A 226,892-nucleotide genomic window follows, 5' to 3' on the forward strand; every position below is an offset into this window, starting at 1 on the left:
AACGGGTGCCTCATGCCCGGCATGCCCGCACTGCCGAACAGCAGCGCGTACACCGACCAGCCGAACGCGGCGAGCGTGCCCATCGAAATGAGCGTGTCCATCGTGGCGGCGCCGTGGCGGAGGTTGGCGAACGCGGCCCGGTGGAACGGCCACGCGCCCCACACCAGCACCGGCGCGGCCAGGGTGAGCGAAATCCACTGCCAGTAGGTGAACTGCCAGGCCGGCACCATCGCCAGGGCGATCACCGGGACCGAGAGCACCGCCGAACCGAGCAGGCGCTGCCGCAGCGTCCGGCCGGGGTCCTCTTCCCGGGGCTCGTCCGGTTCCGCCCGGGGCAGCGCCGCGCCGTAGCCCGCCGCCTCGACCTGCGCGACGAGGTCCTGCGGGGCGATCTCGCCGCCGTAGACGACCTTCGCCTTCTCCGTCGCGTAGTTCACGGTCGCCCTGACGCCGTCCAGCTTGTTGAGCTTGCGTTCGATCCGCATGGCGCAGGACGCGCAGGTCATGCCGGTGATGCCCAGCTCGATCTCCGCGGGCTTCTTCTCCAGGTGCAGCGTCATCGCCGGTCCCCTTCCCCGGTGGTCACGGTGAATTCGGCGGTGCGGACCGCGCCGTCGTGGCGGAAGTCCAGGAACAGCCGGTAGGTCCCGGCCGAGGGCACCTCGGCGAAGAACGGCACGGCCGGGCCGGCGCTCGTGCGGCCGTCGCCGGGTTCGCCGTCCGGGTGGACGTGCAGGTACCCCAGGTCGCCGCCGCGCAACGCGACGAGGTGGCCGTACGCGCCCAGGTAGGGCTGCAGATCGGTGACGTCGCGGCCGTCCTTCGTGACCGTCGCGGTCAGCCGGGACGAGCGGCTGGGCACCAGGTCGCCGTCGAGCCGGACGCGGTAGCCGCCGATGTCGGCGACGCGCGACTCCGCGTGCTCGACGGGCTGGAAGAGACCCGGGGCGACGAGGTCGACGCCGAGCGTCTGCGCCGGTCCCCCGGCGGGTGTGAAGTCGGCGAAGGCGCGGTAGCTGCCCGCGTCGGCGACGGTGATCGGGACGCTCCACGTGCCGTCGGCGCCGAGGTCCGGGTGCAGGTGCCGGTAGCCGCTGGTGTCCCGGCGGACGACGATGAAGTGCATCCGCTTCTCGTGCTCGACGTCGTAGGCGGTCACGGGAGCGCCGTCCGGGCCGGTGATCCGGAAGGTGAACTTCGTCGTGGCGCCCGGCGTGAGCGTCGTGCCGGCGGGCGTGAGGGTGTAGCCGCCGGCGGCCGACGCCAGCCCGCCGGGCTGGTGGTTCGCGGCCTCCGCGACGGTGCCGCCGTGGACGTCCCCGTGCGCGGCGTCCTCGCCGCCGTGCACCCCGGCTTCGGCGGGGAAGGGACCGACGGCGGTGCCGGCGACCCAGGCGCCGACGGCGACCAGGGCGAGCGCCGCACCGTAGGCGGAGAGCTTCGCTGCCGTGTTCATGTCAGCTCGTACCCCGCCTCTTCGACGGCGCCCCGCACGTCGGCGACGGAAAGGGCTTCGGTGCTGCTGACGGTCACCGCACCGGTGGCCAGTTCGACGGTGACGCCGGTGACGCCGCCGAGTCCGCGGATCTCCTCTTCGACCGAGCGGGCGCAGTGGGCGCACGTCATGCCGGTGACGGTGTAGGTCGTGTCTGCCATGTCTCATAGATACCCTAGGGGGGTAGGGTAATCAAGCCCGATCTGGCATGTAATCCCGGTCACAGCAAATTCGGTTACCACTGGTCCGGGCGTGTTTCTCGCCGTCACGGAGAGTTCTCAAAGGGGCCCCCTAGACGGTGCCGTGCTCCTTTCGTAACCTGTTCGAGATCTCGCGGCCCCCGGTCGTCGATGAGACGGCGACGCGAGATCGCCGCCGATACCCCCTGCTGGGTACCGGACCCACCGCGTTGCTCTTCCTGTTGCGGTCGAGCACGCGCCGGACACGGCGAGGCCCCCGACTCGCCCCGGTACCCGACGGCGGCCGATCAGCAAAGGAGACCCGCGCGAGAATGCGTTCGCATCCCGTCAAGCGCGTGGTGTCAGGTGCCCTCGCCGCTGCCTCGGTGATCACTGTCGTCACCATGTCCCAGGCGCCGGCCACCGCCGCCCCCGTCCCCGTCCTCCAGGCCCCGCCCACCGGGTCCGACGCCCTGGCCAAGTACCGCGACCTCTCGGCCCAGGCCGAGAAGCTCAACGAGGACCTGCTCAAGGCCCAGGACGACCTGACCGCCAAGCAGGGCCAGCTCGACAAGGCCAACGCCGACGTCACCGCCGCCAAGGACGCCGGTGCGCAGGCCATCGAGGCGAAGCAGAAGTACCAGACGCAGGTCGACAAGTTCGCCGGCGCGTCGTTCACCAGCGGCGTCCAGCTGAACAAGCTGTCGGCGCTGCTGGCCGGCACGTCGACGCAGGACTTCCTGGACCGCTCGGCAGCCCTCGAGGTCATCGCGACCGACAAGAACGCCGCGATGGGCAACCTCAGCGGCGCGGCCGAGAAGGCCGCCGCGGCCGAGAAGGCGGCGACGGACGCGGCGAAGCGGGCGACGGACGCCCGGGACGCCGCGGCGAAGCTGGCCTCGGACATCGAAGGCAAGAAGAAGAACCTCCAGGCCCAGATCGACCAGATCGAGGCCCAGAGCAAGACCCTCAGCACCGCCGACAAGACCGCCCAGAAGGACACCGGCGGCAAGGCCCCGACCGTCAAGGCGGCCTCCTCGGCCGCGCAGAAGGCGGTCGACGCGGCACTGAGCAAGCTCGGCAGCGCCTACGTCTACGGCGCCACCGGGCCGAGCACGTTCGACTGCTCGGGCCTGATGCAGTGGGCCTACAAGCAGGCCGGGATCACGCTGCCCCGGACGTCGTCGGCGCAGGCGGGCTTCGGCACGCCGGTGCCGCGCGACCAGCTGCAGCCGGGCGACCTGGTCGCCTACTACTCCCCCGTGTCCCACATCGGGATGTACATCGGCGACGGCAAGATGGTGCACGCGCCGACGAGCGGCGACGTCGTCAAGATCTCGCCGCTGCTGAGCCAGTACGCGGGAGCGACGCGGCCGACGGCCTGATCCTTCGGGCGGATGCCCCGTTCCGGGAGGTGTAGAAATCCCGGGACGGGGCATCTTCCGCGCATGGTCGACAACTACGACGCCGCCACGGTCTCGGCGGTCGGCAAGGTCACCGAAGCGCTCGAGACGATCGAGCGGGCGCGCGGGCACCTCTATTCGTTCCACCAGCTGACCGGGAGCGCGGATCTGGCCCTCGGCGAAGCCGTCGAGAAGCTCGAGAAGGCCGGCCACGCGGACTGGGCGCGGCGGATCTCCGAGGAGCTGATCGGGCTCAACGTGCTGCCCGGCCGGTGGACGTTCCAGATCGTCGAGGAATACGACGACGGCTACCACAAGGCGTGCCGCGACCTCGAGCGCGCGCTCTTGGAGTCCTTGACCGGCGGGCGCCGCCACCTGCACGAACAGCAGATGAAGGACGACCGGCGGACGCACGGGCGACCGGGCCACGAGGCGGGGGCGCCGAGCACCCCGCCGGCCGGCCCGTGACCGGCGATTGTCGGACCCCTGCGCCAGAGCCGAGTTCGAGCGAACATATGTTCGATTGGAGGATGCCGTGACCGACCAGGTGGAACCGAACCCGGAGAAGGACCCGAGCGACTGGATGACCGGCGACGAGCCGATGACCGGGCCACAGAAGTCCTACCTGCAGACGCTGGCCCAGGAGGCCGGTGAAGAGGTGCCTGACGGCTTGACCAAGGCCGAGGCTTCGACGCGGATCGACGAGCTCCAGCGCGAGACCGGCCGAGGTACCTGAGGGCCCGGCGCGGCGCGGGCTCCGCTGTGCCCGGCGCCACGGCTTGCCGCCCTCCCGCACGGGTAACCGGTACCCAGATGACCGACTCCCCCGAAGGAGGACATCCCGTGTACCTGACCGTGCTGCTCGTGGCTTCGGCCGGATTGTTCGTGCTCGGTGCGACAGCCCTCCGCGAACTGCCCAAGCCCTATCCCCTCACCGCGAAGCGCACCCTCGTCGTGGCGTGGGTCGCCGCCGCCGGCGGCGTCGGGTGGTGGGCCGCTTCGCCGGGGGCCGCGCCGCTCGTCGGCACCGTTGCCGGGCTCGGTTTTCTCGTCGCTGCCCTGAATCGCGGGCCCGAACGGCCGTCCTACCCGCAAGCCACGCCCTACCAGCCGCCTCGGTGACGCGGTTGGCCGCGGGAAAGGCCGGGTACCACTCGGAAATGTCCGAAACGAACGAGCAACCCGAAATCGCCCGGCCCGGAACCGCGGACCCCGGCCGGGCGGACGACAACCTTTACGAGGCCGGGGAAGGCGTCCCGCCGGACAACGCCGAAGAAGCGCACGGCGTCGGGCAGAAGGTGATCGGAGAACTCCGGGAGCGGCGCGAAAGCTGAGTCAGGCCGCAGCGGGCATGGCGGCGGCCGCGGCGCCCGTCACGCGGAGCAGGAACTCGGCGTTGGACCCCGTCTTGCGGAGCTGGTCGAGCAGCTGCTCGATCGCGTGCGGGCCCTGCAGGGCCCGGCGAACCTCGCGCATCGCGACGAGTTCACCCGGTGTGACCAGGAGTTCTTCGCGCCGGGTGCCGGACGCGGCCACGTCGACCGCCGGGAAGGTGCGGCGCTCGGCCGTCTTGCGGTCGAGTTTCAGCTCGGCGTTGCCGGTGCTCTTCAGCTCCTCGAAGAACACCGTGTCGGCCAGCGAACCGGTTTCCACGAGCGCCGAAGCGACGATCGTGAGCGACCCGCCGCCTTCGAGGTTGCGGGCCGCGCCGAGGATGCGCTTCATCGGCTGCAGCGCGGCCGCGTCGACGCCGCCGGACAGGGTGCGGCCGGACGGGCGGGCCGAAAGGTTGTACGCGCGGCCGAGGCGGGTCAGCGAATCGAGCAGCAGCACGACGTCTTCGCCGCGCTCCACCAGGCGTTTCGCGCGTTCGACGGCGAGTTCCGCCACCGCGATGTGTTCGGCGGGCGGACGGTCGAAAGTGGACGCGATCACCTCACCGCGCACGGTCCGGCGCAGATCGGTGACCTCCTCCGGACGCTCGTCGGCGAGCAGCACCATCAGCCGGCATTCCGGGTGGTTGACCGAGATCCCGTGGCCGATCTCACGCAGCGTCGTGGTTTTCCCCGCTTTGGGCGGGGAGACGATCAGTGCGCGCTGCCCCTTGCCGAGCGGGGTGACGAGGTCGAGGACGCGCGGCAGCAGGCGCGTCGGCGTGGTTTCGAGCAGCAGGCGCTGGTCCGGGTGCACCGGGACCAGGTCGGCGAAGTCCGGCCGCGGCTCCGCCGGGTCGGCACCGTTGACGCTGGTGATTTCCTCGGTGGTTCCGGTGATTTCGTCGCCGGGACGCAGCTTGTGCTTGCGGACGACGGAAAGCGGGAGTGCGATGTCGTCCGGGCACGGCCGGTAGCCGGTGCGGACGAAGGCGGTTTTTCCTGACAGGTCAAGGATTCCGTGAAAGGGCATGAGTGTTCTCCTGATGAGCGGCGGCCCACGCGGACGGCGAGGCCAGAGATGAGGAAGAAGGCCGATCGGCCTGGATCCGGGAGGCTTCCTCCGGGCGGCCGAGGGGCCGACATCCGCGAGGAGCACCTTCACGGTAGCGCGACGTCACGGAAAGCACAACGGGTAAGACCCCATCGCGGTGGGTAGCTCTTCAGAGAAGCCCGAAGCACGGGGGAACCGCGGCTGACGATGGGAGCGGATCGTGTACCGACATACCCGGGAGCCTGGCATCGACATGGGTGAGAGCACCGACGGCGACCAAACCGGGACCACGCCTCCGGCGCGCACCGGTACCGGCGCCGTGGTCACCTCGAAGTTCGAAGAACTGGCGCCCGCGCTGCCGAACGAGATGGCGGGCCTGCGCCGCAAGCTGACCCAGTGGCTCGGCGAGTTCCCGCTCGACCCGGAGAGCACGCACGACATCACGCTGGCCACGTACGAAGCGCTGGCGAACGTGGTGGCCCACGCCTACCCGGACGGCCGCGGCTGGACCCGCCTCCAGGCGGCCCGCACCGGCGACACGGTGACGGTCACGGTGACGGACACGGGCTGCGGAATCCCGGCGACGAGCCCGCGCCGGGCCGGCCTGCGCACCTCGGGCGGGCGCGGCCTGGTGTTGATCGAGAAGGTGACGGACCAGTCCGACATCGAAACGGGTTGCGACGGCACGACGGTCCGCATGACCTGGCGCCCGGCGGCGCTGAGGGACCAGAACCCGGCCTGACCGGGCGGCGCCGCGCGCGGCCGGCGCCGGTTCGCCACTCCGGCGGGCCAGCACGCCGCCCCGCCGCCCCGCCTCCCCCGGTGTCCTACCTCACAACCCTCAGGCCGCCCCGGCCAGCCGGACCAGCCGGTTCCGCGGGTAGGAAACCAGCTCCCTCTCCTCGTCCGTGGTGAAGATCTCGACGGAGTCCTCCAGCAACTCCGCCGAGGTCACCTGCAGCTGCCACGCGGGCAGGCCCGGCGCCGGCTCGTGCCAGAACCACTGGCCCTTGGTCAGCTGGTCCGCCGGGACCGTCGCGTCGTCCGTGTTCATGCCATGAGGCTAGCCGTCACCACCGACAGTTTTCGCACTGCCTCAGCCGTGCGCCGCGTTGATCGTGATCGTCAGCACCTGCGGGTCGCCCGCGAAGACCGCGCCGCTGAAGTCCGGGCCCGGGCTCACGTCGTCGTACGGGAACGCGTACCCGCGGTTGTCCGGCAATTTCGAGTGGACGATCCGCGCGTAGTGGTTGGTCACGTCGCCCTGGTAGAACTTCGCCGGGTCCTCCGCCGTGGGCTGGTTCGGGTTGTCCAGCAACGTCGTCCGGTTCAACGCCGCCGCCAGGCGGGGGACGATCGCCTTGCGCGCGTCGCTCGCTCCGGCCGCCAGTGCGAACGGGCCGCTGTCGCAGCTCCACACGTCCGCCGTCGCCGGCTTGGCGAACGACTCGGAGCCGAACACCAGCTGGTCGCCCGAGACGCGGCCGGTGAACGTGCCCAGGCCCGGGTTCTGCGAGTCGACGACCAGGTCCGTGCCCGCGTACTTCTGCCACACCTGGTCGATGTACCCGTCGAGGTAGCCGCCGAACTGGGACGCGTGGTGGTGCGGCGACAGCACGCGCAGGTTCCCGCCCCCGCCGGTCTGCACCAGGCCCGCCCACTCGCCGCCCAGCTGCGTCAGCGAAGACGCGATCTGGTCGAGCGCGCCCGCGGGAAGCCCGTTGACCGTCGACGTACCGGAGCCGGACGTGGTCAGCGAAAGTCCCATCGGGATGCCCACGAAGTCGACGTAGCTGATGTTGGCGAACAGCTGCGTGTCGTTGAACGTGAACTCGCTGAACGACCAGTTCTTCCCGTAGTTCGCGTCGCCGGAGTTGAGGAAGCTCGGGTGCACCAGGTTCGGTCCCGGGTCGAGGAAGAAGTCCAGCTTCGCGTCGGTGACGACGTAGATGCGCGCGCCGCCCATCTTGGGCACCGAAACCTGGGCCCCCGAAGCGATCGGGATGGCGCAGTCCTCCGGCAGCGGGGTCGTCGGCGCGGACGGCGAGTCCGGGTAGTACGGCGTGCCGTCGGCGCGCAGCAGCACCAGGCGCCCGTCCGGCGTCGTGCCGGTGACGTAGGCGTACACGGCGCCGGAGCCCGAATTGTTCACCAGCTTGAGGCCGAACGTGTCCGGCGTCGCGGCGTAGGCGGACCGCGCGAGGGGCAGCGCGGTGGCCGTGGCGAGCGTCGCCGCCGTGAGACCGAGGAACGAGCGACGGGAGATCATGGCGTCCTCCACGTTGAGGAGACGGATTGCAGAGTCCTTAAAGGACTTCCGAGGGCGGTTCGCAGGATTCGTTGTGGACGTCAACAAACTATGACTCCACTTTCGTTACCTGGCAACCCTTCGAAAGAAGGTCCAGACCACCATCTCACCCGGCCCGCGCGTTGCCCCGGCGAGCCGAATTCCAAACGCGACTCCCCCGGGACTGCCCACGGGTACCGGGTGCGGGGTACTTCCGGGCACATCCCTTGACGCGGGCACGGACCGGCGGTGACAGTGGGCGGCCTCGCAGGTCGTGGACGGCCCCATTCCCCTCAGGAAGCGAGACCTCCATGCGCACCGTCAAGCGGCTCACCGCCGTGCTGGCCACGTTGTCCTTCGCCCTGACCGCCGCCCCGGCGCACGCCGAAGCCGGGTGGACCACCGTGTTCCAGGACGACTTCGACGGCGCCGCCGGCACCGGCCTGAGCACCCAGAACTGGCTCTACGACACGGGAACCGGCTACCCCGGCGGCGCGGCGAACTGGGGCACCGGGGAGATCGAGACGGCGACGAACTCGACCGACAACGTCTACCACGACGGCGCCGGCCACCTGGCGATCAAGCCGCTGCGCGACGCCGCCGGCCACTGGACGTCCGGCCGGATCGAAACGCAGCGCACCGACTTCGCCGCCCCCGAAGGCGGCCGGCTCGAGATCAGCGCGACGCTCAAGCAGCCCTCCCCCGCGAGCGGCCTCGGCTACTGGCCGGCGTTCTGGGCGATGGGTGCCGACGCCCGCCCGGTCGGCGCGACGAACTGGCCGAGCATCGGCGAGCTCGACATCATGGAAGACGTCAACGCGCTGAGCAAGCACTCCACCACCTTCCACTGTGGACAGTGGCAGGGCGAGTGCCACGACCCGGACGGCATCACCAGCGACCTCCAGGACTGCGCCGGCTGCCAGGACGGCTACCACACCTACTCCGTCGTCGTGGACCGCCGCAACGCCGCGGCCGAGGAGCTGCGCTTCTTCCTCGACGGCACCCAGACCTTCGCGGTGCAGCAGAACCAGGTGTCCGACGCGACCTGGAAGGCCGCCGTCGACCACGGGTTCTTCGTCATCTTCGACGTCGCGATCGGCGGCTCCTACCCGAACAAGGTGTGCGGCTGCACCTCCCCGAGTGCGGACATCACACCCGGCGCGGAGATGAGCATCGACTCGCTCTCGGTGAAGACGAGCCAGGGCTGACTTGTAGGCTGACGCCATGAGCGTGCGCCACACCGTCGTCGAGTCCCCGGTCGGTCCCCTGACCCTGGTCGGCGACGGCACCGCGCTCATCGGGCTCTACTTCGACGGCCACCTGCGCACACCCCGCGTCACCGACCCGGGGCCGCGCGTGGACGACGGCTTCGAGACGGCGAAGCAGCAGCTCGGCGAGTACTTCGCGGGCACGCGGCGCGAGTTCGACCTCGAGCTCGCGCCGCGCGGCTCGGCGTTCGAGAAGCAGGTCTGGGCGCTGCTGACGAAGATCCCGTACGGCGAAACCCGCACGTACGGGCAGCTGGCCGCCGAACTCGGCGACCCCGCCGCCGCGCAGGCGGTCGGCAACGCCAACGGCTGGAACCCGATCAGCGTCATCGTGCCCTGCCACCGCGTGGTCGGCACCAGCGGCGGCCTGACCGGGTACGCCGGCGGCCTCACCCGCAAGCGGTTCCTCCTCAGCCTGGAGGAACCGCCCGCGGACGAGGTCGGCCGGTTGTTCTAACCCACCGAACAGGTCACGGCCGGGTCCGTCAGGTTCCCGCCGTGCTCGACGGTGAAGCCGATGACGTTGCCGCTCCCGTTGGGCCGCGCGGTCAGCACGTACCCGGTGCTGTCCCAGGTCCCGGTGTAGTTCCAGCTGCCGATGACCTTCTGGGGTGCGTGGAAGGTGATGGTGAGCACCCAGCTGCTCGACCCGGTCACCGTCACCTGGCCGTTGAAGCCGACGTTCCACTGCGCCGTCTTGGCGTAGGTCCCGGTGCACCCGCCCGGCGGCGGGGTCGTGGATGTGGTCAGCGTGGTCGGCGTGGTGGTCGGCGGCGGGGTGGTGCCGCCGCTGTTCAGGCCCAGGAACGCGATCGCGTACGCGACCATCCCGCTCTGCGGCAGCGCGTGCCCGGCGCCCTGGACGCTGATCCCCTCGACCGGCGCCTGCGTGCCGGTGCCGCCGTAGCGGGTGCGCGTCCAGCCGGACTGCGGCGAGTCGGTCGACGACGGCGTCTGGCTCACCCCGCGCAGGTTGGTCCACTGCTTGATCTCTTCGCCGAAGTTCGGGTAGCGGAGGGTGTCGTCGGCGGTGCCGTGCCACAGCTGCATCCGCGGGTACGGGCCACTGCGGCCGCCGCTCATCTGCCGGGCCTGGTCGCCCCACTGTTGCGCCGTCTTGATGATCTGCCCGTTGGCGCACTGACTGTTCCAGCTCGAGCCGTCGGTGGTGGCGAAGCAGCCGGCCGGCACGCCCATGAACGCCGAGCCGGCGGCGAACACGTCCGGGTACTCCGCGGCGAGGACGTTCGTCATCATCGCGCCGGAGGAGAACCCGGTGACGAACACCCGGGCGGGATCGACGTTGTAGTGCTGCTTGGCGTAGTCGACCATCGACAGGATGCCGACCGGGTCGCTGCCGCCGCCGCGGGTGAGGGCCTGCGGCGAGGAGACGTCGAAGCACTGCCCGCTGCGCGTGGCCTCCGGGAACACGATGACGTACCCGTACTGGTCGGCCGCGGTGACGTAGTCGTGGGCGTAGCCGGTGAACACCGCCGAGGCCGAGCCGGTGCAGTAGTGGATCGCGACCAGCAGCGCCGGGCGGGCCGCGACCCGGTCCGGGACGTAGGCGTACATGTTGAGGTTGCTGGGGTTGGTGCCGAAGCCGGTCACCCTGGTGAGCGTGGCCGCCGACGCGGGCTGCGCCGTGACCACCAGCACGATGGCGGCGGCGACCGACAACACGGCGGCGAGGAGGGCGGTGAAGAGTCTTCGCACTCGAGTCAATCCTTTCCGGGAGCAGGGCGCAGCTGCGACGATCGTTCGTTCGCGACCTGGGACCGGTCAACGATTTTCGGAATGTTTCGGGACCTTTCGAACTGCCGACCGGCCGTTCTGCTGAAAGGATCCGGGGATGACCGAGCTCCTCCTGGGACCGCTGCTCCGGCACGTCGACGCCACCTCCGCGACGATCTGGGTCGAGACCGGCGGCCCGTGCGAAGTCCTTGTCGGGGAAGCGAAAGCGCGGACGTTCGAGGTCTCCGGGCACCACTACGCGCTGGTCGTGCTCACCGGGCTGGAGCCCGGCCGCAGCAGGCCCTACGAGGTCCGGCTCGACGGCGAGCTCGTCTGGCCCGAGCCGGACAGTGACCTGCCGCCCAGCCGGATCCGGACGCTGACCCCCGGTGACCCGCGGTTCCGGCTGGTGTTCGGGTCGTGCCGCAAGCCGCGGGAGCAGGACGCGCTCGGCCCGGACGCGCTCGCCGCCTACGCCCACCGGATGGCCCGGCTCGACGAGGCCGAGTGGCCCGAGTCGCTGTTGCTGCTCGGCGACCAGGTCTACGCCGACGAAACCACCGACGCCACGCAGGACTGGCTCGCCTCCCGGCGCGACACGAGCCAGCCGCCCGGCACCGAGGTCGCCGACTTCGAGGAGTACTGCCACCTGTACTTCGAGGCCTGGTGCGAACCGGCGGTGCGCTGGCTGCTGTCCACCGTGCCGACGTCGATGATCTTCGACGACCACGACGTCCGCGACGACTGGAACACCTCGCAGGCCTGGCGCGAGCAAATGACGCAGACGCCGTGGTGGCCGGAGCGGATCCGCGGCGCGCTCGTGTCGTACTGGGTCTACCAGCACCTGGGCAACCTCGGGCCGCGCGAGCTGGCCGAAGACGACGTCTACCAGCGGGTGAGCACATCGGGGACGGACAACGCGGAGCTGCTGCGCGAGTTCGCCGACCAGGCCGACCGCGAGGCCGACGGCGCCAAGGGGACCCGCTGGTCCTACCGGCGCGACTTCGGCCCGGTCCGGTTGCTGGTCATCGACTCGCGGGCCGGGCGGATCCTCGGCGGCGGCGAGCGCTCGATGGTCGGCGAGGCCGAGTTCCGCTGGATCGAGGAGCAGGCCACCGGCGAGTTCGACCACCTGCTGATCGGGACGTCGCTGCCGTGGCTGATGCCCACCGCGCTGGCGGCCGCGCAGTCGGTCAACGAGCGCCTCTGCACGCGGCCGGGGCTCGTCGGGCGCGTCTCGGAGTGGTTCCGGCAGTTCGCCGACCTCGAGCACTGGCCGGCCTTCCGCGAGTCGTTCGACCGGCTGACCCGGCTGATCGCCCGGGTTGCGGACGCGGGCCCGGCGTCGGTGAACGTGCTCTCGGGCGACGTCCACCACGCCTACGCCGCACGGGCCGACCTCCCGGGCGCGCCGGTCCACCAGCTCACCTGCTCGCCGGTGCACAACACCGTGCCCTGGTACATGAACCGCCTGTTCCGCGCCGGCTGGGCGCGGGGGCTGACCCGGTTGAGCGAAGGGCTGGCCCGTCGCGTCGGGGTCCCGCCCGCGCCGCTGACCTGGAGCTGCGTCTCCGGTCCGCACTTCGGGAACGCCGTGATGACCTTCGACGTCGACGGGCGCACGGCCACGGCGACCCTGCTGCAGCCCGAGCGGGACGGGGCGCCGATCCCGCTCACCTGAGCGTGAGGGTGGGTGCGGCGCGGCCACCCTTCTCGGCCTGACCGGAGTTAGCCTCGGATCATGGCCACGGAAAATCCTCTCGGGGAGTTCCTCCGGGCCCGCCGGGAACAGGTGGGGCCGGAGGAGCTGGGCCTGCCCGCGGGCGGGGCGCGCCGGGTCGCCGGGCTGCGCCGTGAGGAGGTCGCGGTGCTGGCCGGCGTCAGCACCGACTACTACGTCCGGCTCGAACAGGGCCGGGAGCGGAATCCCTCGCCGCAGGTCCTCGACGCGCTGGCGCACGGGCTGGCCCTCGACGAGGACGCCACCGCCCACCTGCACCGGCTGGCCCAGCCGGCCCGGAGACGCCGTCGCGCGCGGCGGCGGGAACAGGTCAGCCCGAACCTCCTGCGGCTGATGGACGGCTGGCCGGACACGCCCGCGCTCGTGCTCGGCCGCTGCCTCGAGGTGCTCGCGCACAACGCGCTGGGCGAGGCGCTGTTCGGCGGCCACACCCACAGCGGTGACCTGGTCCGGCTGGTGTTCCTCGACCCGGACGCGCGCGAGTTCTACCCGGACTGGGAGCGCGTCGCGGTCAACACCGTCGGCGGCCTGCGGGTGGCCGCGGGCCTCGACCCGGACGACCCGCAGCTGGTCGAGACGGTCGGGGAGCTGTCGGTCAAGAGCGTGGACTTCCGCCGGCTGTGGGCCCGCCACGACATCCGGCAGAAGACGCACGAGACCAAGCGGTTCCACCACCGGCTGGTCGGTGAGCTCGTGCTGAGCTACGAGGCGCTGACCGTGAACAGCGCGCCCGGCCAGCAGCTGGTGGTCTACCAGGCCGAGCCCGGCAGTCCGTCGGAAGCCGGGCTCGCCCTCCTCGGCAGTCTCGCCGCCGGCTGAAACCCCGTTTCCTTTCCTTCCACAATGGACGGAGTACTTCGGCATGCCCGAAAACGCTGTCTGGTTCATCACCGGCTGCTCCACCGGCCTCGGCCGCGCCCTGGCCGAAGCCGTGCTCGACCGCGGCCTGCGGGCCGTCGTCACGGCCCGCGACCCGGCGCGGGTCGCCGACCTCGTCGCGGCGCACGGCGACCGTGCACTTGCCTTGCCGCTCGACGTCACCGACCACGCACAGGTCGCCGACGCGGTGAAGCGGGCCGAAACCGCGTTCGGCCGGATCGACGTCCTGGTCAACAACGCCGGCTACGGCTACCTCGCCGCGATCGAAGAAGGTGAGGACGACGAGGTCCGGAAACTCTTCGACGCCAACGTGTTCGGCCTCGCCGACGTCACCCGGGCGGTGCTGCCGGGCATGCGGGCCCGGCGGAGCGGGCACGTCGTGAACGTGTCGTCGCTCGGCGGGCTCGCCGCCTTCGGGGCGACCGGCTACTACCACGCGACGAAGTTCGCCGTGGAGGGGCTTTCCGAGTCACTGGCCGCCGAGGTCGCGCCGCTGGGCGTCAAGGTGACGATCGTCGAGCCCGCCGCGTTCCGCACCAACTGGTCCGGGCCCTCGATGCGCCAGTCGGCGACGCACATCGACGACTACGCCGAGACGGCCGGTGCGCGCCGGGCCGCGACCACCGCGACCTACGGCCACCAGGCCGGCGACCCGGTCCGCGCGGCCGAGGCGATCCTCACCGCCGTCGACGCCGACGAGCCGCCGCTGCGGCTGCTGCTCGGCAAGGCCGCCTACGACATCGCCACGGCCCGGCTCGACACGCTGCGGTCCACCTTCGACACCTGGCGCGAGACCACCCTCGGCGCCGACTTCCCCGGAAAGGAAACCTCGTGAAGATCGTCCTCATCACCGGTGCCAGCAGCGGCATCGGGCACGCCACCGCGCTGCGGCTGGCCCGCGAAGGCCACCACGTCGTGCTCGGCGCCCGCCGGGAGGACCGGCTGGCCGCGCTGGCGAAGGAGATCCACGACGCCGGGGGCACCGCCGACGTGCACCGCCTCGACGTCACCGACCGCGCGGAGGTCGCCGCCTTCGCCGACGCCGCGGTGGCGGCGCACGGCCGGCTCGACGTGTTCGTCGCCAACGCCGGCGTGATGCCGTTGTCGCGCCTGGACTCCCTGCACGTCGACGAGTGGGACCGGATGCTCGACGTCAACGTCCGCGGCCTGCTCCACGGGATCGCGGCCGCGCTGCCGCACTTCCGCCGCGCCCGCGCGGGGCACTTCGTGACGATCGCCTCCACCGGCGCGTACGAGGTGGTGCCGACGGCCGCGGTCTACTGCGCCACGAAGTACGCCGCCCGCGCGATCACCGAAGGCCTGCGACTGGAGGCCGACCCCGGTATCCGCGTCACCACCGTGTCGCCGGGCGTCGTCGAGTCCGAACTGGCCGACACCATCACCGAACCCGGTGCGCGCGAGGCGATGCGCACCTACCGCGCGGTGACGCTCCCGCCGGACACCATCGCCCGGGCGATCTCCTACGCGATCGGGCAGCCGGACGGCGTCGACGTCAACGAGCTCGTCGTCCGGCCCACCGCCCAGCGGTAGCCGCTCAGCGTTCCAGCTCGGCGATCACCCGGGGGATCTCGGCCACCAGCTCGCGCGCGAGCAGGCCGGTGCTCCCGGTGTCCGGGATCAGCCGCTGCCCCGCCACGGCGTGGACGTGCGTCGCCCAGCAGGCCGCCTGGTCGAGGTCCGCGCCGCGGGCCAGGAAGCCGCCGGTCAGGCCGGCCAGGACGTCGCCGCTGCCGGACGTCGCCAGCCCGACGTGGCCGCTGCCGTCCCGCCAGGTGCGCCCGCCCGGCTCGGCGACCACGCCCATGAGCAGCACGACACCGTCGTAGCGCTCGGCGATCCGGACCGCCGTCGTCAGGTCGTCGACGTCCTCCTCGGAGCAGTCGTCGAGGAACGCGGCTTCGGTCCGGTTCGGCGTCAGCACGAGCCGGCCCGAGAGCGGTTTCGCCAGTTCGGGTGCCCGGCTCAGCGCGCCGAGCGCGAACGCGTCGAGCACCACGCGGGCGTCCGGGGCGATGGCGGGAATCAAGCGCCGCAACAGTTCTTCGGTTTCTTCGGCGCCGGTGAGGCCGGGCCCGACCACGACGGTGCCGGCACCGGGCAGCACGCCGGCCAGCCGGTCGACGGCGTCGGCGGCGATCGCACCGGATTCGGTTTCCGGCAGCCCGAACACCGAGGACTCGGGCACCGACACGCCGAGCGCGACCGCGTGCCGTTCGCTGACCGCGAGCTGGAGCGTGCCGGCCCCGGCGCGCAGGGCGGCCGTCCCGGACAGCCCCGGCGCGCCCGGCACCGTCCGGGCGCCGCCGAGCACGAGCACGGTGCCGCGGTCGCCGGTGCCGATCCGCCTGTCCCGCAACAGGGCCGGGCTGATCGGCGCCGGGTCAGGAGAGCTGCTCGGCGGCATCGTCGTCCGCCGTAGGCGGGGTGTCGGTGGCGTGCAGGTGGCCGATCTCCTGGGCCAGCACCATGGTGAAGGCGCCGTCGCGGTCGCGGTCCCAGGCCGTCACGGAACCGTTGGGGACGTCGGTGCCGCCGGCGGCGCGCAGCAGGTCGGGTTCCGGCAGCCCTTCGAGGAGGTAGCGCAGGGCGAAGACCGTCATCTCGTGCGCGGACAGCAGAACCCGCGCGCCGGGGTGGTCCGCGCTCAGCTCGCGCAGCAGGGACCGCAGCCGCAGCACGACGTCCGCCCAGGACTCCCCGCCCGGCGGCCGGTAGTAGAACTTGCCCAGCCGGCGTTTGCGCCGCAGCTCGTCGGGCCACCGCTCGCGGACGCCGTGGGAGGTCAGCAGGTCCAGCACGCCGAGCTCGCGGTCGCGCAGCCGTTCGTCCGGGACGATCGGCACGCCGTCGGGTGCGGCCAGGCGCGCGGTGTCCCAGGCCCGGCGGTAGGTCGAGGTGACCACGAGGTCCGGCGGGCGGCGGGCGAGGAACTCCCCCGCGGCCTTCGCCTGTTCGCGGCCCAGGTCGGTCAGCGGGACGTCGGCGTCGCGCTCGGCGATGTCGATCACATCCGCCCCGGCCGACTCCGCCTCTTCCCGGGCCACGTTCCCCGTGCTCTGGCCGTGCCGCAGCACGGCCACCCATTCCAAGTCGACGCTCACGCCGGGCTGGTTACCCCCGCGGACCCGCCGGTGAAACCCGGGATGGTTAGGCGCGCAAAGCACTTCCGGCTAGGGTCTTTCCATGTCGCGAAGTCTCGACGCCGAGGATCGTCTGAAGCTGCTGGAGACGATCATCGGCGCACCCGCCGAGCACCTCGGCCTGGCCGAGCTGCTCGCCGAGACCTTGCAGCGCCTGCGCGAGGCCATGGGCGTCGACACCGCGACCGTGCTGCGGTACCAGGCCAGCGGCCGGCAGCTGGTGGCCTTTGCGGCCGCGGGCATCGAAGAAGAGGTCCACCAGGGCGTGCGGGTGCCGGTCGGCAGCGGCTTCGCCGGCCGGGTGGCGCTCGAACGAGCTCCCGTCGTCCTCGACCACGTCGACGAAACCACCGTCGTCAACTCCCTGCTCTGGGAGCGGGGACTGCACTCGATGCTCGGCGTGCCGATGGTCGCCGGGGCCGAGCTCGTCGGGGTGCTGCACGTCGGCTCCGTCACGCCCCGGCAGTTCACCGACGCCGAAGTCGCCACCATGCAGCTGCTGGCGGACCGCCTCGCCATGGCGATCCAGGTCGAAGCGCTCGAAGAGAACCGCACCGCCACCATGGCGCTGCAGCGCAGCCTCCTGCCGAACAGCCTCCCCGACCTGCCCGGCCTCGCCTTCGGCGCCCGGTACGTGCCGGGCGCGGAAACCGGCCTCGGCGGCGACTGGTACGACCTGTTCTCGCTGCCCGGCGACCGCGTCGGCGTCGTGATGGGCGACGTCTCCGGCCACGGGCTCGAGGCCGCCGTGATCATGGGACGGCTGCGCAGCGCGCTGCGCGCCTACGCCCTCGACTGCGAGAACCCGGCCGACGTCCTCGCCAAGCTCGACCGCAAGGCGAACCACTTCGAGCACGGGGCGATGGCCACCGTCGCCTACGGGATCATCGAGCCGGGCCGGGAGACCCTGGCCCTGTCCCTCGCCGGCCACCTGCCGCCCGTGCAGGCCGGACCGGGCGGAACGGGGCGGCTGCTGGACGTGCCGCCGGATCCCCCGATCGGGTTGACCATCGGGCAGCCCCAGCGGCGCACGACCGTGGTCGAGCTGACGCCGGGTGGTGTGCTCGCCTTCTACACCGACGGCCTGGTCGAGCGCCGGGACCGGCCGGTGGACGTGGGGATGGCGCAGCTGGCGCGAGCCCTGCGCGCCGGCGACCCCGACCGGGTCTGCGCGCAGGTGATGGCGGCGATGATCGGCAACCGGGCGGCGCAGGACGACGTCGCCCTGCTGGCCATCCAGCGCCGGACCGTCCCGGCCGGCGGCTGAGCCGGCCGGGACGACGCGGTCAGGACGCGGTCAGCGCCGCTTCCCGGGTCGGGAACAGCGAAAGGCTGTCCTCGAGCCCGGTCAGCTGGATCGGCCGCAGGGTCGCCCGGCCGGACGCCACGATCCGCACCGCGGTGCCGGACCCGGCGTTGCGGTGGATGGTCAGCAACGCCGTCAGGCCCGGCGACGCAAGGAACTCCACCCGGGTCAGGTCGACCACCAGCAGCGGCGGCGCCGAGGCCAGCACCTCTTCCGCTGCCTGCACGAGAGCCGGCGCGGTGGTCGTGTCGACGTCGCCGGCGACCTCGACGACGACCGCCCCGTCCTGCTCCGTTCGGGCGATCCTGAACTCGCCGAATGGCACAGCGGTGGCTGAGCCCTCACTGTGGATGTGCTCCGTCATCGTGTTCTTCTCCTCGCCCTCGCACCGCCACCGGGGTTCCGGCGGGCACGCGTCATCACGAAGGCTGTCTGCTCAACCGGGATCAATCATGCCCGCCCCCGTCGCTCACCGCCGTCTCAGCACCCGTTCCGCTTTGCGCGCCGTCCGTGAACAGGCAGGATGGTCGGCATGGCCGAAACGGACGTGACCGGGAACTCCCTCGGTGACGCCGCGAGCTCAGCGGGCAGGGTGGCGCTGGAAACCGGGACGGCACCGCCGTGCTCCGGGTCGACGGCGCACTCGACCTCGCGCTGGCACCGAAGCTGCGGCAGCTGGCCGAGCGCGCCGCGCGCCTGGAGCCCACGGCCCTGGTCATCGACTTGACCGGCGTCACGTTCCTGACTTCGGCCGGCATGGCCGAGCTCGTGCGGGCGCACCGCGGGCGGACGGTGTCCGCGCCGCTGCGGGTGGTGGCCGCCGGCCGGATCACGATGCGGCCGCTGGAACTGACCCGGCTGACCGACGAGCTCGCCATCTACCCGTCGCTGTCCGAGGCACTGGCCACCGGATGACCACCCCGGGGTTCGACGAACTGCTCGGCGCCGTGCTGCGGTCGTTCGTCGACAGCTCCGGAGCTGCCGTCGCCACCGGCGTCCGTCCCCTGGAACCCGCCGAAGCGCGCGCGGTGCTCGGCGACCACGTCGCGGTCGCGGTGACCGACCGGGCGCTGCTGGCGGGCCTGGTGCCGGACCGGGAGATCACCGGTGCGGTCGCCGTCGCCGGCGACGGGCGCGGTGTCCTGGTCTACACCACCGAGGAGGTCGGCGGGACGCCGTCGGCCGTCGCCGGCGCCGTCGAAGCCGCGACTTCCCACCTGGCGGGCACCGTGCGACGGCTGCGGGGCGAAGCCGTGGTGCTCGACGCGCTGCACTCCACCGGCCGCGAACTGACCGCCCAGCTCGACATCGACCGGATCGTGCAGGAAGCCACCGACGCGGCCACGAAGGCGACCGGAGCCGAGTTCGGCGCGTTCTTCTACAACCTGGTCGACGAGCTCGGCGAGTCCTACACGCTGTACACGATTTCGGGCGTGCCGCGCGAGGCGTTCGAGCGGTTTCCCATGCCCCGCAACACCGAGGTGTTCGCGCCGACCTTCGACGGCGCCGGCACCGTCCGCAGCCCCGACATCACCCGGGACCCGCGGTTCGGGAAGAACGCGCCCCACCACGGGATGCCGGCGGGGCACCTGCCCGTGTGCAGCTACCTGGCCGTGTCGGCGATCAGCCCGACCAGCGGCGAAGTGCTGGGCGGGTTCTTCTTCGGCCACTCGGAGCCGGACCGGTTCACCGCGCGGCACGAGTACCTCGCCGAGGGCATCGCCGCCTATTCGGCCATCGCGCTGGACAACGCCCGCCTGTACGAGCGCGAGCGCACCCTCGCCTCCGAGCTGTCGCGCAGCATGCTGCCGGTCGCGCCCGCCGTCGAGGGCCTCGACGTGCTCACCCGGTACCTGCCCGCGGCGACCGGGAGCAAGGTCGGCGGCGACTGGTTCGACGTCATCGCGCTGCCGTCCGGCGCGACCGCGTTCGTCATCGGCGACGTCGTCGGCCACGGCGTCACTGCCGCGACCGTGATGGGCCAGGTCCGCACCACCATCCGCTGCTACGCGCTGCTCGGGCTGCCGCCGTCGGACGTGCTGCGCAACGTCTCCGCGCTGACCGGCGGGCTGTTCGGCGAGAGCTTCGTCACGTGCTTCTACGCGGTCCACCAGCCGGCCGACGGGACGCTGACCTTCGCGAACGCCGGCCACCTGCCTGCCATCCTCGTCCGCCCGGGCGCCGCGCTCGAGGAAATCGGCGAGGCACTGGCCGAGGTCGTCATAGCGTCGGCACCGAGTTCCCCCAGCGCAGCACCGCGTTCCCGCCCGGAGCGGACCTGGTGCTCTACACCGACGGGCTGGTCGAAAGCCGCACCCGCGACCTCACCCTGGGTGTGGAATGGCTCTTGGCGGGCATCCCGGAACTGCTGGCCGCGGCCGACCTCGGCGCGGCGTGGGACAAGCTCATCGACGAGCTGACCCACGGCCGGCACGACGACGACATCGCGCTGATCCACGTGCGCCACCGCGGAGAGGACGGAGCATGACGGACCCCCTCCCCCGGGCGCGCCCCCGGCGACGTTCCACCGGCGCACGGCCGCCGTGGCGGACCGGCTGCCGGAGCTGCGCGGAGCACTGGCGGACTGGCTGGGCACGCTCGGCCTGAGCGAAGAACGCCAGGAGGACGTCGTCCTCGCGGGCTACGAAGCGATGGCCAACTCCGCCGAACACGCCTACCGCGACGGAGAAGCGGGCGCAGTCGACGTCCGGGCCGAAGCGCTCAACGGGCGCTTGACGGTGACGGTCACCGACTACGGCGAATGGCGCACCCCGGCCGCCACGAACGGGCTGCGGGGACGCGGCCTGCGCCTCATCGACAGCCTCGCCGACCACAGCGCGCAGGTGCACCGCGAAGACGGCACGACGGTCACGATGACCTGGCTCTCCGGTGGCTGAGCACGCACTCGCGGGCCCGGCGGAGTCCGTGCCGGGCAGGTAGGCTCACGCGGGGCCGGGTGAACCAGGAGTGTGATGAGCGTCGGCGAGGAATCCGCCCAGCGCGCCGTTTTTCCCGGAGCCAGCCGCATGGCGGCCCGGATGCGGGAGTTCGACTGGGCGTCCTCCCCGCTGGGGGAACCGGCGGACTGGCCGCCGAGCCTGACCACGGCCGTGCGGATCTGCCTCACCTCCCGCTTCCCCATGATCGTCTGGTGGGGACCGGACCTGCGGTTCCTCTACAACGACGCCTACCTGCCGCTGCTCGGGACCAAGCACCCGGCGCTGGCGAAGCCGGGCGCGGAGGTCTGGGACGACATCTGGCACATCGTCGGCCCGATGCTCGACAGCGTGATGGCCACCGGTGAGGCGACCTGGTCGGAGGACCTGCTGCTGCCGATGAACCGGCACGGCTACTGGGAAGAGACCTACTGGACCTACTCCTACAGCCCGGTCCACGACGACGAAGGCGCCGTGCGGGCCGTGTTCACCGCGGTCACCGACACGACCGAGCGCGTGATCGGCGAGCGCCGGCTGGCCATCCTGCGCGAGCTCGGCGCCCAGGCCGGCATCGCCCGCACCGTCGGCGAGGCCTGTGAGCTGGTCGCCGCCGTGCTCGGGCGGGCCGGCGCCGACGTTCCCCACGCCGCGATCCACGTCCGCGACGGCGCCGGCGAGCTCGTCCTCGCCGCCGCCACCCCCGGCTCCGCCGGGCACGCGGACGGCTGGCCGCTCGAAGACGTCCTGGCCGACGGCACCCCGCGCACCGTGTCCGACCTGACGGCGACCTTCGGCGAGCTGCCCTCCGGCGGCTGGTCCACGCCGCCCGTCGAAGCGATGGTGCTGCCGCTGCCCGGCGACGCCGACGGCGCCACCACCGGCGCGATCGTGCTCGCGGCGAGCGCCGGGCACGCGCTCGACGAGTCCTACCGGACGTTCCTCGGACTGGTCGCCCAGCAGACGGCGGCGCTGGTCAACAGCGCGCTCGCCTACCAGGCCCAGCAGCAGCGCGCCGAAGAGCTGGCCGCGCTGGACGCGGCGAAGACCACCTTCTTCGCCAACATCAGCCACGAGTTCCGGACCCCGCTGACCTTGATCCTCGGCCCGGTCACCGAGCTGGACAGGACGCTCGGCGACGCGGACGAACGCGTCCGCGAGGAGGTCGCCGTCATCCACCGCAACGCGCTGCGGCTGGGCCGGCTGGTGAACAACCTGCTCGACTTCTCCCGGCTCGAGGCGGGCCGGATGCAGGCCCGCTTCGAACCGGTGGACCTCGCCGCGTTCACCGCGGAGCTGGCGAGCGTGTTCCGCGCGGCCGTCGAACGGGCCGGCCTGCGGTTCGAGGTCGACTGCCCGCCGCTGGCCGAGCCCGTGCACGTCGACCGCGGGCTGTGGGAGAAGGTCGTCCTCAACCTGCTGTCCAACGCGGTCAAGTACACCTTCGACGGCGAAATCCGGGTGCGCACCACCCTGGACGGCGAGCACGCCGTGGTCACCGTGTCCGACACCGGGATCGGGATCGACGCCGCCGAGCTGCCCCGGCTGTTCGAGCGGTTCCACCGGATCCCGTCGGCGCGGGCGCGGTCGAACGAGGGCAGCGGGATCGGCCTGGCCCTGGTGCGCGAGCTCGTCGGCATGCACGGTGGCACCATCGCCGTCGACAGCACGCCCGGCGCGGGCACGACGTTCCGGATCCGGCTGCCGCTGGGCACCCGGCACCTGGCGCCCGAGCACCTCGCCCCGGAGCCTTCGGCGGGCGGGCTCGCCGCGGAGACCGTCGAACCGTACGTGCAGGAGGCCCTGCGCTGGCTGCCCGACGGCGACCCGGCCCCCGGCGTCGCCCCCTCCTCGGTCACCGGCGCCCGCGTGCTGGTCGCCGACGACAACGCCGACATGCGCGACTACCTCGCCCGGCTGCTGCGCGAGGACTACGCGGTGACCGCGGTGCGCGACGGCGTCGAGGCGTTCGCCGCCGCGTCCGCGCAGCCGCCCGACCTGATCATCAGCGACGTGATGATGCCGCGGCTGGACGGCCTGGGCCTGCTCGCCGAGCTGCGGCGCGACCCGCGCACCGCCGCCGTGCCCGTGCTGCTGCTGTCCGCCCGCGCCGGGCAGGAGGCCGCCGTCGACGGGCTGGCCGCCGGGGCCGACGACTACCTCGTGAAGCCGTTCTCGACGCAGGAGCTGCTCGCCCGCGTCCGCACGTCCATCCGGCTGGCCCGGCTGCGGACGCAGCACTCCCGCTGGCGCGCGGCGATGATCGAGTCCCTGCAGGAGGGCTTCTTCGTCTGCGACGCCGCCGGGCGGGTCGTGGAGATGAACGCCGCGTGCGCCGAGCTGCTCGGCTTCGGCCCCGAGGGCCTGCCCTACGCGCCGCCGTACCCCTGGGCGCCGCGACCGGACGACGATCCGATCGCCTTCCGCCAGGTCGCCGACGCGTTGGGCCGGTCGCGGACCGAGCCGGCGGGCAGCTTCGTGCTGCCGCTGCGGCACCGCGACGGGCACCGGGTGTGGGCCGCGATCACCTACAACGAGCTGCACGACGACGAGGGCCGCCGCCGGCTCGTCGGCACGATCCGCGACGTCACCGCCGAGCGCTACGGCGTGCAGCGGGAAAGCGCCCTCGCCGCGATGAACCAGCGGCTCGCCGGGGTCAGCGGGGTGCCGGACGTGCTCCGCAGCGCGCTGGAGCTGCTGCGCGAGCTGTGGCACGCCGAGCGCGTGCTCGCGGTGACCTGGCCGGGCGACGGCGAGCCGGAGCTCACGTCCACCGACCCCGGCGACCGGCGGTGGCGGGACCTCGCCGCGCCGCTGCGCGCGAAGCTCGGCGAGGTGCGCTCGCTCCCGGCGTTGCACGCGACGCCGGCCGAGGGCGGGGCCGGGGCGACCCTGGACCACCCCGGCGGCCGGCTGACGCTCTGGGTGGAGCCGGCCGCGCGCCGTCCGTTCGGCACCGAGGACCGGACGCTGCTGGCGCTGCTGGCCGGGACGCTGGCGCACGCGCTGCGCCGCGCCCACCGCGACGACCGGCAGCGCGAGGTCGCCATCGCGCTGCAGCGCTCGATCCTCGGCCCGGCCCTGCTGCCCGACGGCTTCGCGGTGCGCTACGAACCGGCGAACCCGCCACTGGAGGTCGGCGGCGACTGGTACGACGTCGTCCCGCTGGCCGGCGACCGGATCGGCATCGTCGTCGGCGACTGCGTCGGCCGGGGACTCGCCGCGGCCGCGGTGATGGGCCAGCTGCGCAGTGCCTGCCGCGCGCTGCTGCTGGAAGCCAACGGCCCGGCGCACACCCTGACCACGCTCGACCGCTTCGCCGACCGGCTGCCGGGTGCCCTGTGCACCACCGTCTTCTGCGGGATCCTCGACCCCGCCACCGGCGCGCTCACCTACAGCAGCGCCGGGCACCCGCCGGCCACCCTGGTGCACAGCGACGGCTCGTCGGAGTTCCTCGACGCGGGCGGCAGCGTGCCGCTCGCGGTCCGCATCCCGGCCGCGCGCCCGGAGGCCACCGCGGTCGTCCCGATCGGCTCGTTGCTGATGCTCTACACCGACGGTCTCGTCGAGCGCCGCCGCGAGTCGCTCGACGACGGCATCGACCGGGCCACCTCGGTCGCCCACGGCGCGCGCGACGCCGGCCTCGCGGACGTGGCGGCCACGCTGATGGGCCGGCTCCGGCCGGCGGAGGGGTACGAGGACGACGTCGCGCTGCTGCTCTACCGCCGGTCCGTGCCGCCGCTGGAGCTGGACTTCGCGGCGCACCCGGACAGCCTCGCCTCGACGCGCCAGTGGCTGCGCGCGTGGCTGAGCAACGCTTCGCTCGGCGAGGACCTCGCGCAGGACGTGCTCGTCGCCGCGGGCGAGGCCTGCGCGAACGCCGTCGAGCACGCCTACCACGAAAGTGCCGGGGACGCGCACCTGTCGGGCCGGCTCACCGGCGCGCACCTGGTCGTCACGGTGACGGACCGCGGCCGCTGGAAGCGGCCGCCCCCGGACAACCACGTGCTGCGCGGCCGCGGGATGCCGATGATGGAGGCACTCGCCGACGCGGTCACCGTCCGGCACGACGCGGCCGGCACCACCGTCACGCTGGAATGGAGAATCGGTTCGTGACGACGGCACTCACGCTGGTCGCCTCCGCGGGCGACGACGGGGACCGGATCCTGACCGTGACCGGTGAGATCGACATGAGCAACGCGGCCGGGTTCGGCGCGGCCATGGACCGCGAGCTGGCGGCCGGCACGGCCCTGACCGTCGACCTGACCGGGGTGACCTACCTCGACAGCGCCGGCGTCGCCGCCCTGTTCGACCGGGCCACCGCCCGCGACCTGCGCCTGACCGCGCCCCGCCTGCTCGAGCGCGTCCTGCGCGTCTCGGGCCTGGCGCAGGTGACGAAAGTGATGATCCGCTGAGGGGTTGGCCGTCCCGGCACCGGGTAAGCGCATCGCAGCGACGGTCGCCGGGTGGGTTGTGCTGCGGGCCGTCGCCAGGTGGCCCCGGCACCCAACCCACGACGTTCAGCAGCGAGCGACGGGCCGGAGTCACCGCTCTCCTGGGTCACCGGGGGTGTGCCGTCCGCGGGTACTGTGCGCGCAGGAGCCGACGGAGGTGAGCGCAGTGACCGGTGACCCGATCCCGTCCGAACACCTCGACGAGCTGACCGCGGCGATGGCGGACCTCACGAGTTCGCTGGAGACCGAGCCCTCCGAGGCGGAGATCCTCGACGCCGTCTGCGCCGAAGCCGTCCGTGCCGTGCCCGGGGCCGACATGGCCAGCATCACCGCGATCCGCGACGGCGAGCCGGAAACCGCCGCCTCGACCGACGAGCGCGCCGTCGAGATCGACCGCGTCCAGTACGCGGCGGGCGAAGGCCCGTGCCTGCGGGCGGCCCAGACCGGCGAGATCGTGCGGCTGCCGCTCGCCGCCGCCGGCGCGCTGTGGCCCGAGTTCACCGAGCACGCCCTCGGTCTCGGTGTGGGCAGCTACCTCGCCGCGCCGCTGCGGGTGGACGGCAGCCTCGCCGGCGCGCTCAACCTCTTCGGCTACGGCGGCCACGGCTTCGCCGAGACCGACTCGCGGCTGCTGCGGCTGTACACCACGATCGTCTCGTTCGGGCTGCGCACCACGCGCCGCTACCACCGGGCCCGGCAGCGCGCCGCCGATCTCGAGACGGCGATGAGCTCGCGGGCGGTGATCGAGCAGGCGAAGGGCATCCTCATGGCCGTGCACGGCATCACCGCCGACGACGCCATGAAACGCCTGATCGCGGAGTCGCAGCACACCAACGTGAAGCTCCGGGACGTCGCGGCCCGCTTCGTCGAAAGCCTGTCGGCAGGCTGACGCTCAGGCGGTGCGGCGGGCCGGGAACGGCCAGGTCAGCGTGATCACCGTGCCGTCGTCGGTCGAGCGGAGGTCCAGACCGTCGACCAGGGCCTGGATCAGCCGCAGGCCGCGGCCGCCGTCGGACCGCTCGGCGATCGTCGTCCAGCGCCCCTGGTCGGCGACGGTGACGATCAGCACGTCCTCGTCGATCCGCGCCCGGATGTCGATCAGCCCGGGCCGGCCGCGGTAGGCGTGGTCCAGCACGTTCGCCATCGCTTCCCAACAGGCCAGGACGACGTCGTCGGCCTGCCGGCCGACATCGTCACCCGCGCGTCTGCGCAGCCACGACACGAGGTGCCGCCGCAGACTCGGCAGCGTCCGTGGCGAAATCGTGCCGCGGTACCGCCACCCGTCCGATCCGTGCTCTTCCACGTTCACCTCCCCGGGGGACTGTGGGTTTGCTACCCACCGGTCGGGTTTCTCAATCACGGGTAACGATTTTCCTGCTGCGTTCGGCTCTGGTGCGCCGCGGGACGGCGTGATCGGATGTGCGGATGACCCGGTCGACGTCGTCCGTGATGCTGTGCGCGGTGCTCGCCGCGGCCACCCTCCTGCCCGCGCCGGCGGCCGCCGCGGCCGCCCCGGCTCCCGGACCGGGGGCCGTCTCGCACTTCGGCCTGGCCCGCAAGGACTGCCTGGGCACCGCCCGGAACACGACCAGCAAGGCGTGGTTCACGGTGGCGGGCGGGGTGCTGTCCGACGTGTACGCGCCGGTGATCGACAACACGAACGTCGAAACGCTGCAGTTCGCCGTCACCGACGGCCGCACGTTCACCGACCTGCAGGCGCGGGACATGACCTACACCGTCCGCACCAGCGCGGGCGGGATGGCCTGCGAGGTGACCTCGACCCCGCACAGCGGCAAGTACCGGCTGGTCACCGACTACCTGGCCGACCCGGCCCGGACCGGCGTGCTCATCCGGACGCGCCTGGAGCCGCTGCAGGGGTCCGGCCGCGACCTCAAGGTCTACGTGCGGTTCGACGCGAGCATCAACGGCAACGGCGGGGGTGGCCCGGCGAACGGCGGCGGCGACACCGCGACCGTCGACGCGGCGACGAGCGCGCTGGTCAGCGCCGACCCGAACACGGTGTCGAGCGCGCCGAACCGCGACTACGCCACCCCGCTGGCCGCCGCGCTGCGCGCCGACCGCCGGTTCCTCGGCACCTCCAGCGGCTTCGCCGGCACCGCCGGCGACGGGCTCGCCCAGCTCGACCGCGACCACCGGCTCACCGATCCGGCACCGTCGGCGGTGAACGGCAACGTCGTGCAGACCGCGCAGCTGGACCTGGAACCGCGCCGGCCGGCCGTGCTGGCGCTGGGCTTCGGCTCGGACGCGCGCGCCGCCGTGCAGACCGCCGGGGCGAGCCTGCGGACGCCGTTCGAGCAGAGCTACCGCGATTACGCGCGCGGCTGGCGCGACTACGACAACGGGCTGATCCCGGTGCGCGGCAAGGACTCCGACGCTTACTACCAGTCGGCCAACGTGCTGAAGGCCAGCGAGGACAAGACGTTCCCCGGCGCCGTGGTCGCCTCGCTCGGCAGCCCGTGGGGGCAGGCGGTCTCCGCCGGCGACGCGCCCGGCGGCAAGCCCGTCTACTTCGGCTCGTACCGCGAGATCTTCGCCCGCGACCTGTACGAAAGCTTCTCGGGCCTGTTCGCCGCGGGGGACCGCGAGACGGCGCGGGCCAGCGTGCGGTGGTTGTTCGCCCGCCAGCAGCAGCCCGACGGCCGGTTCCCGCGCAACTCCATGCTCAACGGGAAGAAAGCGCCCGACTCCGGCGGTGACCAGCTCGACGAGAGCGCGTACCCGATCCTGATGGCGTTGCAGGCCGGGCTCGACCGCGACCACACGCTCTACACCGACCACATCCGCGCGGCCGCGGACTTCGTCGTCGCGCACGGCCCGGCGTTCGGCTCCGAGCGCTGGGAGGAGCAGGGCGGTTACTCCCCCTCGACGATCGCCGCGGAGATCGCCGGGCTCGTCGCCGCCGGGGTGATCGCCGACCGCAACGGCGACCCCGCACGCGCCCGCGTCTACCGGGCGACCGCCGACCACTTCCAGCGCAGCATCAAGGGCTGGACGGTGACGTCCACCGGCCCGTACGGCGGCCGGTACTTCCTGCGGCTGACCAAGAACGGCGACCCGAACTCCGAATGGATCTACAACCTCGGCAACGGCTCGGTCGACGCCGACCAGCGCGCGGTCGTCGACGCCGGGTTCCTCGAGCTGACACGCCTCGGCGTGCTGGCGGCGAACGACCCCGACGTCACGGCGTCGCTCGGGGTCGTGGACCGCGTGATCAAGCGGGACACCCCGGCCGGGCCGGGCTGGTACCGCTACGGGACTTCCGCCGCGGGCAGCGAGGACGGCTACGGCGACTGCTACGAACCGGATCCGACGAACTGCGCGCCGACCGGGGCGCCGTGGCCGTCCACGAACACCGGCTCCGGGCACCTCTGGCCGGTGCTGGCCGGTGAACGCGGCGAGCAGGCCGTGCAGACCGGCGACCGGGCCGGCGCGGCGGCGCTGCTGCGCGCCATGCGCGCGCAGACCGGCGGCACCGGGCTGATTCCCGAGCAGACGTGGGAAAACCCGGCGGTGCCGGCGTCGCCCTACGGTTCGGACCCGCGTACGGCGTCGATCGGTTTCGCCCCCGGGCAGCCCGCCGGTTCGGTCGCGCCGCTGAGCTGGGCGCAGTCGCAGTCGGTGCGCCTGGCCCGCGCTCTGGACGACGGCCGCCTGCCCGAGCAGCCCGCCGACGTCCGCGCCCGGTACGTCACGCAGGCCCCGCCCGCGGCGCTGGCGGTCACCCTCGACGCTCCGGCATCGGTGTCGACCGCGACCGCGGCGGTCACCGGCACCGCACCCGCCGGCAGCCGGGTCGACCTCGCCGTCTCGGCCACCGACGCGGGGACGACTTCCGTGCTCTCGACCCGGGCAACGGCCACGGGTACGTTCAGCGCGACGGTGCCCACGCCGCTGGGCGCGAACGTCGTCACCGCGGCCGCCACCACCGCCACCGGCACCGGCTACGCGCAGAAGACGATCAGCTCGGACTTCGTCACCGGGACCGTCCTGCTCGACAAGACCGACCCGGACGGCGACGACAACGGCCCGGGCACGTACACCTACCCCACGGCCGGCGACTTCCACGCGGGCGCGTTCGACCTGCAGCGCTTCCAGGTCATCGACTCGGGCACGAACCTGGTGTTCCGCGCACAGGTCCGCGACCTGTCCCCGACGTTCGGCTCGCCGCTGGGCGCGCAGCTGCTGACGATCTACGCGCACGACCCGGCCGCCACGGCGACGTCGACCGCGGCGCCGTTCCCGAGCCGGGCGTACTCGATCGCCGCGCAGGACGCGTGGAGCCGGCGCATCGAGGTCCAGGGCTTCGCCGACCCGGCGCTCGTCGACACTTCGGGCGCCTCGCTGGCGACGCCGTCTGTGCAGGCTTCGCAGGCGACGCGGTACATCACGGTGAGCGTGGCCAAGTCGGCGTTCGGGACCCCGGCCGCCGGCTGGACGTTCGCGGTCGTGCTGACCGGCCAGGACGGCAACTCCCCCGACCAGGCGCGGCCGTTCACGCCGACGGCGGGGCAGTACACGTTCGGCCTGTGCGCGGCGGGCGGCACGGCACCGCTCTGCACGGCGGACCCGGCGACGGCCCCGAAGGCGTTCGACGTGCTGACGCCGTCCGGAGTGGACCAGGCGGCCGAGCTGGACCCGACCCGCGGGCCGGTCGAAGTGCGTGGCGTGCCCGTGGGCTGATCTGGCACGCTCGAAAGCGTGATCGACGACTTCGCAAAACGGTATCTGCACGACGATCTGCGGGAAATCCGCGAGGTGCTGGTCGGGAAACTCGAGGGCGTGGGCGAGTACGACGTCCGCCGTCCCCTGACCGCGACCGGCACCAACCTGCTCGGCCTGGTCAAGCACCTGACGCTGACCGAAGCGCGGTACTTCGGCGAGGTCTTCGGCCGGCCGTTCCCCGAGCCGCTGCCGCGGTGGGACGACGCCGGCGCGCGCGGCAAGGACATGTGGGCGACCGAGCACGAGACGCGGGAGGAGATCGTCGGCCGCTACCGCCGCGCCTGGGAGCACTCGGACGCGACGATCAGCGCTCTCGCCGTCGACGCGCCCGGCCACGTGCCGTGGTGGCCGCGCCCGGACGTGCTGCTGTTCAACGTCCTGGTGCACGTGCTCACCGAGACCAGCCGCCACGCCGGGCACGCCGACATCCTGCGGGAACAGCTGGACGGGGTGACCAGCGCGGCGAGCCGTGACGCGGAGTTCTGGGCGGCCCGGCACGCGGAGATCGAGCGGGCGGCCGCGGCCGCCCGTTAGGGTCCCGCGCGGCGACGTCAGCGATCCCGCGATCACGCTGCCGTGGAACCAGGGCCCGCTCGACGACTCCGCCGAGGCGCACGGGCTGACCGTCGGCGCCGTGACCGCGGGCCCCGCGCAGCCCTGACCTCGCGAAGTGCACCGGGGACCAGGTCGAGCTGGTGTCGTGGAGCCCGGCCCCGGGCTACCAGCCCGACGACGTCTCCCGCGGCCCGGCCACGGGGAACCTGCGCCAGGAGAACCCGGCCCGTGCAGCCCCGGCCGCGATGCAGTGAATGACCCATTCACCTCGTCCGACGACATGAATGACTCATTCATGTCGCCGGACCAGCCACCGCGACCCTCGGCAGATCCAGGGCCGGGCCGCTGTCAACGAACCTCCGACGCGGCTAGCGCGGCAGCCCGGCGTTGAGCCGCGCCAGGATGCCGTGCGGGAACGGCAGTTCCGGCGCGCTGGCCGCCGTCAGCCGGTCGAGCTGGGCGTCGGTCAGGACGAGTTCGAGCGCGCCGAGGGTTTCGGCGAGCTGCTCCGGCGACCGGGCGCCGATCAGCGGCGCGGGCATCGCCGCCTGGCGCGTCACCCAGTGCAGCGCCACCTGGGCCGGCGTCGCCCCCACTTCGGCCGCGACCTCGCGGACGGTGTCCAGCACGGCCCAGCGCGTCTCGGGCAGGGACCGGTAGGGCGCACCGTCGGCGAGCCGTCCGGTGCCGCCGCCGTCGCGGGTGTACTTGCCGGACAGGAAGCCGCCGCCGAGCGCGCCCCACGGCTGGACCGCGATGCCGAACTCCCGCGCCAGGGGCACGTACTCGGCCTCGATCGCCCGCTCGACCAGGGAGTACTCCAGCTGCAGCGCGGTCACCGGCGGGCCGCCGAGCATGGCCGCCTTCGTCGCGTACCAGGCCGGGACGTCGCTGAGCCCCACGGCGCGGATCTTCCCGGCGCGCACGAGGTCGCCGAAGGCCGCCATGACCTCCTCGGCCGGGGTGAAGCCGTCCCAGATGTGCAGCCAGTACAGGTCGACGTGGTCGACGCGCAGCCGCCGCAGGGACGCCTCGAGCGACGCGACCATGTTCTTGCGGCCGTTGCTGCGGCGGCGGGGGTCCGACCGCGGTTCGCCGTCGCTGAAGCCGGGCCCGGAGTACTTGGTCGCGAGCACGACGTCGTCGCGGTCGACCTCGCGCAGGAACTCGCCGACCAGCTCCTCGCTGCGGCCGGCGCTGTAGTTGTCGGCGGTGTCGACGAAGTTGCCGCCGCCCTCGACGTACGCGCGGAAGATCTTGCGCGCGGTGTCGTCACCGGCGCAGAAGGAGCCGGTGCCGAAGGTCATCGCGCCCAGCGCCAGCGGGGAGACCCGCAGCCCGGAGCGGCCCAGCGGCCGGTAGTCGCCCAGTCGTGTCATGTCCCCGATCGTGCAACCCGGAGCGTGGTCCGGGTCAAACCCGATCGAGGGCATTCCCGGGCAACATCGGGGAGAAAACCAGGCATCCGCCCGCGTACCGCCGGATGAACGTCCGGGGTGCGATAACCTGGCCCGATCATGGGGCCCGGGCCCCGCACCCCGGCGTGGCGAGGAGTCGAATTCGTGCAACCCAACCTGGGGCCAGGTGAAGACTTCGAGCTCCTGCTCGAACGTCAGGTCCGGGACATGCAGGCGAAGGCGGCGGCGCTGAACGAAGCGCTTTCCGCCGCCGGTGCCACGGTCCGCTCGCGCGACGGGGCGGTCACCGTGACGCTCGCGCCGAACGGCGCGCTCACGAACCTCGAGCTCGGGCACCGGGCGTGCGAACTGGGGCCCGCGCGGCTGACCGCGGCGATCATGGGGACGGTGCGCGAAGCCCAGCGCCAGACCGCCCGCAGCGTCGCGGACTCCTTCGCGACCATCAACGGCGACGGCGAGTCGACCGACATGGTCCGGTCGTTCCTGCCGCCGGACCCGCCACCCGACGGCGACTTCGCCGCGCCGGAGAGCGCCGAGCCCGAGCGCACCCCGCCGCCGGCCGTTCCCCCGGCGCGTCCGCCCGCGCCGCCGGCCCCGCCGTCCGCCGGGCCTGCCCCGCGTCGCCGTCCCCCGGCCGACGACCACCCCGACGACGAATCGAACCCCTGGTGAGCGGCGGCGGCTTCAGGGTCAATTCGGAACCCCTGGCCGACTTCGGCAAGCACCTCGACGAGCTCCAGAGCAACCTGCAGGGCACGGCCGACCTGGTCGGCGGCATGACGTGCGACCCCGGCATGTTCGGCATCAACCCGGCGTGCCAGCTGATGGCGGCGGGCGCGAGCACGTGGACCGACAAGGCGCACCACCAGTTCGGCAACTACGCCAAGACCATCGGCGAGTTCGCCGACAAGGTCGCCGAGGCCGCGAAGCGCTACCAGGCGGGCGAAGCCGACGCCGTCGACTCGATCGTGAGGTTCGAATAGTGGGCGACGACTACCAGAGCAAGGACGTCAGCCTCCACGGCTCCGAACTCTTCAACAGCGACAACGCCTCGGCCGGCGCCGGGTTCTTCGAGGCCGCGGTAGGCCTGGACAAGGCCCGCAAGGACAACGACAAGGTCGCGATCGGCATCGGCTCGGCGGGCATGGCACTGGAGACCATCGGTCTCGTGCTGGACCCGATCGGCAGCCTGCTGACCGCCGGGATCGGCTGGCTCATCGAGCACATCACGATCCTGCGGTGGCCGCTGGACATCCTGATGGGCGACCCCATCGGCATCAACGCGGCGAGCGAAGCGCTCACGGCCGAGAAGAAGAAGCTGGAACAGTGGTCGACGGACCACCAGTCGGCGATCGACAAGCTCATGAAGGACTGGTCGGGCAACGCCGCGGACCAGTTCAAGAAGGACATGGACGCGGTCACCGACCAGCTCAACTCCCTCGGCGGCTACCTCGACCAGGCCGGCAAGAACATGAAGATCGCCGGCGGCATCGTCGGCGCCTTCCGCGGCATCTTCCGCGACCTGATCGCGATGCTCCTGGCGACGATCATCAAGGGCGCCCTGATCGCGGCGGCACTGGCCCCGGTGACGTTCGGCGCGTCGATCGCGATCTTCATCGGCACGACGATCGGCACGGTGGCCACGGCCCTGGGCAAAATCGGCACGAAGCTGATGCAGCTGGGCAAGAAGCTGGCCGAGCTGGTGAAGGCGCTGGCGAAGATGGGCAAGGCGGGCGACGAGGCGACGTCGGTGAAGCCCCCGACGAACAGCCTGACCCCGACCCCGACCCCCAAGCCGGACGCGACACCGCTGCCGAAGCCGGATGCGACGCCCGAGCCCAAGCCGTCGTCGGCGACGCCGGACCCGAAGCCCGAGCCGAAACCGGAACCCAAACCGGACCCGAAACCCGAGCCCAAGCCCGACACCACGCCGTCCTCGGCCGCGCCGGAGCCCAAGCCCGACACGACGCCCGAGCCGAAGCCGGACACCACGCCGGAGCCGAAGCCGGATACCACTCCCTCCTCGGCGACCCCGGAACCGAAACCCGAGCCCAAGCCGGACACCACCCCCGAGCCCAAGCCCGAACCGAAACCGGAACCCGCGCCGTCGTCGTCCTCGGCAACCCCGGAACCCAAGCCCGAACCGAAGCCCGACACCACCCCGGAACCGAAACCGGAACCCAAGCCGGAACCCGCGCCGTCCTCGGCCGCGCCGGAGCCCAAACCCGAGCCCAAGCCGGACACCACCCCCGAGCCCAAGCCCGAACCGAAACCGGAACCCGCGCCGTCGTCGTCCTCGGCCACGCCGGAGCCCAAGCCCGACACCACTCCCGACCCCAAGCCGGACACGACGCCCGAGCCCAAGCCGGAACCCGCACCGTCCTCGTCTTCGACCACCCTGGAACCGAAGCCGGACGCCACGCCGGAGCCCAAGCCCGACACCACGCCGGAACCGAAACCGGACTCCACTCCGTCGTCGGCCACCCCGGATCCCCAGCCGCACAAGCCGTTCACCGACCAGATGACCGACGTCATCAAGAACAAGCTGTCCAAGATGGACGGTGTGACGCCGGAGATCATGCAGAAGTTCGACAAGATCAGCAACTTCTCGGTGCACGAACTCGGCAAGGTGTTCGGCAAGGAAGGCGCCGAGAAGTTCGAGTCGGCCATCAAGATCATGACCGACCCGTGGTTCGGGAAGTCGGGCCTGGCCGGCAAGACCGTCGTCGACATGATCAAGGGCGTGCCCGCCAGCATCGGCAACGTCACCGGCGGCGGGGACGACAACTAGTCACTCGTCCGAGAGGATCACCGCCCGGGACGCGAGGTGCAGCGCCAGCCTCTCGTCCGGGCGGGACAGGTCCACCCCCAGCAGCTGCTCGATCCGCGCGATCCGGGCCGCCACGGTGTTGCGGTGCACGCCCAGCACCGTGGCGGTCTCGGCGATCGACGACTCGGCGTCGAGGTAGGCCGAGAGGGTCCGGACCAGGTCGCCCGGCACCGAGCGCAACGGCGCGACCAGCGCCCGCGCCGCCGGCTCGAACGTGTCCGTGCGGGTCCACTCCAGCAGCAGCTGGGCCATGCCGAGCTGATCGACGTGCAGGAAGTGGCCGGTTTCGGGCCGGGTCGCGGCCAGCCGGGCCGCGTCGAGGGCTTCCGCGACGGTCGCCGCGAGCCCTTCCGGCCGCGGGTGCGGCCGCCCGACCCCCATGTGCGCGCCCAGGCGCAGCGTCCGGTGCGCCGCCTGGAGCCGGGTCGCGAGGGAGCGCACCCGTTCCGCCGTGGGTTCGTGGTCGAAGGTGACCCAGCCGGTCCAGCCGTCGCCGTGCTCGACGACGACCGCGTCGACGTCCAGCGCCCGCATGACCTCCTGCGTGCGCGCCACCGTGTCGACCGCCGCCGGGACGCCGATGTGCAGCCCGACGTGCCAGCCGCCGAGCCGCCAGCCGGCGTCGGCCACGCGACGGCGCAGGTCCGCGCCCGGTTCGGTGTCGAGGCGCAGCAGGTCGCCGAGCAGCGCCGTGCGCGAGCGCGCGTCCCGTTCCAGCTCCAGCCGGTTGGCGAGAAGCCACCGCTGCAGCGCCCCGGCCGCGACGGCGAGCGCGGGCGGGACGACGTCGGCCCGCGCGGCCTCGGTTCCCCGCAGCTCGGCCGCCAGCCACATCGCCGGCCGCTGCAGCAGCACGGGATGAGCCAGGAGGACGCCGCCGTCCACCTCGGTCCGCTGTGGCACCGCCTCGTCCAGGCGGACGCGCCCGGTCACTTCGCCGGCCAGCGGCGCCCCGCGGTCGTCGAGCACCGCGACCGGCGACCGCAGCAGCCGCCGCACCACGGCGACGACCTCCTCGGGCGGGCGCAGCCGGTCGCCGAGCGCGCGGTGGGTGGCCAGCAGCAGATTCGCCCGGTCGATCTCGGGCGCGGCGAGCAGCAGCCGGGCCTCGACGAGCAGGTCCAAGGGCGGCGCGCCGGTGGTCAGCAGCGGCACGGCCAGCCGGTCGGCGAGCAGGCGCGACGCGGTGAGCGGTTCGGTCCCGGGCAGCAGCACCCCGGTGGCGCCGGCATCGGCGCAGCGCCGCACCAGGGCATCGATCTGCCAGTCGGTCCCGGCGACCGGCCGGGCGACGACGGTCAGCTCCCCGGGAGCGGGCCGGTGCGAAGCGTCCAAAGTGGCCTGAACCGTCGCGAGTGGACGATCGAGCCCGGCCGCACCGGCGAGCAGCCGGACGTGCTCCGCCCAGCTGGGAAGGGCGAGCACCCGCCGCAGGCTCATCGGTGGCCCACCGGCCCTCGGCCTGACCCCAGCGCCCCAATGTGGCGTTCGGTGCGTGGCACGCACCGAACGCCACATTGGGTGCGTCTGACGCACCCAACGCCACATTGGGGCGCTCGGGGCCCGCTCATCCGATCCCCACCGGGTCGCAGTCGATGCCGTACGCCCGCGGCCGCACCACCGGCAGCCACCGGGGGTCGGTCCAGAACGGGGCCGCCGCCAGCCGCACCACGTCGACCTCCACGCCCGTGCGGATCGCGTCGCACGAGACCGGGACGCCCGTCCGGTGGTCCAGCACCGACAGCACGTCCGGCGTCGAGGCCACCGGCGTGCCGTCGCGCAGTGCCAGCAGGTACTCGTTCTCCATCTCCAGCCGCAGCAGCCCGCCATCGCGGTGGTCGGCCAGCGTGACGCTGCCGCGGCCGAACCCCGGGCTGCCGTGCTGCCCGGGCCCGAGGTGCCGCGCCACCTCCAGGACCCGCCCACGGGCCAGCACCGACCCCGCCAACGCCGTTTCCAGCGCGTCTCGCGGCGGGCTCTCCCCCACCGCCAGCACCCGGCGGCCCAGCTCCAAAGCGCCGCTCGTCGTTCCCGGCACCGTGCACCCCGCCAGCTCCCCGGCCGGGATCGGGGCCAGCGCGAACGCCGCCCACCCGCCGGAGCCGGCCAGGAACGCCCGGGTGCCCCGCTCGATCACCGCGTCGGACCCGGCCGCCAGCACCACGACCTGCCCGCCGGGCTCGGCCAGCGCCGCGGGCGCGACCCCGCGGCCGGTCGCCGCCACCGAGAACTGGTCGAGCCGGGGCAGGCCGCGGCCGGACAGGTCGGCGTCGACGTACCCCAGCCCGAGCTGATCGGCCACGACCAGCGGCAGCAGCCCGTTGAGGCCGCCGATCTCGATCGACATCAGCGCGTCGGCACGCTCGCCCGTCCAGCGTTCGACGGCGGCCACCGCGGCCGCGAACTCACCACCGCCCGGCAGCTTCTCGGTGAACGCCGCCGTCGCGCCGACCACGCCGATGGGCACCACTCGTGCCGAAGGCGCCAGCTCGGCCGTCGATGACACCACCAGCGCACGGCCGTCCGAGAGCAACTGGCGCAGCAGCACGGCGGCGGTCACGGTGTCCCCGCCGCCGCCGGACCCGAGCAGGGCCACCCCGCGCTCGAGGGCGGCCACGTCACCAGCGGTGATGCGCATGACTGACCACAGTAGACGAGCTCAGCGCAGGGCGTAGCCACCGTCGGGGTAGAGCGTCGACCCGGTCGTGTAGGTGCTGCCGAACAGGTACAGCACGGCATCGGCCACTTCGGACTCCTTCCCGACGCGGTGCAGCAGCGTGTCCGCGCGGTACTGCGCGAAACTCGCCTCCCGCACGTCCGCGGGCCGCCCGGCCCACAGGGACCCGTCGATCGTGCCCGGCGCGACGACGTTCACCCGGACCGGCGCCAGCTCGACCGCGAGCCCGCGGCCGAGGCCTTCGACCGCCGCGTTGCAGGCGACGTACGCAGGCGCCGCACCCGGCGGCCGGACGCTCGCCGCGCCGGACATCAGCACGATCGACGCGTCCGGGGCCAACCGGGGCACCGCGTGCTTGACGGCGTGGTACTGGCCCCAGAACTTCGTCACGAACGGGCTCGCCGCGTCCTCGTCGCTCAGCTCCCGCAGCGGCCCTACGGTGTAGGACGCACCGGGCGTGAAGAGGTGATCGATGCGGTCCACGGCGCCGAAGAACGCAGCCAGCGATTCCTGGTCGGTGCTGTCGACGACCTGCCAGGTGCCGCCCACCTCCTTCCCCGCCGTCGACAGCTTCTCCGCCGTGCGCCCGCCGAGGTGCACCTTCGCCCCGGCCGCGACCGACCGCCGGGCCACTTCGAGGCCGATGCCGGACCCGCCGCCGAGGATGACGACGGTCCGGCCTGCCAGCGCACTCACGCGATCTCCTCGACGGGGACGAAGGGGTGCGGCAGCCCGAACGCGGCCGGGCCGAAGGTGTCCAGGGCCTCCGGGGTGCGCATCAGCGATGGCGTCGAAATGCCGACGACGGTGACGCGCTGGCCGTACCGCAGCGTCTCGGTGGTGATCGGCTCGGCGGTGGCCGCCTCCAGCACGCAGATCAGGTCGGGCACCACGCACCGCACGGAACCGTCCACGGTGGCCAGCAGGTTCTCGTTCTGGAACAGGATCTCCAGCTTGCTCGCACCGTCGAACGACACCGCCGCCGCGCGCCCGCGGGCGAAACCGGCCTCGGTCCGGCGCTCCACATCGGACACCTTGCCGCGGAACAGCACCCGGAGGTGCTGGTACGGCGTCGAGCGCAACGCCGACGCCAGCCGCTCGACCGGGTCCTCGTTGCGTTCCCGGGCGAACCGGATCGTCCGGCCCACGGTCAGCGCCAGCGAAAGCGTTTGCGGCACGGCGGTCCGCTTCACGTCGGCGCCGCTCATCGCGTACTCGGCGATGTGCGCGACGCCGCCGAGCCGGATGGTGACGCCGCGGGCCAGCCACTCCATCCGCCGGTTGTCCGCGCCGGTGTCGATCACCGTCGTCTCGCCGCGTTCACCGCCGATCGCCATCGGGGAGCCGGGAACGCCGTAGACGCCGAAGGTCTCCATCTGCAGTTCCGGGAACGCCCGGCCCATGCCGTCGGCGTCGACCACCGGCAGCCCGAGCCGCGCGCCGACCAACAGCGGGATCATCGAGTTGATGCCCCCGCACTCGATCGGCATGGTCGCGTCCGCGGGCCGGCCGAGGTGCTTCTCCAGCGTCCGCAGGGCCAGCACGGGCTCGGCGCCGTTGGGCAGCTTCTCGTGCACCACGGTCGGCGCGCCCATCTGCGCGGTCGGGATCACCAGCGCGTCGTCGTCCACTTCGGACGGGTCGAGGATCGTGATCGGCCCGTGCTCGCGGATGGCCTCGCGCACCAGCAGCCGGCCGACGTACGGGTCGCCACCGCCGCCGGTGCCGAGCACGGCGGCACCGCGGGCGAGGTCGGGCAGGTCGTCCTCGGTCAGGGTCCAGCTCACCCGGCAACTCCGATCGGGTCGATGTCGTAGCCGAAGTACCGCGGCCCGGCCAGCGCGATGCCCTCCGGCGTGTGCCAGCGCGGGTCGGCGGGCGCAGCGATGACCGTGACGCGCTGGCCGAACCGCAGGCCTTCGGTCGTGACGGCTTCCCCGGTCTCGCGCTCCACCGTGCAGATCAGGTCGGGCACCGACGCCTCGACGACGCCGTCGCGCTCGGCCACCAGGTGCTCGTTCTGGAACCGCAGCACCAGCTCGGCGCCGGTGTCGCCGTCCATTCCGGACAGCCGTGCTTCGCCGCGGGCGAAGCCGGTGACCGTCCGGCGGGCGACGTCGACGACCTTGCCGCTGAACAGCCGCCGTCCGCCGAGCCGCTCGACGACCCGGGCTACGGGGTCGGCGTGTTCCGAACGGGCCGCACGCACCAGCGCGCCCAGCTCGGCGCACAGGCTGAGCGTGCCCGGCACCAGCGACTCCCGGGCCTGGGGCCCGGACATCGCGTAGTTGCTGATCATCGCCGAGCAGCCCATGTCGATGGTCGCCGACCGGGCCAGCCGCTCGGCCCAGCGGTTGTCCACTGTGTCCAGTACCCCGCGGTTGCCCTTCTCGTCCGCGATGGACATCGGGGTCGCGCGGATGCCGTACAAAGTCGGCAAAACCATTTGCAGCTCCGGGAACGCGCGGCCCATGCCGTCCGCGTCGACCAGTGGCAAGCCGAGCTGCGCCGCCGCGACGACCGGGATGAGCGAGTTGACCCCGCCCGCCTCGGCGCACGCGATGTGCGTCAGCTCCTTGCCGAGGTAGCCGGCGAGCGTGCGAGCTGCGAGGCCCACCTGCTCGGCCGACGGCAGCTTCTCGACCATCACCGTCGGCGCGCCCATCATCGCGACCGGCAGCACGACGGCGTCGTCCGGCACCTCCGTCAGGGGGACCAGCGGCACCGGGCCGTGCTCACGGACCGCCGAGAGCGCCAGCAGCCGGCCGATGTACGGGTCTCCCCCGCCGCCGGTGCCGAGGATCGCCGCGCCGCGCGCGATGTCGTGCAGGTCGTCCGCCGTGATCTCGCGCATCACGCCCCCAGCTGCAGGTCGCCGACGGCCTTGGCGCGGATGCGCGTGGCGTTGCCGGGCAGGTACGGGATGGGCACCTCGTCGAAGTCGACGATGCCGACCGACGCCGGCGACGCACCGGCCGCCACCGCACGGTCGATCGCTTCCTGCTTCGCCTCCTCGACGACGGCTTCGCGACGGCCGGGCTCGATCACGTAGACGCGGTCGACCTCGCCGCCGATCTGCGCGATGGCCGCGCCGATCGCGTTGGCCACGGCGTAGTTCTCCGGCCGGTGCACTTCGCCGCACCCGGCCAGCTCGTCCGGCAGCAGCACCGAACCGCCGCCGACCGCCACCACCGGCAGCGGCTCCGCGGACGTCCGCATCCGTTCGACCACATCGGACACGTCGGCGGCGATCTTCTCCAGCGCCGCCCGGACCAGCCCGCGGTCCAGGTGGGCGACCAGCGAGGCGTCGCCGATGTCGGCCCGGCCCGCCGCGACCGCGATGTCGGTCGCGGTGAGCGTGTCGCCGCCGAAGACCAGCGCCTTCGACGTCAGTTCGTAGCCGACCGAATCCGGGCCGACGGTGACGTTCCCGGCGTCGCCGCGCACCCGGCTGCCGCCGCCGATGCCGATCGAGAGCACGTCCGGCATCCGGAAGTTCGTGCGGATCCCGGCGACGCTGACGTCCGTGGTCGCCTCGCGCGGGAACCCTTGCCGCAACACACCGACGTCCGAAGTCGTGCCGCCGACGTCGACCACCGCGCAGGTGTCCAACCCGGACAGCACGGCCGCGCCGCGCATCGAGTTCGTCGGACCCGAAGCGAAGGTCGCGACCGGGTAGCGGCGGGCGAAGTCGACGTCCATCAGCGTGCCGTCGTTCTGGCTCAAGTACAGCGGCGCGGTGATGCCCGCGCCGGTGACCGAGGCCGACAGCCCGTCGACGATGTGGGCGGCGAGCTCCCGCAGCGCCGCGTTGATCACCGTCGCGTTTTCCCGCTCCAGCAAGCCGATCCGGCCGATCTCGTGGGACAGCGAGATCGCGACGTCCGGCAGCTGCGCGCCGATGATCTCGGCCGCGCGGGTCTCGAACTCGGCGTTGACCGGGGAGAAGACCGAGGTGATCGCGACGCTGCGCACCCCGGCCTCCCCCATGTCGTCGGCGGCCTTGCGCAGCTCGCTCTCGTCGAGCTCCGCGATGTGGCGGCCGTCGAACTCGTGGCCACCGTGGACCAGGTAGCTGCGTCCCGACACCGCGTCGACGAGCCGCTGCGGCCAGTCGACCATCGGCGGCAGCGACGCCCCGGCCGGCAGGCTCAGCCGCACGGCCGCGGTCGGCGCGAGCCGGTGGGCCTCGACGAGGGCGTTGATGAAGTGCGTGGTGCCGATCATCACCGCCCGCACCGCCGCCGGGTCGAACGCGCGTTGCCGCTGCAGGCCGTCGATCGCGGCGACGATGCCCGAGGTGACGTCCGCGGTCGTGCTGGTCTTGACCGAGGCGAGCACCTGACGGCCGTCGAGCAGGACAGCGTCGGTGTTGGTGCCGCCGACGTCGATGCCGATGCGCACGAAGATTCTCCTTAAGCAGACTGGACGGCGGGCTCGGCGTCGGCGGTCCGGCTGCTGCCGATCCCCCGCACCAGGCCGAGCTTCCCGGCGACGACGTACAGGACGAAGGCCACGACGAGCGAGTTGATGCTCGGCAGGCCCCACTCGACGAACTCGCCGAACAACGCGGCGGCGATCCAGACGACGAGCGTGGCGGGCACCCACACCGGGGCGTCCTCCGGCACGGTGCCGCGGGCGCGGGCGGATTCCAGGTCCCCGCGCCACTTCTTCACGACGAAGTACTCGGCGACCATGATCCCGGCGATCGGCGGGAACGCGACGCCCAGCACGGTCAGGAAGTCGGTGAACTTCGCGAGGATCCCGACCGCGGCGAGCAGGCTGCCCGCGACGCCGAGCACGGCCGTGACGAGCCCGCGATGGGCCTTGCGGCCGGACACCGTGCCGATGAAGTTCACGACACCCAGACCGGAGGAGTACAGGTTCCAGTCGTTGATCTTCATCGTGCCGGCGATGACGATGAGCAGCCCGATCCAGCCGACCGACGACGTCACGATGGTCGTGATGCCGGCGCTGCCGACGGCGTGCGCGAGCAGGACGCCGGACAGGCCGATGACGTACTCGCCGAGGGTGATCCCGACGAGCGTCTGCTTGACGACGTCCGAAGTGGACCGGTTGAAGCGGGTCATGTCCGGGGTGATGACGGCGCCGACGATGAAGCCGCCGGCGACCAGCGTGGTGCCCTGCAACAGGCTCAGCGACGGCCCGGGCGGGGCCGACGAGACGAGCGCGCCGAGGTCGTGGCGGGTCAGCTCCGAAATGACCGACCAGCCGACGAGGATCAGGAACGCCGGGACGGTCAGGTACGCCGTCCAGGCCATGGAGTGGAAGCCGCGCACCACGATCGCGGTGACGAGCAGGCCGAACACGAGCGCCCAGCCCCACTCCGGCAGGCCGCCGATGAGTGACACGAGCCCCTGCGCGGAGACCGCGGACTGGATGCCGAACCAGCCGATGAGGCTGATCCCGATGGCGAGCCCGATGAGCGCCGAGCCGCCGCGGCCGAAGCCGGTCCAGCGGGCGATCATGGACGTGGACAGACCTTCGCGGACGCCGATGACGCCGACGAGGATCGTGATGAGCTCCAGGATGACCGAGCCGAGGGTGAAGGCCAGGACCGCGGGCCAGAAGCTCATCCCGAAGCCGACGGTGGCTCCGAGCAGGAACTGGGACAGGGCGGACACCTGGCCGAACCGCTGGACGGCGACCGACCACCACGAGTACCGGGCGTGGTCCGGCACTCTGGTGAGGGCATAGTCATCGACACCGACTGATGAGGCCACGCCGACCTCCTACTGTGTTGTTGGTTGCCAATCCGACTGCAGCCACGGCCGATGACTTTCGCAGCAACGACTACGTGCCGCTCGACGGTCGGCCTGCTTCCGGTCGGATTGGCAACCGGGGGAAGGGGAACGGTTCCCCGCACCGTAAGCAGCGGTCCCGGCGGCGTCACCGTGCGATGTGCACAGTGCCGGCCTCAGCACTGTGCATTCGGCCCAGTGGGTCCACCCCGGTCAGCGTGACACTTTCCGCCCACAGGCGCCTGGCGGCGGCGTCGTCGGTCAGGTTCGCCCAGCGCTCTTCGAGGCGGGGACGGCCGCGCAGCCCGAACACGCGCGGACCCCACAGCTGGCCGCCGGTGACGTCCGGGCCGCGCGCCGGCGTCCTTGCCCTGCAGCAGAATCCGGGCCGGCCGCCCGCGGAGCCACTGGCCGGCGGTGCGGACGTGCACCGGCGGGCGTGACGGGGTCAGCGAGTCGAGCGCGCCGCCGGGGTGGGCCACCACGCTCAGCCGCTTCGAACCGGACTCGCGCAGCCGCCGGTCGAGTTCGAAGGCGAAGAGCATCTGGGCCGGCTTGGAGCGTTCGTAGGTGCGTTTCGGCTGGTAGCCGCGCTCGCTCTGGAGGTCGGCGAAGTCGAGGCTCGCGGACTTCGCCGCGAAGCTGCCGGTGGTGACGATGCGCGCGTCCGGCGCCAGCCGCGGCATCAGCCGCGCGACCAGCGCGAAGTGGCCGAGGTGGTTGGTGCCGAACATCAGCTCGTGCCCGGCGGGTGTCTCGCGGCGGGGCGGGTGGTCCAGCATCACCCCGGCGTTGCAGACGACGGCGTCGAGCTCGCCGGGGTCGACCGCTTCGAGCGAGGCCGGCTGCTCGGCGGCGAAGTAGCCGATCCCGGCGTTGCCCCCGGTCACCAGCACCCGCGTGAACGTTCCCTCCCCGTGCCAAGCTGTCTCGCGTGGACAACGCTACCGGGGAACGGGCCGGCTACCGGCGCTCGGCGGGGTCGCCCCGCGGCGAGGCGCGCCGGCTCGAGCTGCTGGCGAAGATCACCGACGACGTCGCCGAGAACGGCCTCGTCGACTTCTCGCTGCGGCGCGCCGCGCGGGCGGCCGGGACGACGCACAAGGTGCTGCTCTACCACTTCGAAGGCGCCGAGGACCTGCTCCGGCAGGTGGTCTTTTCGTTGCGGGAACGACGGATCGGCAACGCGCTGACGGCGGTCGCCGATGCGCCGGCCACTTTGACCGACCGCGTCCGCGCCGCCTGGGAGAGCCTCCGCGACGAGGAGTCGGAGCTGCGGCGCGTGCTCGACCAGGCGATGGGCCTGGCGATGTACGACCCGGGCCGGTACGCCGCGCTCGGCCGCGGCGCGTCCCGGCAGTACCTGCCGACGCTGCTGTCGTTCTGCCCATCGCACTGGCCGGAGCAGCGGAAGTTCGAAGTCGCGTCGATGATTCTCGCGACCCTGCGCGGCTTCCTCGTCGACCTGCTGACCAGCGACGACGGTTCCGGCGCCGAGGCCGGGTTCGAGGCGCTGCTGCGCGCGGTCGAACGGGAGGAAGCCGCTCCCTGATCCTCGACAGTTTGCGAACCACGTGGTTCACTTCTGCTTCAGGGGGACTTCACTGGGAGGCCGGGATGCAGGTCGAGCTGTCCGCGGGAACCGTCGAGTACGCCGACACGGGCGGGCCGGGTCCGGTCCTCGTCTTCGTTCACGGCCTGCTGATGGACGGCTCGCTGTGGGACGGCCCGGTCGCCGAGCTGGCCGGGCACCGCTGCGTCGTCCCGACCCTGCCACTGGGCGCGCACCAGCACCCGATGCGGGCGGACGCAGACCTGTCACTGCCCGGTATCGCCGCATTGCTGACGGAGTTCCTGGAGCGCCTCGACCTGCGGGACGTCACGCTGATCGGCGTCGACACCGGGGGCGCGCTGGTGCAGCTGCTGATGGCGGACGGCGAGGCCCGGGTGAGCCGTGTGGTGCTGGCCTCGTGCGACGCGTTCGACAACTTCCCGCCCGGGCTCACCGGCAAGACGCTGTTCCTGACCGGGAAGCTGTCGCCGGGGTTGTTCGGCGTGTTCATGCAGCAGATGCGGGTGAAAGCGGTGCGGCGGCTGCCGATCGCGTTCGGGTGGCTGACGAAACGCGGCGATGCGGTGTCCGCCCGCTGGCTCCGGCCGTTGCTGAGCGATGCCGGAGTCCGGCGTGACACCGTACGCGTCCTGCGTGCGGCGGCCGCGTCGCCGGGGATCCTGCTGGAGGTGGCCGAGCGGCTCCCGGCGTTCGACCGGCCGGTGCTGGTGGTCTGGGCCCGCGAGGACCGCGTGATGCCCCCGGAGCACGGTGAACGGCTGGCCGCGTTGCTGCCGAAGGGAAAGCTCGTCGAGGTGGCCGACAGCTACACGTTGCTCCCGCTGGATCAGCCGGCGGAGTTCGCGCGGCTGGTCCGGGAGTTCACAGCCGGCTGAGGCCGTGGAGGATGCGCTCCATCAGCTCGAGGCTCGGCCGGTTCCCCGACCCCTTCCGGGCGGTGTGCACGGCGACGATCCCCCGGTCCGCCAGATCGGACAGCAGGACCCGCGCCACCCCCAGCGGGATCCGCCGCCGCGCGGCGACCTCGGCCACCGACTGCGAAGTCCGCAGCAGCGCACAGATCTCCGTCTCCTCCTGCGTGCTCCCCCGCACCACGGCCCGCCCGCGCTGGGTGATCGACACGAGCGTCTCGATCGGGAGGTCCCGCGTCGGGCGTGTCCTGCCATGGGTACGGAAGTACGGGCGGACCATCCCCGCCCCGCCTTCTTCGAGCACGGACCCCCAGTGCACAGCCAGCTCCTCACGGCGATTAATCCTTGTCGGCGATTATTTGACCTAAAGATCGAGTAGGCCGCAATCGACCGAACAGAGCAACGCCGGAGAAAACGCAGGTCAGCGCGGCGATCGCGGAGCGGTACTGCCCCGAAGGACTAGTCGGGTCCCAAGAATCGCCGGAGATGTCGCGATTTTTCCGCCCGACAATCTCGCCAGGAGGAGCCGTCCGGCGCGCTCGCCGAGCTCGGCCACGGGCTGGGCGACCGTGCTCAGCTCGAGCAGGTCGGCGAGGTCGTGATTGTCGAACCCGAGCACCGAGACGTCCTCCGGTACCCGCAGCCCGGCCCGGCGCAGCGTCCGCAGCGCCCCGAACGCCATCTCGTCCGACGCGGCGAACACCGCGGTCGGCCGGCGGGGCAGGCCGAGGAGGCCGCTCATCGCCCGTTCCCCGCCCGCGACGGTGAACCCGCCCGCGGTTTCGAACGCGGCTTCGGGCTCGCGGCCGTCCTCCCGGCACACCTGGTGGTAGACCTCGCGATACGCCGCCAGCCGCCGCAACGGCGTGGTGAACCCGAGCGGGATCGGGTCGCGCTCGCCGATGAACGCGATTTCGCGGTGGCCCAGCTGGACGAGGTGGCGCATCGCGGTGGCCGCGGCGCCGTGGTCGTCGATCCCGACGGAGTCCGCGCCGAGTTCCTCGGTGCCGATCGTGACGAGCGGCGCGTCCAAGCCCAGCAGCAGCTCGCGTTCGACCTCGGTCAGGGGCAGGGAGAGCACGAGCACGGCGTCGACCCGGCGGCGCAGCGGCAGGCCGGCGAAGAACCGCGCGCGGCCCGGGTTGTCGCCGAGGTTGTAGAGCAGCAGGCTGATCCCGGCGTCGCGCAGCACCCGCTCGACCCCGGAGATGATCCGCGAGAAGTACCAGCGGTCGACGTAGGGCACGATCACGCCGACCGTCCCGGTCCGGCCCGTGGCCAGGCTCGACGCGGCGGGCGAGATGGCGTAGCCGAGCTCCGCGGCGGCCGCGAGCACCCGGCTCCGCGTGCGGTCGGCGACCCCGGGCACCCCGCGCAGGGCCCGCGACACGGTGGCCGCCGAGACCCCCGCGAGCCGGGCGACGTCGTCGAGCTTCTCCGGCATCCCTGCCCCGTTCGTTGCAAGCGCTTGCAACCGTCTACGTCTTCTGCATTGACAGTGCCCTTGATCAAGGCTAATCATCGATGCAAGCGCTTGCAATGCCTGTCCGGCAAGGAGGCCGACATGCGCCAGTTCCTCCCCGTCACCGGCGCGGTCCTGCTGGCCGCCGGCGCGCTCACCGCGTGCTCCTCGGCCGCCGGCCTGACGATCAACCTGTACATCTCGCCCGAGGACCACCTCCAGACGGTGGTCGACCGGTGCACGCAGGAGGCCGCGGGCCGCTACAAGATCGTCTACAACAAGCTGCCGCGCGGCGCGGACGGCCAGCGCGAGCAGATGGTCCGCCGGCTCGCCGCGGGCGACTCCTCGCTCGACGTGCTCGGCCTCGACGTCACGTGGGTGCCGGAGTTCGCCGAAGCGGGCTGGGCCGAGGAATGGACCGGCGCGAACGCGGCGGCGGCCACGCAAGACGTGCTGCCGGGCCCGCTGGCCACCGCCAAGTGGAACGGAAAGCTCTACGGCGCGACGAAGAACACGAACGTCCAGCTGCTCTGGTACGACGACCGGATCACCCCGACGCCGCCGAAGACGTTCGACGAGCTCATGACGCAGGCGCAGCAGCTGAAGGCCGCCGGCAAGCCGTACCAGGTCGTCTTCACCGGCGCCCAGTACGAAGGCCTGGTCGTCTTCTACAACACGCTGGTCGCCTCCGCGGGCGGGCACATCCTGTCCGACGACGGCAAGTCGGTGGTGATGGACGACGGCGCGGTGCAGGCGCTTTCGCTGTTGAAGACGCTCACGACGGCGGGGATCACGGACCCGTCGCTGACGAACCAGAAGGAGGACGACATCCGCCAGGCGTTCCAGCGCGGCCAGGCCGCGACCGAGCTGAACTGGCCGTTCGTGTACGCCTCCTACGCCAAGGAAAAGCCGCAGGATCTGGCGCACCTGAAGTGGACGCGGTACCCGTCGGTGCGGCCGGGCCAGGCCAGCCGCGTCACGATCGGCGGGTTCAACCTGGCGATCTCCACGTATTCGCGGCACAAGCCAGAGGCATTCGAAGCGGCGCTGTGCCTGCGAAACGCGTCTTCGCAGAAGTACCAGGCCTTGGTGGACGGCATCCCGCCGAGCATCGCGTCGATCTACCGCGACAACGCACCGTTGGATCCGACGAAGCCGGCGGACCCGAAGGAAAACCCGACGATGGCCGACCAGTACCCGATGAAGGGCGACATCCAGGCAGCCCTGACGGACGCGGCGGTCCGCCCCCTGACCCCGGCGTACCAGAACCTGTCGACGGTGATCTCGAAGGTACTGTCACCCCCGGCGGACATCGACGTCCAGGCCACGGCCGACGAGCTGCGCGAGCGCTTGACGGACGCACTGAACTCGCGGGGGATCATCCCGTAGGCATTCCCGCCGGGGCGGGGTCGTGGGCGGGGAACGGCGGGACTTGGCCCCGTTCCCCACTCACCACTCAAAGCCGGATGGGTTTCTTGTTCATGAACTCTTCGATCCCCAGCGGCCCCAGCTCGCGCCCGATACCCGACCGCTTGATCCCCCCGAACGGCAGATCCGCCTCGGACCCGCCCGACTTGTTGAGATAGACCATCCCCGCTTCGATGCGCCGAGCCACCCGCACCGCCCGTTCCCGATCAGTCCCGAACACGCTCGCCCCCAACCCGAACGGCGTGTCGTTCGCCAGGGCGATCGCCTCCTCCTCCGTCTCCGCCCGGAACACGAGCACCACCGGGCCGAAGATCTCCTCGTGGTACGCCGCCATCTCCGGCGTCACGTCGGTGAGCACCGTCGCCTCCAGGTACGCGCCCGGTCCCGGCACCCGCCGCCCTCCCGCGCGCAGGGTCGCGCCCTCGCGGATCGCCGTCTCGACCTGGGCCGCCACCTCGTCCGCCGCCGCGATCGAGGCCAGGGGTGGCAGCGTCGTCGCCGGGTCGGCCGGGTCACCCGGCACGTAGTACTCCGCCACGCGCTTGGCCAGCCTGTCCACGAACTCGTCGTAGAGCTCGCCCAGCACGATCATCCGCTTGGGTGCGTTGCACGACTGGCCGCAGTTGCGCATGCGGGCGGTCGCGGTGACCTTGACCGTTTCGCCGAGGTCGTCGGTGTCCAGCACGATCAGCGGGTCGGACCCGCCCAGCTCCAGGACGCACTTCTTGAGGTTCCGCCCGGCTTCGGCCGCGACGGAGATCCCGGCCTGCTCGCTGCCGGTCAGCGAGACGCCCACCAGGCGCGGGTCGGCGAGCATCCACGGGACCTGCCGGCTCGACGCGAACACGTTCACGTACGCGTCCTCGGGCACGCCGGCGTCCCGCAGCACGCTCTCGATGGCCGCCGCCGAGCGCGGGCAGATCGACGCGTGCTTGAGCAGGATCGTGTTGCCCAGCACCAGGTTGGGCGCGACGAACCGGGCGACCTGGTAGGCCGGGAAGTTCCACGGCATGACGCCGAGCAGCGCCCCGATCGGCTCCTTGGTGAGCACGGCTTCACCGCCGCGGATCGGCATCGGCTCGTCGGCCAGCAGGTCCGGGCCGCGGTCGCCGTAGTACCGGAAGATGTCGACGACGACGCCGACCTCCCCACGGCCTTCGTTGATCCGCTTGCCCATTTCGAGGGTCATGATCGCGGCCAGCTCGTCGGCGCGTTCGGCGAACAGCTCCGCCGCCCGCAGCACGATCGCCGCCCGCTCGGCGACCGGCCGGGCGCGCCAGGCCGCGAACCCGCCGTGGACGCGGTCGATCGCGGCGCGGACCTCCTCGTCGGTCGCGTTCGGGATCTCCTCCACGAGTTCACCGGTGGCGGGGTTGGTGACGGAATACATGGCGGTCTCCTCTGCCCAGGCACCCTACTGAGCCTACTGCATACTGTATACACCATGGGATCGTCGATCGACACCCGCGCGGCGGTACCGCTCGCCGCGTGATCGACTATCGTTCCCCCATGACGCTGGAGATCACCGGCGGAACCCTTTTCTCCGCCCTGGCAACGAAAAGCTGGACCCGTCACTACGCGGGTGGCGCGGTCACGTTCGGCTGCCGCGAGCGCACGTACGAACGTGCCCCGCGGGTCTGGGGAGGCCGCGGTCTCGGGCTGCCCGAAGACGAGCTGCCGGCCTTCGCCGCGCAGCTCAAGCGCGTCATGAAGCACGAGGCGTACTGGCTGGCGCGGGCCGAGTGCCCGGACCGCCGGGCGGGCGACGCCGCGCGCTGGTCACCGGGCCGGTACGACGACGAAGACGGCTTCGTGTACTTCGCCGGACCGTGCACCCACGGCGATCCGTGGCCGGGCTACCGGCCGGCGCGCAGCTTCACCGTCGCGCTGCCCCAGGTCCGCGGCCTGCGCATCCGCGTCGCCGCCTACCTGGCCGCCGGCTGACCCGGGACAAACGACAGGAATGAGTCATTCATGTCGTCTGACGAGGTGAATGAGTCATTCACGGCATCGGCCCGCCGTGCCGCGCGAGCCGGAGCCGTCGCCGCGGTCGTGAGCGGGATCCCGTCCACCGCCCACGCCCTCCTCACCGGCCGTGACCTGCTCGCCGCGACCCGCGCCGCCGGCACCCTGCTGCCCGGCCGGCGCGACCGGCCCGGCGTCGCCGCCGGGCTGATCGCGCACGTCCTCGTCTCGGCCGCCTGGACCGGGGTGCTGGCCGCGACCGCCCTGCGCCACCGCCTCGGGTTCGTCCGGGGCGCGGCGGCCGGGCTCGTGATCGCGGCGCTGGACCTCGGCATCGCCGGCCGGATCTACCCGGCTGTGCGGGCGCTTCCCCGCGCCCCACAGGTCCTGGACCACCTGGTCTTCGGCGCCGTCACCGGCGCGCTCCTGGACCGTCCACAAGGGACGGATCAGGGCACGACCTGGACGACGTCACCCGGGTGCAGCGAGTCGTAGAACGTCACCGCGGCCGCGTGCGAAAGGTGCACGCACCCGTGCGACTTCACCTTCAGGCTGCCCTGGTGGAACGCCACGCCGGTGGTCGTGAAGAACACCGAGTACGGCATCGGCCCGTTGAACTGCCTGCTGTAGTGGTCGATGTCCTTGTACTGCACGTGGAACGTCCCGAGCGGGGTCGGGTACTTCGCCAGCCCGACGGTGATCGGGACCCCGCCGTAGGTGACGTGGCCGGCGCCGTCCGTCAGCCACGCGGTATTCGAACTGCGCTGGACGCAGGCCTTCGCTTCGGCGCTGCACGGCGTCGACGCCGCTTCGGCCGTTCCCGCGAACGCCACGGTCCCCGCCATCGCGGCGACCCCGCCCAGTAGTGCGATCATCCTCCGGTTCATCGTGCGCCTCCCGTTGTCGTTCGGCTACAGGAGGTAGAATGCCCAGTTTTCGGATCTTCGAACCGAGGATCACTCCCGCGGTTGCGACAGCTGGAGGAACTCGTTCTGCTCGCGGTCGTAGCGCTGGGTCAGGCCGTTGCCGTAGCGGTCCCACCAGTTCGCCGTGTGGCCGCCCTGACGGGTCGTCGTGTCCCCGTAGACCTGGCGGTCGTACTCGATGCGCGCGTCGTGGAACTCCTGCTGGAACTGCTCGGGCGTGAGGCCCTGTGCGTGCTGGATCGCGGCGTCGGACAGGGTGCGCGAGCTCCGGACGATGTCGTCGCCCGCCATGTGGTTGAGGATCGCGCGCACGCCGCCGGCGCCGCGCATGTGCGCGCCGGACATGACCGCGGCCTGGGTGCCGGGATCGGTGAAGTTGAGCGCGCCCGCGGTGCGCGCGTTCGCCGTCATCAGGTCGGAGACGACGGCGCGTTCTTCCGCGCTGCCGATGCCGTACTGCTCGCGCGCGGCGATGATCCGGTCGTAGCCGTTGTGCATGTTCTGCCGGAAGCCGTACGCCTCGGGCACGCCGCCCTGCTCCCCCGTCGCGCCCTCGGAGCGCATGATCGAGTCGACGACCCGCGGGTCGAGCTGCTGCGGCGCCGCCGCGGCCGCCGCTCCCCCGCCGCCCTGGGCGGCGTTCTGGCCACCGCCGTAGGCCTGCGCGACGTCGGAGTCGGCCGCGTTGTAGGCGTTCGCGGCCGTCTGGACGTTCTGGTTGACGTTCGTGATCAGGCTCAGGAACTTCTGGAGCGCGCTGCCCAGCGAAGAGTGCAACGCCGAGTTCGCGGCGGCGACCCCGCTGCCGATGCCGGCGAACGACATCGCGTCCAGCACCAGGCCTTCCAGGTCGCGGGTGGTCGACAGGAAGGACGACCCGACTTCTTCGACCGCCTTGGCGACCGTCCCCATTTCGGTGGTTTCGGCGCGGTAGGCCCCGGCACTCATGGTCTGCTCCCTCCGGACACCGGCTTTGCGCGTCGAGAATTCCCCACCGGGCCGCGCCGCCCCACGGCCGAATTACCCACTGATCGACCCTCGCCTGTCGTTCATCTTCAGTTCACGCGGGATTCTTCTCGCGCGGTACTAGACCTCCATGACGACCCAGACGCTCGACACGATCGCGTCCGAACAACTCGACCTGCAGCTCGACATCGTCGAAGACCGGCTGCGCCAGGACTACGCGGACCTGGACCGCCCGTCCGCCCACGCCCTCGTCGAACGGGAACGGACCCGGTTCGCCGCCGCACGGATCCACGCGTTCGTCCCGATCCTCGTCGAACGGGCCGTCCGGGAATCCCTCGAGGAACCGCCGGGGCGCCACCGGCGCTAAAGTCGGGAGATGGACAAGCCCCAGGACGACCCGGACGTCGTGGACGCCGAGATCGTGGACGAGACGCCGACCGCCGCACCGGCGATCCCCTCGCCGCCGCTGCCGGACCCGGACTACAGCGAGGGCGGCGTGCCCAGCTTCGACTTCGTCCGCGACAAGATCGAAAACCGCTACACGACGTCGCTGGGCGCCACCGACCTGGCCGGGCTGGGCACGGAGAACACGGCCGAAGCCCTGGACAAGAAGATCGCCGACCGCGACCAGGCCGCCAAGGACCGGCTGGCCGAGATCCGCCGCTCGATGCGCGGCGAGTAGGTCAGCCGAAGATCGCGCCGGGATCGCCGGTGTACCAAGCGTTTTCGATCCGCACCCGGCGCATCACCCAGCGGGCGCCGTCGCGGACCAGCGTGACGTCGTAGCGGTTCTTCAGCAGCGCGTGCTTGCCGTGGTCGTCGCTCAGCAGGTGCTGGGCCTCGACCATGGCCGTCAGCCGCGCGGTGTCGCCGTCCACCGTGACGCGCGGGTTGGTCACCTGGTGCGTCGTGTCGACGCGCCCCTCGAACAGCGCGAGGATCGTGTCGACGATCGCGTCCCGGCCCGTCATCACCGGCGGCTCCGCGCCCCAGCGCGCGGCCGCCGGCCGGAAGTCCAGCTCCGCGTCGGCGGCGAACGACGACGCGAACAGCTCCCGGTCCTTGAGGTCCTGGCCGAGGCCGAAGCGGTACAGCGCGTCGACGATCTCGGCGCGGTCGTGCAGATCCGTGGTCATGCCCCCAGCCTCGCCGCGCCCGCGAAGCCGATCAACGCGCTTCTGTGCCACGATCGTGAAGCAGGAGTTGACGATGGAGGGGCGGCGTGGCGGAGAGGCGCGAGGTCGAGGCGTTCCTGGCGCTGGCCGGGGAACTGCACTTCGGCCGCACGGCCGAGCGGCTGCGCGTGTCGACCGCCCAGGTCAGCCAGACGATCCGGAAGCTGGAACGGCGGATCGGCGCGCCCCTGTTCACCCGGACCAGCCGCCGCGTCGAGCTGACGCCGGTGGGGCGGCAGCTCCTCGCCGACCTCGGGCCGGCGTGGTCGGCGGTCGAAGCGGCCCTGGACCGGGCGGTCGAGGCCGGCCGCGGGGTCACCGGCACGCTGCGCGTCGCGTTCGGCGACGCCGCGGGCGGGCAGCTGCTGGCCGGGGTGGCCGAGCTGTTCCGGCGGCGGGCGCCCGGCTGCGAGGTCGAGTTCCGCGAGGTGCGGCCGGCCGAGGTCCTGCCGTGGCTGCGCGAGGGCGAGGTGGACGTCGTGCTCGCCGGGCTCCCGCTCGGCGGGCCCGGCCTGGTCACCGGCCCGGTGCTGGTGCGGGAGACGCGCTTCCTCGCCGTCGCGGCCGGCCACCCGTTCGCCCGGCGGGACGCCGTGGGAGTCGCGGACCTGGCGCGGGTCACGGTGCTGCGTTGCGCGCTGCCGGACCCGTGGCTGGACGAGCACGCGCCCGGGGCGGTGGTGCGGCCGCGCGCCGGCCTGCAGGAGCTGCTCACGCTGGCCGGTGCCGGAGACGGCGTGCTCCCGGTCGGCGCTCACATCCGGCGCTACTACCCGCGGCCCGACATCGCCTACGTCCCGCTCGAGGGCGCACCCCGGCTCGAGTGGGGCCTCGTCTGGTGCGACGGGTCCGAAACGGCCCGGGTGCGCGCCTTCGCCGAAGCCGCGGCCGACCTGGTGCGCGAACCGGCCTGACGCTTTCCCGGGCGCACCGGACCGGAGCCGGTCAGGCCGGCAGCCAGCGCACCTCCTCCGGCTGACAGGCGGCGATCGCCGTCAGCCGGTTCGGGAACACCCGGACCCGGTCGGCCAGACCCGTCAGCCGCACCACCCGGTCGGCCACGCTCCCGGGCGTGACGATCAGGCACCCGGCTATCCCGCGGTCCCGGCAGCACTTCATCGCCTCCAGCAGGCCCCCGGCCCCGTGCGCCGACAGGAACTCGAGCGACGCGAGGTCGAGCACCAGCAGGTGGGGTTCCGGCAGTTCGCAGATCGCGGCTTCGATCAGCGTCGTCCACCGCAGCACGGTGGCGATGTCCAGCTCGCCGCGGACCTCGACGACCAGCACACCGCTGGTCCGCTCCGCGACGGCCTCTTCCCGCTCCCGCATCGCGCCCTCCCCGGAGCCGGATCGGGGCCGGCCCCGGCCCATCGTCCCACTCCCGCCCGGCCGCGGCCGCGCAACCAGCGAGAGCGAACGCAGACGGCCCAACCGGCACGCCCGTCCGGCTCAGCGTCCACTGTGGAGGCTCAGCCGCGCCAGCCACTCCCGCAGCAGTGTCATTTCGGCCGCCGTCAGGTCTCCCGGCGCCGCCTCCGGCAGCTGGGCGGCGAGCGTCGTCGCCGTCGCCGCGACGTCGTCAGGCCCCGGCCGCGCCTCGGCGAGCACGCCGGCCAGCACGCTTTCCCGCACCCGGACGGAAAACCCGGGATCGGCGTAGAGCTCCGGCCGGGTGATCATCGACAGCGCGACGCCGGCGTTGGCCGCCATGACCATCTGCGCGGCGAGCGGCGGCGGCAGCTTCAACCGACCGGCGGCCGCACACCGCTCCAGGACCGCGAGCAGCAGGCCGTGCGCCTCGGCGGCCGCCCCGGGCGGGGTCGACAGGCCCGAGTACATCAGGCGGTAGTGGTGGGGGTTGCCGAGCGCGAACGCGACGTGGTTGTCCCAGCCGTCGCGCAGGTCGCGCACCGGGTCGCCGGACGGCTTCGCGGCCCGCTTGCCGGCGAGGTACTTCTCGAAACCGCGGTCGACGACGGCGGCGAGCAGGCCATCCTTGTCGCCGAACTGCCGGTACAGCGCCGGCGCGCCGACGCCGGCGGCCTCGCAGACCGCCCGCGTGGAGAACTCGCCCGAGTGCGCCAGCAGGTCGGCCGCTGCCTCCAGAATTCGCGTCCTCACATCCACGACGCCGACGCTACCAGCGGATATCATCGATATCAACGATAGGGTAGCGTCGGTTCGAGACCTGTGTTAGCGTCGCTTACACAAACCGGAATCCACTGATACCGAAGGATGCTCACCATGCCGTTCGCCAACTTCAAGGTCCCCGCCGGCACCCTCACCCCGGAGCAGAAGGAGCAGCTCGTCACCCGCACCACCGACCTCTACGCCGAGTTCTATGGCGACCGCGCCCGCGCGAACACGATGGTGCTGGTCGAGGAGGTCGCCGACGGCGGCTGGGGCATCGGCGGCGACGTGCTCACCCTGGCGAAGCTCCAGGCCGGGTGACGTCAGGCTTCCGTAATCCTCTCGTGGAATCATCGGTACGCCGCCGAAGTTGTACCAGCGGAAGCACCGCACGAGAGAAGGAGTGACGCCGTGACCACGTCAACCGAAAGGGCCGTCCTGGCCGGCGGCTGCTTCTGGGGCATGCAGGAGCTGTTCCGCCGCCAGCCCGGGGTGATCTCGACCCGGGTCGGTTACAGCGGCGGCGACGTCCCGAACGCGACCTACCGCAACCACGGCACCCACGCCGAGGCCATCGAGGTGGTCTACGACCCCGCGCAGACGACGTTCCGCGACCTGCTCGAGTTCTTCTTCCAGGTGCACGACCCGACGACGAAGAACCGGCAGGGCAACGACATCGGCCTGAGCTACCGCTCGGCGATCTTCTTCGAAAACGACGAGCAGAAGCGCGTCGCAGAAGACACGATCGCCGACGTCGACGCGTCCGGGCTGTGGCCGGGCAAGGTCGTCACCGAAGTCAGCCCGGTGGGCGACTTCTGGGAGGCCGAGCCGGAGCACCAGGACTACCTGCAGCGCATTCCGAACGGGTACACCTGCCACTTCGTGCGCCCGGGCTGGAAGCTCCCGAAGCGCGAGAAGACCGCCTGACACACTCGTATCACCAAGGCCCCTTCGCCGATCCCCGGCGAAGGGGCCTTCGTCGTTTCGGACGCGGAAAAGATCACCCGAACGGCGGTGATCCGCCTCGCGTCCTGAGTGGACGGTCAGCCGATCGAATCCCAATAGCGATGATTGTCCTTTTTGGGACGTATTGCGTCCGGTAGATAAGACCGTACGTTAGTCGCTTGTTCACGAGCCTCCGGCACCGGATTCTGATTTCCGTTACATGGCAGTACCTCTCGTCCCCCTGATCCGGCCCGGTCTCGAACCCGGGCCTGGTTCACCCTGCCCGGAGGAGATCCCTCGATGGAACTGAGACGTCCAGTCGTCTTGGCAGCAACCGGCGTGCTCGTCGGCGCTCTCTGCATCACCGGTACCGCACAGGCGCAACCCACCCCGAACGCCACCCCGGACGCCGTCCCGAGCGCCGTGGCCCAGGCCACGACCGCGGCCGCCGGCCTCGTGGCGAGCAGGCCCGCCGCGCTGCACGCCAGTGCGGACGACGTTTTCCTGGCCCAGAAAGCGATTTCCTCCACCAACGGACTCCAGTACATCCCTTACGAGCGCAGCTACAAGGGCCTGCCCGTGGTCGGCGGCGACTTCGTCGTCGCGACCAACTCGACGGGCCAGGTGCTCGGCACCTCCGTCGCACAGGACCAGACCATCAACCTCGCCACGACCACCGCGAAGGTGACCGGGGCCGCGGCCGAGGCGACCGCGCGGCAGCAGCTGTCCGCCGTGGACAGCGTGAGCCCCGCCCAGCAGGTCGTCTACGCGCTCGGCTCGCCGACGCTGGCCTGGAAGAGCACCGTCGTCGGCCGGGACGCCGAGGGCCCGAGCCGGCTCGACGTCATCGTCGACGCCGCCACCGGCAAGGTGCTCAAGACGCAGGAGCACGTCCTCAACGGTGACGGCACCAGCGCGTGGAACGGCCCGAACCCGGTGCACCTCGACACCACGCACTCGGGCAGCACGTACTCGCTGAAGGACCCGGCCATCACCAACACGTCCTGCCAGGACGCGGCCAACAACACCACCTTCAGCGGCACGGACGACCTCTGGGGCAACGGCACCGCCAGCAACCGCGAAACCGGCTGCGTCGACGCGCTGTTCGCCGCCCAGACCGAGAACAAGATGCTCTCGCAGTGGCTGGGCCGCAACGGCTTCGACGGCAGTGGCGGCGGCTGGCCGATCCGCGTCGGCCTGAACGACCAGAACGCCTACTACGACGGCACGCAGGTCCAGATCGGCAAGAACACCGCCGGTGGCTGGATCGGCTCGATCGACGTCGTCGCGCACGAGCACGGCCACGGCATCGACGACCACACCCCGGGTGGTATCTCCGGTGCGGGCACGCAGGAGTTCGTCGCGGACGTCTTCGGCGCCTCGACCGAGTGGTTCGCGAACGAGCCGGCTCCCTACGACCAGCCGGACTTCCTCGTCGGCGAGCAGGTGAACCTGGTCGGCTCCGGCCCGATCCGCAACATGTACAACCCGTCGGCGCTGGGCGACAAGAACTGCTACGACAGCTCCGTCCCCAACGGTGAGGTGCACGCGGCCGCCGGCCCCGGCAACCACTGGTTCTACCTGCTGGCCGAAGGCACCAACCCGACCAACGGGCAGCCGACCAGCACCACGTGCAACAGCTCCACGATCACCGGCCTCGGTGTCCAGAACGCGGTGAAGATCTTCTACAACGCGATGCTGCTCAAGACCTCCAGCAGCTCGTACCTGAAGTACCGCACCTGGACGCTGACCGCGGCGAAGAACCTCTTCCCGGGCAGCTGCACCGAGTTCAACACCGTCAAGGCGGCGTGGGACGCGATCTCGGTCCCGGCGCAGTCGGCCGACCCGACCTGCTCGGCGACCGGCACCGTGACCGTCTCCAACCCGGGCAACCAGTCGACGACGACCGGCGGCTCGGTCAACCTGCCGCTGTCGGCCTCCGGCGGCACCGCGCCGTACTCGTGGACCGCCACCGGCCTCCCGGCCGGCCTGTCGATCAACGCCTCCACCGGCACGATCTCGGGCACCGCGACCACCGCGGGCACCTCGAACGTCACGGTGACGGCGACGGACGCGGCCAACAAGACCGGCACGGCGTCGTTCACCTGGACCGTCGGCACCACCGGCGGCTGCTCCGGCCAGAAGATCGTCAACGGCGGCTTCGAATCGGGCAGCGGCAGCTGGACCGGCACCACCGGCTCGATCGGCCAGTGGGGTTCGCAGGGTGAGGCCGCGCACGGCGGCACCTACTCGTCCTGGCTCGACGGGTACGGCTCGACGCACACCGAGTCGGTCGCGCAGTCGGTGAGCATCCCGGCGGGCTGCCACGCCAGCCTGACGTTCTACCTGCACATCGACACCGCCGAGACGACCACCACGACCGCCTACGACAAGCTGACCGTCACCAACGGCAGTGCGACGCTGGGCAGCTACTCCAACCTGAACAAGGCGTCCGGGTACGCGCTCAAGACGATCGACGTTTCGTCGGCCGCCGGCGGCACCCTCGCGCTGAACTTCACGGGCACCGAAGACAGCTCGCTGCAGACCTCGTTCGTCATCGACGACGTGGCCGTCACCCTGAGCTGACGCTGAACCGCTGAGACGGGGAGACCGGGCGACCGGTCTCCCCGTTTCTTCGTTTTCCGGAGCAGAATCGGCGCATGGACACCGAAGAGCTGCGCGCGACCCAGGCCCCGCTGAAGGAGCAGTACCGCGAGCGGCCGGAAAGCGCGCTCGTCACGCTGCACGCCGACGCCGAGCTCGACGGCCTCGGCGTCTCCTGCAAGGTGGAGACCGGCCGCGCGGTCGTCGAAGCCGGCCTGCACCCGGCGACCGGCGGCGACGGCACCCTCGCCTGCTCCGGCGACATGCTGCTGGAAGCCCTCGCCGCGTGCGCCGGGGTGACGCTGCGGGCGGTGGCGACGTCACTGGGCCTCGAGGTGCGCGGCGGCCGCGTCCGCGCCGAAGGCGACCTCGACTTCCGCGGTACCCTCGCCGTCGCGAAGGACGCGCCGGTCGGCTTCCGCGCGATCCGGTTGTCGTTCGTCCTGGACACCGACGCTTCCGAAGACGAACTGGCGACGCTCAAGAAGCTGACCGAGCGCTACTGCGTCGTGTTCCAGACGTTGCGGACGCCGCCGGAGTTCGCCGTCACGCTTTCGGCGAACTGAACGCACCTCCGGGAGAAACCCGGAGGACAAAGCGGACAGCGTGGCCTAGTTTGGCGGGGTCACCGAGAGGGGGACCGCCATGCCGGAACCGGACATCGCCGTCCAGGTGCGAGGGCTCGTCAAGACCTACCGTGCGACCCGCGCGCTCGACGGCGTCGACCTCGACATCCCGGCCGGGCGCGTGCTCGGCCTGCTCGGCCCGAACGGCGCCGGGAAGACCACCGCGGTCCGCATCCTGACGACGCTGCTGCGGCCGGACTCGGGGTCGGCGCGCGTGGCCGGGTTCGACGTCCTGACCCAGCCCGACGAGGTGCGGCAGCGGATCGGGCTCTCCGGCCAGTACGCGGCCGTCGACGAGAACCTCACCGGGTTCGAGAACCTCTACATGGTCGGGCGGCTCTACGGCAGGCGGAAGTCCGCCGCCCGGTCCCGCGCCCGGGAGCTGCTGTCGCGGTTCGCGCTCGAGGAAGCCGCGGACCGGCCCGCGAAGGGCTATTCGGGCGGCATGCGCCGGCGTCTCGACCTGGCCGGCGCGCTGGTCGCCGAGCCGACCGTCGTCGTCCTCGACGAGCCGACCACCGGTCTCGACCCGGGCGGGCGCCTCGACACGTGGGGCGTCATCAAGGAACTGGTCGCGGACGGCACGACCGTGCTGCTGACCACGCAGTACCTCGAAGAGGCCGACCAGCTCGCCGACTCGATCGTCGTGATCGACCACGGCCGGGTGATCGCGCGCGGCACGGCCGACGAACTCAAGGCCCAGATCGGCGGCGAACGGCTGGAGCTGGTCGTCGCCTCGGCCGCGGACCTGCCGGCCACCCTGGAGGTGCTGCGCGCGGTGGGGACCGGCGAGCCGTCCGGCGACGATCACACGCGGCGGGCGGAGATCCTCGTCGACACCGGGCCGAAAGCACTCATCGAGGCCCTGCGCCGGCTCGACGGGCAGGGCATCGCCGTCCAGGACGTCGGCCTGCACCGGCCAACGCTCGACGACGTGTTCCTGTCCCTGACCGGCCACGGCGCCGAGGAGGCCGCGAAGTGAACGCGATCGCGAAGGGCCTCTCGGACGGCGGCATCATCACGTGGCGCAACCTGATGAACGTCCGCCGCAACCCCGACTGGCTGATGGCCGCGACGCTCCAGCCGATCATGTTCGTGCTGCTGTTCGCCTACGTCTTCGGCAACGCGATCGGCGGCGAGTCCGGCGGCGCGGCCTACCGCGAATTCCTCATCGCCGGGATCTTCGCCCAGACGGTGGCGTTCAACTCGGCGTTCACCGTCATCGGCTTCGCCAACGACCTGCAGAAGGGCATCATCGACCGGTTCCGCTCGCTGCCGATGTCCCGCATCGCGGTCATCCTCGGCCGGACGACGTCGGACCTGGTGGTCAGCGTGGTGGCGCTGGTCGTGATGTCGGCGTGCGGCCTGATCGTCGGCTGGCGGATCCGCGGCAGCTTCTGGGACGCGCTGCTGGGCTACCTGGTGATGCTGATGTTCGCGTGGGCCCTGTCGTGGGTGGGCGCGCTGATCGGCCTGGCGGCGCGCAGCGTCGAGGTGGCGCAGAGCCTCGGGCTGGTCTGGATGTTCCCGCTGAGCTTCATCTCCTCGGCGTTCGTGCCGACGCAGACGCTGCCGGCGTTCCTCAAGGCGATCGCGGACTGGAACCCGTTCACGGCGGTGATCAACGCGACGAGGGACCTGTTCGGCAACCGGTTCGGGGCGCCGCCGTCGGGCTGGCCGGCCGAGCACGCGGCGCTGTACGCGATCCTGTGCTGCGTGGCGATCATCGCGGTGTTCGCTCCCTTGGCCACGGCGAAGTACCGGCGGGTGGCGAGCAAGTAGCACCGTCCGAAGAGGACTGACCGCTCGATGTCAGTCCTCTTCGGACAGCTCCACGATCGGGATCACCCGCTTCGCTTCCCTCGCCTTCACCCGGTGGTCGGCCAGGAACGGGTAGTGCTTCTCCAGTTCCGTCCACGTCCGCACGTAGTCCGCCCCCAGCAGGGGCAGCGCCTCCGCCGTGAACGTCCGGCCGTCGACCTCCACCGTCACCCTCGGGTCTTCCGCGAGGTTCAGGTACCAGTCCGGGGTGCGCGGCGCCCCGATGTTCGACGCCACCACCAGCAGCCGCTCGCCGTCGCGGTGGTACATCATCGGGACCGTGCGCGGCTCGCCCGTGCGACGGCCCGTCGTGGTGAGCAGCACCAGCCGTTCGCGGTGCATGCCCTCGACCTCGCCGCCCGCCCGGAACTGCTCGATGACGCGGCGGTTCGTGTCCTGGACGTCGACGGTGTCCATGGTCACCGGTCGTAGTAGCGGGTCGGCGGGGGCTCCTGGCGTGTCGGCGGCCCGGGTTGCTGCTGGCTGCGGCGCCGGTGCAGCGTGCGGGCGCTGGCCGCCATGCTGTTGACCACCGCGGCGATCACGAGCCCGATGACGAGGTTGATCGCGGCGGTCGCGATCTTCGCGCTCGGCGCGACGGTCAGCGTCAGCGGCAGCACCACCGCGATCAGCGTCACCAGCACCATGATCCAGCCGAAGAACTGCGACGGCGCGGGCGTGGCGACGCTGAGCAGGTGCATCAGCCCGGTGGCGAGCAGGGCCACCGCGGCGGCGACCAGCGCGTACGTCGTGGTGCTCGCGTTGCCCCAGACGCCTTCGCCTTTTGGGGCCAGCACTTCGACCTCGAAGACCCCGCGCGCGATCAGCAGCCCGACCACCGCGAGGAGGGCCGCGATCACCGCCGTCGCCACGCCGCCCGCCCACAGCCTGCGCGCGTCGATCCCCGGGCGGACGTCCTGGGGCTGGTTCCCGTAGTAGTCGGACATCAGAGCCTTCCTGGGTCGGCTGTGCCTCTCACCCCCGATTGTCCCCCGTTTCGGCCCCGTCCGCGATTTGCGCTGGAGTGCGCTCCAGCTCGTACCGTCGGGGCATGATCACCGAACAGCACAAGATCGGATCGGGCTTCGGCGCCACGACCACGGCCGCCGAAGCCGTCGCGGGCGTCGACCTCACCGGCAAGCTCGCCGTCGTCACCGGCGGCTACTCCGGGATCGGCCTCGAAACCACCCGCGCGCTCACCGGCGCCGGCGCGCACGTCGTCGTCCCGGCCCGCCGCCGCGCCACCGCCGAAGAGGCCCTCTCCGGGGTCGAAAACGTCGAGGTCGACGAGCTGGACCTGGGCGACCTCGACAGCGTCCGCGCCTTCGCCGGGCGCTTCCTGGCCACCGGACGGCGGATCGACCTCCTCATCGCCAACGCGGGCGTGATGGCCTGCCCCGAGACGCGCGTCGGCCCGGGCTGGGAAGCCCAGTTCGCCACCAACCACCTCGGTCACTTCGCGCTGGTCAACCGGCTGTGGCCGGCCGTCGCCGACGGCGCCCGCGTCGTCTCCCTGTCCTCCCGCGGTCACCACAACTCCCCGATCCGCTGGGACGACGTCCAGTTCACCCGGGGCTACGACAAGTGGGCGGCCTACGGGCAGGCCAAGACGGCCAACGTGCTCTTCGCCGTCCGGCTCGACGAGCTGGGCGCGGAGAAGGGCGTGCACGCGTTCGCGCTGCACCCCGGCGGCATCATGACGCCCCTGCAGCGGCACCTGCCGAAGGAGGAGATGATCGAGCGCGGCTGGATCGACGAAGCCGGGAACTTCCTGGTGCGGTTCAAGACCCCGGAGCAGGGCGCGGCGACCACGGTCTGGGCCGCGACGTCGCCGCAGCTGGCCGGGCTCGGCGGGCTGTACCTCGAGGACTGCGACGTCGCCGAGCTGTCCCCGCCGGACGCCGAGGGCATGACCGAGTCGGGCGTGCGCCGGTACGCCGTGGACCGCGAGGAGGCCCGTCGCCTGTGGACGCTGTCCGCGGAACTCACCGGCGTGGACGCTTTCGCGTGATCTTCTGACGTTTGCCCGTCACGGGATCGGGGTACATCGCGGCCGTGGCCGACGACGCCGGCAGAACGGGGAACGCGCCGATGAGCGACGCGGACGACGTCACGTGTGCTCGGTTCGCCCTCGGCGAGTTCGCCGTCCGGCCGCGCTCCCTCCACGACGGACATCCGCCGGAGCTGCTGGCCGGGCGCTACGAGGTCGGCCGGCTGGTCGGCAGCGGCGGCACGGCCCGCGTGTACCGGGCCTACGACGTGCGGCTCGCGCGGGAGGTCGCGGTCAAGATCTACGACCGGGACGCGGTCGCGCTGGACCAGCGCCGCCGCCTGCGCGAGATGAGCATCCAGGGCAGCATCACCCACCCGGGCGTGGTGGCGCTGCTCGACAGCGGCACCGAGCACGGCCGGACGTACCTGGTGATGCAGCTGGTCGAGGGCGAGAACCTGGCGGAGCGGCTGCTGGGCGGCCCGATGCCGGTGGCCGAGGTGACGGCGCTGGCCGACGGGCTCGCCGAGGCGCTGGCCCACGTGCACGCGCGCCGCGTCGTCCACCGGGACCTCAAGCCCGCCAACGTGTTCCTGTCCGTGGACGGCCCGCTGATCGGCGACTTCGGCATCGCCCACGCCCTCGACACGACGCACATCACGGGCACGGGCGTGGTCCCGGGCACGGCGGCGTACCTGGCGCCCGAGCAGGTCGGCGGCGAACGAGCGGGGCCACCCGCGGACGTGTACGCGCTCGGGCTGATCCTGCTGGAGTGCGTGACGGGCCGCCGCGAGTACCCGGGCACGATGGTCGAAGCGGCGATGGCGCGGCTGACGAGGCCGCCGCGGATCCCGGAGGGGCTGCCGCCGTCGCTCGCGCACACGTTGCGCCGGATGACGCAACGGGAACCCGCTGACCGCCCGACGGCGGCGGAGGTGCGGCAGCTGCTGCACGCACCGGCGCCGACGCTGCCGCGGGCCACCGAGCGCCGGGGCCTCGCCGCGGCGGCGGTGCTGCGGCGATGGCACCGCGCGGCACCGGACCGCGGACTGCGTGGCACGGCGGGACGCCGACGGACCGTGGCCGACGACGGCGGGAAACTCGGCCACCACGGCCCCCACGCCCCGGCGGCCGCCGGTCCTGGCCGGCCCGGCGGGCTCGACCCGGCGGCGGACGGCGCCGGTGAATCCGGCCACCGGTACCCGATCGACTCCCCGGCAGGCCACCGCGGCCCGCTCGCCCCGACCGTGCGCGACACCGGCGTCGCGCACCGGCCCGGACCCGCGGGCCCCCGCAGGATCCTCGCCGCCGTGGGCCTGTCGGCGGACGGCGATCCGGCCCGGCGCCGCCGGTTCACCGCGGCCGCCGGACTGACCGCCGCGGCCGTCGCCGCCGCTTCCGCCCTGTTCCTCGCCGCGCAGGAACCCGGGACCAGCACTCCGGCCCAGCCGCCGGCGCCCAGCTCTCCCGCGTCCAGCCGGCCGTCGCCGGCACCGCTCGCCGGCACCGGGACCCCGGACGCGGGCCCCGGCGCGGCCGAGTCCGCGGATCTCGAACCCGCCGCCGTCACCCGTGAAAGCCAGGCCACGCCGAAGGCCACGAAGCCCGTCAAGCCGCCGAAGCCCGAGCCCCACGGCAAGGGCAAAGGCAAGGGCCCCGGCCACGACTAGGACCTCCGGCCGGGCCCGATCCGGGCCCAACGGCCCTGGTGCCGCAAACCCATTCGGAATAGACCGGAAGCCGTCTCGAATTGTTCCCCCGAATTCGGACTCGAAGCAATAACGGCCGGTAACCGGAACCGGCTCCGCCCCGACACACCTTACGTGTCCGGCCGGCCGAGTTCCGGCCCGGCACCACCGCCGGGAATCCCCGTTCCGGCCGGCTCGACGACTTTCCGGAGGTCTTGATGAGTGTCCACGCTGCCCTCGCGCGGCCGGTTTTCGGAACACCGCGCGGGCGGCACGCCAAGCCCCGCTCCGCGTGGCCGCGCATCGCTGTCAGGACCCTCTTCCTCCTGTGCGCGATGATCTCCGCCGCTGCCGTCCTCGGCGGCGGCTGGCCGCCGGTGCTGCTCGTCGTCCCCGCCGCCGCGCTCGTACTGCTCGTCGCGGGCATCGTGAAACTGCGGACCGCGGCCCGGCAGATCGACACCATCTTCGCCGAAGAACTGACGCGGGAAGCGCCTGCCGAAACCGGCGTTGATATCGAGATCTCCTGACCTTCAGATCATTTCCGGCGCCACAGAACTGTTCTTCGGCAACGGGCTGACACCGCTGGTGACCTCGCCCGGCCGGCGCATCCCGGCACCACCTGGGACGAAGGGCGCCTTCAGCCCGCGTCCTGCCAGGGTTCGAAGCTGCGCAGCAGCAGCCTGACCTGCGCCGGGTCCCGGATCTCCGCCTCGACGCCGCCTGGCATCGCGATGATCAGGTGGGTGTCACGCGCCGCGCAGCCCGCTGCAGTCGCGGCCAGGACCGCCGCCCCGCCGCCGTCGACCGCGGTGGCCATCGTCAGGTCCACCACCAGGCGGCGGACCTCGGCGGCGTAGGCGTCTTCGACTGCCTGGTGGTACGCGGGCGCCAGACCGCCGTCGAAGAGCCCCTCCACGGACAGGATGATCTCGTCGTCCAGGAGAACGCTGTGCAGTGCCATCCCGACCTCCTGCCGACCGGGTTTTTCCCACCGGTCCGGGTTCTTCGGAAAAGGTTACGTCAGGCCCCCGGGCGGGTGCAGGCTGAGAGCGTCACGGCTCGGCGTCGAGGAGGACGGACCCATGGGCGAGCAGCTCCCCCGGTTTTCTCTTTTGATCAACGGAAAAGCCGCCGGAGCCCGCTCCGGGCGGACGTTCGGGGCGCAGAACCCGTACACCGGGCAGCACTGGGCGGTCGTGCCGGACGGCGGCCCCGAGGACGTCGACGACGCGGTCGCGGCGGCCCGCGCGGCGCTCGAGGGCGAGTGGGGCACGACCACCGGCTTCGCGCGCGCCGCCCTGCTGCGCCGGCTCGGCGACCTCATCGGCGAGCACGCCGAACGGCTCGCCCGGCTCGAGGTCAACGACTCCGGCAAGCTCTACCGCGAAATGATCGGGCAGCTCACCGGGCTCGGTGGCTGGTACCACTACTTCGCGGGCCTCGCCGACAAGATCGAGGGCCGCCAGATCCCGGCGCCGAACCCGGACTACCTCGTCTACACCCGCCGCGAGCCGGTCGGCGTCGTCGCGGCCATCACGCCGTGGAACTCGCCGCTGCTGCTGCTCACCTGGAAGCTCGCGCCCGCGCTGGCCGCCGGGTGCACGGTCGTGGTGAAGCCGTCCGAGCACTCCCCCGTCTCGACGCTCGGGCTGGCCGAGCTGATCACCGAAGCGGGGTTCCCGCCCGGCGTCGTCAACGTCGTCACCGGGCTCTCCCGCGAGACGGGCGCGGCGCTGGCCGGGCACCCGGGCGTGGACAAGGTCGCGTTCACCGGGTCGACCGCCACCGGCCGCGCGGTCGCCGTGGCCGCCGCGCAGAACCTGAACAAGGTGACGCTGGAGCTGGGCGGCAAGTCGCCGCAGGTGGTGTTCCCCGACGCCGACCTCGCCGCGGCGGCCAACGGCGTCGTCGCGGGCGTGTTCGCCGCGACCGGCCAGACGTGCATGGCCGGGTCGCGGCTGATCGTGCACACCGACGTCCACGACGAGCTGGTCCGCCTGGTCGCCGAGCGCGCCGCGGCGATCCGGCTCGGCGACCCGAACGAGCCGGACACCGAGATGGGGCCGGTCGCGAACGCGCCGCAGTACGAGAAGGTGCTGCACTACCTGGAAACCGCGAAGGCGGAAGGCGCGACGGTCGTCTGCGGCGGCGAGGCGGAACCGGCACTGGGCGGGCTGTTCGTGCGGCCGACGGTGCTGACCGGGGTGACGCCGGAGTCGACGGTCGTGCGCGAGGAGGTCTTCGGGCCGGTGCTGGCCGCGCTGAAGTTCACCGACGAGGCCGAAGCGATCCGCCTGGCCAACGACACGCCGTACGGCCTCGCCGGTGCTGTGTGGACGAAGGACGTGCACCGCGCCCACCGCGTCGCGGCGAAGCTCAAGGCCGGGACGGTGTGGATCAACGCCTATCGGGTGGTGGCGCCGTCGGTGCCGTTCGGCGGGGTGAAGAACTCGGGTCTGGGACGGGAGAACGGCGTCCACGCGATGGACGAGTACCTGGTGGACAAGGCGGTCTGGGTCGAACTGACCGGCGGCACGCGGGATCCGTTCACCTTGGGCTGAAGACGCGCCGGACCGGCGAAGGTATTCCCTCTCCCCACTCAAAGATATAGCCGACCCCGGGGCTTGTGGCAAGACCCCGGTGCGGGTCCACAATCCGGGCTCATCTTTTTCTGCGGAGGGGATTCCTTCATGCGTGTGCTGCTGTCCACGATCGGCTCGCGGGGCGAGGTGCAGCCGGTGCTGGCGCTGGCCTCGGAGCTGAGAGCGCTCGGGCAGGACGTCCGCCTGTGCGTGCCGCCGGACTTCCGGGACTGGCTCGACGAGCTGGGCTTCGACGTCGTGCCGATCGGTCCCGAGCTGCGCGGGACCGCCTCGGCGCACCACGGCAAGCCGACGCCCGAACAGATCCGGAAGTCCACCGAGGACACCGTCACGACCCAGTTCGAGACGATCGCCGTGGCCGCCGAGGGGTGTGACGTCCTGATCGCCGGGGGCGCCCTGCAGTTCGCCGCCCGCTCGATCGCCGAACGATCGGGCGCCGCCTACGTCTACGCGAGTTTCTGCCCCATCACACTGCCCTCCGATCTGCACGCCCCGCCGCCGATGCCGTGGCGGACGCCCGGAAAGGCGGGAAACCGTGCCCTTTGGGCCGAAGACGCGCAGCGCTGGAACACCTTTTTCGGCGTGAAGGTCAACGAATACCGGGCGGCGGCCGGACAGGCCCCGGTCGACGACCTGCCGGGCCACGTCTTCTCCGCACGGCCGTGGCTCGCGGCCGACGCCGCGCTGGCGCCGTGGCCCGAGCCGGGCGACCCGCGGATCGTCCAGACGGGGGCGTGGATCTGGCCGGACGAGCGGCCGCTGCCGGACGAGCTGCGGGAGTTCCTCGACGCGGGCGAGCCGCCGGTGTACTTCGGGTTCGGCAGCATGCGCGCGCCGGGCGAGGTCGCCGAGGCCGCGCTCGCGGCGGCGCGGGCACACGGCCGCCGGGCGGTCGTGGCCCGCGGGTGGGCGAACCTCGTCGCCGCCGACGCCCCGGACTGCCTCGGCATCGGGGAGGTCAACCAGCAGGCGCTGTTCAAGCGGGTCGCGGCCGCCGTCCACCACGGCGGCGCGGGCACCACGACGACGGCGGCCCGCGCGGGCGCCCCGCAGGTGGTCGTGCCGCAGATGTACGACCAGCACTACTTCGCGGGCCGGGTCCGCGACCTGGGCCTCGGCGCGGCGACCGAGCCGTGCCTGCCGACGGCCGAGGCGCTGACCTCGGCGCTCGACGTCGCGCTAGGGCCCGAAGTGGCGACGCGGGCGCGGGAGTTCTCCGGCAAGGTGCGGGCGGACGGCGCGAGCGTCGCGGCGCGGCACCTGCTGGCGACGGTGCCGCTCGCCTCCGCCTGAGGTGCCGGGTTCCCGGGTGCCGTTCGCCGGTCCGGCGAACGGCACCCGGGGGCAAGCACGTCGCCGGCCGGACCGCGCCGGTTCGCGGGTCTGCCGCGGCTCGTCGTGAGTGAGAAACCGGGTTCTGACCCTGTTTCTCACTCACGACCCCGCACCGCCGCGCAGAGCTGCGGGACCACCGTCTCGATGTCGTCCCGCAGCACGAACGCGGCGTACTCGTCGTACGGCGTCGGCTGGTGGTTGACGATCACCAGCGTCGCGCCGCACTCCGCGGCGATCGTGCACAGCGACGCGGCCGGTTCCACCTGCAGCGAGCTGCCGATGGCCAGGAAGACCTCGCTCGCCGCGGCCACGTTGCGGGCGCGGCTGAGGGTTTCCCCGTCCAGTGCCTGTCCGAAGAGGACGACGTCGGGCTTGAGGATCCCACCGCATCCGGGACAGTGCGGGTCTTCTTCGCCGCGAGCCAGCACTTCGGTGGTCGGGAGCCGCACCGGGCAGCGGATGCACCGCGTGGTGTGCATGGAGCCGTGCAGCTCGAGGACCTTGCGCGCGGCGAGGCCGGCTTTCTGGTGCAGGCCGTCGACGTTCTGGGTGAGCACGCGCACGGCGGCCCCCGAACCGTCCAGGTCCGCGAGGGCGCGGTGGGCCGCGTTCGGCTCGGCGGTCCAGACCGCGTGGCCGGTGTAGCTGCGCCAGAACTCCCGGCGCACTTCGGCGTCGGCCAGGAAGTTCTCGAGCGTGAAGGCGTTGACCGCATTCGGCGAACGCGTCCAGACGCCGTCGGGACCGCGGTAGTCGGGGATGCCGGACGCGGTGGAGATGCCCGCACCGGTCAGCACACCGATCAGCCGGGCACCGCGGATCCGGTCGAAAGGCTCCATACCCGGAGGTTAACCACCCGCCGGCGCTTCCGACGACCGGATTTGCCGCCGGCGGCCGGGGGACGGCTCAGTCCTTCCGCAGCCGCAACGCCAGCGCCGGGCACGCGGCCACCGCACGCCGGGCCTCCGCCACCAGCCCGGGCGGCACCGGGCCCGAGGCCACCACGGGATAGCCCCACTCGTCCAGCCGCACCGCCTCCGGCAGCAGGTCCGCGCACAGCCCGTGCGCCCGGCACCCGATCGGATCCACCGTCACTTTCACGCCACACGCTCCAGAATCCGGCACCGGCCACCGGCCGAGTGCGCTGCCAGGTCGGCACCGAACACCTGCAACGCACTCGCCGCGAGGCGCGCCGCGCCGTCCGGGTGCGCGCACGCCCCGCGGCCGGTGAGCGGGGGAAGACGGCGGGCCAGCCGGGCCGTCGACGGGCCGCCGCGGAGCAGTTCGGCGAAGTCCGCCGCGATCGCCGGGAGGCCGAACATGCACGGCCCGCACTGCCGGGCCGACTCCGCCGCCAGGAACGCCAGCACCTTCGCCGTGTACTCGAGCCCGCACGCCCGGGCCGGGAGCGCGTACACCGCCGGAATCCCCGAGACGCCGAACCGGAAGTCCGACGTCCAGGTCCCGCCGTAGCCGCCGACCAGCACCGCCTGCACCGGCTCGGTCTCGCCGCCCGCGGCGGCCAGCACCGCCGTCAACGGCGCTCCGGGCGCCACCTCCACGACCCCGGGCCGCCGGACCACGCCGGTCACCGTGACCAGGTCCCGGCGGGCGGAAAGGTAGTGCTGCGGGCCGAGGAGGATCACCAGCGCCAGCTGCGCCAGCGTTTCGACGTTGTCCACCAGTGTCGGCCGGCCGCGCACCCCGCGTTCGTCGGGCCGCGGCGACTTGCCGAGCGGCCGCGCGTCCCCCGACGTCAGGTAGTGGACGAGCGCCGTCTCCTCGCTGGCGACGTACCGCCGCGGGATCTCCTCGACGCGCACCGGCACGGGGTCGTCGCGTTCGGCGAGCGCGGCGAAGACGCTCGGCAGCACCGGGCTGCCCGCGTGCACGCAGAGGACGGCTTCCCCGGCGCCGACGGCGTGCGCGGCGAGCTGCAGGCCGTCGAGCACCAGGTGCGGGGACAGCGTCAGCAGCGCGGCGTCCTTGTGGCTGAGCGGGTCGCCTTCGCAGCCGTTCGCGACGACGACCGAGCGCGGTGCCCGGGCCGAGCGCAGCTTGACCGCGGTCGGGAAGCCCGCGCCGCCGCGGCCGCGCAGGTCCGCCGCGGCGACGGCTTCGATCAGCCGGTCGCGGCCGTCTTCGCCGTGGTAGGCGACCCAGGGCACGACGCCGTTGCGGCGCCGGTGGCCGGCCAGGTCGAGGTGGTGGGGCGGCAGGATGGTCATCGGGTGCCTCCGAGCGGCGAGAGCTTGCGGGTCGCGGTGTCGGCGTCCTGGCGCGTGGCCCGGAAGGCGACGGCGCCGAGCACGGCCAGCACGCAGGACACGTCGAGGGCGACGATCCAGCCGTACGCGGCGTCGTTCTCGGCCATGCCGAAGCCGTGCACCAGCGCGACCGGCCAGCAGAGGTAGGCCAGCCAGTGCACGGCCCGCCAGGCCCGCGGCGGGATGCGCGTGCGCAGCAGGCTGGTGACGACGATCGCGAGCAGCAGATCGATCGCGGCGGCGCCGAAGCCGACCCAGAGCGGCTGGTACTCCGAGCCGAACGGGACGATGACGTCGAGCCAGCTCAGCGAGACGTAGCCGTCGAGGATCGCCGACATGATGTGCGCGGTGAGGAACGCGAGGCTGGTCAGGGCGAGGTTCCGGTGCAGGGCGGCGAGGGTGAACCGCGGCCACTCCCGCGTCGCGAACCGGCCGGCGCCGAGCGCGCCGAGGACGACGACACCGGTGAAGAGCACGAGCGACACGAGGCCGGTCGCGCGGCTGAAGTACCAGACGGCGGAGCTCATGCGGCTGTCCTACCTTCTTTGTTGGGTCTGAACTGGTCATTCGTAGGATCGGTGGGCCCTGGGGCTCAGGTATGGCTTTCATGCTCACGCCGGTGTTAAGGCTGAAAGGACTTGGCCGCCTGGGCTCCCGTGACGGCACGACCGCTGATTGGGATATGCGATGGGATCGCTGTGTAGGACAGCGTCGGCGTGGTCGTCTGTGGGTGAACTGCGGAGCTCAAGTGATGGAGGTGGTCGTGCCCCGGATCTGGGCCGGCGTGGACATCGGCAAGGAACACCACCACTGCGTGGTGATCGACGACAGCGGTGTGCGGCTGCTGTCGCGGCGGGTCCGCAATGACGAAACCGACCTGCTGGCCTTGATCGCTGACGTTCTCGCGATCGACGCCGATGCGCTGTGGGCGATCGATCTGAACTGCGGCGGTGCGGCGCTGCTGATCGGGTTGCTGGTCAACCACGACCAGCCGCTGGTCTACATCACCGGGCTGAAAGTCCACCGCGCCGCCGGAACCTACCGGGGCGAAGGCAAAACCGACGCCAAGGATGCGTTCGTCATTGCCGACCAGGCCCGGATCCGCCGCGATCTCGGGCCACTGCGGGCCGGGGACGAGATCGCCGTCGACTTGCGGACCCTGACCAACCGGCGCACCGACCTGATCTGCGACCGCACCCGCCAGATCAACCGGATCCGGCACCAGTTGCTGGAATACTTCCCCGCGCTGGAACGCAGCCTTGACCTGTCCCGCAAAGGACATCTGCTGCTGCTCACCGGCTACCAGACCCCCGACGCGATCCGCAGGCTGGGCGAGCAGCGCTTGGCCCACTGGCTGCGCCACCGCAAGGCCCGCAACGCCGACATCGTCGCGCATCTGGCGATCGAGGCCGCCGCCGCGCAGCAGACCACGTTGCCCGGACAGAAACTGGCCGCGGCGATGGTCGAACGGCTGGCCAAGGGGGTGATCGCGCTCAACACCGAAATCGCCGAGATCGACGCGATGATCGAAGAGCGGTTTCGCCGGCACCGCCACGCCGAGGTGATGCTCACCCTGCCCGGCTTCGGGCCGACTCTTGCTGCGGAGTTCCTCGCCGCCACCGGCGGCGACATGAGCGCGTTCGGCTCGGTCGACCGTCTCGCCGGCTACGCCGGTCTCGCGCCCGTGCCCCGCGACTCCGGCCGCATCCGCGGCAACCTGCGACGGCCTCGCCGCTACCACCGCGGCCTGCTGCGATCCTGTTACCTTGCCGCCATGGCCAGCCTGCCGGCCTGTCCCGCCTCGAAGGCCTACTACCAGCGCAAACGAGCTGAGGGCAAACGACACGAGCAGGCGCTGCTCTGCCTCGCCCGCCGACGCCTCAACGTCTTGTGGGCCATGCTCCGCGACGACTGCCGCTACCACGCTTCACCTCCGATCCCGGCGGCTGCGTGACTTGACAATCCCCATTGGGAAGTCCTTTCGGCGGGCCAGCCCGGTGTCGTGACGACGTCGCCGGCGTCGGAGGTGAGCCGCGCGGGCAGCCGTCGCTGCTCGAGCCAGCGCGGTGCGTCCGCCCCGAGGACGATGGCCGCGGTGCTCGCGGTGTTGGCGTCCACAGTGGACTTGGCGGCGACGGTGACGGTGCGCCAGCGTGATTCCGCGACGTCGCCGGTGCGCGGGTCGACGATGTGGTGCACGGTGCGCCCGGCGTGGCGCCAGCGCCGCCGGGTGGTCCCGGAGGTGGCGAGGGCGCCGTCGCGGTGCAGGGCGACTCTCGCGTCCGGCCGGGCGACGGCTTCGGCGTGGTCGTCACCGAGTGCGACCTGCCAGCCGCCGGCGGGTTCCGGACCGGCGACGCGGAGGTCACCGCCGAGGTTCACCAGGGTGCCGCACCCGAGCGCGGCGTGGATCCGGCGCGCGGCCCGGTCGGCGGCAAGGGCTTTCGCGGTGGCACCGAGGTCGAGCTGGACGCCGCGCGGGAGGACGACCAGGCGCAGGGCCGGGTCGAAGAGCACCCGGTGCCACCCCGGCGCGGGAGCCGGGTGGGCCGGACCGGGCCGGTGGGAGGTCTGGGATGACTCATTCAGGACCGGCGCACCGCCGAGCGCGGCCGCCGAAGCAGCCGCGCCGCCGGTGACCAGCGCGAAGTCGCGGTCGTACCCGAGCGCCCGCACCGCGGCCCCGACCGTCGGGTCCACCAGGCCGCCGGTCAGCCGGGCCGCGCGCAACGCCGTGCCCAGCGCCTCCGCCAGCAGTGGCCCGATCCGGACCTGGCGCCCGGCCTGCTCGTGCAGCCGCGAAATCTCCGAGTCCGCCCGGAACCGGCTGCAGGCGACGTCGATCGCGTCGAGCTCTTCGCGCAGCAGGCCGACCGCGGCCGGGAGCCGCGTGGGGTCGGTCACCACGATCTCCGCCGTGGTGCCCAGGGCGCCGAACGCCCGCGCCGCCGTGGTCACGACGCGCCCGATCCCGCGTGGGCACTGCCCGAGCCGGAGCTCAGGCCGCCGTCGGTCGACTGGAGCTGGTCCTGGGAGCTGCCGGAGCCGGTGGTGCTGGTCTGCGTGGTCGTGTCGTCGGAGGCCGAAGCGGTCGAAAGGCCGAAGCCGATCGCGCCGGCGGTGGCTGCGCCCAGCACCGCGACCGTCGCGGTGACCAGGGCGGCCTTGCGCCGGCCGTGCTCTCGGCGGGCCGCGCCGCCTGTCGTGGTGGGTTCCATGGGACCGAGTCTCGGCGCCGTTCCTTTGAACGACCTGGGAGCGACCTGTCAACTCCCTGGCCGTCCTTTATGGACTCATACCAAAGGAGGTTGACACCGGAAAGCGATTAACCCACTCTTTCCGTTGTCTGCCGGAGGTTTCCTGGTGTTCACGAGCCGGACCACGACACGCCCACGTTCCGGTCCCCTGCGGTGGGCATCATGAGGCGCCCTCACCCGCCACCGTTGGAGGACCCATGATCCGCAAGCGGATCTTCGCCGTGTTCGCCGCCGCAACCTTGGTCACAGCCGGTGTCGCCACCGCGGCCGTCGTCACCGGAACGGACGAGCCCGTGGCCGTGCGGCCCACCGCGTCGACCGTGCCGGCGTTCGACCACATCGTCCTCGTGATGTTCGAGAACAAGAAGTACTCCTCGATCAACGGCAGCTCCAGCGCGCCCTACTTCAACACCCTCGCCGCGCAGAGCGCGAAGTTCACGAACTCCTTCGCCATCACCCACCCGAGCCAGCCGAACTACGTCGCCCTCTTCTCGGGCGCGACGCAGGGCGTCACCGACGACTCCTGCCCCGCCGACCTCGGCGCCAAAGCCAACCTCGGCCGGCAGTTGATCGACGCCGGCAAGACCTTCAAGGGCTTCTCCGAGGCCATGCCCTCGGACGGCTACACCGGCTGCTCCAGCGGCACCTACCGGCGCAAGCACAACAGCTGGGTCGACTTCTCGAACGTCCCGGCCGCGAGCAACGTCCGGTACTCGAGCTTCCCGGCCGACTTCACCCAGCTGCCGACGGTCGCCTTCGTGACGCCCGACATGTGCAACGACATGCACGACTGCTCGATCGGCACCGGCGACACCTGGCTCAAGAACCACCTCGACGCCTACGCACAGTGGGCCAAGACGCACAACAGCCTGCTGATCACCACCTTCGACGAGGACAGCGGCACGTCCGTGAACCAGATCTTCACCACCTTCACCGGCGCGCACGTCCAGGTCGGCAGCTACAGCGAGTCGATCAACCACTACACCGTGCTGCGCACGATCGAGGCTTCGTACGGCCTGCCGGGCATCGGCGGCGCCGCGAGCAAGTCGCCGATCCTCGACGTCTGGCAGTAGCCGCGTGTACCTCGCCACCCTCGGCCGCCGGGAGCACACCACGAAAGGCAAGCTCTCGGCGGTCGGCGCGAACGTCTTCGCGCTCGGCGCGGTCAGCCTGGTCACCGACGTCTCTTCCGAGATGGTCACCGCGGTCCTGCCGGTGTACCTGGTGCTCGGGCTGCACCTCGGGCCCGCCGCGTACGGCGTGGTCGACGGCCTCTACACCGGCGCCACGGCACTGCTGCGGATCGTCGGCGGGTACGTCGCGGACCGGGTCCGCCGCCGCAAGGTCGTGGCCGGCGTGGGCTACGCGCTGTCCGCGGTGGCCAAGCTCGGCCTGCTCGCGGCCGGGGCGTCGGCGGCCGCGATCGGCGCCGTGATCACCGCCGACCGCACCGGCAAGGGCCTGCGGACGGCGCCGCGGGACGCGCTGATCACCCTCTCGGCGCCGGAGCCGCTGCTCGGGCGGGCCTTCGGCGTGCACCGGGCGATGGACAGCGTGGGCGCGTTCGCCGGGCCGCTGGTCGCCCTCGGCGTCCTCGCGGCGGTCGGCGCCACCGATCCCGAGGCGTTCGACGCGGTGTTCGTCGTCAGCTTCTGCGTCGCCGCGATCGGCGTGCTCCTGCTCGTGCTGTTCGTCCGCGACCGCCGGACGCCCCCGGTCGCGGCGGGCACGGTGTCGCCGCGCGCGGTCGCGGCCCTGCTGCGCGGCAGCGGCGTGCGGCGGCTGCTGGTGGCCGCGTGCGTGCTCGGGCTGGCAACGGTCGGCGACGGGTTCGTCTACCTGCTGCTGCAGCACAAGGAGGACATCGCGACCGGGTGGTTCCCGCTGCTCGCGGTCGGCACCAACCTGAGCTACCTGCTGCTGGCGGCGCCGCTGGGCGCGCTGGCGGACCGGGTCGGCCGGCTGCCGGTGGTGCTCGGCGGCTACGGCGCGCTCGCGCTCGTCTACCTGCTGCTGGCCGGGCCGGTGTCCGGCTGGCCGCTGTTCGCGGCGGCGCTCGCGTTGTACGGCACGTTCTACGCGGCGACCGACGGCGTCCTGATGGCGCTGGCCGGCCCGCTGCTGCCGGAGTCGTTGCGCACCACGGGGATTTCCCTGGTGCAGACGGCGCAAGCGCTTGCGTACTTCGCCTCGTCCGTCCTTTTCGGACTGGCCTGGCAGTTCTGGGGCGCCGGGCTCGCCGTCGGCGTGGCGGCGGGCGGGGCGGTGGTCGCGATCGGCGTCACGTTCGTGGTGCTGTCACCGCGGAAGGCGGCCGCGTGAAGACCCGGATCCTGATCGCCGTCCTCGGCGTGCTCGTGCTGGCCGGGGCGGCGGTCGCCTACGTCGGGTTCGCGAGCGCGCGCGGCCACGACGTCGCCGCGACCGGCGTGGTGAGCCTCTCCCCCGGCCCGCGGCTGCTGTTCCGCAGCACCGCCGACGCCGACCGCGGGCACGTCACCACCGTGTCGGCGATCGACCCGGGCGGCCCGCGGACGGTGTCACCGCTGTCGTGCGCACGGGTGTACGCCGCCGGCGGCACCGGGCTCTGCCTGCGCCAGGACGGCGACCTGACCACCTACCAGCTGGCGGTGCTCGACGCGGGCCTCGCGGTGACCCGGGAGATCCCGCTGGTCGGGCTGCCGAACCGCGCCCGGGTGTCGGCGAGCGGCCGGATGCTCGCGTGGACGGTGTTCGTCACCGGTGACTCGTACAACGGCGGCATGTTCTCCACCCGCGCCGGCATCCTCGACACGGCGACCGGCGACCTGGCCGGGACCCTGGAGGACTACGCGGTGACGCTCGACGGGAAGCCGTACCAGGCCGCGGACCTCAACTTCTGGGGCGTCACGTTCACCCGCGACGACCGCCACTTCTACGCGACGATGTCGACGGCCGGGCACCGCTACCTCGTCGCCGGCGACTTCGCCGCGCACACGGTCCGGACGCTGCGGGAGAACGTCGAGTGCCCGTCCCTGTCGCCGGACGGGACGCGCGTGGCGTTCAAGTCCGCTGTGGACGGTGACCCGGCGAACGGCTGGCGGCTGTCCGTCGTGGACCTGGCGTCGTCGAAGGTGACCCCGCTGGCCGAAACCCGCAGCGTCGACGACCAGCCGGCGTGGCTCGACGACCACACGATCGGCTACGGCGTGCCCCGTGGACCGGGTCACGCGGACGTCTGGTCGGTGCCGGCCGACGGCTCGGGCCAGGCCCGGCTGCTGATCCCGGAGGCGGAGTCCCCCGCCGCGCTCAGCGACGCTCGTACCGGGCGATGAGCACGCCCTTCGTGGTCGTGACGCTGCCGGCGAGCGTGAACTCGGTGAGCGGCGCCGGTCCCTCGAACAGGCGTCGGCCGGTGCCGAGGGTCAAGGGGTGGATCAGCAGCGTGTAGCGGTCGACCAGGCCGGCGGCGTGCAGGGTGTGCACGAGCGAGGCGCTGCCGATGACGGACAGGGCGTTCCCGGGCTGCGCCTTCAGCTCGGCGACGGTCTTTTCGGCGTCGCCGCGCAGCAGCACGGAGTTCTGCCAGGCGTCGGCGTCCTCGAGGGTGGCCGAGGCGACGTACTTCGTGGCGGCGTTCAGGTGGGCGGTGAAGGGGTTGCCGTCTTCACGCCCGGCCCAGGCGGAGGTGAAGTCCTCCCAGGTCCGCCGCCCGAAGAGCATGTCCCCGGCGCGGCTCATGCCCTTGCCCATCTCCCGGGCCAGGACGTCGTCCTGGTACCGGTTGCCCCAGCCGCCGTGCGCGAAGCCGCCGCGGGTGTCCTCGTCGGGCCGGCCGAGGCCCTGCACGACCCCGTCGAGGCTGACGCTCATGGTGACGTTGATCGACCGCACGGGGTGTCCTTCCGTCCAGGTGGCTGGTCACCTCCTGAACGAACGGCGGGGCCGCGGATCGACAGCTCAGTCCAGCTCGCGCAGGCCGTCGAGGATGCGCCGCATCAGCTCGCCGTCCGGGGCCGCGAACGCCAGCCGGGGCGCCCGGAAGCGGCCCGAGGGCGGACGAGCCGGCGGGGACGTGCGTGGCACCCGCCGTGGCAGCCGGTCCGGGGACGAGCCGCGGCCGATCTGCTCGGGGATCGGGAGGGTCGGCAGCGCGATCGTGCCGGCCTCGGCGAACCTCCGGGCCGCCTGCTCGAAGCGGAGGCGGGCCTGGATGCCGGCGACCGTCCAGTCCGGCTCGGGGTCGGGCTCGGCCGCGACGGCCGCTCGGCGTGGCCGGCGTTCGAGTGAGATGGCCCAGGCCGCGGCGGCGAGTGCCGGGAGCAGCACGCCGGCGACGATGGCGAAACCGGACAGATCCGCGGCCATCAGGAGGCCCCGGTGACGGGTAGCAGCATGGCGTTCACTTCCGGACTTGCGGTTCTTCCGAAGCATGGCCGACACCTGGATATTCGACGTGAACGAATGTTTCGCGGACCCCGGAAGCCCATCATGAACGACGGGCAACACTCACGCAAGCGGCCGAACGGGGTCGCCCTTCCGGCGGCGAAACCGCAGGTGAGAACCGGTTTTAGGGTAGCCGCAACGCGCCCCTCACCCAGTAGTACGGGCGCCGGCCGCGTCCGGTTCACTTCTGTTTTTGTACGCCTCGTGTACGCCACTTCGGCAAACTCGCCGAATGCGCATTCCGCCCCTCCTCGTGGCCGCGACGCTGGCGCTCACCGGGCTGGCGTCCCCGGCGCTCGCCGCCGACGGCAACCCGCTCGAGAAGACGAACGGCTTCTACGCCGACCCCGGCTCCAACCCGGCGGTGTGGGTCCGTGACCACCCCGGCGACAGCCTGGCCGGCCCGATCCGGACGTCGATCGCGACCAAGCCCGGCGCCCGCTGGTTCGGCACCTGGAGCGGGGACGTCCGCACGGCGGTCGACGCGTTCACCTACGCCGCCGACGTCGCCGACAAGCTGCCGGTGCTGGTCGCCTACAACATCCCCGGCCGCGACTGCGGCGGCGAGTCGACGGGCGGCGCCGGCAGCCCGCAGGCCTACCGCGACTGGATCTCCGCGTTCGCCGACGGCATCGGCGGCAAGCCGGCGGTGGCGATCATCGAACCGGACGCGCTCGCCCAGCTCGACTGCCTGTCCGGCGACGCCCGCCAGACCCGGCTCGACCTGCTGAACTACGCGGCGGCGCAGTTCGCGCAGAAGGCGCCCAACACGTGGGCGTACCTGGACGGCGGCAACGCGACGTGGATCCCGGCGGCGACGATGGCTTCGCGGCTGAAGTCGGCGGGCGTGCAGTCCATCCACGGGTTCGTGCTGAACGTGTCCAACTTCTACTCCACGGCCGACTCGACGACGTACGGCAAGGCCGTCGACGCCGCCCTGGGCTACGCGGCGCCGTTCGTCGTGGACTCCAGCCGCAACGGCAACGGCCACGGCACGGACACCGAGTGGTGCAACCCGCCGAAGCGCAAGCTGGGCGCGCCGTCCCAGCTCGGCGGCGGCCCGGAGATGCAGCTGTGGATCAAGGTCCCGGGCGACTCCGACGGCAGCTGCGGCTACGGCACGGGCGTCCCGGCGGGCACGTTCAGCCCCGCGCTGGCCAACCACCTCATCCAGGGCGACTGACCCGAGCGCCCCAATGTGGCGTTGGTTGCGTCAGACGCACCCAATGTGGCGTTCGGTGCGTGGGACGCACCGAACGCCACATTGGGGCGCTGGGGGTCAGGCCAGTGAGCAGGTGCGCGCCAGGTCGGCCGGGGTCGCGCCGGGCGGACGGGCGATCGTCGAGGAAGCCGGCGGGCGGACCCCGCGCAGCCACCCGCCCAGTGCGTCGAACGCCGTCCGGAAGCACGGCCCCAGCGGCCGCAGCCGGTCCGGGTACGCGTCGACCAGGCCGTCGACGTGGTTGCCGCCGACCACCCGGTAGTACCGGTGCAGCGACCCGCGCCCGGCGGAAGCGATCATCCTGTCGTACACATCGGAGTCCTGCGTGATCGGCAGCAGCGTGTCGAGCGTGCCGTGCAGCGTGAGCAGCGGCTTGCCGATCCGCCCGGTCAGCGAGATCCGCTCCACCGCCCGGGCCACCGAAGCGGGCCGCGAGGAGTACGCGTAGTCGGCGTCACACGACGGCGTTCCCGAAGCACAGAACGGGATCCCCGCCGCGAGCGCGCCGTCGAACGACGGGTCGACCTCTTCCCGGTAGATCCGCTGGGTCAGGTCCCAGTAGACGCGGTAGTGGTAGTCCCACAGGAACTCCGACCCCGGCGCGAACCCGGCGTCCAAAATGGACTGGTGCGCCGCCGGGGAGCCCGCCGCGTAAGCCGGGTAGGCGCGCAGGGCCGGCGGCAGGAACGTGAGCAGGTTCGGTCCGTCGGCACGCCACAGCGTCCCCTCCCAGTCGACGCCCCCGTCGTAGAGCCACGGCCGGTTCTCCAGCTGCCACCGCACGAGGTACCCGCCGTTGGACAGCCCGGCGGCCAGCGTCCGCGTGACCGGACGGCCGTAGTGCCGCGTCGCCGCGGCGCGGGCGGCCAGCGTCAGCTGCGTGACACGCGTGTTCCACTCGGCCAGCGCGTCGCCCGGCCGGACGCCGTCGTCGTAGAACGCGGCGCCGGTGTTGCCCTTGTCGGTCGCGGCGAACGCGTAGCCCTCGGCCAGTGCCTGGTCGCCGATCGCGCGGTCGTTCGCGTACTGCCGCCGCACGCCCGGCGAGCCGGAGACGACCAGGCCGCCGTTCCAGTGCGACGGCAGGCGCAGCACGAACTGCGAGTCGTGGTTCCAGCCGTTGTTGGTGTTGGCCGTCGACGTGTCCGGGAAGTACCCGTCGACCTGGACGCCGGGCACCCGGCCGTACCCCGGCAGCCCGGCCGACGTCAGCCCGGCCCAGTCCGCCTCGACGGTGTGCCCGGACGCGAGCGTGCCGGTCGTCGTCAGGTCGTCCAGGCAGGCGGACACGGACTTCTCGGCACCGGGCACGTCCACCCGGCAGCGCCCGGCCGAAGCCGACGCCGAAGCGGGCAGCGCCGCCGCGAGCGCCCCCGCCAGAACCACAACCAGCCATCTGCGCACGGTTCACCTCCGGTCTCGATGGAACGAACCCAAGCGCGTGCACCCGGCGAGAGCCACCCCGCCGGTCACCATGAATCGCCGCGGGGATGTGGTGGACGGCCACATGGCCCGAACCGGAAGGCCGACCTAGCGTCGCTGGAAACCCTCTCAACGACGAGAAGGAGTCCCTCATGCGCAAACTCGCCTTCGCCGGACTCGCCGCGATCACCGCCGCCGTGCTCACCACCGTCGGGGTGGCCTCGGCCGACCCGCCGCCGTCGTCCCTGGTCCAGGTCTCGAACTTCGGCGCCAACCCGGGCGCCCTCGCGATGTACACCTACACCCCCGCCGGGCTCGAGTCCGGCCGCCCGGTCGTCGTCGCCCTGCACGGCTGTACGCAGAGCGCCTCGGACTACTACGCCCACTCCGGCTGGCCCGAGCTGGCCGACAAGTGGCGCTTCGAGGTCGTGTTCCCGCAGCAGTCGACCGCGAACAACTCACTCAAGTGCTTCAACTGGTTCTCGACCGCCGACGACACCCGGGGCAACGGCGAGGCCGCGTCCGTCAAGGCCATGGTGGACAAGGCGATCGCCGACCACGGCTCGGACCGGTCCCGGGTGTTCGTCACGGGCCTGTCGGCCGGCGGCGGCATGACCGCGGACCTGCTCGCCGCGTACCCGGACGTCTTCGCCGGCGGTGGCATCAACGCCGGGCTGCCCGCGCAGTGCGCCACGAGCATCACCGAAGCGACGAGCTGCCAGCAGAACAACCAGAACCTGACCCCGGCTCAGTGGGCGTCGAAGGCCAAGGCGCAGTACCCCGGCTACAGCGGGCCGTGGCCGCGCGTGGCGATCTGGCAGGGCACCGGCGACTACACGGTCTACCCGGTCAACGGCACCGAGCTGCGCGACCAGTGGACCGCGGTGCACGGGATTTCGCAGACGCCGACGAGCACGCAGTCCCTGCCCGGCGGCACCACGCTGACGAACTACGGCGACAAGGTCCAGCTGTACTCGATCGCCGGGATGGGCCACGGCACCGCGGTCGACCCGGGCACCGGCGCGACGCAGTGCGGCAGCACCGGCGCGTACTTCCTCGCCGGCATCTGTTCCAGCTACTACACGGGCGTGTTCTTCGGGCTGGACAAGGGATCCGGGACCACGCCGACCACCACGACGGCACCGCCGACGACCACGACCACCCAGCCCGCGGGCACGTGCGTGAACGCGAGCAACTACGCCCACACGCAGGCAGGCCGCGCGCACCAGAGCGCCGGTCAGGTGTACGCGAACGGCTCCAACCAGGCGATGGGCCTGTGGAACACGTTCACCACGCACGCCCTGCGCGAGACGTCACCGGGTTACTGGGTCCTCGCCGACGGGCAGTGCTAGCCGCGTGCGGCTCGGCCCGGCCGGCCGGGCCGCACTCAGGCCAGCAGTCCGGTCAGCAGCACCGCGGTCAAGCGCCGGGCCGCCGGTCCCGTCCGCGCCGACGTGGTCGCCGTCAGCGCGAGCCGGACGTCCTCGAGAGACACCCGGGGCCGCAGGACGCCGTCGGCGCGGGCCCGCTCGACCAGCCGCGCGAACGCCTCGGCGTGCGCCCGGCGCCGGCCGACGAACTCCGGTCCTTCGAGGACGCCCAGGAGGCCGGGCTCCTGGACCCGCCACTCGCCGAAGCGGTGGAACGTGCGGGTCAGCGCGCGGCGGCTGTCCGGGTCGGCGAGCGCGGCCCGCAGCTGCCCCTCGCACCGGTCCACCTGGCCGGCGAGCACGGCCGCGAGCAGGTCGGCGCGGGACGGGAAGTGCCGGTGGACGGTCGCGGGAGCCAGGCCCGCGCGTCGCGCGATCTCCCGCACCGGCAGGTCCGGGCCGTGCCGCGCGAAGGCCGTGTGCGCGACCGCGACGAGGTGACGGCGGTTGTCCTCGGCGTCCGCCCGGCGTTTCCGAGTCAGTTCGTCCCGCACGGCTCTCACTTCCCCGCTCGGCACCGGTGATCACTCCTAGCGTAGGCGCGGTCAGCGTGTCCGACGGCGAGGAGTGATCGTGTTCGCAGCCCGGTTCGAGCGGTTCGGGCCGCCCGGAGTCCTGTCCGTGGGGGAACTCCCGGAGCCGCACGCCGGGCCGGGCGAGGTGCGGGTCCGCGTGCGGGCGGCCGGTGTCTCGCCGGTGGACCTGGCGATCCGCGCCGGGAAGTCGCGCTCCCCTGTCGCGCTGCCCCACATCCCCGGCGTCGACGCCGCGGGTGTCGTGGACGAAGCCGGTCCCGGGGCCGCGGTCGGCGACGAGGTGTTCGGCACGGTCGACCTCGCCCGGCTCGGCGGGGCGACGGCCGAGTTCGCCGTGCTCGCGTTCTGGGCACCGAAGCCGGCGTCGATGCCGTGGGAGCAGGCGGGCGCGGCGGGCTCCGGGATCGAGACGGCCACCCGTGCGCTCGACCTCCTGGACGTCCGGGACGGCATGACGCTGCTGGTCGACGGCGCGTCCGGCGGCGTCGGCAGTCTCGTGGTGGGCCTGGCGCTCGCCCGGGGTGCGCGGGTGATCGGGACGGCAGGCGACCTGGAGTTCGTCGAAAGGCTGGGTGCGACGCCGGTTTCGTACGGTCCCGGCCTGCCCGCGCGGGTGTCCGGCGGGGTCGACGCGGCCCTCGACGTCGCCGGCCGGGGCTCGCTGCCGGAGCTGGTCGCGCTGACGGGGTCACCCTCGTCGGTGCTCACGCTGGCCGACTTCAGCGGCCCGGCTCAGGGCGTTCGCGTCTCGGTCGGGGCCTTGGGCGGCGAGCCGGACGGACGGCACGGCCTCGCACTCGCGGCCGGGCTCTTCGAGGAGGGCCGGTTCCGCGTTCCGGTCGAGGAGGTGTTCACCGACGCGGCCGCCGCGCACGCCGCCGCCGAGCGCGGGCCACGGCGGGGGAAGCTGGTCGTGGCGGTCAGCGGGTAGTCGTCCGCACGGTCGCGGTCCAGTCCGCGGGCCGGTCCGGGCCCCGCTCGCCGAGCGCGATCAGGGCGCAGTCGCGGCCCTGTGCGAAGAGCGACTGCGCGATGGTCGTGAGCCCGGCGCGGTCCGCGTCCGGGTCGTCGTCCCACCCGGCCACCGCGACGTCCTCGGGCACCCGCAGGCCACGGCGGCTCGCGGCGTCGAGGACGGCGAAGGCGAGCTGGTCGCTCATGGCGATCACCGCGTCGGGTCCGGTGTCCAGCAGCGCGTCGGCCAGCTTCGCGGCTTCGTCGCGGTCGTTGCGGGCGACGACGGCGACCGGCACGCCGCCCGGATCGCCGAGCTGGTCGTAGATGCCGAGGAGCCGCTCGCGGGTGACGGGGAACGCCACGGTTTCCGGTGCGGGCCCGATTTCCAGCCTCGGTCGGCGGTCACGGTCGAAGGGGAAGCTCAGCACGGCCGGCCGCCGGGCGCCGGCGAACGTGCGCGCGGCCAGCTCACGCGCGGACGCGCGGTTGTCGATGCCGACCACGTGGGCCCCGGCGAACGCGGGCCCGCCGTGGATCGCGACCGGCTTGCCGAGACCGCTCACGACGTCGAGCACCGGGTCGGTGTCGACGGTCGTCCAGACGATGTAGCCGTCGACCGACGCCGACCGCACGCGTTCGACGTCGTCGTCGGCGCCGGTCGTCGGGATGAGGTTCAGCCCGCTCCCGCGCTCGCGGCAGACCTCGGCGACGCCGGCGAGGAACCGGCGGGCCTGCGGGTCTTCGAAGGCGTAGGCGAGGTGCTCGCCGAGCACGACGCCGATCGCGCCGTTGTGGCGGCGGCGCAGGGACCGCGCGGTGGGGTCCGGCCCGCGGTAGCCCAGCTCGGCGGCGACCTCGCGGACGCGGCGCAGCGTCTCCGGGGCGACCCGGTCGGGCTGGTTGTAGCAGTACGACACGGTCATCGCCGAGACACCGCAGCGGCGCGCGACGTCCGCCATCGTGGGTCTGGACATGGGCCCACCTTAGCTGTGTATCGTTAAACAATGCTCGCCCCGCCCCGGACGAAGCTCGCGCTGGGAGCGCTCAGCGCCGCCTGCTTCGTGTCCGTGACCTCGGAGAACCTGCCCGTCGCCCTGCTGCCCCAGCTCGCGGCCGGGCTGGGGGTCGGGGACTCCGCGATCGGGCTGCTGATGACCGGCTACGCGCTGGTCGTCGCGGTGTCGGTGGTGCCACTGGTGGCGTTGACGTCGCACTGGGACCGCCGGACGACCGCGCTGGTCACGCTCGGCATGATCGTGGTGTCGAACCTGGTCATGGCGGTCGCGCCGGGCTACGGCGTCGCCGTCGCCGCGCGGCTGGTGGCGGCCGTCGGCCACGGCGTGTTCTGGTCGGTGGTCGCGTCGATGGCCACCCGGCTGCTCGGGCCCGGGCAGGGCGGCCGCGCGACGGCGGTCGTGTTCGCCGGGAACTCCCTGGCCTTCCTGTTCGGGCTCTCGGCCAGCTCGTGGCTCGGCGCGACCCTCGGCTGGCGGACCGCGGTCCTCGCGGTGGCCGGCGTCGCGGCGCTGACGGCGCTGGTCATCCGCCTGACGGTCGGCCCAATGCCCGCGGAGGCGGCCGCGGCCCGGGGACGCCGGGTGATCGCCGACCGGTCGCTGCTCCCGGTCCACCTGACGACGCTGCTCGTGGTGACCGGCCATTTCGCGGCGTTCACCTACATCACGGCGATCATCGCGCGGTACGTCCACCTCACCGGCGCGGCGACGTCGACGCTGCTGTTCGCCCACGGCACGGCCGGCCTGCTCGGCCTGGTCCTGATCGGCCGGCACGTCGACCGCCACCCGCGCGCGACGGCGCTGATCACGACCGGCGGTCTCGCGGTGTGCATGGTGGCGCTGCTGGCCGCCCCGGGCCCGGGCGTCGCGGGCGTGGCGATCGTCTTCTGGGCCGGGCCCGCGGCGGGCATCGGCGTGGTGCTGCAGGCGGCGGTCCTCCGCGTGGCGAAGAGCCGGCCGGACCTGGCGTCGGCGGTCTACATCGTGGCGTTCCAGATCGGCATCGCGCTGGGTGCCGCGCTCGGCGGCATCGGGTCGGACCACGGAATGCTGCCGGCGACGGCGGTCGTCGCGGCGGTCTGCGGCCTGGGCGCGGCCCTCGTGGTGCGCCGGTCGGCCGCGTTCGCGGGCTGAAGCTCAGCCGCCCAGCCGGTGCACCCGCAGCGCCAGCTGGATCTCCAGCGCCCGGTCCGGCGTCTGCCACTCCTCCCCCAGCAGCGACGCCACCCGCTCCAGCCGCTGCACCACCGTGTTCACGTGGACGTGCAGCACGTCCTTCGTCCGCGCCAGCTGTGCACCGCTCGCGAAGTACGCCCGCAGCGTCGCCACCAGTTCCGTGCCCCGGCGCGCGTCGTAGTCCAGGACCGGCCCCAGCGTCTGCCGCACGAACCCGTCGAGGTCCGCGTGGTCGCCGAGCAGCTGGCCGAGGAAGCCGAGCCCCGCCATCGCCGCGCCTTCGCCGGTCCGGCCCAGCGCCAGCAGTGCCCGGACGCACCGTGCCGCTTCGCCGTGGGCCGAAGCGATCGCCGACGGGCCGCTCGCCGGGCCCGCCGCGCCCACCGTCACCGGGCGGCCCGTCGCCGCGCCGAGGTCGGCCGCCACGCGGCGGGCCAGCTCGTCCGGGTCGCCCGCACCGAGCAGCACGACCTCCTCCGCGTGCACTCCCACCAGCGTCGCGTGCCGGGCGGCCGCGCTCGCCAAGCGCCGCCGGGAACCGCCGTCCGCGTGCGCGACCAGCACCGCGTGCGGCGCCGACAGGTCGATCCCCAGCCGGCGGCCGCGCGCCAGCAGCGCCCGCGGGTTCCGGTCGGGCGCGGTGAGCAGGTCGGTCAGCAGCTCGCCGCGGACCTCGTCCTCGGCCCGCACCACCGACCGCCGCAGCATCAGCAGCAACGCCGTGACGACGCCCGCGCGTTCGAACAGCCGCCGGTCCGGATCGGTGAGCCCGTCGCGCCCGGCCAGCACCAGGCTGCCGAGCAGTTCGGGACCGGCCTGCACCGCACACACCCACGTGTCCTCTGTGGACACTGCTCGCCCGGCGGCACGGGCTGCGGCGAGCGCGTCCGGGTCGAGCGCGGCGGGGGCGGCCGAGCCGGCCAGCAGCCTGCCGTCGGCGTCGTAGACCGTGAGGTCGCCGTGCAGCACCCCGGCGACGGCCGCCGCGACGTCCGGCAGGTCACCGCCGCGCAGCACCAGGTCGGTCAGCCGGTCGTGCGCGTCCTGGGCACGTTCCATCGCCTCGGTGTGCGCCCGGATCGTCGCGTTGGCCTCGTTGAGCTCGGCGACCGCGCGCCGGGTCTGGTCGAGCAGGTTCGCGCTGTCGAGCGCGATCGCCGCGTGGTCGGCGAGCGACGACAGCAGCGCCACCTCGTCCGCGGTGAACTCCCGCGTGCCGCGGTCCGACGCGAAGAGGACGCCGAGCACCTTGGGGCCGATGGCCAGGGGGACGCCGAGGATCGCGGTCAGGCCCTCGTCCTGGACGCCGGAGTCGATGTGGCGGGTGTGCTTGAACCGGTCGTCGTGGAAGTAGTCCGACGTCGAGTACGGCCGCGCGGTCTGCGCCACCAGCCCGCCGAGGCCCTCGCCCATGCCGAGCACGATCTGCTGGAACTCCGCCGACACCGACCCGTCGCTGACCCGGACGTAGGTCTTGTTCTCGGCCTCGTCGTTGAGCGACAGGTAGGAGACGTCGACGTTCAGCAGTGCCCGCGCCCGCCGGACGATCGAGCGCAGGACGGTGTCCGGGTCGGACAGTGCGGCGAGTTCGCTCGCGGTGTCGAACAGCGCGCCGAGCTGGGCCTCGCGCCGCCGGTGTTCCGCGAGCGTCTCGCGGATCCGCAGGGCCAGCTCGCCCGCGCTGGCCAGGGCGGTCAGGTCCGCCGGGCCGAGAGCGCCGTCGGCCCGCGCGGCCACGACGACGTGCGCCAGCTGCTCGCTGCTCGCCCCGGAGGCGAGCAGGTCGAGCAGCCGGCGCAGCGCGTCCGTGGGTGCGGTCACGGCCGTCATGCTAGGGCGAAACGGCCGCCGTCTCCGCCTCGACGTCCTCGCCGTGCAGCGACTCCCCGCGCGTCTCGCGGGCCGCGAGCAGGGCGACCACCGTGATCAGGCACATCGCCGCGACGTACAGCGACACCGGCACCGTGCTCCCCCAGGCCGAGAACAGCGCCACGGCGATCAGCGGGGCGACGGCGCCCGCGGCGATCGACGACAGCTGGCCGCCGACCGACAGCCCGGTGTAGCGCACCCGGGTCGGGAACTGCTCGGCGAAGAACGCGGCCTGCGGGCCGTACATCGCGCCGTGCAGCACCAGCCCGACGGTCGTGGCCAGCACGATCACCGCCGACGACTTCGTGTCCAGCAGCGCGAAGAACGCGAAGCCCCACAAGGCCATCCCGATCGCGCCGAACAGGTACACCGGACGGCGGCCGACGCGGTCGGACAGGGCGCCCCACAGCGGGATGGCCACGAAGTGCACGGCCGAGCCGATCAGCACCGCGCTCAGGCCGAGGCCCTTCGGCAGGTGCAGCCCGGTCGTGACGTACACGAGGATGAACGCGGTCAGCACGTAGTAGGAGACGTTCTCGGCCATCCGGGCGCCGATCGTGATCAGCACCTGGCGCCAGCTGTTGCGGAAGACCTCGACGACCGGGACGTGCTTGTCGGCCCGCTTGTCGGCCTGCTGCTGGGCGGCCAGGAACACCGGCGACTCGGCGACGGCCAGCCGGATCCACAGCCCGATCAGCAGCAGCACGCCCGAGAGCAGGAACGGGACGCGCCAGCCCCACGACATGAACGTCGCGTCGGACTGCGTCGCGGACAGGATCGCCAGCACGGCGGTCGCGAGGAGGTTGCCGCCGGGCGCGCCGCACTGCGGCCAGCTCGCCCAGAAGCCGCGACGGCGGTCGTCGCCGTGTTCGGAGACGATCAGGACGGCCCCGCCCCACTCACCGCCGAGCGCGAAGCCCTGGACGAGGCGAAGCAGCGTCAGCAGCAACGGAGCCGCGACGCCCGCGGCGGCGTACGTCGGCAGCACGCCCATCAGGCAGGTCGAGCCGCCCATCAGCACCAGGCTGACGATCAGGAGCTTCTTGCGGCCGAGCCGGTCGCCGTAGTGGCCGAAGACCAGGCCGCCGACCGGGCGGGCGAGGAACCCGACGGCGTAGGTCAGGAACGCCAGCAGCGTGCCGGTGAGCGGGTTCGCCGTCGGGAAGAACAGCTTGTTGAACACCAGCGCGGCGGCCGAGGTGTAGAGGAAGAAGTCGTACCACTCGATGGTGGTGCCGATCAGGCTCGCGCCGACGATCTTGGCGATCGCCGACCGGTGGGGTTGGCTCACTGCGGGCTCCACTTCCTTGTGGTTGAGCGGGTTCTGAGCAGGTTCTGGGCGGCTTTACGCGGCGGTCCAGCCGCCGTCGAGCGGGATGGAAGCCCCGGTGACGTGGCCGGCGTGCGGCGAGCACAGCCACGTCACCAGGGAAGCGACGTCGTCGGCTTCGATGAGCTTCTTGATGGCGGCGCGCTTGAGGAGGACCTCGGCGACGACGTCCTCGCGCGGGATGTCGTGCTCGGCGGCCTGCGCCTCGATCTGGCCGTCGACGAGGGGGGTGCGGACGTATCCGGGGTTCACGCAGTTGCTCGTGACGCCGTGTTCGGCGCCTTCGAGGGCGGCGACCTTGGAGAGACCTTCGAGACCGTGCTTGGCGGCGACGTACGCGGATTTGAAGGCGGAAGCGCGAAGCCCGTGGACGCTCGACATGTTGACGATCCGGCCGAAGCCCCTGGCGTACATCGACGGAAGCGTGTGCCGGATGAGCAGGAAGGGAGCGGTGACCATCAGCGCCTGGATGCGGGTGAACACGTCCGGCGGGAAGTCTTCGAGCGGCGCGACGTGCTGGATCCCGGCGTTGTTGACCAGGATGTCGACCTCGGCGGGCAGGGTGCCGATGGTCGTGGGATCGGTGAGGTCGGCGGCGTGCGCCCACCCCCCGACCTCGGTGGCGACGGCTTCGGCGTTGGCCGCGTCGACGTCGACGACGTGTACCTTGGCCCCGGCCGCCGCGAGGGCGCGGACGCAGGCCAGGCCGATACCGCCGGCCCCGCCGGTGACGAGGGCGGTACGCCCGTCCAGATCGCTGGTCATGGACGGGAACGGTAAGCGTGACCCGGGTCCCGGGCTATGTGTGCGGGAGCTACAGCTCGCGAAGATCCTGTGGCGCGGAAGCACACACGATGATCAGGAAGGCGCCCCACGATCGGGTGGAGATTTCGAGGGTGCCGCCCGAGCGGTCCTTGGTGTCGCGGATTTTTGCCGCAGGTCCGAGCGCCACTTCGACGCAGTTCTCCCGCTCCGAATAGCGGGAGGTTCGCCACTCACTCACCAGAGCCTCCGAGTTCGGCGATCACCTCCCCGATGAACCGGGCGCTCTCTCCCTCGTCCATCGCCGATGCCGCCATGGTTTTCGCCGCCGCGCGGTAACTGGCCACCTGATCGTCATCGTAGAGGTAGGCGCTCGCGTGGTGGAGTTCGACGAAAACGATCGACGGCAGGGTCGCGAAGTCGAGTACCGCGAAGTTGTGGGACGGGCCATCGGCGGGCCCGACCGGCACCGGCATCACCTGAAGCTTGATGTTCCTACGCACGGCAGCCTTCAGCAGGTGCCGCAACTGCTCGGCCATTACGTGCGCGCCGCCTACCTCCGCCCGCACGGCGATTTCGCCCACCAACACGTGGTAATCGAGCGGGTCGTGCCTCGTCAGCGCACTGCGCCGCGCCAGCCGCGACTGGACCACCCGCTCGATTTGCCCCGGTTGAAGACCTCGCGCCCCCCATGACCGCGCGCACATAAGCAGGAGTCTGGAAAAGTCCGGGAATCACCGCCGGCTCCCAGTCGAAGATCGCCTCCGCCGTGCGCTCATGCTCGGCATAGTTCGAGACATTCGCCGCAACCCCGGGCACTCGCTTCTCCAGCCAGCTCGGCTCGCGCGCGTTCTTGGCCAGTTCCAGCAGCCGAGCGCGCTCCCCCGGCTCGACCACCAGCACCCCCAACAACAGAGCCACCTGCTCCACCTTGGGGATCCGCTTCCGTTCTCCCAGTTGGACAACTCCTGCGCGTGCACCCCGATCAACCTCGCGAGCTCCCGCACCCGAGGTCCCGGGCCGTCCGGCACGCGCGCAGCCCGAAGCCGAGCGCTCTCGCCCGGGGTGTGGCGAAGGGTGTCGCCATGACCGCATTCTGTCACCGGGGTCCGACATTCCCGGCGTCCCCGCTTCGGCTGGTGTCACAAATCCGCGTCAGGTTTCCTGCCGGTCATGGACCCGGACCACGCCCTCCTGACCCGGCTGCGCGACCTGACCGAAACCCTCCCCGGCGACGTCTCCTGGCTCGCCGGCCCACCCCTGCGCGCGGACGGCATGCGCGACCTCGGCGAGCGGCTCGCCTGCCTCGGCGCCGACCTGATCGGCCGGGCCGGCGTGCTCGACGAGATCGCCGCCGCCCGCCTGCCCGCCCACGGCTGGATCCCCGAGTGCGGGCCGGATCCGCGCCGCCGGCTCGCGCACTACGTAGGCCGCGGCGAGGTCCGGCTCGGCCTCATCTACTTCGCGAGCTGCGGCGCGGGCTGCTTCCCGTTCTACGGCACCGATCCGGCCGAGAAGACCGTCCGGCACGAGCGGTGCGACAAGTGCGTCAAGGAGGCCTACCGGCTCATGAGCGTTCCTTCAGCACCGCCAGGTAGTGCGCGTTCGTCATGACGCCGAGGACGTTGCCGAACGGGTCGACGACCGACGCGGTCACGAACCCGGGCCCCCGCTCGGTGATCGGCTCGTGCTCCTTCGCGCCCAGCTCGTGCAGGCGCGCGACGGTGGCCTCGAGGTCGTCGACGTGCCAGTAGACGATCTCGCCGCTCGCCCCGCCCCGGCTCGCCGGGACGTACCTGCGGTCGATGAGGCCGAGTTCGTGCTGGTGGTCGCCGATCCTGAACTCGGCGTACCCGGGCCGGTGGAAGTACGGCTCGATCCCCAGGAACTCGGTGTACCAGGCCTGTGCGGCCGCGTGGTCGTCGGCGAAGTAGGAGACGGTGGCCATTCCTCGCAGCATGTCTGCTCCTCTCAAGCGGTGTGGAGCCATCATGCGGACTTGAAGTGCGCACCGAATGAGCACTTTGTTTGCGAGACTTCTCCCATGCGTGCCGACCGTCTCGTGGCCACCCTCCTGCTGATGCAGACCCGCGGCCGCGTCACGGCCGCCGAGCTGGCGGCGGAGCTGGAGATCTCCGTCGCGACGGCCCGCCGCGACCTCGAAGCGCTCTCGACGGCGGGGGTGCCCGTCTACCCGCAGCCGGGCCGCGGCGGCGGGTGGCAGCTGGTCGGGGGCGCCCGCACGGACCTGTCCGGCCTGACCGCGAGCGAGGCGCAGGCCCTGTTCCTCCTGGCCGGCCCGGCCGCCGCGGCGGCCCCGGAGGTCAAGTCCGCCCTGCGGAAGCTGATGGGCGCCCTGCCGGGCACGTTCCGCGCGGACGCCTCGGCGGCCGCGGAGGCGGTGCTCGTCGACCAGGCGGGCTGGGGCGAGCGGGTGAAGGACCGGCCGCCGCTGGTTTCGCTGCTGCGGGACGCCGTCATCGCGCGCCGCCGCGTCCGGCTCACCTACGCCGGACGCGAGAAGACGGAACGGCTCGTGGACCCCTGGGGCCTGGTCGACAAGGACGACGTCTGGTACCTGGTCGCGGGGACCGCGAAGGGCCGCCGGACGTTCCGGGTGGACCGGATCGTCGCGGCGGACGTGACCGCGGAGGCGGCCGACCGGCCGTCCGATCTGGAGCTGGCCGCGGTGTGGGACGAGGTCGTCGAGGAAGTGGAGAAGCGACGGTCACTGCTCACCGCGGACGTGGTGCTCGACCGCCGCCACTTCGGCGTGCTGCGCGACCGGTTCGGCCGGCACTGCGAACGGGTCGCGGAGCTGCCGGACGGCCGGGTACGCGCCCGCGTCGCCGCCCCCGCGCCGATCATGATCGCCCAGGAGCTGGCGGGCTGGGGCGCCCTCGTCGAGGTCGAACGCCCGGACTCCGTGAAGGCCGAGCTGGCCCGCCTGGGTTCCGAGCTGATTGCCCGGTATGCACCCGGATGTCGCGAATGACCACCGTCGCCGCCTTCCGCCGCGTGCTCGCCGAAAGCGAAGGTCCGAAGTCCGCGAAGATCGAACTCGCGCGCCTTTGATCGAACCCGCTCACCCGTTATGCTCGGTGAACGGCGTTAATCACTCCACTGTAGACAGTAGGAAGACCCACTACGAGTGACCGTTACTCACCGGTATCTGGCCGTTCGGAGTATCCGGGATCACCCGTTTGCTGTTACTGTGACGCCTCCGTGACCTGAACGTGCGTTCGGCGACACTTCGGTGAGGGCAGACCAAGATGCGTGACGATGTGGTCGAGGCGAGTGCGGTGGTCCGGCACACGCCGGACGTGGTGTGGCAGATCGTCGGATCGCCGGAGTGGTACTCGAGGTTCGTGCCCGAGATCGCCGGCTGCGAGGTCCACGAGCACGCCGCCCGCGGGCGGGGGCCCAGGGGCTTCGTCCGGATCGTCCCCGAGCGCGGGCGGATGATCGAGGCACAGGTGCAGGCCGTCGTGTACCGGCCGGGCGAGCACGTCGTGTGGTGCGGCGTCCCCGACGAGGGCACGTGGGTCTCCCTCGAGCTGAGACCCTTGGCCGGCGGCAAGACCGAGCTGTTCGTCCGGATGATGCTGCCGCCGTCGTACCTGGATCTGGTGTCGTCGGTGAAGAAGGACGTCCGCGCCCTCGCGCGGCGCCTCGACCTGTACCTGGCCGGGCAGTCCGATCCCGACGCCGACCGTGACGGCAACAAGGCCACCAAGCTGCGCACCACGAGCGTCCTGCTGCGCGCCGGGGTCATCAGCGCGGGCCGCCCGGACAAGATCGCCCGCCAGCTCAACTCCCTCGCCCAGTGGGGCGCCACCATCGCCGGCGGCTACCAGGCCGCCGCGGCCCGCGTCCCCGACGAGCCCGCCCTGCACGACGAGCGCAGCCTCCGCACCTTCCGGCAGGTCCAGGAGCGCAGCGACCGGCTCGCGAACGGGCTGAGCGAGCTCGGTGTCGGCGAACGCGACCGGATCGCGCTGATGTGCCGCAACCACGCCGCGATGGTCGAGTCGTTCGTCGCCGCCAGCAAGCTCGGCGCGGACGTCGTGCTGCTGAACACCGGCCTGTCCGCGGCCTCGGTCAAGGAGGTGCTCGCCGAGCACCGGCCGGCCGCCGTGCTGGCCGACGACGAGTTCGCGCAGACCATCGCGAACGTCCCGGGCGAGTTCGCCCGGATCAGCACCTGGCCGGACGCCGAAACCGGCTACCCGACCGTCGACGAGCTGATCCACGCCGCGCCCGCCGACCCGCCCAAGCCGGTCGACCGGCCGGGCCGCGTGGTCGTGCTCACGTCCGGGACCTCCGGCACGCCGAAAGGCGCGCGGCGCCCCACGCCGAAGGGCATGGGGACGGCCGCGGCGATCCTCGACCGGATTCCCCTGCGCGCCGGCGACCGGATCCTCGTCGCGGCGCCGCTGTTCCACAGCTGGGGCCTGGCCGCGATGCAGCTCGGCATGGCGCTGCGGGCGTCGCTCGCGCTGATCCGCAAGTTCGACGCCGAAGAGACGCTGCGGGCGGTCGCCGAGCAGAAGTGCGACGCGCTGTTCGCCGTGCCGATCATGCTGCAGCGGATCATGGACCTGCCCGAGCGGGTGCGGGCGCGCTACGACCTGTCGTCGCTGCGGATCGTCGCGAGCAGCGGCTCGGCGATGTCCGGGGCGTTCGTGAGCCAGTTCATGGACACCTTCGGCGACGTCCTCTACAACTTCTACGGCTCGACCGAGGTGTCCTGGGCGAGCATCGCCGACCCGGCCGACCTGCGCGCGGCGCCGACCACGGCCGGCCGCTGCCCGCTCGGCACGCGCGTCGCGATCCTCGACGAGGACCGCAAGCCCGTCCCGCCGGGCGGCGAGGGCCAGATCTTCGTCGGCAACGACATGTTGTTCGACGGCTACACGAACGGCAAGGACCCGGCGCGCGCGGCGGACCTGATGGCCACCGGCGACGTCGGCTACCTCGACGCGGCGGGCCGCCTGTTCGTCACCGGCCGCGCCGACGAGATGATCGTGTCCGGCGGCGAGAACGTGTTCCCCCGTCCGGTCGAAGAAGCGCTGGTGGCACTGCCCGGCGTGCACGACGCGGCGGTGGTCGGCGTGGCGGACGCGGAGTGGGGCCAGCGCCTCGCGGCGTACGTCGTCCCGCGCCGCGGCGCCTCGCTGCACGCCGAGGACATCCGGGCCTACATCCACCAGCGGCTGGCCCGGTTCGCCGTGCCGCGCGACGTGTACTTCGTGCCCGACCTGCCGCGCAACGCGACGGGCAAGATCCTCAAGCGCCTGCTGCACGACGACACCTGGCCCGTGGCCTCCGACTACTGATGCCCGAACACACCCCCGACGGCCGCTACATCGTCGTGGACGGGCGTCGCCGGCGCGCGACGGACCCGCAGATCGCGGACACCGTCCGCGACCGGCTGCAGAAGCACCTGATGGCGGCCCGGCGGGTGCAGGACCGCGCGCGCACCCAGCTGGCGAAGGTGGCGCTGGGCGAACGCGGCGAGCCGTGGTGGGAGCAGACGTCCGCGCAACGGCGGGAACGGTGGGAAAGCGGCCTCGCCGAGCTCGATCAGCCCACCGGCTGACGCAGCACGGTCCTGAGCTTCGCCGGTTCCACGCGCCGCGGGTCGCCGAGGTAGACCTCGTGGTGCAGGCCGGCCGGCTTCAGTCCGTGCCGGTCGAGGAATTCGCCGTGCAGGCGGGCCAGGAGCGGACCTTCGTCGTCGTACGAGCCGATGTGCAGCGCCTGCGCGCACCGGCCCTCGTGCAGCTTCTCCAGCCGGACCGGCGCGTCGATCTTCTTCTTGCGCCGCACCGATTCCCGGGCTTGCTCGACGGCGTCCTCGCCGATCCACGCGGGCTGGCAGATGAGCATCGTCCACCGCCAGGAGTCCTTGGCCCGCACGGTGAACGCGGTGTAGTCCTCGGCCCACCACAGACCTTCCAGCGGCCCGACGACGAAGTCTTCGCCGGCTTGCTTCGCCGTCATCTTGATCGTGTACGCGAAGGCGTACAGGGCTTCGACGGCCTTCCGGTAGCTCTCGGCCGTGTTCGGGTTGCCGCGGCCGTCGATCGCGAGGAACTGCTGCCCGGGCACGTCGACGAGCGCCCAGTCGGTGTTCTTCGGCGCGTACAGCTGCTTGAGGTCTTTCTTGACGTCGTAGGGCATCAGATCGTCCTTCCGGCCAGCCAGGCGGCTTCGGCTTCGAGCTGAGCGAGGGAGTAGTCGAAGATCGCCCGGACGAACGGCGGGGCCTCGACCGCGGCCGCGCGGCGGACTTCGGCCAGCCGCTCCTCGACCGCTTCGGCGCGCCGGGCCAGCGCCGCGGCGAGCCGATCGGGCGGGATCGCCGGGCTGTTGGCCAGCCCGACCAGCAGCGGCGGGTGCACCGGGCGCAGCTCGGCGACGGCCGCCTCCGCGGCCGCCGCGCACGCACGCCGGCCCGCCTCCGTCGCCGTGTAGGTCTTCTTGGCCTTGGCGTGCGCCCGCTCCCCCGCGACCTCGGCGACCAGGCCGCGGTCGCGCAGTTTGCCGAGCACGTAGTAGATCGAGCTGAAACCGAGGGCGGTCCACTCGCGCATGCCGCGTGCCGAGACGACCTCGTCCAGCTCGTAGCCGTGTCTCGGCCGCTCGACCACGAGGCCGAGCACCGTCAGTTCCGCGTCGGTCAGCACTTCCATATTCTAGAGCTAGAATACGGCGGCTCGTCAAGGTCGCCGGAAAATGTCGGTGGGTGCTGGCATGCTTCACCGGGTAAGCCTCCCCGGGCCACTAGCCTGGGGAATTCGACCGGACGGCAAAGGAAACCAGTGGGGGGACAGGTGGTGACGGCGGTGCCGTGGACCGCGGAACGCGTGGCCGGGCTCGCGCCGGATCCCGCTTCGGAGAAGGCGGGCCGGGCGCTGGCCGCGCCGGCGAAGTGGTCGGGCGCGGGAGCGTCCGAGGATGCCGTGTGGGGCTTCTGCCAGGGCAGCGGCAAGAAGCCGTACCAGACGTGCGTCGAGCTCGCCGAGCCCGCGTTCCGGTGTTCCTGTCCCAGCCGGAAGTTCCCCTGCAAGCACGCGCTCGGGCTGTTGCTGTCGTGGGCGGCCGGGCAGGTCGACACCGGTCCGGCACCCGACTGGGTGCACTCCTGGCTGGCCGAACGCGCCGACCGCGCCCAGCGGGCGGAAAAACGCGCGGAGGCGGCCGGGCCGAAGGACGAGGAAGCGGCCGCGCGGCGCGCCGGGGAACGCGCCGCGCGCGTCGAAGGCGGCGTCGCGGAGCTGAAGATCTGGCTGACCGACCGGGTCGGCGCGGGTTTCGCCGGATTCGAGCGCAGCGGCGGTGAGGAGCTGCGCACGGTGGCCGCGCGGATGGTGGACGCCCAGGCGCCCGGCCTGGCGGGCGGACTGCGGCGGGCGGCGGCGATCGTCGGCCGCCGCGACTGGCCGGAGGCGCTGCTCGGCGAGCTGTCGATGCTGTACCTGCTCGGGGACGCGGCGACCCGGCTGGATTCACTGCCGGGTCCGCTGGCGGAAACCGTCCGGACGCGGCTGGGGTTTTCGGTGGAGACCGCCCGGGTGCTCGAGAGCGGCGAGCGCGTGTCCGACGAGTGGCTGATCGCGGGCGCGGCCGACGAGGAGAACGACCGGTTGCTCACGCGCCGCACGTGGCTGCGCGGGCGGCGCACGGGCCGGGACGCGCTGGTGCTGTCGTTCGCGCCACCCGGCCGGCCGCTGGACGCGTCGTTGCCACCCGGGCACTTCTTGACGGCGGAGCTGGCGTTCTACCCGGGCGCGGCGCCCCTGCGAGCGCTGGTGGCCGAGCGCGGCATCCCGTTGCCGGCCCCGGCCGCCGAGGGCGGTTCGATCTCGGACGCGCTGGCGGCGTACTCGCGGGCGATGGCGGCGGACCCGTGGCTGGAGCGCTGGCCGGTGCTGCTTTCCGGGGTGACGCCCGCGGAGCACGCGGGCGGGTGGTGTCTGTCCGAAAAGGACGGGACCGCGCTGCCGCTGGTGCCGTACGCGTTCCCGTGGTCGTTGCTCGCGATGTCCGCGGGCAGGCCGCTGACGGTGGCGGGCGAGTGGAGCCAGTCGGGGCTGCGGCCGCTGATGTGCTGGCAGGAGGACCGGGCGGTGCGGCTGTGACTCCCGGTTTCCTCGCCCCGAACCACGATCACGAACAGGAGGTGCGACCGTGAAAGCCTGGGAAGACCTCGTCGGCACCGCGCTCCTCGGCACCCGCCGGCGCACCCTCGACCCCGCCACCCAGCCCCGCGCGGTCCAGGACCTCGTCGCGGACCACCCCGACCCCGCCGGACAGCTCCTGGCCGCCGCGGCCGTCCTCACCACCTACCGGCGAGCCGGCCGGCGTGCCCTGACCGACGTCCGCCCCCTGCCCGTCGCCGCCATCGACGAGCGGCCCTTCGTCCCGCCCCTGGCCCGGGAACGGCTGGCCCGGCTGCTCGCCGCCAGCCATCCCGACCTTCTCCTGGAGTGGCTGGGCATCGTCGCCGGCACGGACTACCGCGTCCCGCCCGAAACCCTCCCCCTGCTCGCCGAAGCCGCCCGCAGCAAGGCAGCCCTGCGGGGGCCGCTCGTCGCCGTCGCCGGGCCGGTCGGGGCCTGGCTCGGGCAGCGGAACCCCGACTGGGCCTTCCTTTCCGCGCCCCCCGAAGAGTCCGGGGACGTCTGGCAGTACGGCAGCCTCGCCCAGCGCCGCCGCTGGCTCGCCACCAAGCTCGCCGACGATCCCGGCGCCGCCCGCGAAGCCCTCCGAGGCTCCTGGAAGAGTGAACCCGCCGACGTCCGCTCGGACTTCCTCGGCGTGCTCGCCGGGCACGTGAGCGCCGAGGACGAAGCCTTCCTCGAGGCCGCCCTCTCCGATCGCGCGGCCGCCGTCCGCGAGCGGGCCGCCGACCTGCTCGGCCGGCTGCCCGGCACCCGCTACGGCGAGACCATGGCCGACCGGCTGCGCCCCCTCGTCCGGCGGAAGGGCCGGGTGCTCGAAGTCTCCGTCCCCCAGGGCGAACGAGGCGAAGGCACCGTCCGGCTGCGCACCCTCGCCGCCGCCGCTCCCCTGACCTTCTGGACCGAGTTCGGCCCGCCGGCCGAAGTCGTGCGGATGACCGTCGAGGGCTGCCCGGCGGGCGTGCTGCGCGACTCCTGGGCCACCGCGGCCCTGCGCCAGCGCGACGAAACCTGGGCACAGGCGCTGATCGGCGCCGACCCCGGTGGGCGCACCACCCCGCCCCTGCTCGGCGTCCTGAGCCCGGGGAGCCAGGCCGCCACCGTGGGGCACCTGGTGAGCCGGCTGCCCGTCGAGTCGTTCGCGCGGCTGGTGCACGAGCTGCCCCGGCCGTGGACGAAGGAGCTCGGCACCGCCCTGCTCGACTGGATCGCCCGCCAGGACGACCACCGCCTGGTCTCCCACGCCGCCGTCGTGATCGCCCGCGCGGTCCCCGCCGCGTGCCTGCGCCACCCGCTGGCCACCACCCGCCTGACCATGGACGCCGGGCCGTGGCGCCGGGCGCTCACCGAAACGCTGAACTTCCGCCGCGAAATGTACGAGGAGCTCGCATGACCGCCGCCACCGTCCTCCGGCCGCACGCCGAACAGGACCACGCCGCCGAGCTGGCCGCGCTGGCCGCCTCCGACGAGCGGGCCAAGCCGCCCAACTGGAACCTCTCGCCGTGGGCGGTCGTCGAGTACCTGCTCGGCGGCACCCTGGCCGACGGCACCGTGATCACGCCGAAGTACGTCGGGCCGCGGCGGCTGATCGAGGTCGCCGTCGCGACGCTGGCCACCGATCGCGCGCTGCTGCTGCTCGGCGTGCCCGGCACGGCGAAGACGTGGGTGTCCGAGCACCTCTCCGCCGCGATCAGCGGGGACTCGACGCTGCTGGTGCAGGGCACCGCGGGCACGTCGGAGGAGTCCATCCGCTACGGCTGGAACTACGCCCGGCTGATCGCCGAGGGCCCCAGCGCCGCGGCGCTCGTCGAAAGCCCGCTGCTGCACGCGATGCGGGACGGCAAGCTCGCCCGGCTCGAGGAGCTGACCCGCATCCCGGCCGACGTCCAGGACTCGCTGATCACGATCCTGTCCGAGAAGACACTGCCCATCCCCGAGCTGGGCACCGAGATCCAGGCGCGGCCGGGCTTCAACCTGATCGCGACGGCGAACAACCGCGACAAGGGCGTCAACGAGCTGTCGAGCGCGCTGCGGCGGCGGTTCAACACCGTGGTGCTGCCGCTGCCGGACAGCGCCGACGCGGAGGTCGAGATCGTCAGCCGCCGGGTCGCGGAGCTGGGCACGTCGCTGCACCTGCCGGTGGAAGCCGCCGAGCTGGCCGAGATCCGTCGGGTGGTCACGGTGTTCCGCGAGCTGCGGTCGGGCCGCACCGAAGACGGCCGCACGGCGGTGAAGTCCCCGTCCGGCACGCTCTCGACGGCCGAGGCGATCAGCGTGCTGACCGGCGGCCTCGCCCTGGCCACCCACTTCGGCGACGGCGTGCTGCGCCCGCACGACATCGCGGCCGGCATCCACGGCGCGGTGGTCAAGGATCCGGTGGCCGACCGCGCGATCTGGATCGAGTACCTCGAGACGGTCGTCCGCGAGCGCGACGGATGGGCCGACTTCTACCGGGCGGGCCAGGAGATTTCGTGACCTCGACCCACCTGCTCGGCATCCGCCACCACGGCCCGGGTTCGGCCCGGGCCGTGGCGACGCGGCTCGCCGAGCTCGAACCCGACGTCGTGCTGATCGAAGGTCCACCCGAAGCCGACGCCCTGGTCGAGCTGACCGAAGACCCGGCCATGGCGCCGCCGGTCGCGCTGCTGGCGTACGCGACCGACGACGTCTCACGGGCCGCCTTCTGGCCGTTCGCCGTCTTCAGCCCGGAGTGGCAGGCGCTCGCGTACGCGCGTGAGGCCGGGATTCCGGTGCGGTTCTGCGACCTCCCGGCCGCGAACACGTTCGCCGCGGGGCCGGACGAGCACGGCGGGCCGCCCGGCGACCCGCTGGCCGCGCTGGCCTCGGCCGGCGGCTACGACGACCCGGAACGCTGGTGGGACGACGTCGTCGAGTCGCGGCGCGGCGACGAGAACCCGTTCGACGTGATCGCCGAGGCGATGACCGCGTTGCGGGAAGACGAAGAACCGCCGCGCGGCACCGAAGCCCGGCGCGAGGCCTACATGCGCTCGGTGCTGCGCCGCACCCGCAAAGACGGCTTCGAGAACATCGCCGTCGTCTGCGGGGCCTGGCACGTGCCCGCACTGACCGACCCGCTGCCGCCGGCGGCCCACGACCAGACCGTCCTCAAAGGACTGCCGAAGCGGAAGGTCGCGTGCACCTGGGTTCCGTGGACCCACGGGCGCCTCGCGACGGCCAGCGGCTACGGCGCGGGCGTGCGGTCGCCGGGCTGGTACCACCACCTCTTCACCACGGCCGAGGACGTCACCGCGCGCTGGCTGACCGGCGTCGCGGCGGTGCTGCGGCAGGAGGACCTGCCCGTCTCGACCGCGCACGTCATCGAGGCGGTCCGGCTGTCCGAGACCCTGGCCACGCTGCGCGGGCGGTCGTCGGCCGGGCTGGCCGAGGTCACCGAAGCCACCCGGTCCGTGCTCTGCGGCGGGGACGAGGTGCAGGTCGAGCTGGTCACGCGGCGGCTGGTCGTCGGCGAACGGCTCGGGGAGGTGCCCGACCGGGTGCCGCAGCCGCCGCTGGCCGCGGACCTGACCGCGACGGCGAAACGCCTGCGGCTCAAGAAGGACCCGGTCGTCAAGGAGCTCGACCTCGACCTGCGCACGCCCGGCGGGCTCGACCGCTCGAAGCTGCTGCACCGCCTGCGGATCCTCGGCATCGAGTGGGGCAGCCGGGAGGCGTCGGCGCGGCGGAACAAGGGCACGTTCCGGGAGACCTGGGCGCTGTGCTGGGAACCGGCGTTCGAGGTCGACCTGGTCGCGGCCGCGGTGCACGGCACCACCGTGCCGTCGGCGGCAACCGCCGCGGTCCGCGACACCGTCGAGGGCACGCCCCCGCTGGACGAGGTGACCACGGCCGTCGAGAACTGCCTGCTCGCCGACCTGCCGGAGGCGCTGCCCGAAGCGCTGGCGGCGCTCGACGCGCGGGCGGCGGCGGACGCGGACGTCGCCCGGCTCATGTCGGCGCTGCCCGCACTGGCCAGGGCGACCCGGTACGGCAACGTGCGCGGCACCGACACGGGCGCGTTGCGTGCGGTCGCCGACCGCATGCTCGACCGGATCTGCGCCGGGCTGCCGCCGGCCACGCACGGGATCGACGACGACGCCGCGGCCCGGATGGCCCAGCTCGTCGACGGGGTGCACGACGCGACGTCCTTGCTGGGCGACGACCCGAAGGAGCGCTGGCTCGCGGCGCTGGCGCGGCTGGCCGAGCGGCCGTCGCTGCCGCCGCTGCTGGCCGGCCGGCTCACCCGGATCCTGCACGACGCCGGGCTGCTCGACGCGCTGGACGTCGAACTCCGGCTGGGCCGGGCGCTCACGCCGGGCATCGCGCCGTCGGCGGGCGCGGCGTACGTCGAGGGCTTCTTCGACGGCGGCGCGTTGCTGCTGGTGCACGACGAAGGCCTGCTGCGGGTGATCGACGCGTGGCTCGCGGCGATCCACGACGACGTCTTCACCGAGGTGCTTCCGTTGCTGCGCCGTACCTTCGGCGCGTTCAGCGGACCGGAGAAGCGGGCGATCGGGCAGCGCGCGGCCGGGCTCACCGGCACCGCGCGGGTCGTGGCGATGGCCGAAGAACTGGACGAGGACCGGGCCGAGCGCGTGCTGCCCGTCCTCGCGACGCTGCTGGGGGTGGGGGCATGACGAGTACCGCCGACGCACTTCCGCCCGCGGAGGCGGCGGGGAGCACCGCCACCGAGCGCACGCGGCGCTGGCGGCTGGTCCTGGGCGCCGAGGGCGCGGGTCCCGGGTCGGGGCTGGCCGACACCGAACTGTCCGATGAGGACAGTGGGGTCGACGCGGTGCTGGCCGCCCTCTACGACAAGCCGGACGAGGAGGCGGCGGGCGGGCCGCGCAGCGCGAACCTGGGCGCGTCGGCGCCGCGGGTCGCGCGGTGGCTGGGTGACATCCGGCGCTACTTCCCCAGCACCGTCGTGCAGGTGATGCAGCGCGACGCCGTCGACCGGCTGGGGCTGACCCGGATGCTGCTGGAGAAGGAACTGCTCTCGGCGGTCGAGCCGGACGTGCACCTGGTCGGGACGCTGCTCTCGCTGAACGGCGTGCTGCCCGAGGAGACCAAGGAGACCGCGCGCGAGGTCGTCCGCAAGGTGGTCGAGGAGCTGGAGGAGCGGCTCGCCGAGCGCACGCGCGCGGCGATCAAGGGTGCGCTGGACAAGGCGTCGCGCACGCACCGGCCCCGGCCCGGCGACGTCGACTGGGCGCGCACGATCCACCGGAACCTCAAGCACTACTCCCCCGAGCTGGGCACGATCGTGCCGGAGCAGCTGGTCGGGTACGGCCGGCGGCAGCAGGCGGTGCAGCGCGACGTCATCCTGGCCGTGGACCAGTCGGGGTCGATGGCGGAGTCGGTGGTGTATTCGGGGCTGTTCGGTGCGGTGCTGGCGTCGATGCGGGCGCTGCGGACGTCGTTCGTCGCGTTCGACACCGAGGTCGCGGACCTGACCGAGCACCTCGCCGACCCGGTCGACGTGCTGTTCGGCACCCAGCTGGGCGGCGGCACGGACATCAACCGGGCGATCGCCTACTGCCAGGGCCTGGTCGGCCGGCCCGAGCAGACGCTGCTGGTGCTGATCAGCGACCTGTACGAGGGCGGCGACGAGGACGAGCTGCTGCACCGGATCACCGAGCTGGTCGGCGCGGGAGTCCAGGTGGTGACGCTGCTGGCCCTGTCCGACTCGGGCGCGCCGTCGTACGACCACGAGAACGCGGCAGCGCTGGTGGAGCTGGGCGTCCCGGCCTTCGCGTGCACCCCGGACCAGTTCCCGGAGCTGATGGCGGCGGCGATCCGCGGTGACGACCTGCAGGCCTGGGTGGCCCGGGAGACCAGCTGAGTTGCGGAATGAAACCGACCCGACGGCGGTTCACACGAGAGCGGGACGCATCCGGGGCCCGCACCACCGACCCAGGAAGGGACGGCTCGCCATGAAGGTTCGCAGCTCGGTCCGTTCGCTCGCCCGTCAGCCGGGCGCCCAGGTGATCCGGCGCGGCAACCGCGTGTTCGTGATCAACAAGGACAACCCGCGCCTGAAGGCTCGTCAGGGCTGACTCGGCGCGGCGACCCGCTCCTCGGCGCGGCCGAAGCGCATGACGCCGTCGTCGAGCCGGTTGAGCCGCATGTCCGCCAGATCCAGCAGGTAGTTCTGGCGCATCATCCAGGGCCGCCTCTCGCCCTGCTTCGGCAGGCCGGGGGCGGCCCTCTTGATGTACCCCGACGCCAGGTCCACGATCGGGCGCGGCCTCCCCGCCGACGACGCCGAAGCCACGTCCGGGGTGCACGACACGAAGCCGCGCCGGTCCAGGTACTGCAGGAGGCGGCAGACGTACTGGGACGTCAGGTCCGCCCGCAGCGTCCACGAGTTGTTCGTGTAGCCCACACACCACGCCAGGTTCGGGATGCCGCCGAACATCATGCCCTTGTAGGCCCGCTGCTCACCCGGCTCGATCGTGCGTCCGTCGACCGTCAGCGCGATCCCGCCGAAGGCCACCAGCCGCAGGCCCGTCGCCGTCACGATGACGTCCGCCGGCAGCTCGCGCCCCGACTCCAGGAGCACACCGGACACCGTGAACCGCGAAATCCGGTCCGTCACGATGTCCGCCTTGCCCGAGCGCAGCGCCTGGAAGAGGTCGGCGTCCGGCACGAGGCACAGCCGCTGGTCCCACGGGTGGTAGTCCGGCACGAAGTGCGGGTCGACCGGGATCGACGCGGGCAGTTGCGCCGCCACGCGCTTGCGCAGCGCCAGGGACGCCCGGTCCGGCAGCCGCCGCAGCAGCTGGAAGAAGAACGTGCCCAGGACGACGTTCTTGCCGCGCACCACCCGGTGCGCGAGCTTCTCGGGCAGCAGCGCGCGGATCCGGTCGGCGAGCGCGTCCCGCCCCGGCCGCGCCACGATGTACGACGGCGAGCGCTGCAGCATCGTCACGCGGGCCGCGCGCGGAGCCATCGCCGGGACGAGCGTCACCGCCGTCGCGCCGCTGCCGATCACGACGACCTGCTTGCCGTCGTAGTCCAGCTCGTCCGGCCAGTGCTGCGGGTGCACGATGTCGCCCGCGAACTCGTCGCCGCCCGGGAAGTCGACGACGTGCCCGTTCTCGTACGAGTAGTAACCACTGCACAGGTACAGGAACCGGCAGGTGAACGTCACCCCGTGGGCGGTCGAGACCGTCCAGACCGCATCCGCGGACGACCAGCTCGCGCTGACGACCCGGTGCCCGAACCGGATGTGCCGCTCGATGTCGTGCGCGGCCGCGGTCTCCCGCACGTAAGCGAGGATCGACGGGCCGTCGGCGATCGCCTTCGGGTCCTTCCACGGCCGGAACGGGTAACCGAGGGTGAACATGTCCGAATCCGAGCGGATGCCCGGATAGCGGAACAGGTCCCAGGTGCCGCCGATCGTATCCCGCGCCTCGAGGATGGCGTAGGTCTTGCCCGGCAACCGCTCCTGCAGCCGGCAGGCCGCGCCGACGCCCGACAGGCCGGCGCCCACGATCAGCACGTCCACGTGCTCGGCGGTGGTCATGAATTCCAGCGTAACGGAGGTGGGGACCCCGCCGGACCGGGTCGGGGCACCGGCCCGGCGGGGAGGACCTCTTCAGTTTTCGGGGGGTCCGGGTGGCGAAGCCCCGCATGTCACAGGGGCACGACCTTCGTCGCGCCGAAGCTGCCCTTGAGCGGCACCGTCACGGACTTGCCGTGCACGGTCACCGTCACGCTGTCCTGCGTCTGGGTCGGGTCCGAAACCACCAGCACGCGCCGGTACCCGGACCGCCCCACCGCGACCGACACGGGCCCGGAGACGCGCACGTCGTCGACCGAGCCCGCCGCGAAGAAGTTCGCCAGCAGCGTGTCGCCGACCCGGACCGCCTGCACCATCGGCGTGTTCGTCCGCACCTGCCAAGCCCAGGACGCGGTCAGCGTGCCGACCACCGATGCGCCCGGGAGCACCGCGTACGCGTACTTCGCATCTGTCGGCTTCGCGCCGTGCTCCAGCACCAGCTTCTGGTAGCGGCGTGTGTTCGGCGTCGTCGTGCCCTTGGTGTTGGCGCCGGTGTCGATGTCGCGCCACGCGCCGGTCCGGTCTTCGCGCAGCGCCGTCACCGAGGCGTCGTCGAGGAGCACGTACCCGCCGACGTTCTCCAGGTGCACCCAATTCGGCCGCCGCAGCGCGGAAGCCTTCCCGAGGTCGGTCGGCACGCGCCGGAAGTCCGCCGTCAAGGCACCGCGACCGCCTTCGCCGAGGTTGCGGTTCTCGATCGTCGTGCGCACGTTCGACGCCGACGTGCTGGTGATCCCGGCGCCCAGGCAGACGATCCCCGACGGTGTGAAGAACCACGACTTCTTCGCGACCAGCGACCCGTCCCAGGACTTGAAGTCGAACGCGTAGGTGCCGTGCTTGTCGTCCCAGCGGACGCCGCCGGTGTGCGGGTTCGGGCCGACCGGGACGCCGCCGAACTTCGGGTCGGCCGGGCCGTCGTTCTCGGTCGTGCCCGGCAGCAGCAGCGGGTCGACCGTCGGCCAGTAGGCGTCGGTGTAGTGGCCCTTGGCGTTGGGCAGGAACGTGTAGAGCACGCCGTCGCCGACGTGGTAGCCCTTGAGGTTCTGGCCGTTGATGGACTCGTAGCGCGAGATCCGCGTCGAGCTGACGCCCAGCGACGCCGACCAGCCGTCGGTGACGTGCACCATCCGGTCCTGCTGGCCGAAGTCCCGGTGCGTGGCGACGACCCGCGCCGGGCGCGCGCCCGAGGCCAGCATGTCCTGGGCGAACTCGATGCCCGGCGTCGCCACCAGGTCCGGGCCCGGCGCGAACCGCTCCGGGTCGGGGATCTTCAGGAACGGCGCGTACGTGCCTTCCTTGATCCACTTCGCGGCGAGCGCGTTGAGGTCGGTCTTCGTCTTCCCCGAAGCCGTGCGGGCCAGGACGAGTGTCGCGACCGTCAGCTGGTGGCCGATGTCGTGCCCGGTCTCGCCCTGCCGCGAAAGCATCCGGCCGCGAACCGGTTCCATCAGCGCGCCCGCGTAGACGAACGGCGCGAAGCTGTCCGCGACCAGCGCGTAGATCTTGTCCTTCAGCGGCTGCGGGAGGGCGAACTCGGTACCCGCCGTCACGTGGATGGCGCTGGCCAACGCGGTGAGCAGGACGATGCCGTAGTGGCCGGGGTACGGGATGGTGTCGTGCTGGATGAACGAGCCGTCGACGTGGAAGCCGTCGCCCGCCGCGCGGTCCAGCTTGGCGACGACGCTCGCCGCACCCCCGCCCGCGACGTCGGTGAGCGCGTCGACGCCGGTCCTGATCCACGCGGTGTCGCCGATCAGCGCGCCCGCGACGATCGAGATCAGGCCCTTGTCCGCGCGGTTCGCGCCGGTCTCGACGAGCGCGGTGTTGTTCGCGCGGACGTTCGGGTTGCCGACGAACCGCTTGATCGGGCTTACGTACCGGGCCAGCTCGTCGGCGGCCAGCTCGTCGGCGACCACCGAAAGCGTGTGCAGCACGTAGTACGGGACGCCGATCTCGTAGGTGTACCAGTTGCCGATCTCGCCGACCTGCGGGTTGTACTGGCTCGCGTAGATCAGCTCGAGCGCCGCCTTGATCCGGTCGAGCACCACCGGGTCACCGGCCAGCGCACCGCCCGGCGTGCCCCAGTCGACGGCGATCGCGCGCAGCCGGGCGTACATCGACGTCGTGTAGTCGCTGCCCGGGCCGAGCGGCAGGTCCGTCCACAGTGGAGCGCCGCCGCCGGCGACGGACATGCTCGCGTTGTAGGCCTTGGCGACACGGCTCAGGTTGGCGAGTGCCTCGGTGCGTTCCGGCGACGGCCGGTTGATGCCGGTCTGCAGCTGCCGGTACGCGGCGACGATCGGCGCGGTGGCCGTCGGCACCCCACCCGCGGCGGGGGCCGCGGAAGGGGCCGCCGAAGCGAACGCGGGACGGGTGAGGAACACGGTGGAAGCGGCCGCCAGGGCGCCGCCGCGCAGGGCGTTTCTCCGGTTCACGGGCATGACAATGCCTCCCAGGAAGACATCCTCGGCTTGCGGGGAATGGGGAACGGGATTCGGTGGTGCGGCGGCGGTAAGCGTCGTGAGTGTTTAGGGCGGTTAGAACCGCCCTAAACACTCACGACGGGGTCAGCGGGAGCCGTCGGTGCGGCGGGGCAGCTGCCAGGGGTTGGCCTCCTGGAGGGGTTCGGGCAGCAGCGCGTCGGGGAAGCCCTGCCACGCGATCGGACGCAGGAACCGCTCGATCGCGGCGGTGCCGACCGACGTCGTGGTCGGGGCCGTCGTGGCCGGGTACGGGCCGCCGTGCTCCTGGGCCCAGCTCACCGTGACGCCGGTGGGCCAGTCGTTCCACAGCAGCCGCCCGGCGATGCGGCCCAGCGCCGGCAGCACCGGCCGGATCCAGTCCACATCGGACTCCTCGCCGTGGATCGTGGCGGTGAGCCCCGGTTCGATGACGTCGAGCAGGCGCAGCAGCTCGGCCTGGTCGGCGTAGGTGACGATCAGCGACGCCGGGCCGAAGCACTCTTCGTGCACCGTGTCGCCGCCCTCGAGGAACTGCTTGCCGGTGGTGGCCAGCAGCGTCGGCGTGAACGCGGGCGACTCCGAAGCCGCTTCCGACACGACGTCGACACCGGGCACCTCGCGCAGCTGCGCCAGCTTGTCGGCGTACCCGGCGGCGATGCGGTCGTTGAGCATCGGCTGGGCCGCGGCGCCCGCCAGCGCCTCGCGCAGCGTCTCGGTCAGGCCGTGGTCCTCGGGCAGGAACAGCAGGCCCGGCTTGGTGCAGAACTGGCCGGCGCCGAGGGTGAACGACCCGGCGTAGCCCTTCGCGACGGCTTCCCCGCGCGCGGCGAGCGCGGCCTCGGTGACGACGACCGGGTTGACGCTGCCGAGCTCGCCGTAGAACGGGATCGGCCGCGGCCGAGCGTTCGCGATGTCGAACAGCGCCCGCCCGCCGGGGATCGAGCCGGTGAACGACGCCGCCGCGATCCGCGGGTCCTTCAGCGCGGTGACGCCCTCCTCCTGGCCGAAGATCACGTCGAAGATGCCTTCCGGCGCACCCGCGCCGACCAGGGCTTCGCGCACGATCCGGCCGGTCAGGGCGGACAGCTCGGGGTGGCCGGGGTGGGCCTTGAGGATCACCGGGCAGCCCGCGGCGAGCGCGGACGCCGTGTCGCCGCCGGCGACGCTGAACGCGAACGGGAAGTTGCTGGCCGCGAACACCAGCACCGGCCCGATCGCGGTCTTCACGCGGCGGATGTCCGGACGCGGGCCCATCGGCCAGTCGGGGTCGGCGTGGTCGACGGTGGCGCCGAGGTACTCGCCGTCGGTGAGCACCTCGCCGAACAGGCGGAGCTGGAACGTCGTGCGCTTCAGCTCTCCGGCCAGCCGAGGGGTGGCGGGCAGGTGGGTCTCGCGGTGGGCGAGCGGGACGAGGTCGTCCGCGGCGGCGTCGAGGGCGTCGGCGGCCGCGACCAGCCAGCGGGCGCGCTCGGCCGGGGTGGCCTCGGCGGCGGGACGGGCGGCCGCGGCGGCTCCCGTCAGGATCTTCTCGAGCGTGGCGGCGTCGGTGGCCTGGCTCATGGGGGGTACAGCTCCTCAGTGCATCTCGTGGGCGGCGGCGGTGGCCGTCTCCAGGTCGCGCCAGCGACCCGGGCCGGCCAGGCCGAGGTGGTACAGGTGCAGCTCGGCCGCGCCCGCCTTGGCCAGCTCGCCGGCGTAGGCGGCGATGTCCGGCACCGGCGCGGCGGCGACCGCGGTGATGTAGCTGCCGATCGCGACCCGCTCGGGCAGGGCCTCCCGGGCCGCCGCGACGGCTTCGGCACCCGTCGCGGGCGCCCAGCCGAACAGTACGACGGCGTCGACGTCGTCCGCGGCGGACGGCGTCAGCCCGGGCAGCGCGCCGGTGACCCACGGGTCGAGCGCGCCGTGCAGCACGATCCGCACGCCCGCGGGCAACGACGCCAGCACCGCGGCCCGCAGCTCGTCCGTGGCCCGCTGCCGGGTCCGCAGCAACGCCTGCGTCACCGACGGTGGCAGGTCGTCGGCCGTCACGCCCAGGTCGCCGGTCGCGACCAGCCGCCGGACCTCCTCGACGAGCTGGGCGCGCACGGTGTCCGCGTCGAGGTCCCAGCCGGCCGCGCAGGCGTCGCAGCAGCAGATCGACAGCAGCCGGGCCACCGCCGGCGCCCAGACGCCGTCGGTCTTCTCGTGCTGGTGCTGGTGGACCGCGCCGAGCGGGCCGCAGGCCTCGAGGATCACCGACGACAGCTCCAGCCCGGCGACGGCCTCGGCGGTCAGCGTCGCCGCGTACTCGCGCACCGCGGGCTGCGAAGGACACAGCGCCCAGGGGTAGGCCTCGCCGAAGCAGTTGCGCACCACGACGTCCGGGTGCTCGTACCCGAGCTGCGAGTTGTGGGTCAGCACGATCCACGCGGCCGCCGGGATCCCGGCCTCGTTCAGCACCCGGACGGCGTCAGAACCGCTGTCCTGGGCAGCTACCCAGTCCGGAATGGACGGACGCAAACGTTTGCCTTCCCAGGCTTCCGCACGCACCGGCCGGTAGAACGCCGCGTGCCGCGCGACCACGGCGGTCCGCGAAGCCGACCACGGCGTCGCCGCGCGGGCGCTGTGGTACGACAGCGCCACGGCCACCTCGTCGACGCCCAGGTCCCGGGCCCGCGAGGCGAACCCGGCCTCCAGGACATCCCAGGGGTAGGCGTATCCCGTCACCTTCACCGGGTCACCACCTCGCCGTGTTCGGCTCGAAACCCTCGACGTACTTGCGCATGTAGGTCACGTCGTCCCGCTTGGTCAGTCCACATCGGACGTAGTTCTCGTGCAGCTTGGCCAGCGCGTCCTCGTCCAGCTTGACGCCCAGGCCCGGGGTGGACGGCACCGCCACGGCACCGTCGCGGAACTCCAGCACGCCCGGCTCGATGACGTCCTCGACCTTCCACGGCCAGTGCGTGTCGCAGGCGTAGGTCAGGTGCGGGGTCGCCGCGGCAACCTGGACCATCGCGGCCAGGCTGATCCCGAGGTGGCTGTTGGAGTGCATCGACAGGCCGACGCCGAAGCTCTCGCACGTCACCGACAGGGACTGCGTCGCGCGCAGGCCACCCCAGAAGTGGTGGTCCGAGAGCAGCACGCCGATCGCCCGCGCCCGGAAGCCCGGCTCGATGTCCCCGAAGTTCACGACGCACATGTTGGTGGCCAAGGGCATCGACGCCCGCTCGGCGACCTGGGCCATACCGTCGATGCCCGGCGTCGGGTCTTCGAGGTACTCCAGGACGCCGTCGAGCTCGGCCGCGACCCGGATGCCGGTCTCGACCGTCCACGCGGCGTTCGGGTCGATCCGGAGCGGGTGGCCGGGGAACGCCTCGGCCAGCGCGCGGATCCCGTCGACCTCCTGGGCCGGCTCGAAGACCCCGCCCTTGAGCTTGATCGAGCGGAAGCCGTACTCGTCGATCATCCGCTTCGCCGAGCCCACCAGCGTCTCGGGCGTGGTGATCTCGCCCCAGGTGTCCGCACGGCCGTCGACGTGCCTGCCGTACTTGTAGAACAGGTAGGCGGAGAACTCGACGGCGTCGCGGGCCTTGCCGCCGAGCAGGTCGGTGACCGGGCGGCCGAGGTACTGCCCCTGCGCGTCCAGGCAGGCGACCTCGAACAGCGAGTAGACGCTCGCGACGGTCTTGCGGATGGAGAACCCGCCGATCAGCCCGTGGGCGTCGGTCAGCACGGTGTCCGAGAGCGCCCGCGCGACCAGCCGCTGCAGGCCGGGCAGGTCGAACACGTCGTGGCCGCGCAGCTGCGGCAGCACCTTGCGGACCTCGCCGAGGAACGCGTCGTCGCCGTAGGACTCACCGAGCCCGACGACGCCGTCCTCGCACTTGACCTGCACGACGCTGCGCAGCGCGAACGGCTCGTGCACGCCCATGACGTTGAGCAGCGGCGGGTCGGCGAACGCGACCGGCGTCAGCACCACATCGAGGATCTTCATCAGCCCAGCGCCTTCAGCGTGACGAAGCCGTCCTCCACGATCTTCTCCAGCCGGTGGATCTGCTCCGGCGTCGGCTCGACCAGCGGCGGCCGGACCGGGCCGACCTTGTCGCCGCGCAACCGGGCAGCGGCCTTCACCAGGGACACGGCGAAGCCGGGCGTCTCGTCCCGCAACGCCACCAGCGGCAGGTAGAAGCCGGTCAGCAGGGCGTCCATCACGCGGGTGTCGCCCTCGCCGAGCGCGCGGTGGAAGCGGTGCGCGATCTCGGGCGCGAAGCAGTGCACGGCCGAGGAGTAGCGGGCGACGCCGATCGAGGCGTACGCCTTGGCGGAGACCTCGGCGGTCGGCAAGCCGTTGAAGAACAGGAAGTTCCGCGCCCGCTCGGTGTCCAGCGACCGGATCGTGGTGACGATCCGGGTCATCACCTCGACGTCGCCGTAGCCGTCCTTGAGGCCTGCGACCGAGGGGATCTCGAGCAACGAGGCCGCGGTCGGCGCGGTGTACACGCCGGTGCCGCGGTGGTAGACGATCACCGGCACGGACGAGTCGCCGACGGCGTACCGGACGAAGTCGACCAGGCCCGAGGACGGCCCGGTGACGAGGTACGGCGGCAGCAGCAGGACACCGTCGGCGCCGCCGGCCTCGGCCAGGGCGATGCCCGCCCTGGCCGACGCGGCCCCGCCGCCGGCACCCACCCAGACCGGCACCCGGCCGGCGGCCACCTCGCGGGACTTCGCGAGCACCGCCGCGTGCTCGTCCGGCGAGAGCGAGCTGAACTCGCCCGTGCCGCACGCGACGAACAGCGCGCCCGCGCCCGCCGCGATGTGGCTCTCCACGTTCTCCGCGAGCGCATCGAGGTTGACCTCGAGGTCCTCGGTGAACGGGGTGAGGGGGAACGCCAGCAGGCCGTCCAGCTCGATCTCGGTCTGTGCCATCAGTTCTCTGCTCTCTCGTCCTTAATCGGGTTCGGCCGGGTGTGGCCAACGTCAGGCGGGCACGGTCGTGCCTTCCTTCGTGCGGTCGACGTCGTCGTCGGTGTTCACGGTGTCGACGATCTCATCGGCGACCGCGCTGCGCTCGGGCGCGATCAGCCCGAGGCCGACGTAGAGGGCGAGCGAGACCAGGATCGGCGTCGCGATGAGCACCGTCTGGTTCGCGCTGAAGACGTAGTAGCAGAGCCCGTAGGCGATCAGGCCGCCCGCCCACGAGACCAGCGCCGCGCGCGGGCCGCACTTGCGGAACCACGGCAGCATGCCCAGCAGCAGCGGGATCGAGATCGGGCCCATCAGCGCGGCGACCCAGTTGACGACGATCTGCAGCACGCCGCCGAGGTTCTGCGCCTGCGTGGCCACGAGCATGGTCAGCGCGACGAAGATCACCGTGGTGATCCGCGCCGCCTTGAGGCCCTGGACGTCGGTCCACTGCCGGGTGCGGCGGACCATCGCCGGGATCATGTCGCGGGTGATCACCGCGGAGATCGCGTTGGCGTCGGAGGAGACCATCGCCATGGTGTGCGAGAAGATCCCGGCCAGCACCAGGCCGACCAGGCCCGGCGGCAGGAACGTCGTCGTCATGATGGCGTAGGACTGCGTCGGGTCCTTGATACCGGGGATGAGCAGCGGCGCCGCGAACATCGGGAACATCAGCACCAGCGGCCACAAGAGGTACAGCGCGGACGAAAGCCGCGCGCCGCGCCGGGCCTCGTGGGTGTTCGGCGCCGCCATGTAGCGCTGCGCCAGGTTCCACATGCCTCCGTTGTACTCCAGCGTCTTCACGAGCACGTAAACGAGCAAGAAGATGGTGGTGTACTTGGACGTCACCGGGTCGGTGTGGTTCTCGGGCAGCTTGTCCCACATCGTCCAGAGCGCGGAGATCCCGCCCAGCTTGCCCAGCACCACCACGATCATCACGATCGCGGCGATGCCCTGGATGACGAACTGGCCGAAGTCGGTGAGCGCGTCGGCCCACAGACCGCCGATGGTGCAGTAGACGAGGGTGACGGCGCCGGTGATCAGGATGCCGAGGTTGTAGTCCAGCCCGGCGAAGACGTGCAGCAGCGTCGCGACGGCGAACCACTTGGCCGCGATGTCGAAGATCTTCAGTAGGCTGCCGCTCCAGGCGAGCGCCTGCTGCGTCGGCACGTTGTACCGCTTCGCCAGGTATTCCAGCGGAGAGGCGACGCCGAGCTTCGAGCGCAGCCGGTTCCACCGGGCGGCGAACAGCCAGCTGCCGATCCCGACGCCGATACCGATGCTGGCGAAGCCCCAGAAGTACACGGTGACGCCGCTGGTGTACGCCACGCCCGCGTACGCGACGAAGAGCACGGCGCTGTAGCCGGACATGTGGTGCGAGATCCCCGCCAGCCACCACGGCATCTTGCCGCCGGCCGTGAAGAAGTCCTTCACGTCGCTGACCCGTTTGTGCGACCACCAGCCGATCACGATCATCAGCGCGAAGTACGCGCAGACCATCGTCCAGTCGAGTGCGTGCACCGCAGGCTCCTTTCCGCGTCCACGGTGATGCGGTCTCGCAAGAGATGTTCACATCCATGAACGGAGTCTGTTATAGTGATTATGTTCATCCATAAGAACGTTGTTCGGGACGCTAATATGGCCGGAGTCACAAGTCAACGGCCGGACGGAGGAGCACAAATGCCGCAGAAGGTGGACAACCCGGTAGCGGCCGACGGTGCCCCCGCCGAGTCGTCGGGAGTGAAGTCCGCGCGCCGGGCCGTCGACCTCATCGAGACCTTCGCGGCGAACGACGTCTGGCTGTCGCTGTCCGACCTGCACGCGCGCACGGGCTTCCCCCGCTCGTCGCTGCACGGCCTGCTGCGGACACTGCTGGAAGCCGGCTGGCTGGAGGCGGACGCCAACACCGCCCGCTACCGCCTGGGCGTCCGCGCGCTGATCTGCGGCACGGCGTACCTGGACCGCGACGCCGTCGTCCCGTTCGCCACCGAGGCCCTGGAACGCATCCGGGAGAAGACCGGCTTCACCGCGCACTTCGCGCGGCGCAACGGCACCGAGGTCGTCTACCTGGAGACGCGCGAATCGCAGCGTTCCACGCACCTCGTCTCCCGCGTCGGGCGCACGCTCCCCACGCACGCGACCGCGCTGGGCAAGGCGCTGCTGGCCGAGCTGACGCACGACGAGATCGAGGCGCTGATGCCGGCGACGCTGACCGCGCTCACGCCGAACACCATCACCACGCTCGAAGGCCTGCACGCCGAGTGCGCCGCCACCCGCGAGCGCGGGTACGCCGCCGAGGTCGAGGAAGGCACGCTCGGCGTCCGGTGCGTCGCCGCGGTGATCCCCTACCGGATCCCGGGCACGGACGCGATCAGCTGCTCGATGCCGATCTCCCAGGTGACCGACGCCGACGCCCAGCGCGTCGGCGAGCTGCTCGCCGAAACCACCGCCGAGCTCGGGCAGCAGCTGCGCCGGGCCGGGATTCGCTGACCGCCGCCCTTACCGAGAGGACCACCATGACGGACCAGCGTGTGCTCATCACCGGGTCGGCGGGCGTCGTCGGCACCCTGATGCGGCCCCGCTTGAAGCGCGACGGCCGGGTGCTGCGCCTGCTCGACCTGGCTCCGCAGACGGCGTCCGACGCCTCCGAAGAGATCGTGACGGCGTCGGTCACCGACCCGGAGGCGATGGCCGCGGCGTGCGAAGGGGTCGACGCGCTGATCCACCTCGGCGGGCACAGCCGCGAGAACTCCTGGGAAGCGACCCTCGACGTCAACATCAACGGCACGCACACGGTGCTGGAGGCGGCGCGTTCCGCCGGGATCAGCCGCGTGATCCTGGCGTCGAGCAACCACGCGGTCGGTTTCCGCCGGAACGACTCCGACCTCCCCGCGGATTCTTCCCCGCGCCCGGACACGTACTACGGCGTCAGCAAGGCGGCGATCGAGGCGCTCGGCAGCCTGTACCACTCGCGGTTCGGCATGGACGTGATCGTGATCCGGATCGGCTCGTGCTTCGAGACGCCGTTGCCGCTGGGCCCGCGCGGCCTGACGACGTGGCTGTCGCCGGACGACGGCGCCCGGCTGTTCGAGGCGTGTCTCTCCGCGCCGTCGCCGGGGTACCGGCTGATCTGGGGCGTCTCGGACAACACGCGCCGGATCTACTCCCTGTCCGAAGCGGAGGCGCTGGGCTACAAGTCCCTGGACGACGCCGAGGTGTACGCGGAGCAGCTGGCTTCGAAGCCGGCCCCGACGGGCGCGGCGGCCGAGTACGTCGGCGGCCCGTTCTGCACCGCTCCCCTGGGCGTCTTCAACCCCCTCTGACGTTCCGTGAATGGCACATTGAGGGACTTCAAGTCCCTCAATGTGCCATTCACGGCTTTTGGTACTAGTACCTTGGCGGCTTTCCGTGTGACCGGACCGTCGCCAGGGTGGCGCCATGATCTTGAAATCCCGCCGCGCGCGGAAGTGGACCATCGTCGTGGCGTGCGTGCTGGTCGTCGTGCTCGCCGGCGCGTTCACCCTGTTCGAGGTGTCGAAGTCGCGGACCTTCCAGTTCTTCGGCACCCTCGTGAACCGCGTCGACACCACCGAAAAGATCGTCGCGCTCACCTTCGACGACGGTCCCGACCCGGCCGGCACCCACGCGATCCTCGACACCCTGAAGAGCCGCCAGGTGCCCGCGACCTTCTTCCTCATCGGCCGGGACATCGCCGCGCACCCCGACCTCGCGCGCGACATCGCCGCGGCCGGCCACGAACTCGGCAACCACAGCTTCAGCCACGAGCGGATGATCGGCGTGACGCCGGCCTGGGTCGCCGACGAGGTCGAGGCCACCGACGCGCTCATCCGCGGCACCGGCTACACCGGCGAGATCCTCTTCCGGCCCCCGAACGGCAAGAAGCTCTTCGCGCTCCCGCACTACCTCGCCGAGCACGACCGCACCACGATCACCTGGGACGTCGAGCCGGACTCCGAGGGCACGCCCGACGCCGCCACCGTCGCACGCACCACGCTCGGCCAGGTCCGGCCCGGCTCGATCGTGCTGCTGCACGCCATGTACGCCTCCCGGGAGCAGACCCGGCAGGCGATCGGGCCGGTCGTCGACGGGCTCAAGCAGCGCGGCTACCGGTTCGTGACCGTGTCACAGCTGCTGGCAGCTCGACACTGACGACCCACTCGCCGTCCCGCGGCCCGTGCGTCAGCACTCCCCCGGCCGCCGCTGCCTGCTCCGCGAGCCCGGCGAGACCGTAGCCCTCGCCGGACCGCGGAGTCCCTTTGACCGTGTTGCGCGCGGTGATCGTCACCTGGTCGCCGGCTTCGACGTCGAACCGCAGCCGGACGCCGGGACCGTTGTGCCGCAACGCGTTCACGGCCGTCTCCGCGACGAACCGGTCCGCCAGCTCCCGCAGCGGCCGGGGCAGGGCGGGCAGCACCGGGTCGCGGTCGAGGACGAGACCCGCGGTGCGGAGCCGGGCCAGCACCTCGGCGAGGTCGGGGGCGCGGTCTTCGTCCTCCCTGAGGTCGTCGAGCGTGCGCCGGACCAGCGTGAGCGCGCCACGCCCGGCGGCCAGGAGGGTGTCGAGACGTTCCCGGTCCGCGTCGGTCAGGTCGCCGACCGCGCGCAACGTCTCCGCCTGCACCAGCATCACGGCCGTCGTCTGGGCGAGCGTGTCGTGCAGCCGCCGGGCCGCGCGCTCGGCCCGGTCGGCGAGCGCACGCCGGCGTTCGGCGCCGAGCAGCCAGGCGACCGCGCAGATCGTGATGGCCACGAGGGTGCCGTCGAACGGGCCCTTCGCCGGGAACACGGCGCCGCCGACCACGAGCGCCGCCGCGGCCGCGAGCCACCGCTGCGGCGTGCTGTAGAGCGCGAGGAGCACCGGCACGTACATCGTGTTGCGCGGCTGGTCGTGCAGCAGGTGCCCGGCCGTCGCGAGGGTGACGGCCACCAGCACGACGGCGGGCGCGCGGCGCGACCACAGCAGCGGGACCAGCTGGACCGCGCTGAGCAGCGCGGCGACCCAGCCCTGGTGCGGGGTCCAGGCGCCGCTGGCGAAGAACACCGCCGCGGCCGCGACCGTCGTGACGAGAGACTGGCGCATGCGCCCGACACTAGAGTGCGGGCATGATCCGGGTTCAGGTCGTCGACGACCACGCGCTCGTGCGCGAGGGCATCGCGCTGATCCTGGGTGCGCAGCCGGACCTCGACGTCGTCGCGCAGTACGCGAGCGGCCCGGAGCTGCTCGCCTCCGCTGTCGACGCCGACGTCGTCCTGCTCGACCTCTACCTGCCCGGCATGGACGGCCTCGAAGTCCTGCGCCGCCTGGCCGCCCCCGCGCCGCGCGTCCTCATGCTGACCACGGTCGGCCGGCCCCGCGAAATCCGCGAAGCGCTCGCCGCGGGCGCGGCCGGGTTCGTGCTGAAGGACTCCTCCGGCGACGAGCTCGCGGCCGCCGTCCGGGCCGCCCACCAGGGCGTGACCGCGCTGAGCCCGGCGGTGGCCTCGGCGCTGAGCGGCGGTGGTGCGCTGACCCCGCGCGAACGGGACGTGCTGGAGCTGCTCGGCGAGGGACTGTCCAATCGGGACATCGCGGCGCGGCTGCGGCTGGCCGAGCGGACGGTCAAGGTGCACGTCGGGAACGTCCTCGCCAAGCTGGGCGTCACCAGCCGCACGCAGGCCGCGCTCGTGGCGCGGGACCGGTGACCTGGCTTTCGCCCTGGTGCGCGGAGCACCTGGGGAGCACGCCGGCCGAAGTGCTCTTCGCACGGCAATCCCTTTCCTCGGTCTGCGGCGTGCGGCCGGCCGACGGCCGAGAGGTCGTGGTGAAGGCCCGTGAGGACGACGGCCGGGCCACGTCGTGCGTCACCGCGCAGGCCCGGCTGGCGGAGCGCGGGTTCCCGTGTCCCCGGCCGCTCACCGCGGTGTCCGTCACCGGCGGCCTGGCCGTGCACGCCGAGGAGTACCGGCCCGGTGGTGAAGTGCTGCGCGGCGACACCCCGGACGTCGCCGTGCGCTACGCGGCGGTGTTCGCGCGGCTGATGACCGAGCTGGCCGACGTGGTCGTCGCACCGCCGCTGCCGAACCCGCGCTGGGCACGGTGGGACCACGCCGATCCCGGGCTGTGGCCCGCGATCGGGTTCCTCGACGAACGGGACCAGAGCGCCGTTCCCCGCCACGTCGTCGACACGGCCGTCCAGGCCCGTGACCGGCTGCTCGCCGCCGAGCTGCCGTGCGTGCTGGGCCACGCCGACTTCGAAGCGCAGAACCTCCGCTGGCACGACGAGGTCCGGGCGGTGCACGACTGGGACAGCCTGGCGTGGCAGCCGGAAGCGGCGCTCGCAGGCGCGGCCTCCGGGGCGTTCGCCAGTGACTCGCCCCCGACGCTGGCCCCGATCGGAAGTTCCGCGGCTTTCCTGGCGGCGTACCAGGAGTTCCGCGGACGGCGGTTCACGGCGGAGGAGCACGAAGTCGCCTGGGCGGCCGGCCTCTGGCCCGCGCTGCACAACGCCCGCTGGGAAGCGCTGCACGGCGATCCCCCGGTGTGCGGCGAGGCCGTCCGCGCGCAGGCGGCCGAGCGGCTGGCTAACGGCGGCCGTAGGCGGCCATGAACATGTTCAGCAGCGCGTCGACGGTCGTCTCGTCGGCGACGCGGTTCGACAGCAGGTAGCGGTAGTAGAGCGTGCCGCACAGGACCTCGGCCGGGAACGTCAGGTCGACCCCGCCGACGAGCTCCCCGGCCTCCTGGGCCCGGGTGATCCGGGCGAGGGTGCTTTCCTCGACGGTGCGCAGGAACCGGTCGTGCAGCGTGGCCCGCAGCCCCTCGTCGGCCTGCGCCTCGGCGATCACCGCCCGGTAGACGGGCCCGATCGGCGGAGCGGCGAGCGCGGGGGCCGACCGCAGGAACTGCTCACGCAGGTCGGCGCGGACGTCCCCGGTGTCGTGGTAGCCGAGGTCGGTGGTCCACGCGCGGCTGAGCGCGTCCAGCAGGAGCGCCGCCATGGTCGGCCAGCGCCGGTAGATCGTGTGCTTCCCGACGCCGGCCCGGCGCGCGACGGCCTCGATGCTGAGGCCCGCGTACCCGACCTCGGCCGCCAGGTCGAGCGTCACCTGGAGCAGTTCGTCGGTCCGGGCGGCGCCCCGGCGGCGCGGTTCCTCGGCCATGCCGCGATCATAACGGCACGCACCGTGCCATTGACATCCCCACCGTTCGCCGGGCAAGCTGGCGCCTATCGGCACGCGTCGTGCCGATAGACCGAAGGAGAACTGCCATGGGGACATTCACCGCCGAAGAGCGGGCCGCGATGAAGGAGCACGCCAAGGAGCTGAAGACCGCGGCGCGCCGCGCGTCCCAGGCGGACAAGGCGGCGCAGGCGGAGCGGGACGTGCTCGCGAAGATCGCCGAGATGCAGCCGGCGGACCGGGTCCTGGCCGAGCGCGTCCACGCCGTCGTCACCGCGACCGCGCCGGTCCTGGAGCCGAAGCTGTGGTACGGCATGCCGTCCTACGCGCTCGACGGCAAGATCGTCTGCTTCTTCCAGAGCGCGGAGAAGTTCAAGGCGCGCTACGCGACCCTGGGCTTCAGCGACCAGGCAAACCTGGACGACGGCCCGATGTGGCCGGCGGGCTTCGCGCTGACGGACGTCACCCCGGCGGTGGAGAAGAGAATCGCCGCGCTGGTCGCGCAAGCGGTGAAGTGAGCCGGTGCCGGGCTTGTACAACCCGTGTACGGGCCCGGCTTACCGTCGCGCGGCATGTCGAAGAAACTGCTCTCGCTGGGTTTGTTCGCTGCACTCGCGGCCACGGTCGTCGCCGCGCCCGACGCCTCCGCCGCCGTGAAGACCTACTACGTCGACCAGACCCTCGGCAGCGACAGCGCGGCCGGCACCTCCCAGTCCGCGCCGTGGAAGTCGCTCGCCAAGGTCGCCGCGACCACCCTCGCCCCCGGCGACACCGTGCTGCTGCGCCGCGGCCGGACCTGGAGCGGCGGGCTCGCGGTGCGCGGCTCCGGCAGCGCGTCGGCCCCCGTCACGATCGGCGCGTACGGCGACGGCGCACGCCCGATCGTCCAGGGCAACGAGGAAGCGTGCGTCACCCTGCCCGGCGACTACGTGACGGTGCAGGACCTGCAGGTCGGCGTCGCGGCCGACGCCGGGCGCTGCTCCTGGGCCGGCGTCGAGGTCGGCGGTGACCACGACAAGGTGCTGTCGAACTACGTCACCGGCGCCGGCGCCGGCGTCTACATCGCGCCATCCGCCGACGGCACCGAGGTCACGCAGAACGACCTCGTCGACAACAACCACATGACCGTCGTGACGCCGGGCGGCAACGACGACTCCGGCGCGTTCGCGATCCTGGTGCAGGGCAACGGGTCCGACATCGGCTGGAACCGGATCAGCGGGTCGATCGCGGTGAGCGAAGACTTCGGCGGCCTCGACGGCGCCGCCGTGGAGATCTTCTACGGCTCGGACAACGTCATCCACCACAACATCGCCGAGGACAACGAGTCCTTCACCGAGCTCGGCACCGACGCCGACGACCCGGACGGGGTGTCCCGCAACAACGTCTACGAGTACAACGCGGTCTTCGGCGCCAAGACGCGCGGCGGCATCGTGACGCGCAGCGCCGAGGACGGCAACGGCCCGGTGACCGGCACGGTCTTCCGCAACAACTCCGTGCGGCTGAGCAACGCCGAGTCCGAGGGCTTCGTCTGCTACGGCGGCTGCACGAACCAGACGCTGAAGCTCACGCAGAACGTCATCCAGTCCGCCATGAAGGTCGGGTACGCCGACGACGGCTGGACCGCGACCGATCACAACGTCTTCTTCGGCGGGCAACGGCAGTTCACGCCGGGCGCCACGGACAAGGTCGCCGACCCGAAGTTCACCTCCGCCGCGAACCTGGTCCTCACCGCGGGCAGCCCGGCCATCGGCCTGGGCACGACGAAGTACGCCGACATCGACGTCGACGGGAACGCCGTCGGCACGCGGGTCGACGCCGGCGCCTACCAGTTCACCCCCTGACGTACCGGGTCAGCATCGCCACCAGCTCGGTCTCCAGCTTCCCGGTGTCCACCGGCTCGTGGTCGGCGACGAGCTGGTGGATCACCAGCTCGACCGTCGTGACGATCAGCCGGGCCGCCGTCTCCGTGTCGGCGACCCGGACCGCGGGGTGGCCGTCCAGGAGCTCCCGCATGTAGGCGACCAGGTTCTTCTTGAGCACCTCGACCTTCTCGAGGACGTCGGTCGACTTCGGGGCCTGCTCCAGCAGCACCCGCAACAGCCGGGGCTCGTCGAGGTGGCTTTCGATCGCGCCGCGGACGAAGAGGCGGAAGATCTCCTCGATCGGGCCGGGCAGCTCTTCGCGCTGGACCCGTTCGGCGATCGCCGCGCCGTCGTCGAGGTGGCGGACGAGCAGCTCGGCGAGGATCGCGTCCTTGTTCGGGAAGTACTGGTAGAGCGAGCCGATGGAGATCCCGGCCCGCTCGGCGATGCGGTTCGTGGTGCCCGCGGCGTAGCCGTGCTCGCCGAAAACGTGAGCAGCCGCCGTCAGGATCCGCTGCCGGGTCAGCTCGGCGCGGACCTGCCGGGGCTGTTTACGTGGCTGGATGCGGCGCTGGTCCGGCGTCACGGCACTCCCTTCCGCGCGGCTCGAAAGCGAGTAGCGCAAGACCTGAGTATTTGCTCATAATTGTGCCATGACCAGCACAAACACGCTGAGCACCCGGTACCGGCGGGTGTCCATGGCCGAAGTGCGGAGCCGGCTGGGCACGCCCGAGGAGATGCTCGAGGGCAAGAAGCTCGACCACGTCGACAAGCACGCCCGCCGGTTCATCGCGCACGCGCCGTTCCTCGCGCTGGCCACCTCCGACACCGCGGGCCGTGCGGACTGCTCGCCCCGCGGCGACTACCCCGGCTTCGTGAAGGTCCTCGACGAGCACACGCTCGCGCTGCCCGACCGGCCCGGCAACAAGATCGCCGACTCGTTCCGCAACATCGCCGAGAACGACGGCGTCGGCCTGCTGTTCCTCGTCCCCGGCATGCGGGAAACGCTGCGCGTCAACGGAAGCGCGTACGTCACCGACGACCCGGACGTGCTCGCCCGGATGCGCACCGAGGCCAAGGCACCGGTGCTGGCCGTCATCGTCGAGGTCGCCGAGGCGTACTTCCACTGCGGCCGGGCGCTGCTGCGGTCGCGGCTGTGGGACCCGGCCAGTCAGGCGCTGGCCGCGGAACTGCCGTCGGCCGGCGAGATCGTCACCGACCAGCTGGGCCTGGCCGTCGACCCGGCGGTGTTCGAGCAGGTCCTCGAAGACAGCTACCGGAAGTTGTACTGACCATGCAGAAAACGATGCTGGAGAGCGTCGAGCGGGTCGCCGACGACGTCGTCTCGTTGGTGCTTCGCGGTGATGAAGGGCTCCTCGAGGCGTGGGAGCCGGGGGCGCACATCGACCTCGCGCTGCCGAACTGGCTGACGCGGCAGTACTCGCTGTGCGGTGACCCCGGTGACCTCTCGGCGTACCGGATCGCCGTCCGGCTCGACCCGCTGAGCCGGGGCGGGTCGGAGTACGTCCATTGCTACCTCCGCCCGGGACGGACGCTCGAAGTCTCCTCGCCGCGCAACCACTTCCCGCTCGTTCCCGCACCGGAGTACCTGTTCCTGGCCGGCGGGATCGGGATCACGCCGATCGTGCCGATGCTGCAGGCGGCCGTCACCGCCGGGGCGGCCGCTTCGCTGGTGTACGTGGGACGGTCGGCTTCGAGCATGCCGTTCGCGGCGGAACTCGTTGACACGTATGGCGAACGCGTTTCGCTGTTCTCCCGAGGCCGGCCGGATCTCGCCTCTCTTGCCGTGGCCCCCGAGGCCGAGGTCTACTGCTGCGGACCGGCGTCGATGCTGGCCACGGCGGAGGCGGTGTTCCCGCGGGTGCACACCGAACGCTTCCAGCCGACGCAGCGCGTTTTCGGGCCGGACTCCGCGTTCGAGGTCGTCTGCGCGCGGTCCGGGGCGACGATCCAGGTCCCGGCCGACGAGTCGCTGCTCGACGCCCTGAACCACGCCGGGCGCCCGGTGCCCTCCGGGTGCCGCGAAGGCGTCTGCGGGAGCTGCGAGCTGGCGGTGCTCGACGGCGAACCCGAGCACCGGGACGACATCGGCACACCGCCGGGGCGCATGTACGCGTGCGTGTCGCGGGCGTTGTCGCCGCGGCTCGTGCTGGACGTCTGATGATCCCGAAGGTGCGCCGCCCTTCTTCCCGGCGGATGATCACGCTCGAAGTCCTCGCGAACACCGCGCCCAGCCCGGCGTTCCGGACCATCACGCTGGGCGGCCCCGGGGTGGCGGACCTCGAGGTGGCCGGCGACGACCAGGCCGTCCGGCTGTTCTTCCCGCGGGTGGGCCAGGACGGGCTGCGAATGCCGACCCTGCACAACGAGGGCTGGATGGCCGAAGTGCTGATGCTGCCGAAGTCGCGCCGGCCGTGGGTGCGCAACTACACGGTCCGGCGAGCGCGTCCCGGGGAGATCGACATCGAGTTCGCGCTCCACGACGGGGACGCCCCGGCGGCCGCGTGGGCCCGGCGCGCCCGCCCCGGCGACCCGGCGGGCATCTTCGACCTGGGCGTGAGCTACCTGCCACCGCCCGGGGTGGCGTGGCAGCTGCTGGCCGGGGACGAGAGCGCGGTGCCGGCGATCCTGGCGATCCTCGAGCACGCTCCGGCCGACCTGGTGGCCGAGGTGTTCCTGGAGGTGCCGTCGGCCGCGGACGTCCGGGCGGTCTCGGCCCCGCCGGGGGTGCGGGTGCACTGGCTGCCGCGTCCCCGGCCGGGCCGCCCGGGGGTGCTGGCGCTGGAGACGGTCCTCGCGGCCGACCTGCCCGGTGGCCGGGCCTACGCGTGGGTCGCCGGCGAAGCCGCGCTGGCCACGGGAGTGCGCCGTCACCTGGTGCGCGACCGCGGCTGGGCGAAGTCCGGCATCGCGTTCCTGGGCTACTGGCGCCACGGCCGGGCCGCACCGGGCTGAGCACCCGGAGAGCCGGCTCGTGAGCCGACGGTCCGGGTACGCGAACCGACCGTCCAGGCGAGCACGTAGACCGCCGCGGCCAGGGCGAACCCGCGGACCGCGCCGAGCAGCAGGCACCGCACCCAGTCGTAGCCGCTCACCCGGCTCACCGGATCGGTCAGGCCGAGCAGCGCGCCGGCCACCAGACCCACGCCGAGCCCGGCGAGCACGAGCGTCCGGAGGGCGCGCGGGAGCACCGGCCAGGCGCGGTCCGCCCGCGGCGTCCGGCGGTACCAGCGCACCGACACGACCCCGAGCAGGACGAGACCCAGCACCGAGGAGACGTAGCCGACGACGTTGTACAACCGGTGCGGCCCGGTCACCGGCACCCCCAGCAGCGGCCAGTGCCGGACCATGAAGCCGGCCGTGTGCGTGAAGGCGTCCCAGAGCAGGTGGGTGGCCGCTCCCACCACGATCGCCACCACCGCTGCGGGCCACCGCACGCGCACGGCCGGCCGCGGCACCCGGTCCCGCAGGCCCGCCGGGCCGAGCGCCAGGACCGGGCCGGGCACGGCGTAACCCGCCACGACCAGGACCAGCCCCAGCAGCAGGTCCAGCGTCACGAGCCCGAGCGGCTCGTGGGTGAGCTCGCCGCCGGGCACGGGCAGGTAGTAGGCGACGTCGGGCGCCAGCGAGCCCGCCACGAGGCCCGGCAGCCACAGCCGGCGGGCCAGCGGCAGCACGGCGGCCGGGTGGGCGAAGGTGAACGGCAACGGACTCCCCGGGATTCGGACGGACAGCAGGAGGACGCCTGGCCTGCGTACCCGGTTGGCCGGGCGCGCGTCGCGTACCATCGCGGGCAGCCTCGACGTCGAGGAGGCAGGCGTGGGCGAACTCGGGCTGACCGACACCAACGGCATCCTCGCGCTGCCCTGGGTCCGGCCCGAACGCACCAGCGCCGGGCTCGGCTGGGACCGGGTCTACGTCTCCAAGCAGCGGGAACGTCCCTACCGCGCCGAGTTCGCGCCCGCCCGCAGCCACCAGCTGATCCTGCACCTCGACGGGCCCGTGACGGTCCGGCGCGGCGTCGGGACCCCGCGCGAGCGCAGCCACCGGATGCCCGCCGGCGGGCTGTTCCTGCAGCCTTCGCACGCGGACCTGTCGGTCGAGCTCGGCGGGGACCTCGAAACCGTGCACGTGTACGTCGCCGACGACGCCGTGCAGGAGGCCGCCGGCGAGCACGCGCCGGTGCGGCTCGCCGAAGAGCTCGGCAGCTCCGACCCCCTGCTCGAACAGCTGGTGCTCAGCCTCGACGGCGTGGTCCGCGACTGGGAGCCGAGCGCCCGCACGTACGCCGACCAGCTGGGCGCGCTCGTCGCGGCGCAGCTGGTCCGCCGCCACCGCGCCGGCCCGGCCCGCGAGCCCGAGCCGGCGCGGGGTCTCTCCGACCGCCAGTTCGCGCGGGTCCGCGACCTGATGGCGGAGCGCCTGGCCGAGCCGGTGCCGCTGGCGGAGCTGGCCGCGCTCGCCGGGCTGAGCGTGAGCCAGTTTTCGCGGCAGTTCAAGGCCCGCACGGGCGTGCCACCCCACCGGTTCCTGCTGCGGCTGCGGGTGGAGCAGGCGGGGCTGCTGCTGCGCACGGGCACCGACCCGATCGCCGAGATAGCGGTCCGCTGCGGCTTTTCCCACCAGGAGCATCTGACGCGGGTGCTGCGTGCCCAGCTGGGCACGACCCCGGCAGCGCTGCGCCGGGCACGCTGACCCGGATCACGTGAGTTCCGGCTTGGTCACGCCGATCACGGCGCGGAGCCCGTCGGGCGGCACGCGCGTTTCGTGCCGCTCCGCAGCACGAACGTGCAGGACCCCACCGCGCGGCAACCGGATACTCCCCCGCATGACCTCGTTCACCTACGCCGCGAACCCCGTCCGGGTGGTCTTCGGCCGCGGCACTCTCGGCACCCTCGGTGACGAGGCGCGCCGCCTCGGGCTGCGCCGCGTCCTGCTCGTCGGCAGTCCCCGGTACGCCGACCGCGCCGCCGAGGTGCTCGGCCCGCTGCTGGCCGCGCGCTTCGAAGACGCTGCCATGCACACCCCCGTCGACGTCACCGAGCGCGCGCTCAAGGTCGTCGCCGAGTACGACGTCGACGGCGTCGTCGCCATCGGCGGCGGCTCGGCCACCGGGCTGGCCAAGGCGATCGCCCTGCACACCGACCTGCCGCAGCTGATCGTCCCGACGACGTACGCGGGCTCCGAACTCACCGAGGTCCTCGGCCAGACCGCCGACGGCCGCAAGACCACCCAGAAGAACCCGAAGGTCCGGCCGGAGACGGTCGTCTACGACGTCGACCTCACGCTCGGGCTGCCCGTGCCCCTCTCCGCCGCCAGCGGCCTCAACGCGCTCGCCCACGCCGTCGAGGCCCGCTACGCCCCCGACGCCAACCCGATGACCGACCTGCTCGCCGCGGAAGCGGCGAAGCTGCTCACGAGCGCCTTGCCCCGCATCGCGAAGGATCCGTCCGATGTGGACGCCCGCACCGACGCCCTGCGCGGCGCGTGGCTGGCCGGCACCTGTCTCGACGCCGTCTCGATGGGCCTGCACCACCAGCTCTGCCACCTCCTCGGCGGCAAGTTCGGCCTTCCCCATGCGGAGACGCACGCGGTCCTGCTCCCGTACGTCATGGCTCACAAGGGGCTCGAGGACGCCGGTGAGATCTTCGAACTCGCCGCGAGCCTCCCGATCCCGCACTCGCTGGCCGAGCTGGGCCTCACCGAAGCCGACATCGCCGACGAGCCGGAAGCAGGCCTGCTCCGCGAAGCGGTCAACGGCACCCGCCCGGCCAGTCCCCCGAGCCTCAAGGCGCTGACGAAACAGGTCGTCGACAGCTTCGCCGGCGCGCCGGACCGCGTCCGCGAACTCCTCACGGACCTGGTCGAGACGCTGCACGGCTACGCCATCCGCACCGACCTCACGCAGGACGAGTGGGAATACGCGATCGGGTTCCTGACCCGGGCCGGCCACATCACCACCGAGACCCGGCAGGAGTTCATCCTGCTGTCGGACACTCTCGGCGTGTCGAGCGTCGTCGACGTCCTGACGAACTCGCGCACGCCGGACACGACGCCGTCGGCCGTGCTCGGCCCGTTCTACGTCGAAGGACCGCCCGAGACCCCGCAGGGCGCCGACATCGCGGAGGGGCTGACGGGCACTCCCCTGTGGACTGACGTCCGGGTCACCGACACCGATGACCGGCCGGTGCCGGACGCGATCGTGGACGTCTGGCAGTCCAATGAGGACGGCTTCTACGACGTCCAGCTGCCCGACGTCGACGGCCCGGTGCTGCGCGCCCGGTTCCGCACCGACGCCGAGGGCCGGCTGCGGTTCCGGACCATCGTGCCGAGCGCGTACCCGATCCCCGCCGACGGCCCGGTCGGGCAGCTGCTCGACGCCGTCGGGCGGCACCCCTACCGGGCGCCCCACGTGCACTTCATGATCGCCAAGCCCGGCTACCGGACGCTGATCACCCAGCTGTTCGTCGCCGGGGGCGAATACCTCGACTCGGACACCGTGTTCGGCGTCAAGGACGGCCTGATCGTCGACTTCACCGAGCAGCCCGGCGAAGTCGGGCGGCGGCTCGAGTTCACCTTCCGGATCTCAGGGAGCACGAGATGAGCTACGACACCGACGTCATCGTGGTCGGCAGCGGCCCGGCGGGCGGTTCCGCCGCGCTGCTGCTCGCCACCTACGGCGTGCCGACCGTGCTGGCCACCAAGTACGGCTGGATGGCCAACACGCCCCGCGCGCACATCACCAACCAGCGCACCATGGAGGTGCTGCGCGACCTCGGCGTCGAGCAGAAGGCCCTGGACGTCGGCACGCCGCCGGAGCTGATGGGCGACACCGTGCTCTGCACGTCCCTGACCGGGCCGGAGATCGGCCGCATCGCCAGCTGGGGCACCGGCGACGCCTCGGCGGCCGAGTACGCCGCGGCGAGCCCGTGCCACATGATCGACCTGCCGCAGACCTACCTCGAGCCGATCCTGGCCAGTGAGGCCGCCGCGCGCGGCGCGAAACTGCGGCTGGACACCGAGTTCCTCGACTTCACCCAGGACGCCGACGGCGTCACGGCCAGGTTCCGCGACCGCGTCCGCGGCGACGAGTTCACCCTGCGCGCCCGGTACCTGATCGGCGCGGACGGCGCGCGCAGCCGCGTCGCCGAGCAGGCCGGCCTGCCGATCGCCGGGCAGACCGGCAAGGCGGGCAGCATGAACATCACGTTCACCGCCGACCTCGCGCCGTACGTGGCGCACCGCCCGAGCGTCCTGTACTGGGTGATGCGGCCGGGCGCGCACCTCGGCGGGATCGGGATGGGCCTGGTCCGGATGGTGCGGCCGTGGAACGAGTGGCTGCTGACCTGGGGCTACGACATCGAGCAGGCCCCGCCCGAGGTCGACGTCGAAGAGGCGACCCGGCTGGTGCGCGACCTGGTCGGCGACCCGGACCTGGACGTCGAGATCACCTCGACGTCGCTGTGGACGGTCAACCACAACTACGCGACCGAGTACCGCAGCGGCCGGGTGTTCTGCGCCGGGGACGCGGTGCACCGGCACCCGCCGTCCAACGGGCTCGGCTCGAACACTTCGATCCAGGACTCCTACAACCTCGCGTGGAAGCTCGCGATGGTGCTTCGCGGCGAAGCGGGCGAAGGGCTTCTGGACAGCTACAGCGCGGAGCGGGCGCCGGTCGGCAAGCAGATCGTCGACCGCGCGAACCTGAGCCGCGACCAGTTCGGGCCGATCTTCGCCGCGCTGGGCATCACCGGCGACACCGACGCCGACGGCATCACCGCCGGGCTCGAGACCTGCCTCGCGCCCACGGCCGAGGGCGCGGCGAAACGGCGTGAACTGGAGAAGGCCATCGAGCTGAAGCACTACGAGTTCAACGCCCACGGTGTCGAGATGGACCAGCGGTACTCGTCGGGCGCGGTGCTGCCCGACGGGGTCGTGGCGCTCGCCGAGCGTGATCCCGAGCTGTTCCACCGGCCGAGCACCGAGCCGGGGGCGAAGCTGCCGCACGCCTGGCTGGTCGGCCCGCACGGGCGTCGGGTGTCCACTTTGGACCTCGTGGGCGGCGGCCGCTGGACGGTGCTGACCGGGCTGACCGGCACGGCGTGGTGCGACGCGGCGGCCAAGGCGGGCGCCGAGCTGGGCCTCGACCTGCGCGCGGTGCGCGTCGGCGACCCGGAAGGCCGCGACGCGTACGGCGACTGGTCCCGCCTCAGCGGCATCGACGAAGACGGCTGTCTCCTGGTCCGCCCGGACGGCTACGTCGCCTGGCGCCACCACACCGCGTCCCTCGAGGCGGCAAAGTCCCTCCTGACCGCCTTGCGAACCCTCCTCGACCGTGCGTGAAGGGTCGACACGCGTGATCAGGGAGCCGACACGCGTGATTGAAGCGACGACACGCCGGGACCGGCCGCGGTAGCTCGTGTCGACCCTTCAATCACGCGTGTCGACCTCTCAATCACGCGTGTCGGCCCTTCTGTCACGGGGTGGTGACCTGGGTGAAGGTGACCGGGATCTTCGGGGGGCCGCTGCCGTCGCCGATGCCGGGGCGGGACGGGTCGATGCCGCCGCGGGCGACGTTGTCCAGCACACCGAGGCCGGCGTCATCGATGCTGCCGAACACCGTGTACTCCGGCGAAATCCGGACGTCGCCGAAGACGAGGAAGAACTGGGACCCACCCGAGTCGGGCTCGGCCGTCTTCGCCATGGCGAGGACGCCGCGGCCGTAGGTCAGCTCGGGGAAAACCTCGTCGCGGATCGTGTACCCGGGGCCGCCGGTGCCGTCGCCCACCGGGTCGCCGCACTGGAGCATCTGCAGCCCGGACGTCACCGACAGCCGGTGGCACGACGTGCCGTCGTAGAACCCCTGCTTCACCAGGCTCAGGAAGTTGACCACGGTGCACGGCGCGAGCGCGCGGTCGAGGGTGAGCCCGATGGTGCCCGCGCTCGTCGCGAGCCGCACGGGGACGGTGCCGGACGACGACGCGGGGCCGTCGGGCGGTGGCGCGACCTTCTTCGGCGCCGGTGACGTCGAGTCCGGGGTGAAGGCGCAGGTCACCGGGTCGGCCAGCGGCTTCGACCGCTTCGGCATCCGGGCCGGGCCGATATTGGGCAGCGTGTACGCAGCGCTCGGGGCGGTGGTCGTCGACGACGACGGGGCGAGGAACGGGGGCGACGTCGCGGGCCCCGTCCCGATGGCGCTCTTGGCCTCGTCGTCGCGCAGGAAGCCGGGATAGCCCCAGGCCAGGAAGGCCAGCGCCATCACGATGACGACGACGACCGAACCGGTGATCAGCACGACGGCGGCGGGCGAGGTCTTCTTCGGCGGGACCGGCGGCTGCCACTGCGGGTACTGGGAGAACTGCTGGCGAGGCTGCTGCGGGCCGGATCCCGGACCGGGCGGCCACGGCGGTGCCCCGCCCGGACTGTCCCCGCCTGGTCGCTCCCCCGGCTCGCTCATCCCCGCTCCCCTCGTCAGGAAGCCCATTCTGCCGGGCGGGCCGGCTCCCCGGGCACGAACGCGGAAAGCCGGCCCGATCGTCCCCTCACGGCAGCCCCCACGGCACGCTCGGCCCGGACGGCTCGACCGGCCGCACCCCGAAGTCCGGCCGGTCCCCCTTCCGGTACACGAAGGCGTCCTCACCGCGCCCCAGCTCCACCTGCACGTCCCCGTTCGCCAACCGCCGCCGGCGCCGCGCACGACCTCGCGCGTCCGTCACCACGAGCTCGCCCTCGATGCCGGGCCGCAGCACGCAGGGCGCCCCGGCCTCGCTGTGCACCTTCAGCCAGCGCGTCTTCCCGCCCGCCCGGGACGCGCTCAGCAGGAACGCGCCTTCGGTGCGGAAGTCCCGCAGCGCGATGTCACCCCAGGCCGCGGGCACCGCCGGGAACAGCCGGACCACGCCACCCCAGCTCTGCACCAGCATGTCCTGCATCGACTTCGCCGCCGACAACGGCGTCTCGATGACCGGCCCCGACTCCTTGTACATCGTGTTCGGCTGGATGAACCGCCGCTGCAGCTCGCCGAGGTAGAACGCCGCCTGCTCGCCGCGCAGCATCTGCGCCGAGATCGACGCGGCCCCGGTGAACGTGTAGCCCTGCAGCGCGCCCTCGAAGCCGACCCAGTGGTTCAACGACGTCTCGATGATCTGCCGGTGCTCCGGCTGCTCCCACGTGACGTCGTGGAGCGGGTAGATCTGCAGCAGGTGTGAGTAGTGCCGGTGCGACTTCGCGAACGGCACGCCGGCCCCGATCATGTACCCGTTCGCATCGGCCGGGTAGCCCACCAGCGACGCCAGGACGTTCCGCCACTTCGGCGCCAGCGGGTCGCCCGGCGCGGTCTGCAGCAGCGTCTTGCACCCCCAGCGGATCAGCGAGAGGTCGTAGTTGCAGTCCGGCGCGTCGACGCCGTATTCGGGCGAGAACGTCGGCGGCAGGTGCAGCTTCCCGTCCGGGCCCGGCGCGAGGAAGTGCAGGTAGTAGCTGATCGCCTTGCGCAGCAACGGGACCAGCGTGCCGGTCAGCAGCTTCCGGTCCATGGTGTGGCGGTAGGACAGCCACACGTTGTGCAGCGCCCAGGTCAGGTTGCCGACCTCCGGGGTCGGCGGGTCCTGCCCCGGCACCCCGACGGGAAACCCGCTCGTGGCGTTCGAAACACCGTTGAGCAGCGTCATGTCGGTCGTGCGCGGGATGCCCGCGGAATCGGCCTGGTACGGGGTCGCGACCTGGCTGGTCAGGTTGGCGCGGTACTTGTCGAGGGCGAAGCTGACGGCGTCCAGTTCCAGGTGGTTCGAGCCGTGGATCAGCCAGTACTCGAGCTGGACGTTGAGGTTCCACCACGTCGCCGGCCACGGCGTGTTCTCCAGCCACGGCCCGGACGTCGCCATCACCGGTGCCTCGCGCCGGGCCGCCGACGCGATCTTGTACAGCTGGATCCAGTAGAAGCCCTGCAGCCGGGTGTCCGGAATGGACACGAAGCTCGCCCGGTAGTAGTCGTGCCACCAGCGCCGGTGGTCCTGGGTCAGCGCACCGAACGGCTCGGCGCGGCGGACCGTGCCGAGCGCCCGCGCCGCCGCCGTCTTCGCCGGGTGCGACCACGCCACCGACGTGTACAGCGTGCGCGTGCCGCCGCGGGTGACCTCCCGCCAGGCCGTCACGTGCTCGCCGCCGGCCAGCAGCGGCTGGACGGCCAGCCGCGCGTCGCCGCTGCCGGACAGCTGCACCGCCGGGTTCGCGGTGTAGCCGGCGGGCGGCGGCTTGTTCCACACCGGGTCGGCGCGCGGGCTGACGGCGACCGCCGGGTGGAACACCCACGCGAACGCCCGTTCCCCCTCGGACGGGCGGACCTCGACGGCCAGCAGCGACTGTCCGGTGTGGACGATCGCGCGCAGGCTCAGGCTGCCGGCCGCGGTCGTGATCGTGCCGGTCAGCTCGGCGTTCCACAGGTCCATCCGCCAGTCGATCGCGGTGATCGCCCCGACCGGTTCGAGGGTGAAGTACCCGATCGGCAGCCGGGCCAGGCCGAACAGCGAGCCGAACTCCGGGCGGTGGTCCTGGACCTGGCTGTGCTGGACGGTGAAGCGGATGGCGTTCCGCCCCGGTTCGGCGTAGCTGCCCGAGCCGAGGAACCCGTTGCCCAGGAACGGGCCCTCGTACCAGGTCTTCGGCAGCCGTCGCCAGTACAGGTCCGCGGTGCCGAGGAACCCGGCCCAGCCGAAGTCGTCGCTGCCGGGGGCGTCGGCGAAGGCGGGCGTGATCCCCGCCGCGCCCGCCGCGATCCCGGCGAGTGCCCCGCCGAGCACGGTTCTGCGGGTGATGTCCATTCCGACCTCCTTGTCGAAACTCAGCTGGGCAGACCCCATGCCGGGGCGGAGCCGAGGGCGGGGACGTCCCGGGGCGCGAAGTCACCCCGCCCGCCGCGCGGGGTGACGACGGCGGTGCCGCCGCGCCGCAGCCCGATCGCGATCCGGCCCGGCCCGGCCGGGCGCCACGGCAGCCGTCGGCCGTGCTCGTCACGGACGTCGACGTCCCCGGTGACGCCGTGCTGCAGCACCAGCGGCTCGCCGGCTTCGCTGTGCACGCGCACGAACTCCGTCTTCCCGTCGCGGCGGGAGGCGTCCACGAGGAACGCGCCCTCCGCGCGCAGGCCCGCGATCGAGGCGTCGCGCCAGGTCGCCGACACCGACGGGAAGACCTTGAGCACGCCACCGGAGCCCTGCATCAGCATGTCCACCACGGACTGGGCGGCGGTGATCGGGCTTTCGACGGCGAAGTTGGAGCCCTCGCGGTACATCGTGTTCGCGGTCAGCTCGGTGTCGGCCACGACGTTCCGGTCGAGGAAGAACTTCAGGTAGCGCAACGCCTCCTCGGGCGCGTCCATCACCGAGCTCATCGACGACGCGGCCGCGTAGCTGTAGCCGTGCCACGCCGTCCGGTCGGTGATCCAGTGCCGGAACGTCCTCGTCATGAGGTCGCGGTCGCCCGCCCGGTCCCAGACCTTCTCCCGCAGCGGGTACAGCCACAGCAGGTGCGAGAAGTGCCGGTGCGAGGCGGCCAGCGGCACGCCGTCGCCGATCAGGACACCGTCGGTCGCGGTTTCGTGGTAGGGCACCAGTTTCGTGCCGATCTCCTGCCAGATCGGGACGCGCGGCTCGTCGAGGCGCAGGATCCGCGCGGAGTCGACGAGCGTGCGGGCGGCCCACCGGATCAGCGACAGGTCGTAGGTGCAGTCGGCCGCGTCGGCGTACTCCGGCGAGCGGGTCAGCGGCAGGTGCAGGTACCCGTCGGGGCCGGTGAAGAGGAAGTGGCGGTAGAAGTTCAGCGCCTTCGCCAGCGTCGGGTACAGGACGTCGCGCAGCACGCGCCGGTCCAGGTGGTGCCGGTAGGCGAGCCAGACGTTGTGCAGGCCCCACAGCAGGTTCCCGGTCTGGTCCGTCTTGGACGTCGTCCCGGGGACGCCGACCGAGCGCGTGCCGCCGGGGCGCAGCCGCCAGTCACCGGGGTGCGAGAGCGCGTAGGTGTCGCCGTCGCGGTAGGCCGGCGGCACGGACGTCTCCAGGTTCGCGTGGTCGCGCCGGAAGGTCTCGGTGACGGCGTCGAGCTCGGGGTGGTTGCTGCTGTTGACGATCGGGTAGGTGACCTGGACGTTGAGGTTCCACCAGACCGCGGTCCAGCTGTTGCCGACCTCGGGGAACCACGGGCCCCACTCGGACACGACCGGCCCGTCCGCCCGCGTCGCGGCCGCGATCTTGTAGAGCTGGATCCAGTAGAACCGCTGGACCTGCTTGTCCGGCACCGAAACGAAGCTGCGCGCGTGGTAGTCGTTCCACCAGCGGCGGTGGCGGGCGAGCAGCGCGTCCGGGTTCGCGGCAAGCGCTTTCCGGACGGCCGAGAGGGCGTCCGCCGTGTGCGTCGTGCCCGGGAAGCTGTAGGCGACGGTCGCGGCGAGCAGCCGTCGCGCCCCGATCGTGCGTTCGCGCCAGGCCGTCGTGTAGCCGCCCCCGGCGAGCATCGGCTGGGCGCAGTAGCCGTCGCCGAGCTCGGGCGCGGGGTTCGCGACGTACTCGGGGGGCTTGCGCACGGTCCGGGTCGTCGCCGACTCCAGCGGCTGGAACGCCCAGGCCGCGCCGGCCTCACCCGCGCTCGGAGTCAGCGAGACGAGCAGCACGCCCAGGTCGTTGTGCACCACCGCGGAGAACGCGACCGACCCCTGGGTCGTGGTGATCGTGCCGCCGAGCTCGGCGTTGTAGAGGTCGAGCGTCCAGTCGACGGCGGTGATCGCGCCGGCCAGGGTCAGCGTCAGGAAGCCGATCGGCAGCCGGGACAACCCGATCCCGGCCTCCCACTGGATGCGCTGGTCCTGCACCTGGGTGTGGCTCAGCATCACCTTGAGCACCTGCGGCGTCTTCCCGGCGTAGACCTGCGCGCCGAGGTAGCCGTTGGCCAGGAACGGGCCTTCCTGCCAGTTCTTCGGCAGTCGCTTCCAGATCATCCGCGCGTCGGCGGCGACGTCCCGGTGTGGGTTCGCCGGGTGCGCGGCGGCCAGCGCGGGCGCGGCCGCCCTCGCCCACAGGCCACCGAACGCGGCAGCTCCCGCCACGACCGAGGCAGAGCGGAGCACGGTACGCCGCGACACTGCGTCCATGAAGCGTCCTTTCACATTCATACTACGTTTCACGAGATCCACAGGCGGCGTCCGGCCATGTTTGCAGACAGAGTCCCCAAAGACCAGGGTTGTTCACCCAGAAAGCCGCAGATACATCCGATGTATCTGCGGCACGACGAGAGAGTCAGCCCTTCTGGCAGAGCTGGGAGACCAGGGTGTCGGCGGCCCAGCCCGCCCACCGCGCGGGCGACCAGCCGCGGTCGCGGACGAACACCTGGTAGAGCTCCGGGCTGAGCACTCCGAACAACAGGTCGGCGGCGTGCTCGGCGGTCACCCCGGCCCGCGCCCCCGGTTTGACCACCAGGGACCGGGCGGCTTCGAGGTGGACGGCGAACCGTGGATCGGCGTCGTCGTCCCACTGCCCGGCGAGCGCCGGGTCGGCGGCGGTGGCCGCGCGCAGCATCTCGACGATCGGGGCCACGCGCTCGAGGATCCCGCGCGTCCCGCGGACGTGCAGCCGCAGGTGCGATTCGGCCGTCGTGGCCGCCAGGACCTCCTGGAACCACGGCCGATCCAGCGTCGCGACCGGTTCGAGGTCACCCGCGATCGCCACGTCGACCAGCTCCTTGAGCAGCACGCGCTTGTTGCCGAAGGTGAAGTAGATCGTCTGCACGGCGACGCCGGCCCGGTCGGCGATCTCCTTGAGGGTCGTCGCGCCGTAGCCGTTGTGCACGAACAGCTCGCGTGCCGCGTCCAGCATCCGCTTGCGCGTCTGAGCGGCGTCACGGACCCGCTTCGGCCCTTCCTTGCGCTGTGCCATTACTAGAGTGTACATCTAGAGTCTCACTCTAGTAAGCACGGGAGGTCCCATGCGAACCATCGCCAACACCCGGCAAGCCGAAGCCTGGAACGGCTGGGAGGGTGCGCACTGGGCGCGCAACCGCGCCCGCTACAACGCGACTGTCGGCGCCTTCAACGACGGCCTCTTCCGCGCCGCCGCGATCGCCCCGGACGACCGGGTCCTCGACGTCGGCTGCGGGACCGGCCACGTCACGCTGCTGGCGGCACGGCGGGCCGGCCGGGGAACCGTCGTCGGAGTCGATCTCTCGGCCCCGATGCTGGAGCGCGCCCGCGCCGACGCGGCGGCCCAGGGCCTCGCCAACGTCCGGTTCGAGCAGGGGGACGCCCAGGTCCACTCCTTCCCGGACGCCGGCTTCGACGTCGCGATCAGCCAGGGCGGGGTGATGTTCTTCGAGGACGAGGTCGCCGCGTTCGCCAACATCCGGCGCGGGCTGCGGCCCGGCGGGCGGCTGGTGTTCATGGGTCCGCAGGCCGGCGGGCCCGAGAGCGACTACGCCCGCGCCACCAGCGCGCTCAAGCCCCTGCTGCGCGCACCGTCGCCCGCTTCGCGGGGCATGGGCTCCCTGACCGACCCGGCCCGCATCCGGGAAGTGCTCGACGCGGCCGGGTTCACCGGCGCAGCGGTCGAACCGGTCACCGCGCTCATGGACTACGGTCGCGACGCCGCCGACGCGGCCGAGTTCATCCTCGGGCAGGGACCGGTGCGCAGCAATCTGGCCGGACTCGACCCGAGCGTCGTCGAACCGGCGCGGGCCCGGCTGCGGGAAGGGCTCGAGGCGTACGAAACCCCCGAAGGCGTCCGCATCCCCGGCGCGGTCTGGCTGGTCAGCGCCGCCCGTCCCTGACCGGGGGTCAGGCGCCCGGAAGGGCGGGGAGCGCCGGCGTCTCCAGCCAGCGCGTGAAGAACGAGTCCAGCGACCGGGCCGCATACGCTTCCGCCATGGCCACGAAGCCCTCCGTCGTGACCAGGCCGTGCCGGTGTTCCCCCGTCCACGCCTTCAGCAACGCGAAGAACGCCGGATCGCCGATCTCCGCGCGCAGCGCGTGCAGCGTCAGCGCGCCCCGCTTGTAGACGCGCTCGTCGAACATGCGGGCCACGCCCGGGTCGGCGATCCGGACGTCCGCCGGCTTGGCCTTGATCCGCGTGTGCCAGCCGCGGGCCAGCGCCTGCGCCGACTGCCCGCCCGACTCCTCCGACCACAGCCACTCGGCGTAGGTCGCGAAGCCTTCGTTCAGCCAGATGTGGCTCCAGTCGGCCACCGTCAGGCTGTTGCCGAACCACTGGTGGGCCAGCTCGTGCACCACGAGCCGCTCGTGGGTGCGGCGGCCGTCGACGTGGTTGGCGCCGAAGATCGCCATGCCCTGCGCCTCGATCGGGTCGTCGAGCTCGTCGTCGGTGACGACGATGACGTACTCGCCGAACGGGTACGGGCCGAACAGCCGCTGCAGCATCTCCAGCATCCGGCCCTGCCGCCCGAAGTCGCGCTCGAAGAGGCGACGCAGCCGAGGCGGGACGGCCGCGCGCTGCGGCACGGCTTCGAGGACCGACTCCACGCGCCCGCTCGCGCGCCCGAAGCCGAGGCTCAGCCGCCGCGAGCTGACCCCCGTGTGCGGGAACCAGCCGCGGCCGGTCAGCTCGAGCTCGTCGTAGCGGCCGATCTGCACGCTCATCAGGTACGTCGCGGTCGGCTCGGGACGTTCGTACACCCACCTCGTGGTGCTCGCCGCGGTGTAGCGGTCCACCAGGTTGCCGGTGACCGCGACCAGGTACGGCGACGCCGTCGTCACGGTCACGCGGTAGGTCGCCTTGTCCGCCGGGTGGTCGTTGCACGGGAACCACGACGGCGCGCCGACCGGCTGGCTCGCCACGAGCGCGCCGTCGGTCAGCTCGTCCCAGCCGACGTCGCCCCAGCGGCTCCGCACCGGGCGCGGGTTGCCGACGTAGTGCACCTCGACGAGGAACGCGGCACCCGCCGCGATCGACCGCGCCGGCCTGACGTGCAGCTTGGCGCCGCGCTTCAGGTACTTGGCGGGCTTGCCGTCGACCAGCACGCGGTTGATCCGGAACTCGCCGAAGTCCAGGCTGACGCGGGAAAGCGCCTGCGTCGCCTCCGCGGTGATCGCCGCCGAGGCCGAGAGCCGGTTCGGCGCGACCTTGTAGTCGAGGTTCAGCTCGTAGTGCCGGACCCGGTAGCCGCCGTTGCCGTGCGCGGGCAGGTAGGGGTCACCGGAAGTATCCGCGCCGGGTGCCGGAGCCTTCGAAATCACCCGTGCCGAACCTTTCCTCGTGCCGACGTACCAATCCAGGCTCGCACGGACGGGTGAGTCCGGCGAGCCAGGCGCGTACTTCGTGACCTTCTACTTACCCGTCCACGCGGAGATCGGGTTGCCGAGCCAGCGGGTGTCGGCCGGCACCTCGTCGCCGCGGGTCACCAGGGAACCCGGGCCGACCGTGGTGCGCGCGCCGATGCCGGCGCCCGGCAGCACGATGCCGTGCGGGCCGAGCGTCGCGCCCTCGCCGAGCGCCACCCGCGACATGCTCATGATCCGGTCGTGGAACAGGTGCGTCTGCACGACGCAGCCGCGGTTGATCGTCGCGCCGTCGCCGAGCTCGACGAGATCGGCTTCGGGCAGCCAGTACGTCTCGAGCCACACGCCGCGGCCGATCTTGACGCCCATCGTGCGCAGCCAGGCCGGCAGCAGCGGGGTACCGGCGATCGAGCCGATCAGCCACGGCACCGCGAGGGCCTCGACGAAGGTGTCGGCCAGCTCGTTGCGCCAGACGAAGGAGCTCCACAGCGGGTGGTCGACCTCGCGGAACTTGCCGACCAGCAGCCACTTCATGACGGTCGCGGTCAGTGCCGCGACGATCCCGGCGGCCAGCAGGACGGGCCCGGCCAGCAGCGCGGCCACCGCGAAGCCGAACGCCGACGCCGCCCCCAGCAGCCCGAAGGCGACCGTGACGGTCAGCGCGACCGCGCACATGACCGGGATGATCCGGCACAGCTCGACCAGCGCCCGCGCCGCCTTGAGGTGCAGCGCCGGGGTGTAGGTGCGGCTCGTGTCGGCGTCGCCGATCGCGCGGCGGACCGGCAGCGGCGGCATCCCGAGGTACGACGAGCCCTTCTTCGCCTTCAGCGGCGTCGAGGACAGGACGCCGACCAGGCCGCGCTTCGGCACCGAACGGCCGGGCGCGGTCATCCCCGAGTTGCCGAGGAAGGCCTGCTTGCCGATCCGGGCCGGGGCGACGTGCAGCCAGCCGTGGCCGAGCTCGTAGGTGGCGACCATGGTGTCGTCGGCCAGGAACGCGCCGCTGTCGACCTTGGTCATCTTCGGCAGCGCGAGCACGGTGGACGCCTCGACGTTGCGGCCGACCTTCGCGCCGAGCAGCCGCAGCCACACCGGCGTGAACAGGCTGGCGTACAGCGGGAACAGGCCCTCGCGGGCCATGCTCATCAGACGTTCGGTGGCCCAGACCTGCCACGCCACGCGGCCGTGCACCGGGTGGTAGCCCTCGACCATGCCGATGCTCAGCGCCCGGACGCCGGCGAGCACGAGCAGCATGTACGCGGCGAAGTACACCACGGTCGCGACCGGGACGAAGATCAGCGCCTGGGTGAACGCGGCCAGGAGCGTCGGGGCGCCCGCGATCGCGTACCCGAGCACGGCGACGCCCGCCAGCGCGGCGACGCCGGGCAGGAAGCCGAGCGCGAGGGAGGTCGCGCCGTAGACGGCGGCCCAGAAGTGCGACCGCGGCGGACGGCTCGACGGCCACTTCAGCGCGTCCTTCGCGTCCTTGCCGTCCTTCCCGACGGGCGCCGCGGGCGAACCGGCGAAGTGCTGACCGGCCTTGACCACGCCGCGGACGGTCGACCCGGCCGCGATCTCCGCGCCCTTGCCGATCCGGACGCCGGGGAACAGCGTGCTGCGCGCGCCGATGCGGGCCTCCGCGCCGACGCGGACCTTGCCGATGTGCACGACGTCGCCGTCGACCCAGTGGCCGGTCAGGTCGACCTCGGGCTCGATCGCCGCGCCGCGGCCCAGCTTGAGGAAGCCGGTGACCGGCGGCGGCGAGTGCAGGTCGACGTCCTTGCCGATCCGCGCGCCGAGCGCCTTGGCGTAGGTGGTCATCCAGGACGCGCCGGCGACGCTGTCCGCGCCGCTGAACTCCGCGAGCTTCTCGGCCGTCCACAGTCGCAAGTGGACACTGCCACCGCGCGGGTAGGTGCCGGGGCGGACGCCGGACAGCAGCACGCGCGCGCCGCCCGCGGCGATGGCGATCCGGCCCGCGGGGCTGAACAGCGCGACCCAGGCCAGGCCGACCCACGCCCAGTTCAGCGTCGGCGCCCAGGCGAACCCGAGCAGGGACAGCACGTTCGACAGCGCGGCGGCGAGGGTCGCCCAGCGCAGGCCGACGAGGCCCATCAGAGGGACCATCAGCAGCGTCTGGATCACCCCGGCGCGACGCGGGGTCGGCGCGATCTCGCGGCGCTCGGTGGCCTGGCCGGACAGCGCGTCCAGCATCGCGGCCAGCGCGCCCAGCTTGGGGTGGGAGTAGATGTCGGCGACCGACACCTGCGGGTGCCGGGTGCGGATCCGGGCCACCACCTGCGCGGCGGTCAGGCTGCCGCCGCCGTGGGTGAAGAAGTCGGCCTTCGGGTCGTCGACCGACACGCCGAGGATCTCGGCCCAGCCTTCGGCGAGCCACGTCTCGGTCGGCGACAGCCCGGTGGCGTCCACTGTGGACAGCGGCCACGGGAGGGCGTTGCGGTCGACCTTGCCGGAGGTGCGGGTCGGCAGGTCGTCGACGACGGCCAGCAGCGGCACCAGCGCGGCGGGCAGGTGCTCGCGCAGCCGGGTCGCGGACTCGTCGAGGTCGAACGGGACACCGGCGGCGGGCACGACGTAGCCGACGAGGACCTGGTTGCCGGCCTTGGTGCGGCGGATCGCGGCGGCCGCGCCCTGCACGCCCGGCAGGGCCTGCAGCGCGGCGTCGACCTCGCCCAGCTCGATGCGGCGGCCGCCGAGCTTGACCTGCTCGTCGAGGCGGCCGAGGAACAGCAGGCCCTCGGCCTCGGCGCGGACCATGTCGCCGGAGCGGTAGGCGCGCTGCCAGCCCAGCGACGGCAGCGGCGCGAACTTCTCGGCGTCCTTCTCGGCGTCGAGGTAGCGGGCCAGGCCGGCGCCGCCGATGACGAGCTCACCGGTCTCGCCCATGGCGACCGGCCGCCCGTCGTCGTCGACCACGGCCAGCTGCCAGCCCGCCAGCGGCAGGCCGATGCGGACCGGGCCTTCGCCGGTCAGCTGCGCGGCGCAGGCGACGACGGTGGCCTCGGTCGGGCCGTAGGTGTTCCAGACTTCGCGGCCTTCGACGGCGACGCGCTCGGCCAGCTCCGGCGGGCACGCTTCGCCGCCGAAGATGAGCAGGCGGACGTCTTCGAGCGCGTCGGCGGGCCACAGCGCGGCCAGCGTCGGCACGGTCGAGACGACGGTGATGCGCTGTGCGACCAGCCACGGGCCGAGGTCGACGCCGGTGCGGACCAGCGCGCGCGGCGCCGGGACCAGGCAGGCGCCGTGGCGCCAGGCCAGCCACATCTCTTCGCAGGAGGCGTCGAAGGCGACGCTCAGGCCGGCCAGCACCCGGTCACCCGGGCCGATCGGCTCCTCGGTGAGGAACAGCTCGGCTTCGGCGTCGACGAACGCGGCGGCACTCGCGTGGCTCACTGCGACGCCCTTGGGCTTGCCGGTGGAGCCGGAGGTGAAGATGATCCAGGCGTCGTCGGCGGGTCCGGGGACGCCGTGGCGGCCGCCCGGGGTGCTGTGGACGGTGATCTTGCCGTCGGTGGCGACGGCCGCGACCTGGGCCTCTTCGAAAACCAGCTCGGCGCGCTCGTCCGGGTCGTCCGCGTCGACCGGCACGTAGGCGGCGCCGACGGACAGGGTGGCGAGGATCGCGACGTACAGCTCGGCGGTGCCGGAGGAGATCCGGATGCCGACGCGGTCGCCGAGGCCGACGCCGTAACCGCGCAGGCGGCGACCGTAGACCTCGATCTCCTCGAGCAGGCGGCGGTAGGTCAGGGTGGTGGTGCCGTCGTCGATCGCGGCGGCGTTGGGGTGCCGCTCCGCCGTGGCGGCGAGGACGTCGAGCAGGGTGCGCTCGCTGGCGCCGAGACCGGACCAGAACAGGGCCCGGTCGGCGACCGGCGTGGCCGAGGGCGCGTGCGTCACCTCGGCGACGCAGGCGAGCGGCGCGGTGATCTCCGCGTCGGTCTCCGGGACCGATCCGGCGGGTTCGATCGTGACGGTCATCGGGCCTTCACCTCGACCACGACGAAGACGTGCAGGGACGAACTATGGGCGCGCAAGCCCACCACTCACCTTCCGGGAGCCTCACCGGGCTTGCACTCCTGAATGAGGCGCCCGCAACGACCCTCCACCATACTCGCAGATGAAGGAAACATATCTTCGAGATCACGACGGAGTGTCGGACCTCACCACAACCGCCCTGACCAGCGTGATCCAGGTCGCATTCGGCGGATCACGCCGGCCGGGACGTCAAGAAATCACCGGGACTTGGCGGGCCTGGCCGCTTTTCCGCCGACCTTCGGTTTCGCCTTCTTTTCGCGGACGCGCACATTCACCCGAACGGGGCTGCCTTCGAAGCCGAACTTCTCGCGGAACTTGCGCTCGATGAACCGGCGGTAGCCCGCCTCGAGGAAGCCGGTGGTGAACAGCACCAGCGTCGGCGGCCGGATGCCCGCCTGCGTCGCGAACAGCACCTTCGGCTGCTTGCCGCCCCGGACCGGCGGCGGGGTGGCCGCGATCAGGTCGGACAGCCAGGCGTTGAGCTGGCCGGTCGGCACCCGCTTGTCCCACGACGCCAGCGCCGTCCGCAGCGCCGGGGCGATCTTGCGCACCGAGCGGCCGGTCAGCGCCGAGACGTTGACCTTCTCCGCCCACGGCACGCGGACCAGGCCGCGCTCCAGCTCCCGGACCATCGCGTGCCGCCGGTCCTCGTCGACCAGGTCCCACTTGTTGAACGCCAGCACGCAGGCGCGGCCGGCCTCGACGACCATGGTCAGCACCCGCAGGTCCTGCTCCGAGATCGGCTCGGCCGCGTCCAGCAGCACGATCGCGACCTCGGCCGCGTCGATCGCGGTCTTGGTGCGCAGCGAGGCGTAGTACTCGGCGCCGGCGGCGAAGTTGACGCGCTTGCGCAGGCCCGCCGTGTCGACGAACCGCCAGGTCTCGCCGTCCAGCTCGACCAGCGAGTCGACCGGGTCGACGGTGGTGCCGGCGACCGAGTCGACGACCGAGCGCTCCTCGCCCGACAGCTTGTTCAGCAGGCTCGACTTGCCGACGTTCGGCTTGCCGACCAGCGCGACGCGCCGCGGGCCCGACGTCGCGGCGACGCCCTCGCGCGGCGCCTCCGGCAGGGTCTTGAGGATGGCGTCGAGCAGGTCGCCGGAGCTGCGGCCGTGCAGCGCGCTGACCGGGTGCGGCTCGCCGAGGCCGAGCGACCACAGCGACGCGGTGTCCGCGAGCAGCCGGTCGTCGTCGACCTTGTTCGCCACCAGCAGCACCGGCTTCTTCGAGCGGCGCAGCACCTTGGAGGCGGCTTCGTCGGTGGCGGTGGCACCGACCGAAGCGTCGATCACCAGCAAGATCGCGTCCGCGGTCTGCATGGCCAGCTCGGCCTGGGCGGCGACGGAGGCCTGCAGCCCGGTCGCGTCCGGCTCCCAGCCGCCGGTGTCGACCAGGGTGAACTTGCGCCCGCCCCAGTAGGCGTCGTAGGCGACGCGGTCGCGGGTGACGCCCGGCACGTCCTGCACCACGGCTTCGCGGCGGCCGATGATGCGGTTGACCAGCGTGGACTTGCCCACGTTCGGCCGGCCGACCACGGCGAGCACCGGTTGCGCGAGCGCGGCCTCCTCGGCCGCTTCCGCCGCCTCGATCTGCGCGTCGAGCCTGGCGAACTCGGTCTCGTCCGACCAAGTGCCGTCGACTTCGCCGACGCTGTCCAACTCTTCCATCACTACCCAATTTCCCTTATGGCGTAGCGAATCCGTTTTCGCTGCGCCAATCGTCCAAAGTCTTCACGAGCGCCGCGAGCTCACCGCGCAGCTCTTCGGTGCCCTGGTCGAGCCCGGTCTTCCCGGGTCCGACCTTCGGCGAGAACGGCTCCCCCACGAGGATGTCCACGCGCGGGCGCCAGCGCCGCTTGCCGTCCGCGGGCTTGAGCGTCCCCCGCGTCGCGACCGGGAGCACGATCGCGCCGGACGCCCGGACCAGCCAGGCCGCGCCGCGTTCGGCCGCACCGACGTCCCCGGCACCGCGGGTGCCCTCGGGGAAGATCCCGACGACCCCGCCGTCCTTGAGCACGCCGACCGCCGTCAGCAGCGGCTTCCGGTCGATCTCGCCGCGCTTGAGCGGGATCTGCCCGATGGCCACCAGGAACTTCCCGACCACGCCCTTGAACAGCTCGGCCTTGACCAGGAACGCCGAACGCCGCGGCAGCATTCCGAAGATCAGCTGCGGCTCGATCATCGAACTGTGGTTGGCGATCACCAGCACCGGCCCGGAGGCCGGCATCCGCTCGCGGCCGTGCACGCGGATGCGGAACGCCGATCGCAGATGGTACCGGGCGAAGACCCGCCCGGCGTCGTGGAGCCAGCCGACGGAGCCTTCCGGCAGTCCGTCAGCGCTCATCGCGCGACCTCGGCGTTGCACCCCGCCAGCAGGCCGCGGTGGCTGGCCAGTTCGCTGAGGGCGACGATCACCTGGTCGATCGACAGTTCCGAGGTGTCGACGTGGACCGCGTCGTCGGCCGCGCGCAGCGGCGAGGCGGTGCGGGTGGAGTCGAGGTGGTCGCGGCGCTCGACGCTCGCCAGCGCATCGGCGACCGACAACTTCCGCCCGGCCGCGGTGTCCTGGGTGCTGCGGCGCGAGGCGCGGACATCGGCGGAGGCGGTCAGGTAGACCTTCAGCGGCGAGTCCGGCGCGACGACGGTGCCGATGTCCCGGCCCTCGACGACGATCCCGCCGATGCCGTCCAGGACCTCGTCGATGATCTGCCGCTGCCGGGCGACGAGCAGCTCACGCACGTGGGGCACGGCCGAGACGGGCGAGACGGCCTTGGTGACCTCGGGACCGCGGATGTCGGTGGCGACGTCCTCGCCGGCCAGCCGGATCTCCAGCCGGTCGGGGCTGGTGCCGATGCCGAAGTCGGTCTTGTCGGCGAGCGCGGCGACGGCGGCCGAGTCGGCCGGGTCGACGCCGGCCCGCAGCACGGCGAGGGTGACCATCCGGTACATGGCGCCGGTGTCGAGGTACCCGGCCCCGAGCCGCTGGGCGAGCTTGCGCGCGACGGTGGTCTTCCCGGTCCCCGACGGGCCGTCCAGCGCGACCACACCACGTAGGGCTCCCGTCACCGGCACTCTCCTCGCGTTCTCGTCATCGTTCTCCGCCGGTGTCCATTCTGCCGGTCGGGCCGCGGAGGAGATCAGTCGCCCCGCGCGCCGAAGCGGGCGACCACCAGCGCGAGCCGCTCGTCGCGGTTCTCCGGGGACAGCCGGTGCCCGCGGTCCAGCGTGATCAGGCCGTGCAGCGCGCCCCAGAAGACCTCGGCGAGGATCCCGGGCTCCCCCTCGCCCGCCACCGGCGCGACCACCGCGAGCAGCCCGTCGAAGGCGTCCTTCATGACGTCCGGCGTGTCGTCCTGGGCGAACGGCAGATCGGAAGCCAGCGAGAACATGGCGTCGTAGAGCGCGGGCTTGGCGTCCGCGAAGGCCATGTACGCGGCCGCCACCCCCGCGATCCCGCTGTCGCGAGCGGCCGCCAATGCCGAGGCCAGCTCGGCGAAGCCCTCCAGCGCGGCCGCCGTCATGATCGCGTCCTTGCCGCCCGGGAAGTGGCTGTACAGCACCGGCTGGCTGTACTCGATGAGCGCCGCCAGCCGCCGGGTGGTGACGGCGTCCCAGCCCTCCGCTTCGGCGAGCTCCCGGGCCGCGGACACGATCCGCTGCCCGCGCTCGGTCCGGTCGCGCACTCGGCGCTGTCGCTGGGTCATGCGTCACATGCTAGCACCGCTAGACAAACTAGCGCCGCTAGGTTAGCGTTGCTAGCAATCCTAGCGATGCTAGAAAACTCTGGAGGGAACACCATGGTCATCGCCGGCTACGTCCTCGTCGCGATCGTCGCGCTCGGCATCATCTACGTCGGCCTCAACTACCTCTTCGCGCCGGCGAAGATCGCCTCGGGCTTCGGCTTCACCGAGGTCCCCGAAAACGCCGAAAGCTTCCTCAACGTCAAGGGCGGCCGCGACATCGGAGCCGGCCTGATCCCGCTGGCGCTGATGATCTACGGCGACCCGCACGCGCTGGGCTGGGTCATCCTCACCGCGGCCGCGTGGCCCGTCTTCGACATGCTGATCGTCCTGCGCCACCGGGGAAAGAAGGCCATCGCCTTCGGAGTCCACGGCCTGACCGCCGTGGTGATGGTCGTCGCGGCGGCGTTGCTGCTGCTCGGCTGAACGTCGCGAATCGGACACGTGGGTTACGGTGGTTGGGTGAACGTCGAAGTAACTCCCCTGCCCGGCATCGGGGTCCGCAAGGACTTCGCCACCCGTACCGGCCGCCGCATCGGCGTCGTCACCCAGCGGGACGGCCACACCGAGCTCATCGTGTCCAAAGCGGACGACGCCGACGCCTGTGCCGCCTCGATCCCGCTGACCGCGGACGAGGCGGGGACGCTGGCCAACCTGCTCGGCGCACCGCAGCTGGTCGCCCAGCTCACCGAGGAACACCGGGATCTGCCGGGCATCAGCACCCGGCAGCTGCCGATCAAGCCGTCCGGCCCGTTCGACGGCCGGACGCTCGGGGACACGGCGATGCGCACGCGCACGGGGGTTTCGGTGGTCGCGGTGGCGCGGGCGGGGCAGGTGCACCCGTCGCCCACGCCCGACTTCACCCTCACCGGGGGCGATCTGCTGGTCGCGGTCGGCACGGGCGAGGGCCTGGAAGCCGCCGTCAAGATCCTGAAGTACGGCTGAGCCCAGGATGGACCACACCGCGCTGTCCCTGATCGAACTGGGGGCGGTCTTCTTCGTGCTGGGCGCTCTCGGGCGCCTGGCCGGGAAGATCGGCCTCTCCCCCATCCCGCTCTACCTGCTCGGCGGCCTCTGCTTCGGCTCGGGTGGGCTGATCCCGCTGACCGACATCGGCGGCTTCACCCACCTGGCCAGCGAAATCGGCGTCGTGCTGCTGCTCCTGCTGCTCGGCCTCGAGTATTCGGCGGCCGAGCTGTTCACCGGGCTGCGCCGGTCCTGGACGGCGGGCCTGCTCGACATCGTCCTCAACGCCGCCCCCGGCGCGGCCGTGGCGCTGCTGCTGGGCTGGGGCCCGGTCGGCGCGATGGTGATGGCGGGCGTCACGTACATCTCGTCGTCCGGGATCGTCGCGAAGGTCCTCGGCGACCTCGGCCGGCTCGGCAACCGCGAAACGCCGGTGGTGCTGTCGATCCTCGTGTTCGAGGACCTGGTGATGGCGCTCTACCTGCCGATCCTGACGGCGGTGCTGGGCGGCGTGTCGCTCCTCGGCGGCATGGAGGCCGTCGGGATCTCGCTGCTGGTGATCACCGTGGTGCTGGTGATCGCGCTGAAGTTCGGCCGGTACGTCTCGGCCGCCGTCGACAGCCCGGACCGCGAGGTGTTCCTGCTCAAGGTGCTCGGCGCGGCGCTGCTGGTGGCGGGGCTCGCGTCGGCGATGCAGGTGTCGGCCGCGGTCGGCGCGTTCCTGCTCGGCATCGCGATCTCGGGCTCGACGGCGGAGAACGCGACGCACCTGCTGGAGCCGCTGCGGGACCTGTTCGCCGCGGTGTTCTTCGTGGTGTTCGGGCTCAACACGAACCCGGCGTCGATCCCGCCGGTGCTCGGCTGGGCGGTGGTCCTGGCGGTGATCACGACGCTGACGAAGGTCGGCACGGGCTGGTGGGCGGCGCGCCGGCAGGGCATCGGGAAGATGGGCCGGGCGCGCGCCGGAGCGGCTTTGGTGGCCCGCGGCGAGTTCTCGATCGTGATCGCGGGCCTGGCGGTGACGGCGGGAGCGGTGGACGGCGAGCTGGCGGCGCTGGCAACGGCGTACGTGCTGCTGATGGCGATCCTGGGTCCGACGGCGGCGCGGGTCGTGGAGCCGATCGCCCGCGCACTGCAACGGAAGTCGGCCCCGAAGACCGCCCCGGCCGAGGCCAGTTAGCGCCGGTCCCGAGCGCCCCAATGTGGCGTTGGTTGCGTCAGACGCACCCAATGTGGCGTTCGGTGCGTCTGACGCACCGAACGCCACATTGGGGCGCTGGGGTCAGCGCAAGTCGGCTCGGCCCGATGACGGCACGTGGGCACCGTTCTCGAGGCTCGGGTGGGTCGACGCCGCCGGGGCGACCCCGGCCAGCGGGACCGACACCGAGGTCTTCGCCAGGTCCAGCGTCACCCGGCCCGGCTGGGCCGGTCCGCGGATGAAACTGCCGTCCGTGCCGCCGATGATCAGCGCCAGCGCGTGCCCCTTCGGCACGACGTGGTCGGTCGAAGCCAGGTCGAACGTCATCGTGTACGCCGTGCCCGGGGTCAGGACCTGTTCCTGGGTCAGGGAAGCGTAGTTCGCGAGATCCGCCCAGCCGCGGCTGAGGATCGTGTAGCTCACCTTCTTCGGATCCGCCGTGGCGATCTTGTAGCAGGCGTCGTCGCCCGTCGCCGACGAGCCCCAGCAGTTCTCCGTGGTGCCCGTCTTGATTCCTTCGCCACTGCCCGCGAAATTGCGGATCGTCGCGGCGCCGAGGTCCACGAGCAGCGCCGACAGCCGGGCCGACGCGGTGCTCGGCGTGGCCGTGACCGTGATCTTCGACGTGCCGGACACCTGCAGGTCCGACGCCAGTGTCCCGGTCGCGTAGGTCAGCGCCGCGCTGCCGGGGTTGGTCACCCAGGTGTCCTCGCCGAGGTTCGGGTTGTCGGTGAACGACGCCGTCCCGGACGCCGGCGAGGTGCCCAGCCTGCCGGACGCGCCCGGTCGCAACGTCGTCGTCACCGCGTTCGACGCCGGGTACGCGCTCTGGTCCACCCACTGGTCCGGCTGCCGCTCGACGCTCGCCTGCGGCCCGTTCTGGACGCCGTTGTCGATCCCGAGCAGATAGTGGTCGAACCACCGGTGCAACAGGTCGACCCAGTCGGCGCGGCGGTAGTCGAAGGGGTCGACGTGCCCGGTCTGCGACAGCCAGATCTTCTTCTCGACGTTCAGCCCGCTCCACCACTGTCCGAAGTGGATGGTCTTGACGTTCAGGTCGTTGACGCCGTGGGAAAGCAGCACGCTGGCCCGCACGTCCCCCGCGTGCGTGACGTAGTCCCGGTCCGCCCACAACGGCCCGTAGTCGCCGTTGGCCGTCGCGCCCTGCGTCAGGACCTGGTTCTGCGCCGAGCAGTTCTGCCCGCTGTTGCGCGCCTCGACGGTCTGCGCGAGCCCCGCCGGGTTGAAGCCGAAGGTCGCGCCGTCGGAACGGTAGTAGTCGTACCAGGAGCTGATCGCCGAGATCGGCACGATCGTCTTCAGCCCGTCGACGCCGGTCGCCGCGACACCGTTGGCGATCGTGCCGTCGTAGGACTTCCCGATCATCCCGACGTTCCCGGTGCTCCAGCCCGCGGTCACCGCGCTGCCGCCGGTCTTGGCGCTGTAGCCGGTCGCACGCCCGTTGAGCCAGTCGACGACCTTGCGCGCCGAGTCGACGTCCGACGCGCCGCCGACGTCCGCGCAGCCGGCCGAGCGGTTCGTCCCGGCCAGGTCGACGAGCACCACGGCGTACCCGCGCGGCACGAAGTAGTTGTCGTAGAACAGCGGGAACTTCACCGGTTTTCCGGCGCTGTCGTACGTCTTGAGCTCGCTCTCGTTGCCGCGCCCGCAGCACGAGTAGTACGGGCTCGCGTCCATGATCACCGGCACCCGCGAAGTGGCTTCACTCGGCCGCACGATGTCGGCGGCGACGCGGTCGGAGCGGCCGTCGCCGTCGCCGTCGTGGCCGATGTCGACCCAGACGGTTTCGCGGATCGCTTTCGCGTAGTCGTAGACCGGCTCACTCGCCCGGGGCGCCGCGGCGGCCGGAGCCACCGCACCGGACAGGAGCACCGCGAGGACCCCGCACACCACCCCGAGTCGCATGCCCGTCACGCTAGCGAGCCGGCGCCGATCACCGCCACGGCGGAAAGTCGGGGGTACGGTGAGCGATCGTGACGGAGTCCCTGCCCGCGGTGAGCCGCACGGCTGTCGGCGTCGCCGCGCTGCGCGCCTACGAAAGCAGCCGCCCGGACCGGCTGTTCGACGACCCGTACGCGGCCGCCTTCTTCGAAGCGGGCCGCTCGGCGCTCCCCGACCTGGACCGCGGCAGCAAGCAGGCGGGCCTGGGCGCCCTGATGTACCCGCAGGTCGTGATCCGGACCCGGTTCTTCGACGACTACCTGCTCGGCGCCGGCTGCGCGCAGGTCGTGCTCCTCGCGGCCGGGCTCGACGCGCGGGCGTTCCGGCTGGCCTGGCCGCCGGGCACCCGGCTGTTCGAGCTCGACCTGCCGGACGTGCTGGCGTTCAAGGACGACGTGCTCGCCGCGCGGGGCGCGACACCGGCGTGCGAGCGGATCGTCGTGCGCGCCGACCTGCGGGAGGACTGGGCCACGGCGCTGCGCGAAGCGGGGTTCGATCCCGCCGTGCCGACGGCGTGGCTGGCCGAGGGGCTGTTGATCTACCTGACGTACGAGGAGGCTTCCCGGCTCCTGACCACCGTGGGCGAGCTGTCCGCACCGGGCAGCAGGGTGTCGTTCGAGCACCGGCCGGGCGACGCGCCGGACAGCCTCGTCTCGCGCGCCCGCGCGACCGAAGACGGCGAGCACGTCACCGCCCTGTGGCGCGGCGGCCTGCGGGACACCGCGCCGGAGTGGCTGGCCGCCCACGGCTGGGAGCCGTCGACGGTCACCCGTGCCGAGCTGGCCACCGCCTACGGCCGGCCGTCGGACGGCGACGCCACCGCCGGCGGGTTCGTCACCGCCGTGCGGTGACACCCGGATCCCCGAAGAGCGGGTGTCAGAGCTCGACGTTGCGGTAGAGCGCGCCGACCTCGCCCTTGGTCAGCCGCCGGATCGAGCCGACGCGCTGGTTGCCGAGCTGGACGTCGCCGACCGCCGTGCGGACCAGCTTGAGCACCGGGTGCCCGGTGTCCTTGAGCAGGCGGCGCACGATGTGCTTCTTGCCCTCGTGGATGACCAGCTCCACCAGCGACTTGCCGGAGTGCATGTCCTTCACCCGGAACTGGTCGACCTTGATGATGCCGTCCGGCAGCTCCCAGCCGTTGCGCAGCTCCTTTCCGAGCCCGCGCGGCACGAGGCCGTCGACCTCGGCGAGGTAGGTCTTGAGCACCCGGTAGGACGGGTGCATCAGCCGGTGCCCGAGGTCGCCGTCGTTGGTGAGCAGCAGCAGGCCCTCGGTGTTCTCGTCGAGCCGGCCGACGTGCACGACGCCGGGGGTCTCCTCGTAGCGGCCGGCCAGGTAGTCGCCGACGCACGGACGGCCGCGGTCGTCCGACATGGTCGAGTGCACGCCCTTGGGCTTGTTCAGGGCGAGGTAGATCAGGTCGTCGCGCAGGTTCACGCGGGTGCCGTCGACGTGGATGATCGCCTCGTCCGGGTGCACCCGGCGGCCCAGCTCGGTGACGACCTCCCCGTTCACCTCGACCCGGCCGGCCGCGATCAGGTCCTCCGCCGCACGCCGGGAGGCGACCCCGGCCTGCGACAGCACCTTCTGCAGCCGGATGCCGTCGGGGTGTTCACTGGATGTCATCGATGGTGTCCACTTCGGGTAGCAACGGAGCGATGGCCGGCAGGTCGTTCAGTGACGACAGCCCCAGTCGCTCCAGGAACAGCTCGGTCGTCACGTACAGCGTCCCGGTCGTCTCGGGGTCGGTTCCCATCTCTTCGATGAGGCCGCGCGCGAGCAGCGTCCGGATCACGCCGTCCACGTTCACGCCGCGCACCGCGGCGACCCTGGCACGGGTCACCGGCTGCCGGTACGCGATCACGGCGAGGCTCTCCAGCGCGGCCCGGGTCAGCTTCGACCGCTGGCCGTCCAACAGGAGCTTCTCCACGAACGGGGCGTAGACGTCTCTAGTGTAGAACCGCCACCCTTCGCCGACGCGGCGCAGGTCGATCCCGCTGGCCCGATCGGTGAACTTCTGCGCCATGGTGCGGAGGGCGACGACGATCCGCGCCCGGGGCTGACCGACGGTATCGGCGAGCGATTCCTCGCTGGCGGGCGAGTCGACGACGAGCAGGAGAGCTTCGAGCGCGGCTTCGAGCGCCTCGTCGGAGCTGACGTCGGGCAGGGAGTCGGCATCCCCGGCGGCGACGAGATCGGACTCGGGATCGGCGGGGCGGAGGTCGGCCGGCTCGGCGGCGGCAGCCTCGGCCTCGGGCTCGGCGGCGGCTTCCGCGGGCTCGGCCGGCTCGGCGGCGGCAGCCTCGGCCTCGGGCTCGGCGGCGGCTTCCGCGGGCTCGGCCGGCTCAGCGGCGACGGCATCGGGGTCGGGCTCGGCGGCCGTCTCCGCGGGTTCGCCCGGCTCGGCAGTGACGGCTTCCGCGGGCTCGACCGGCTCGGCAGCGGCGGCCTCGGGCTCGCCCGGCTCGGCACTGATGGCTTCCGCGGGCTCAGCCTCAGACTCGGTCGGCTCAGCGACAGCATCAGCCTCGGCGGCCGTGTCCGCGGCTTCGTCCGGCTCGGCGGCGACGGGGTCTTCCTCCGCGTGAGCCTCTTCGACCGAAGCCTCCTCGGCCGAAGCTTCAGCCGTCTCGGCCACCGTCTCCACGCCCAGCGGCTCCACCGGCTCGCCGTCCTCGGTCACCGGCTCGCCGGACAGCGCCTCTTCCAGCGCCAGTTCCGCCGCCGTCGCCGATGGTTCGGCGGCCGGCCGCTCGTTGTCTTCGGGGCTCACCCGTACTCCTCTTCGTCTCCGGCGGTGCGGTCCAGCTCGGCCGCCGCGGAGGCCTCGGCCATCGAGCCGCCCGTCCAGCGGACGTGCAGCTCCGCCAGCGCCTCCGTCTGCTCGAACTGGACCGTCGCCTCGCGGTAGAGCTCCAGCAGCGCCAGGAAGCGCGCCACGATCTCGACCGTGTGCTCGCAGTCGTCGACCAGCTCACCGAACGTCGCCTGGCCGCGTTCGGCCAGCATCACCCGCAGCACCGCCGCGTGCTCGCGCACCGAGATGCGGCCCATGTGGATGTGCGCGATCGACACCGTCGGCGGCGGCTTCGGCCGGAACACCGCCACCGCGATCTCGGCGAACTTCTCCGGCGTCACGCCCAGCATCACCTCGGGCAGCAGCCCGACGAACCGCTCCTCCAGCGCCACCGACCGCGGGTAGCGCCGCAGCGCACCCTGCTCCAGCTCGCCGAACAGCGCCGCCACCTGCTTGTACGCGCGGTACTGCAGGATCCGCGCGAACAGCAGGTCACGAGCCTCGAGCAGGGCCAGGTCGTCCTCGCTCTCGACCTCCGCCGACGGCAGCAGCCGCGCGGCCTTGAGGTCGAGCAGGGTCGCCGCGATGACCAGGAACTCGGTCGTCTCGTCGAGGTTCCAGTCCGCACCCAGCGCCCGCGTGTAGGCGATGAAGTCGTCGGTGACCCGGTGCAGCGCGACCTCGGTGACATCGAGCTGGTGCTGCGAGATCAGCTGCAGCAGCAGGTCGAACGGACCTTCGAAGTTGGCCAGCCGCACCTTGAACTTCGACGTGCTCAGTTCCTCGTTGGCCAGGCCCTCGGGGACCATGCCGCCGTGCACCGTCTGGTGCTCGTGCGGCTGCTCTTCCGGGGCCTGCTCGACCGGCTCCGGCGGCGTTTCGGCCGATGCCGGGGTGTCCATCAGCCCTCGGTTTCGCCGCCGTCTGAGCCGACCACCCGCAGCCGCTGCACCAGCACCGACTCCTCGCCGTTCTGGTCGAAGTCGGCCAGCAGCACCGCGACGGCCTCACGGACCAGCCGGCCGCGGTCGACGACCAGCTCGTGCTTGGCGCGCAGCGTCAGCCGGGCCTGCTCCATGGCCACGAGCTCGTCGCCGGAGACGTAGACGGTGATCTTCGCGTCGTGCTTGGTCCGGCCGGACCCGTGCGGCGCCGCGCTGCGGGCGAGCTGTTCCGTCCGGCCGTTGCCTGAGGACTTCGGCTTGGCGTCTTCGGCCGGCTCGGCGGACGCGGGCGGCGCCTGGGGCGGAAGGTCGAGAGCGGGGCTGGAGGTGAGACGGAAGAGTTCCGACGCTCCGGGCAGGGAGGCGCGCCTGCTCACCGAGCGATCACCTCGCGGGCCAGCTGGCGGTACGCCGCGGCGCCGGCCGACTTGGGCGCCCAGGTCGTGATCGGCTCACCCGCGACCGTCGTCTCGGGGAACCGCACGGTGCGGTTGATGACCGTGTCGAACACGGTCTCGCCGAATGCCTCCACCACGCGAGCCATGACCTCCTTCGAGTGCAGGGTTCTCGGGTCGTACATGGTGGCGAGAATCCCGACTATGTCCAGTTTGGGGTTGAGCCGTTCCTGCACCTTCTCGATCGTGTCGATCAGGAGCGCGACGCCTCGGAGACTGAAGAACTCGCACTCGAGCGGGATGATCACGCCGTCCGCGGCGGTCAGCGCGTTCACCGTGAGCAAGCCGAGTGAGGGCTGGCAGTCGACAAGAACATAGTCGTAGTCGTTCATGACCGGACGAAGGACCCGTAACAACGTGTGCTCGCGCCCTACCTCAGCGACGAGCTGGACCTCCGCCGCGGACAGGTCGATGTTGCTCGGCAGCAGGTCAACGCCGTCGACGCGGGTTTTCATCAGCACGTCGGTGGCGCTGACCGACCGCTCCATGATGGCGTTGTAGACCGTCTGGTCCAGTTCGTGCGGCTGGATGCCGAGACCGACCGCGAGGGCGCCCTGCGGGTCGAAGTCGACGAGCAGCACCTTGCGCCCGCACTCGGCCAGGGCGGCCCCCAGGTTGATGGTCGACGTCGTCTTGCCGACGCCGCCCTTCTGGTTGCACATCGCCATGATCTTGGCCGGGCCGTGGCTCTCGAGCGGCGGCGGTTCGGGGATCTCGCGGATCGGGCGGCCGGTCGGCCCGATGCCCTCGAGCTTGACCTTCTTGCCGTTGCGCTCCTGCGGTTCGTCGCCGTCGTGGACCGCCGGGGTCGCGATCTTGACGTCGTTGAGGTTCGCCGCCGCCGACCCGGCGGACTCGGCCGGGTGGGCCGGCTGGTTCGGTGTCGACATGGCGGGAAAGCTCCTTGTTCGTCGCGTCCGCCGCAGCCTATGCGCGGAGTCGGAGCCCCGGCAAAGCAACGCGCCGGACCCGAGGGGGCAATGTCACTCGACCGTCGGTCCAGCGTAGGAAGGCTGTAGGCGCCCTTTTGGGCCGTCTAGCCCAGCGCCCGCGGGTGCGCCGTCGCGTACACCTCGCGCAGGGTGTTGACCGTGACCAGCGTGTACACCTGCGTCGTCGTCACCGACGCGTGACCGAGCAGTTCCTGGACGACCCGGACGTCCGCGCCGCCTTCGAGCAGGTGCGTGGCGAAGGAGTGGCGGAGGGTGTGCGGCGAAACCGCGGCGACGATCCCCGCCCGTTCGGCGGTGTCCTTGAGGACCTGCCACGCGCTCTGCCGCGAAAGCCTGCTGCCGCGGGCGTTGAGGAACAGCGCCGCGGTGCCGCGGCCGTGGGCGGCGAGCGCCGGCCGCGCGCGGACGGTGTAGGCGTGCAGCGCGGCGAGCGCGGGGCGCCCGATCGGGACGAGCCGCTGCTTGCCGCCCTTGCCGTCGAGCAGCACGGTGCGTTCGACGTCGTCGACGTCGTCGACGTCCAGGCCGACGGCTTCGGAGATCCGGGCGCCGGTCGAGTAGAGCACTTCCAGCAGGGCCCGGTCGCGCAGCGGGCGTTCGCCGTCCGGCGGTGGGGTCTCCAGCAACCGCAGGACGTCGTCGACGGGCAAGGCCTTGGGCAGCCGCTTCGCCGGTGTCGGCGGCCGGACCTCGCGGGCCGGGTTGTGCTCGGTGAGGCCCTCGGCGTGGGCGAACTTGTGCAGCCCCCGCACGGCGACCAGCGCCCGCGCGGCCGAGGAGGCAGCCAGCGGCTGGTGCTCGCCGTCGCCTTCCCGGAGCGCGGCGCCGAAGGACGTCACGTGCGCGGACGTGACGTCGGCGATCTTCGCGACACCGACGCCGTCGAGATGGGCGGCGTATCGGCGCAGGTCACGGGCGTAGCTGTCCAGGGTGTTGCGCGCGGTCCCGCGTTCGACGACCAGGTGGTCGAGGTAGGCGGCGATCACGTCGGCCGTGCTGTGCGGGCTGGAGGCCACGCGGGTCACCTTAGGCCGCCCGGGGCTCGTGACCCGGCAGAAACCCCGTTCTCAGCTCCACGCGGTTACCTTGGACTGCATGGAGTCGGACGAACTCCGCATCGGCACGGCCGAGCGGGAGGAAGCGGCGAGGCTGCTCGCCGACCACTTCGGCATGGGCCGCATCACGCCGGACGAGTACGAGACGCGGGTGACGGACGCCTACGCGGCGACCACCCTGGGCGATCTGCGGCCGCTGTTCCGCGACCTGCCGCACCCGCACCCGGGGTTCTTCGGGCCGCCGCCGGCGTACCCGCAGCCGACGATGCAGGTGCCGATGTACGGGCCGCCGGACCAGTATGCGCCGCCGGCCCCGATGCCGTACGCGCAGCAGCCGGTGCCGTACTCCTACCGGTCCAAGACCGTGGCCGGGGTGCTGCAGATCGTGCTGCCGTTCGGCGTCGGCCGGTTCTACACCGGCCAGGTCGGGCTCGGCCTGCTCCAGCTGTTCGTCTGCCTGATCACCCTCGGCTTCGGTGCGATCTGGCCGTTGATCGACGGCATCGTGCTGCTCGCCAACGGCGGCCTCGACGCCGAAGGCCGCCCACTACGCCCCTGACCCCGCACCTCCGAGTCCGTGAATGGCACATTGAGGGACTTGAAGTCCCTCAATGTGCCATTCACGGACTTTCGCGGGTCAGGCTTCCTTGCGCTTGGCGAACGCCGTCGGACGGTCTTCCCATGGGGCGTCCGCGGGACGCGCCGGAGCCGCGCCCGAGAGCACCGCGTGCGCGGCCAGCACGCCGGACACCGTGGCGCCGTTGATCAGCTCACCCGCCAGGGCCATCCGGACGGCCTCGGCGAGCGGGAACTTGCGGATCACCAGGTCCGCCTCCTCCTCGCCGAGCACGTCGCGGTCCACATCGGACAGTCCGCGGGCCAGGAAGACCCGCACGACCTCGTCGGTGAAGCCGGGTGACGCCGCGACGTCGACCAGCGTCACCCAGTCCGAAGCGGTCAGGCCGACCTCTTCGACGAGCTCCCGGCGAGCCGTGCCGACCGGGTCCTCGCCGAGGTGGTCGATCAGGCCGGCGGGCAGCTCCCACAGCCGGTGCCCGATCGGGTGCCGGTACTGGTGGATCAGCGTGACCTGCTGCTCGTCGTCCAGCGCGACGATCGCGACCGCGCCGAGGTGCTCGATCACCTCGCGGACCGCGGTGTCGCCACCCGGCATCACGACGTCGTCGATCCGCAGGCCGACGACGCGTCCGATGTGGACGTCACGGCTGGCCGCGACGCTGAACTCGTGCTCGCCCGGCGCGGTCACCGGGCCGCCACGGGGGCCTCGGGCAGCTCGACCGGCAGCCGCTCGGCGACCTTGCGGTCCACCACGGCCTTGACGAACGCGCTGAACAGCGGGTGCGGCCGGGTCGGGCGGCTCTTGAGCTCCGGGTGCGCCTGCGTGCCGACGAAGAACGGGTGCACGTCGGCGGGCAGCTCGACGAACTCGACCAGGCGGTCGTCCGGCGACGTGCCGGAGAACACCAGGCCCGCGTCGGTGAGCTGCTTGCGGTAGGCGTTGTTCACCTCGTAGCGGTGCCGGTGCCGCTCGGACACCTCGGTGGTGCCGTACGCCTTGGCGACCTGCGAACCCGGCTTGAGCTTCGCCGGGTAGGCGCCCAGGCGCATGGTGCCGCCCATGTCCCGCTCCCCCGCGACGACGTCGCGCTGGTCGGCCATCGTCGAGATCACCGGGTGCTTGGTGTTCTCGTCGAACTCCGACGACCCGGCGTCGGCGATGCCGGCCAGGTGCCGGGCCGCCTCGATGACCATGCACTGCAGGCCGAGGCACAGCCCGAGCAGCGGCACGCCGCGGGTGCGGGCGTACTCGATCGCGCCGACCTTGCCCTCGATGCCGCGGATGCCGAAGCCGCCCGGGATCAGCACACCGTCCACATCGGACAGCACCGATGCCGCACCGGACGCGGTCTGCGCGTCGTCGGAGGCGACCCAGACGATCTCGACCTTGGCGCGGTGGGCGAACCCGCCCGCGCGCAGCGCCTCGGTGACCGACAGGTAGGCGTCCGGCAGGTCGATGTACTTGCCGACGACGGCGACCCGCACGGTCTCGCTCGGGTTGTGCACCCGGTCGAGCAGGTCGCCCCACACCGTCCAGTCGACGTCGCGGAACGGCAGCCCGAGGCGGCGGACGACGTAGGCGTCGAGCGCCTCGCCGTGCAGCACCTTCGGGATGTCGTAGATGGACCGCGCGTCGGGGCAGGCGATGACGGCCTCGGTGTCGACGTCGCACATCAGGCCGATCTTGCGCTTGAGGTCCTCGGGGATCTCGCGGTCGGCCCGGCAGACCAGCGCGTCGGGCTGGATGCCGATGTTGCGCAGCGCGGCGACCGAGTGCTGGGTCGGCTTCGTCTTGAGCTCGCCCGACGGCGCCAGGTACGGCACCAGCGAGACGTGCAGGAAGAAGCAGTGGTCGCGGCCGACGTCGTGGCGGACCTGGCGGCAGGCCTCCAGGAACGGCAGGGACTCGATGTCGCCGACCGTGCCGCCGACCTCGGTGATGACGACGTCCGGGGCGGTCCCGGCCTCGTCCGGCTCGGCGGCCGCGGTGATCCGGGCCTTGATCTCGTCGGTGATGTGCGGAATGACCTGCACGGTGTCGCCGAGGTACTCGCCGCGGCGCTCCTTGGCGATCACCTCGGAGTAGACCTGGCCGGTCGTGACGTTGGCCTTGCCGTCGAGGTCGCGGTCGAGGAAGCGCTCGTAGTGCCCGATGTCGAGGTCGGTCTCGGCGCCGTCGTCGGTGACGAACACCTCACCGTGCTGGAACGGGTTCATCGTCCCGGGGTCGACGTTGAGGTACGGATCGAGCTTCTGCATCGTGACGCGAAGCCCGCGCGCGGTAAGGAGTTGTCCCAGGCTGGAAGCCGTGAGTCCCTTACCCAGAGAGGAGGCGACGCCTCCGGTGACAAATACGTACTTGGTAGCCCGCGACTGAAGTCCCACGGGCCGCCAGCATATCCCAAGCCGGCCGAACCGCTCGCCGGGACATGCCCGAACTGTCTTTTGTGCCCTTGACCACCCGCAGGGGTGAGTCAGGCGGCGGCCTTCGCCGGACGCAGGCGCGGGCGCCCGGTGAGCGCGCGGCTGCCCGGCAGGCGGCGCAACGCCTCGACGATCACGATCGTCAGCGCGATCGTGGCCACGTAGATGATCACGCTCAGCCACGGTGCGCCGAAGCGCTCGGCCACGTGCGGGATCGCCGGGCCCAGGAGGGCCAGGGCCAGCGGATGGACGAGGAACACGCTGAACGACCGGTTCGCCGCCCACGAGACCACCCGGGCGCCCCGGCTGCCGTCCCGGCGGCGGCCCGCCCACCAGGTGGCGAACGCGTAGATCGCCGCGATGACGGTGACGCACCACGGGATCAGGTAGGGCTGGAACGGGTCGCTGGCCACCTGCGGGAACGTTCCACTGTGGACGGTGCGCAGGTAGTACCACTCGGTGCCGGCGAGCACCGCCACGAGCGCGCCGCCGAGCAGCAGCCGGTGCCGGCCGACCCAGGCGTGCACGGCCTCGAAGTGCATGGCCACCACGGCGCCGAACACGGTGTAGAACTGGTACGGCAGCAGCGTGGCGTACAGGTGGGTGATCGTCTCGTAGCCGACGCCGAACGGCTGGTAGGTCATGAACAGCGTCACGCCGACCTGCAGCACCCCGCTGCCGAGCAGCAGCCACTTGTGCTTTCCCGCGGTCGCGCGCAACAGCTTCATCAGCACCGGGAACAGCAGGTACACCTGCATCGTCACGAGCAGGAAGTACAGGTGGTACCAGGCGCCGCCGGTGACGAGGTCCTTGACCAGCAGGCGCATCGACGCCTCGAGCGAGTCCGGCTGCTGCGTGCCGGTGACCAGCGAGAACGCCCAGAAGAACATCGACCAGGCCAGGTACGGCGTCGCGACCAGCGGCAGCCGGCGGCGCCAGAAGTCGCCGGGGGTGATCTCGCGGCCGCGGTTCTGGAACACCAGCACGAACCCGGTCAGCGCGAAGAACGCCTCCCGCGTGAAGTGCAGCGGAGTCTCGACGGCGTTGGCGCCGACGTCCTGCGCGAAGTTGGTCGCGCCGACCACGTGGATGAGGATCACGCAGGCGAACGTGACCAATCGGAACAGGTCGATCTGGTGCAGGTACGGCGCTTTCCCACCCGGTCTCGCGATCCGGGAGGGAGCTTCGAGAGTGGCCTGGGCAGTCGTCATCGTGCCGCCGTTCCGGCACCGTCGTCGGCGTGGTTCACGTTGTCAGACTTGCCACCCATTCTGTGAATTTCCCATGAAGGCACTGGGAAGCGCCTGTTGGCGGAGGTCCCGCGGGCTGTTGGATATGCCACTCCCGCTCACGGAGCGAGGACCCGCCGATCATGTTAATACGTGAGCTCTCCGGCACCGAGCGTGACCTTCGTCATCCCGCCGTGATCAGCGGAAAACCTCCTGCTCGACCTCCTGCCGGACCGCCGAAAGCGCGTCGCGGAGTTCGGCGTGTCCCACCGAGCCCAGCGCCAGCCGGAGCGCCTGCGGCACCGCCGGGGTCGTCGCGAACGGCTCGGCCGTGGAGACCGCGACGCGCCGCCGGGCGAGCGCCGCCACGATGCGGTCCGGCCGGGAGTCGCGGGCGAGCGGCAGCCACCGGAAGTACGACGACGGGTGCCCGGTCCACGGAAGCCCGGCCAGCACCTCCGAGGCGAGTGCCTGCCGCTGTCGCGCGTCTTCGCGCTTGCGGACCTCCAAGCGTGCCACGGTACCGTCGTCGAGCCATCGGCGCGCGATGGCCGCGGTCAGGGCGGGCGTGTTCCACGTCGTGGCCCGGATCGCGCTTTCGAGCGCCGGCACGAGCCCGGCCGGCGCGACAGCGAACCCGAAGCGCAACCCGGTCGCGACGCTCTTCGACAGCCCCGAAACGTGGACGGTGGCTTCCGGCGCGAGCATCGCCAACGGCGGGGGCGCGTCCTCGGCGAGGTAGGCGTACGACCCGTCCTCGATGATCGTCAGCCCGTGCCGCCGGGCGATCTCGGCGAGCCGCGCGCGCTGCTCGGCGGCGAGCACCCAGCCCAGCGGGTTGTGCAGGGTCGGCATCGCGTACAGCGCGCGGACCCGGCGACGGCGGCACAGCCGGTCGAGCGCGTCGAGGTCGGGCCCCTCGGCGGTCACCGGGAGCGGCGCGAGGTCGAGCCCGAGCGTGCGCGCGAGCACCCGGAACCCCGGGTAGGTGAGGGCGTCCACCGCGACGACGTCGCCGGGCCGCAGCAGCGCCATCGCCGTCACCGCCAGCCCGTGCTGCGCGCCGTCGACGATCAGCACGCGCTCGCGGCCGGCTTCGAGCCCGCGCCGACGCAGGTGGCGGGCGACGGCGGCCCGGTCGTCCGCGCGCCCCCGGTGCGGCTGGTAGCGCAGCAGCGCGTCGAGGTCCCCGGCCGTCGCGAGGTCCCGCAGCGCCTGGCGCAGCAGGTCGGCCTGGCCGGGGATCGACGGCGAGTTGAAGCTGAGGTCCACGGCGTCGGCCGCGACCGAGCGTTCGTCGGCGCCGTCGCCGGCGGCGAGGTCGCGGACGAACGTGCCCCGCCCCTGCTCGCAGCTGACCAGGCCCATCGCTTCGAGCTCGGCGTACACCCGGGACGCCGTCACGACGGCGATGCCTTCGTCGGCCGCGAGCCGGCGGTGGGTGGGCAGCCGGGTGCCGGCCGGCCACTGCCCGCCGCGGATCTTCGCCGCGAACGCGTCCACGACGACCTTGTACTTCGGCACCCGCACGCCGCGATTGTAGGCAGGACAATTTGTGGACTGTCCTGGATCGGCGGTCCTAGCGTGCGGGCATGCACACCGCGATCCTGACCTTCGACGGCTACAACGAACTCGACTCGCTCATCGCGCTCGGCGTCCTCAACCGGGCGCCCGGTTCGCGGGTGTCGATCGCAAGCCCGGCCCCGCGGGTGACGTCGATGAACGGCGTCACGATCGACGCCATGATCGGCCTGGAGGAGGCCTGCACGGCCGACGCCGTGATCGTCGGCAGCGGCTCGAAGACCCGCGAGGTCGTCGAAGACCCCGCGATCATGAGCACCCTGGCGCGGCTCGATCCCGCCCGGCAACTGCTCGCCGCGCAGTGCTCGGGCACGCTCGTCCTGGCCAGGCTGGGACTGCTCGACGACGTGCCCGCCTGCACCGACCTGACGACGAAGCCGTGGGTGCTCGCGGCCGGCGTCGAGGTGCTGAACCAGCCGTTCTTCGCCCGCGGCACGCTCGCCACCGCAGGCGGCTGCCTCGCCTCGGCGTACCTCGCGGCGTGGGTCCTCGCCCGGCTCCACGGCCTCGAAGCGGCCGAGCACGCCCTGCACTACGTCGCTCCGGTCGGCGAGAAGGACGAGTACGTCGAGCGCGCCCTGCGGAACGTGACGCCCTACCTCGAGCCGGCCGTCGCCTCTTCCTGATCCCGCTCGTCGCCGAAGAGGGACTTCAGCGTCACCTCGCGGTTGACCCGCACGTGCTCGACGGCTTCGGCGTGCGCGCGGTCCGCGTCGCCCGACGCGATCGCGTCGTAGAGCCGGCGGTGCTCGTCGAGCAGCTCGGTCCAGTGCTCGTTCTGGCTGGTGAGCCAGCGGAGCCTGCCCTGCAACGGCTGCAGCATCGTGGTCAGCAGCGCGTTGCCCGCGATGGCCACGATCTCGTCGTGGAAGCGCGAGTTGAGCACGGTGATCCGGGCGGCGTCGCCGCGGGCCGTCGCGCGGGCGGCGTCGGCGAGCGTCCGCTCGAGCCGCTTCAGCTCCTGCGCTCCCACCCGTTCGGCGGCGCGCCCCGCGGCGAGTCCCTCCAACGCCTCGCGGACGTCGAACAGCTCCTCGACGTCGACGCGCGCGAGCTGCCGGACGACGATCCGGCGCGCCGACTGCTCGACGAGGAAGCCTTCGGCCTCGAGGCTGCGGATCGCTTCGCGGACCGGCACCCTGGACACCCCGAGGTCCTCGGCCAGCTCGCGCTCGACCAGCCGGTCGCCGGGACGGAGACGGCCGGTCAGGATCCGTTCGCGCAGCTCGTCGCGCACCCGCTGCCGGGTGGCCGCGAGGGGCTGCCGCTCGCTCGCCGTCGTCACCGACTCCCCTCTCACGGAAGGCTACGCAACCTTCCGTAACCCGAGTTTAACGACCGGAGGGTTGACGGGGGCGGACATCGGGGTGATATTTGGGATGCCAAATTTTGGTATCCCAAATCGCCGTCGCTGCACTGTGACACGCGGGGCTTCGCCCCGGCCGGGGGCTCCGCCACCCGGAACCCCCGAAGGAATCCGTAGATCGGAGGCCCGCCTTGACCGCCGCCCCGCTCACCGAATCCCAGCAAGACACGACCACGCTGCCGGATCCCCGGCTCTGGAACGAAGACCTGGCCCCGGCGAAGGACCGCCGCTGGAAGGTCTACGACATCTTCGCCCTGTGGATGTCGGACGTGCACAACCTCGGCAACTACACCTTCGCGGCCGGGCTCTTCGTGCTCGGCCTGTCGGCCTGGCAGGTGTTCACCGCCCTGCTGTTCGGCTTCGTGATCATCTACTTCGGCATGAACCTGATGGGCCGGATCGGCCAGCGCACCGGCGTCCCGTTCCCGGTCGTCGCGCGGATCAGCTTCGGCACGTTCGGCGCCAACCTGCCCGCGCTGATCCGCGCGATCATCGCGATCTTCTGGTACGGCATCCAGACCTACCTCGCGAGCGTCGCCATCACACTGCTCGTGCTCACCATCGACCCGGGCCTGAAACCGTTGACCGAACACGGTTTCCTCGGCCTGCACGCGCTCGGCTGGATCTGCTTCGTCGCGCTCTGGGCGGTCCAGGCGCTCATCCTGACGCGCGGCATGGAGTCGGTCCGCAAGTTCCAGGACTGGTGCGGCCCCGCCATCTGGGTCGTGATGATCGCCCTCGCGGTGTGGATCCTCGCCGCCGGCAACTGGCACATCTCGCTGACCAGCAGCCCGAAGCAGCTGTCGACGGGCGAGCAGATCCGCCAGTGGTTCGGCGCGGCCGGGCTGATCCTGGCCACCTACGGCACGCTGATGCTGAACTTCTGCGACTTCTCCCGCAACGCCCCGGACCAGAAGACGGTGAAGCGCGGCAACTTCTGGGGCCTGCCGATCAACTCGACGGCGTTCGCGCTGCTGTCGGTGATCGTGACCGCGGGCAGCATGCAGGTGTTCGGCGAAGCGATCACCGACCCGGCCGAACTGCTGGCGAAGGTGCACAGCACGCCGGTGCTGATCGTCGGCGCGCTGACGTTCGCCATCGCCACCATGGGCGTCAACATCGTCGCCAACTTCGTCTCCCCCGCCTACGACCTGGCCAACATCTGGCCGAAGCGGATCACGTTCACCATCGGCGGGCTGATCAGCGCGGTGGCCGCGCTGTGCGTGCTGCCGTGGAAGCTGTACTCGTCGCCGGCGGTCGTCAACTACTTCCTCGGCGGGCTCGGCGCGTTCCTCGGGCCGCTGTTCGGGATCATGATCGTCGACTACTACCTGATCCGGCGCGGCAAGGTGGATGTCGCGCAGCTGTTCGTCGACGGCGGCGCCTACCCGCGGGTCAACCCGCGTGCGCTCGTGACGTTCTTCCCCACCGCCGCGCTGGCCGCGGTGATCGCGCTGGTGCCGTTCTTCGCCCCGGCCGCGCCGTACTCGTGGTTCATCGGCACGGCGTCGTCGGCGCTGCTGTACTTCGGGGTCTCGAGGAAGCACCGATGAGGATCGTCGTCACCAACTGCAACACCACCGAGGCGATGACGAAGGAGATCGAAGCCGGGGCCCGTGCGGCCGCGAGCCCCGGCACCGAAATCCTGGCCAGGACACCGAAGTGGGGTCCGGAGTCGGCCGAGGGCTGGCTGGACAGCTTCCTGTCCGCCGCGGCCGTACTGGACCTGTTGCGGGGCCTGGACGAACCGTTCGACGCGGTCGTGCTCGCCGGGTTCGGCGAGCACGGCCGCGAGGGCGCGCGCGAACTGGTGGACGTCCCGGTCGTCGACATCACCGAAGCGGCCGCGCACCTGGCCTGCCTGCTCGGCCGCCGCTACGGCGTGGTGACCACTTTGGACCGGACGTGCGGGCTGATCGAGGACAGCCTGCACGCGGCCGGGGTGGCCCAGAACTGCGTCACGGTCACCGGCGCCGGGCTCGGCGTGCTGGAGCTGACGGACGAACGCCGCACGGAATCGGCCCTGCTGACCGCCGGCCGCCGAGCCCGGGACGCCGGGGCGGAGGTGCTGGTGCTGGGCTGCGCCGGGATGACGGGGCTCGACCGGAAGATCGCGACGATGCTGGACATCCCGGTGATCGACGGCGTCGCCGCGGCGGTCCGGCTCGCCGAGTCGCTCGTGGCGCTGGGTCTCAAGACCAGCCGCGCGGGCTCGTACGCCAAGCCGCTGGCCAAGCGGCGCACCTGGCCCGATTGACACCCGGCCGCTCGCACAGCAAGAATCGCCGACGCCACACGCCGTACCGCCGCCCGGTGACGAGTGGGGATCCTGGCGTCCCCGAAGGGCGGTCGAAGGTGCGAAGGCTCCGCGTTCTGGGCGCGCTGGCGCTGTCGGCGAGCATGATCCTGGTCCCGGTCAGCGGGACGGCGGTGGCCGCGTCGCCACCGCACACCGTCCTCACCGACGGCGGCAAGCTCGCGGCGATCCGGCAGGCCGTCCGGAGCGGCCACGCCTCCAGCGCCCAGCGGGACGCGCTGAAAGCCGTGCTGGACAAGGCGAACACCGCGCTGACCGCCGGCCCGTGGTCGGTCATGGACAAGCCGTCCGCGCCGCCGAGCGGCGACAAGCACGACTACATGAGCCAGGCGCCGTACTGGTGGGCGAGTGAGAAGACGCCGGAGAACCCGCAGGGCTGCCCTTACGTCAGCAAGGACGGCCAGCGCAACCCGGAGGCCGACGCGATCACCGACCACACGTACCGGATGTGGGCCTGGGACGCGATGTACTACCTCTCGCTCGCCTGGTACTACACCGGCGACGCGAAGTACGCGAAGCGGGCGGCGCTGGACATCCGGACCTGGTTCCTCGACCCGGCCACCAGGATGGACCCGAACATGACGCACTCGCAGATCATCCCGTGCAAGACGACGATCAGCGGCACCGGGATCATCGACTCGACCCAGTCGTTCAGCCAGCTCCTCGACACCTTCGCGCTGCTCGACGGCGGCGCACCGGGCTGGACCGGCCAGGACCGCTCCGGGATCAAGGCGTGGCTCGCGCAGTACCTCGACTGGATGCAGACCAGTCCGCAGGCCAAGCTGGAACTGGCCGCCACCAACAACCACGGCACGTTCCTCGACATGCAGAACGCGACGATCGCGGTGTACCTGGGCAAGCGGGACACCGCGCGCAAGATCGTGCTCGACGCGGAGCAGAAGCGGTTCCCGGTGCAGTTCGCCGCCGACGGCAGCCAGCCGCTCGAGCTGTCCCGGACGATGTCCTGGCACTACGTCAACTTCAACCTCACCGCGTGGGGCCGGATGGCGGAGCTCGGGAAGAACCTCGGCGTCGACGTCTGGAAGTACCGGGCGCCGAACGGCGTGACGCTGCGGAAGGTCGTCGACCAGCTGATCCCGGGTGCGCTGCAGGGCGCCGCGGGCTGGCCGCACCAGCAGATCGGCGTGTTCGACCAGTCGATCGCGGCGGACATCTTCCACGCCGCGGCCGAGGAGGCGCACGACACCGACGCGGCCGCCGCGCTGAAGAAGATGCCGCTGCCCGCGGGTGGCGACACGTGGCCGGTGCGCGTGTCGTGCTTCCCGCTCGACCCGCCGCTCAAGTAACCCGACCTTCGCCGGGAAATCCGGACACGACGTCCCATAGCGCACGTCGTTCGTAATTGGTCTAGTCCAAAGTATTGACACTCGGTTTCCCCGCGCGCACATTCATGACCGGGGCCGGACCCGCTTCGTGAAGAACCGTCGCGTACGCCCTCTCCCGCGCCGTCGCGGCCCGGGAGAGGGCCGTCCGCCTGCGCGAGGAGACGCCCATGCAGCGAAGATTCGCCCTGGTCGCCGCCGCGGCCGCCGCCGTCGTGATCGGTGCGCTGACCGTCGCCGGCCCGGCGACCCCGGACGCGGCCGCCGCCACCTCCGGCGGGGTCCGGATCGCCTACTACGACCAGTGGAGCATCTACCAGAACGCCTACTACCTGAAGAACGTCGACGCGATCGCCGGCAACCTCGACTACCTGCTCTACGACTTCGAGAACATCGACCCGGGCACCCTCACCTGCTTCGAAGCCACGAAAGCGACGACCCCGGACCCCGGTGGCGAGAGCGACCCGAACGCCGGCGACGGCGCCGAGGACCAGTTCGCCGACTACCAGAAGACGTTCGGCTCCGACATCAGCGTCGACGGCACCGCCGACACCTGGAACCAGCCGATCGCCGGCAACTTCCACCAGCTGCAGGAGCTCAAGGCGCGGCACCCGAACCTCAAGGTGCTGCTGTCGATCGGCGGCTGGACGTACTCGAAGTACTTCTCCGACGCCGCCGCGAGCGACGCGTCGCGCAAGAAGTTCGTCAGCTCGTGCCTCGACATGTTCATCAAGGGCAACATCCCGGCGTCCGGCGGCTACGGCGGCCCGGGCACCGCGGCGGGCATCTTCGACGGCATCGACATCGACTGGGAGTACCCGGGCTCACCCACCGGCCACGTCGGCAACCACTACAGCGCGGCCGACACGGCGAACTACACCGCGCTGATGGCCGAGTTCCGCACCGAGCTGGACGCGTTGGGCGGCAAGCATTACGCGCTCTCGGCCGCGCTCCCCGGCGGTCAGGACAAGATCGCGAAGATCCAGACCGACCGGATCGGGCAGTACCTGGACTTCGGCAACGCGATGACCTACGACATGCACGGCGCGTGGGACGCGACCGGGCCGACGAACTTCCAGGACCCGCTGTACTCGTCGCCGGGTGACCCGTCGGGCACGATCCCGCCCGGCACCGAGAAGTACACGATCGATTCGGTGATCAAGGACTACCTGCACGGCAACAGCGCGTACGGCATCGCGGGCGGCTTCCCGGCGGCCAAGCTCACCCTGGGCATCCCGTTCTACTACCGCGGCTGGACCGGCGTGCCGGCCGGGGCGAACCACGGGCTGTACCAGTCCGCTTCGGGTCCGTCCCCCGGGCACACGCTGAGCGGCAACGTCCCCGGTGTCGCGATGTACAAGGAACTGTCCGGTGTCGTCGACAACCCGGTGGACACCTACTGGGACCCGGTCACGCAGTCGGCCTGGTTCTACGACGGGACGAACTTCTACGGCGGCTCGTCGGCGCAGTCGGTCAAGGCACGCACGGACTACATCCACTGCACGGGTCTCGGCGGCGCGATGATGTTCTCGCTCTACGACCTGGACCCGGGGTCGACGTTGTTCCACGCGGTGGTCGACGGCCTCGCGGCCTCGACGCCGAACTGCTCGGCACCGCCGACCACGACGCCACCCACCACTCCTACGACGCCGACAACTCCGACCACGCCCACCACACCGCCTACGACCACCCCCACGACGCCGCCTTCGATCCCCGCGTGGGCACCGAACACGGCGTACGCGACGGGCGCGAAGGTGACCTACAACGGCATCACGTACACGTGCCGCCAAGCCCACACCTCACTGGTGGGCTGGGAACCGCCGAACGTCCCGGCGCTCTGGCTCGCCGACTGAGCACCCTGCCGAAAGTCCGTGAATGTCGCATTGAGGGACTCAGAGTCCCTCAATGCGACATTCACGGACCTGGCTGAACCCCGACGTCAGTTGCCGTTGGGGGCGCCGACACCGGGCGCGGGGGCCTGCGCGTTGCCCGCGATGCCGTAGCGGCCGGCGCCGCCGTCGAGCTGTTCCTTCAGCGCCAGCACCGTGCTCACCCGCCCGGCCGAGCTGTCCACGTTGTCCACAGTGGACAGGATCGACGTCGACGACGTGTCCGCGCGGACCACGCCCAGCGCGCCCGTCCCCTCCGCGGAACCGGCGTCGCCGGCCAGGACCGTGCCCGCGCCGCTGCGGTCGAGCTGCGTGGCGAACCGGGCGATCGTCGCCGCGCGGTCGCCCGCGCTGTCGCCGCTCGCCTGAGCCCCGGTCAGCACGATCGCCAGCTGCGCCGGCTTGACCTCCTGGCCCGCCTTGACGAATCCGCCGTCGGTGAGCCCGCCGATCGCGGCCGCCAGCTCCTCGCCGGAGGACTGGGGCTTCGCCGTGGTCTTGTCCAGCAGCAGCACCGAACCGAGCAGCGCGCCGGCGAGCGTGCCGGAGTCGCCCGCGGTCGGGAACTTCGAGCCGGCCGGCTGCAGGCGCGTGACGACGTCACGGAGCTGGTCGGCCTTTTCCGGGTCGGCGAACGCGGCCGTCAGCTGCACCTCACCGGTCACCGAAGCACCGGACTGGCCGATCAGCTGCTTGAGCGCGTCCCGGTCGGCCGGGCGCGCGTCCTCGGTGGTCACGAGCACCACCGACCGCTTGTCCAACGCCCCGGCGACGACCTTCGGCCCCATCGAGCCGGCGAACGCGTCCGCGTCGGCCAGCCGGGCGTCGAGCGCGTTGCGCTGCGCCTCGAGGTCGGAGACCTGGCTGCCGAGGTCCTTCTTCTCCCCCGCCAGCCCGGACAGCAGCGAACCGTTGAGCGCCGTCGAACCGAGCACGACGCCGACGGCGAGCGCGAGGAAGCAGGCGGCGATGGAAACGACGTGGTAGCGCAGCGAAATCACGTGAACAATCCCTTGCCCCAGGCAGCGAGCGAATTCCAGGTGTGCCGGAGCCAGTCCAGGTAGACCGAGCCCACGTCGGACACCAGCAGGGCCGCGGCGACGACCACGACCGCGGCGAGCACGAGCAGCACGACCGCGCCGATCGACACCCGGCTGCGGTGCAGCGTCGCCACCGCCTTCCCGTCGACGAGCTTCGTGCCGAGCTTGAGCCGGGTCAGGAACGTCGACGGGTTCGACCCGGACCGGCCGTGGTCGAGGAACTCGCGCAGGGTGGCCTGGAAGCCGACCGTGACGACCAGGCTCGCGCCGTGCGCGTCGGCCAGCAGCAGCGCGAGGTCCTCGGCGTTGCCCGACGCCGGGAACGTCACCGCACCGATGCCGAGGTCCTGGATCCGCGAGACGCCGGGGGCGTGCCCGTCCGGCTGGGCGGGCACCACGACCTCCGCGCCGCCGCGCAGCGTGGTGGTGCCGATGCCGGTGGGGTCGCCGACGATGACGTCCGGCTTGTAGCCCTGCACGCGCAGCGTGTCGGCACCCGCGTCGACGCCGATCAGCACCGGCCGGTGCTCGGCGACGTACTTCTTGAGCTTCTTCAGGTCTTCGGCGTGCCCGTTGCCGCCCGCGACGACCAGCACGTGCCGGTCCCGCAGCGGCACCTTCAGCTCCGGCACGCCGACGCCGTCGAGGATCAGCGTGCGCTCGCGGCGCAGGAACTCGATGGTGTTCGCCGAGAACGCCTCCAGCTGCGTCGACATCCCGGCCTTGGCCTCGATCATCTGGTCCGCGACGCTGTCGGCGGTCTGCTCGATGCCGGAGGCGACCTGGCGCTCGCCGACGTACACGACGCCGTCGTGCAGCCGCAGCTTCGTGCCGTCCTTGATCGTGCGCAGCAGCTCGCCACCGACCGAGTCGACCAGCGGGACACCGGCCGCGACGAGGATCTCGGGGCCCATGTTCGGGAACCGGCCGGAGATCGACGGCGAAGCGTTGACCACGCCGGCGACCTCGGCCTCGACCAGGGCGTCGGCCGTCGCGCGGTCGAGGTCCAGCTGGTCGAGCACGACGATGTCGCCGGGACTGATCCGGCGCAGCAGCTCCCGGGTGCGGCGGTCGACCCGGGCGACCCCGGTGATCCCCGGGAGGGGTTCTTGGTTCCGCGTGAGCAAGCCGGTGAGCTTCATGTGGCCGATGGTGACAAATTTGCTCGTGGGACAACGGACGCCACGCCGTAGCAGGCGTGACTCGTTGTGGTGAGCCGGGTCGCGTATCCCCCGCGCGGGTCAGGCCTCCGATTCCTCCGAAAGGGACCCGAAACCGAGGTTCACCCAGGGGCTCGCCGGGTCCTGAAGGAGCTGGTGGTGGACCCGCACGGCCGCCGCGTACCACTCACCGAACTCGTCGTCCTCGGCGTGCAGCACGCGGCCCATGACGTACCCGGCCGACAGGTCCGCCCATGACTGGTGGTAGCGGCGCGCGAGCGAACCGGCTTCGAGCACCATCAGCTCCGCTGTCAGCGCGTCGCAATAACCGGCGGCGAGACCCCACCGGGCGATGTTGACCGCGCGGCCGACGTCCCACGACAGCGCCGTCGTGACGAACCCGTCCGCATCGACGAGGCCGTCGGCGCGCAGGCGCTGCTCGCAGCGCGACACCCGGCGGACGGTGTCCCGCAGTTCGTCGGCCTGGTCCGCGGCGTCGTTCTCCGCGCACCACCGGTCCACCAGTTCCGCCCAGATCAGCGGGTCGAACTCGCCATTGCGCAGGCCGTACTCGGCGGCGAACCGAAGCCGCAGCATGAGCACGAGGTTGCCGGGCGTCAGCGCGTAGCCGTCCCCGATCAGGTCGGCCATCGTCGCGCGCCACGCCGGCGGGTCCGGCACGCCCCACCAGTCCCGCAGGCCCCGCACCTCGGCGACGTAGTCGTGGCGGCGCGCGTCGAGCACGTTCCACGGCACCGCGTTGAGCACCGCGAGGTGCGCGCCGCAGGCCAGCGCGTGCGCGATCGGCCCTTCGAGGTGCCCGTACGGCGCGGTGATCAGCCGCTCGACCTGCTCCTCCAGCGGGGTGACTTCGTCATGGTGCGCGTCGAGCCACGGCTGCAGGGTCGCGCCCGGCAGCCGCCACTCGCTGCGCGTGCCGCGGTTGAACACGACCCGCTCGTGCCGCCCGACACCGTCCACCGCCCAGTCCAGCGCGCCGCCCATGGCGACGACGTCCGGGCCGAGGTCGGGCAGCGCGCCGCGGGTGAAGACCTGCAGGAACTCGTCGCCACCCGTCTCGAAGTAGACGTTGGGGAAGGTCTCCGCCCGCTCGTCGAGGATGCTGCGGGCGTCGACCCGCCGGATCGGGACGAACAGCTCTTCCCCGGCCAGCAGGCCGAGGTAGCGGTCGAGGTCGCCGTCGCGGCGGGCGGCGGCCAGCTGGGCTTCGACGTCGGCGGGCGGCGGCAGGATCACGGGGCGGCTCCCTCCGCTCGGCCGGTCAGCACGACGAGCTTGCCCGCCGTCCGGTTGTGTTCCAAGTCGTCGTGCGCCTGCCGGATCTCCGTCATCGCGTACACCTTCGCCGGGCCGAGACTCGTTTCGCCGGCGGCGATCCGGTCGAGGTGGCGCTGGAGGACGGAGGCGGGCAGGTCGTCCGCCTCACCACCATAAGCGGTCAACCGCACCCCGGCGGGAAGGTAGCCGATCGGATAGAAGTTCGAGATCGTCCATTGGTTCGACAACATGCCCGTGAAGCAGACCGTGCCGTGCACACGGGTGGCCTTCAGGGTGTCCGGCAAGGTCGGGGTCCCGACGAGCTCGAGGGCCGCGTCGACCCCGTCGGGCACGATTTTCCGGACCTGGTCCGCGACGTCGCCGTCGTCGAGCAGGGGGTGGTCGACGCCGTGTTCGCGCAGGGTTTCGAGCCTTTCCGGCTGCCGGGTGGTGGCGAAGACGGTGGCGCCGAGGTCCTTCGCCAGGGCCGCGGTGGCGAACCCGAGCGCGGACGTCCCGCCGCGGATCAGCAGGGTCTGTCCTTCGCGCAGGTCGAGGCCGGTGGTGAGCGAGCCGTACGCGGTCTGCAGCGTCTCGGGAACCTGGCCGAGCACCTCCCACGGCAGGTCCGAGCGGAACGGGATGACCTGCCCCTTCGGCACCACGGTGTATTCGGCGTAGCCGCCGTCGAAGGTGCGGCCCATGCCGCCCATCATGGTCGCGACCTGCTGCCCGGGCTCGAATTCGCCGCTGGGGTCGGCGTCGACCACGCCGACGGCTTCGATGCCGGGCACGCGCGGGAACGTGACGCCCTCGGCCAGGCCCAGGCGCGTGTGCAGCTCGGACCGGTTGAGGCCGAACGCCTGGACGGCGATCCGCACCCAGCCCGGCTTCGGCTCAGGCAACGGGAGGTCCGTCAGCTCGAGGTTCTCGACGGGACCGGGTTCTCGGAGTACGACCGCGCGCATCACAGGTCCTTTCTTCGCATGCGAACAGTCCGCACAACGACTGTCCGCATGAGTAGTATTCCCGGAGTGAGCCTGTCCCGAGAGCACGACGCCGCGTGGCGGGGATTCCTGCGCTCGTCGGCGCTGCTGCTGAGGGTGCTGGACGCGGAGCTGCGGGCCGAGCACGGGATGACGCACCGGACCTACGACGCGCTGGTCCAGCTCTCGGAGGCCCCCGGCCGCCGGCTGCACATGAAGGATCTGGCGGCGGCGCTGGTGCACAGCGCGAGCGGGCTGACCCGGATCGTGGACGGCCTCGAGCGGTCGGGGTACGCGCGGCGCGAGCCGGACCCGGCCAACCGCCGGTCCACGCTGGTGGTGCTGACGCCGGAAGGCCTGGCCGCGCTGGAGAAGGCGTGGCCGACGCACGTCCGCGGCGTCGAGCGCCACTTCGCCGCCCAGGTGAGTCCCGAGCAGGCGCGGGTGCTGGCGGAGGTCTTCCGCGGCATCACCACGAACCTCGAGGACGGCCCGCCCCCGGCGTCGTGAATGAGCTTCATTCAGGTCTTCGGAGGTCCTGAACGACTCATCCAAGACCTCTCACCGGACCCGCGGTTACTTCTTCTTGGCCCGCTTGGGTTTCGGGGCGGGCTCCGCCTTGGCCTTCTCCGCGGTCGCGAGCAGCTCCTCGGCGTGGGCGCGGCCCGTCTCCGTGTCGTCCATCCCGGCGAGCATCCGCGCCAGCTCGTTGACGCGCTCGGACTGGCTCAGGTTCTTGACCCCGCTGCGCGTCACCCCGCCGGTGTGTCCCTTGTCCACCACCAGGTGCTGGTCCGCGAACGCCGCGACCTGCGGCAGGTGCGTCACGACGAGGACCTGGTGCGTCCGGGCCAGCCGCGCCAGCCGGCGGCCGATCTCGACCGCCGCCCGGCCGCCGACCCCCGCGTCGACCTCGTCGAACACCAGGGTCTGCACCGTGTCCGCGTGCGCGAGGACCACCTCGATCGCCAGCATCACCCGCGACAGCTCGCCCCCCGACGCGGCTTTGTGCACCGGCAGCGGCGGCGCGCCGTCATGGGCCCGCAGCAGCAGCTCGACGTCGTCGACGCCGTCCGGGCCCGCGTGCACCGCGCGGCCGTCGAGGGTCAGTGCGTGCGTGTCGCCGCGCTCGGCGGGGCGCTGCTCGACCGTCACGTCGATCGCGGCCTGGCCCATCGCCAGCCCGGACAGCTCGCGCGTGATCTCCGCCGCCAGCTCGGCCGCTGCCTTTTCGCGCGCGGCCGACACTTCGGCGGCGTGCGCGGCCAGCTGCACCGCGAGCTGGTCGCGCCGCAGGGCCAGCTCGGTGAGCGCCTCCTCCGACGTGTCCATCGACTCCAGGCGGCGCCGGGCGTCGTCGGCCCAGGCGAGCACGCCGTCGACGTCCGCCGCGTACTTGCGGGTCAGCCGCTTGAGGTCGCCCTGGCGCGCCAGGACCTTCTCCAGCAACGCTGGGTCGGCGTCCAGCGTCTCGACGTAGCTGCCGAGCTCGGCCCCGACGTCGGCCAGCAGCACCGACGCCTCCTCCAGGCGCGGCGCCAGCTCGCGCAGCACGCCGTCTTCGGACGTCGAGAGCCGCCGCAGCGCCTCGGAGACCAGCCCCATCGCGCTCGGGACGTCCGGGTCGCCGTCCGGCGAGCCCGACACCGCGACGTGCGCCTCGGTGGCGGCCGCGCGCAGCTCGTCGGCCGCCGCAAGCCGCTTGATCTGCGTGGTGAGCTCGACGTCCTCGCCCGGCTCCGGCGCGACGGCGTCGATCTCGGTGAGCCCGTGCTTGAGCAGGTCGGCCTGCTGGGCCATCTCCCGCGAGCGCGTCGACCGCTCGGTCAGCTCGGCGATCACCGCCAGCCACTCGGAGCGGACCTCGCGGTACGCGCTCAGCGGCTTCCCCACCGCGTCACCGGCGAACCGGTCGATCACGTCGCGCTGCTCACTCGGGCGCAGCAGCCGCAGCTGGTCGTTCTGCCCGTGCACCGCGATCAGCTGTTCGGACAGCTCCGCGAGCACGCCGACCGGCACCGACCGGCCGCCCAGGTGCGCGCGCGAGCGCCCGTCGACCGCGACGGCCCGCAGCGCGATGACGCTGCCGTCCTCGTCGACGTCGGCACCCGATTCGGTGACGATGCGTTCGGCGCCTTCGACGCCGGAATAGGTGAACCGTCCTTCCACGAACGCCTTGAGCATCCCCGTCCGGACCTTGGACACCTCGGCCCGGCCCCCGGACAGCAGGTGCAGCCCGGTGACGACCATGGTCTTCCCGGCACCCGTCTCACCGGTCACGACGGTGAAGCCCGCGTGCAGTTCCAGCAGGGCGTCCTCGATGACTCCGAGGCCCTGGATGCGCATCTCGGCCAGCACGCCGCCTACCGTAGCGGCCCCCACCGACACTCTGCGCGCGCGGGACCCCGGCGAGTCGCCGATATGTTCGAATGAATCGCCGAACGGTTGGCTCAGCGGCGCGAAGCGCCTCCGTTGAGGGCGGCGGTGGGGAGGAAGGCGGAGGTTATTCGCAGGGGCGCGCGTGCCGCTCTCGCCAGCTCTTCACCGGGAGCGAGAACTTCTGCACCAGCCGGTCGGTGAACGGCCCGTCCCACAGCCGGACCAGCCGGACAGGGGTCTTGCCGCACGTCACCCGCACGCGGGCCCCCGGCGGCAGGTCGATGAGCCGGCCGCCGTCGCAGGTCAGGACGGCTGGCGAGCCGTCAGGGTCGATCCCGACGGTGATCACCGAGTTCCGCGAGACGACCAGCGGCCGCGCGAACATCGCGTGCGCGTTGCTCGGCACCACCAGCAGCGCCTGGACGTCCGGCCAGATGATCGGGCCGCCCGCCGAAAACGCGTACGCCGTCGAACCGGTCGGTGTGGCGCACAGCACACCGTCGCAGCCGAAGGCGGACACCGGCCGGCCGTCGACCTCGATGAGCGCGTCCAGGACACGCTCGCGCGTGCTCTTCTCGACGCTGGCCTCGTTGAGCGCCCAGGTGCGGGCGACCTCGGCACCGTCGTGGGTGACCGTGACGTCGATGGTCATCCGCTCTTCGACCTGGTAGTCGCCGTCGACGACCCGCTGCACGGTGTCGGCCAGCGCGTCCGAGTCGGCTTCGGCGAGGAAGCCGACGCGCCCGAGGTTCACGCCGAGCACCGGCACCCCGGCCGGGCGGGCCAGCTCGGCCGCGCGCAGCAGCGTGCCGTCGCCGCCGAGGACGAACACCAGCTCGACGCCGTCGGCGGGGTTGTCGTCCGGGTCCACGACGGTGCAGGTCGACCCGACGCCGTGCCGGTCCGGGTCGATGAGCGCGCAGACGTCTTCCTCGATCACCCGGATCCGGATGCCGGCCTTGGCGAAGCGCGCCGAAACCTCGCGCGCGGCCTCGCCCGTCGCTTCGCGATCGGGGTGCACCATGAGCAGAACTTCACGTTCAGTGGTCATGCGGGCCCTTCCTCGACGGCGGTTCGGACGAGCCGCTCGGCCTCAGACCTGTCTACCGCGTCCACAGTGGACTCGGCCACGTGTTCTTTGCGCAGCCACACGAAGTACTCGACGTTCCCGGACGGCCCCGGCAGCGGGCTCGCGGTGACGCCGCGCAGCGCGAGCCCCAGCTTCGCGGCCTCGTCGATGACGGTGAGCACCGACTCGGCGCGCAGCTCCGGGTCGCGGACGACCCCGCCGCTGCCGAGCCGCTCCTTGCCCACTTCGAACTGCGGTTTCACCATCGGCACCAGGTCGGCGCCGTCGCGCGCGCAGGCGGCGAGCGCGGGCAGCACGAGCTTGAGCGAAATGAAGGAGAGATCACCGACGACGAGGTCGACCTGGCCGCCGAGGTCGTCGGGAGAGAGGTTGCGAACATTGGTGCGGTCCATGACCACTACACGTTCGTCGGTGCGGATCCGCCAGTCGAGCAGGCCGCGGCCCACGTCGGCGGCGATCACGGTCGCGGCGCCGTTCCTGAGGAGGACGTCGGTGAAGCCGCCGGTGGACGCGCCGGCGTCGAGGCAGCGTTTACCCTCGACGCTCAGGCCGCTGAACGCCTCCAGGGCGCCGAGCAGCTTGTGCGCGCCGCGGGAAGCCCAGCCGGGATCGTCCTCGTCCTTCACCACGATGGGCGCGTCGGTCTCGACGCCGGTGGCGGGCTTGCTGGCCACCATGCCACGCACGGTGACCTTGCCGCCGGTGATCAGGGCCGAGGCCTGCTCGCGCGACCGGGCGAGGCCGCGCCGAACCAGTTCCGCGTCGAGGCGCGCCCGCTTGGGCACCGTGGTCAGACCTTGTCGATGCTGGAGAGGGCGACCGTCAGCTCGGTGTGCACGGCGTCGAAACGCTCGACGTGCTCGGCGAGCGGAAGCGCGTCGAGGTCGTCCAGTCCGGCGACGGCTTCGTCGATGCCGGCCCGCGGGTCGGTCTGCTGCGAGAACGAACCGGGCGGCGGGCCCGGGACGGGGTACGGGTGATCCTGCACGTCACGAACGGTATCAGTCAGGCGCGGGCGAGCCGTGACTCGGCGTCCCCGCCGAGTCCGGTGACGCCGGTCTCCCAGGCCGTGTGGCAGAGCGCGCGGAGCAGGTCCAGGGCGTCGCCGTCGCCGGCCGCTTCCAGGACACCGTTCTCCGTCGTGATGGACCAGCCCGGGCGCGGGCCGATCTTGAGGTCATCGCCCGGCTCGGTGAGCGCGGTGAGGTCCTCGGCGAGGTAGGTGGCGCGCTCGGCCGGGATCGCCTCGATCAGCTGCTGCGGCGTCGCGACGCCCGACAGGACGACCAGGGAGTCGATGCCCGCGGCGACCGCGCCGGCGATGTCGGTGTCCAGTCGGTCCCCGACGACGAGGGGGTGCTCCGCACCGGCGGACTTCGCCGCGGTCTCGAACAGCAGCGGCTGCGGCTTCCCGGCGACGAGCGGCTCGACGTCGGTGGCGGTGCGCAGCGCGGCGACCATCGACCCGTTGCCGGGCAGCAGCCCGCGCTCGCTGGGCAGGGTGGCGTCGACGTTGCAGGCCACCCAGAGCGCGCCCGCGCGGATGGCCAGGCAGGCTTCGGCCAGCGCGGCCCAGGTGTTGTCGGGCGAGTGGCCCTGCACGACCGCCCGGACGCCGTCGCCGTTCTCCCGCACCGGCTTCAGGCCGGCTCCGGCCACTTCGGCGGCGAGCGACTCCGTGCCGACGACGAGGACCTCGGCGCCGGGTTCGAGCCGGTCCTTGAGCAGCTGCACCCCGGCCTGGGCGCTGGTGTGCACCTCACCGGCGTCGGCGGGCATGCCGAGGCCGGTGAGGTGGTCGACGACCTCGCCCGGGGCCTTGGACGCGTTGTTCGTCACGAACCGGACGGGCGTGCCGTGCTCGCGCGCGGCCCGCACCGTCTCCTGGGCGCCCGGGATCACCCGGGAGCCGTGGTAGACGGTGCCGTCGAGGTCGAACAGGACCGCGTCGTAGGTCGCGAGCAGGGCGTCACTCATCCGAGTCTTCGGTGTCCTTCTTCTCGGCGTTCTCGCTGTTTTCGTTGGCCAGGTCCGCGGCGCGCTCGGAGGCGTCGGTCTCGTCCTCCGCGTCGGCCTCGGCCGCGTTGAGGAACCAGCGGACGGCCTCCTCCTTGCGCCCGGCGGCCGCGAGATTGTCGGCGTAGGCGTAGAAGAGCCGCGCGCTCCACGGCTCGCGCTTCTCGGCCTTGAGGTCGTCGCCCTGCAGCGAGACGACGGCGGCGTCGAGCTGCCCGAGGTCCCGCCGCGCCCCGGCCGCGACGATGGCGAGCTCGACCTGGACGGCCTTGCCGAGCTTCGTCGTATCGGCTTCCTTCGCGAGGTCGAGGGCGCGTTCGGGCCGGCCCAGTGCACGCTCGGCATCGGCGATGATGGCGATGTGGTCATCGCTGCGGGTCATCCGCCGCACGGCCCGCAGTTCGGAGAGGGCCTCCGACCAGTTGCCGGCGTGGTAGGCGACCAGGCCGAGCGCCTCCCGCACGATCGGCACGCGCGAGGCCTTGGCCTTGGCGTACTTGGCGTGCTCGAGGGCGGCCTCGGGATCGCTGTCGATCAGCCCACCGGCGGCGACGAGGTGCTTCCCGACGGTCTCGGCGAGGCCCTTCGGCAGGGTCCTCAGCTCGCGGCGGGCGTCCTCGTCGAGGTCGGAGAACTCGACGTCCTCGGGCAGCTCCGGCGCTTCGAGGAGTTCCCTCGCGAGGGCCTCGTCGTCGAGCGGGGCCCCGACCTTGGGCCGTGGTTCCCGGCGGGCCGCGGGACGGTCGTCGCCGCGCTTGTCCGAGCCGCGGAAGCCGCTGCCGGTCCGGGCACCGCGGTCGTCGCCGCGGGGGCCGGCCGGACGGCGGTCGCCGTCACGACGGTCGCTACCGCGGTCGTTGTCGCGGCGCTGGTAACCGCCACGGTCGCGGTCACCACGGTCGCCACGGGAGTCGTCCCGGCGGTCATCGGACCGGAAGCCGCCGGTGCGGCCGCCGCGGTCGTCGTCCCGGCGGTCACTTCCCCGGCCGCGATCGTCGGAGCGGAAGCCGCCGGTCTTGCCGCCGCGGTCGTCGTCACGGCGCTGATAGCTGCCACGCGAGTCGTCACGACGGTCGCTACCACCACGGCTGCGGTCGTCGGAGCGGAAGCCGCCGGTCCTGCCACCGCGGTCGTCGTCACGGCGCTGATAGCTGCCACGCGAGTCCTCGCGACGGTCACTGCCACCGCGGTTGCGGTCGTCGGAGCGGAACCCGCCCGAACGGCGATCGTCGTTGCCGCCACGGCCCCGGTCGTCCGACCGGTACCCACCGGTCTTGCCACCACGGTCGTCGGACCGGAAACCACCGGTCCGCGCGCCACGGTCGTCGTCACGGCGCTGGTAACTGCCACGCGAGTCGTCACGGCGGTCGCTGCCACCGCGGTTGCGATCGTCGGAGCGGAACCCGCCCGAACGGCGATCGTCGTCGCGGCGCTGGTAGCTGCCGCGCGAGTCGTCCTTGCGACCACGGTCGTCCGAGCGGAAGCCGCCCGAACGGGTGCCGCGGTCGTCGTCGCGGCGCGAGGAGCCGCCGCGGTCTTCCCAGCGGGGCTTGCGGTCGCCGTACGACGCCTTGCCCTGGGGACGGCCGCCGCGGTCGTCGGAGCCGCGACCCGAGCGCTCGCTCCGGTCACCGCCACGGTCCTCGTACCGGCTGCCCGAACGGGTGCCGCCGCGGTCGTCGAACTTGCCGCCGCCCGCGCGGGCCGGACCGCCGGAGAACTTGCTGCCGCCGCCGGCCCGGTCACCCGAGTCGCGGTAGCCGCCACGGCGGTCGTCACGGTCGCCGGTGCGGCCGCTGTCACGGCTCTGACCTGCGTATCCTCCGCGCTGGTCGCGGTCACGCGGACCGTCGCCGCCGCGGAAGGGCTTACCGCCGCCGCGGACCCCGCGGTCGTCACGGCGCGGCCGGCCCTGATGAGTGTTGTCGCGGCCGCCGCGGTCCTGCCGCGCACCGCGCCGGTCTCCCCCGGGTGCGTCCGGCCGGCCCCGGGAGCCTTCGTCCCGGCGTGCCGACCGGCCGGACCCATCATCCGCTGAGTCTCGTCGACCGAACTCGGACACCTGGCCTCCTGCCGTGGAAAAAATCTTGTTCTGGACATACACGTACGGCCCGCTAGGGCAGCCAACTGGCTATCCTAACGGGCCGTACGGAACGTTAGTTCGGCGGTGTCCTACTCTCCCACAACCCTTCGGTTGCAGTACCATCGGCGCTGTCAGGCTTAGCTTCCGGGTTCGGAATGGGACCGGGCGTTTCCCTGACGCTAAAACCACCGAAACACTACGAAACAACACACCCTGCTCCCAGGGTGGTGTTTCAGAACCGTAGAGTGGATGCGTAACACCTTCGTAGACAAGTCCTCGGCCTATTAGTACCAGTCAACTCGACAACACATCACTGTGCTTCCATTTCTGGCCTATCAACCCAATGGTCTCTTGGGAGCCTTAACCCACAAAGGGTGGGATACCTCATCTTGGAACAGGCTTCCCGCTTAGATGCCTTCAGCGGTTATCCCTTCCGAACGTGGCCAACCAGCCATGCCCCTGGCGGAACAACTGGCACACCAGAGGTTCGTCCGTCCCGGTCCTCTCGTACTAGGGACAGCCTTCCTCAAGTATCCTACGCGCGCGGCGGATAGGGACCGAACTGTCTCACGACGTTCTAAACCCAGCTCGCGTGCCGCTTTAATGGGCGAACAGCCCAACCCTTGGGACCTACTCCGGCCCCAGGATGCGACGAGCCGACATCGAGGTGCCAAACCATGCCGTCGATATGGACTCTTGGGCAAGATCAGCCTGTTATCCCCGGGGTACCTTTTATCCGTTGAGCGACACCCCTTCCACCAGGAGGTGCCGGATCACTAGTCCCGACTTTCGTCCCTGCTCGACATGTCTGTCTCACAGTCAAGCTCCCTTGTGCACTTGCACTCAACACCTGATTGCCAACCAGGCTGAGGGAACCTTTGGGCGCCTCCGTTACTCTTTAGGAGGCAACCGCCCCAGTTAAACTACCCATCAGGCACTGTCCCTGAACCAGATCATGGCCCGAGGTTCAGATTCCCAATTCGACCAGAGTGGTATTTCAACAACGACTCCACAGTAACTAGCGTCACCGCTTCACAGTCTCCCACCTATCCTACACAAGCCGAACCGAAAACCAATACCAAACTATAGTAAAGGTCCCGGGGTCTTTCCGTCCTGCCGCGCGTAACGAGCATCTTTACTCGTAGTGCAATTTCGCCGGGCCTGTGGTTGAGACAGCCGGAAAGTCGTTACGCCATTCGTGCAGGTCGGAACTTACCCGACAAGGAATTTCGCTACCTTAGGATGGTTATAGTTACCACCGCCGTTTACTGGCGCTTAAATTCTCAGCTTCGCCCCAAAAGGCTAACCGGTCCTCTTAACGTTCCAGCACCGGGCAGGCGTCAGTCCATATACATCGTCTTGCGACTTCGCATGGACCTGTGTTTTTAGTAAACAGTCGCTTTCCGCTGGTCTCTGCGGCCACCCACCCCTAGTCCGCAAGGGACTTCAAGGTGTTTGGCCCCCCTTCTCCCGAAGTTACGGGGGCATTTTGCCGAGTTCCTTAACCACAGTTCACCCGATCGCCTTGGTATTCTCTACCTGACCACCTGTGTTGGTTTGGGGTACGGGCCGTGCATGCACTCACTAGAGGCTTTTCTCGGCAGCATAGGATCACTCTACTTCGCCTCAAACGGCTACGCATCACGTCTCAGGATATATAGCTGGCGGATTTGCCTACCAACTTCCCTACACGCTTACACCAGTACTACCACTCACTGGCGGAGCTACCTTCCTGCGTCACCCCATCGCTTGACTACTACGAAATCAGGTCCCACGCTCCACAATGCCAACTAGGCCCGAAGGCTTCGCCGGCACGCTTCGGGTGGTTAGTATCAAACGCCTCGTCATGGGCGCACATGCTCGGGTACGGGAATATCAACCCGTTGTCCATCGACTACGCCTGTCGGCCTCGCCTTAGGTCCCGACTTACCCTGGGCGGATTAGCCTGGCCCAGGAACCCTTGGTCATCCGGCGGCAGAGTTTCTCACTCTGCATTCGCTACTCATGCCTGCATTCTCACTCCCACACCCTCCACGACTGGCTTCCGCCGCCGCTTCCCTGGATGCAGGACGCTCCCCTACCCATCCACACCACTAGACAAGAGACTCAAGGCCTCAAGCCGATGTATTGCATGAATGACACAGCTTCGGCGGTGTGCTTAAGCCCCGCTACATTGTCGGCGCAGGACCACTTGACCAGTGAGCTATTACGCACTCTTTCAAGGGTGGCTGCTTCTAAGCCAACCTCCTGGTTGTCTGGGCAATCCCACATCCTTTCCCACTGAGCACACACTTAGGGGCCTTAGCTGGTGTTCTGGGCTGTTTCCCTCTCGACGACGAAGCTTATCCCCCGCCGTCTCACTGCCACACTCTCACACCACGGTATTCGGAGTTTGGTTGATTTCGGTAACCCGGTAAGGCCCCTAGACCATCCAGTAGCTCTACCCCCGTGGTGAAACATGTGACGCTGCACCTAAATGCATTTCGGGGAGAACCAGCTATCACGGAGTTTGATTGGCCTTTCACCCCTACCCACAGCTCATCCCCTCAGTTTTCAACCTAAGTGGGTTCGGGCCTCCACGACGTCTTACCGTCGCTTCACCCTGGCCATGGGTAGATCACTCCGCTTCGGGTCTAGACCACGCGACTCAATCGCCCTATTCAGACTCGCTTTCGCTACGGCTACCCCACACGGGTTAACCTCGCCACGCAGCACTAACTCGCAGGCTCATTCTTCAAAAGGCACGCCATCACCCAAAGGCTCTGACGGCTTGTAGGCACACGGTTTCAGGTACTCTTTCACTCCCCTCCCGGGGTACTTTTCATCTTTCCCTCACGGTACTCGTCCGCTATCGGTCTTCAGGAAGTATTTAGGCTTACCGGGTGGTCCCGGCAGATTCACAGCAAATTCCACGAGCTCGCTGCTACTCGGGAACACCAAACAAACAATCAACGACATGTTTTCGCGTACGGGGCTCTCACCCACTCCGGCCCGCCATCCCAAGCGGTTCCACTAACATACGTGACCATTCCGAGGACTGTCAGATCCTCGACGCTGGGTCCCACAACACCGCACATACAACGCCTGACAGCTTGACATATACACGGTTTAGCCTCTTCCGCTTTCGCTCGCCACTACTCACGGAATCACGGTTGTTTTCTCTTCCTACGGGTACTGAGATGTTTCACTTCCCCGCGTTCCCTCCACACACCCTATATATTCAGGTGCGGGTAACACCACATCACTGGTGCTGGGTTTCCCCATTCGGAAATCCTCGGATCACAGCTCGGTTGACAGCTCCCCGAGGCTTATCGCAGCCTCCTACGTCCTTCATCGGCTCCTGAAGCCAAGACATCCACCATGTGCCCTTAACAACTTGACCACAAAGATGCTCGCATCCACTCTACAGTTCTCAAACACCACACCAGAAACAAACAACGTTCCAGGGCTATGCTCTAGCCCTGAGGCGTGTTGCCTCAGGACCCAACAGTGTGCTTCATGAACAACTTGCCCTCCAGGCGCCGGCCCTTCGTTCCACGACCGCAAGCGGTCAGTACTAGACGAGGCATTGCCAACCAGAACAAGCCATAACCAGTAGTTCCACAATTCCTTGAGCAACCGGAACAAGCACACATTCGGCACTTGAGTTCCAGCCACCCCACCACGGTAGTTCCGGGAATCCCGGCCGAGTGGATGTGTTGTGCTCCTTAGAAAGGAGGTGATCCAGCCGCACCTTCCGGTACGGCTACCTTGTTACGACTTCGTCCCAATCGCCAGTCCCACCTTCGACCACTCCCTCCCTTACGGGTTGGGCCATGGGCTTCGGGTGTTACCGACTTTCATGACGTGACGGGCGGTGTGTACAAGGCCCGGGAACGTATTCACCGCAGCGTTGCTGATCTGCGATTACTAGCGACTCCGACTTCACGCAGTCGAGTTGCAGACTGCGATCCGAACTGAGACCGGCTTTAAGGGATTCGCTCCACCTCGCGGTATCGCAGCCCTCTGTACCAGCCATTGTAGCATGTGTGAAGCCCTGGACATAAGGGGCATGATGACTTGACGTCATCCCCACCTTCCTCCGAGTTGACCCCGGCAGTCTCCCACGAGTCCCCGCCATAACGCGCTGGCAACGTAGGATAAGGGTTGCGCTCGTTGCGGGACTTAACCCAACATCTCACGACACGAGCTGACGACAGCCATGCACCACCTGTACACCAACCACAAGGGAAGCCCCATCTCTGGGGATGTCTGGCGCATGTCAAGCCCAGGTAAGGTTCTTCGCGTTGCATCGAATTAATCCACATGCTCCGCCGCTTGTGCGGGCCCCCGTCAATTCCTTTGAGTTTTAGCCTTGCGGCCGTACTCCCCAGGCGGGGCGCTTAATGCGTTAGCTACGGCACGGACAACGTGGATGTCGCCCACACCTAGCGCCCAACGTTTACAGCGTGGACTACCAGGGTATCTAATCCTGTTCGCTCCCCACGCTTTCGCTCCTCAGCGTCAGTATCGGCCCAGAGACCCGCCTTCGCCACCGGTGTTCCTCCTGATATCTGCGCATTTCACCGCTACACCAGGAATTCCAGTCTCCCCTACCGAACTCAAGTCTGCCCGTATCGACCGCACGCTCCACGTTAAGCGTGGAGATTTCACGGCCGACGCGACAAACCGCCTACGAGCTCTTTACGCCCAATAAATCCGGACAACGCTTGCACCCTACGTATTACCGCGGCTGCTGGCACGTAGTTAGCCGGTGCTTCTTATCCAGGTACCGTCACTTGCGCTTCGTCCCTGGCGAAAGAGGTTTACAACCCGAAGGCCGTCATCCCTCACGCGGCGTCGCTGCATCAGGCTTGCGCCCATTGTGCAATATTCCCCACTGCTGCCTCCCGTAGGAGTCTGGGCCGTGTCTCAGTCCCAGTGTGGCCGGTCACCCTCTCAGGCCGGCTACCCGTCGTCGCCTTGGTAGGCCATTACCCCACCAACAAGCTGATAGGCCGCGGGTTCATCCTGCACCGCCGGAACTTTCAACAACACTTCATGCGAAGCGTTGTGATATCCGGTATTAGACCTCGTTTCCAAGGCTTATCCCAGAGTGCAGGGCAGATTACCCACGTGTTACTCACCCGTTCGCCACTCATCCCCACCCGAAAGTGGTTCAGCGTTCGACTTGCATGTGTTAAGCACGCCGCCAGCGTTCGTCCTGAGCCAGGATCAAACTCTCCAACAATGAATAGTTTGATCGAGACTATTTCTCAATCTAGATTTTCTCAAAGGAACCTCATACGAGGTTTCATAATAAGCTCTACTGGCTTAGTTCACTAGCACACTGTTGAGTTCTCAAGCAACACACCCCGAGTCGCACCGCCGTCAAGCGGCCTTACCCGAAGCGAGTATTCCTAGCAGTTTTTGGTGGGACACCCACTCAATCGCTTCGAGCGAGAGCTTGGTTCGTGTCCCGGCGGCCACCCGGTTTCCCTGGCGACTTGGAGAACTTTACACCCCGCCAGAGGGCCCGAAACAGGGGGGTACCTTAACCGCGTTCCCGCAGGTCAGGAGCCTGTTTCGGGCCGCCTGAGCCGGTCAGCCGCCGAGCGCGACACCGGCGACGTTCCGCTTGCCCTTGCGGACGACGAGCCACTTGCCGTGCAGGGCGTCGCCCGGGGCCGGCTTCCACTCCTCGTCCGCGATCTTCACGTTGTTGACGTACGCGCCGCCCTCCTTGAGCGTGCGGCGCGCGGCGCCCTTGCTGTCCACCAGTCCCCCGGCGAGCAGCAGATCGACGATCGTCGCGTCCCCGGACGGGTCGACCTTGCCGTTCGGCACCTCGGCCATCGCCGCGTCGAGGGTGCGTTCGTCCAGCTCAGCGAGCTCGCCGCGGCCGAACAGCGCCTGGCTGGCGTTGATCACCTGCCGGGTCTGCTCCTCGCCGTGGACGAGGATCGTGAACTCCTCCGCCAGCCGCTTCTGCGCGGCCCGCAGGTGGGGACGCTGCTCGGTGTCCTCCGCCAGCGAAGCGATCTCCTCCTGGCTCAGGAAGGTGAACATCCGCAGGTACCGGATCACGTCGGCGTCGCCCACGTTGACGAAGTACTGGTACCAGGCGTACGGCGAGGTCATCTCCGGGTCGAGCCAGAGGTTCCCGCCGCCGGTGGACTTGCCGAACTTGCGCCCCTCGGCGTCGGTGACCAGCGGTGCGGTCAGCGCGTGCGCGCCTGCTCCGTCGGTCCGCCGGATCAGGTCGACCCCGCCGACCAGGTTGCCCCACTGGTCGGAGCCGCCGACCTGCAGCTTGCAGCCGTACTTGCGGTGCAGCTGGAGGTAGTCCTGCGACTGCAGCAGCAGGTAGCTGAACTCGGTGTAGGACATGCCGTCGCCCTCGAGCCGGCGCTTGACCGTCTCCCGGTTGAGCATGACGTTGACCGAGAAGTGCTTCCCGACGTCGCGCAGGAACTCCAGCACGTTCTGCTCGCCGGTCCAGTTGAGGTTGTTCTCGACGATCGCCCCGGTCGGCGAGTCGTCGAAGTCGACGAACCGTTCGAGCTGGCCGCGGATGCGCCCGGCCCACTCGGCGACGACGTCGAGCGTGTTCAGCGTGCGCTCACCGGTGTCGCGCGGGTCGCCGATCATCCCGGTCGCGCCACCGGCCAGCACGATCGGCCGGTGCCCGGCGCGCTGGAACCGCTTGAGCATGAGCAGCGGGACCAGATTGCCGGCGTGCAGGCTGGGTGCGGTGGGGTCGAAGCCGCAATAGAGCGTCACGGGACCCTGGTCGAGCTCGCGCCGGAGGGCGTCGATGTCGGTGGACTGCGCGATGAGGCCGCGCCAGGACAGCTCGTCGAGGATGTGTTCGCTCACGCCTGTAGATCCTCCCGTACCAGGTCAACCGACTAACTGGCGGGTCGGACCCGCCGCTTCCCGCCACGGCGGTAGGTCGACACCGCGAGCGAGGCGCCGTCCCAGAAGCGCCACGGGGTGTCGATCGCCGTCGCGACGCCGACGCGCGGGCCGACCCGGATCCGGTCGGCCGGCACGCGGTCGCCGACGTGCAGGCGGACCGGGGACGCGGGGTCGGTCAGGTCGACGCCGTTCTGCGCGCGGTCGATGCGCAGCACCGACGTGAGGATGGCCGGCCCCTTGGCCAGCTCACCGGTCCCCCGGCCGTTCGGGCGCCGGCCGCGGACGACCTCGAGACCGGTGACGACCTCGCCGGCCCGCAGCAGCACGGCACCGGGCATGTCTTCGTGGGTGCCGACGACGTTCGCGCAGAAGTGCATCCCGTAGACGAAGTACACGTAGAGGTGGCCCGCGGGCCCCCACATCACGGCGTTGCGCGGGGTGCGGCCGCGGTAGCAGTGCGATGCCGGGTCGTCCTCGCCGCGGTAGGCCTCGACCTCCACCAGGCGGACGCCGACGGTGCCGTCGGGGCCGGTGGCCTCCAGGACCGAGCCGAGCAGCAGCTGGGCGAGGTCGACCGGGTCGAGCGCCAGCTCTTCACGGGTGAACAACCGGCCTGGGTCGGCGCTCAAGCGGGCTCCTCCTTCGGGCAGTCCTGCTCCAGCCAGCCTAACGAGCGGTCCGAAGGTGCCGAGCAGGCCGTCACCGCGCTCGAGCGAACGGCCGGGCGCGGCAGTCCGCGCCCGGCCGGGCGTCAGGTCAGTTCAGCCACTGACGGGCCGCGGTCACGCGCTCTTCGAGCCGCGCGCGCTGCTCGGCCACCCGTGCCGGCGCCGTGCCGCCGCGGGCGTCGCGGGACTTCACCGAGCCTTCGACGGTGAGCACGGCCCGCACCTCGGGGGTGAGCGCCGGGTTGATCTTCTCGAACTCCTCGTCGGTCAGCTCGTCCAGGCCGACGCCGCGGGACTCGGCGACCCGGACGCTTTCGCCCGCGGCCTCGTGCGCGACGCGGAACGGGACGCCCTGGCGCACCAGCCATTCCGCGATGTCGGTGGCGAGCGTGAACCCGGCCGGGGCCAGCTCGGCGAGCCGCTCGGTGTGGAAGGTCAGCGTGGCGAGCATGCCGGCGATCGCCGGGAACAGGAGCTCGAGCTGCTCGACCGAGTCGAACACCGGCTCCTTGTCCTCCTGCAGGTCGCGGTTGTAGGCCAGCGGCTGTGCCTTGAGGGTGGCCAGCAGGCCGGTGAGGTTGCCGATCAGCCGGCCGGCCTTGCCGCGGGTCAGCTCCGCGACGTCCGGGTTCTTCTTCTGCGGCATGATCGAGCTGCCGGTCGCCCAGGCGTCGTCGAGCGTGACGTAGCCGAACTCGGCGGTGTTCCAGATGATCACCTCTTCGGCGATCCGGGACAGGTTCACCGAGAGCATCGCGACGGCGAAGGCGAACTCGGCGACGAAGTCGCGCGAAGCGGTGCCGTCGATGGAGTTCTCGACGCTCGTCGCGAACCCGAGTTCCTCGGCGACCGCCTCGGGGTCGAGCCCCAGCGACGAGCCCGCGAGCGCGCCCGAGCCGTACGGCGACTCGGCCGTGCGCGCGTCCCAGTCCTGCAGCCGCGAGACGTCGCGCAGCAGCGCCTGCCCGTGGGCCATCAGGTGGTGCGCGAGCAGCACCGGCTGGGCGTGCTGCAGGTGCGTGCGGCCGGGCAGGATCGCGTCCGGGTGCCGCTTCGCCTGCGACACCAGGGCGTCGACGACGTCGAGCGTGCCCGCGACGACCCGGCGGGCGGCGTCACGCAGCCACATCCGGAACAGCGTGGCCACCTGGTCGTTGCGCGAGCGGCCGGCCCGCAGCTTGCCGCCGAGCTCGGTGCCCGCCCGCTCGAGGAGGCCGCGTTCGAGGGCCGTGTGCACGTCCTCGTCGGCGATCGTCGGGGTGAACGCCCCCGACGCGACGTCCTGGGCGAGCGTGTCCAGCGCGGCCAGCATGCCGGCCAGCTCGTCGTCGGTGAGCAGGCCCGCCTTGCGCAGCACGCGGGCGTGCGCACGGGATCCGGCGATGTCGTAGGGCGCCAGGCGCCAGTCGAAGTGCGTCGACGCGCTCAGCGCGGCCATGGCCTCCGCCGGACCGCTGGCGAACCGGCCGCCCCACAGCTGGACCGGCTGCTCGTTCCCGCTCACTGTTCTCGCTTCTCCTCGTCGTGTTCTTCGGTTGGCCCGGGCCGGGCGACCGTGACCCGGCCGGCGTACAGGACCAGGTGGACTTCGCCCGAAAGAGTGCGGGCCGCTGCGCCCCGTTCGAGCGCACGATAGGCCGTCGTCAACGCGAGCGCCCCACCCCGGCCGATGCCCTGTGCCTCGCCGCGTGCGCCCAGCATCCGGCGCGCTTCGGCGACGGAGACGGTCTCGCCGTCGATCGCCACCGGGACGCCGCGATCGAAGGTGACGACGACCTCGTCCGGCGCGAGGAACTCGCCCTCGACGGGGAAGAGGTCGGCGAGCACCATCCGGCCGGTCATGGCGGTCCTTCGTCTCCGTGTTCCTGTGCCGAACGGTGCGCGAGCGCGGCGAAGCGTTCGGCGAGCCCCTTGCCCGTCAACGGTTCGCGCGCGATCACGGCGACCGTGTCGTCACCCGCGATCGAGCCGACGACCTCTTCGAGCGCCGCCCGGTCGATGGCGCTGGCCAGGAACTGCGCGGCGCCGGGCGGGGTCCGCAGCACCATGAGGTTGCCCGACGAGTCGGCCGAGACCATCAGCTCCGCGAGCAGCCGGGAGAGGCGCGACGTGCCGCCCTGCACCCCGCGGACGGGGCTGCCGTCCTCGGGGATGACGTAGACCGGCGCGCCCGAGTCGGGTCCGCGCAGCTTGACCGCACCCAGCTCGTCGAGGTCGCGCGACAGCGTCGCCTGGGTGACCTCGATGCCCTCCGCGGCCAGCAGCTTGGCCAGCTCGGTCTGGCTGCGGATGGTCATGGTGGACACCAGTTCGGTGATCCGCGCCTGCCGCCCCACCCGGCTGCTGGTCATCGCCGGCTCTCCTCGAAGAGCCAGACCAGCAGGGCCTTCTGCGCGTGGAGCCGGTTCTCCGCCTCGTCCCACACCGCGCTGGCCGGGCCGTCGATCACCTCGTCGGTGATCTCCCAGCCGCGGTGCGCGGGCAGGCAGTGCAGGACGATCGCGTCGTCCGCGGCCTTCTTCAGCAGCTCCGTGTTGACCTGCAGGGCGCGGAACGGGCCCACCCGGTCGAGCCCGTCGTTCTCCTGCCCCATCGACGTCCACGTGTCGGTGACGAGCACGTCCGCGCCGGCGACCGCCGCGTACGGGTCGGTGTAGACGGTGGCGGTGCCGCCGGTCTCGCTCGCGCGCTTCTTCGCGTCCAGCATCACGCCCTGGTCCGGCTGGAAGCCGACCGGCGAGACGACCCGGACGTGCATCCCCGCGGTGACGCCACTGAGCAGCAGTGAGTGCGCCATGTTGTTGGCGCCGTCGCCGAGGTAGACGAGGGTGAGGCCCTCGAGCTTCCCCTTGCGCTCGCGGATCGTCATCAGGTCGGTGAGCGCCTGGCACGGGTGGAACTCGTCGGTGAGCGCGTTGATCACCGGGATCGACGCGGCCGAGGCCATCGCTTCGATGCGCCGCTGCGCGAAGGTACGCCACACGACTCCGTCGACGTAGCGCGACAGCACCCGCGAAGTGTCCTCGATCGTCTCTTCGCGGCCGAGCTGCATCGAGCGGCCGTCGACGATCACCGGGTGCCCGCCGAGCTGGCTGATGCCGACCTCGAACGAGAACCGCGTGCGGGTCGAGTTCTTCTCGAAGATCGCCGTGATCGACTTGCCGGCGAGGGTCTTGGTGCCCAGCGGGTCGGCCTTCAGCGCGTCGGCGAGGTCGAGGATGGCTTTCTGCTCGGCGGGACTGACGTCGTCGTCGCGGAGGAAGTGGCGGAGCATCAGTCGGCGTCCTTCGTGGTGGAGTCGAGCGCACCCGGGAGTGCAGCGAGGAAACCGTCGGCCTGGTCGCCGTCGAGCACGAGCGGCGGCGCGAGCCGGACGGTGTCGGGCGCGACCGGGTTGACGAGGTACCCGGCGTCCTGCGCGGCCTTGGCCACCGCGGCCGAGACGGGCTCGCGCAGGGCGATCCCGAGCAGCAGCCCGGCGCCGCGCACCCCGGCCACCAGCGGGTGGCCGAGCGCCTCGACGCCCGCCGCGATGTCCTTGCCCAGCGTCGAGACGTGGTCGAGGAGACCGTCCGCGGCGATGGTCTTCAGCACGGCCAAGCCGGCCGCGCAGCACACCGGGTTGCCGCCGAAGGTGGTGCCGTGCTGGCCGGGCTTGAGCAGATCGCCCGCCGCGCCGACACCGATCACCGCGCCCAGCGGCAGGCCGCCGCCGAGGCCCTTGGCCAGCGTGATCACGTCCGGGACGATGCCGGCCTGCTGGTAGCCGAACCAGGTGCCGAGCCGGCCGAGACCGGTCTGCACCTCGTCGAGCACCAGCAGCGTGCCGGTGGCCTTGGTGATCTCGCGCGCGGCCTGCAGGTAGCCGTCCGGCGCCGGGATGACGCCCGCCTCCCCGAGCACCGGCTCCAGGAAGACGGCCGCGGTCTCGGTGTCGACGGCCGCCTTCAGCGCCGCGACGTCCCCGAACGGCACGTGCTCCACGCCGGGTACCAGCGGCTTGAAGGGGTCGCGCTTGGCGGGCTGGCCGGTCAGGGTGAGCGAGCCCATGGTCCGGCCGTGGAACGCGCCTTCGGCGGCGACCACCTTGGTGCGCCCGGTCAGCCGGGTGATCTTCAGCGCGGCTTCGTTGGCTTCGGCGCCGGAGTTGACGAAGAGCACCTTGCCGTTGCCGGTGAGGCCGGCGACGTCGAGCAGCACCTCGGCGAGCTCGACGGCGACCGGGTTGACGTACAGGTTCGAGGTGTGGCCCAGCTGCTTGATCTGCCCGGTGACGGCTTCGACGATCGCCGGGTGCGCGTGGCCCAGCGCGTTGACGGCGATGCCGCCGACCAGGTCGACGTACTCCTTGCCGTCGGCGTCCCACACCTTCGCGCCTTCGCCGCGGACGAGTGTCAGCGCCGGGGTGCCGTAGTTGTCCATCAGGGCGGACTGCCAGTGCTGCTGGCCGTCCACATTGGACTTGAGGTCGGTCACGGGAGCTCCGTTTCGGGGAAGACCATGGTGCCGATGCCGCGGGAGGTGAAGACCTCCAGCAGCACCGAGTGGGCGAGGCGGCCGTCGATCACGTGCGCCCGGCGCACACCGCCGCGGATGGCGCGCACGCACGCCTCCATCTTCGGGATCATGCCGCTGGCCAGCGTGGGCAGCATCGGTTCGAGGTGATCGACGCGGATGCGGTCGATCAGCGACGACCGGTCCGGCCAGTTCGCGTACAGGCCTTCGACATCGGTGAGCACGACGAGCTTCTCGGCGCCCAGCGCGGCTGCCAGGGCACCCGCGGCGGTGTCGGCGTTGACGTTGTGCACCACGCCCTCGACGTCCGGGGCGACGGTGGACACCACCGGGATGCGCCCGGCGTTGACGATGTCGAGCACCGCGTCCGGGTTGACCTCGGCGACCTCGCCGACGAGCCCGATGTCGACCGCCTCACCGTCCACGGTGGCCTGTTTGCGCTCGGCGGTGAACAGCCGGGCGTCCTCGCCGGAGATACCGACCGCGTACGGCCCGTGGGCGTTGATCAGCCCGACCAGCTCGCGGCTGACCTGCCCGGTGAGCACCATCCGGACGATGTCCATCGTCTCCGGGGTGGTGACGCGCAGGCCACCCTTGAACTCGCCTTCCACGCCGAGACGCTTGAGCATCGCGGTGATCTGCGGACCGCCGCCGTGCACGACCACCGGGCGCAGGCCGGCCAGCCGGAGGAACACCATGTCCTCGGCGAAGGCCGCCTTCAGGCCGTCGTCGATCATCGCGTTGCCGCCGTACTTGATCACCACGGTGGCGCCGTGGAACCGCTGCAGCCAGGGCAGCGCTTCGATGAGGACCCCGGCCTTCTCGGCCGCCGTCGCGAGTCTCTCGTCCGCGGAAATCAGTGCCTCCTGGCTCATGAGGAATACGCGCTGTTCTCTTCGACGTAACCGTGCGAAAGATCCGTGGTGTAGATGGTGGCCGCCTCGCCGCCGACCCCGAGGTCGACGACGATCTCGATGTCCCGCGCGGTGAGATCGGCCGCCGACCGGTCGGCGGCCGGCATCCCCTGGGCGAACAGGGTGACGCCGTTGATCGCGATCGACACCGTTTCCGGGTCGATGCGGGCCGGGACCCGGCCGAGTGCCATCGCGATCCGGCCCCAGTTCGGGTCGGAGCCGAACAGTGCCGTCTTCACCAGGTTGTCCTCGGCGATCGTGCGGGCGACCGCGATCGCGTCGGCCTCGGACTCGGCACCCTGGACGGTGATGTTGACGTCCTTCGTCGCGCCTTCGGAGTCGGCGCGCAGCTGCAGGACCAGGTCGAGGCCGACCTTGGTGAGCAGCTCGGTGAGCTCGGCCTCGGACGGTTCGACACCGCTCGCGCCGGAGGCCAGGACCAGGACGGTGTCGTTGGTGGACGTCCCGCCGTCGACGTCGAGGCGGTCGAAGGTCACGTAGGTGGCCGCGTGCAGGGCACGGTCGAGGGTTTCCTTGTCCACCACGGCGTCGGTGGTCAGCACCGAGAGCATGGTGGCGAGGTTCGGCGCGAGCATGCCCGCGCCCTTCGCGAACCCGCCGACGCTCCAGCCGCTGTCGTGCTTCGCGAAGGCCTGCTTCGGCTTCGTGTCGGTGGTCATCACGCCCTTGGCGGCGTTCAGGCTCGCTTCGGCGCTCGCGTCGAGAGCCTTGAACGCGAGGTCCACGCCGGACAGGACCGCGTCCATCGGCAGCCGCTCACCGATCAGGCCGGTGGAGCAGACGGCGACCTCGATCGCGCCCGCCTGCAGCACTTCGGCCACCTTTTCGGCGGTCGCGTGGGTGTCCTGGAAGCCGCCGGGGCCGGTGGCCGCGTTGGCGCCGCCCGAGTTGAGGACGACGGCCTTGAGCCGCTGCTGCTTGAGCACCTCCTGCGACCACAGCACCGGGGCGGCCTTGATGACGTTGCGCGTGAAGACCCCGGCCGCGACGTCGAGCGGGCCGTCGTTGACGACCAGCGTGAGGTCGAGCGCACCGGAGGCCTTGATCCCGGCGGCGATGCCGGCGGCGCGGAAGCCCTGGGGGCCGGTGACGGTCACGGTGCCACTCCTACGGTGGAAAGGCCGGTGGTCTCGGGGAGGCCGAGGGCCAGGTTCATCGACTGGACGGCACCGCCGGCGGTGCCCTTGGTGAGGTTGTCGATCGCGGCGACGACGACCAGGCGCCGCGCGTCGGTGTCGACCGTGACCTGGAGCTGGACGTTGTTCGAGCCGAGTGTCGCCGAGGTGGTCGGCCAGGCGCCCGCGGGCAGCAGCTGGACGAACGGCTCCGCGTCGTAGGCCTTCTCGTAGGCCGCGCGGGCGGCAGCCTCGTCGACGTCGTCCTTCAGCGGCGCGCTCGCCGTGGTGAGGATGCCGCGGGGCATCGGCGCGAGCACCGGGGTGAAGGACACGGTGACCTTCTCCCCCGCGACGGCCGAGAGGTTCTGCGCGAGCTCGGGGGTGTGGCGGTGGGCGCCGCCGACGCCGTACGCGCTCGCCGAGCCCATCACCTCGGAGCCGAGCAGGTTCGGCTTGAGGCTCTTGCCGGCGCCGGAGGTGCCGGTGACCGCGACGATCGTGACGTCCGGCTCGATCAGCCCGGCGGCGAACGCGGGCGCGAGCGCCAGCGAACCGCCGGTCGGGAAGCAGCCGGGCACGGCGACGCGCTTGGTCCCGGTGAGCTTCTCGCGGGCGCCGGGGAGTTCGGGGAGGCCGTAGGGCCACCGGCCGGCGTGGTCGCCGCCGTACCAGCGCTGCCAGTCGGCCGGGTCGGCCAGCCGGTGGTCGGCGCCGAGGTCGACCACCAGGACGTCCGGGCCGAGCTGGGCCGCGATCTCCGCCGAGTGCCCGTGGGGCAGCGCGAGGAACACGACGTCGTGGCCGGCGAGGGTCTCCGGTGTCGTCTCCGCGAGGACGCGGTCGGCCAGGGGAACGAGGTGGGGCTGGTGGGTGCCGAGTCGGGTGCCCGCGCTGCTGGCGGCCGTGAGCGTGCCGATCTCGACCTCGGGATGGGCCAGGAGCAGGCGCAGCAGTTCGCCGCCCGCGTACCCGCTGGCTCCGGCCACCGCGATGTTCACCGTCATACGCATGATTATGCACACCCTTGCAAGGCTAAACAAACAGGTTTCCCGGGAAGTGGTGGCCGCCACCTTGGGATGCTGGGCGGATGACGGACACCCCGGCGCGGCTGCTCGGCCTGCTCTCGCTGCTCCAGACGCCCCGGGAGTGGCCGGGCAGCGAACTGGCCGACCGGCTCGGCGTCAGCCCGCGCACGATCCGCCGCGACGTCGAGCGGCTGCGCGAGCTCGGCTACCCGGTGGAGGCCAGCCGCGGCGTCGCGGGTGGCTACCGGCTGGTGGCCGGGACCGCGATGCCGCCGCTCGTGCTCGACGACGACGAAGCCGTCGCGATCGCAGTCGGGCTGCGGACCGCCGCGGGGCAGACCGTCTCCGGGATCGAGGAGGCGTCCGTGCGGGCGCTGGCCAAGCTGGAGCAGGTCCTGCCGGCGCGGCTGCGCCGCCGGGTGGGCACGATCGGCACGGCGACGGTCGCCGTGCCGGCCGTGGGGCCGTCCGTCGACCCGGCCCAGCTGACCGTGTTCGCCGGCGCCATCACCAACCGCGAGACGGTCCGGTTCCGCTACCGCGCGAACGACGGAACCGAGACGCGACGCCGCACCGAGCCGCTCCGGCTGGTCGCCACCGGACGCCGCTGGTACCTGGTGGCGTACGACCTCGACCGCGCGGACTGGCGCATCTTCCGCGCCGACCGGATCCGCGACGCCCAGGCGACCGGCGGCCGCGTCACCCCGCGCCGCCCACCCGCGACGGACCTGGCGGCCTACGTCGTCGAACGGCTCTACGACCTCATGCCTACGTACCGCACGGTGGCGGTCCTCGCCGGACCGGCGTCGCAGGTCGCGCCCCGGCTCGGCGCGGCGGCCGGTGAGCTGACCGACCTCGGCGACGGCCGCTGCCGGTGGCGCAGTCAGGCGGACACCTTGGACTGGCTCGCGTTCCGGTTGCTGGGGCTCGGTTGCGCATTCACCGTCGAGGAGCCACCGGAACTGGTGGCGCACCTGCGGGCGCTCGCGGATCGCGCCTCCACGGCGGCGGGTTCCGACGCGCGAAGGTGATCGGTGGTGCGACACGGCTCTCCTTTCCTCGGTGCGTTCCGGTACGGGGTCAGAACTTCAGGTGCTGCCAGTCGAAGGCCTGCCGCCAGGCGTCCTCGCCTGCGGCGAAGCCGATCAACGCGCGAACGATTCCAGCCCGTTCGGCGACCTCGGCCCGGAAGTGGCGGTCGGGCAGTCCGTCACGGTGCTCCAGCGCGTACCAGCCGGGGCGGGTCGCTGCCCGCTCACCGAGGCTGACCTGGACGTAGTGGTCCCCTCGGTCGAGCACGAGGAACCAGTTCCGAGGCGACAAGCGGCCGACCGCCGCCTCGATCGCCGCGGCGTCGGGGTGCTCGACCCTCGACCCGTCGCAAGCGGACAGCAACGGCACCGGGTCGCCTCTCGAGGCGGGCGGGGAGCGCACCGCGTCGGCGGCGGACCTCTCGTGCTCGCGTACCGCCTCCTCCGCGGCGACATCCTCGGGTGCGGACCACCCGGCGAGATCGAAGCTCATCGGAACAACTCCGTTCGTGGGGAGAGGGACGGCCACGGTGGGCCGGTCCACTGTGGACCGGCCCGCCGCCGTCGCTCAGGCCGGCTCGCCTCCGTCCAGGTCCGTGCGCCTGCTCGGCGGCACGGGGAGGTAGCAGCCCGGGTTCTCCGGGTCGCAGCCCACGCGGGGCAGCCGGGCGCGGATGCCGCCGGGGGTGCGCTCGAAGTACGCCGCGATCTGCGCGACGCTCTCGCCCGCGATCCACCGGGTCTCCAGTTCCGCGTCCATCTCCTCGCTCCACGGGCGGCCCTGCTGGGCAGGACGGCCCGCGGATCTTCGCCGCGGCCCGCGGCCCGCACCCGTCACCGACAGCAGCCCGTCCGCGACGAGGTCGGCCACCGTGGCCGCCACCGCCACGTCCAGGTCGAGACTGCCCTCGGCGACCGGTTCGCCGCCGGGGCCACCGCCTTCCAGGGTGATCATCACCCGGGCGTTCGGTTCGGCGCGGTCGTCGTCCGTCCTGGTGGCGACCGCGATCTGGTAGGTGATCTCCTGTGCCCGGACCTCGGTCCGGCGCTCTTCGATGATCGACATGCCACGAAGCTAGCGCGCACCCCCGACAATTTTCGGCCACGCGCTGCTCACGGCCGACTTCGCTCCGAAACTGTCGGACCCCTCGCCTAACGTCCTCCTCGACCACACCACGTGATAGGGGGGCGACGATGGGACACGGGCGGACGAGGCGGAAAAGACACTGCCCCGGTCCGGGCGAACCGGACCGGGGCAGCGGGCTGCGACTGATTAGCTCAGAAGTGCAGCAGCTGGGCCAGCGTGCTCTGCTTCTCCTGGGCGGCCTTCGCGGAATCGTCCGACTTCTGCGCCGCGGCGCCGTCGGGCTCCGGCGCCGGAACCGGCTGGCACTGGACGTCCGAGTGGTTGCCGGGGCGGCGCTCGGGCAGCTTGCCGGTGGCCAGGTAGTCGGCGATCTTGTCGTCCACACACGACACCCCGGACAGCGAGCCGGCGTGCGTCGTGCCGCCCGGCGCGCTGATCAGGCTCGAGTTCGGAAACCGCTTCCGGACCTCGAGGCTGCCGGCGTACGGCGTGGCCGCGTCGAGCTCCTCGCTGATCAGGAGCGCCCCGGCCACCTTGCGGCCGTCGATGTCCACCGGCTTGCCCGCCTTCGCCGGCCAGTACACGCAGGGCGCGTTGAACCAGGCATTGCCCCAGGTCTCGAACGGGGCCTTGAAGTAGGTCAGCCAGTTGTCGGCGCGCCACTTGTTCCAGTTCGTCGGCCACTGGACGTCGGTGCACTGGACACCCGCGTACACGGCGAACCCGTTGTCGTCACCGGGTGGGTTCGAGTCGTCGTAGAGCGCCTTCAGGGTCTGCCAGTCGCCCTTGTGGACGAACCCGTCGAAGGCCTTCGCCATGTCGACCCAGCCGAAGACGTAGTAACCGGCCTGCAGGAAGATGTCGGTCCACTCGTCACCGCCGATGACGCCGCCCGCCGGGTTCTTGGCGAGCTTGCGCTGCGTGTCGTACCAGAGCTTCTCGACGGCGGAACCGGTCTTGCCGAGGTGGTAGACGCTGTCGTGGGACGCCAGCCAGCCGAAGTAGATCTTGATGTTCTTGTCGAAGGCGACGTCCTGGTCGAGGTTGGCCTCGTACCAGACCTTCCGCGGGTCGACGTTGCCGTCCAGCACCATCCGGCGGACGTTCTTCGGGTACAGCGTGCTGTACACCTGGCCGAGGTAGGTGCCGTAGGAGAAGCCGTAGTAGTTGATCTGCTTCTCGCCCAGCGCCTTGCGCAGGCTGTCCATGTCCTGGGCGACGTCGGTCGTCTTGAGGTGGTCGAGGATCGCGCCGTTCTTCTTGCACGCGTCGGCGTAGCCCTTCGAACGGGCGAGCCAGGTCTTCTCGAGGCCCGGCGTGCTCGGCACGTAGGCCGGCCGGTTGTAGCTGAAGTAGTTCCCGTCGCAGCTGATCGACGGCTTGCTGGACCCGACGCCCCGCGGGTCGAAGCCGATCCAGTCGTAGTTGTCCCCCGCGTGGTTCGGCACGTACTTGCCGAGCACCGAGAGCCCGAGGCCGGAGCCGCCGGGGCCACCGGGGTTCACGAGCATGATCCCCTGGGACTGCGAGGTCTTGTGCTTGATCCGCGACACCGCCACCGAGACCTTCGCCTCGCCCGGCTTCGCGTAGTCCATCGGCACCTCGAGGAAGCCGCATTCGGCTCCGGCGGCCTTCAGGCTCGCCGACGCGCAGGGCCCCCAGGCGATCGGTGCGGGGGTGAACTGCACCCCGGGGTCCGCCGAAGCGGCGGGCGCGGCGGCCATCAGCCCGGCCGCGAGCCCCGCCGCGGCGACAGCGGCAACGATTCTCTTCACAGTCGTCCTTTTCATCCGCATTGGACAGTGTTCGCCGGATTCCGGCGAAACTACCGGCAACCTTCGCCAATCTCGTCGACCGGCGCGACTTCCGCCATCCGTCTTTCGTCGGTACCTGCGCCGTCGGCCGAGGGCCGGAACCGTCGGTGCCCGGCAGTACGCTCCGGACCGCCGGAGCACGACGGGAGGGCGCATGAGCGCGGACGATCAGCTGGTCAAAGCGATCCGCACCAGGCTGGCCGCGCTGGCCGACCCGGTGAAGGCGCCCGCGATGCAGGCGTACATGAAGTCGGCCATGCCGTTCCGCGGGGTGGCTTCACCCGAGCGGACCGTGCTTCTCAAGCGGGTTCTGGCCGACCACATACTGCCCGATCGGGTGACTTATACGGCGACCGTGCTGGAGTTGTGGCGGGCGGCCGAATTCCGCGAAGAGCGCTATGCGGCCATCGCGCTTTCGGGGCACCGGGCGTACCGGCGCTGGCAGGACCCGGAGCTGGTGCCGATGTACGAAGAGATGATCGTCAGCGGGGCTTGGTGGGACTACGTCGACGAGCTCGCCATCCGCCGGGTCGGGCCGATCCTGCGCACGCACCGGGCCCGGGTCACGCCGATCATGCTGAGCTGGGCGGCCGACCGCGACCTCTGGCGCCGCCGCTCGGCGATCATCTGCCAGATCGGCGCCAAGGAGGACACGGACACCGGCCTGCTCACCCGGACGGTCGAGCCGGCCATCGCCGAGCCGGAGTTCTTCCTGCGCAAGGGAATCGGCTGGGCGCTGCGCGACTACGCGAGGACAGCACCGGACTGGGTCCGGTCCTTCGTGGACGATCACCCCGGACTGTCGGGACTGTCCCGCCGGGAGGCACTCAAGCACCTCGGCTGAGGTTCGGCCGCGGACCGGCGCATCCGGACGGACGACACGCTTACCCGGATGGACGACACACGTGCCGGGAGAGTCGGCTCACGTGCCTCAGCGGTCGGCTCACGTACCGGGAGAGTCGGCTCGCGCGCCTGGACGGTCGGCTCACGTACCTGGGTGGTCGGCTCGGTGGGCGTGCCGATGACTCGTTTGCCGGGTGTCCGGAAATTCCGGGAGGGGCCGGTTTCCCGGCCCCTCCCGGAATACCTTGCCGGTCAGGCGCGCAGGGTCGCGTCGAAGCGCTCGCCCGCCGCCGCCACCGCCGCGTCGCGGGCCTTCGTGGCCTCGTCGACCGTCAGCGTCCGGTCCGCCGCGCGGAAACGCAGCTTGTACGCCAGCGAGCGCTTGCCCTCGCCGACCTGCTCGCCCGTGTACACGTCGAACAGCGTGATGTCCTCGAGCAGCTCGCCCGCCCCGTCACGCAGGACCGCCGCCAGGTCCGCCGACGGCACATCCGCCGCCACAACCAGGGCCACGTCCAGCAGCACCGGCGGATACGCGGACACGCTCGGCGCCGGGCGGGAGTCCGGGAGCGGGATCGCGTCGAGGTCCAGCTCCATCGCGACCGTCCGCGGCGGCAGGCCGAGGGCCTCGACCACCTTGGGGTGCAACTCGCCGGCGTGGCCGACCGGCCAGTCGCCGACCCGCAGCTGCGCACAGCGGCCCGGGTGCCACGGCGGCAGGTCCGCGGCCTGCACCGTCAGCTCGATCCCGGCGGCCTCGGCGACCGTCCGGGCGGCCTGCACCGCGTCGGCCCAGTTCGCCGGCTCGCCGCTGCCCCACCAGCCGGCCCGGCGGCGCTGGCCGGCGAGCACCACCGCGACGTGCAGCGGCTGCTGCGGCACGGCCGCTTCGAGCAGCGCCAGCTCCTCGTCGGTGGGCCGCCGGTCGACGCCGAGGTCCGGCACCTTGAGCGGGTTCGGCGGGGGCAGCACCACCTGGCCGATGTGGTAGAGCGAGACGTCCTTCATCCCGCGGGACACGTTGCGCTGCAGCGTGTCCAGCAGGCCCGGCAGCAGCGTGGTCGCCAGCCGGTTGCGGTCGGCCTCCAGCGGGTTGCGGACCACGACCGTGTTGCGCCGGACGTCGTCCGCCGGCAGGCCGAAGGCGTCCCACACCGCGTCGCCGATGAACGGGAACGGCCGCACCTCGACGTACCCGGCCTCGGCCAGAGCTCGCGCGACGCTGCGGCTGCGGCGCTGGATGTCGGTCAGGCCGCGGCCGGCCGGGGCGGCGGGCAGCGTCGACGGGATGCTCTCGTAACCCTCCAGCCGCAGCACCTCTTCGACGAGGTCGGCGGGCTGGCGCAGGTCGCCGCGCCAGCTCGGCGGGATCGCCGTGACCAGGCCGGTGCCGTCGTCGCCCGTGCCGACCGAGACCTTGCAGCCGATCTGGGACAGGCGCCGGACGGTCACGCCGCGCTGGTAGTTCACGCCCGCGACCTTGTCGGGCAGGTTGATCGGCATCATGACGGCCGGGTTCGGCTCGACCGTGCCCTCGTCGGTGCGGCCGGGCTGGATCGCGGCGTCGCCGTACTGGCGCAGCAGCCGCGCGGCCAGCTCCACCGCCGCCGGGCACAGCTGCGGGTCGGTGAACCGCTCGAACCGCTTCGCGGCCTCGGAGAACAGCTTGTGCCGGCGCGCGGTGCGGCTGATCGCGGCCGGGTTCCAGTGCGCCGCCTCGAGCAGCACGTCGGTGCTCTCCGGCGTGATCTCGGTGCTCGCGCCGCCCATCGTGCCGGCGAGCGAGATGACACCGCTGTCGTCGGCGATGATCACGTCGTCCGGGTCGAGCGTGCGCTCGACGTCGTCCAGCGTGGTCAGCTTCTCGCCCGGCTTCGCCCGGCGCACCACCAGATCGCCCTGGATGGCCTTGGTGGCGAACGCGTGCAGCGGGTGCCCGAGCTCGAGCATCACGTAGTTGGTGACGTCGACGGCCAGGGAGATGGAGCGGATACCGGCCAGCATCAGCCGCCGCCGCATCCACCACGGCGTCGGCGCCGTCGCGTCCAGGCCGGTGACGCGCCGCAGCACGAAGCGCGGGCAGCCTTCCGGGTCCTCGACGTGGACCGGCCACGCGTCGCCCTCGGCCGCCGGGACCTCCAGCAGCGCCGGGTCGCCGAAGGGCACGTCCAGCGCGTTCGACAGCTCGCGCGCGAGACCGCGGACCGACAGCGCGTAGCCGCGGTCCGGGGTCGGGGCCAGCTCGATCACGGTGTCGGCGAGGCCGAGCAGCTCGGCCGCGTCGTCACCCGGGCTCGCGGTGCCCGAAGGCAGCACGAGGATGCCGGTGTGGTCGTCGCCCAGGCCGAGCTCGCGGGCCGAGCAGATCATCCCGTCGCTGACCCGGCCGTAGGTCTTGCGGGACGCGATGGTGAAGTCGCCGGGCAGGACCGCGCCGGGCAGCGCGATGACGACCAGGTCGCCCTCGGCGAAGTTGCGGGCGCCGCAGACGATGCCGCGGGTCCGGATGCCGTGCGGACCCTCGTCGAACTCGCCGACCTCGTCGTCGTCCTCGTCTTCGTCGTCGGCCTGCTCCGCCGGCTCCTCGGCCTCTTCGCCGACGTCTACGCGGCAGAACCGGATCGGCTTCTTGAACTCGGTGAGCTCCTCGATCTCGGCCACCCGGCCGACGACCAGCGGGCCGGTCACCGGCCCGAGCTGCTTCAGGTCGTCGACCTCGATGCCGATCCGGACGAACGCGTCGGCCAGGTCCTGCGGCGTGACCTCCTCGCCGATGTCGAGGTGCTCGGTCAGCCAGCTGACGGGGACTCGCACTACGCCTCCGTTCCGAAGGGAAGGGTGAAGCGGACGTCGCCTTCGACCATGTCGCGCATGTCCGGGATCCCGTTGCGGAACTGCAGGGTGCGCTCGATGCCCATGCCGAAGGCGAAGCCCGAGTACACGTCGGGGTCGACACCGCAGGCCCGCAGCACGTTCGGGTTGACCATGCCGCAGCCACCCCACTCGACCCAGCCGGGGCCGCCCTTCTTCTCCTCGAACCAGACGTCCACCTCGGCGGACGGCTCGGTGAACGGGAAGAAGTGCGGGCGCAGCCGCGTTTTCGAGCTCTCGCCGAACATCGCGCGGGCGAAGGCGTCCAGCGTGCCCTTGAGGTGCGCCATGGTGATGCCCTTGTCCACCGCGAGGCCCTCGACCTGCGTGAACACCGGGGTGTGCGTCGAGTCGAGCTCGTCGGTGCGGTACGTGCGGCCCGGGCAGACGACGTACACCGGCAGGTCGCGGTGCAGCAGGGTGCGGGCCTGCACCGGCGAGGTGTGCGTGCGCAGCACCAGGCCGGAGTCCTCCTCGCCGACGTAGAACGTGTCCTGCAGCTGGCGGGCGGGGTGGTCCTTGCCGAAGTTCAGCGCGTCGAAGTTGAACCACTCGGCTTCGAGCTCCGGGCCCTCGGCGACCTCGTAACCCATCGCGACGAACGCGTCGGCGACGCGCTCGGAAATGGTGCTGATCGGGTGCCGCGCACCGCGCGGGACGCGGTCCCACGGCAGCGTGACGTCGACGGCCTCCTCGCGCAGCACCCGCTCGTCGCGCTCCACCTGGAGCTCGGCACGGCGGGCGTCGAAGGCCGCTTGGACGGCCTGGCGAGCCTCGTTGACGCGCTTGCCCGCCTCGGCCTTCTCCTGCTTGGGCAGGGCGCCGATCTCGCGGCGGGCCAGCAGCAGCGGCGAGTGGTCGCCGAGGTGAGCCGGCTTGACCTCGGCCAGCGCTTCGAGCCCGGTCGCGGCGGCGAACGCGGCTTCGGCGGCCTTGACCGCTTCCTGCAGCGTCTCGGGGGCCAGCACCGCGCCCTGGGCTTCCTTCTCCTTGGCTCCGGACATAACTCCTCGGCGTCCGCTGGGACTGGTCGTACGTGCACCGCCGGACACGCGGCGCACGAGAGGTCAAAGGCGTGAAAAGTCTATGGGATCGGGTCCGCGCGCCCCCGGTCGGCCTCGGGCCGTGCGGATGCACGCTCAACGCTCGCGGAAAGCCGCCCCGAAGTCCACCGACGCGAACTCGCCCGCCACCACGCCGTCGGCGGCGTAGCGGTACAGCGCGGTCTGGTAGATGCCCGACAGCGTGGTGACGAAGACCGTGACCAGCACGGTCCAGACGAGCGCCAGGCCGAGGCACACGAACACGGTCGCGGTGCCGCCGAGCAGGAACCCCGCCAGCAGCAGGACGGCGTAGCCGGCCAGGCTGATGACGAACCCGATCAGGCCGATGCCCGCGTTGCCCACGACGTTCTCGCCCCAGGTGCGGCGGAACAGCTCGACCGAGCGCTGGACGCTCCCCTTCACGCCGGCGCCTTCCAGCATGACGACGGGGAGCACCAGGAACGTCGTGAGCCGCCAGGCGAGGCCGACCAGGCCGCTGACGATCTGCCCGAGGAAGCCGAGCCGCTCTTCGATCGCGCGCAGCACCAGGCTGACCGTCGCGGAGAGGCCGGCCCAGCCCAGCAGCGCCGGCCACCGGCGGCCCGCCGCGGCCAGGCCCGCGCCGACGCCCGGCAGGCCGCCGTCACCGCTCAGGGCCACGTCGGCCTGCGAGATCAGGGCGGCGTTGAAGTAGATCGCGACGAACGCCGAGACCAGGTAGAACGCCGCAAGCAGCACGTACGTGCCGGCGGTCGGCCGGACGTCCCCGGTCTGGACGTGCGCGGTGAAGAACGCCGGCGTCAGGAACACCCCGGCGACCAGCAACCCGGCGATGCCGGCGAGCACCGGGAACCACGCCAGGCCTTTGTGGGCGCGCAGCACCCGCAGCGAGGCGACGAACAACGCGTACGAACGGGCGATCCTGCCCATGATTCCCCCCGGATGATCACGATGAACGGGAGAAGCCTACCGCCGGCTCAGCGGTGGGCGGCCATCGCGCTCGTGTACACGCAGACGGCCGCCGCGGTGGCCAGGTTGAGGCTCTCCGCCTTGCCGTACAACGGGATCCGGACGGCGAGGTCGGTGCGGTCGAGGACGTCGGCGGGCAGGCCGTGGGCCTCGTTGCCGAAGACCCACGCCGTCGGCTCGGTGAGATCCACCCGATCGAGTTCGACGTCGGCGTAGCCGTGCGCGGCGAACGTGCGCAGGCCCGCCGCCGAGCAGGCCGCCAGCGCGGCCGGGACGTCACGGACGCGCGCGATCGGCAGGTGGAACAGGCTGCCGGCGGCGGCGCGGACGCACTTGCCGTTGTGCGGGTCGACGGTGTCGCCGGCCAGCACCACGGCATCGGCGCCGGCCGCGTCGGCGACGCGGATCACCGTGCCAGCATTGCCGGGGTCGGCGACGTCCACCAGCACCACGACGAGCCGGGCACCCGGCGTCACGACCGCCTCCAGCGGACGGTCGAGCAGCGCGCAGACGGCCACGATGCCCTGGGGCGTCACGGTTTCGGACAGGCCGTCGGCGGCGCGGTCGGTGATCGGCGAAACTCCGACGCCGGCCGCGCGGGCCGCGTCCACGAGGTCCGCGTGCTGCGCCGCCGCGCGCTCGGTGACGAACAGCTCGTGCACCGAGCCGCCGGCCAGCGCGGCCTCGACGGCGTTGGCGCCTTCGGCCAGGAAGCGGCCGGTCTTGTCGCGTTCCGCGCGCCGCGTCAGCTTGCGCGCAGCAACGACCCGGGGGGTCCGTTCGGTGAACGGGTCCGCCCCGGGTCGGGGAAAGCTGCCGGTCAGGCCGACTTCGCTTCGGTGTTCACGTTGGCCTTGGCGAGCTCGGCCAGCGCGGCGAAAGCGGCGGCGTCGTTGACGGCGAGGTCCGCGAGGATCTTGCGGTCGACCTCGACACCCGCGGCCTTGATGCCCTGGATGAACCGGTTGTAGGTCACGCCGTTCGCGCGGGCGGCCGCGTTGATGCGGGTGATCCACAGCTGGCGGAAGTCACCCTTGCGGGCACGACGGTCCCGGTAGGCGTAGTTGAGCGAGTGAAGCGTCTGCTCCTTGGCCTTGCGGTACAGCCGCGAACGCTGGCCGCGGTAGCCGCTGGCCAGTTCGAGAGTTGCGCGACGCTTCTTCTGGGCGTTGACCGCCCGCTTGACGCGTGCCACGGGTCCATCCTGTCGATCTCAGGGGGCGAAGGGGACGCCCCGGGTGGTTACTGCAAGTTCTGCGGGATCAGATGCCGAGAAGGCGCTTGACCCGGCCGGCCTCGGTCTTCGACAGCTCGGTGGTGCCCTCGAGCCGGCGGGTGAGGCGGTTGGACTTCTTCTCCATCAGGTGGCGGCGGCCGGCCTTCTGGCGGCGCAGCTTGCCCGTGCCCGTGACGCGGATCCGCTTGGACGTCCCGCTGTGGGTCTTCATCTTCGGCATTTCAGTCCTCTTTCGTGCGGCGGCTCACCGGAGATTCCGGTGAGCCGCTGACATGTGCTGGTCGGCGCTTACGCCTCGGGGGCCGGCGCGGGAGCCGGCTCGGCCTTGGCCTTCGGCTTCACGTTCTTGTGCGGGGCCAGCACCATGATCATGTTGCGACCGTCCTGCTTGGCCGACGACTCGACGAAGCCGAGCTCCGTGACGTCTTCGGCGAGCTTCTGCAGCAGCCGGTAGCCGAGCTCCGGCCGGGACTGCTCGCGACCGCGGAACATGATCGTGACCTTGACCTTGTTGCCCGCCGCCAGGAAGCGCGACACGTGACCCTTCTTGGTCTCGTAGTCGTGCTGGTCGATCTTGGGGCGCAGCTTCTGTTCCTTGATGACGGTCAGCTGCTGGTTCCGACGCGACTCGCGGGCCTTCTGCGCGCTCTCGTACTTGAACTTGCCGAAGTCCATGAGCTTGCACACCGGCGGGCGGGCCTGCGGCGCGACCTCGACGAGGTCGAGATCGTTCTCCTGCGCCAGGCGCAGCGCATCCTCGATCCGGACGATGCCGACCTGTTCACCGGCGGGTCCGACGAGTCGGACCTCCGGCACCCGGATTCGGTCGTTGATGCGTGTCTCGGAGCTGATGGGGCCTCCTTGGTCCGAGGAATGTTTCCTGTTCTCGTTCGACCTGGTGCCCACATAGCGAAGGCCCCGACACCGTTCGGTGTGCGGGGCCCACTCTGTTTCCGATCGCCCCCGGCCGCGAGACCGGGCACTTCACCCTGGACTGGCGTCCGGGCGAGACCGGACCCGGCCACCTGTACGGTGACGCGGGTGGGAGCGGGGCTCCACTTGCCGCCCCCGATCGCTCGGGGGCTGGTCGCTCGTGGAAGGGTACCAGACGTGTCGGAACAACCTTCGCAACCGCCCCCGTATTCCCCGGACGACCGCCACCTGGAGGACATCCCCAGCGTGGAGGTGATCAGCCGCGCGGCCGTGATGCTGCTGTCGGCCGGCGCCGAACGGCTCGGCCTGGCCGACGCCGATCCGGACAACTCCCCGCACCGCGACCTCGACGAAGCGCGCCGGCTCATCACCGCGCTGGCCGGGCTCGTCACCGCGTCCGCCGAGTACCTGGGCCTGCACGCCGGGCCGTTGCGCGACGGCCTGCAGTCGCTCCAGAAGGCCTTCCGGGAGGCTTCGGCCGTGCCGGACGAGCCCGGCAAGGGCCCCGGGGAAAAGTACACCGGCCCGGTCTACTGACGTTCCGCTCGCCCGGCTCCTTGCCGGACGGGCTTCGCGACATCTAACATGTTAGATGTGAGTCTCTCAAAGGTCACCCGCCCCCTGCTGCGGGACGAGGCGTACGACCGCATCCGGCAGGCCATCGTCGACGGCACGCTGCCGCCCGGCACCCCCCTGCGGGACGCCGACCTCGCCGAGCAGCTCGGCCTGTCCAGGGCCCCCGTCCGCCAGGCCCTGCTGCGGCTGGCCGGCGACGGCCTCGTCGACTCCAAGCCGCAGAGCTACACGCGGGTCTCCGAGGTGATGTCCCCCGACGTCGTCGACGCCCGCCAGCTCGTCCGGCTGCTGCACGAGTTCGCGGTCCGCCAGGCGGCGTCCCGCTGCCGGCCGGCCGACGTCGCCGCGATGCGCGCGGCCAACGACCGCTTCGCGGCGGCGATCGAAGCCCGGGACATCGCGGCCGCCGTCAAAGCGGACGACGAGCTGCACGACGTCCCGGTCCGGCTGGCCGGCAACTCCGCCGTGGCCGCCACCCTCGACCGCTACACGCCGCTGCTGCGCCGGCTCGAGCACGCCCGGTTCAGCTCGGCACTCGCCTGGAACTCGGTGGAACGCCACACGAAGCTCATCGACGCGCTCGAAGCGCACGACACCGAAACCGCCGTCTCCGTGATCTCGACCATCTGGACCGACCTGCTGGAGGACCGATGACCCTCGCCGACTTCCCGCGCTATCCCCTGTTGTTCGGCCCGTCGCCGGTGCACCCGCTGGACCGGCTGACCGGGCACCTCGGCGGCGCGAAGGTCTGGGCCAAGCGCGAGGACGTGAACTCGGGCCTCGCGTTCGGCGGCAACAAGACCCGCAAGCTCGAATACCTCGTCGCCGACGCGCTCGCCCAGGGGGCCGACACGCTCGTGTCGATCGGCGGCGTCCAGTCCAACCACACCCGGCAGGTCGCGGCCGCCGCCGCGCGCGCCGGGCTGAAGGCCGTGCTGGTGCAGGAGAGCTGGGTCGACTGGCACGACCCGCTCTACGACAAGGTCGGCAACATCCAGCTCTCGCGGATCCTCGGCGCGGACGTGCGGCTCGTCGAAGCCGGCTTCGGCATCGGGTTCAAGCAGGCGTGGGAGGACGCGGTCGCCGAGATCGAGGCCGGCGGCGGGAAGCCGTACGCCATCCCGGCCGGAGCCTCGGACCACCGGCTCGGCGGGCTCGGCTTCGCGAACTGGATCGTCGAACTCGAGGCGCAGGAAGAAGAACTGGGCGTCTTCTTCGACACGGTGATCGTCTGCTCGGTCACCGGCAGCACCCAGGGCGGGATGGTCGCGGGCACGGCGATCGGCGGCAAGGAGCGGCGGATCCTCGGCATCGACGCCTCCGCGAAGCCGGCCGAGACCCGCGAGCAGGTCACGCGGATCGCGCGCAGCACCGCGGAACTGATCGGCGCCGGCGAGATCGCCGAGGTCGAGCTGGACGACCGCTACCACGCCGGGATCTACGGCATCCCCGACAAGTCCACTGTGGACGCCATCGAGACGTGCGCCCGGCTGGAGGGGATGATCACCGACCCGGTGTACGAGGGCAAGTCCATGGCCGCCCTCATCGACCTGGTCGGCCGCGGCGAGATCAGCCGCGACTCGAACGTCCTCTACGCCCACCTCGGCGGGCAGCCCGCGCTCAACGGCTACACGAGCGTTCTCGGCTGAACCGGTGGGCCGGGGAAACCCGGCCCACCGAAGGGCTCAGTCCACCACGCAGAGCACGTCGATCTCGACGAGGAGCTCACCCGGGAGGCCGACGTACACCGTCGTGCGGGCGGCGTGCGGTGCGTCGCCGATCAGCTCGTTGTAGACCTCGTTGAACGGCGCGAAGTGGGCCGTGTCGGTCAGGTACACCCGCACCATGATCGCGTCGGCCAGGCTCGAGCCCGCTTCCGCGAGCACGGCCTCGATGTTCTTGAACGTCTGCCGGGTCTGGCCCACGACGTCGTCGCCGACGATCTCGTTCGTGGCCGGGTCGAACGCGACCTGGCCCGCGACCTGCAGCAGGTTCCCCTTGCGGACGGCCTGCGAGAACTTCGCCGGCGGCTTCGGCGCGTTCTCGGTGGAAACTGCCGTCTTGCTCATCAGTGCCCCTTTCCGTTCTCCGTCCATCCGCTGTGGACGGAAGCTTCCGTGGTCGCGGCGCGCAGGTCCGGGACCAGCGCCAGCAGGCCTTCGTAGTCGAGCAGCACCTTCGGCACCGACATCGACGCGGCGGCCAGGACTTCACCGTCCGCCCCGCGGACCGGCGCCGCGATGCAGTGGATGAAGTCCTCGTGCTCGGCGTTGTCGACGGCGTACCCGAGCCGGCCCACGCGCTCCAGCTCGGCGAGGTAGGCCTCGGGCGTGGTGATCGTGTTCGGCGTCAGCACCGGGTACTCGATCGAGTGCGCGATCTCCTCGCGGCGCGCCGCCGGCATCGCCGCGACCAGTACCTTGCCGACGGCCGTGCAGTGCAGCGGCGCGCGCTTGCCGACGCGCGAGTACATCCGCACCGAGTGCCGGCCTTCGTACTTGTCGATGTAGACGACTTCGCCGTCGTCGTAGCTGGCCAGGTGCACGGTGTGCCCGGTGCGGGCGTTGAGCGCGGCCAGCGCGGGCTGGGCGCTGCGGCGGACGTCGATCGAGTCGAGCGCCTGGTTGGCGAGGTCGAACATGGCGCTGCCGAGGCGGTAGTACCGCGTGCCCTCGCGGCGGACGAAGTGGTGCTGTTCGAGGGTGCGCAGCAGGCGCAGCACCGTCGACTTGTGCACGCCGATCTCGTCGGCGAGGTCGTCGAGCGTGCGCGCGTCCTTCGCGATCGAATTCAACAGCGTCAACGCTCGGTCCAAGCTCTGGCTCACGCGCCCACCTCGCTGACGCTCGGTGCGCCATTCGCCGAAGGCGCGGTGTTCAATGGTTCGGTCGCAAGCTCCCTCACGTGCGCACCACGCCCTCTCCGGTCAGCCGGGCCGAACGCCACTCGTCCGGATCCGCCCGCAGCAGGCTATCCACGACCGTGCGCGGCAGGGGCACCCCGACGTCGTCGTGGGTGAGCAGGGTCGCCGCGGCCTGCAGGTGGCCCTGCCGCAGCCGCGCCAGGGGTTCGGCGCCCCGCAGCGTCGCCGCCAGGAAACCCGCGGCGAACGCGTCCCCGGCGCCGACCGGCTCGACGACGTCGACCCGCAGCGCCGGCGCGAACAGCGGTTCCCCTTCGACCAGTGTCGCGCCGCGTTCGCCGTGCTTGACGACGAGGGTGCGCACGCCCGGCAGCAGCGCCCGCAGCTCGGCCGGGTCGCCTGTGCCCCAGACGTGCTGGGCCTCGTCGTCGCCGGTCAGGACGATGTCGGCCTGCCCGGCCAGCTCCGCGAGCAGCCGCGGGTCGCGGCCCGCCCACAGCGCGGGGCGCAGGTTGACGTCGAACGAGATCAGCCGGTCGCCGCGGGGCAGCTCCAGCAGGGCGCGCACCAGGGCGAGGCAGCTCTCGGACAGCGCGGGCGTGATGCCGGACAGGTGCAGCACGCGGACGCCGTCGAGATCGAGCCGATCCAGCACCGAGGGGCCCATCCCGGACGCCGCCGAGCCGGCCCGGTAGTAGCGCACCGGGCTGCCGCCGGCGCCGCTTTCCTTGATGTAGAGCCCGGTCGGGCGCACCGGGTCGACGGAGCACGCGCTGACGTCGACACCCGCGGCGGCGATCTCCCGGAGCATCGCGCGCCCGAACGGGTCGTCGCCGACCGCGCTCACCCAGCCGCTCGGCACGCCGAGGGCCGGCAGGTGGCAGGCCACGTTCGACTCGGCACCGCCGATGGTGCGCAGCCAGTGCTTCACCTCGTCCGGCGGGCCGGGTTCGGCGGGCACGAACAGCGCCATCGTCTCGCCGACACAGAGCACCTCGGGCCCGCTCGTCACTTTCCGTCTCCCCTGTCCGTCACCCCGTTGACCTGTGGCGACCCGGATGCTACACCTATGGCACTCAAAATGCGCAACAGTCGTTGCAACATACGCAACCGAGGTCGCCGCCGATGAACCCTTGCCTGATGGACCCCGCCGCGCTCGCCGCCCTCCGCGACGAGCGGATCGACTGGCGCTTCCGCTCGGCTGCCCCCGCACTGACCGGGCTCACGCTCACCGAAGCCGCGGACCGGCGGCTGAACCTGTTCACCGACGGGTTCTTCGCGCCCTTCGTCGTCCTCGACGACGACGCCCTCGAGCACAACCTGCGGACGATGGCCGCGTGGTGCGCCGCCCGCGGCGTCGTGCTCGCCCCACACGGCAAGACGACCATGGCCCCGCAGCTGTTCGCCCGCCAGATCGAGCACGGCGCGTGGGGCATCACCTGCGCGAACGCCGGGCACCTCCGGATCTACCGCGCGTTCGGCGTCTCCCGGATCCTGCTGGCCAACCAGTTCCTGGACCCGTCGGGCCTGCGCTGGCTGGCCGCCGAGCTGGCGGCCGACCCGGACTTCGAGTTCGTCTGCTGGGTCGACTCGGTCCGCGGTGTCGAGCTGATGACCGCGGCGCTGGAAGGCACCGGGCGCCCGGTGGACGTCCTGCTCGAACTGGGTGCCGACGGCGGCCGCACCGGGGTTCGCGACACCGCGACCGCGCTGGCCGTCGCCGAAGCCGTGCACGCGAGCCCGGCACTGCGGCTGCGGGGCACCGGCGGGTACGAAGGCGCGCTCTCCCACGACACCGACGAGGCCGCGCTCGCGAAGATCAGCTCCTACGTCGACGGCCTGCGAGATCTCGCGATCACGTTCGCGGACAAGGGAATGCTCGACGGCCGGATCATCGTCACCGCCGGCGGCAGCGCGTACTTCGACCAAGTCGCGAACGAGCTGACGAAGCCGTGGCCGGAGGGCCTCGACGTGCTGCCGGTGCTGCGCAGCGGCGCGTACGTCACCCACGACGACGGCTTCTACCGCGAGATCTCCCCGCTCGGCGACCACCCGCGCATCGACGGCGTCGAGTCGTTCCGGCCCGCGCTGCGCGCCTGGGCGCAGGTGACGTCGAAGCCGTCGGACACCCTCGCGCTGCTGACCATCGGCAAGCGCGACGCGTCGTTCGACGAGGGCATGCCCGAACCGCAGCTGAGGCGGACCCCGAACGGGCCCGCCGAGCCGCTCGAAGGTCACGTCGTCGCGAAGATGAACGACCAGCACGCGTTCCTCACGCTGCCCGCCGGCTCCCCGATCGAGGTGGGCGACTGGGTCGGGCTGGGCCTGTCCCACCCGTGCACGGTGTTCGACAAGTGGCCACTGCTGCCGGTGACCGCCGCCGACGGCGAAACCGTCGTCGACCTCGTGCGGACGTGGTTCTGATGGACGTCGTCGTCAAGAACGCGCTGGTCGCCGACGGCACCGGCGAGCCCGTCGCCCGCCACGACGTCGGCATCAGCGGTGGGAAGATCACGGAGGTCGCCGACGGGGGTTCGCTGACCGGCGGGCGGACGATCGACGCCGACGGCCTGGTGCTCGCGCCCGGGTTCATCGACATGCACTCGCACTCCGACCTGCAACTGCTGGCCAACCCGGACCACCCGGCCAAGATCACCCAGGGCGTCACGACCGAGGTGCTCGGCCAGGACGGGCTCTCGTACGCGCCGGTCGACGACGCCGTCCTGGAAGCGTTGCGGCAGCAGCTGGCCGGGTGGAACGACGACCCGGCCGGTTTCGACTGGAACTGGCGCTCGGTCGGCGAGTACCTCGACCGCCTGGACCAGGGCATCGCGGTCAACGCGGCCTACCTGGTGCCGCAGGGCACGGTCCGGATGCTCGCCGTCGGGTTCGACGACCGGCCCGCGACGGACGCCGAGCTGACCCGGATGAAGGAGCTCGTCGCGACCGGGCTCGCCGAGGGCGCGATGGGCATGTCGTCGGGTCTCACCTACACGCCCGGGATGTACGCGGAGACGAGCGAGCTGGTCGAGCTGTGCAAGGTCGTCGCCGAGGGCGGCGGGTTCTACAGCCCGCACCACCGCAGCTACGGCAAGGGCGCGCTCGAGGCGTTCGCCGAGATGATCGACGTCTCGCGTCGCTCGGGCTGCCCGCTGCACCTGGCGCACGCGACGATGAACTTCTCGGTGAACAAAGGAAAAGCACCCGACCTGCTGAAGCTCCTGGACGACGCGCTCGACGACGGCTGCGACGTCAGCCTCGACACCTACCCGTACCTGCCGGGCGCGACCTACCTTTCGGCGCTGCTGCCGAGCTGGGCCACCGAAGGCGGCCTGGACGCGACGCTCGCCCGCTTGTCCGATGTGGACGAACGCGAGCGGATCCGCGCCGAGATCGAAGAGTCCGGTTCGGACGGTGCGCACGGCGTCCCGATCGACTGGGACGCCATCGAGATCAACGGTGTCCGCAACGACCGCAACGCCCACCTGGTGGGGCACAGTGTCGCCGGTTCGGCGCGCGCCGCCGGCGTCGAACCGGCGGCGCTGTACTTCGACACGCTGCTCGACGAGAAGCTCGGCACGTCGTGCCTGATGCACGTCGGGCACGAGGAGAACGTCCAGGCGATCATGCGGCACCGCACGCACACCGGCGGCAGCGACGGCCTCCTGGTCGGCGCCCGGCCGCACCCGCGCGCGTGGGGCACGTTCCCCCGTTACCTCGCCCGGTACGTCCGCGAACTGGGCGTGCTGGACCTCGCCGAGTGCGTCGCCCACCTCACCGGGCGGGCCGCGCGGCGCCTGCGGCTGACCGATCGCGGGCTCGTCCGCGCCGGCTACGCCGCCGACCTGGTGCTGTTCGACCCCGGCACGGTCGCCGACACCGCCACCTTCGACGCCCCTCGGCAGCCCGCCGCGGGCATCACCCACGTGTTCGTCAACGGCGTCGCCGCCCTCGACGACGGCCGTCCCACCGGCGCCCTCGCCGGCCGTTCCCTGCGCAACCCCCGGAGAGCCCGATGATCCACTGGCTGCAACACACCACGGGCGGGCTGCTGACGCTCGCCGCCGTCTCGATCGCCGTCCTGCTGGTGCTGATCATCAAGCTCAAGCTGGAGCCGTTCATCGCGCTGATCGTCGTCGGCCTGCTGACCGCGCTGGCCGCCGGCCTGCCGGTCGGCACCATCGTCGGCTCGGCCCAGAAGTCGGCGGACTCCTTGCTGGAGAAGGGGTTCGGCGGGATCCTCGGGCACATCACGGCGATCATCGGGCTCGGCACGATCCTCGGGTCGATCCTGGAACGCTCGGGCGGCGCCAAGGTGCTCACCGGCGCGCTGCTGCGGTCGTTCGGCGAGAAGCGGGCGCCGCTCGCCATGGGCGTCGCCGGGTTCATCTTCGGCATCCCGGTGTTCTTCGACATCGGCATCTTCGTGCTGGCCCCGCTCGTCTACGTCGCCGCGAAGCAGGGCGGCCGCTCACTGGTGCTCTACGCGATGCCGCTGATCGCGGGCCTGTCGATCACGCACGCCTTCCTGCCGCCGCACCCCGGCCCGGTCGCCGCGGCGGGCCTGCTGCACGTCGAGCTCGGCTGGATCATCCTGATGGGCCTGGCCTGCGGCGTCCCGGCGTTCCTCGTCGGCGGTGTGCTCTACGCGACCTGGATCGGCAAGCGCATCGACGTCGGCGTGCCCGAGGAAATGGTCTTCGCCGAGGAGGAGGGCGAGCGCGAGGAGAACCCGCCGTCGCTGGCGCTGGTCGGCTCGATCATCGCGGTGCCGCTGGTGCTGATCCTGGCCGGCACGTTCGGCAGCATCTGGCTGCCGAAGGGCTCCGCGCTCGCCGGCGTCGCCGCGTTCATCGGCACCCCGGCCGTGGCCCTGACCGTCGCCGTCCTGCTCGCGTCCTGGCTGCTCGGCCTGCGCCGCGGGCTCACCGGCAAGGACCTCAACGAGCTGGCGGCCAAGTCGCTGCGGCCGGTCGCGATGATCCTGCTGGTGGTCGGCGCGGGCGCGTTCTTCGGCGGGGTGCTCTCGGCGACCGGGATCGGCAAGGCCGTGGCCGACTCGCTGCACGACGCCGGGCTGCCGGTGATCATCGCGGCGTACGTGATCAGCTGCGGCATGCGCATCGCGCAGGGTTCGGCGACCGTGGCGATCGTGACCACGTCGACCATCCTCGGCCCGGCCGTGGCACAGCTGGGGTACTCGCAGATCCAGCTGGCCCTGCTGGTGATGGCGATCTCCGCCGGCTCGATCATCGCCTCGCACGTCAACGACGGCGGGTTCTGGATCGTTTCGCGCTACTTCAACCTCTCCGTGCCGCAGACCATCAAGTCCTGGACCGCGCTGGAAACCGTGCTTTCCGTGTCCGGATTCGCGGTTTCGGCATTGCTCATGGCCGTGGTCTAGACCATACTGGAGGGAGCCGCCGCCCGAACCCGTTGGGAGACAATGACGATGACCGGACTTTCCCGTCGTACGTTCCTCGGCGCCGCCGCGGGGGCCAGTGCCGCGACCGTTCTCGGTGCGCAGTTCGCCACCGCGGCCACCACTGCGAAGGGCTGCATCGCCGGCGGAACCGTGTACATCGGCAGCTACACCAGCGGGGCGAGCGGCCACGGTCTCGACGTCTCGAGCCGGTCGGGCGCCACGCTGGGCCCGGTCCGCACGGTGCCGGGCATCACCGACACGTCGTGGTTCGACCGCGGTGCCGACGGCAAGACGCTGTACGTCACCAACGAAGGTGACCCGAACGGGTTCGTCTCGGCGCTGAACATCGCCGATGCCGCGAATCCCCGGCTGCTCAACAAGGTTTCGTCGAAGGGCGGCGCGCCGACGCACCTGAGCGTGCATTCGAGCCAGAAGTACGTGCTGGCGGCGAACTACAGCTCGGGTAGCGTCGTCGTGCTGCCGATCCTGGCCGGCGGCAAGCTCGGCGCGGCCACGGACCTGGTGACGCACCAGGCCGATTCCGGGCAGGCGCACGCCCACCAGGTCGTCAACGACCCGACCGGGCGCTGGGTGCTGTCGGTCGACCTGGGCGCCGATTCGGTGTACGTCTACGCGCTCGACGTCGCGACCGGGAAGCTTGCGCTGCACCAGCAGCTGAAGCTGCCGGCCGGCGCCGGGCCGCGGCACCTCGCGTTCGACAGGACCGGGACGTTCGCCTACATCCTGCAGGAGCTGCGCCCGGAGGTGACGGTCGCGAGCTGGGACGCGGCCACCGGCACGCTGAAGGCGCTTTCCGTCGTCCCGGCGGTGCCGCCGGGCAGCACCGGCGACCTCTACCCCGGCGAGATCGCCCTGTCGAAGGACGGGAAGTTCGCCTACGCCACCGTCCGCGGCCCCAACACGCTGGCGACGTTCTCGGTCGCCGGCGAGAGCCTGCAGCTGGTGTCCACTGTGTCCAGTGGCGGCAACTGGCCGCGGCACGTCGCCCTCGCCCCGGGGGAGAACTGGTTCTACGTCTCGAACCAGCGCTCCGGCACCGTCACCTGGCTGCCGCGCGATCCGGCCACCGGCCTGCCCGGCGCCGTCGCCGGCAGCCTCGCGGTGCCCGACGTCAACTCCGTCCACTTCGCCTGAGCCCCACCCTGTCGTGAGTGGTAATTCGGGTTAGAACCCCAATTACCACTCACGACGGGCACTCACTGGAGGATCCGTCATGAGACTGCGCCGCACGCTGCCCGTCGTCGCCGGGCTGGCCCTGCTGGCCGGCTGCGCGCCCACCCAGTCCGCGCCCGCCGGCTCCGGCGGGGACGAGAAGACCGGCACCGTCCGCGTCTGGCTGTTCGACGAGGCCAACCGCGCGCCGAAGGAGGCCGCGGTCAAGGACGCCATCACCGAGTTCAAGGCCGCGCACTCCGGCGTCGAGGTCGACGTCCAGTGGGTGCCGGTCGAGGGCCGCGCCGACAAGTTTTCGGGCGCCTTCACCGACCCGGCCAGCGCCCCGGACGTCGCCGAGTTCGGCAACACCGACGTCTCCAACTACGCCGCCACCGGCGCGCTCGCCGACCTGACCGGCGACCTCGCGTCGTGGGGCGAGGGCAAGGACCTCATCCCGACCGTGCTGGACACCGCGAAGTCCGGTGGCAAGACCTACGGCCTGCCCTGGTACACCGGCATCCGCGCGCTGTACTACCGCACCGACGTCTTCACCGAGCTCGGCCTCAAGCCGCCGGCGACGCTGTCGGAGCTGACCGAGGACGCCCGGAAGATCCGCGCCGCCAAACCGGATCTCTACGGCATCGCCGTCGGCGGCAAGTACACCTACGCGATGCTGCCCTTCCTCTGGGCCAACGGCGGTGAGCTGGCGCAGGAAGAGGGCGGCAAGTGGAAGTCGACGGTCACCGGTGAGCAGGCCAAGGCCGGCGTGACGCAGTACGCGAACCTGCTCAAGGACGACATCTGCCCGCCGGCGCAGTGCGCGAACCTGACCGGCACGCAGAGCGTCACGGCGTTCGCCGGCGGCAAGGCCGGGATGACCATCGGCGGCGACTTCAACCGCAAGGCCGTCGAACAGGGCGCGGTGAAGGGCAAGTACGCCGTCGTCCCGATCCCGGGCACGGCCGCGGGCAGCGTCGCCCCCGCGTTCGCCGGCGGCAACCTCCTGGGCGTCTTCAACGCGAGCAAGCACCGCAGCCTGGCGCTGGAGTTCGTCGAGCTGCTCGGCGGCGCGAAGTACCAGGAGAAGATGTACACGGCGATGGGGAACCTGCCGACGCTGAGCAGTGTGCAGCAGAAGCTCGCGGCGAACGACCCGTTCCTCAATCCGTTCGTCGACACGCTCGAGGCGGGCACCAAGTTCGTCCCGGCGACGCCCGCGTGGTCGAAGATCGACAGCCAGAACGTGCTGCCGACGGCCGTGCAGCAGATCGCGACCGGCGGCAAGGACCCGTCGGCAGCCCTGACCGACGCCGCCGCGGCGATGAACAAGGCCTTCGGTTAGTGGTGACCGTCCAGGAAGCCCCTCCCGTCACGGCTCCCGCGCGGAAGCCGAGGCGGAAGGGGGACGGCCGGGCCGCCGCGCTCTACCTCGCCCCGGCGGGCATCCTGCTCGCGGCGATGCTGGCCTACCCGATCTACCAGCTGGTCCTGATCTCGTTCTACGACTACGGCCAGCCTCAGGCCACGGGCAACGCGCCGCTGGTGTTCCTCGGCTTCGCGAACTACACCGACCTGCTGTCCCAGGTGCAGTTCTGGACCGTGCTCGGCAAGACGGTCGGGTTCGCCGCGGCCTGCGTCGTCGGTTCGCTCCTCGTCGGCACCGGGCTCGCCGTGCTGGCGACCCGCGTGCGTGCACTCCCCCGCGCCCTGCTGTTTCTGGCCGCGCTGGGCGCGTGGTCGACGCCGGCGATCGCGGGCTCCTACGTCTGGCTGTTCCTCTTCGACACCGACTTCGGCCTGGTCAACGAGGTGCTCTCGGGGATCGGCCTGCCGTTCGAGCACCACTCGTGGACCTTCGGCACGCTCGGCGCGTTCGGGCTGGTCGCCGCCGAGGTGATCTGGTGCTCGTTCCCGTTCGTGCTGGTCACGATGTACGCCGGGATCAAGGGCGTCCCGGACGAGGTGCTCGAAGCCGCGTCGCTCGACGGCGCGTCGACGTGGCGCACGACGTGGGCGATCCTGCTGCCGATGGTCCGGCCGCTGCTGATGATCGCGACCGTCCAGTCGATCATCTGGGACTTCAAGGTGTTCACCCAGATCTACGTGATGACCAACGGCGGCGGTGTCGCCGGCCGCAACCTGGTCCTCAACGTCTACGCGTACCAACAGGCTTTCGCCGGGCAGGAGTACGGCCTCGGCTCGGCGATCGGAGTCGTCATGACGCTGTTGCTGCTGTCGGTCACCGGGCTGTACGTCCGGTCTCAGCGCCGGAGCGCGGCATGGCTGTAGCTGTTCGCCGCCCCGGACGGCTGATCGCCGAAGTCAGCACCGTGGTGATCGCCGGCATCGTCGCGTTCCCGCTGTACTGGATGCTGCTCTCGGCGGTCAAGCCGCCGGGCGAGATCCAGTCGGCGAACCCGAAGCCGTGGACGCTCAGCCCGTCGTTCGACAGCTTCTCCCGGGTCCTCACAGTGTCCGGGTTCGGGCGGTTCTTCATGAACAGCCTCGTCGTGGCGCTGGTGGTCGTGGCGCTGTCGCTGGTGCTGTCGTTCCTCTCGGCGGTGGCCCTGACGCGGTTCTCGTTCAAGGGCCGGACCGTGCTGCTGGTGATGATCCTGGTCGCCCAGATGGTGCCGGTGGAGGCGCTCACCATCCCGCTGTTCTTCCTGATGCGCCAGATCGGCGGCGTCGCGCCGGCGTTCGGGCTGAACGAGCTGGGCTCGCTGGTGCTGGTGCACCTGGCGTTCAGCCTGCCGTTCGCGATCTGGATGCTGCGCGGGTTCGTCGCCGCGGTCCCGGTGGAGCTCGAAGAGGCGGCGAAGCTCGACGGCGCGTCCCGGATGCGGTTCACCTGGCAGATCCTGTTCCCGCTGGTCGCGCCCGGGCTGGTCGCGGTGAGCGTCCTCGCGTTCATCCACGCCTGGAACGACTTCCTGTTCGCCAAGACGTTCATCATCTCCAAGACCGAGAACCAGACGCTGCCGCAGGCGATCCTGGTGTTCTTCAAGCCGGAGGACACCGACTGGGGCGCGGTGATGGCGTCCTCGACCCTGATGACGATCCCGGTCCTGGTGTTCTTCGTCCTCGTGCAACGACGGCTGGTGTCCGGGATGGCCGGCGCCGTGAAGGGCTGACATGTCTTTTGCCACCTTGCTCCCCCGTCCGGTTTCGGTGACGCCGGCGCCGGGTTCGTGCCCGTGGCCGTCCACTGTGGACGTCCGGGACGCAGCGCTGCCGGCGGAGGGCTACCGGCTGGAGATCTCTTCGGATGGCATCGTGCTGTTCCGCGGTGACGCGGCCGGCGAGTTCTACGGGCGGCAGACCCTGCGGCAGCTCGCGGGACCGGACGCCTTCCGCGCGGCTTCTCTCGGTGGGGAAGCCTCGATCCCGTGTGGCGTGGTCGAGGACCACCCGCGGTTCGGCTGGCGCGGCTGCCTGCTCGACGTCGCCCGGCACTTCCGGACCAAGGCGGAGGTGCTGCGGTTCGTCGACCTGCTGGCCGCGCACAAGCTGAACGTGCTCAACCTGCACCTGACCGACGACCAGGGCTGGCGCTTCGAGGTCCCCGCGTTCCCGCGGTTGACGTCGGTGGGCGGCTGGCGGCCGTCGTCGATGGCCGGCAGCGGGGGCGCGCAGGACGGGCGCCCGCACGGCGGCTTCTACACCGGCGACGACCTGCGGGAGATCGTCGCGTACGCGGCCGCCCGCTCGATCACCGTGGTGCCGGAGATCGACATCCCCGGCCACGCCCGGGCGGCACTGGCGGCCTACCCCTCGCTGGGGACTTCGCCGGCCTACGAAGTCTGGACCGAGTGGGGCATCAGCACTTCGCTGCTCGACCCGTCCGAGTCCACTTTGGATTTCTTCCGGCGCGTGTTCGACCACCTCCTCGACCTCTTCCCGTCGAAGGTGATCGCGCTGGGCGGCGACGAGACCCCGGGCGCGACCGACGAGCACCGCGAGTTCGTCCGGCTGCTGGCCGAGCACCTCGTGGCGCGCGGCCGCACCCCGATGGGCTGGGACGAGGTCCTCGACATCCCCGGCCTGCCGCCGATGGTGATCGGCTCGTGGCAGAACGAGTCGGCGGGCGTGCGGGCGGCTTCGGCCGGACACGACGTGGTGATGTGCCCGGAGCAGCACGTGTACCTGGACCACCGGCAGGCCGAGCACCCGGACGAACCGATCCCGGTCGGCTGGGTCCACACGCTGGAGGACGTGTACGCGTACGAGCCGGCGTTGACCGGGCCGCGGATGCGCGGGGTGCAGGCCCAGGTGTGGAGCGAGCACCTGGACGACGTCCGGCGGGTGGACTACATGGCTTTCCCGCGGCTGTCGGCCTTCGCGGAGGTGGCGTGGAGCAGCGGGGACCGGGACTACGCCGAGTTCCTGCCGCGGCTGCGGGACCACCACCTGCCGCGGCTGGACGCGCTCGGCGTCGATTACCGGCCGTTGGACGGGCCGCGCCCCTGGCAGACCCGGCCGGGCGTGCCCGGCCGGCCGCGCTGATCACGGCAGCAGCGTCACCACGAACGACCGGGTGGGGCCGGTGTTGCCGGCCGCGTCGATCGAGCGGTACTCGACGCGGTGGCGCCCGTAGCCCGGCATGCGCGTCGCGAACGGCGACACCGTCAGGCCGCCGGAGCCGAGGTTGCCGTACGCCAGGCCGTCGATCTCCGTGCCGCGTGTGGTGAACAGGTACGGCGCGTTCGGGTCGGTGGGCCAGCCGTAGTACTTGTGCCAGCCGTCGCCGTCCACGCGGAACTCGGGCAGCCCGTCGGACGGCGTCAGCCGCATCGTGAACGAACCGTGGAAGACGTTGTCCTTCGCGGGCGGCAGCTCGGCCGTCGTGGTCGGGCCGGCCGCGTCGACCGCCCAGGTCAGCGTCGTGCCGCCGGTCGTCGCCGTCAGGGTGTGCGACCCGCGTGACTCCTTCAGGGCGAAGTCGGGGCCGCTCCCGGCCGGCTTCCCGTCGAGGGCCCAGCGGACCTGCGGGATCGAGCCGGTCGGCTCGCCGGTCTCGACGTAGACGACGTCGTGACCGCCGACGGGCTGGGCGGTGGGGGTCGACGCCACCACCGCCGGGCCGCCGGCGGGCGGGGTGGTCACCGACGTGTCGACGGTCCACGTGCGGGTCGCCGTCGGCCGGACCGCCGGGTCGCGGACGAACGGCGTCGGGTCGGTCACCTTCGCGCTCAGCGTATGCTTGCCGGGCTTCACGTGCGTCTGTCGCAGGTCGAGCGCGTCCGAGCCGCGCACGGGGACGCCGTCGAGGGTCCAGGTGACGTCGAGGCGGTGGTCGGCCGGGTGCATCGTCCGCACCCACACGACGCGGTCGGCGCCGATCGTCCCGGCCTCGGTGCCACCGCTGATGAGCGGCACCTTGGCGGAGATGCGCTGCGTCATCCGTTCCCGGCCGACCTGGTCGAACGCGTAGCCGAGCGTCTTCATCATCGAATGCTCGCTCGGCCGCCAGACGCCGGTCTGCGTGTAGAGCCCGCCTTCGAAGCGGCCGATCGTGCCGCCCGACTCGCTGGGCTCGCCCAGCCAGCGCCACCACTTCGCGTGCTGGTCGCGCATCTGCCGCTCGGTCAGCAGGGTGTGGTGGACCGAGTCCGGCTCGCCGCCTTCGTACGCGCCGCCCGGGACGTTGCGGGCGTAGTAGTCGTACTCGTCGTCGAGGCCGCCGAGCGAATGGCCCAGTTCGTGGGGCGAGATCAGCGCGGAAAGCGCGTTCCCGCCGGACGCCGTCGCGTAGGTGCCGCCCGCGCCGCCGTACGTGCCGCTGTTGGCGAGGGCGAGGATCTGCCGGTTGGCGCGGGTGGTGCCGGGCACGAGGTCGGCGTACCGCTGGGCCGCGTCGTCGTCGACGGTCAGCAGCCGCTGGACGCTCGCGGCGGTGCAGCCACCCCAGAAACCCATGTTCAGCGGGGTGTCCCGGCGTGGTGCGTCGAGCGACGGGTCACAGTCCACACCGGACTCGGGCGAGGCGATCGACACGGCGTAGACGTTGAAGTAGCTGCGGTAGGACTTGAACGGCTCGAGCGACCACAGGGTGCTGACGTGCCGCTGGACGTCGGCGAAGAACTTCGGCTGTTCCGCTGCGGTGTAGCCGTCCCCGAGGACGACGAGGGTGAACCGCTGGGCGACGGGCCCGGTCACCTGGACGGCGGTGACGCTCGCGGCCGGCTCGGCGGCTTGTGCGGGGGTGGCGATTCCGGCGGCGATCAACAGTGCTGCGGCGAACCCGGCCCACTTCGACATCGTCCCGGTCTACCGCAGTGCTTTCGCCGCCGGAACCGCCGGAAGTCGGGCTATCCTGCGGGGATGGGGAATCGAGGGGGAATCCTGCCGGCTGTCGGCGCACTGGCCCTGCTGGCCGCTTGTTC

The 226,892-nt window shown here is 71.7% G+C and carries 216 protein-coding genes, 3 rRNA genes and 2 pseudogenes (2 of these 221 only partly in view); 101 read left to right on the forward strand and 120 right to left on the reverse strand.

Annotation, left to right across the window (positions count from 1 at the left end):
- The 3 genes in view from QRX60_RS46085 to QRX60_RS46095 are tightly spaced (each overlapping or abutting the next) and all read right to left on the reverse strand, a layout consistent with a single transcriptional unit that may run on beyond the window.
- A protein-coding gene (locus QRX60_RS46085; protein WP_285997775.1) for a heavy metal translocating P-type ATPase crosses the window boundary here: on the reverse strand, positions 1–560 show its 5' portion. It extends 1,591 nt beyond the left edge of the window; 560 of the gene's 2,151 nt are visible here — the first part of the coding sequence; it begins with the start codon at positions 558–560; the stop codon falls past the left edge of the window.
- Positions 557–1,456, reverse strand: a complete 900-nt coding sequence (locus tag QRX60_RS46090; protein WP_285997776.1) for a hypothetical protein — start codon at positions 1,454–1,456, stop codon at positions 557–559. The genes QRX60_RS46085 and QRX60_RS46090 overlap by 4 nt, the downstream gene beginning before the upstream one ends.
- Positions 1,453–1,656 (reverse strand): heavy-metal-associated domain-containing protein, encoded by a 204-nt coding sequence (locus QRX60_RS46095; protein WP_285997777.1) that lies wholly within the window; start codon positions 1,654–1,656, stop codon positions 1,453–1,455. Before QRX60_RS46095 ends, QRX60_RS46090 begins: the two co-directional genes overlap by 4 nt.
- A 350-nt stretch (positions 1,657–2,006) precedes the next feature.
- Here QRX60_RS46095 and QRX60_RS46100 point away from each other — a divergent pair, with 350 nt between their 5' ends.
- The 5 genes from QRX60_RS46100 to QRX60_RS46120 all read left to right on the forward strand — a co-directional run bounded on the left by QRX60_RS46100 (position 2,007) and on the right by QRX60_RS46120 (position 4,411).
- Positions 2,007–3,059 (forward strand): C40 family peptidase, encoded by a 1,053-nt coding sequence (locus tag QRX60_RS46100; protein WP_285997778.1) that lies wholly within the window; start codon positions 2,007–2,009, stop codon positions 3,057–3,059.
- A gap of 63 nt (positions 3,060–3,122) precedes the next feature.
- Positions 3,123–3,545, forward strand: coding sequence for a hypothetical protein (locus tag QRX60_RS46105; protein ID WP_285997779.1), 423 nt, complete (start codon positions 3,123–3,125; stop codon positions 3,543–3,545).
- A 67-nt stretch (positions 3,546–3,612) separates the two neighbouring features.
- Positions 3,613–3,813 carry a DUF3072 domain-containing protein gene (locus tag QRX60_RS46110; RefSeq protein ID WP_285997780.1) on the forward strand — a complete coding sequence of 67 codons (201 nt, stop codon included), beginning with the start codon at positions 3,613–3,615 and terminating at the stop codon, positions 3,811–3,813.
- Positions 3,814–3,920: 107 nt separating this feature from the next.
- The gene (locus QRX60_RS46115; RefSeq protein ID WP_285997781.1) at positions 3,921–4,199 is read left to right on the forward strand and encodes a hypothetical protein; all 279 of its coding nucleotides are present in this window, start codon (positions 3,921–3,923) and stop codon (positions 4,197–4,199) included.
- Between the two features lie 38 nt (positions 4,200–4,237).
- Positions 4,238–4,411, forward strand: coding sequence for a hypothetical protein (locus tag QRX60_RS46120; protein WP_285997782.1), 174 nt, complete (start codon positions 4,238–4,240; stop codon positions 4,409–4,411).
- A 1-nt stretch (position 4,412) separates the two neighbouring features.
- Here QRX60_RS46120 and rho read toward each other — a convergent pair whose 3' ends face one another.
- The gene (gene rho, locus QRX60_RS46125; RefSeq protein WP_285997783.1) at positions 4,413–5,483 is read right to left on the reverse strand and encodes a transcription termination factor Rho; all 1,071 of its coding nucleotides are present in this window, start codon (positions 5,481–5,483) and stop codon (positions 4,413–4,415) included.
- 274 nt (positions 5,484–5,757) lie between these two features.
- Between rho and QRX60_RS46130 the strand changes: the two genes are divergently transcribed.
- Positions 5,758–6,246, forward strand: a complete 489-nt coding sequence (locus tag QRX60_RS46130) for an ATP-binding protein (protein ID WP_285997784.1) — start codon at positions 5,758–5,760, stop codon at positions 6,244–6,246.
- Positions 6,247–6,345: 99 nt separating this feature from the next.
- On the opposite strand, the gene QRX60_RS46135 is transcribed toward QRX60_RS46130, so the two are convergent.
- Entirely contained in the window at positions 6,346–6,558 is a 213-nt protein-coding gene (locus tag QRX60_RS46135) for a hypothetical protein (RefSeq protein ID WP_155546378.1), read from the reverse strand.
- Positions 6,559–6,600: 42 nt separating this feature from the next.
- Complete coding sequence (locus QRX60_RS46140) at positions 6,601–7,773, reverse strand: glycoside hydrolase family 64 protein (protein WP_285997785.1); 1,173 nt, start codon at positions 7,771–7,773, stop codon at positions 6,601–6,603.
- A 329-nt stretch (positions 7,774–8,102) separates the two neighbouring features.
- Between QRX60_RS46140 and QRX60_RS46145 the strand changes: the two genes are divergently transcribed.
- Positions 8,103–8,999 carry a glycoside hydrolase family 16 protein gene (locus tag QRX60_RS46145; protein ID WP_285997786.1) on the forward strand — a complete coding sequence of 299 codons (897 nt, stop codon included), beginning with the start codon at positions 8,103–8,105 and terminating at the stop codon, positions 8,997–8,999.
- Between the two features lie 16 nt (positions 9,000–9,015).
- Positions 9,016–9,516: a methylated-DNA--[protein]-cysteine S-methyltransferase gene (locus QRX60_RS46150; RefSeq protein WP_285997787.1), complete on the forward strand. Its 501-nt coding sequence runs from the start codon at positions 9,016–9,018 to the stop codon at positions 9,514–9,516.
- Here the strand turns inward: QRX60_RS46150 and QRX60_RS46155 are convergent.
- Positions 9,513–10,775, reverse strand: a complete 1,263-nt coding sequence (locus QRX60_RS46155) for an extracellular catalytic domain type 1 short-chain-length polyhydroxyalkanoate depolymerase (protein ID WP_285997788.1) — start codon at positions 10,773–10,775, stop codon at positions 9,513–9,515. The two genes, QRX60_RS46150 and QRX60_RS46155, sit on opposite strands and share 4 nt — an antisense overlap.
- A gap of 136 nt (positions 10,776–10,911) precedes the next feature.
- On the opposite strand from QRX60_RS46155, the gene QRX60_RS46160 reads away from it, so the two are divergent.
- From QRX60_RS46160 to QRX60_RS46175, 4 genes are read left to right on the forward strand one after another with little or no spacing between them, the layout of a single operon-like run.
- Positions 10,912–12,474, forward strand: coding sequence for an alkaline phosphatase D family protein (locus QRX60_RS46160; RefSeq protein WP_285997789.1), 1,563 nt, complete (start codon positions 10,912–10,914; stop codon positions 12,472–12,474).
- A gap of 60 nt (positions 12,475–12,534) precedes the next feature.
- Positions 12,535–13,353, forward strand: a complete 819-nt coding sequence (locus QRX60_RS46165; RefSeq protein ID WP_285997790.1) for a helix-turn-helix transcriptional regulator — start codon at positions 12,535–12,537, stop codon at positions 13,351–13,353.
- Positions 13,354–13,396: 43 nt separating this feature from the next.
- Complete coding sequence (locus tag QRX60_RS46170) at positions 13,397–14,248, forward strand: oxidoreductase (protein ID WP_285997791.1); 852 nt, start codon at positions 13,397–13,399, stop codon at positions 14,246–14,248.
- On the forward strand, positions 14,245–14,964 hold the full coding sequence (locus QRX60_RS46175; RefSeq protein ID WP_285997792.1) for an SDR family oxidoreductase: 720 nt from the start codon (positions 14,245–14,247) through the stop codon (positions 14,962–14,964). Before QRX60_RS46170 ends, QRX60_RS46175 begins: the two co-directional genes overlap by 4 nt.
- A gap of 4 nt (positions 14,965–14,968) precedes the next feature.
- Here the strand turns inward: QRX60_RS46175 and QRX60_RS46180 are convergent, their stop codons facing one another.
- Both QRX60_RS46180 and QRX60_RS46185 read right to left on the reverse strand, forming a co-directional pair.
- Positions 14,969–15,838: an NAD(P)H-hydrate dehydratase gene (locus QRX60_RS46180; protein ID WP_285997793.1), complete on the reverse strand. Its 870-nt coding sequence runs from the start codon at positions 15,836–15,838 to the stop codon at positions 14,969–14,971.
- Positions 15,816–16,535 carry a histidine phosphatase family protein gene (locus QRX60_RS46185; RefSeq protein WP_285997794.1) on the reverse strand — a complete coding sequence of 240 codons (720 nt, stop codon included), beginning with the start codon at positions 16,533–16,535 and terminating at the stop codon, positions 15,816–15,818. Before QRX60_RS46185 ends, QRX60_RS46180 begins: the two co-directional genes overlap by 23 nt.
- Before the next feature lie 82 nt (positions 16,536–16,617).
- Between QRX60_RS46185 and QRX60_RS46190 the strand changes: the two genes are divergently transcribed.
- Positions 16,618–17,841, forward strand: a complete 1,224-nt coding sequence (locus tag QRX60_RS46190; protein ID WP_285997795.1) for a PP2C family protein-serine/threonine phosphatase — start codon at positions 16,618–16,620, stop codon at positions 17,839–17,841.
- Between the two features lie 19 nt (positions 17,842–17,860).
- Here the strand turns inward: QRX60_RS46190 and QRX60_RS46195 are convergent, their stop codons facing one another.
- On the reverse strand, positions 17,861–18,244 hold the full coding sequence (locus tag QRX60_RS46195) for an STAS domain-containing protein (protein ID WP_285997796.1): 384 nt from the start codon (positions 18,242–18,244) through the stop codon (positions 17,861–17,863).
- 257 nt (positions 18,245–18,501) lie between these two features.
- On the opposite strand from QRX60_RS46195, the gene QRX60_RS46200 reads away from it, so the two are divergent.
- The 7 genes and pseudogenes from QRX60_RS46200 (at position 18,502) to QRX60_RS46230 (ending at position 26,156) form a co-directional block, all read left to right on the forward strand.
- Entirely contained in the window at positions 18,502–18,795 is a 294-nt protein-coding gene (locus QRX60_RS46200) for an STAS domain-containing protein (protein WP_285997797.1), read from the forward strand.
- Positions 18,792–20,009: pseudogene (locus QRX60_RS46205) on the forward strand (PP2C family protein-serine/threonine phosphatase); the annotation flags it as partial. The gene QRX60_RS46200 and the pseudogene QRX60_RS46205, both read left to right, overlap by 4 nt.
- A 152-nt stretch (positions 20,010–20,161) precedes the next feature.
- Entirely contained in the window at positions 20,162–20,368 is a 207-nt protein-coding gene (locus QRX60_RS46210; RefSeq protein WP_285997798.1) for a SpoIIE family protein phosphatase, read from the forward strand.
- A 55-nt stretch (positions 20,369–20,423) separates the two neighbouring features.
- Positions 20,424–20,777 carry an ATP-binding protein gene (locus QRX60_RS46215; RefSeq protein ID WP_285997799.1) on the forward strand — a complete coding sequence of 118 codons (354 nt, stop codon included), beginning with the start codon at positions 20,424–20,426 and terminating at the stop codon, positions 20,775–20,777.
- A gap of 75 nt (positions 20,778–20,852) precedes the next feature.
- On the forward strand, positions 20,853–24,929 hold the full coding sequence (locus tag QRX60_RS46220) for a SpoIIE family protein phosphatase (protein ID WP_285997800.1): 4,077 nt from the start codon (positions 20,853–20,855) through the stop codon (positions 24,927–24,929).
- Positions 24,926–25,228, forward strand: coding sequence for an STAS domain-containing protein (locus tag QRX60_RS46225; protein WP_285997801.1), 303 nt, complete (start codon positions 24,926–24,928; stop codon positions 25,226–25,228). The genes QRX60_RS46220 and QRX60_RS46225 overlap by 4 nt, the downstream gene beginning before the upstream one ends.
- A 205-nt stretch (positions 25,229–25,433) precedes the next feature.
- A complete protein-coding gene (locus tag QRX60_RS46230; RefSeq protein ID WP_286003834.1) occupies positions 25,434–26,156 on the forward strand; it encodes a GAF and ANTAR domain-containing protein in 723 nt (240 codons plus the stop codon).
- A 3-nt stretch (positions 26,157–26,159) separates the two neighbouring features.
- On the opposite strand, the gene QRX60_RS46235 is transcribed toward QRX60_RS46230, so the two are convergent.
- Positions 26,160–26,570 (reverse strand): ATP-binding protein, encoded by a 411-nt coding sequence (locus QRX60_RS46235; RefSeq protein ID WP_285997802.1) that lies wholly within the window; start codon positions 26,568–26,570, stop codon positions 26,160–26,162.
- Between the two features lie 122 nt (positions 26,571–26,692).
- Here QRX60_RS46235 and QRX60_RS46240 point away from each other — a divergent pair, with 122 nt between their 5' ends.
- The gene (locus tag QRX60_RS46240; RefSeq protein WP_285997803.1) at positions 26,693–29,968 is read left to right on the forward strand and encodes a glucodextranase DOMON-like domain-containing protein; all 3,276 of its coding nucleotides are present in this window, start codon (positions 26,693–26,695) and stop codon (positions 29,966–29,968) included.
- 18 nt (positions 29,969–29,986) lie between these two features.
- Entirely contained in the window at positions 29,987–30,544 is a 558-nt protein-coding gene (locus tag QRX60_RS46245) for a DinB family protein (RefSeq protein ID WP_285997804.1), read from the forward strand.
- A gap of 389 nt (positions 30,545–30,933) precedes the next feature.
- Here the strand turns inward: QRX60_RS46245 and QRX60_RS46250 are convergent, their stop codons facing one another.
- Positions 30,934–31,944 (reverse strand): aldo/keto reductase, encoded by a 1,011-nt coding sequence (locus tag QRX60_RS46250; protein WP_285997805.1) that lies wholly within the window; start codon positions 31,942–31,944, stop codon positions 30,934–30,936.
- Positions 31,945–32,127: 183 nt separating this feature from the next.
- Here QRX60_RS46250 and QRX60_RS46255 point away from each other — a divergent pair, with 183 nt between their 5' ends.
- Genes QRX60_RS46255 through QRX60_RS46265 form a run of 3 tightly spaced genes read left to right on the forward strand, consistent with a single transcriptional unit; the run spans position 32,128 to position 34,774 of the window.
- On the forward strand, positions 32,128–32,655 hold the full coding sequence (locus QRX60_RS46255) for a YbaB/EbfC family nucleoid-associated protein (protein ID WP_285997806.1): 528 nt from the start codon (positions 32,128–32,130) through the stop codon (positions 32,653–32,655).
- Entirely contained in the window at positions 32,652–32,966 is a 315-nt protein-coding gene (locus QRX60_RS46260; RefSeq protein WP_285997807.1) for a hypothetical protein, read from the forward strand. The genes QRX60_RS46255 and QRX60_RS46260 overlap by 4 nt, the downstream gene beginning before the upstream one ends.
- Complete coding sequence (locus QRX60_RS46265; protein ID WP_285997808.1) at positions 32,966–34,774, forward strand: hypothetical protein; 1,809 nt, start codon at positions 32,966–32,968, stop codon at positions 34,772–34,774. The genes QRX60_RS46260 and QRX60_RS46265 overlap by 1 nt, the downstream gene beginning before the upstream one ends.
- On the opposite strand, the gene QRX60_RS46270 is transcribed toward QRX60_RS46265, so the two are convergent.
- From QRX60_RS46270 to QRX60_RS46305, 8 genes are all read right to left on the reverse strand, one after another.
- Positions 34,775–36,253: a helix-turn-helix domain-containing protein gene (locus QRX60_RS46270; RefSeq protein WP_285997809.1), complete on the reverse strand. Its 1,479-nt coding sequence runs from the start codon at positions 36,251–36,253 to the stop codon at positions 34,775–34,777.
- A 127-nt stretch (positions 36,254–36,380) separates the two neighbouring features.
- Positions 36,381–37,451 carry a DUF917 domain-containing protein gene (locus QRX60_RS46275; RefSeq protein WP_285997810.1) on the reverse strand — a complete coding sequence of 357 codons (1,071 nt, stop codon included), beginning with the start codon at positions 37,449–37,451 and terminating at the stop codon, positions 36,381–36,383.
- A gap of 21 nt (positions 37,452–37,472) precedes the next feature.
- Positions 37,473–38,186 carry an SDR family oxidoreductase gene (locus QRX60_RS46280; RefSeq protein WP_285997811.1) on the reverse strand — a complete coding sequence of 238 codons (714 nt, stop codon included), beginning with the start codon at positions 38,184–38,186 and terminating at the stop codon, positions 37,473–37,475.
- A complete protein-coding gene (locus QRX60_RS46285; protein ID WP_285997812.1) occupies positions 38,183–39,277 on the reverse strand; it encodes a DUF917 domain-containing protein in 1,095 nt (364 codons plus the stop codon). Before QRX60_RS46285 ends, QRX60_RS46280 begins: the two co-directional genes overlap by 4 nt.
- The gene (locus tag QRX60_RS46290; protein ID WP_286003835.1) at positions 39,274–40,344 is read right to left on the reverse strand and encodes a DUF917 domain-containing protein; all 1,071 of its coding nucleotides are present in this window, start codon (positions 40,342–40,344) and stop codon (positions 39,274–39,276) included. The genes QRX60_RS46285 and QRX60_RS46290 overlap by 4 nt, the downstream gene beginning before the upstream one ends.
- On the reverse strand, positions 40,344–41,894 hold the full coding sequence (locus QRX60_RS46295; RefSeq protein WP_285997813.1) for a hydantoinase/oxoprolinase family protein: 1,551 nt from the start codon (positions 41,892–41,894) through the stop codon (positions 40,344–40,346). Before QRX60_RS46295 ends, QRX60_RS46290 begins: the two co-directional genes overlap by 1 nt.
- 11 nt (positions 41,895–41,905) lie before the next feature.
- Positions 41,906–43,234, reverse strand: coding sequence for a purine-cytosine permease family protein (locus QRX60_RS46300; RefSeq protein WP_285997814.1), 1,329 nt, complete (start codon positions 43,232–43,234; stop codon positions 41,906–41,908).
- A gap of 194 nt (positions 43,235–43,428) precedes the next feature.
- Positions 43,429–44,148, reverse strand: a complete 720-nt coding sequence (locus QRX60_RS46305; protein WP_456298876.1) for an SDR family NAD(P)-dependent oxidoreductase — start codon at positions 44,146–44,148, stop codon at positions 43,429–43,431.
- A 38-nt stretch (positions 44,149–44,186) separates the two neighbouring features.
- On the opposite strand from QRX60_RS46305, the gene QRX60_RS46310 reads away from it, so the two are divergent.
- Together QRX60_RS46310 and QRX60_RS46315 are read left to right on the forward strand one after the other, a co-directional pair.
- Entirely contained in the window at positions 44,187–44,804 is a 618-nt protein-coding gene (locus QRX60_RS46310) for a TetR/AcrR family transcriptional regulator (RefSeq protein ID WP_285997815.1), read from the forward strand.
- A 65-nt stretch (positions 44,805–44,869) separates the two neighbouring features.
- Positions 44,870–45,700 carry an alpha/beta fold hydrolase gene (locus QRX60_RS46315; protein ID WP_285997816.1) on the forward strand — a complete coding sequence of 277 codons (831 nt, stop codon included), beginning with the start codon at positions 44,870–44,872 and terminating at the stop codon, positions 45,698–45,700.
- Here QRX60_RS46315 and QRX60_RS46320 read toward each other — a convergent pair.
- Both QRX60_RS46320 and QRX60_RS46325 read right to left on the reverse strand, forming a co-directional pair.
- Positions 45,687–46,055 carry a DUF742 domain-containing protein gene (locus QRX60_RS46320; protein ID WP_257924573.1) on the reverse strand — a complete coding sequence of 123 codons (369 nt, stop codon included), beginning with the start codon at positions 46,053–46,055 and terminating at the stop codon, positions 45,687–45,689. The two genes, QRX60_RS46315 and QRX60_RS46320, sit on opposite strands and share 14 nt — an antisense overlap.
- 102 nt (positions 46,056–46,157) lie before the next feature.
- Complete coding sequence (locus QRX60_RS46325) at positions 46,158–47,180, reverse strand: LacI family DNA-binding transcriptional regulator (protein WP_285997817.1); 1,023 nt, start codon at positions 47,178–47,180, stop codon at positions 46,158–46,160.
- A gap of 120 nt (positions 47,181–47,300) precedes the next feature.
- Between QRX60_RS46325 and QRX60_RS46330 the strand changes: the two genes are divergently transcribed.
- Positions 47,301–48,587: an ABC transporter substrate-binding protein gene (locus QRX60_RS46330; RefSeq protein ID WP_285997818.1), complete on the forward strand. Its 1,287-nt coding sequence runs from the start codon at positions 47,301–47,303 to the stop codon at positions 48,585–48,587.
- Positions 48,588–48,654: 67 nt separating this feature from the next.
- Here the strand turns inward: QRX60_RS46330 and QRX60_RS46335 are convergent, their stop codons facing one another.
- Positions 48,655–50,016, reverse strand: a complete 1,362-nt coding sequence (locus QRX60_RS46335; protein WP_285997819.1) for an NAD-dependent succinate-semialdehyde dehydrogenase — start codon at positions 50,014–50,016, stop codon at positions 48,655–48,657.
- A gap of 119 nt (positions 50,017–50,135) precedes the next feature.
- On the opposite strand from QRX60_RS46335, the gene QRX60_RS46340 reads away from it, so the two are divergent.
- Positions 50,136–50,570, forward strand: coding sequence for a hypothetical protein (locus QRX60_RS46340; RefSeq protein ID WP_285997820.1), 435 nt, complete (start codon positions 50,136–50,138; stop codon positions 50,568–50,570).
- A 45-nt stretch (positions 50,571–50,615) separates the two neighbouring features.
- On the forward strand, positions 50,616–51,086 hold the full coding sequence (locus QRX60_RS46345) for a hypothetical protein (protein ID WP_285997821.1): 471 nt from the start codon (positions 50,616–50,618) through the stop codon (positions 51,084–51,086).
- On the opposite strand, the gene QRX60_RS46350 is transcribed toward QRX60_RS46345, so the two are convergent.
- Both QRX60_RS46350 and QRX60_RS46355 read right to left on the reverse strand, forming a co-directional pair.
- Positions 51,041–51,478, reverse strand: a complete 438-nt coding sequence (locus tag QRX60_RS46350) for a L,D-transpeptidase (protein ID WP_285997822.1) — start codon at positions 51,476–51,478, stop codon at positions 51,041–51,043. The genes QRX60_RS46345 and QRX60_RS46350 overlap by 46 nt on opposite strands.
- Positions 51,479–51,547: 69 nt before the next feature.
- The gene (locus tag QRX60_RS46355) at positions 51,548–52,465 is read right to left on the reverse strand and encodes a hypothetical protein (protein WP_285997823.1); all 918 of its coding nucleotides are present in this window, start codon (positions 52,463–52,465) and stop codon (positions 51,548–51,550) included.
- A 148-nt stretch (positions 52,466–52,613) separates the two neighbouring features.
- Between QRX60_RS46355 and QRX60_RS46360 the strand changes: the two genes are divergently transcribed.
- Together QRX60_RS46360 and QRX60_RS46365 are read left to right on the forward strand one after the other, a co-directional pair.
- A complete protein-coding gene (locus QRX60_RS46360; protein ID WP_285997824.1) occupies positions 52,614–52,850 on the forward strand; it encodes a three-helix bundle dimerization domain-containing protein in 237 nt (78 codons plus the stop codon).
- Between the two features lie 9 nt (positions 52,851–52,859).
- On the forward strand, positions 52,860–53,165 hold the full coding sequence (locus QRX60_RS46365) for a hypothetical protein (RefSeq protein ID WP_285997825.1): 306 nt from the start codon (positions 52,860–52,862) through the stop codon (positions 53,163–53,165).
- Between the two features lies 1 nt (position 53,166).
- On the opposite strand, the gene QRX60_RS46370 is transcribed toward QRX60_RS46365, so the two are convergent.
- Entirely contained in the window at positions 53,167–53,619 is a 453-nt protein-coding gene (locus QRX60_RS46370) for a nuclear transport factor 2 family protein (RefSeq protein WP_285997826.1), read from the reverse strand.
- An 86-nt stretch (positions 53,620–53,705) separates the two neighbouring features.
- On the opposite strand from QRX60_RS46370, the gene QRX60_RS46375 reads away from it, so the two are divergent.
- Complete coding sequence (locus tag QRX60_RS46375) at positions 53,706–54,572, forward strand: LysR family transcriptional regulator (protein WP_285997827.1); 867 nt, start codon at positions 53,706–53,708, stop codon at positions 54,570–54,572.
- Positions 54,573–54,603: 31 nt separating this feature from the next.
- On the opposite strand, the gene QRX60_RS46380 is transcribed toward QRX60_RS46375, so the two are convergent.
- Together QRX60_RS46380 and QRX60_RS46385 are read right to left on the reverse strand one after the other, a co-directional pair.
- On the reverse strand, positions 54,604–54,987 hold the full coding sequence (locus QRX60_RS46380; protein WP_285997828.1) for an STAS domain-containing protein: 384 nt from the start codon (positions 54,985–54,987) through the stop codon (positions 54,604–54,606).
- A gap of 120 nt (positions 54,988–55,107) precedes the next feature.
- Entirely contained in the window at positions 55,108–55,785 is a 678-nt protein-coding gene (locus QRX60_RS46385) for a TetR/AcrR family transcriptional regulator (protein ID WP_285997829.1), read from the reverse strand.
- 117 nt (positions 55,786–55,902) lie between these two features.
- Here QRX60_RS46385 and QRX60_RS46390 point away from each other — a divergent pair, with 117 nt between their 5' ends.
- From QRX60_RS46390 to QRX60_RS46415, 6 genes are all read left to right on the forward strand, one after another.
- Positions 55,903–56,109 carry a tautomerase family protein gene (locus QRX60_RS46390; protein WP_285997830.1) on the forward strand — a complete coding sequence of 69 codons (207 nt, stop codon included), beginning with the start codon at positions 55,903–55,905 and terminating at the stop codon, positions 56,107–56,109.
- A gap of 90 nt (positions 56,110–56,199) precedes the next feature.
- On the forward strand, positions 56,200–56,715 hold the full coding sequence (gene msrA / locus QRX60_RS46395) for a peptide-methionine (S)-S-oxide reductase MsrA (protein ID WP_285997831.1): 516 nt from the start codon (positions 56,200–56,202) through the stop codon (positions 56,713–56,715).
- A gap of 318 nt (positions 56,716–57,033) precedes the next feature.
- On the forward strand, positions 57,034–59,319 hold the full coding sequence (locus QRX60_RS46400) for a M4 family metallopeptidase (RefSeq protein WP_285997832.1): 2,286 nt from the start codon (positions 57,034–57,036) through the stop codon (positions 59,317–59,319).
- A 74-nt stretch (positions 59,320–59,393) separates the two neighbouring features.
- Complete coding sequence (locus QRX60_RS46405) at positions 59,394–59,903, forward strand: OsmC family protein (RefSeq protein ID WP_285997833.1); 510 nt, start codon at positions 59,394–59,396, stop codon at positions 59,901–59,903.
- Positions 59,904–59,982: 79 nt separating this feature from the next.
- Positions 59,983–60,945: an ATP-binding cassette domain-containing protein gene (locus QRX60_RS46410; protein ID WP_285997834.1), complete on the forward strand. Its 963-nt coding sequence runs from the start codon at positions 59,983–59,985 to the stop codon at positions 60,943–60,945.
- Positions 60,942–61,745 carry an ABC transporter permease gene (locus QRX60_RS46415; protein WP_285997835.1) on the forward strand — a complete coding sequence of 268 codons (804 nt, stop codon included), beginning with the start codon at positions 60,942–60,944 and terminating at the stop codon, positions 61,743–61,745. Before QRX60_RS46410 ends, QRX60_RS46415 begins: the two co-directional genes overlap by 4 nt.
- A 30-nt stretch (positions 61,746–61,775) precedes the next feature.
- Here QRX60_RS46415 and QRX60_RS46420 read toward each other — a convergent pair whose 3' ends face one another.
- Positions 61,776–62,201: a nitroreductase/quinone reductase family protein gene (locus tag QRX60_RS46420; protein WP_286003836.1), complete on the reverse strand. Its 426-nt coding sequence runs from the start codon at positions 62,199–62,201 to the stop codon at positions 61,776–61,778.
- Between the two features lie 2 nt (positions 62,202–62,203).
- Entirely contained in the window at positions 62,204–62,731 is a 528-nt protein-coding gene (locus QRX60_RS46425) for a DUF6069 family protein (RefSeq protein ID WP_285997836.1), read from the reverse strand.
- Positions 62,732–62,835: 104 nt separating this feature from the next.
- On the opposite strand from QRX60_RS46425, the gene QRX60_RS46430 reads away from it, so the two are divergent.
- From QRX60_RS46430 to QRX60_RS46440, 3 genes are all read left to right on the forward strand, one after another.
- Positions 62,836–63,795 (forward strand): SDR family NAD(P)-dependent oxidoreductase, encoded by a 960-nt coding sequence (locus tag QRX60_RS46430; RefSeq protein WP_285997837.1) that lies wholly within the window; start codon positions 62,836–62,838, stop codon positions 63,793–63,795.
- A gap of 80 nt (positions 63,796–63,875) precedes the next feature.
- Positions 63,876–65,444 carry a serine/threonine-protein kinase gene (locus tag QRX60_RS46435; RefSeq protein WP_285997838.1) on the forward strand — a complete coding sequence of 523 codons (1,569 nt, stop codon included), beginning with the start codon at positions 63,876–63,878 and terminating at the stop codon, positions 65,442–65,444.
- Positions 65,445–65,680: 236 nt separating this feature from the next.
- The gene (locus QRX60_RS46440) at positions 65,681–65,992 is read left to right on the forward strand and encodes a hypothetical protein (RefSeq protein WP_285997839.1); all 312 of its coding nucleotides are present in this window, start codon (positions 65,681–65,683) and stop codon (positions 65,990–65,992) included.
- Positions 65,993–66,102: 110 nt separating this feature from the next.
- On the opposite strand, the gene QRX60_RS46445 is transcribed toward QRX60_RS46440, so the two are convergent.
- A complete protein-coding gene (locus QRX60_RS46445; protein ID WP_285997840.1) occupies positions 66,103–66,426 on the reverse strand; it encodes an STAS domain-containing protein in 324 nt (107 codons plus the stop codon).
- Positions 66,427–66,547: 121 nt separating this feature from the next.
- Here QRX60_RS46445 and QRX60_RS46450 point away from each other — a divergent pair, with 121 nt between their 5' ends.
- Complete coding sequence (locus QRX60_RS46450; RefSeq protein WP_285997841.1) at positions 66,548–68,026, forward strand: aldehyde dehydrogenase; 1,479 nt, start codon at positions 66,548–66,550, stop codon at positions 68,024–68,026.
- 129 nt (positions 68,027–68,155) lie between these two features.
- Complete coding sequence (locus QRX60_RS46455; protein ID WP_285997842.1) at positions 68,156–69,361, forward strand: glycosyltransferase; 1,206 nt, start codon at positions 68,156–68,158, stop codon at positions 69,359–69,361.
- Positions 69,362–69,498: 137 nt separating this feature from the next.
- Here the strand turns inward: QRX60_RS46455 and QRX60_RS46460 are convergent, their stop codons facing one another.
- From QRX60_RS46460 to QRX60_RS46475, 4 genes are all read right to left on the reverse strand, one after another.
- Positions 69,499–70,242, reverse strand: coding sequence for an SIR2 family NAD-dependent protein deacylase (locus QRX60_RS46460; protein WP_285997843.1), 744 nt, complete (start codon positions 70,240–70,242; stop codon positions 69,499–69,501).
- Between the two features lie 67 nt (positions 70,243–70,309).
- The gene (locus QRX60_RS46465; protein ID WP_285997844.1) at positions 70,310–70,504 is read right to left on the reverse strand and encodes a ferredoxin; all 195 of its coding nucleotides are present in this window, start codon (positions 70,502–70,504) and stop codon (positions 70,310–70,312) included.
- Positions 70,501–71,631, reverse strand: coding sequence for an NADH-ubiquinone oxidoreductase-F iron-sulfur binding region domain-containing protein (locus QRX60_RS46470; RefSeq protein WP_285997845.1), 1,131 nt, complete (start codon positions 71,629–71,631; stop codon positions 70,501–70,503). Before QRX60_RS46470 ends, QRX60_RS46465 begins: the two co-directional genes overlap by 4 nt.
- Positions 71,628–72,197: a ferric reductase-like transmembrane domain-containing protein gene (locus QRX60_RS46475; protein WP_285997846.1), complete on the reverse strand. Its 570-nt coding sequence runs from the start codon at positions 72,195–72,197 to the stop codon at positions 71,628–71,630. Before QRX60_RS46475 ends, QRX60_RS46470 begins: the two co-directional genes overlap by 4 nt.
- Before the next feature lie 224 nt (positions 72,198–72,421).
- Here QRX60_RS46475 and QRX60_RS46480 point away from each other — a divergent pair, with 224 nt between their 5' ends.
- Positions 72,422–73,624: an IS110 family RNA-guided transposase gene (locus tag QRX60_RS46480; protein WP_286003603.1), complete on the forward strand. Its 1,203-nt coding sequence runs from the start codon at positions 72,422–72,424 to the stop codon at positions 73,622–73,624.
- Here the strand turns inward: QRX60_RS46480 and QRX60_RS46485 are convergent.
- Positions 73,588–74,628, reverse strand: a complete 1,041-nt coding sequence (locus QRX60_RS46485; protein WP_285997847.1) for an FAD:protein FMN transferase — start codon at positions 74,626–74,628, stop codon at positions 73,588–73,590. The two genes, QRX60_RS46480 and QRX60_RS46485, sit on opposite strands and share 37 nt — an antisense overlap.
- A complete protein-coding gene (locus QRX60_RS46490) occupies positions 74,625–74,888 on the reverse strand; it encodes a hypothetical protein (RefSeq protein WP_285997848.1) in 264 nt (87 codons plus the stop codon). Before QRX60_RS46490 ends, QRX60_RS46485 begins: the two co-directional genes overlap by 4 nt.
- 236 nt (positions 74,889–75,124) lie before the next feature.
- On the opposite strand from QRX60_RS46490, the gene QRX60_RS46495 reads away from it, so the two are divergent.
- Genes QRX60_RS46495 through QRX60_RS46505 form a run of 3 tightly spaced genes read left to right on the forward strand, consistent with a single transcriptional unit; the run spans position 75,125 to position 78,241 of the window.
- Entirely contained in the window at positions 75,125–76,000 is an 876-nt protein-coding gene (locus QRX60_RS46495; RefSeq protein ID WP_285997849.1) for an alkaline phosphatase family protein, read from the forward strand.
- A gap of 4 nt (positions 76,001–76,004) precedes the next feature.
- The gene (locus tag QRX60_RS46500) at positions 76,005–77,249 is read left to right on the forward strand and encodes an MFS transporter (RefSeq protein ID WP_285997850.1); all 1,245 of its coding nucleotides are present in this window, start codon (positions 76,005–76,007) and stop codon (positions 77,247–77,249) included.
- Positions 77,246–78,241: a TolB-like translocation protein gene (locus tag QRX60_RS46505; protein WP_285997851.1), complete on the forward strand. Its 996-nt coding sequence runs from the start codon at positions 77,246–77,248 to the stop codon at positions 78,239–78,241. Before QRX60_RS46500 ends, QRX60_RS46505 begins: the two co-directional genes overlap by 4 nt.
- On the opposite strand, the gene QRX60_RS46510 is transcribed toward QRX60_RS46505, so the two are convergent.
- Both QRX60_RS46510 and QRX60_RS46515 read right to left on the reverse strand, forming a co-directional pair.
- On the reverse strand, positions 78,216–78,800 hold the full coding sequence (locus QRX60_RS46510; protein WP_285997852.1) for a dihydrofolate reductase family protein: 585 nt from the start codon (positions 78,798–78,800) through the stop codon (positions 78,216–78,218). The genes QRX60_RS46505 and QRX60_RS46510 overlap by 26 nt on opposite strands.
- Before the next feature lie 66 nt (positions 78,801–78,866).
- Entirely contained in the window at positions 78,867–79,274 is a 408-nt protein-coding gene (locus QRX60_RS46515; RefSeq protein WP_285997853.1) for a hypothetical protein, read from the reverse strand.
- Positions 79,275–79,584: 310 nt separating this feature from the next.
- On the opposite strand from QRX60_RS46515, the gene QRX60_RS46520 reads away from it, so the two are divergent.
- Entirely contained in the window at positions 79,585–80,535 is a 951-nt protein-coding gene (locus QRX60_RS46520) for a glycoside hydrolase family 6 protein (protein WP_285997854.1), read from the forward strand.
- A 96-nt stretch (positions 80,536–80,631) separates the two neighbouring features.
- Here QRX60_RS46520 and QRX60_RS46525 read toward each other — a convergent pair whose 3' ends face one another.
- A complete protein-coding gene (locus QRX60_RS46525; RefSeq protein ID WP_286003837.1) occupies positions 80,632–81,960 on the reverse strand; it encodes a tannase/feruloyl esterase family alpha/beta hydrolase in 1,329 nt (442 codons plus the stop codon).
- 188 nt (positions 81,961–82,148) lie between these two features.
- On the opposite strand from QRX60_RS46525, the gene QRX60_RS46530 reads away from it, so the two are divergent.
- Complete coding sequence (locus QRX60_RS46530) at positions 82,149–83,348, forward strand: extracellular catalytic domain type 1 short-chain-length polyhydroxyalkanoate depolymerase (RefSeq protein ID WP_285997855.1); 1,200 nt, start codon at positions 82,149–82,151, stop codon at positions 83,346–83,348.
- Between the two features lie 35 nt (positions 83,349–83,383).
- Here QRX60_RS46530 and QRX60_RS46535 read toward each other — a convergent pair whose 3' ends face one another.
- Positions 83,384–83,920 carry a TetR/AcrR family transcriptional regulator gene (locus QRX60_RS46535; RefSeq protein WP_285997856.1) on the reverse strand — a complete coding sequence of 179 codons (537 nt, stop codon included), beginning with the start codon at positions 83,918–83,920 and terminating at the stop codon, positions 83,384–83,386.
- A 79-nt stretch (positions 83,921–83,999) separates the two neighbouring features.
- Here QRX60_RS46535 and QRX60_RS46540 point away from each other — a divergent pair, with 79 nt between their 5' ends.
- A complete protein-coding gene (locus tag QRX60_RS46540) occupies positions 84,000–84,893 on the forward strand; it encodes an NADP-dependent oxidoreductase (protein ID WP_285997857.1) in 894 nt (297 codons plus the stop codon).
- On the opposite strand, the gene QRX60_RS46545 is transcribed toward QRX60_RS46540, so the two are convergent.
- Complete coding sequence (locus QRX60_RS46545; protein ID WP_285997858.1) at positions 84,883–85,893, reverse strand: LacI family DNA-binding transcriptional regulator; 1,011 nt, start codon at positions 85,891–85,893, stop codon at positions 84,883–84,885. The two genes, QRX60_RS46540 and QRX60_RS46545, sit on opposite strands and share 11 nt — an antisense overlap.
- A gap of 30 nt (positions 85,894–85,923) precedes the next feature.
- On the opposite strand from QRX60_RS46545, the gene QRX60_RS46550 reads away from it, so the two are divergent.
- Entirely contained in the window at positions 85,924–87,069 is a 1,146-nt protein-coding gene (locus tag QRX60_RS46550; protein WP_285997859.1) for an MFS transporter, read from the forward strand.
- 3 nt (positions 87,070–87,072) lie between these two features.
- Here the strand turns inward: QRX60_RS46550 and QRX60_RS46555 are convergent, their stop codons facing one another.
- The 5 genes and pseudogenes from QRX60_RS46555 to QRX60_RS51750 all read right to left on the reverse strand — a co-directional run bounded on the left by QRX60_RS46555 (position 87,073) and on the right by QRX60_RS51750 (position 92,188).
- Positions 87,073–88,941, reverse strand: a complete 1,869-nt coding sequence (locus QRX60_RS46555; RefSeq protein WP_285997860.1) for a helix-turn-helix domain-containing protein — start codon at positions 88,939–88,941, stop codon at positions 87,073–87,075.
- Between the two features lies 1 nt (position 88,942).
- Positions 88,943–90,271, reverse strand: a complete 1,329-nt coding sequence (locus tag QRX60_RS46560; RefSeq protein ID WP_285997861.1) for an MFS transporter — start codon at positions 90,269–90,271, stop codon at positions 88,943–88,945.
- A 54-nt stretch (positions 90,272–90,325) separates the two neighbouring features.
- Positions 90,326–91,075 carry a 3-hydroxybutyrate dehydrogenase gene (locus QRX60_RS46565; RefSeq protein ID WP_285997862.1) on the reverse strand — a complete coding sequence of 250 codons (750 nt, stop codon included), beginning with the start codon at positions 91,073–91,075 and terminating at the stop codon, positions 90,326–90,328.
- A 49-nt stretch (positions 91,076–91,124) separates the two neighbouring features.
- Positions 91,125–91,313: a DUF397 domain-containing protein gene (locus QRX60_RS46570; RefSeq protein ID WP_285997863.1), complete on the reverse strand. Its 189-nt coding sequence runs from the start codon at positions 91,311–91,313 to the stop codon at positions 91,125–91,127.
- Positions 91,306–92,188 (reverse strand): annotated as a pseudogene (locus QRX60_RS51750) (DUF5753 domain-containing protein). Before QRX60_RS51750 ends, QRX60_RS46570 begins: the two are co-directional and overlap by 8 nt.
- A gap of 57 nt (positions 92,189–92,245) precedes the next feature.
- Here QRX60_RS51750 and QRX60_RS46585 point away from each other — a divergent pair.
- Positions 92,246–92,686 (forward strand): DarP family protein, encoded by a 441-nt coding sequence (locus tag QRX60_RS46585; protein ID WP_285997865.1) that lies wholly within the window; start codon positions 92,246–92,248, stop codon positions 92,684–92,686.
- Here QRX60_RS46585 and QRX60_RS46590 read toward each other — a convergent pair.
- On the reverse strand, positions 92,640–93,032 hold the full coding sequence (locus QRX60_RS46590; RefSeq protein WP_285997866.1) for a VOC family protein: 393 nt from the start codon (positions 93,030–93,032) through the stop codon (positions 92,640–92,642). The genes QRX60_RS46585 and QRX60_RS46590 overlap by 47 nt on opposite strands.
- Before the next feature lie 84 nt (positions 93,033–93,116).
- Here QRX60_RS46590 and QRX60_RS46595 point away from each other — a divergent pair, with 84 nt between their 5' ends.
- From QRX60_RS46595 to QRX60_RS46605, 3 genes are all read left to right on the forward strand, one after another.
- Positions 93,117–94,067, forward strand: coding sequence for a helix-turn-helix transcriptional regulator (locus QRX60_RS46595; RefSeq protein WP_285997867.1), 951 nt, complete (start codon positions 93,117–93,119; stop codon positions 94,065–94,067).
- A gap of 277 nt (positions 94,068–94,344) precedes the next feature.
- Entirely contained in the window at positions 94,345–96,411 is a 2,067-nt protein-coding gene (locus tag QRX60_RS46600) for an AMP-binding protein (protein ID WP_285997868.1), read from the forward strand.
- On the forward strand, positions 96,411–96,674 hold the full coding sequence (locus QRX60_RS46605) for a hypothetical protein (RefSeq protein WP_285997869.1): 264 nt from the start codon (positions 96,411–96,413) through the stop codon (positions 96,672–96,674). The genes QRX60_RS46600 and QRX60_RS46605 overlap by 1 nt, the downstream gene beginning before the upstream one ends.
- Here QRX60_RS46605 and QRX60_RS46610 read toward each other — a convergent pair.
- Both QRX60_RS46610 and QRX60_RS46615 read right to left on the reverse strand, forming a co-directional pair.
- Positions 96,659–97,258 carry a GyrI-like domain-containing protein gene (locus tag QRX60_RS46610; protein WP_285997870.1) on the reverse strand — a complete coding sequence of 200 codons (600 nt, stop codon included), beginning with the start codon at positions 97,256–97,258 and terminating at the stop codon, positions 96,659–96,661. The two genes, QRX60_RS46605 and QRX60_RS46610, sit on opposite strands and share 16 nt — an antisense overlap.
- A complete protein-coding gene (locus QRX60_RS46615) occupies positions 97,258–97,764 on the reverse strand; it encodes a PadR family transcriptional regulator (RefSeq protein WP_332845809.1) in 507 nt (168 codons plus the stop codon). The genes QRX60_RS46610 and QRX60_RS46615 overlap by 1 nt, the downstream gene beginning before the upstream one ends.
- A 135-nt stretch (positions 97,765–97,899) precedes the next feature.
- Between QRX60_RS46615 and QRX60_RS46620 the strand changes: the two genes are divergently transcribed.
- The 6 genes from QRX60_RS46620 to rpmJ all read left to right on the forward strand — a co-directional run bounded on the left by QRX60_RS46620 (position 97,900) and on the right by rpmJ (position 105,338).
- A complete protein-coding gene (locus QRX60_RS46620; protein WP_285997872.1) occupies positions 97,900–99,219 on the forward strand; it encodes an SWIM zinc finger family protein in 1,320 nt (439 codons plus the stop codon).
- Positions 99,220–99,268: 49 nt separating this feature from the next.
- Positions 99,269–100,654: a DUF5691 domain-containing protein gene (locus QRX60_RS46625; RefSeq protein ID WP_285997873.1), complete on the forward strand. Its 1,386-nt coding sequence runs from the start codon at positions 99,269–99,271 to the stop codon at positions 100,652–100,654.
- Positions 100,651–101,736: an ATP-binding protein gene (locus QRX60_RS46630; RefSeq protein WP_285997874.1), complete on the forward strand. Its 1,086-nt coding sequence runs from the start codon at positions 100,651–100,653 to the stop codon at positions 101,734–101,736. Before QRX60_RS46625 ends, QRX60_RS46630 begins: the two co-directional genes overlap by 4 nt.
- Positions 101,697–103,916: a DUF5682 family protein gene (locus tag QRX60_RS46635; RefSeq protein WP_285997875.1), complete on the forward strand. Its 2,220-nt coding sequence runs from the start codon at positions 101,697–101,699 to the stop codon at positions 103,914–103,916. Before QRX60_RS46630 ends, QRX60_RS46635 begins: the two co-directional genes overlap by 40 nt.
- A complete protein-coding gene (locus QRX60_RS46640; RefSeq protein WP_285997876.1) occupies positions 103,913–105,124 on the forward strand; it encodes a VWA domain-containing protein in 1,212 nt (403 codons plus the stop codon). Before QRX60_RS46635 ends, QRX60_RS46640 begins: the two co-directional genes overlap by 4 nt.
- 91 nt (positions 105,125–105,215) lie before the next feature.
- On the forward strand, positions 105,216–105,338 hold the full coding sequence (gene rpmJ / locus QRX60_RS46645) for a 50S ribosomal protein L36 (RefSeq protein WP_285997877.1): 123 nt from the start codon (positions 105,216–105,218) through the stop codon (positions 105,336–105,338).
- Here rpmJ and QRX60_RS46650 read toward each other — a convergent pair.
- The 7 genes from QRX60_RS46650 to QRX60_RS46680 form a co-directional block, all read right to left on the reverse strand.
- A complete protein-coding gene (locus QRX60_RS46650) occupies positions 105,329–106,810 on the reverse strand; it encodes a flavin-containing monooxygenase (protein WP_285997878.1) in 1,482 nt (493 codons plus the stop codon). The two genes, rpmJ and QRX60_RS46650, sit on opposite strands and share 10 nt — an antisense overlap.
- 110 nt (positions 106,811–106,920) lie before the next feature.
- Positions 106,921–109,287 (reverse strand): polysaccharide lyase 8 family protein, encoded by a 2,367-nt coding sequence (locus tag QRX60_RS46655; protein WP_285997879.1) that lies wholly within the window; start codon positions 109,285–109,287, stop codon positions 106,921–106,923.
- Positions 109,288–109,413: 126 nt separating this feature from the next.
- Entirely contained in the window at positions 109,414–110,868 is a 1,455-nt protein-coding gene (locus QRX60_RS46660) for an aldehyde dehydrogenase (NADP(+)) (RefSeq protein WP_285997880.1), read from the reverse strand.
- A gap of 15 nt (positions 110,869–110,883) precedes the next feature.
- Positions 110,884–112,023: a hypothetical protein gene (locus tag QRX60_RS46665; RefSeq protein ID WP_285997881.1), complete on the reverse strand. Its 1,140-nt coding sequence runs from the start codon at positions 112,021–112,023 to the stop codon at positions 110,884–110,886.
- A gap of 4 nt (positions 112,024–112,027) precedes the next feature.
- On the reverse strand, positions 112,028–113,284 hold the full coding sequence (locus QRX60_RS46670) for a glucarate dehydratase family protein (protein ID WP_285997882.1): 1,257 nt from the start codon (positions 113,282–113,284) through the stop codon (positions 112,028–112,030).
- Positions 113,284–114,219 carry a 5-dehydro-4-deoxyglucarate dehydratase gene (locus QRX60_RS46675; protein WP_285997883.1) on the reverse strand — a complete coding sequence of 312 codons (936 nt, stop codon included), beginning with the start codon at positions 114,217–114,219 and terminating at the stop codon, positions 113,284–113,286. Before QRX60_RS46675 ends, QRX60_RS46670 begins: the two co-directional genes overlap by 1 nt.
- Before the next feature lie 51 nt (positions 114,220–114,270).
- On the reverse strand, positions 114,271–115,776 hold the full coding sequence (locus tag QRX60_RS46680; RefSeq protein ID WP_285997884.1) for a sodium:solute symporter family protein: 1,506 nt from the start codon (positions 115,774–115,776) through the stop codon (positions 114,271–114,273).
- Positions 115,777–115,935: 159 nt separating this feature from the next.
- Between QRX60_RS46680 and QRX60_RS46685 the strand changes: the two genes are divergently transcribed.
- The 3 genes from QRX60_RS46685 to QRX60_RS46695 all read left to right on the forward strand — a co-directional run bounded on the left by QRX60_RS46685 (position 115,936) and on the right by QRX60_RS46695 (position 118,425).
- Positions 115,936–116,745, forward strand: coding sequence for an IclR family transcriptional regulator (locus QRX60_RS46685; protein ID WP_285997885.1), 810 nt, complete (start codon positions 115,936–115,938; stop codon positions 116,743–116,745).
- 26 nt (positions 116,746–116,771) lie between these two features.
- Positions 116,772–117,578 (forward strand): NAD-dependent epimerase/dehydratase family protein, encoded by an 807-nt coding sequence (locus QRX60_RS46690; RefSeq protein WP_285997886.1) that lies wholly within the window; start codon positions 116,772–116,774, stop codon positions 117,576–117,578.
- A gap of 115 nt (positions 117,579–117,693) precedes the next feature.
- Entirely contained in the window at positions 117,694–118,425 is a 732-nt protein-coding gene (locus tag QRX60_RS46695) for a polysaccharide deacetylase family protein (RefSeq protein WP_285997887.1), read from the forward strand.
- Here the strand turns inward: QRX60_RS46695 and QRX60_RS46700 are convergent.
- The gene (locus QRX60_RS46700; RefSeq protein ID WP_285997888.1) at positions 118,367–119,356 is read right to left on the reverse strand and encodes a histidine kinase; all 990 of its coding nucleotides are present in this window, start codon (positions 119,354–119,356) and stop codon (positions 118,367–118,369) included. The genes QRX60_RS46695 and QRX60_RS46700 overlap by 59 nt on opposite strands.
- A 23-nt stretch (positions 119,357–119,379) precedes the next feature.
- Here QRX60_RS46700 and QRX60_RS46705 point away from each other — a divergent pair, with 23 nt between their 5' ends.
- Together QRX60_RS46705 and QRX60_RS46710 are read left to right on the forward strand one after the other, a co-directional pair.
- Complete coding sequence (locus tag QRX60_RS46705; protein WP_285997889.1) at positions 119,380–119,958, forward strand: LuxR C-terminal-related transcriptional regulator; 579 nt, start codon at positions 119,380–119,382, stop codon at positions 119,956–119,958.
- Positions 119,955–120,863 carry an aminoglycoside phosphotransferase/kinase family protein gene (locus QRX60_RS46710; protein WP_285997890.1) on the forward strand — a complete coding sequence of 303 codons (909 nt, stop codon included), beginning with the start codon at positions 119,955–119,957 and terminating at the stop codon, positions 120,861–120,863. The genes QRX60_RS46705 and QRX60_RS46710 overlap by 4 nt, the downstream gene beginning before the upstream one ends.
- Here the strand turns inward: QRX60_RS46710 and QRX60_RS46715 are convergent.
- Positions 120,838–121,416 carry a TetR/AcrR family transcriptional regulator gene (locus QRX60_RS46715; RefSeq protein WP_285997891.1) on the reverse strand — a complete coding sequence of 193 codons (579 nt, stop codon included), beginning with the start codon at positions 121,414–121,416 and terminating at the stop codon, positions 120,838–120,840. The genes QRX60_RS46710 and QRX60_RS46715 overlap by 26 nt on opposite strands.
- A 107-nt stretch (positions 121,417–121,523) precedes the next feature.
- On the opposite strand from QRX60_RS46715, the gene QRX60_RS46720 reads away from it, so the two are divergent.
- Both QRX60_RS46720 and QRX60_RS46725 read left to right on the forward strand, forming a co-directional pair.
- A complete protein-coding gene (locus QRX60_RS46720; RefSeq protein ID WP_285997892.1) occupies positions 121,524–121,952 on the forward strand; it encodes an iron chaperone in 429 nt (142 codons plus the stop codon).
- Positions 121,953–122,006: 54 nt separating this feature from the next.
- Positions 122,007–123,275 carry a right-handed parallel beta-helix repeat-containing protein gene (locus tag QRX60_RS46725; protein ID WP_285997893.1) on the forward strand — a complete coding sequence of 423 codons (1,269 nt, stop codon included), beginning with the start codon at positions 122,007–122,009 and terminating at the stop codon, positions 123,273–123,275.
- On the opposite strand, the gene QRX60_RS46730 is transcribed toward QRX60_RS46725, so the two are convergent.
- Positions 123,265–123,882, reverse strand: coding sequence for a TetR/AcrR family transcriptional regulator (locus tag QRX60_RS46730; RefSeq protein WP_285997894.1), 618 nt, complete (start codon positions 123,880–123,882; stop codon positions 123,265–123,267). The two genes, QRX60_RS46725 and QRX60_RS46730, sit on opposite strands and share 11 nt — an antisense overlap.
- 67 nt (positions 123,883–123,949) lie before the next feature.
- Between QRX60_RS46730 and QRX60_RS46735 the strand changes: the two genes are divergently transcribed.
- From QRX60_RS46735 to QRX60_RS46745, 3 genes are read left to right on the forward strand one after another with little or no spacing between them, the layout of a single operon-like run.
- Positions 123,950–124,588 (forward strand): MSMEG_1061 family FMN-dependent PPOX-type flavoprotein, encoded by a 639-nt coding sequence (locus QRX60_RS46735; RefSeq protein ID WP_285997895.1) that lies wholly within the window; start codon positions 123,950–123,952, stop codon positions 124,586–124,588.
- Positions 124,589–124,590: 2 nt separating this feature from the next.
- Complete coding sequence (locus QRX60_RS46740; protein WP_285997896.1) at positions 124,591–125,478, forward strand: PDR/VanB family oxidoreductase; 888 nt, start codon at positions 124,591–124,593, stop codon at positions 125,476–125,478.
- Entirely contained in the window at positions 125,478–126,272 is a 795-nt protein-coding gene (locus QRX60_RS46745) for a siderophore-interacting protein (protein ID WP_285997897.1), read from the forward strand. The genes QRX60_RS46740 and QRX60_RS46745 overlap by 1 nt, the downstream gene beginning before the upstream one ends.
- Here QRX60_RS46745 and QRX60_RS46750 read toward each other — a convergent pair.
- The gene (locus QRX60_RS46750) at positions 126,239–127,024 is read right to left on the reverse strand and encodes a DUF4184 family protein (protein WP_285997898.1); all 786 of its coding nucleotides are present in this window, start codon (positions 127,022–127,024) and stop codon (positions 126,239–126,241) included. The genes QRX60_RS46745 and QRX60_RS46750 overlap by 34 nt on opposite strands.
- 112 nt (positions 127,025–127,136) lie before the next feature.
- On the opposite strand from QRX60_RS46750, the gene QRX60_RS46755 reads away from it, so the two are divergent.
- The 3 genes from QRX60_RS46755 (at position 127,137) to QRX60_RS46765 (ending at position 131,660) form a co-directional block, all read left to right on the forward strand.
- Complete coding sequence (locus QRX60_RS46755) at positions 127,137–128,012, forward strand: helix-turn-helix domain-containing protein (protein WP_285997899.1); 876 nt, start codon at positions 127,137–127,139, stop codon at positions 128,010–128,012.
- 133 nt (positions 128,013–128,145) lie between these two features.
- Positions 128,146–129,921, forward strand: a complete 1,776-nt coding sequence (locus tag QRX60_RS46760; RefSeq protein WP_285997900.1) for a maleylacetate reductase and hydroxyquinol 1,2-dioxygenase domain-containing protein — start codon at positions 128,146–128,148, stop codon at positions 129,919–129,921.
- Positions 129,918–131,660, forward strand: coding sequence for an FAD-dependent monooxygenase (locus tag QRX60_RS46765; RefSeq protein WP_285997901.1), 1,743 nt, complete (start codon positions 129,918–129,920; stop codon positions 131,658–131,660). Before QRX60_RS46760 ends, QRX60_RS46765 begins: the two co-directional genes overlap by 4 nt.
- A 133-nt stretch (positions 131,661–131,793) precedes the next feature.
- Here QRX60_RS46765 and QRX60_RS46770 read toward each other — a convergent pair whose 3' ends face one another.
- From QRX60_RS46770 to QRX60_RS46785, 4 genes are all read right to left on the reverse strand, one after another.
- Positions 131,794–132,774 (reverse strand): peptidylprolyl isomerase, encoded by a 981-nt coding sequence (locus tag QRX60_RS46770; protein WP_285997902.1) that lies wholly within the window; start codon positions 132,772–132,774, stop codon positions 131,794–131,796.
- Positions 132,775–132,859: 85 nt separating this feature from the next.
- A complete protein-coding gene (locus tag QRX60_RS46775; protein ID WP_285997903.1) occupies positions 132,860–135,136 on the reverse strand; it encodes a glycosyl hydrolase family 95 catalytic domain-containing protein in 2,277 nt (758 codons plus the stop codon).
- 20 nt (positions 135,137–135,156) lie between these two features.
- Positions 135,157–137,457 carry a glycosyl hydrolase family 95 catalytic domain-containing protein gene (locus tag QRX60_RS46780; protein ID WP_285997904.1) on the reverse strand — a complete coding sequence of 767 codons (2,301 nt, stop codon included), beginning with the start codon at positions 137,455–137,457 and terminating at the stop codon, positions 135,157–135,159.
- Positions 137,458–137,602: 145 nt separating this feature from the next.
- Positions 137,603–138,238 (reverse strand): TetR/AcrR family transcriptional regulator, encoded by a 636-nt coding sequence (locus QRX60_RS46785; protein ID WP_285997905.1) that lies wholly within the window; start codon positions 138,236–138,238, stop codon positions 137,603–137,605.
- A gap of 49 nt (positions 138,239–138,287) precedes the next feature.
- Between QRX60_RS46785 and QRX60_RS46790 the strand changes: the two genes are divergently transcribed.
- Positions 138,288–139,124: a class I SAM-dependent methyltransferase gene (locus tag QRX60_RS46790; RefSeq protein WP_285997906.1), complete on the forward strand. Its 837-nt coding sequence runs from the start codon at positions 138,288–138,290 to the stop codon at positions 139,122–139,124.
- Between the two features lie 7 nt (positions 139,125–139,131).
- On the opposite strand, the gene QRX60_RS46795 is transcribed toward QRX60_RS46790, so the two are convergent.
- From QRX60_RS46795 to QRX60_RS46820, 6 genes are all read right to left on the reverse strand, one after another.
- Positions 139,132–140,547 carry a M1 family metallopeptidase gene (locus tag QRX60_RS46795; protein ID WP_285997907.1) on the reverse strand — a complete coding sequence of 472 codons (1,416 nt, stop codon included), beginning with the start codon at positions 140,545–140,547 and terminating at the stop codon, positions 139,132–139,134.
- A 90-nt stretch (positions 140,548–140,637) separates the two neighbouring features.
- On the reverse strand, positions 140,638–144,588 hold the full coding sequence (locus QRX60_RS46800) for a Pls/PosA family non-ribosomal peptide synthetase (RefSeq protein ID WP_285997908.1): 3,951 nt from the start codon (positions 144,586–144,588) through the stop codon (positions 140,638–140,640).
- Between the two features lie 254 nt (positions 144,589–144,842).
- The gene (gene der, locus QRX60_RS46805; protein ID WP_285997909.1) at positions 144,843–146,312 is read right to left on the reverse strand and encodes a ribosome biogenesis GTPase Der; all 1,470 of its coding nucleotides are present in this window, start codon (positions 146,310–146,312) and stop codon (positions 144,843–144,845) included.
- A 16-nt stretch (positions 146,313–146,328) separates the two neighbouring features.
- A complete protein-coding gene (locus tag QRX60_RS46810; RefSeq protein WP_285997910.1) occupies positions 146,329–146,988 on the reverse strand; it encodes a lysophospholipid acyltransferase family protein in 660 nt (219 codons plus the stop codon).
- Positions 146,985–147,689, reverse strand: a complete 705-nt coding sequence (gene cmk / locus QRX60_RS46815) for a (d)CMP kinase (protein WP_286003838.1) — start codon at positions 147,687–147,689, stop codon at positions 146,985–146,987. Before cmk ends, QRX60_RS46810 begins: the two co-directional genes overlap by 4 nt.
- 92 nt (positions 147,690–147,781) lie before the next feature.
- Positions 147,782–148,348 (reverse strand): TetR/AcrR family transcriptional regulator, encoded by a 567-nt coding sequence (locus tag QRX60_RS46820; RefSeq protein WP_285997911.1) that lies wholly within the window; start codon positions 148,346–148,348, stop codon positions 147,782–147,784.
- A 93-nt stretch (positions 148,349–148,441) separates the two neighbouring features.
- On the opposite strand from QRX60_RS46820, the gene QRX60_RS46825 reads away from it, so the two are divergent.
- The 3 genes from QRX60_RS46825 to QRX60_RS46835 are packed head-to-tail and all read left to right on the forward strand — an operon-like array spanning position 148,442 to position 150,530.
- Complete coding sequence (locus tag QRX60_RS46825) at positions 148,442–148,810, forward strand: DUF4267 domain-containing protein (protein ID WP_285997912.1); 369 nt, start codon at positions 148,442–148,444, stop codon at positions 148,808–148,810.
- A 36-nt stretch (positions 148,811–148,846) separates the two neighbouring features.
- Positions 148,847–149,329 carry a cation:proton antiporter regulatory subunit gene (locus QRX60_RS46830; RefSeq protein ID WP_285997913.1) on the forward strand — a complete coding sequence of 161 codons (483 nt, stop codon included), beginning with the start codon at positions 148,847–148,849 and terminating at the stop codon, positions 149,327–149,329.
- Between the two features lie 7 nt (positions 149,330–149,336).
- Positions 149,337–150,530, forward strand: coding sequence for a cation:proton antiporter (locus QRX60_RS46835; protein ID WP_285997914.1), 1,194 nt, complete (start codon positions 149,337–149,339; stop codon positions 150,528–150,530).
- 102 nt (positions 150,531–150,632) lie between these two features.
- Here the strand turns inward: QRX60_RS46835 and QRX60_RS46840 are convergent, their stop codons facing one another.
- Positions 150,633–152,474 (reverse strand): Xaa-Pro dipeptidyl-peptidase, encoded by a 1,842-nt coding sequence (locus QRX60_RS46840; protein WP_285997915.1) that lies wholly within the window; start codon positions 152,472–152,474, stop codon positions 150,633–150,635.
- Positions 152,475–152,542: 68 nt separating this feature from the next.
- On the opposite strand from QRX60_RS46840, the gene QRX60_RS46845 reads away from it, so the two are divergent.
- Entirely contained in the window at positions 152,543–153,361 is an 819-nt protein-coding gene (locus QRX60_RS46845; protein WP_285997916.1) for an SAM-dependent methyltransferase, read from the forward strand.
- 25 nt (positions 153,362–153,386) lie between these two features.
- On the opposite strand, the gene QRX60_RS46850 is transcribed toward QRX60_RS46845, so the two are convergent.
- The 6 genes from QRX60_RS46850 to xerD form a co-directional block, all read right to left on the reverse strand.
- Positions 153,387–154,139 carry a pseudouridine synthase gene (locus QRX60_RS46850; RefSeq protein ID WP_285997917.1) on the reverse strand — a complete coding sequence of 251 codons (753 nt, stop codon included), beginning with the start codon at positions 154,137–154,139 and terminating at the stop codon, positions 153,387–153,389.
- Positions 154,126–154,989, reverse strand: a complete 864-nt coding sequence (gene scpB / locus QRX60_RS46855; protein ID WP_286003839.1) for an SMC-Scp complex subunit ScpB — start codon at positions 154,987–154,989, stop codon at positions 154,126–154,128. The genes QRX60_RS46850 and scpB overlap by 14 nt, the downstream gene beginning before the upstream one ends.
- Before the next feature lie 293 nt (positions 154,990–155,282).
- Positions 155,283–156,212: a segregation and condensation protein A gene (locus tag QRX60_RS46860; protein ID WP_285997918.1), complete on the reverse strand. Its 930-nt coding sequence runs from the start codon at positions 156,210–156,212 to the stop codon at positions 155,283–155,285.
- Positions 156,212–156,631, reverse strand: a complete 420-nt coding sequence (locus QRX60_RS46865) for a cobyrinic acid a,c-diamide synthase (RefSeq protein WP_285997919.1) — start codon at positions 156,629–156,631, stop codon at positions 156,212–156,214. The genes QRX60_RS46860 and QRX60_RS46865 overlap by 1 nt, the downstream gene beginning before the upstream one ends.
- A complete protein-coding gene (locus QRX60_RS46870) occupies positions 156,628–157,599 on the reverse strand; it encodes a ParA family protein (RefSeq protein WP_285997920.1) in 972 nt (323 codons plus the stop codon). The genes QRX60_RS46865 and QRX60_RS46870 overlap by 4 nt, the downstream gene beginning before the upstream one ends.
- A 146-nt stretch (positions 157,600–157,745) precedes the next feature.
- Complete coding sequence (gene xerD / locus QRX60_RS46875) at positions 157,746–158,648, reverse strand: site-specific tyrosine recombinase XerD (RefSeq protein WP_286003840.1); 903 nt, start codon at positions 158,646–158,648, stop codon at positions 157,746–157,748.
- 109 nt (positions 158,649–158,757) lie between these two features.
- Here xerD and QRX60_RS46880 point away from each other — a divergent pair, with 109 nt between their 5' ends.
- Complete coding sequence (locus tag QRX60_RS46880; RefSeq protein ID WP_285997921.1) at positions 158,758–159,276, forward strand: DUF1707 domain-containing protein; 519 nt, start codon at positions 158,758–158,760, stop codon at positions 159,274–159,276.
- Between the two features lie 78 nt (positions 159,277–159,354).
- Here QRX60_RS46880 and QRX60_RS46885 read toward each other — a convergent pair whose 3' ends face one another.
- The 4 genes from QRX60_RS46885 to QRX60_RS46900 all read right to left on the reverse strand — a co-directional run bounded on the left by QRX60_RS46885 (position 159,355) and on the right by QRX60_RS46900 (position 164,479).
- Complete coding sequence (locus QRX60_RS46885) at positions 159,355–159,984, reverse strand: NUDIX domain-containing protein (RefSeq protein WP_285997922.1); 630 nt, start codon at positions 159,982–159,984, stop codon at positions 159,355–159,357.
- Positions 159,981–161,681 (reverse strand): CTP synthase, encoded by a 1,701-nt coding sequence (locus QRX60_RS46890; RefSeq protein WP_285997923.1) that lies wholly within the window; start codon positions 161,679–161,681, stop codon positions 159,981–159,983. The genes QRX60_RS46885 and QRX60_RS46890 overlap by 4 nt, the downstream gene beginning before the upstream one ends.
- A gap of 89 nt (positions 161,682–161,770) precedes the next feature.
- Entirely contained in the window at positions 161,771–162,931 is a 1,161-nt protein-coding gene (locus QRX60_RS46895; RefSeq protein WP_285997924.1) for an acyltransferase, read from the reverse strand.
- A gap of 216 nt (positions 162,932–163,147) precedes the next feature.
- Positions 163,148–164,479, reverse strand: a complete 1,332-nt coding sequence (locus tag QRX60_RS46900) for an aminotransferase-like domain-containing protein (RefSeq protein ID WP_285997925.1) — start codon at positions 164,477–164,479, stop codon at positions 163,148–163,150.
- Positions 164,480–164,541: 62 nt separating this feature from the next.
- Between QRX60_RS46900 and QRX60_RS46905 the strand changes: the two genes are divergently transcribed.
- Positions 164,542–165,156, forward strand: coding sequence for a DJ-1/PfpI family protein (locus QRX60_RS46905; RefSeq protein WP_285997926.1), 615 nt, complete (start codon positions 164,542–164,544; stop codon positions 165,154–165,156).
- On the opposite strand, the gene QRX60_RS46910 is transcribed toward QRX60_RS46905, so the two are convergent.
- On the reverse strand, positions 165,126–165,815 hold the full coding sequence (locus QRX60_RS46910; protein ID WP_285997927.1) for a GntR family transcriptional regulator: 690 nt from the start codon (positions 165,813–165,815) through the stop codon (positions 165,126–165,128). The two genes, QRX60_RS46905 and QRX60_RS46910, sit on opposite strands and share 31 nt — an antisense overlap.
- A gap of 212 nt (positions 165,816–166,027) precedes the next feature.
- Between QRX60_RS46910 and QRX60_RS46915 the strand changes: the two genes are divergently transcribed.
- The 4 genes from QRX60_RS46915 (at position 166,028) to QRX60_RS46930 (ending at position 171,409) form a co-directional block, all read left to right on the forward strand.
- Positions 166,028–167,449, forward strand: a complete 1,422-nt coding sequence (locus QRX60_RS46915; RefSeq protein ID WP_285997928.1) for an NCS1 family nucleobase:cation symporter-1 — start codon at positions 166,028–166,030, stop codon at positions 167,447–167,449.
- Positions 167,446–168,153 (forward strand): aspartate/glutamate racemase family protein, encoded by a 708-nt coding sequence (locus QRX60_RS46920; RefSeq protein ID WP_285997929.1) that lies wholly within the window; start codon positions 167,446–167,448, stop codon positions 168,151–168,153. The genes QRX60_RS46915 and QRX60_RS46920 overlap by 4 nt, the downstream gene beginning before the upstream one ends.
- A gap of 98 nt (positions 168,154–168,251) precedes the next feature.
- A complete protein-coding gene (locus tag QRX60_RS46925) occupies positions 168,252–169,520 on the forward strand; it encodes an alginate lyase family protein (RefSeq protein WP_285997930.1) in 1,269 nt (422 codons plus the stop codon).
- 206 nt (positions 169,521–169,726) lie between these two features.
- Entirely contained in the window at positions 169,727–171,409 is a 1,683-nt protein-coding gene (locus QRX60_RS46930) for a glycosyl hydrolase family 18 protein (RefSeq protein ID WP_285997931.1), read from the forward strand.
- A gap of 86 nt (positions 171,410–171,495) precedes the next feature.
- On the opposite strand, the gene QRX60_RS46935 is transcribed toward QRX60_RS46930, so the two are convergent.
- From QRX60_RS46935 to QRX60_RS46950, 4 genes are all read right to left on the reverse strand, one after another.
- Positions 171,496–172,446: a copper transporter gene (locus QRX60_RS46935; protein WP_285997932.1), complete on the reverse strand. Its 951-nt coding sequence runs from the start codon at positions 172,444–172,446 to the stop codon at positions 171,496–171,498.
- On the reverse strand, positions 172,443–173,627 hold the full coding sequence (steA, locus tag QRX60_RS46940; RefSeq protein ID WP_285997933.1) for a putative cytokinetic ring protein SteA: 1,185 nt from the start codon (positions 173,625–173,627) through the stop codon (positions 172,443–172,445). Before steA ends, QRX60_RS46935 begins: the two co-directional genes overlap by 4 nt.
- Positions 173,628–173,726: 99 nt before the next feature.
- On the reverse strand, positions 173,727–174,902 hold the full coding sequence (locus QRX60_RS46945; protein WP_285997934.1) for a DUF1266 domain-containing protein: 1,176 nt from the start codon (positions 174,900–174,902) through the stop codon (positions 173,727–173,729).
- Positions 174,899–175,891 carry a zinc-binding alcohol dehydrogenase family protein gene (locus tag QRX60_RS46950; RefSeq protein WP_285997935.1) on the reverse strand — a complete coding sequence of 331 codons (993 nt, stop codon included), beginning with the start codon at positions 175,889–175,891 and terminating at the stop codon, positions 174,899–174,901. The genes QRX60_RS46945 and QRX60_RS46950 overlap by 4 nt, the downstream gene beginning before the upstream one ends.
- A gap of 66 nt (positions 175,892–175,957) precedes the next feature.
- Between QRX60_RS46950 and QRX60_RS46955 the strand changes: the two genes are divergently transcribed.
- A complete protein-coding gene (locus QRX60_RS46955; protein ID WP_285997936.1) occupies positions 175,958–176,419 on the forward strand; it encodes a MarR family winged helix-turn-helix transcriptional regulator in 462 nt (153 codons plus the stop codon).
- 66 nt (positions 176,420–176,485) lie between these two features.
- Here QRX60_RS46955 and recN read toward each other — a convergent pair whose 3' ends face one another.
- The 19 genes from recN to argC all read right to left on the reverse strand — a co-directional run bounded on the left by recN (position 176,486) and on the right by argC (position 198,617).
- The gene (recN, locus tag QRX60_RS46960) at positions 176,486–178,267 is read right to left on the reverse strand and encodes a DNA repair protein RecN (RefSeq protein ID WP_285997937.1); all 1,782 of its coding nucleotides are present in this window, start codon (positions 178,265–178,267) and stop codon (positions 176,486–176,488) included.
- A 145-nt stretch (positions 178,268–178,412) separates the two neighbouring features.
- The gene (locus QRX60_RS46965) at positions 178,413–179,339 is read right to left on the reverse strand and encodes an NAD kinase (RefSeq protein ID WP_285997938.1); all 927 of its coding nucleotides are present in this window, start codon (positions 179,337–179,339) and stop codon (positions 178,413–178,415) included.
- A complete protein-coding gene (locus QRX60_RS46970) occupies positions 179,336–180,163 on the reverse strand; it encodes a TlyA family RNA methyltransferase (RefSeq protein ID WP_285997939.1) in 828 nt (275 codons plus the stop codon). Before QRX60_RS46970 ends, QRX60_RS46965 begins: the two co-directional genes overlap by 4 nt.
- 5 nt (positions 180,164–180,168) lie before the next feature.
- Positions 180,169–180,366, reverse strand: a complete 198-nt coding sequence (locus QRX60_RS46975; RefSeq protein ID WP_043774930.1) for a hypothetical protein — start codon at positions 180,364–180,366, stop codon at positions 180,169–180,171.
- A gap of 17 nt (positions 180,367–180,383) precedes the next feature.
- Positions 180,384–181,355, reverse strand: a complete 972-nt coding sequence (locus QRX60_RS46980) for an HAD-IIA family hydrolase (RefSeq protein WP_285997940.1) — start codon at positions 181,353–181,355, stop codon at positions 180,384–180,386.
- The gene (locus QRX60_RS46985; protein ID WP_285997941.1) at positions 181,348–183,456 is read right to left on the reverse strand and encodes a hypothetical protein; all 2,109 of its coding nucleotides are present in this window, start codon (positions 183,454–183,456) and stop codon (positions 181,348–181,350) included. Before QRX60_RS46985 ends, QRX60_RS46980 begins: the two co-directional genes overlap by 8 nt.
- Positions 183,457–183,553: 97 nt before the next feature.
- Positions 183,554–183,670: ribosomal RNA gene (rrf, locus tag QRX60_RS46990) — 5S ribosomal RNA — on the reverse strand.
- A 71-nt stretch (positions 183,671–183,741) separates the two neighbouring features.
- Positions 183,742–186,859, reverse strand: a 23S ribosomal RNA gene (locus tag QRX60_RS46995).
- Positions 186,860–187,188: 329 nt separating this feature from the next.
- Positions 187,189–188,707 (reverse strand): 16S ribosomal RNA (locus QRX60_RS47000).
- The 16S, 23S and 5S rRNA genes sit together here, the layout of an rRNA operon.
- A 353-nt stretch (positions 188,708–189,060) precedes the next feature.
- Positions 189,061–190,335, reverse strand: a complete 1,275-nt coding sequence (gene tyrS / locus QRX60_RS47005; RefSeq protein WP_285997942.1) for a tyrosine--tRNA ligase — start codon at positions 190,333–190,335, stop codon at positions 189,061–189,063.
- Positions 190,336–190,367: 32 nt separating this feature from the next.
- Positions 190,368–191,006 carry a DNA-3-methyladenine glycosylase gene (locus QRX60_RS47010; protein WP_285997943.1) on the reverse strand — a complete coding sequence of 213 codons (639 nt, stop codon included), beginning with the start codon at positions 191,004–191,006 and terminating at the stop codon, positions 190,368–190,370.
- Positions 191,007–191,133: 127 nt separating this feature from the next.
- The gene (gene argH, locus QRX60_RS47015) at positions 191,134–192,549 is read right to left on the reverse strand and encodes an argininosuccinate lyase (RefSeq protein WP_285997944.1); all 1,416 of its coding nucleotides are present in this window, start codon (positions 192,547–192,549) and stop codon (positions 191,134–191,136) included.
- Positions 192,546–192,887 (reverse strand): adenine nucleotide alpha hydrolase family protein, encoded by a 342-nt coding sequence (locus tag QRX60_RS47020; RefSeq protein WP_285997945.1) that lies wholly within the window; start codon positions 192,885–192,887, stop codon positions 192,546–192,548. Before QRX60_RS47020 ends, argH begins: the two co-directional genes overlap by 4 nt.
- Positions 192,884–193,396 (reverse strand): arginine repressor, encoded by a 513-nt coding sequence (locus QRX60_RS47025; RefSeq protein WP_284750144.1) that lies wholly within the window; start codon positions 193,394–193,396, stop codon positions 192,884–192,886. Before QRX60_RS47025 ends, QRX60_RS47020 begins: the two co-directional genes overlap by 4 nt.
- Complete coding sequence (gene argF, locus QRX60_RS47030; protein WP_285997946.1) at positions 193,393–194,319, reverse strand: ornithine carbamoyltransferase; 927 nt, start codon at positions 194,317–194,319, stop codon at positions 193,393–193,395. The genes QRX60_RS47025 and argF overlap by 4 nt, the downstream gene beginning before the upstream one ends.
- Positions 194,319–195,521 carry an acetylornithine transaminase gene (locus QRX60_RS47035; RefSeq protein ID WP_285997947.1) on the reverse strand — a complete coding sequence of 401 codons (1,203 nt, stop codon included), beginning with the start codon at positions 195,519–195,521 and terminating at the stop codon, positions 194,319–194,321. The genes argF and QRX60_RS47035 overlap by 1 nt, the downstream gene beginning before the upstream one ends.
- A complete protein-coding gene (gene argB, locus QRX60_RS47040; RefSeq protein ID WP_285997948.1) occupies positions 195,518–196,435 on the reverse strand; it encodes an acetylglutamate kinase in 918 nt (305 codons plus the stop codon). The genes QRX60_RS47035 and argB overlap by 4 nt, the downstream gene beginning before the upstream one ends.
- Positions 196,432–197,592: a bifunctional glutamate N-acetyltransferase/amino-acid acetyltransferase ArgJ gene (argJ, locus tag QRX60_RS47045; RefSeq protein WP_285997949.1), complete on the reverse strand. Its 1,161-nt coding sequence runs from the start codon at positions 197,590–197,592 to the stop codon at positions 196,432–196,434. The genes argB and argJ overlap by 4 nt, the downstream gene beginning before the upstream one ends.
- Positions 197,589–198,617 (reverse strand): N-acetyl-gamma-glutamyl-phosphate reductase, encoded by a 1,029-nt coding sequence (gene argC / locus QRX60_RS47050; RefSeq protein ID WP_285997950.1) that lies wholly within the window; start codon positions 198,615–198,617, stop codon positions 197,589–197,591. The genes argJ and argC overlap by 4 nt, the downstream gene beginning before the upstream one ends.
- A gap of 83 nt (positions 198,618–198,700) precedes the next feature.
- Between argC and QRX60_RS47055 the strand changes: the two genes are divergently transcribed.
- On the forward strand, positions 198,701–199,669 hold the full coding sequence (locus QRX60_RS47055; protein WP_285997951.1) for a helix-turn-helix transcriptional regulator: 969 nt from the start codon (positions 198,701–198,703) through the stop codon (positions 199,667–199,669).
- 49 nt (positions 199,670–199,718) lie between these two features.
- Here QRX60_RS47055 and QRX60_RS47060 read toward each other — a convergent pair whose 3' ends face one another.
- The 3 genes from QRX60_RS47060 to QRX60_RS47070 form a co-directional block, all read right to left on the reverse strand.
- Positions 199,719–200,162 (reverse strand): hypothetical protein, encoded by a 444-nt coding sequence (locus QRX60_RS47060; RefSeq protein ID WP_285997952.1) that lies wholly within the window; start codon positions 200,160–200,162, stop codon positions 199,719–199,721.
- Between the two features lie 75 nt (positions 200,163–200,237).
- Positions 200,238–200,735: a helix-turn-helix domain containing protein gene (locus tag QRX60_RS47065; RefSeq protein WP_285997953.1), complete on the reverse strand. Its 498-nt coding sequence runs from the start codon at positions 200,733–200,735 to the stop codon at positions 200,238–200,240.
- Between the two features lie 212 nt (positions 200,736–200,947).
- On the reverse strand, positions 200,948–202,531 hold the full coding sequence (locus tag QRX60_RS47070; protein WP_285997954.1) for an alpha/beta hydrolase: 1,584 nt from the start codon (positions 202,529–202,531) through the stop codon (positions 200,948–200,950).
- Positions 202,532–202,724: 193 nt separating this feature from the next.
- On the opposite strand from QRX60_RS47070, the gene QRX60_RS47075 reads away from it, so the two are divergent.
- Complete coding sequence (locus QRX60_RS47075) at positions 202,725–203,414, forward strand: DNA alkylation repair protein (RefSeq protein WP_285997955.1); 690 nt, start codon at positions 202,725–202,727, stop codon at positions 203,412–203,414.
- A 251-nt stretch (positions 203,415–203,665) separates the two neighbouring features.
- Here QRX60_RS47075 and pheT read toward each other — a convergent pair whose 3' ends face one another.
- The 7 genes from pheT to infC all read right to left on the reverse strand — a co-directional run bounded on the left by pheT (position 203,666) and on the right by infC (position 210,439).
- The gene (pheT, locus tag QRX60_RS47080; RefSeq protein ID WP_285997956.1) at positions 203,666–206,227 is read right to left on the reverse strand and encodes a phenylalanine--tRNA ligase subunit beta; all 2,562 of its coding nucleotides are present in this window, start codon (positions 206,225–206,227) and stop codon (positions 203,666–203,668) included.
- Complete coding sequence (gene pheS, locus QRX60_RS47085) at positions 206,227–207,288, reverse strand: phenylalanine--tRNA ligase subunit alpha (protein WP_285997957.1); 1,062 nt, start codon at positions 207,286–207,288, stop codon at positions 206,227–206,229. Before pheS ends, pheT begins: the two co-directional genes overlap by 1 nt.
- A gap of 135 nt (positions 207,289–207,423) precedes the next feature.
- Entirely contained in the window at positions 207,424–208,257 is an 834-nt protein-coding gene (locus tag QRX60_RS47090) for a DUF6159 family protein (protein WP_285997958.1), read from the reverse strand.
- Positions 208,258–208,304: 47 nt separating this feature from the next.
- Entirely contained in the window at positions 208,305–209,120 is an 816-nt protein-coding gene (locus QRX60_RS47095) for a TrmH family RNA methyltransferase (RefSeq protein ID WP_286003841.1), read from the reverse strand.
- Positions 209,117–209,491, reverse strand: coding sequence for a 50S ribosomal protein L20 (rplT, locus tag QRX60_RS47100; protein WP_155546205.1), 375 nt, complete (start codon positions 209,489–209,491; stop codon positions 209,117–209,119). Before rplT ends, QRX60_RS47095 begins: the two co-directional genes overlap by 4 nt.
- A 67-nt stretch (positions 209,492–209,558) precedes the next feature.
- The gene (gene rpmI / locus QRX60_RS47105) at positions 209,559–209,753 is read right to left on the reverse strand and encodes a 50S ribosomal protein L35 (RefSeq protein WP_220241959.1); all 195 of its coding nucleotides are present in this window, start codon (positions 209,751–209,753) and stop codon (positions 209,559–209,561) included.
- 68 nt (positions 209,754–209,821) lie between these two features.
- Positions 209,822–210,439 (reverse strand): translation initiation factor IF-3, encoded by a 618-nt coding sequence (gene infC, locus QRX60_RS47110; protein WP_285997959.1) that lies wholly within the window; start codon positions 210,437–210,439, stop codon positions 209,822–209,824.
- Between the two features lie 204 nt (positions 210,440–210,643).
- Between infC and QRX60_RS47115 the strand changes: the two genes are divergently transcribed.
- From QRX60_RS47115 to QRX60_RS47125, 3 genes are read left to right on the forward strand one after another with little or no spacing between them, the layout of a single operon-like run.
- Positions 210,644–211,003 (forward strand): DUF1844 domain-containing protein, encoded by a 360-nt coding sequence (locus tag QRX60_RS47115; protein ID WP_285997960.1) that lies wholly within the window; start codon positions 210,644–210,646, stop codon positions 211,001–211,003.
- Between the two features lie 48 nt (positions 211,004–211,051).
- Positions 211,052–211,696, forward strand: coding sequence for a GntR family transcriptional regulator (locus QRX60_RS47120; RefSeq protein ID WP_285997961.1), 645 nt, complete (start codon positions 211,052–211,054; stop codon positions 211,694–211,696).
- A complete protein-coding gene (locus tag QRX60_RS47125; RefSeq protein ID WP_285997962.1) occupies positions 211,693–212,691 on the forward strand; it encodes a 1-aminocyclopropane-1-carboxylate deaminase in 999 nt (332 codons plus the stop codon). Before QRX60_RS47120 ends, QRX60_RS47125 begins: the two co-directional genes overlap by 4 nt.
- Positions 212,692–212,727: 36 nt before the next feature.
- Here QRX60_RS47125 and QRX60_RS47130 read toward each other — a convergent pair whose 3' ends face one another.
- The 3 genes from QRX60_RS47130 to QRX60_RS47140 form a co-directional block, all read right to left on the reverse strand.
- Positions 212,728–213,111 carry a RidA family protein gene (locus tag QRX60_RS47130; protein ID WP_285997963.1) on the reverse strand — a complete coding sequence of 128 codons (384 nt, stop codon included), beginning with the start codon at positions 213,109–213,111 and terminating at the stop codon, positions 212,728–212,730.
- The gene (locus QRX60_RS47135; RefSeq protein ID WP_285997964.1) at positions 213,111–213,869 is read right to left on the reverse strand and encodes an IclR family transcriptional regulator; all 759 of its coding nucleotides are present in this window, start codon (positions 213,867–213,869) and stop codon (positions 213,111–213,113) included. Before QRX60_RS47135 ends, QRX60_RS47130 begins: the two co-directional genes overlap by 1 nt.
- 73 nt (positions 213,870–213,942) lie before the next feature.
- Positions 213,943–214,917: a sugar kinase gene (locus QRX60_RS47140; RefSeq protein WP_285997965.1), complete on the reverse strand. Its 975-nt coding sequence runs from the start codon at positions 214,915–214,917 to the stop codon at positions 213,943–213,945.
- A gap of 113 nt (positions 214,918–215,030) precedes the next feature.
- On the opposite strand from QRX60_RS47140, the gene QRX60_RS47145 reads away from it, so the two are divergent.
- The 8 genes from QRX60_RS47145 (at position 215,031) to QRX60_RS47180 (ending at position 225,012) form a co-directional block, all read left to right on the forward strand.
- Complete coding sequence (locus QRX60_RS47145; RefSeq protein ID WP_285997966.1) at positions 215,031–216,329, forward strand: amino acid deaminase; 1,299 nt, start codon at positions 215,031–215,033, stop codon at positions 216,327–216,329.
- The gene (locus tag QRX60_RS47150; protein ID WP_285997967.1) at positions 216,329–217,924 is read left to right on the forward strand and encodes an N-acyl-D-amino-acid deacylase family protein; all 1,596 of its coding nucleotides are present in this window, start codon (positions 216,329–216,331) and stop codon (positions 217,922–217,924) included. The genes QRX60_RS47145 and QRX60_RS47150 overlap by 1 nt, the downstream gene beginning before the upstream one ends.
- Positions 217,921–219,309: a GntP family permease gene (locus QRX60_RS47155; protein ID WP_285997968.1), complete on the forward strand. Its 1,389-nt coding sequence runs from the start codon at positions 217,921–217,923 to the stop codon at positions 219,307–219,309. Before QRX60_RS47150 ends, QRX60_RS47155 begins: the two co-directional genes overlap by 4 nt.
- Positions 219,310–219,351: 42 nt before the next feature.
- Positions 219,352–220,485 carry a lactonase family protein gene (locus tag QRX60_RS47160; RefSeq protein ID WP_456298877.1) on the forward strand — a complete coding sequence of 378 codons (1,134 nt, stop codon included), beginning with the start codon at positions 219,352–219,354 and terminating at the stop codon, positions 220,483–220,485.
- A 79-nt stretch (positions 220,486–220,564) separates the two neighbouring features.
- Positions 220,565–221,848, forward strand: a complete 1,284-nt coding sequence (locus QRX60_RS47165; protein ID WP_285997970.1) for an extracellular solute-binding protein — start codon at positions 220,565–220,567, stop codon at positions 221,846–221,848.
- Positions 221,848–222,795 (forward strand): carbohydrate ABC transporter permease, encoded by a 948-nt coding sequence (locus QRX60_RS47170; RefSeq protein ID WP_408630184.1) that lies wholly within the window; start codon positions 221,848–221,850, stop codon positions 222,793–222,795. Before QRX60_RS47165 ends, QRX60_RS47170 begins: the two co-directional genes overlap by 1 nt.
- Complete coding sequence (locus QRX60_RS47175) at positions 222,786–223,640, forward strand: carbohydrate ABC transporter permease (protein WP_285997972.1); 855 nt, start codon at positions 222,786–222,788, stop codon at positions 223,638–223,640. Before QRX60_RS47170 ends, QRX60_RS47175 begins: the two co-directional genes overlap by 10 nt.
- A 1-nt stretch (position 223,641) precedes the next feature.
- Positions 223,642–225,012, forward strand: a complete 1,371-nt coding sequence (locus tag QRX60_RS47180; RefSeq protein WP_285997973.1) for a beta-N-acetylhexosaminidase — start codon at positions 223,642–223,644, stop codon at positions 225,010–225,012.
- Here QRX60_RS47180 and QRX60_RS47185 read toward each other — a convergent pair whose 3' ends face one another.
- On the reverse strand, positions 225,013–226,767 hold the full coding sequence (locus tag QRX60_RS47185) for a M64 family metallopeptidase (RefSeq protein WP_285997974.1): 1,755 nt from the start codon (positions 226,765–226,767) through the stop codon (positions 225,013–225,015).
- 63 nt (positions 226,768–226,830) lie between these two features.
- Here QRX60_RS47185 and QRX60_RS47190 point away from each other — a divergent pair, with 63 nt between their 5' ends.
- Positions 226,831–226,892, forward strand: partial view of a hypothetical protein gene (locus QRX60_RS47190; RefSeq protein ID WP_285997975.1) — the beginning only. The gene runs 592 nt beyond the window's last position; the window shows 62 of its 654 coding nt (coding positions 1–62); it begins with the start codon at positions 226,831–226,833; its stop codon lies off the right edge, out of view.

It is taken from the genome of Amycolatopsis mongoliensis (assembly GCF_030285665.1).
Lineage (GTDB): Bacteria > Actinomycetota > Actinomycetes > Mycobacteriales > Pseudonocardiaceae > Amycolatopsis > Amycolatopsis mongoliensis.

Bases quoted from the DNA above. Each gene is read 5' to 3' on its own strand.
- QRX60_RS46930 (WP_285997931.1), top strand. From the start codon at position 169,727: ATGCAGCGAAGATTCGCCCTGGTCGCCGCCGCGGCCGCCGCCGTCGTG.
- QRX60_RS46160 (WP_285997789.1), top strand. From the start codon at position 10,912: ATGACCGAGCTCCTCCTGGGACCGCTGCTCCGGCACGTCGACGCCACC.
- QRX60_RS46630 (WP_285997874.1), top strand. From the start codon at position 100,651: ATGACCGCCGCCACCGTCCTCCGGCCGCACGCCGAACAGGACCACGCC.
- QRX60_RS46120 (WP_285997782.1), top strand. From the start codon at position 4,238: ATGTCCGAAACGAACGAGCAACCCGAAATCGCCCGGCCCGGAACCGCG.
- QRX60_RS46130 (WP_285997784.1), top strand. From the start codon at position 5,758: ATGGGTGAGAGCACCGACGGCGACCAAACCGGGACCACGCCTCCGGCG.
- pheS (WP_285997957.1), bottom strand. From the start codon at position 207,288: ATGTCCGGAGCCAAGGAGAAGGAAGCCCAGGGCGCGGTGCTGGCCCCC.
- QRX60_RS46605 (WP_285997869.1), top strand. From the start codon at position 96,411: ATGCCCGAACACACCCCCGACGGCCGCTACATCGTCGTGGACGGGCGT.
- QRX60_RS47125 (WP_285997962.1), top strand. From the start codon at position 211,693: ATGACCCTCGCCGACTTCCCGCGCTATCCCCTGTTGTTCGGCCCGTCG.
- QRX60_RS46950 (WP_285997935.1), bottom strand. From the start codon at position 175,891: ATGCGCGCGGTCGTACTCCGAGAACCCGGTCCCGTCGAGAACCTCGAG.
- QRX60_RS46650 (WP_285997878.1), bottom strand. From the start codon at position 106,810: ATGACCACCGCCGAGCACGTGGACGTGCTGATCGTGGGCGCCGGCCTG.
- QRX60_RS47130 (WP_285997963.1), bottom strand. From the start codon at position 213,111: ATGAGCAAGACGGCAGTTTCCACCGAGAACGCGCCGAAGCCGCCGGCG.
- QRX60_RS46380 (WP_285997828.1), bottom strand. From the start codon at position 54,987: ATGCGGGAGCGGGAAGAGGCCGTCGCGGAGCGGACCAGCGGTGTGCTG.
- QRX60_RS46340 (WP_285997820.1), top strand. From the start codon at position 50,136: ATGACGCTGGAGATCACCGGCGGAACCCTTTTCTCCGCCCTGGCAACG.
- QRX60_RS46545 (WP_285997858.1), bottom strand. From the start codon at position 85,893: ATGTCCAGACCCACGATGGCGGACGTCGCGCGCCGCTGCGGTGTCTCG.
- QRX60_RS47180 (WP_285997973.1), top strand. From the start codon at position 223,642: ATGTCTTTTGCCACCTTGCTCCCCCGTCCGGTTTCGGTGACGCCGGCG.
- QRX60_RS46530 (WP_285997855.1), top strand. From the start codon at position 82,149: ATGCGCAAACTCGCCTTCGCCGGACTCGCCGCGATCACCGCCGCCGTG.
- QRX60_RS46670 (WP_285997882.1), bottom strand. From the start codon at position 113,284: ATGAAGATCCTCGATGTGGTGCTGACGCCGGTCGCGTTCGCCGACCCG.
- argF (WP_285997946.1), bottom strand. From the start codon at position 194,319: ATGCTCCGCCACTTCCTCCGCGACGACGACGTCAGTCCCGCCGAGCAG.
- QRX60_RS46850 (WP_285997917.1), bottom strand. From the start codon at position 154,139: ATGACATCCAGTGAACACCCCGACGGCATCCGGCTGCAGAAGGTGCTG.
- QRX60_RS46765 (WP_285997901.1), top strand. From the start codon at position 129,918: ATGAGCTACGACACCGACGTCATCGTGGTCGGCAGCGGCCCGGCGGGC.
- QRX60_RS47090 (WP_285997958.1), bottom strand. From the start codon at position 208,257: ATGGGCAGGATCGCCCGTTCGTACGCGTTGTTCGTCGCCTCGCTGCGG.
- QRX60_RS46760 (WP_285997900.1), top strand. From the start codon at position 128,146: ATGACCTCGTTCACCTACGCCGCGAACCCCGTCCGGGTGGTCTTCGGC.
- QRX60_RS46980 (WP_285997940.1), bottom strand. From the start codon at position 181,355: ATGAGTGACGCCCTGCTCGCGACCTACGACGCGGTCCTGTTCGACCTC.
- QRX60_RS46595 (WP_285997867.1), top strand. From the start codon at position 93,117: ATGCGTGCCGACCGTCTCGTGGCCACCCTCCTGCTGATGCAGACCCGC.
- QRX60_RS46920 (WP_285997929.1), top strand. From the start codon at position 167,446: ATGAGGATCGTCGTCACCAACTGCAACACCACCGAGGCGATGACGAAG.
- QRX60_RS46745 (WP_285997897.1), top strand. From the start codon at position 125,478: ATGATCCCGAAGGTGCGCCGCCCTTCTTCCCGGCGGATGATCACGCTC.
- der (WP_285997909.1), bottom strand. From the start codon at position 146,312: ATGGAAGAGTTGGACAGCGTCGGCGAAGTCGACGGCACTTGGTCGGAC.
- QRX60_RS46550 (WP_285997859.1), top strand. From the start codon at position 85,924: ATGCTCGCCCCGCCCCGGACGAAGCTCGCGCTGGGAGCGCTCAGCGCC.
- QRX60_RS47160 (WP_456298877.1), top strand. From the start codon at position 219,352: ATGACGATGACCGGACTTTCCCGTCGTACGTTCCTCGGCGCCGCCGCG.
- QRX60_RS46600 (WP_285997868.1), top strand. From the start codon at position 94,345: ATGCGTGACGATGTGGTCGAGGCGAGTGCGGTGGTCCGGCACACGCCG.
- QRX60_RS46480 (WP_286003603.1), top strand. From the start codon at position 72,422: ATGGAGGTGGTCGTGCCCCGGATCTGGGCCGGCGTGGACATCGGCAAG.
- QRX60_RS46835 (WP_285997914.1), top strand. From the start codon at position 149,337: ATGGACCACACCGCGCTGTCCCTGATCGAACTGGGGGCGGTCTTCTTC.
- steA (WP_285997933.1), bottom strand. From the start codon at position 173,627: ATGAAGCTCACCGGCTTGCTCACGCGGAACCAAGAACCCCTCCCGGGG.
- QRX60_RS46475 (WP_285997846.1), bottom strand. From the start codon at position 72,197: ATGAGCTCCGCCGTCTGGTACTTCAGCCGCGCGACCGGCCTCGTGTCG.
- QRX60_RS46790 (WP_285997906.1), top strand. From the start codon at position 138,288: ATGCGAACCATCGCCAACACCCGGCAAGCCGAAGCCTGGAACGGCTGG.
- QRX60_RS46800 (WP_285997908.1), bottom strand. From the start codon at position 144,588: ATGACCGTCACGATCGAACCCGCCGGATCGGTCCCGGAGACCGACGCG.
- QRX60_RS46860 (WP_285997918.1), bottom strand. From the start codon at position 156,212: ATGGACACCCCGGCATCGGCCGAAACGCCGCCGGAGCCGGTCGAGCAG.
- QRX60_RS46895 (WP_285997924.1), bottom strand. From the start codon at position 162,931: ATGACGACTGCCCAGGCCACTCTCGAAGCTCCCTCCCGGATCGCGAGA.
- QRX60_RS46170 (WP_285997791.1), top strand. From the start codon at position 13,397: ATGCCCGAAAACGCTGTCTGGTTCATCACCGGCTGCTCCACCGGCCTC.
- QRX60_RS46720 (WP_285997892.1), top strand. From the start codon at position 121,524: ATGGGGACATTCACCGCCGAAGAGCGGGCCGCGATGAAGGAGCACGCC.
- QRX60_RS46355 (WP_285997823.1), bottom strand. From the start codon at position 52,465: ATGAGTGCCGGGGCCTACCGCGCCGAAACCACCGAAATGGGGACGGTC.
- QRX60_RS46275 (WP_285997810.1), bottom strand. From the start codon at position 37,451: ATGCGCATCACCGCTGGTGACGTGGCCGCCCTCGAGCGCGGGGTGGCC.
- QRX60_RS46700 (WP_285997888.1), bottom strand. From the start codon at position 119,356: ATGCGCCAGTCTCTCGTCACGACGGTCGCGGCCGCGGCGGTGTTCTTC.
- QRX60_RS46445 (WP_285997840.1), bottom strand. From the start codon at position 66,426: ATGGCACTGCACAGCGTTCTCCTGGACGACGAGATCATCCTGTCCGTG.
- QRX60_RS46365 (WP_285997825.1), top strand. From the start codon at position 52,860: ATGGACAAGCCCCAGGACGACCCGGACGTCGTGGACGCCGAGATCGTG.
- QRX60_RS46180 (WP_285997793.1), bottom strand. From the start codon at position 15,838: ATGCCGCCGAGCAGCTCTCCTGACCCGGCGCCGATCAGCCCGGCCCTG.
- QRX60_RS46470 (WP_285997845.1), bottom strand. From the start codon at position 71,631: ATGACCATCCTGCCGCCCCACCACCTCGACCTGGCCGGCCACCGGCGC.
- QRX60_RS47025 (WP_284750144.1), bottom strand. From the start codon at position 193,396: ATGACCAGCAGCCGGGTGGGGCGGCAGGCGCGGATCACCGAACTGGTG.
- QRX60_RS47055 (WP_285997951.1), top strand. From the start codon at position 198,701: ATGACGGACACCCCGGCGCGGCTGCTCGGCCTGCTCTCGCTGCTCCAG.
- QRX60_RS46410 (WP_285997834.1), top strand. From the start codon at position 59,983: ATGCCGGAACCGGACATCGCCGTCCAGGTGCGAGGGCTCGTCAAGACC.
- QRX60_RS46515 (WP_285997853.1), bottom strand. From the start codon at position 79,274: ATGGCCGCGGATCTGTCCGGTTTCGCCATCGTCGCCGGCGTGCTGCTC.
- QRX60_RS46140 (WP_285997785.1), bottom strand. From the start codon at position 7,773: ATGATCTCCCGTCGCTCGTTCCTCGGTCTCACGGCGGCGACGCTCGCC.
- QRX60_RS46450 (WP_285997841.1), top strand. From the start codon at position 66,548: ATGGGCGAGCAGCTCCCCCGGTTTTCTCTTTTGATCAACGGAAAAGCC.
- QRX60_RS46870 (WP_285997920.1), bottom strand. From the start codon at position 157,599: ATGTCGACACCGAACCAGCCGGCCCACCCGGCCGAGTCCGCCGGGTCG.
- QRX60_RS47185 (WP_285997974.1), bottom strand. From the start codon at position 226,767: ATGTCGAAGTGGGCCGGGTTCGCCGCAGCACTGTTGATCGCCGCCGGA.
- QRX60_RS46695 (WP_285997887.1), top strand. From the start codon at position 117,694: ATGATCTTGAAATCCCGCCGCGCGCGGAAGTGGACCATCGTCGTGGCG.
- QRX60_RS46090 (WP_285997776.1), bottom strand. From the start codon at position 1,456: ATGAACACGGCAGCGAAGCTCTCCGCCTACGGTGCGGCGCTCGCCCTG.
- argB (WP_285997948.1), bottom strand. From the start codon at position 196,435: ATGAGCCAGGAGGCACTGATTTCCGCGGACGAGAGACTCGCGACGGCG.
- QRX60_RS46400 (WP_285997832.1), top strand. From the start codon at position 57,034: ATGGAACTGAGACGTCCAGTCGTCTTGGCAGCAACCGGCGTGCTCGTC.
- QRX60_RS46240 (WP_285997803.1), top strand. From the start codon at position 26,693: ATGACCCGGTCGACGTCGTCCGTGATGCTGTGCGCGGTGCTCGCCGCG.
- QRX60_RS46405 (WP_285997833.1), top strand. From the start codon at position 59,394: ATGGACACCGAAGAGCTGCGCGCGACCCAGGCCCCGCTGAAGGAGCAG.
- QRX60_RS46135 (WP_155546378.1), bottom strand. From the start codon at position 6,558: ATGAACACGGACGACGCGACGGTCCCGGCGGACCAGCTGACCAAGGGC.
- QRX60_RS46315 (WP_285997816.1), top strand. From the start codon at position 44,870: ATGCAGGTCGAGCTGTCCGCGGGAACCGTCGAGTACGCCGACACGGGC.
- QRX60_RS47065 (WP_285997953.1), bottom strand. From the start codon at position 200,735: ATGTCGATCATCGAAGAGCGCCGGACCGAGGTCCGGGCACAGGAGATC.
- QRX60_RS46220 (WP_285997800.1), top strand. From the start codon at position 20,853: ATGAGCGTCGGCGAGGAATCCGCCCAGCGCGCCGTTTTTCCCGGAGCC.
- QRX60_RS46165 (WP_285997790.1), top strand. From the start codon at position 12,535: ATGGCCACGGAAAATCCTCTCGGGGAGTTCCTCCGGGCCCGCCGGGAA.
- QRX60_RS46490 (WP_285997848.1), bottom strand. From the start codon at position 74,888: ATGGAACCCACCACGACAGGCGGCGCGGCCCGCCGAGAGCACGGCCGG.
- QRX60_RS46610 (WP_285997870.1), bottom strand. From the start codon at position 97,258: ATGCCCTACGACGTCAAGAAAGACCTCAAGCAGCTGTACGCGCCGAAG.
- QRX60_RS46965 (WP_285997938.1), bottom strand. From the start codon at position 179,339: ATGACCACTGAACGTGAAGTTCTGCTCATGGTGCACCCCGATCGCGAA.
- QRX60_RS46740 (WP_285997896.1), top strand. From the start codon at position 124,591: ATGCAGAAAACGATGCTGGAGAGCGTCGAGCGGGTCGCCGACGACGTC.
- QRX60_RS47145 (WP_285997966.1), top strand. From the start codon at position 215,031: ATGAACCCTTGCCTGATGGACCCCGCCGCGCTCGCCGCCCTCCGCGAC.
- QRX60_RS46705 (WP_285997889.1), top strand. From the start codon at position 119,380: ATGATCCGGGTTCAGGTCGTCGACGACCACGCGCTCGTGCGCGAGGGC.
- QRX60_RS46785 (WP_285997905.1), bottom strand. From the start codon at position 138,238: ATGGCACAGCGCAAGGAAGGGCCGAAGCGGGTCCGTGACGCCGCTCAG.
- QRX60_RS46095 (WP_285997777.1), bottom strand. From the start codon at position 1,656: ATGGCAGACACGACCTACACCGTCACCGGCATGACGTGCGCCCACTGC.
- QRX60_RS46495 (WP_285997849.1), top strand. From the start codon at position 75,125: ATGATCCGCAAGCGGATCTTCGCCGTGTTCGCCGCCGCAACCTTGGTC.
- QRX60_RS46290 (WP_286003835.1), bottom strand. From the start codon at position 40,344: ATGCGCGAGATCACGGCGGACGACCTGCACGACATCGCGCGCGGCGCG.
- QRX60_RS46775 (WP_285997903.1), bottom strand. From the start codon at position 135,136: ATGGACATCACCCGCAGAACCGTGCTCGGCGGGGCACTCGCCGGGATC.
- QRX60_RS46770 (WP_285997902.1), bottom strand. From the start codon at position 132,774: ATGAGCGAGCCGGGGGAGCGACCAGGCGGGGACAGTCCGGGCGGGGCA.
- QRX60_RS46905 (WP_285997926.1), top strand. From the start codon at position 164,542: ATGCACACCGCGATCCTGACCTTCGACGGCTACAACGAACTCGACTCG.
- QRX60_RS46370 (WP_285997826.1), bottom strand. From the start codon at position 53,619: ATGACCACGGATCTGCACGACCGCGCCGAGATCGTCGACGCGCTGTAC.
- QRX60_RS46735 (WP_285997895.1), top strand. From the start codon at position 123,950: ATGACCAGCACAAACACGCTGAGCACCCGGTACCGGCGGGTGTCCATG.
- QRX60_RS46640 (WP_285997876.1), top strand. From the start codon at position 103,913: ATGACGAGTACCGCCGACGCACTTCCGCCCGCGGAGGCGGCGGGGAGC.
- QRX60_RS46390 (WP_285997830.1), top strand. From the start codon at position 55,903: ATGCCGTTCGCCAACTTCAAGGTCCCCGCCGGCACCCTCACCCCGGAG.
- QRX60_RS46195 (WP_285997796.1), bottom strand. From the start codon at position 18,244: ATGACGGAGCACATCCACAGTGAGGGCTCAGCCACCGCTGTGCCATTC.
- QRX60_RS46825 (WP_285997912.1), top strand. From the start codon at position 148,442: ATGGTCATCGCCGGCTACGTCCTCGTCGCGATCGTCGCGCTCGGCATC.
- QRX60_RS46655 (WP_285997879.1), bottom strand. From the start codon at position 109,287: ATGCCCGTGAACCGGAGAAACGCCCTGCGCGGCGGCGCCCTGGCGGCC.
- QRX60_RS46880 (WP_285997921.1), top strand. From the start codon at position 158,758: ATGGAGTCGGACGAACTCCGCATCGGCACGGCCGAGCGGGAGGAAGCG.
- QRX60_RS46360 (WP_285997824.1), top strand. From the start codon at position 52,614: ATGACGACCCAGACGCTCGACACGATCGCGTCCGAACAACTCGACCTG.
- QRX60_RS46105 (WP_285997779.1), top strand. From the start codon at position 3,123: ATGGTCGACAACTACGACGCCGCCACGGTCTCGGCGGTCGGCAAGGTC.
- QRX60_RS46145 (WP_285997786.1), top strand. From the start codon at position 8,103: ATGCGCACCGTCAAGCGGCTCACCGCCGTGCTGGCCACGTTGTCCTTC.
- QRX60_RS46330 (WP_285997818.1), top strand. From the start codon at position 47,301: ATGCGCCAGTTCCTCCCCGTCACCGGCGCGGTCCTGCTGGCCGCCGGC.
- QRX60_RS46780 (WP_285997904.1), bottom strand. From the start codon at position 137,457: ATGGACGCAGTGTCGCGGCGTACCGTGCTCCGCTCTGCCTCGGTCGTG.
- QRX60_RS47020 (WP_285997945.1), bottom strand. From the start codon at position 192,887: ATGACCGGCCGGATGGTGCTCGCCGACCTCTTCCCCGTCGAGGGCGAG.
- QRX60_RS46250 (WP_285997805.1), bottom strand. From the start codon at position 31,944: ATGACACGACTGGGCGACTACCGGCCGCTGGGCCGCTCCGGGCTGCGG.
- QRX60_RS46150 (WP_285997787.1), top strand. From the start codon at position 9,016: ATGAGCGTGCGCCACACCGTCGTCGAGTCCCCGGTCGGTCCCCTGACC.
- QRX60_RS46685 (WP_285997885.1), top strand. From the start codon at position 115,936: ATGCCGCAGAAGGTGGACAACCCGGTAGCGGCCGACGGTGCCCCCGCC.
- QRX60_RS46420 (WP_286003836.1), bottom strand. From the start codon at position 62,201: ATGGACACCGTCGACGTCCAGGACACGAACCGCCGCGTCATCGAGCAG.
- QRX60_RS46190 (WP_285997795.1), top strand. From the start codon at position 16,618: ATGTCGCGAAGTCTCGACGCCGAGGATCGTCTGAAGCTGCTGGAGACG.
- QRX60_RS46455 (WP_285997842.1), top strand. From the start codon at position 68,156: ATGCGTGTGCTGCTGTCCACGATCGGCTCGCGGGGCGAGGTGCAGCCG.
- rpmJ (WP_285997877.1), top strand. From the start codon at position 105,216: ATGAAGGTTCGCAGCTCGGTCCGTTCGCTCGCCCGTCAGCCGGGCGCC.
- QRX60_RS46820 (WP_285997911.1), bottom strand. From the start codon at position 148,348: ATGACCCAGCGACAGCGCCGAGTGCGCGACCGGACCGAGCGCGGGCAG.
- argC (WP_285997950.1), bottom strand. From the start codon at position 198,617: ATGACGGTGAACATCGCGGTGGCCGGAGCCAGCGGGTACGCGGGCGGC.
- QRX60_RS46350 (WP_285997822.1), bottom strand. From the start codon at position 51,478: ATGAACCGGAGGATGATCGCACTACTGGGCGGGGTCGCCGCGATGGCG.
- QRX60_RS47060 (WP_285997952.1), bottom strand. From the start codon at position 200,162: ATGAGCTTCGATCTCGCCGGGTGGTCCGCACCCGAGGATGTCGCCGCG.
- QRX60_RS46270 (WP_285997809.1), bottom strand. From the start codon at position 36,253: ATGAGCCTGCGGCGGGTGCTCGCCCTTCCCAGCTGGGCGGAGCACGTC.
- QRX60_RS46690 (WP_285997886.1), top strand. From the start codon at position 116,772: ATGACGGACCAGCGTGTGCTCATCACCGGGTCGGCGGGCGTCGTCGGC.
- QRX60_RS46840 (WP_285997915.1), bottom strand. From the start codon at position 152,474: ATGCGACTCGGGGTGGTGTGCGGGGTCCTCGCGGTGCTCCTGTCCGGT.
- QRX60_RS46635 (WP_285997875.1), top strand. From the start codon at position 101,697: ATGGGCCGACTTCTACCGGGCGGGCCAGGAGATTTCGTGACCTCGACC.
- QRX60_RS46725 (WP_285997893.1), top strand. From the start codon at position 122,007: ATGTCGAAGAAACTGCTCTCGCTGGGTTTGTTCGCTGCACTCGCGGCC.
- QRX60_RS47120 (WP_285997961.1), top strand. From the start codon at position 211,052: ATGTTAGATGTGAGTCTCTCAAAGGTCACCCGCCCCCTGCTGCGGGAC.
- QRX60_RS46565 (WP_285997862.1), bottom strand. From the start codon at position 91,075: ATGACCAGCGATCTGGACGGGCGTACCGCCCTCGTCACCGGCGGGGCC.
- rho (WP_285997783.1), bottom strand. From the start codon at position 5,483: ATGCCCTTTCACGGAATCCTTGACCTGTCAGGAAAAACCGCCTTCGTC.
- QRX60_RS46325 (WP_285997817.1), bottom strand. From the start codon at position 47,180: ATGCCGGAGAAGCTCGACGACGTCGCCCGGCTCGCGGGGGTCTCGGCG.
- QRX60_RS46590 (WP_285997866.1), bottom strand. From the start codon at position 93,032: ATGCTGCGAGGAATGGCCACCGTCTCCTACTTCGCCGACGACCACGCG.
- QRX60_RS46335 (WP_285997819.1), bottom strand. From the start codon at position 50,016: ATGTATTCCGTCACCAACCCCGCCACCGGTGAACTCGTGGAGGAGATC.
- QRX60_RS46425 (WP_285997836.1), bottom strand. From the start codon at position 62,731: ATGTCCGACTACTACGGGAACCAGCCCCAGGACGTCCGCCCGGGGATC.
- QRX60_RS46810 (WP_285997910.1), bottom strand. From the start codon at position 146,988: ATGAGCGCTGACGGACTGCCGGAAGGCTCCGTCGGCTGGCTCCACGAC.
- QRX60_RS46100 (WP_285997778.1), top strand. From the start codon at position 2,007: ATGCGTTCGCATCCCGTCAAGCGCGTGGTGTCAGGTGCCCTCGCCGCT.
- QRX60_RS46460 (WP_285997843.1), bottom strand. From the start codon at position 70,242: ATGGAGCCTTTCGACCGGATCCGCGGTGCCCGGCTGATCGGTGTGCTG.
- QRX60_RS46585 (WP_285997865.1), top strand. From the start codon at position 92,246: ATGGACCCGGACCACGCCCTCCTGACCCGGCTGCGCGACCTGACCGAA.
- QRX60_RS47150 (WP_285997967.1), top strand. From the start codon at position 216,329: ATGGACGTCGTCGTCAAGAACGCGCTGGTCGCCGACGGCACCGGCGAG.
- QRX60_RS47175 (WP_285997972.1), top strand. From the start codon at position 222,786: ATGGCTGTAGCTGTTCGCCGCCCCGGACGGCTGATCGCCGAAGTCAGC.
- QRX60_RS46440 (WP_285997839.1), top strand. From the start codon at position 65,681: ATGAGTGTCCACGCTGCCCTCGCGCGGCCGGTTTTCGGAACACCGCGC.
- QRX60_RS46715 (WP_285997891.1), bottom strand. From the start codon at position 121,416: ATGGCCGAGGAACCGCGCCGCCGGGGCGCCGCCCGGACCGACGAACTG.
- QRX60_RS46555 (WP_285997860.1), bottom strand. From the start codon at position 88,941: ATGACGGCCGTGACCGCACCCACGGACGCGCTGCGCCGGCTGCTCGAC.
- QRX60_RS47155 (WP_285997968.1), top strand. From the start codon at position 217,921: ATGATCCACTGGCTGCAACACACCACGGGCGGGCTGCTGACGCTCGCC.
- QRX60_RS46430 (WP_285997837.1), top strand. From the start codon at position 62,836: ATGATCACCGAACAGCACAAGATCGGATCGGGCTTCGGCGCCACGACC.
- QRX60_RS46435 (WP_285997838.1), top strand. From the start codon at position 63,876: ATGAGCGACGCGGACGACGTCACGTGTGCTCGGTTCGCCCTCGGCGAG.
- QRX60_RS46520 (WP_285997854.1), top strand. From the start codon at position 79,585: ATGCGCATTCCGCCCCTCCTCGTGGCCGCGACGCTGGCGCTCACCGGG.
- QRX60_RS47075 (WP_285997955.1), top strand. From the start codon at position 202,725: ATGAGCGCGGACGATCAGCTGGTCAAAGCGATCCGCACCAGGCTGGCC.
- rpmI (WP_220241959.1), bottom strand. From the start codon at position 209,753: ATGCCGAAGATGAAGACCCACAGCGGGACGTCCAAGCGGATCCGCGTC.
- QRX60_RS46660 (WP_285997880.1), bottom strand. From the start codon at position 110,868: ATGAGCCAGGCCACCGACGCCGCCACGCTCGAGAAGATCCTGACGGGA.
- QRX60_RS46675 (WP_285997883.1), bottom strand. From the start codon at position 114,219: ATGGCACAGACCGAGATCGAGCTGGACGGCCTGCTGGCGTTCCCCCTC.
- QRX60_RS47165 (WP_285997970.1), top strand. From the start codon at position 220,565: ATGAGACTGCGCCGCACGCTGCCCGTCGTCGCCGGGCTGGCCCTGCTG.